At 58.1% G+C, this 224,096-nt stretch carries 252 protein-coding genes, 4 tRNA genes and 1 pseudogene (2 of these 257 cut by a window edge); 119 read left to right on the top strand and 138 right to left on the bottom strand.

The window, feature by feature from the left end; all coding sequences use genetic code 11:
* A protein-coding gene (locus LYZ69_02165; GenBank protein ID MDV3277255.1) for a thiamine pyrophosphate-binding protein crosses the window boundary here: on the top strand, positions 1-1,194 show its 3' portion. The gene continues 465 nt to the left of window position 1, outside the view; the window shows 1,194 of its 1,659 coding nt (coding positions 466-1,659); its start codon lies off the left edge, out of view; the stop codon is at positions 1,192-1,194.
* 11 nt (positions 1,195-1,205) lie between these two features.
* On the opposite strand, the gene LYZ69_02160 is transcribed toward LYZ69_02165, so the two are convergent.
* The 3 genes from LYZ69_02160 to LYZ69_02150 are packed head-to-tail and all read right to left on the bottom strand — an operon-like array spanning position 1,206 to position 4,475.
* Positions 1,206-2,648: an FGGY-family carbohydrate kinase gene (locus LYZ69_02160; GenBank protein MDV3277254.1), complete on the bottom strand. Its 1,443-nt coding sequence runs from the start codon at positions 2,646-2,648 to the stop codon at positions 1,206-1,208.
* Between the two features lie 34 nt (positions 2,649-2,682).
* A complete protein-coding gene (locus LYZ69_02155; GenBank protein MDV3277253.1) occupies positions 2,683-3,453 on the bottom strand; it encodes a hypothetical protein in 771 nt (256 codons plus the stop codon).
* A gap of 5 nt (positions 3,454-3,458) precedes the next feature.
* On the bottom strand, positions 3,459-4,475 hold the full coding sequence (locus LYZ69_02150) for a zinc-binding dehydrogenase (protein MDV3277252.1): 1,017 nt from the start codon (positions 4,473-4,475) through the stop codon (positions 3,459-3,461).
* A gap of 58 nt (positions 4,476-4,533) precedes the next feature.
* Between LYZ69_02150 and idi the strand changes: the two genes are divergently transcribed.
* Entirely contained in the window at positions 4,534-5,088 is a 555-nt protein-coding gene (gene idi, locus LYZ69_02145) for an isopentenyl-diphosphate Delta-isomerase (protein ID MDV3277251.1), read from the top strand.
* Between the two features lie 3 nt (positions 5,089-5,091).
* Here idi and LYZ69_02140 read toward each other — a convergent pair whose 3' ends face one another.
* Genes LYZ69_02140 through psmA form a run of 9 tightly spaced genes read right to left on the bottom strand, consistent with a single transcriptional unit; the run spans position 5,092 to position 10,690 of the window.
* Complete coding sequence (locus LYZ69_02140; GenBank protein ID MDV3277250.1) at positions 5,092-6,099, bottom strand: DHH family phosphoesterase; 1,008 nt, start codon at positions 6,097-6,099, stop codon at positions 5,092-5,094.
* Positions 6,100-6,114: 15 nt separating this feature from the next.
* Complete coding sequence (locus LYZ69_02135; protein MDV3277249.1) at positions 6,115-6,489, bottom strand: prefoldin subunit beta; 375 nt, start codon at positions 6,487-6,489, stop codon at positions 6,115-6,117.
* A 23-nt stretch (positions 6,490-6,512) separates the two neighbouring features.
* Positions 6,513-6,749 (bottom strand): hypothetical protein, encoded by a 237-nt coding sequence (locus tag LYZ69_02130; GenBank protein MDV3277248.1) that lies wholly within the window; start codon positions 6,747-6,749, stop codon positions 6,513-6,515.
* Positions 6,727-6,945: a 50S ribosomal protein L37 gene (locus tag LYZ69_02125; GenBank protein MDV3277247.1), complete on the bottom strand. Its 219-nt coding sequence runs from the start codon at positions 6,943-6,945 to the stop codon at positions 6,727-6,729. The genes LYZ69_02130 and LYZ69_02125 overlap by 23 nt, the downstream gene beginning before the upstream one ends.
* The gene (locus tag LYZ69_02120; GenBank protein MDV3277246.1) at positions 6,945-7,751 is read right to left on the bottom strand and encodes an exosome complex protein Rrp42; all 807 of its coding nucleotides are present in this window, start codon (positions 7,749-7,751) and stop codon (positions 6,945-6,947) included. Before LYZ69_02120 ends, LYZ69_02125 begins: the two co-directional genes overlap by 1 nt.
* An 8-nt stretch (positions 7,752-7,759) precedes the next feature.
* On the bottom strand, positions 7,760-8,512 hold the full coding sequence (locus LYZ69_02115) for an exosome complex exonuclease Rrp41 (protein ID MDV3277245.1): 753 nt from the start codon (positions 8,510-8,512) through the stop codon (positions 7,760-7,762).
* Positions 8,502-9,179, bottom strand: a complete 678-nt coding sequence (locus tag LYZ69_02110) for an exosome complex protein Rrp4 (GenBank protein ID MDV3277244.1) — start codon at positions 9,177-9,179, stop codon at positions 8,502-8,504. Before LYZ69_02110 ends, LYZ69_02115 begins: the two co-directional genes overlap by 11 nt.
* 10 nt (positions 9,180-9,189) lie before the next feature.
* The gene (locus LYZ69_02105; GenBank protein MDV3277243.1) at positions 9,190-9,927 is read right to left on the bottom strand and encodes a ribosome assembly factor SBDS; all 738 of its coding nucleotides are present in this window, start codon (positions 9,925-9,927) and stop codon (positions 9,190-9,192) included.
* A 16-nt stretch (positions 9,928-9,943) separates the two neighbouring features.
* Positions 9,944-10,690 carry an archaeal proteasome endopeptidase complex subunit alpha gene (gene psmA, locus LYZ69_02100; protein ID MDV3277242.1) on the bottom strand — a complete coding sequence of 249 codons (747 nt, stop codon included), beginning with the start codon at positions 10,688-10,690 and terminating at the stop codon, positions 9,944-9,946.
* Positions 10,691-10,808: 118 nt separating this feature from the next.
* On the opposite strand from psmA, the gene LYZ69_02095 reads away from it, so the two are divergent.
* Together LYZ69_02095 and LYZ69_02090 are read left to right on the top strand one after the other, a co-directional pair.
* Positions 10,809-11,396 carry a gamma-glutamyl-gamma-aminobutyrate hydrolase family protein gene (locus tag LYZ69_02095; protein MDV3277241.1) on the top strand — a complete coding sequence of 196 codons (588 nt, stop codon included), beginning with the start codon at positions 10,809-10,811 and terminating at the stop codon, positions 11,394-11,396.
* Positions 11,397-11,404: 8 nt separating this feature from the next.
* Positions 11,405-11,803: a Mov34/MPN/PAD-1 family protein gene (locus tag LYZ69_02090; GenBank protein MDV3277240.1), complete on the top strand. Its 399-nt coding sequence runs from the start codon at positions 11,405-11,407 to the stop codon at positions 11,801-11,803.
* Positions 11,804-12,039: 236 nt separating this feature from the next.
* On the opposite strand, the gene LYZ69_02085 is transcribed toward LYZ69_02090, so the two are convergent.
* Complete coding sequence (locus LYZ69_02085) at positions 12,040-12,417, bottom strand: hypothetical protein (protein ID MDV3277239.1); 378 nt, start codon at positions 12,415-12,417, stop codon at positions 12,040-12,042.
* A gap of 596 nt (positions 12,418-13,013) precedes the next feature.
* Here LYZ69_02085 and LYZ69_02080 point away from each other — a divergent pair.
* The 4 genes from LYZ69_02080 (at position 13,014) to LYZ69_02065 (ending at position 14,665) form a co-directional block, all read left to right on the top strand.
* The gene (locus LYZ69_02080; GenBank protein ID MDV3277238.1) at positions 13,014-13,865 is read left to right on the top strand and encodes a deoxyribonuclease IV; all 852 of its coding nucleotides are present in this window, start codon (positions 13,014-13,016) and stop codon (positions 13,863-13,865) included.
* 43 nt (positions 13,866-13,908) lie between these two features.
* A tRNA-Lys gene (locus tag LYZ69_02075) sits at positions 13,909-14,016 on the top strand.
* A 56-nt stretch (positions 14,017-14,072) separates the two neighbouring features.
* On the top strand, positions 14,073-14,291 hold the full coding sequence (locus LYZ69_02070; protein ID MDV3277237.1) for a hypothetical protein: 219 nt from the start codon (positions 14,073-14,075) through the stop codon (positions 14,289-14,291).
* Positions 14,288-14,665, top strand: a complete 378-nt coding sequence (locus LYZ69_02065) for a type II toxin-antitoxin system VapC family toxin (GenBank protein MDV3277236.1) — start codon at positions 14,288-14,290, stop codon at positions 14,663-14,665. Before LYZ69_02070 ends, LYZ69_02065 begins: the two co-directional genes overlap by 4 nt.
* 228 nt (positions 14,666-14,893) lie before the next feature.
* On the opposite strand, the gene LYZ69_02060 is transcribed toward LYZ69_02065, so the two are convergent.
* Positions 14,894-15,901, bottom strand: coding sequence for a hypothetical protein (locus LYZ69_02060; protein MDV3277235.1), 1,008 nt, complete (start codon positions 15,899-15,901; stop codon positions 14,894-14,896).
* Positions 15,902-16,202: 301 nt separating this feature from the next.
* Here LYZ69_02060 and LYZ69_02055 point away from each other — a divergent pair, with 301 nt between their 5' ends.
* From LYZ69_02055 to LYZ69_02000, 12 genes are all read left to right on the top strand, one after another.
* Complete coding sequence (locus LYZ69_02055) at positions 16,203-16,430, top strand: ribbon-helix-helix domain-containing protein (protein ID MDV3277234.1); 228 nt, start codon at positions 16,203-16,205, stop codon at positions 16,428-16,430.
* Complete coding sequence (locus LYZ69_02050) at positions 16,427-16,693, top strand: type II toxin-antitoxin system RelE/ParE family toxin (GenBank protein MDV3277233.1); 267 nt, start codon at positions 16,427-16,429, stop codon at positions 16,691-16,693. Before LYZ69_02055 ends, LYZ69_02050 begins: the two co-directional genes overlap by 4 nt.
* 310 nt (positions 16,694-17,003) lie before the next feature.
* Positions 17,004-18,032 carry an alcohol dehydrogenase catalytic domain-containing protein gene (locus LYZ69_02045; GenBank protein MDV3277232.1) on the top strand — a complete coding sequence of 343 codons (1,029 nt, stop codon included), beginning with the start codon at positions 17,004-17,006 and terminating at the stop codon, positions 18,030-18,032.
* Between the two features lie 26 nt (positions 18,033-18,058).
* Complete coding sequence (locus LYZ69_02040; protein MDV3277231.1) at positions 18,059-18,466, top strand: SCP2 sterol-binding domain-containing protein; 408 nt, start codon at positions 18,059-18,061, stop codon at positions 18,464-18,466.
* The gene (locus tag LYZ69_02035) at positions 18,467-18,883 is read left to right on the top strand and encodes a hypothetical protein (protein MDV3277230.1); all 417 of its coding nucleotides are present in this window, start codon (positions 18,467-18,469) and stop codon (positions 18,881-18,883) included. It abuts the gene before it with no gap.
* A gap of 13 nt (positions 18,884-18,896) precedes the next feature.
* Positions 18,897-19,922 (top strand): thiamine pyrophosphate-dependent dehydrogenase E1 component subunit alpha, encoded by a 1,026-nt coding sequence (locus LYZ69_02030; GenBank protein MDV3277229.1) that lies wholly within the window; start codon positions 18,897-18,899, stop codon positions 19,920-19,922.
* Between the two features lie 8 nt (positions 19,923-19,930).
* Positions 19,931-20,929, top strand: coding sequence for an alpha-ketoacid dehydrogenase subunit beta (locus tag LYZ69_02025; protein MDV3277228.1), 999 nt, complete (start codon positions 19,931-19,933; stop codon positions 20,927-20,929).
* A gap of 2 nt (positions 20,930-20,931) precedes the next feature.
* Positions 20,932-22,101 carry an MFS transporter gene (locus tag LYZ69_02020; GenBank protein MDV3277227.1) on the top strand — a complete coding sequence of 390 codons (1,170 nt, stop codon included), beginning with the start codon at positions 20,932-20,934 and terminating at the stop codon, positions 22,099-22,101.
* Between the two features lie 385 nt (positions 22,102-22,486).
* A complete protein-coding gene (locus LYZ69_02015; protein ID MDV3277226.1) occupies positions 22,487-22,711 on the top strand; it encodes a hypothetical protein in 225 nt (74 codons plus the stop codon).
* A 113-nt stretch (positions 22,712-22,824) separates the two neighbouring features.
* Positions 22,825-24,351: an alkaline phosphatase family protein gene (locus LYZ69_02010; GenBank protein ID MDV3277225.1), complete on the top strand. Its 1,527-nt coding sequence runs from the start codon at positions 22,825-22,827 to the stop codon at positions 24,349-24,351.
* 266 nt (positions 24,352-24,617) lie between these two features.
* Positions 24,618-24,722: transfer RNA gene (locus tag LYZ69_02005), tRNA-Asp, on the top strand.
* Positions 24,723-24,795: 73 nt separating this feature from the next.
* On the top strand, positions 24,796-25,995 hold the full coding sequence (locus LYZ69_02000) for a cystathionine gamma-synthase family protein (GenBank protein ID MDV3277224.1): 1,200 nt from the start codon (positions 24,796-24,798) through the stop codon (positions 25,993-25,995).
* Positions 25,996-26,034: 39 nt separating this feature from the next.
* Here the strand turns inward: LYZ69_02000 and LYZ69_01995 are convergent, their stop codons facing one another.
* The 3 genes from LYZ69_01995 to LYZ69_01985 form a co-directional block, all read right to left on the bottom strand.
* The gene (locus tag LYZ69_01995; GenBank protein MDV3277223.1) at positions 26,035-27,213 is read right to left on the bottom strand and encodes a hypothetical protein; all 1,179 of its coding nucleotides are present in this window, start codon (positions 27,211-27,213) and stop codon (positions 26,035-26,037) included.
* A gap of 25 nt (positions 27,214-27,238) precedes the next feature.
* Positions 27,239-27,703 carry a chromate resistance protein gene (locus LYZ69_01990; GenBank protein MDV3277222.1) on the bottom strand — a complete coding sequence of 155 codons (465 nt, stop codon included), beginning with the start codon at positions 27,701-27,703 and terminating at the stop codon, positions 27,239-27,241.
* Between the two features lie 71 nt (positions 27,704-27,774).
* On the bottom strand, positions 27,775-28,503 hold the full coding sequence (locus tag LYZ69_01985) for a methyltransferase domain-containing protein (GenBank protein MDV3277221.1): 729 nt from the start codon (positions 28,501-28,503) through the stop codon (positions 27,775-27,777).
* A gap of 97 nt (positions 28,504-28,600) precedes the next feature.
* On the opposite strand from LYZ69_01985, the gene LYZ69_01980 reads away from it, so the two are divergent.
* The gene (locus LYZ69_01980; GenBank protein MDV3277220.1) at positions 28,601-29,314 is read left to right on the top strand and encodes a hypothetical protein; all 714 of its coding nucleotides are present in this window, start codon (positions 28,601-28,603) and stop codon (positions 29,312-29,314) included.
* A gap of 26 nt (positions 29,315-29,340) precedes the next feature.
* Here LYZ69_01980 and LYZ69_01975 read toward each other — a convergent pair whose 3' ends face one another.
* The 4 genes from LYZ69_01975 to LYZ69_01960 all read right to left on the bottom strand — a co-directional run bounded on the left by LYZ69_01975 (position 29,341) and on the right by LYZ69_01960 (position 34,688).
* Positions 29,341-29,967, bottom strand: a complete 627-nt coding sequence (locus LYZ69_01975) for a hypothetical protein (protein ID MDV3277219.1) — start codon at positions 29,965-29,967, stop codon at positions 29,341-29,343.
* Between the two features lie 65 nt (positions 29,968-30,032).
* The gene (locus LYZ69_01970) at positions 30,033-31,451 is read right to left on the bottom strand and encodes a hypothetical protein (protein ID MDV3277218.1); all 1,419 of its coding nucleotides are present in this window, start codon (positions 31,449-31,451) and stop codon (positions 30,033-30,035) included.
* Between the two features lie 67 nt (positions 31,452-31,518).
* Complete coding sequence (locus tag LYZ69_01965) at positions 31,519-32,739, bottom strand: acyl-CoA dehydrogenase family protein (GenBank protein MDV3277217.1); 1,221 nt, start codon at positions 32,737-32,739, stop codon at positions 31,519-31,521.
* A 191-nt stretch (positions 32,740-32,930) separates the two neighbouring features.
* Positions 32,931-34,688: a methylmalonyl-CoA mutase family protein gene (locus LYZ69_01960; protein MDV3277216.1), complete on the bottom strand. Its 1,758-nt coding sequence runs from the start codon at positions 34,686-34,688 to the stop codon at positions 32,931-32,933.
* Between the two features lie 122 nt (positions 34,689-34,810).
* Between LYZ69_01960 and LYZ69_01955 the strand changes: the two genes are divergently transcribed.
* Positions 34,811-35,542, top strand: coding sequence for an alpha/beta hydrolase (locus tag LYZ69_01955; GenBank protein MDV3277215.1), 732 nt, complete (start codon positions 34,811-34,813; stop codon positions 35,540-35,542).
* Here the strand turns inward: LYZ69_01955 and LYZ69_01950 are convergent.
* Entirely contained in the window at positions 35,532-36,290 is a 759-nt protein-coding gene (locus LYZ69_01950) for an ATP/GTP-binding protein (GenBank protein MDV3277214.1), read from the bottom strand. The two genes, LYZ69_01955 and LYZ69_01950, sit on opposite strands and share 11 nt — an antisense overlap.
* Before the next feature lies 1 nt (position 36,291).
* Positions 36,292-37,113, bottom strand: a complete 822-nt coding sequence (locus tag LYZ69_01945; GenBank protein ID MDV3277213.1) for a hypothetical protein — start codon at positions 37,111-37,113, stop codon at positions 36,292-36,294.
* A 91-nt stretch (positions 37,114-37,204) separates the two neighbouring features.
* Between LYZ69_01945 and LYZ69_01940 the strand changes: the two genes are divergently transcribed.
* Positions 37,205-37,594 (top strand): NUDIX domain-containing protein, encoded by a 390-nt coding sequence (locus tag LYZ69_01940; GenBank protein ID MDV3277212.1) that lies wholly within the window; start codon positions 37,205-37,207, stop codon positions 37,592-37,594.
* A gap of 50 nt (positions 37,595-37,644) precedes the next feature.
* Here the strand turns inward: LYZ69_01940 and LYZ69_01935 are convergent, their stop codons facing one another.
* Positions 37,645-37,860 (bottom strand): hypothetical protein, encoded by a 216-nt coding sequence (locus LYZ69_01935; protein ID MDV3277211.1) that lies wholly within the window; start codon positions 37,858-37,860, stop codon positions 37,645-37,647.
* Between the two features lie 119 nt (positions 37,861-37,979).
* Here LYZ69_01935 and LYZ69_01930 point away from each other — a divergent pair, with 119 nt between their 5' ends.
* The 3 genes from LYZ69_01930 to LYZ69_01920 are packed head-to-tail and all read left to right on the top strand — an operon-like array spanning position 37,980 to position 40,739.
* The gene (locus LYZ69_01930; protein ID MDV3277210.1) at positions 37,980-38,870 is read left to right on the top strand and encodes a ribose-phosphate pyrophosphokinase; all 891 of its coding nucleotides are present in this window, start codon (positions 37,980-37,982) and stop codon (positions 38,868-38,870) included.
* Positions 38,860-39,816: a hypothetical protein gene (locus LYZ69_01925; protein MDV3277209.1), complete on the top strand. Its 957-nt coding sequence runs from the start codon at positions 38,860-38,862 to the stop codon at positions 39,814-39,816. Before LYZ69_01930 ends, LYZ69_01925 begins: the two co-directional genes overlap by 11 nt.
* 2 nt (positions 39,817-39,818) lie before the next feature.
* The gene (locus LYZ69_01920) at positions 39,819-40,739 is read left to right on the top strand and encodes a ribonuclease Z (protein ID MDV3277208.1); all 921 of its coding nucleotides are present in this window, start codon (positions 39,819-39,821) and stop codon (positions 40,737-40,739) included.
* Here LYZ69_01920 and LYZ69_01915 read toward each other — a convergent pair.
* Entirely contained in the window at positions 40,724-41,050 is a 327-nt protein-coding gene (locus LYZ69_01915; protein ID MDV3277207.1) for a hypothetical protein, read from the bottom strand. The two genes, LYZ69_01920 and LYZ69_01915, sit on opposite strands and share 16 nt — an antisense overlap.
* Before the next feature lie 70 nt (positions 41,051-41,120).
* Complete coding sequence (locus LYZ69_01910) at positions 41,121-41,675, bottom strand: AAA family ATPase (protein MDV3277206.1); 555 nt, start codon at positions 41,673-41,675, stop codon at positions 41,121-41,123.
* Between the two features lie 67 nt (positions 41,676-41,742).
* Between LYZ69_01910 and thpR the strand changes: the two genes are divergently transcribed.
* From thpR to LYZ69_01880, 6 genes are all read left to right on the top strand, one after another.
* Complete coding sequence (gene thpR, locus LYZ69_01905; GenBank protein MDV3277205.1) at positions 41,743-42,297, top strand: RNA 2',3'-cyclic phosphodiesterase; 555 nt, start codon at positions 41,743-41,745, stop codon at positions 42,295-42,297.
* Entirely contained in the window at positions 42,294-43,622 is a 1,329-nt protein-coding gene (gene cca, locus LYZ69_01900; GenBank protein ID MDV3277204.1) for a CCA tRNA nucleotidyltransferase, read from the top strand. The genes thpR and cca overlap by 4 nt, the downstream gene beginning before the upstream one ends.
* Entirely contained in the window at positions 43,588-44,367 is a 780-nt protein-coding gene (locus tag LYZ69_01895) for a hypothetical protein (protein MDV3277203.1), read from the top strand. Before cca ends, LYZ69_01895 begins: the two co-directional genes overlap by 35 nt.
* Positions 44,368-44,550: 183 nt before the next feature.
* The gene (locus LYZ69_01890; protein MDV3277202.1) at positions 44,551-44,934 is read left to right on the top strand and encodes a VOC family protein; all 384 of its coding nucleotides are present in this window, start codon (positions 44,551-44,553) and stop codon (positions 44,932-44,934) included.
* A 120-nt stretch (positions 44,935-45,054) separates the two neighbouring features.
* Entirely contained in the window at positions 45,055-45,741 is a 687-nt protein-coding gene (locus LYZ69_01885; protein MDV3277201.1) for a hypothetical protein, read from the top strand.
* A gap of 59 nt (positions 45,742-45,800) precedes the next feature.
* A tRNA-Pro gene (locus LYZ69_01880) sits at positions 45,801-45,892 on the top strand.
* A 248-nt stretch (positions 45,893-46,140) separates the two neighbouring features.
* Here the strand turns inward: LYZ69_01880 and LYZ69_01875 are convergent.
* Positions 46,141-46,707, bottom strand: a complete 567-nt coding sequence (locus LYZ69_01875; protein MDV3277200.1) for a hypothetical protein — start codon at positions 46,705-46,707, stop codon at positions 46,141-46,143.
* Between the two features lie 342 nt (positions 46,708-47,049).
* Complete coding sequence (locus LYZ69_01870) at positions 47,050-47,682, bottom strand: hypothetical protein (protein MDV3277199.1); 633 nt, start codon at positions 47,680-47,682, stop codon at positions 47,050-47,052.
* Positions 47,683-47,825: 143 nt separating this feature from the next.
* Here LYZ69_01870 and LYZ69_01865 point away from each other — a divergent pair, with 143 nt between their 5' ends.
* Positions 47,826-48,929: a divalent metal cation transporter gene (locus LYZ69_01865; GenBank protein ID MDV3277198.1), complete on the top strand. Its 1,104-nt coding sequence runs from the start codon at positions 47,826-47,828 to the stop codon at positions 48,927-48,929.
* A 229-nt stretch (positions 48,930-49,158) separates the two neighbouring features.
* On the opposite strand, the gene LYZ69_01860 is transcribed toward LYZ69_01865, so the two are convergent.
* From LYZ69_01860 to nuoB, 12 genes are all read right to left on the bottom strand, one after another.
* Positions 49,159-49,308: a hypothetical protein gene (locus tag LYZ69_01860; GenBank protein ID MDV3277197.1), complete on the bottom strand. Its 150-nt coding sequence runs from the start codon at positions 49,306-49,308 to the stop codon at positions 49,159-49,161.
* Positions 49,309-49,346: 38 nt separating this feature from the next.
* On the bottom strand, positions 49,347-50,195 hold the full coding sequence (locus LYZ69_01855; GenBank protein ID MDV3277196.1) for a hypothetical protein: 849 nt from the start codon (positions 50,193-50,195) through the stop codon (positions 49,347-49,349).
* A gap of 1 nt (position 50,196) precedes the next feature.
* The gene (locus tag LYZ69_01850) at positions 50,197-50,469 is read right to left on the bottom strand and encodes a hypothetical protein (protein MDV3277195.1); all 273 of its coding nucleotides are present in this window, start codon (positions 50,467-50,469) and stop codon (positions 50,197-50,199) included.
* Between the two features lie 7 nt (positions 50,470-50,476).
* Positions 50,477-51,064: a peroxiredoxin family protein gene (locus tag LYZ69_01845; GenBank protein ID MDV3277194.1), complete on the bottom strand. Its 588-nt coding sequence runs from the start codon at positions 51,062-51,064 to the stop codon at positions 50,477-50,479.
* A gap of 143 nt (positions 51,065-51,207) precedes the next feature.
* Positions 51,208-51,636, bottom strand: coding sequence for a hypothetical protein (locus LYZ69_01840; protein MDV3277193.1), 429 nt, complete (start codon positions 51,634-51,636; stop codon positions 51,208-51,210).
* Positions 51,637-51,722: 86 nt separating this feature from the next.
* Entirely contained in the window at positions 51,723-51,872 is a 150-nt protein-coding gene (locus LYZ69_01835; GenBank protein ID MDV3277192.1) for a YHS domain-containing protein, read from the bottom strand.
* Between the two features lie 552 nt (positions 51,873-52,424).
* A complete protein-coding gene (locus LYZ69_01830; GenBank protein MDV3277191.1) occupies positions 52,425-52,757 on the bottom strand; it encodes a hypothetical protein in 333 nt (110 codons plus the stop codon).
* Positions 52,754-52,975 carry a hypothetical protein gene (locus LYZ69_01825; GenBank protein MDV3277190.1) on the bottom strand — a complete coding sequence of 74 codons (222 nt, stop codon included), beginning with the start codon at positions 52,973-52,975 and terminating at the stop codon, positions 52,754-52,756. Before LYZ69_01825 ends, LYZ69_01830 begins: the two co-directional genes overlap by 4 nt.
* Positions 52,976-53,161: 186 nt before the next feature.
* Positions 53,162-54,193, bottom strand: coding sequence for a cytochrome b N-terminal domain-containing protein (locus tag LYZ69_01820; GenBank protein ID MDV3277189.1), 1,032 nt, complete (start codon positions 54,191-54,193; stop codon positions 53,162-53,164).
* Positions 54,190-55,812, bottom strand: coding sequence for an ATP-dependent Clp protease proteolytic subunit (locus LYZ69_01815; GenBank protein MDV3277188.1), 1,623 nt, complete (start codon positions 55,810-55,812; stop codon positions 54,190-54,192). Before LYZ69_01815 ends, LYZ69_01820 begins: the two co-directional genes overlap by 4 nt.
* 2 nt (positions 55,813-55,814) lie before the next feature.
* Positions 55,815-57,908, bottom strand: coding sequence for a cadmium-translocating P-type ATPase (cadA, locus tag LYZ69_01810; protein ID MDV3277187.1), 2,094 nt, complete (start codon positions 57,906-57,908; stop codon positions 55,815-55,817).
* 140 nt (positions 57,909-58,048) lie between these two features.
* The gene (gene nuoB, locus LYZ69_01805) at positions 58,049-58,570 is read right to left on the bottom strand and encodes an NADH-quinone oxidoreductase subunit NuoB (protein ID MDV3277186.1); all 522 of its coding nucleotides are present in this window, start codon (positions 58,568-58,570) and stop codon (positions 58,049-58,051) included.
* Between the two features lie 304 nt (positions 58,571-58,874).
* Between nuoB and LYZ69_01800 the strand changes: the two genes are divergently transcribed.
* The 4 genes from LYZ69_01800 to LYZ69_01785 all read left to right on the top strand — a co-directional run bounded on the left by LYZ69_01800 (position 58,875) and on the right by LYZ69_01785 (position 61,582).
* Positions 58,875-59,060 (top strand): hypothetical protein, encoded by a 186-nt coding sequence (locus tag LYZ69_01800; GenBank protein MDV3277185.1) that lies wholly within the window; start codon positions 58,875-58,877, stop codon positions 59,058-59,060.
* 18 nt (positions 59,061-59,078) lie between these two features.
* A complete protein-coding gene (locus LYZ69_01795) occupies positions 59,079-59,987 on the top strand; it encodes a zinc metalloprotease HtpX (protein MDV3277184.1) in 909 nt (302 codons plus the stop codon).
* An 18-nt stretch (positions 59,988-60,005) separates the two neighbouring features.
* The gene (locus LYZ69_01790) at positions 60,006-60,917 is read left to right on the top strand and encodes a hypothetical protein (protein MDV3277183.1); all 912 of its coding nucleotides are present in this window, start codon (positions 60,006-60,008) and stop codon (positions 60,915-60,917) included.
* 89 nt (positions 60,918-61,006) lie between these two features.
* A complete protein-coding gene (locus LYZ69_01785; GenBank protein MDV3277182.1) occupies positions 61,007-61,582 on the top strand; it encodes a CBS domain-containing protein in 576 nt (191 codons plus the stop codon).
* Between the two features lie 376 nt (positions 61,583-61,958).
* Here LYZ69_01785 and LYZ69_01780 read toward each other — a convergent pair whose 3' ends face one another.
* The 7 genes from LYZ69_01780 to LYZ69_01750 form a co-directional block, all read right to left on the bottom strand.
* Complete coding sequence (locus tag LYZ69_01780) at positions 61,959-64,103, bottom strand: NADH-quinone oxidoreductase subunit L (GenBank protein MDV3277181.1); 2,145 nt, start codon at positions 64,101-64,103, stop codon at positions 61,959-61,961.
* Positions 64,104-64,183: 80 nt separating this feature from the next.
* Positions 64,184-64,363: a YHS domain-containing protein gene (locus tag LYZ69_01775; protein ID MDV3277180.1), complete on the bottom strand. Its 180-nt coding sequence runs from the start codon at positions 64,361-64,363 to the stop codon at positions 64,184-64,186.
* Between the two features lie 2 nt (positions 64,364-64,365).
* Positions 64,366-65,106: an isoprenylcysteine carboxylmethyltransferase family protein gene (locus LYZ69_01770; GenBank protein ID MDV3277179.1), complete on the bottom strand. Its 741-nt coding sequence runs from the start codon at positions 65,104-65,106 to the stop codon at positions 64,366-64,368.
* A gap of 132 nt (positions 65,107-65,238) precedes the next feature.
* Positions 65,239-65,478 (bottom strand): heavy-metal-associated domain-containing protein, encoded by a 240-nt coding sequence (locus LYZ69_01765; GenBank protein MDV3277178.1) that lies wholly within the window; start codon positions 65,476-65,478, stop codon positions 65,239-65,241.
* A complete protein-coding gene (locus LYZ69_01760) occupies positions 65,478-65,891 on the bottom strand; it encodes a hypothetical protein (protein ID MDV3277177.1) in 414 nt (137 codons plus the stop codon). The genes LYZ69_01765 and LYZ69_01760 overlap by 1 nt, the downstream gene beginning before the upstream one ends.
* 6 nt (positions 65,892-65,897) lie before the next feature.
* The gene (locus tag LYZ69_01755) at positions 65,898-66,227 is read right to left on the bottom strand and encodes an iron-sulfur cluster assembly accessory protein (protein ID MDV3277176.1); all 330 of its coding nucleotides are present in this window, start codon (positions 66,225-66,227) and stop codon (positions 65,898-65,900) included.
* A 101-nt stretch (positions 66,228-66,328) separates the two neighbouring features.
* Positions 66,329-66,535, bottom strand: coding sequence for a hypothetical protein (locus LYZ69_01750; protein MDV3277175.1), 207 nt, complete (start codon positions 66,533-66,535; stop codon positions 66,329-66,331).
* Positions 66,536-66,676: 141 nt separating this feature from the next.
* On the opposite strand from LYZ69_01750, the gene LYZ69_01745 reads away from it, so the two are divergent.
* The 3 genes from LYZ69_01745 (at position 66,677) to LYZ69_01735 (ending at position 68,925) form a co-directional block, all read left to right on the top strand.
* The gene (locus LYZ69_01745) at positions 66,677-67,207 is read left to right on the top strand and encodes an OsmC family protein (protein ID MDV3277174.1); all 531 of its coding nucleotides are present in this window, start codon (positions 66,677-66,679) and stop codon (positions 67,205-67,207) included.
* A gap of 593 nt (positions 67,208-67,800) precedes the next feature.
* Positions 67,801-68,322, top strand: a complete 522-nt coding sequence (locus tag LYZ69_01740) for a mechanosensitive ion channel family protein (GenBank protein MDV3277173.1) — start codon at positions 67,801-67,803, stop codon at positions 68,320-68,322.
* A 174-nt stretch (positions 68,323-68,496) separates the two neighbouring features.
* Positions 68,497-68,925 (top strand): cupredoxin domain-containing protein, encoded by a 429-nt coding sequence (locus LYZ69_01735; GenBank protein ID MDV3277172.1) that lies wholly within the window; start codon positions 68,497-68,499, stop codon positions 68,923-68,925.
* A 414-nt stretch (positions 68,926-69,339) separates the two neighbouring features.
* On the opposite strand, the gene LYZ69_01730 is transcribed toward LYZ69_01735, so the two are convergent.
* A complete protein-coding gene (locus LYZ69_01730; protein ID MDV3277171.1) occupies positions 69,340-69,972 on the bottom strand; it encodes a winged helix-turn-helix transcriptional regulator in 633 nt (210 codons plus the stop codon).
* Positions 69,973-70,578: 606 nt separating this feature from the next.
* On the opposite strand from LYZ69_01730, the gene LYZ69_01725 reads away from it, so the two are divergent.
* Positions 70,579-70,995 carry a hypothetical protein gene (locus LYZ69_01725; GenBank protein ID MDV3277170.1) on the top strand — a complete coding sequence of 139 codons (417 nt, stop codon included), beginning with the start codon at positions 70,579-70,581 and terminating at the stop codon, positions 70,993-70,995.
* 203 nt (positions 70,996-71,198) lie between these two features.
* Here the strand turns inward: LYZ69_01725 and LYZ69_01720 are convergent, their stop codons facing one another.
* Positions 71,199-72,353 (bottom strand): divalent metal cation transporter, encoded by a 1,155-nt coding sequence (locus LYZ69_01720; GenBank protein ID MDV3277169.1) that lies wholly within the window; start codon positions 72,351-72,353, stop codon positions 71,199-71,201.
* A 92-nt stretch (positions 72,354-72,445) separates the two neighbouring features.
* On the bottom strand, positions 72,446-73,351 hold the full coding sequence (locus tag LYZ69_01715) for a ZIP family metal transporter (GenBank protein MDV3277168.1): 906 nt from the start codon (positions 73,349-73,351) through the stop codon (positions 72,446-72,448).
* An 89-nt stretch (positions 73,352-73,440) separates the two neighbouring features.
* Between LYZ69_01715 and LYZ69_01710 the strand changes: the two genes are divergently transcribed.
* Positions 73,441-74,196: a hypothetical protein gene (locus tag LYZ69_01710; protein ID MDV3277167.1), complete on the top strand. Its 756-nt coding sequence runs from the start codon at positions 73,441-73,443 to the stop codon at positions 74,194-74,196.
* 37 nt (positions 74,197-74,233) lie between these two features.
* Here the strand turns inward: LYZ69_01710 and LYZ69_01705 are convergent, their stop codons facing one another.
* Positions 74,234-74,452, bottom strand: coding sequence for a heavy-metal-associated domain-containing protein (locus LYZ69_01705; protein ID MDV3277166.1), 219 nt, complete (start codon positions 74,450-74,452; stop codon positions 74,234-74,236).
* Between the two features lie 369 nt (positions 74,453-74,821).
* Here LYZ69_01705 and LYZ69_01700 point away from each other — a divergent pair, with 369 nt between their 5' ends.
* A complete protein-coding gene (locus tag LYZ69_01700; GenBank protein MDV3277165.1) occupies positions 74,822-75,259 on the top strand; it encodes a hypothetical protein in 438 nt (145 codons plus the stop codon).
* 364 nt (positions 75,260-75,623) lie between these two features.
* On the opposite strand, the gene LYZ69_01695 is transcribed toward LYZ69_01700, so the two are convergent.
* The 4 genes from LYZ69_01695 to LYZ69_01680 all read right to left on the bottom strand — a co-directional run bounded on the left by LYZ69_01695 (position 75,624) and on the right by LYZ69_01680 (position 79,812).
* A complete protein-coding gene (locus LYZ69_01695) occupies positions 75,624-76,490 on the bottom strand; it encodes a cation diffusion facilitator family transporter (GenBank protein ID MDV3277164.1) in 867 nt (288 codons plus the stop codon).
* A 108-nt stretch (positions 76,491-76,598) separates the two neighbouring features.
* A complete protein-coding gene (locus LYZ69_01690) occupies positions 76,599-78,488 on the bottom strand; it encodes a cation-translocating P-type ATPase (protein ID MDV3277163.1) in 1,890 nt (629 codons plus the stop codon).
* A gap of 14 nt (positions 78,489-78,502) precedes the next feature.
* Positions 78,503-78,829 (bottom strand): metalloregulator ArsR/SmtB family transcription factor, encoded by a 327-nt coding sequence (locus LYZ69_01685; GenBank protein ID MDV3277162.1) that lies wholly within the window; start codon positions 78,827-78,829, stop codon positions 78,503-78,505.
* A gap of 479 nt (positions 78,830-79,308) precedes the next feature.
* Positions 79,309-79,812, bottom strand: a complete 504-nt coding sequence (locus LYZ69_01680; protein ID MDV3277161.1) for a hypothetical protein — start codon at positions 79,810-79,812, stop codon at positions 79,309-79,311.
* A gap of 441 nt (positions 79,813-80,253) precedes the next feature.
* On the opposite strand from LYZ69_01680, the gene LYZ69_01675 reads away from it, so the two are divergent.
* The 4 genes from LYZ69_01675 to LYZ69_01660 all read left to right on the top strand — a co-directional run bounded on the left by LYZ69_01675 (position 80,254) and on the right by LYZ69_01660 (position 84,103).
* The gene (locus LYZ69_01675; protein MDV3277160.1) at positions 80,254-80,583 is read left to right on the top strand and encodes a metalloregulator ArsR/SmtB family transcription factor; all 330 of its coding nucleotides are present in this window, start codon (positions 80,254-80,256) and stop codon (positions 80,581-80,583) included.
* 5 nt (positions 80,584-80,588) lie between these two features.
* Positions 80,589-82,004 carry a mercury(II) reductase gene (merA, locus tag LYZ69_01670; GenBank protein ID MDV3277159.1) on the top strand — a complete coding sequence of 472 codons (1,416 nt, stop codon included), beginning with the start codon at positions 80,589-80,591 and terminating at the stop codon, positions 82,002-82,004.
* 75 nt (positions 82,005-82,079) lie between these two features.
* Entirely contained in the window at positions 82,080-82,358 is a 279-nt protein-coding gene (locus LYZ69_01665; protein MDV3277158.1) for a thioredoxin family protein, read from the top strand.
* Between the two features lie 521 nt (positions 82,359-82,879).
* Positions 82,880-84,103, top strand: a complete 1,224-nt coding sequence (locus tag LYZ69_01660) for an ammonium transporter (protein ID MDV3277157.1) — start codon at positions 82,880-82,882, stop codon at positions 84,101-84,103.
* A gap of 30 nt (positions 84,104-84,133) precedes the next feature.
* On the opposite strand, the gene LYZ69_01655 is transcribed toward LYZ69_01660, so the two are convergent.
* A complete protein-coding gene (locus LYZ69_01655; GenBank protein ID MDV3277156.1) occupies positions 84,134-84,403 on the bottom strand; it encodes a hypothetical protein in 270 nt (89 codons plus the stop codon).
* Between the two features lie 200 nt (positions 84,404-84,603).
* Here LYZ69_01655 and LYZ69_01650 point away from each other — a divergent pair, with 200 nt between their 5' ends.
* The 3 genes from LYZ69_01650 to LYZ69_01640 all read left to right on the top strand — a co-directional run bounded on the left by LYZ69_01650 (position 84,604) and on the right by LYZ69_01640 (position 86,176).
* Entirely contained in the window at positions 84,604-85,179 is a 576-nt protein-coding gene (locus LYZ69_01650) for a hypothetical protein (protein ID MDV3277155.1), read from the top strand.
* A gap of 140 nt (positions 85,180-85,319) precedes the next feature.
* Positions 85,320-85,916, top strand: a complete 597-nt coding sequence (locus LYZ69_01645) for a cupredoxin domain-containing protein (protein ID MDV3277154.1) — start codon at positions 85,320-85,322, stop codon at positions 85,914-85,916.
* An 80-nt stretch (positions 85,917-85,996) separates the two neighbouring features.
* Positions 85,997-86,176 (top strand): hypothetical protein, encoded by a 180-nt coding sequence (locus LYZ69_01640; protein ID MDV3277153.1) that lies wholly within the window; start codon positions 85,997-85,999, stop codon positions 86,174-86,176.
* Positions 86,177-86,223: 47 nt separating this feature from the next.
* On the opposite strand, the gene LYZ69_01635 is transcribed toward LYZ69_01640, so the two are convergent.
* Positions 86,224-86,844: a dienelactone hydrolase family protein gene (locus tag LYZ69_01635; protein MDV3277152.1), complete on the bottom strand. Its 621-nt coding sequence runs from the start codon at positions 86,842-86,844 to the stop codon at positions 86,224-86,226.
* A gap of 243 nt (positions 86,845-87,087) precedes the next feature.
* Positions 87,088-87,888, bottom strand: coding sequence for a CBS domain-containing protein (locus LYZ69_01630; protein MDV3277151.1), 801 nt, complete (start codon positions 87,886-87,888; stop codon positions 87,088-87,090).
* 245 nt (positions 87,889-88,133) lie between these two features.
* On the opposite strand from LYZ69_01630, the gene LYZ69_01625 reads away from it, so the two are divergent.
* Both LYZ69_01625 and LYZ69_01620 read left to right on the top strand, forming a co-directional pair.
* On the top strand, positions 88,134-88,526 hold the full coding sequence (locus LYZ69_01625) for a hypothetical protein (protein ID MDV3277150.1): 393 nt from the start codon (positions 88,134-88,136) through the stop codon (positions 88,524-88,526).
* Between the two features lie 133 nt (positions 88,527-88,659).
* On the top strand, positions 88,660-88,992 hold the full coding sequence (locus LYZ69_01620) for a hypothetical protein (protein MDV3277149.1): 333 nt from the start codon (positions 88,660-88,662) through the stop codon (positions 88,990-88,992).
* A 1-nt stretch (position 88,993) separates the two neighbouring features.
* On the opposite strand, the gene LYZ69_01615 is transcribed toward LYZ69_01620, so the two are convergent.
* From LYZ69_01615 to LYZ69_01585, 7 genes are all read right to left on the bottom strand, one after another.
* Positions 88,994-89,695: an ABC transporter ATP-binding protein gene (locus tag LYZ69_01615; GenBank protein MDV3277148.1), complete on the bottom strand. Its 702-nt coding sequence runs from the start codon at positions 89,693-89,695 to the stop codon at positions 88,994-88,996.
* A 7-nt stretch (positions 89,696-89,702) separates the two neighbouring features.
* Positions 89,703-91,031: an ABC transporter permease gene (locus LYZ69_01610; GenBank protein MDV3277147.1), complete on the bottom strand. Its 1,329-nt coding sequence runs from the start codon at positions 91,029-91,031 to the stop codon at positions 89,703-89,705.
* Positions 91,032-91,049: 18 nt separating this feature from the next.
* The gene (locus LYZ69_01605) at positions 91,050-93,056 is read right to left on the bottom strand and encodes an NEW3 domain-containing protein (GenBank protein MDV3277146.1); all 2,007 of its coding nucleotides are present in this window, start codon (positions 93,054-93,056) and stop codon (positions 91,050-91,052) included.
* Positions 93,057-93,214: 158 nt separating this feature from the next.
* Positions 93,215-93,808 (bottom strand): 2-oxoacid:acceptor oxidoreductase family protein, encoded by a 594-nt coding sequence (locus tag LYZ69_01600; GenBank protein MDV3277145.1) that lies wholly within the window; start codon positions 93,806-93,808, stop codon positions 93,215-93,217.
* Positions 93,805-94,614, bottom strand: coding sequence for a thiamine pyrophosphate-dependent enzyme (locus LYZ69_01595; protein ID MDV3277144.1), 810 nt, complete (start codon positions 94,612-94,614; stop codon positions 93,805-93,807). The genes LYZ69_01600 and LYZ69_01595 overlap by 4 nt, the downstream gene beginning before the upstream one ends.
* On the bottom strand, positions 94,607-95,671 hold the full coding sequence (gene vorB / locus LYZ69_01590; protein MDV3277143.1) for a 3-methyl-2-oxobutanoate dehydrogenase subunit VorB: 1,065 nt from the start codon (positions 95,669-95,671) through the stop codon (positions 94,607-94,609). Before vorB ends, LYZ69_01595 begins: the two co-directional genes overlap by 8 nt.
* Complete coding sequence (locus tag LYZ69_01585; GenBank protein MDV3277142.1) at positions 95,671-95,925, bottom strand: ferredoxin family protein; 255 nt, start codon at positions 95,923-95,925, stop codon at positions 95,671-95,673. The genes vorB and LYZ69_01585 overlap by 1 nt, the downstream gene beginning before the upstream one ends.
* Before the next feature lie 158 nt (positions 95,926-96,083).
* Between LYZ69_01585 and asnA the strand changes: the two genes are divergently transcribed.
* The 3 genes from asnA to LYZ69_01570 all read left to right on the top strand — a co-directional run bounded on the left by asnA (position 96,084) and on the right by LYZ69_01570 (position 98,136).
* Entirely contained in the window at positions 96,084-97,211 is a 1,128-nt protein-coding gene (gene asnA, locus LYZ69_01580; GenBank protein MDV3277141.1) for an aspartate--ammonia ligase, read from the top strand.
* Between the two features lie 194 nt (positions 97,212-97,405).
* On the top strand, positions 97,406-97,843 hold the full coding sequence (locus LYZ69_01575) for a universal stress protein (GenBank protein MDV3277140.1): 438 nt from the start codon (positions 97,406-97,408) through the stop codon (positions 97,841-97,843).
* 71 nt (positions 97,844-97,914) lie between these two features.
* Positions 97,915-98,136, top strand: a complete 222-nt coding sequence (locus tag LYZ69_01570) for a hypothetical protein (GenBank protein MDV3277139.1) — start codon at positions 97,915-97,917, stop codon at positions 98,134-98,136.
* On the opposite strand, the gene LYZ69_01565 is transcribed toward LYZ69_01570, so the two are convergent.
* From LYZ69_01565 to LYZ69_01555, 3 genes are read right to left on the bottom strand one after another with little or no spacing between them, the layout of a single operon-like run.
* Positions 98,133-98,486, bottom strand: a complete 354-nt coding sequence (locus LYZ69_01565) for an ion channel (protein ID MDV3277138.1) — start codon at positions 98,484-98,486, stop codon at positions 98,133-98,135. The two genes, LYZ69_01570 and LYZ69_01565, sit on opposite strands and share 4 nt — an antisense overlap.
* A 28-nt stretch (positions 98,487-98,514) precedes the next feature.
* Positions 98,515-98,865: an SHOCT domain-containing protein gene (locus LYZ69_01560; protein ID MDV3277137.1), complete on the bottom strand. Its 351-nt coding sequence runs from the start codon at positions 98,863-98,865 to the stop codon at positions 98,515-98,517.
* A gap of 56 nt (positions 98,866-98,921) precedes the next feature.
* The gene (locus tag LYZ69_01555) at positions 98,922-99,230 is read right to left on the bottom strand and encodes an acyl-CoA thioesterase (GenBank protein ID MDV3277136.1); all 309 of its coding nucleotides are present in this window, start codon (positions 99,228-99,230) and stop codon (positions 98,922-98,924) included.
* A gap of 206 nt (positions 99,231-99,436) precedes the next feature.
* On the opposite strand from LYZ69_01555, the gene LYZ69_01550 reads away from it, so the two are divergent.
* Entirely contained in the window at positions 99,437-99,946 is a 510-nt protein-coding gene (locus LYZ69_01550; protein ID MDV3277135.1) for a flavin reductase family protein, read from the top strand.
* A gap of 59 nt (positions 99,947-100,005) precedes the next feature.
* Here the strand turns inward: LYZ69_01550 and LYZ69_01545 are convergent, their stop codons facing one another.
* Positions 100,006-101,142: a saccharopine dehydrogenase NADP-binding domain-containing protein gene (locus tag LYZ69_01545; protein ID MDV3277134.1), complete on the bottom strand. Its 1,137-nt coding sequence runs from the start codon at positions 101,140-101,142 to the stop codon at positions 100,006-100,008.
* Between the two features lie 208 nt (positions 101,143-101,350).
* Here LYZ69_01545 and LYZ69_01540 point away from each other — a divergent pair, with 208 nt between their 5' ends.
* Positions 101,351-101,896: a CBS domain-containing protein gene (locus LYZ69_01540; GenBank protein ID MDV3277133.1), complete on the top strand. Its 546-nt coding sequence runs from the start codon at positions 101,351-101,353 to the stop codon at positions 101,894-101,896.
* Here the strand turns inward: LYZ69_01540 and LYZ69_01535 are convergent.
* From LYZ69_01535 to LYZ69_01525, 3 genes are all read right to left on the bottom strand, one after another.
* Positions 101,805-103,166, bottom strand: a complete 1,362-nt coding sequence (locus LYZ69_01535; protein MDV3277132.1) for a transposase — start codon at positions 103,164-103,166, stop codon at positions 101,805-101,807. The genes LYZ69_01540 and LYZ69_01535 overlap by 92 nt on opposite strands.
* 97 nt (positions 103,167-103,263) lie before the next feature.
* Positions 103,264-104,625 carry a M20/M25/M40 family metallo-hydrolase gene (locus LYZ69_01530; GenBank protein ID MDV3277131.1) on the bottom strand — a complete coding sequence of 454 codons (1,362 nt, stop codon included), beginning with the start codon at positions 104,623-104,625 and terminating at the stop codon, positions 103,264-103,266.
* Positions 104,626-104,689: 64 nt separating this feature from the next.
* On the bottom strand, positions 104,690-105,397 hold the full coding sequence (locus tag LYZ69_01525; GenBank protein MDV3277130.1) for an HAD-IC family P-type ATPase: 708 nt from the start codon (positions 105,395-105,397) through the stop codon (positions 104,690-104,692).
* 98 nt (positions 105,398-105,495) lie between these two features.
* On the opposite strand from LYZ69_01525, the gene LYZ69_01520 reads away from it, so the two are divergent.
* Together LYZ69_01520 and LYZ69_01515 are read left to right on the top strand one after the other, a co-directional pair.
* Positions 105,496-106,827: an NADP-dependent malic enzyme gene (locus LYZ69_01520; GenBank protein ID MDV3277129.1), complete on the top strand. Its 1,332-nt coding sequence runs from the start codon at positions 105,496-105,498 to the stop codon at positions 106,825-106,827.
* A 31-nt stretch (positions 106,828-106,858) separates the two neighbouring features.
* Entirely contained in the window at positions 106,859-107,332 is a 474-nt protein-coding gene (locus tag LYZ69_01515) for a GNAT family N-acetyltransferase (protein MDV3277128.1), read from the top strand.
* On the opposite strand, the gene LYZ69_01510 is transcribed toward LYZ69_01515, so the two are convergent.
* The 3 genes from LYZ69_01510 to bcp form a co-directional block, all read right to left on the bottom strand.
* Positions 107,326-107,478, bottom strand: coding sequence for a hypothetical protein (locus LYZ69_01510; GenBank protein MDV3277127.1), 153 nt, complete (start codon positions 107,476-107,478; stop codon positions 107,326-107,328). The two genes, LYZ69_01515 and LYZ69_01510, sit on opposite strands and share 7 nt — an antisense overlap.
* Before the next feature lie 67 nt (positions 107,479-107,545).
* Complete coding sequence (locus LYZ69_01505; GenBank protein MDV3277126.1) at positions 107,546-108,265, bottom strand: hypothetical protein; 720 nt, start codon at positions 108,263-108,265, stop codon at positions 107,546-107,548.
* A gap of 12 nt (positions 108,266-108,277) precedes the next feature.
* Positions 108,278-108,757 (bottom strand): thioredoxin-dependent thiol peroxidase, encoded by a 480-nt coding sequence (bcp, locus tag LYZ69_01500; protein ID MDV3277125.1) that lies wholly within the window; start codon positions 108,755-108,757, stop codon positions 108,278-108,280.
* A gap of 166 nt (positions 108,758-108,923) precedes the next feature.
* On the opposite strand from bcp, the gene LYZ69_01495 reads away from it, so the two are divergent.
* Positions 108,924-109,772, top strand: coding sequence for an amidohydrolase family protein (locus LYZ69_01495; GenBank protein MDV3277124.1), 849 nt, complete (start codon positions 108,924-108,926; stop codon positions 109,770-109,772).
* On the opposite strand, the gene LYZ69_01490 is transcribed toward LYZ69_01495, so the two are convergent.
* Positions 109,769-110,170, bottom strand: a complete 402-nt coding sequence (locus LYZ69_01490; GenBank protein MDV3277123.1) for a DUF2203 domain-containing protein — start codon at positions 110,168-110,170, stop codon at positions 109,769-109,771. The two genes, LYZ69_01495 and LYZ69_01490, sit on opposite strands and share 4 nt — an antisense overlap.
* Positions 110,171-110,295: 125 nt before the next feature.
* Between LYZ69_01490 and LYZ69_01485 the strand changes: the two genes are divergently transcribed.
* Complete coding sequence (locus LYZ69_01485; GenBank protein ID MDV3277122.1) at positions 110,296-110,826, top strand: cob(I)yrinic acid a,c-diamide adenosyltransferase; 531 nt, start codon at positions 110,296-110,298, stop codon at positions 110,824-110,826.
* A 123-nt stretch (positions 110,827-110,949) separates the two neighbouring features.
* Here the strand turns inward: LYZ69_01485 and LYZ69_01480 are convergent.
* A pseudogene (locus LYZ69_01480) lies at positions 110,950-111,200 on the bottom strand (hypothetical protein).
* A gap of 64 nt (positions 111,201-111,264) precedes the next feature.
* Between LYZ69_01480 and LYZ69_01475 the strand changes: the two are divergent.
* Positions 111,265-111,618, top strand: coding sequence for a hypothetical protein (locus LYZ69_01475; GenBank protein MDV3277121.1), 354 nt, complete (start codon positions 111,265-111,267; stop codon positions 111,616-111,618).
* A gap of 25 nt (positions 111,619-111,643) precedes the next feature.
* On the opposite strand, the gene LYZ69_01470 is transcribed toward LYZ69_01475, so the two are convergent.
* Positions 111,644-112,438, bottom strand: coding sequence for an enoyl-CoA hydratase-related protein (locus LYZ69_01470; GenBank protein MDV3277120.1), 795 nt, complete (start codon positions 112,436-112,438; stop codon positions 111,644-111,646).
* A complete protein-coding gene (locus tag LYZ69_01465; GenBank protein ID MDV3277119.1) occupies positions 112,439-113,215 on the bottom strand; it encodes an enoyl-CoA hydratase-related protein in 777 nt (258 codons plus the stop codon).
* Positions 113,216-113,320: 105 nt separating this feature from the next.
* On the opposite strand from LYZ69_01465, the gene LYZ69_01460 reads away from it, so the two are divergent.
* Positions 113,321-113,725, top strand: a complete 405-nt coding sequence (locus LYZ69_01460; protein MDV3277118.1) for an acyl-CoA thioesterase — start codon at positions 113,321-113,323, stop codon at positions 113,723-113,725.
* On the opposite strand, the gene LYZ69_01455 is transcribed toward LYZ69_01460, so the two are convergent.
* Both LYZ69_01455 and LYZ69_01450 read right to left on the bottom strand, forming a co-directional pair.
* The gene (locus LYZ69_01455; protein MDV3277117.1) at positions 113,712-114,602 is read right to left on the bottom strand and encodes a 3-hydroxyacyl-CoA dehydrogenase family protein; all 891 of its coding nucleotides are present in this window, start codon (positions 114,600-114,602) and stop codon (positions 113,712-113,714) included. The two genes, LYZ69_01460 and LYZ69_01455, sit on opposite strands and share 14 nt — an antisense overlap.
* Positions 114,603-114,627: 25 nt before the next feature.
* Positions 114,628-115,485 (bottom strand): GNAT family N-acetyltransferase, encoded by an 858-nt coding sequence (locus LYZ69_01450; protein ID MDV3277116.1) that lies wholly within the window; start codon positions 115,483-115,485, stop codon positions 114,628-114,630.
* A gap of 89 nt (positions 115,486-115,574) precedes the next feature.
* On the opposite strand from LYZ69_01450, the gene LYZ69_01445 reads away from it, so the two are divergent.
* The 3 genes from LYZ69_01445 to LYZ69_01435 all read left to right on the top strand — a co-directional run bounded on the left by LYZ69_01445 (position 115,575) and on the right by LYZ69_01435 (position 116,596).
* Positions 115,575-115,672, top strand: a tRNA-Ser gene (locus tag LYZ69_01445).
* Positions 115,673-115,969: 297 nt separating this feature from the next.
* Positions 115,970-116,203: a hypothetical protein gene (locus tag LYZ69_01440; protein ID MDV3277115.1), complete on the top strand. Its 234-nt coding sequence runs from the start codon at positions 115,970-115,972 to the stop codon at positions 116,201-116,203.
* A 3-nt stretch (positions 116,204-116,206) separates the two neighbouring features.
* Positions 116,207-116,596 carry a hypothetical protein gene (locus LYZ69_01435; GenBank protein MDV3277114.1) on the top strand — a complete coding sequence of 130 codons (390 nt, stop codon included), beginning with the start codon at positions 116,207-116,209 and terminating at the stop codon, positions 116,594-116,596.
* Positions 116,597-116,741: 145 nt separating this feature from the next.
* Here LYZ69_01435 and LYZ69_01430 read toward each other — a convergent pair whose 3' ends face one another.
* Entirely contained in the window at positions 116,742-117,098 is a 357-nt protein-coding gene (locus tag LYZ69_01430; GenBank protein MDV3277113.1) for a hypothetical protein, read from the bottom strand.
* 128 nt (positions 117,099-117,226) lie between these two features.
* Between LYZ69_01430 and LYZ69_01425 the strand changes: the two genes are divergently transcribed.
* The 3 genes from LYZ69_01425 to LYZ69_01415 all read left to right on the top strand — a co-directional run bounded on the left by LYZ69_01425 (position 117,227) and on the right by LYZ69_01415 (position 121,686).
* Positions 117,227-118,291, top strand: a complete 1,065-nt coding sequence (locus LYZ69_01425) for a hypothetical protein (GenBank protein MDV3277112.1) — start codon at positions 117,227-117,229, stop codon at positions 118,289-118,291.
* A gap of 10 nt (positions 118,292-118,301) precedes the next feature.
* The gene (locus tag LYZ69_01420; protein MDV3277111.1) at positions 118,302-119,477 is read left to right on the top strand and encodes a ParB/RepB/Spo0J family partition protein; all 1,176 of its coding nucleotides are present in this window, start codon (positions 118,302-118,304) and stop codon (positions 119,475-119,477) included.
* A 172-nt stretch (positions 119,478-119,649) separates the two neighbouring features.
* On the top strand, positions 119,650-121,686 hold the full coding sequence (locus LYZ69_01415) for a type II secretion system F family protein (protein ID MDV3277110.1): 2,037 nt from the start codon (positions 119,650-119,652) through the stop codon (positions 121,684-121,686).
* A gap of 142 nt (positions 121,687-121,828) precedes the next feature.
* Here LYZ69_01415 and LYZ69_01410 read toward each other — a convergent pair whose 3' ends face one another.
* The 3 genes from LYZ69_01410 to LYZ69_01400 all read right to left on the bottom strand — a co-directional run bounded on the left by LYZ69_01410 (position 121,829) and on the right by LYZ69_01400 (position 124,281).
* Positions 121,829-123,118, bottom strand: coding sequence for an MFS transporter (locus LYZ69_01410; protein MDV3277109.1), 1,290 nt, complete (start codon positions 123,116-123,118; stop codon positions 121,829-121,831).
* Positions 123,119-123,387: 269 nt separating this feature from the next.
* Positions 123,388-123,741 (bottom strand): hypothetical protein, encoded by a 354-nt coding sequence (locus tag LYZ69_01405; protein MDV3277108.1) that lies wholly within the window; start codon positions 123,739-123,741, stop codon positions 123,388-123,390.
* Between the two features lie 6 nt (positions 123,742-123,747).
* On the bottom strand, positions 123,748-124,281 hold the full coding sequence (locus tag LYZ69_01400; protein MDV3277107.1) for a hypothetical protein: 534 nt from the start codon (positions 124,279-124,281) through the stop codon (positions 123,748-123,750).
* Positions 124,282-124,578: 297 nt separating this feature from the next.
* Between LYZ69_01400 and LYZ69_01395 the strand changes: the two genes are divergently transcribed.
* From LYZ69_01395 to LYZ69_01350, 10 genes are all read left to right on the top strand, one after another.
* Complete coding sequence (locus tag LYZ69_01395) at positions 124,579-125,073, top strand: hypothetical protein (GenBank protein MDV3277106.1); 495 nt, start codon at positions 124,579-124,581, stop codon at positions 125,071-125,073.
* An 11-nt stretch (positions 125,074-125,084) separates the two neighbouring features.
* Positions 125,085-125,528, top strand: coding sequence for a hypothetical protein (locus LYZ69_01390; protein MDV3277105.1), 444 nt, complete (start codon positions 125,085-125,087; stop codon positions 125,526-125,528).
* A complete protein-coding gene (locus tag LYZ69_01385; protein ID MDV3277104.1) occupies positions 125,518-126,045 on the top strand; it encodes a hypothetical protein in 528 nt (175 codons plus the stop codon). Before LYZ69_01390 ends, LYZ69_01385 begins: the two co-directional genes overlap by 11 nt.
* 42 nt (positions 126,046-126,087) lie before the next feature.
* A complete protein-coding gene (locus LYZ69_01380) occupies positions 126,088-128,805 on the top strand; it encodes a hypothetical protein (GenBank protein MDV3277103.1) in 2,718 nt (905 codons plus the stop codon).
* 112 nt (positions 128,806-128,917) lie between these two features.
* Positions 128,918-129,175: a hypothetical protein gene (locus tag LYZ69_01375; protein ID MDV3277102.1), complete on the top strand. Its 258-nt coding sequence runs from the start codon at positions 128,918-128,920 to the stop codon at positions 129,173-129,175.
* A gap of 182 nt (positions 129,176-129,357) precedes the next feature.
* Positions 129,358-129,687 carry a hypothetical protein gene (locus LYZ69_01370; GenBank protein ID MDV3277101.1) on the top strand — a complete coding sequence of 110 codons (330 nt, stop codon included), beginning with the start codon at positions 129,358-129,360 and terminating at the stop codon, positions 129,685-129,687.
* A gap of 195 nt (positions 129,688-129,882) precedes the next feature.
* Positions 129,883-132,192, top strand: coding sequence for a hypothetical protein (locus LYZ69_01365; protein ID MDV3277100.1), 2,310 nt, complete (start codon positions 129,883-129,885; stop codon positions 132,190-132,192).
* 47 nt (positions 132,193-132,239) lie between these two features.
* Positions 132,240-132,683, top strand: coding sequence for a hypothetical protein (locus tag LYZ69_01360; GenBank protein MDV3277099.1), 444 nt, complete (start codon positions 132,240-132,242; stop codon positions 132,681-132,683).
* 23 nt (positions 132,684-132,706) lie between these two features.
* A complete protein-coding gene (locus LYZ69_01355) occupies positions 132,707-133,705 on the top strand; it encodes a hypothetical protein (protein MDV3277098.1) in 999 nt (332 codons plus the stop codon).
* A 19-nt stretch (positions 133,706-133,724) separates the two neighbouring features.
* Positions 133,725-135,290 carry a type IV secretory system conjugative DNA transfer family protein gene (locus tag LYZ69_01350; GenBank protein ID MDV3277097.1) on the top strand — a complete coding sequence of 522 codons (1,566 nt, stop codon included), beginning with the start codon at positions 133,725-133,727 and terminating at the stop codon, positions 135,288-135,290.
* Here the strand turns inward: LYZ69_01350 and LYZ69_01345 are convergent, their stop codons facing one another.
* Positions 135,291-136,427 (bottom strand): tyrosine-type recombinase/integrase, encoded by a 1,137-nt coding sequence (locus tag LYZ69_01345; protein MDV3277096.1) that lies wholly within the window; start codon positions 136,425-136,427, stop codon positions 135,291-135,293.
* A gap of 156 nt (positions 136,428-136,583) precedes the next feature.
* Here LYZ69_01345 and LYZ69_01340 point away from each other — a divergent pair, with 156 nt between their 5' ends.
* Positions 136,584-138,410 carry a PDZ domain-containing protein gene (locus LYZ69_01340; protein ID MDV3277095.1) on the top strand — a complete coding sequence of 609 codons (1,827 nt, stop codon included), beginning with the start codon at positions 136,584-136,586 and terminating at the stop codon, positions 138,408-138,410.
* Entirely contained in the window at positions 138,407-138,877 is a 471-nt protein-coding gene (locus LYZ69_01335; GenBank protein ID MDV3277094.1) for a PaaI family thioesterase, read from the top strand. Before LYZ69_01340 ends, LYZ69_01335 begins: the two co-directional genes overlap by 4 nt.
* On the opposite strand, the gene LYZ69_01330 is transcribed toward LYZ69_01335, so the two are convergent.
* From LYZ69_01330 to moaC, 3 genes are read right to left on the bottom strand one after another with little or no spacing between them, the layout of a single operon-like run.
* Positions 138,816-139,931: a YncE family protein gene (locus LYZ69_01330; GenBank protein ID MDV3277093.1), complete on the bottom strand. Its 1,116-nt coding sequence runs from the start codon at positions 139,929-139,931 to the stop codon at positions 138,816-138,818. The genes LYZ69_01335 and LYZ69_01330 overlap by 62 nt on opposite strands.
* A gap of 37 nt (positions 139,932-139,968) precedes the next feature.
* Complete coding sequence (locus LYZ69_01325) at positions 139,969-140,490, bottom strand: MogA/MoaB family molybdenum cofactor biosynthesis protein (protein ID MDV3277092.1); 522 nt, start codon at positions 140,488-140,490, stop codon at positions 139,969-139,971.
* A complete protein-coding gene (gene moaC / locus LYZ69_01320; GenBank protein ID MDV3277091.1) occupies positions 140,468-140,929 on the bottom strand; it encodes a cyclic pyranopterin monophosphate synthase MoaC in 462 nt (153 codons plus the stop codon). Before moaC ends, LYZ69_01325 begins: the two co-directional genes overlap by 23 nt.
* An 84-nt stretch (positions 140,930-141,013) precedes the next feature.
* On the opposite strand from moaC, the gene moaA reads away from it, so the two are divergent.
* The 3 genes from moaA to LYZ69_01305 are packed head-to-tail and all read left to right on the top strand — an operon-like array spanning position 141,014 to position 142,720.
* Positions 141,014-142,030 (top strand): GTP 3',8-cyclase MoaA, encoded by a 1,017-nt coding sequence (gene moaA, locus LYZ69_01315; GenBank protein MDV3277090.1) that lies wholly within the window; start codon positions 141,014-141,016, stop codon positions 142,028-142,030.
* Positions 142,031-142,035: 5 nt separating this feature from the next.
* Positions 142,036-142,284: a MoaD/ThiS family protein gene (locus LYZ69_01310; GenBank protein ID MDV3277089.1), complete on the top strand. Its 249-nt coding sequence runs from the start codon at positions 142,036-142,038 to the stop codon at positions 142,282-142,284.
* Position 142,285: 1 nt separating this feature from the next.
* Positions 142,286-142,720, top strand: coding sequence for a molybdenum cofactor biosynthesis protein MoaE (locus LYZ69_01305; GenBank protein ID MDV3277088.1), 435 nt, complete (start codon positions 142,286-142,288; stop codon positions 142,718-142,720).
* Positions 142,721-142,725: 5 nt separating this feature from the next.
* Here LYZ69_01305 and LYZ69_01300 read toward each other — a convergent pair whose 3' ends face one another.
* Positions 142,726-143,589, bottom strand: a complete 864-nt coding sequence (locus LYZ69_01300) for an XdhC family protein (protein MDV3277087.1) — start codon at positions 143,587-143,589, stop codon at positions 142,726-142,728.
* Between the two features lie 241 nt (positions 143,590-143,830).
* Between LYZ69_01300 and LYZ69_01295 the strand changes: the two genes are divergently transcribed.
* Positions 143,831-144,421, top strand: coding sequence for a nucleotidyltransferase family protein (locus LYZ69_01295; GenBank protein ID MDV3277086.1), 591 nt, complete (start codon positions 143,831-143,833; stop codon positions 144,419-144,421).
* Here the strand turns inward: LYZ69_01295 and LYZ69_01290 are convergent.
* Complete coding sequence (locus tag LYZ69_01290; protein MDV3277085.1) at positions 144,418-145,668, bottom strand: molybdopterin molybdotransferase MoeA; 1,251 nt, start codon at positions 145,666-145,668, stop codon at positions 144,418-144,420. The genes LYZ69_01295 and LYZ69_01290 overlap by 4 nt on opposite strands.
* Positions 145,669-145,785: 117 nt before the next feature.
* Between LYZ69_01290 and LYZ69_01285 the strand changes: the two genes are divergently transcribed.
* A complete protein-coding gene (locus LYZ69_01285) occupies positions 145,786-146,349 on the top strand; it encodes an NUDIX domain-containing protein (protein ID MDV3277084.1) in 564 nt (187 codons plus the stop codon).
* On the opposite strand, the gene arcC is transcribed toward LYZ69_01285, so the two are convergent.
* Complete coding sequence (gene arcC / locus LYZ69_01280) at positions 146,284-147,219, bottom strand: carbamate kinase (GenBank protein MDV3277083.1); 936 nt, start codon at positions 147,217-147,219, stop codon at positions 146,284-146,286. The two genes, LYZ69_01285 and arcC, sit on opposite strands and share 66 nt — an antisense overlap.
* Before the next feature lie 252 nt (positions 147,220-147,471).
* Here arcC and LYZ69_01275 point away from each other — a divergent pair, with 252 nt between their 5' ends.
* Together LYZ69_01275 and LYZ69_01270 are read left to right on the top strand one after the other, a co-directional pair.
* Entirely contained in the window at positions 147,472-147,861 is a 390-nt protein-coding gene (locus LYZ69_01275) for a hypothetical protein (GenBank protein ID MDV3277082.1), read from the top strand.
* A 25-nt stretch (positions 147,862-147,886) separates the two neighbouring features.
* Complete coding sequence (locus tag LYZ69_01270) at positions 147,887-149,899, top strand: NAD-dependent epimerase/dehydratase family protein (GenBank protein MDV3277081.1); 2,013 nt, start codon at positions 147,887-147,889, stop codon at positions 149,897-149,899.
* Here the strand turns inward: LYZ69_01270 and rpsJ are convergent.
* The 3 genes from rpsJ to LYZ69_01255 are packed head-to-tail and all read right to left on the bottom strand — an operon-like array spanning position 149,889 to position 152,915.
* Entirely contained in the window at positions 149,889-150,200 is a 312-nt protein-coding gene (rpsJ, locus tag LYZ69_01265; protein MDV3277080.1) for a 30S ribosomal protein S10, read from the bottom strand. The two genes, LYZ69_01270 and rpsJ, sit on opposite strands and share 11 nt — an antisense overlap.
* Positions 150,201-150,248: 48 nt before the next feature.
* Positions 150,249-151,706 (bottom strand): aldehyde dehydrogenase family protein, encoded by a 1,458-nt coding sequence (locus LYZ69_01260; protein MDV3277079.1) that lies wholly within the window; start codon positions 151,704-151,706, stop codon positions 150,249-150,251.
* A gap of 57 nt (positions 151,707-151,763) precedes the next feature.
* Entirely contained in the window at positions 151,764-152,915 is a 1,152-nt protein-coding gene (locus LYZ69_01255; protein MDV3277078.1) for an iron-containing alcohol dehydrogenase, read from the bottom strand.
* 56 nt (positions 152,916-152,971) lie between these two features.
* Between LYZ69_01255 and LYZ69_01250 the strand changes: the two genes are divergently transcribed.
* The 3 genes from LYZ69_01250 to LYZ69_01240 are packed head-to-tail and all read left to right on the top strand — an operon-like array spanning position 152,972 to position 155,384.
* Positions 152,972-154,180 (top strand): aconitase X catalytic domain-containing protein, encoded by a 1,209-nt coding sequence (locus LYZ69_01250; GenBank protein ID MDV3277077.1) that lies wholly within the window; start codon positions 152,972-152,974, stop codon positions 154,178-154,180.
* Positions 154,177-154,602, top strand: a complete 426-nt coding sequence (locus LYZ69_01245) for a DUF126 domain-containing protein (protein ID MDV3277076.1) — start codon at positions 154,177-154,179, stop codon at positions 154,600-154,602. Before LYZ69_01250 ends, LYZ69_01245 begins: the two co-directional genes overlap by 4 nt.
* Positions 154,599-155,384: an HAD-IIA family hydrolase gene (locus LYZ69_01240; GenBank protein ID MDV3277075.1), complete on the top strand. Its 786-nt coding sequence runs from the start codon at positions 154,599-154,601 to the stop codon at positions 155,382-155,384. Before LYZ69_01245 ends, LYZ69_01240 begins: the two co-directional genes overlap by 4 nt.
* Positions 155,385-155,392: 8 nt before the next feature.
* On the opposite strand, the gene LYZ69_01235 is transcribed toward LYZ69_01240, so the two are convergent.
* Entirely contained in the window at positions 155,393-156,481 is a 1,089-nt protein-coding gene (locus LYZ69_01235) for a mandelate racemase/muconate lactonizing enzyme family protein (GenBank protein ID MDV3277074.1), read from the bottom strand.
* Between the two features lie 53 nt (positions 156,482-156,534).
* Here LYZ69_01235 and LYZ69_01230 point away from each other — a divergent pair, with 53 nt between their 5' ends.
* Together LYZ69_01230 and LYZ69_01225 are read left to right on the top strand one after the other, a co-directional pair.
* Entirely contained in the window at positions 156,535-156,954 is a 420-nt protein-coding gene (locus tag LYZ69_01230) for a hypothetical protein (protein ID MDV3277073.1), read from the top strand.
* A 77-nt stretch (positions 156,955-157,031) separates the two neighbouring features.
* Complete coding sequence (locus LYZ69_01225; GenBank protein MDV3277072.1) at positions 157,032-157,355, top strand: hypothetical protein; 324 nt, start codon at positions 157,032-157,034, stop codon at positions 157,353-157,355.
* On the opposite strand, the gene LYZ69_01220 is transcribed toward LYZ69_01225, so the two are convergent.
* The 12 genes from LYZ69_01220 to LYZ69_01165 all read right to left on the bottom strand — a co-directional run bounded on the left by LYZ69_01220 (position 157,352) and on the right by LYZ69_01165 (position 166,635).
* Positions 157,352-158,293: a cupredoxin domain-containing protein gene (locus LYZ69_01220; protein ID MDV3277071.1), complete on the bottom strand. Its 942-nt coding sequence runs from the start codon at positions 158,291-158,293 to the stop codon at positions 157,352-157,354. The genes LYZ69_01225 and LYZ69_01220 overlap by 4 nt on opposite strands.
* Before the next feature lie 46 nt (positions 158,294-158,339).
* The gene (locus LYZ69_01215) at positions 158,340-159,986 is read right to left on the bottom strand and encodes a hypothetical protein (GenBank protein MDV3277070.1); all 1,647 of its coding nucleotides are present in this window, start codon (positions 159,984-159,986) and stop codon (positions 158,340-158,342) included.
* A gap of 68 nt (positions 159,987-160,054) precedes the next feature.
* The gene (locus LYZ69_01210; protein ID MDV3277069.1) at positions 160,055-160,327 is read right to left on the bottom strand and encodes a hypothetical protein; all 273 of its coding nucleotides are present in this window, start codon (positions 160,325-160,327) and stop codon (positions 160,055-160,057) included.
* Positions 160,328-160,402: 75 nt separating this feature from the next.
* A complete protein-coding gene (locus LYZ69_01205; protein ID MDV3277068.1) occupies positions 160,403-160,762 on the bottom strand; it encodes a hypothetical protein in 360 nt (119 codons plus the stop codon).
* Positions 160,763-160,870: 108 nt separating this feature from the next.
* Entirely contained in the window at positions 160,871-161,203 is a 333-nt protein-coding gene (locus LYZ69_01200; protein ID MDV3277067.1) for a hypothetical protein, read from the bottom strand.
* Between the two features lie 331 nt (positions 161,204-161,534).
* Complete coding sequence (locus tag LYZ69_01195) at positions 161,535-162,161, bottom strand: sulfurtransferase TusA family protein (protein ID MDV3277066.1); 627 nt, start codon at positions 162,159-162,161, stop codon at positions 161,535-161,537.
* Between the two features lie 30 nt (positions 162,162-162,191).
* On the bottom strand, positions 162,192-163,334 hold the full coding sequence (locus tag LYZ69_01190; protein MDV3277065.1) for a hypothetical protein: 1,143 nt from the start codon (positions 163,332-163,334) through the stop codon (positions 162,192-162,194).
* 1 nt (position 163,335) lies between these two features.
* Positions 163,336-163,836: a hypothetical protein gene (locus LYZ69_01185; protein ID MDV3277064.1), complete on the bottom strand. Its 501-nt coding sequence runs from the start codon at positions 163,834-163,836 to the stop codon at positions 163,336-163,338.
* 196 nt (positions 163,837-164,032) lie between these two features.
* Positions 164,033-164,578 (bottom strand): hypothetical protein, encoded by a 546-nt coding sequence (locus LYZ69_01180; GenBank protein MDV3277063.1) that lies wholly within the window; start codon positions 164,576-164,578, stop codon positions 164,033-164,035.
* A gap of 62 nt (positions 164,579-164,640) precedes the next feature.
* Positions 164,641-165,867: an NAD(P)/FAD-dependent oxidoreductase gene (locus LYZ69_01175; GenBank protein ID MDV3277062.1), complete on the bottom strand. Its 1,227-nt coding sequence runs from the start codon at positions 165,865-165,867 to the stop codon at positions 164,641-164,643.
* Complete coding sequence (locus LYZ69_01170) at positions 165,868-166,116, bottom strand: sulfurtransferase TusA family protein (protein ID MDV3277061.1); 249 nt, start codon at positions 166,114-166,116, stop codon at positions 165,868-165,870.
* Positions 166,117-166,128: 12 nt separating this feature from the next.
* Positions 166,129-166,635: a DsrE/DsrF/DrsH-like family protein gene (locus tag LYZ69_01165; GenBank protein ID MDV3277060.1), complete on the bottom strand. Its 507-nt coding sequence runs from the start codon at positions 166,633-166,635 to the stop codon at positions 166,129-166,131.
* Positions 166,636-166,828: 193 nt separating this feature from the next.
* Between LYZ69_01165 and LYZ69_01160 the strand changes: the two genes are divergently transcribed.
* Together LYZ69_01160 and LYZ69_01155 are read left to right on the top strand one after the other, a co-directional pair.
* Entirely contained in the window at positions 166,829-167,209 is a 381-nt protein-coding gene (locus LYZ69_01160) for a universal stress protein (protein MDV3277059.1), read from the top strand.
* A gap of 3 nt (positions 167,210-167,212) precedes the next feature.
* A complete protein-coding gene (locus LYZ69_01155) occupies positions 167,213-167,641 on the top strand; it encodes a CBS domain-containing protein (protein MDV3277058.1) in 429 nt (142 codons plus the stop codon).
* A 74-nt stretch (positions 167,642-167,715) separates the two neighbouring features.
* On the opposite strand, the gene LYZ69_01150 is transcribed toward LYZ69_01155, so the two are convergent.
* The gene (locus LYZ69_01150; GenBank protein MDV3277057.1) at positions 167,716-168,525 is read right to left on the bottom strand and encodes a cyclase family protein; all 810 of its coding nucleotides are present in this window, start codon (positions 168,523-168,525) and stop codon (positions 167,716-167,718) included.
* A gap of 174 nt (positions 168,526-168,699) precedes the next feature.
* Positions 168,700-169,428: a hypothetical protein gene (locus LYZ69_01145; protein MDV3277056.1), complete on the bottom strand. Its 729-nt coding sequence runs from the start codon at positions 169,426-169,428 to the stop codon at positions 168,700-168,702.
* A 100-nt stretch (positions 169,429-169,528) separates the two neighbouring features.
* Between LYZ69_01145 and LYZ69_01140 the strand changes: the two genes are divergently transcribed.
* From LYZ69_01140 to LYZ69_01125, 4 genes are read left to right on the top strand one after another with little or no spacing between them, the layout of a single operon-like run.
* Positions 169,529-169,966 carry an SRPBCC family protein gene (locus LYZ69_01140; protein MDV3277055.1) on the top strand — a complete coding sequence of 146 codons (438 nt, stop codon included), beginning with the start codon at positions 169,529-169,531 and terminating at the stop codon, positions 169,964-169,966.
* A 54-nt stretch (positions 169,967-170,020) separates the two neighbouring features.
* A complete protein-coding gene (locus tag LYZ69_01135) occupies positions 170,021-171,235 on the top strand; it encodes a BMP family ABC transporter substrate-binding protein (GenBank protein ID MDV3277054.1) in 1,215 nt (404 codons plus the stop codon).
* Between the two features lie 37 nt (positions 171,236-171,272).
* Positions 171,273-172,283 carry an ABC transporter permease gene (locus LYZ69_01130; protein ID MDV3277053.1) on the top strand — a complete coding sequence of 337 codons (1,011 nt, stop codon included), beginning with the start codon at positions 171,273-171,275 and terminating at the stop codon, positions 172,281-172,283.
* The gene (locus LYZ69_01125) at positions 172,280-173,215 is read left to right on the top strand and encodes an ABC transporter permease (protein ID MDV3277052.1); all 936 of its coding nucleotides are present in this window, start codon (positions 172,280-172,282) and stop codon (positions 173,213-173,215) included. Before LYZ69_01130 ends, LYZ69_01125 begins: the two co-directional genes overlap by 4 nt.
* Here the strand turns inward: LYZ69_01125 and LYZ69_01120 are convergent.
* From LYZ69_01120 to LYZ69_01110, 3 genes are read right to left on the bottom strand one after another with little or no spacing between them, the layout of a single operon-like run.
* Positions 173,212-174,747 carry an ABC transporter ATP-binding protein gene (locus LYZ69_01120; protein ID MDV3277051.1) on the bottom strand — a complete coding sequence of 512 codons (1,536 nt, stop codon included), beginning with the start codon at positions 174,745-174,747 and terminating at the stop codon, positions 173,212-173,214. The genes LYZ69_01125 and LYZ69_01120 overlap by 4 nt on opposite strands.
* Before the next feature lie 34 nt (positions 174,748-174,781).
* Entirely contained in the window at positions 174,782-175,678 is an 897-nt protein-coding gene (locus LYZ69_01115; protein ID MDV3277050.1) for a DUF2877 domain-containing protein, read from the bottom strand.
* Positions 175,675-176,940: a DUF1116 domain-containing protein gene (locus tag LYZ69_01110; protein MDV3277049.1), complete on the bottom strand. Its 1,266-nt coding sequence runs from the start codon at positions 176,938-176,940 to the stop codon at positions 175,675-175,677. The genes LYZ69_01115 and LYZ69_01110 overlap by 4 nt, the downstream gene beginning before the upstream one ends.
* Positions 176,941-177,093: 153 nt before the next feature.
* Here LYZ69_01110 and LYZ69_01105 point away from each other — a divergent pair, with 153 nt between their 5' ends.
* Together LYZ69_01105 and LYZ69_01100 are read left to right on the top strand one after the other, a co-directional pair.
* On the top strand, positions 177,094-178,719 hold the full coding sequence (locus LYZ69_01105) for a hypothetical protein (protein ID MDV3277048.1): 1,626 nt from the start codon (positions 177,094-177,096) through the stop codon (positions 178,717-178,719).
* Positions 178,709-178,885 (top strand): hypothetical protein, encoded by a 177-nt coding sequence (locus LYZ69_01100; protein MDV3277047.1) that lies wholly within the window; start codon positions 178,709-178,711, stop codon positions 178,883-178,885. The genes LYZ69_01105 and LYZ69_01100 overlap by 11 nt, the downstream gene beginning before the upstream one ends.
* Here LYZ69_01100 and LYZ69_01095 read toward each other — a convergent pair.
* The 3 genes from LYZ69_01095 to LYZ69_01085 are packed head-to-tail and all read right to left on the bottom strand — an operon-like array spanning position 178,856 to position 182,621.
* A complete protein-coding gene (locus LYZ69_01095; protein ID MDV3277046.1) occupies positions 178,856-179,359 on the bottom strand; it encodes a (2Fe-2S)-binding protein in 504 nt (167 codons plus the stop codon). The two genes, LYZ69_01100 and LYZ69_01095, sit on opposite strands and share 30 nt — an antisense overlap.
* On the bottom strand, positions 179,356-180,231 hold the full coding sequence (locus LYZ69_01090; GenBank protein MDV3277045.1) for a xanthine dehydrogenase family protein subunit M: 876 nt from the start codon (positions 180,229-180,231) through the stop codon (positions 179,356-179,358). Before LYZ69_01090 ends, LYZ69_01095 begins: the two co-directional genes overlap by 4 nt.
* Positions 180,228-182,621, bottom strand: coding sequence for a xanthine dehydrogenase family protein molybdopterin-binding subunit (locus LYZ69_01085; GenBank protein ID MDV3277044.1), 2,394 nt, complete (start codon positions 182,619-182,621; stop codon positions 180,228-180,230). Before LYZ69_01085 ends, LYZ69_01090 begins: the two co-directional genes overlap by 4 nt.
* Before the next feature lie 288 nt (positions 182,622-182,909).
* Between LYZ69_01085 and LYZ69_01080 the strand changes: the two genes are divergently transcribed.
* The 6 genes from LYZ69_01080 to mce are packed head-to-tail and all read left to right on the top strand — an operon-like array spanning position 182,910 to position 189,381.
* The gene (locus LYZ69_01080) at positions 182,910-184,451 is read left to right on the top strand and encodes an acyl-CoA carboxylase subunit beta (GenBank protein MDV3277043.1); all 1,542 of its coding nucleotides are present in this window, start codon (positions 182,910-182,912) and stop codon (positions 184,449-184,451) included.
* Between the two features lie 9 nt (positions 184,452-184,460).
* Positions 184,461-185,987, top strand: a complete 1,527-nt coding sequence (locus LYZ69_01075) for an acetyl-CoA carboxylase biotin carboxylase subunit (GenBank protein MDV3277042.1) — start codon at positions 184,461-184,463, stop codon at positions 185,985-185,987.
* The gene (locus LYZ69_01070) at positions 185,977-186,501 is read left to right on the top strand and encodes a hypothetical protein (protein ID MDV3277041.1); all 525 of its coding nucleotides are present in this window, start codon (positions 185,977-185,979) and stop codon (positions 186,499-186,501) included. Before LYZ69_01075 ends, LYZ69_01070 begins: the two co-directional genes overlap by 11 nt.
* A 1-nt stretch (position 186,502) precedes the next feature.
* The gene (gene meaB / locus LYZ69_01065) at positions 186,503-187,429 is read left to right on the top strand and encodes a methylmalonyl Co-A mutase-associated GTPase MeaB (protein MDV3277040.1); all 927 of its coding nucleotides are present in this window, start codon (positions 186,503-186,505) and stop codon (positions 187,427-187,429) included.
* Positions 187,426-188,982: a methylmalonyl-CoA mutase family protein gene (locus LYZ69_01060; GenBank protein ID MDV3277039.1), complete on the top strand. Its 1,557-nt coding sequence runs from the start codon at positions 187,426-187,428 to the stop codon at positions 188,980-188,982. The genes meaB and LYZ69_01060 overlap by 4 nt, the downstream gene beginning before the upstream one ends.
* Positions 188,983-188,991: 9 nt before the next feature.
* A complete protein-coding gene (gene mce / locus LYZ69_01055) occupies positions 188,992-189,381 on the top strand; it encodes a methylmalonyl-CoA epimerase (protein MDV3277038.1) in 390 nt (129 codons plus the stop codon).
* A gap of 23 nt (positions 189,382-189,404) precedes the next feature.
* On the opposite strand, the gene LYZ69_01050 is transcribed toward mce, so the two are convergent.
* From LYZ69_01050 to LYZ69_01035, 4 genes are all read right to left on the bottom strand, one after another.
* A complete protein-coding gene (locus tag LYZ69_01050) occupies positions 189,405-189,836 on the bottom strand; it encodes a cobalamin B12-binding domain-containing protein (GenBank protein ID MDV3277037.1) in 432 nt (143 codons plus the stop codon).
* A 104-nt stretch (positions 189,837-189,940) separates the two neighbouring features.
* Positions 189,941-190,681 carry a hypothetical protein gene (locus LYZ69_01045; GenBank protein ID MDV3277036.1) on the bottom strand — a complete coding sequence of 247 codons (741 nt, stop codon included), beginning with the start codon at positions 190,679-190,681 and terminating at the stop codon, positions 189,941-189,943.
* A gap of 67 nt (positions 190,682-190,748) precedes the next feature.
* Positions 190,749-191,498: an enoyl-CoA hydratase/isomerase family protein gene (locus tag LYZ69_01040; GenBank protein ID MDV3277035.1), complete on the bottom strand. Its 750-nt coding sequence runs from the start codon at positions 191,496-191,498 to the stop codon at positions 190,749-190,751.
* Between the two features lie 157 nt (positions 191,499-191,655).
* Positions 191,656-192,522, bottom strand: coding sequence for a prenyltransferase (locus LYZ69_01035; protein MDV3277034.1), 867 nt, complete (start codon positions 192,520-192,522; stop codon positions 191,656-191,658).
* 118 nt (positions 192,523-192,640) lie between these two features.
* Between LYZ69_01035 and LYZ69_01030 the strand changes: the two genes are divergently transcribed.
* The 6 genes from LYZ69_01030 (at position 192,641) to LYZ69_01005 (ending at position 196,837) form a co-directional block, all read left to right on the top strand.
* Positions 192,641-193,960, top strand: coding sequence for a hypothetical protein (locus LYZ69_01030; protein MDV3277033.1), 1,320 nt, complete (start codon positions 192,641-192,643; stop codon positions 193,958-193,960).
* 87 nt (positions 193,961-194,047) lie between these two features.
* Positions 194,048-194,353 (top strand): hypothetical protein, encoded by a 306-nt coding sequence (locus tag LYZ69_01025; protein ID MDV3277032.1) that lies wholly within the window; start codon positions 194,048-194,050, stop codon positions 194,351-194,353.
* A gap of 23 nt (positions 194,354-194,376) precedes the next feature.
* Positions 194,377-195,297: an NAD-dependent epimerase/dehydratase family protein gene (locus LYZ69_01020; GenBank protein MDV3277031.1), complete on the top strand. Its 921-nt coding sequence runs from the start codon at positions 194,377-194,379 to the stop codon at positions 195,295-195,297.
* Positions 195,276-195,968: an endonuclease III gene (locus tag LYZ69_01015; protein ID MDV3277030.1), complete on the top strand. Its 693-nt coding sequence runs from the start codon at positions 195,276-195,278 to the stop codon at positions 195,966-195,968. Before LYZ69_01020 ends, LYZ69_01015 begins: the two co-directional genes overlap by 22 nt.
* A gap of 23 nt (positions 195,969-195,991) precedes the next feature.
* The gene (locus tag LYZ69_01010; GenBank protein ID MDV3277029.1) at positions 195,992-196,306 is read left to right on the top strand and encodes a hypothetical protein; all 315 of its coding nucleotides are present in this window, start codon (positions 195,992-195,994) and stop codon (positions 196,304-196,306) included.
* 126 nt (positions 196,307-196,432) lie between these two features.
* Positions 196,433-196,837, top strand: coding sequence for a hypothetical protein (locus LYZ69_01005; GenBank protein ID MDV3277028.1), 405 nt, complete (start codon positions 196,433-196,435; stop codon positions 196,835-196,837).
* On the opposite strand, the gene LYZ69_01000 is transcribed toward LYZ69_01005, so the two are convergent.
* Entirely contained in the window at positions 196,834-197,043 is a 210-nt protein-coding gene (locus LYZ69_01000; protein ID MDV3277027.1) for a hypothetical protein, read from the bottom strand. The two genes, LYZ69_01005 and LYZ69_01000, sit on opposite strands and share 4 nt — an antisense overlap.
* 81 nt (positions 197,044-197,124) lie before the next feature.
* Between LYZ69_01000 and LYZ69_00995 the strand changes: the two genes are divergently transcribed.
* From LYZ69_00995 to LYZ69_00985, 3 genes are read left to right on the top strand one after another with little or no spacing between them, the layout of a single operon-like run.
* Positions 197,125-198,348 carry an acyl-CoA dehydrogenase family protein gene (locus tag LYZ69_00995; GenBank protein ID MDV3277026.1) on the top strand — a complete coding sequence of 408 codons (1,224 nt, stop codon included), beginning with the start codon at positions 197,125-197,127 and terminating at the stop codon, positions 198,346-198,348.
* A gap of 33 nt (positions 198,349-198,381) precedes the next feature.
* The gene (locus tag LYZ69_00990) at positions 198,382-198,831 is read left to right on the top strand and encodes a hypothetical protein (GenBank protein ID MDV3277025.1); all 450 of its coding nucleotides are present in this window, start codon (positions 198,382-198,384) and stop codon (positions 198,829-198,831) included.
* A 13-nt stretch (positions 198,832-198,844) separates the two neighbouring features.
* The gene (locus LYZ69_00985; protein ID MDV3277024.1) at positions 198,845-200,083 is read left to right on the top strand and encodes a hypothetical protein; all 1,239 of its coding nucleotides are present in this window, start codon (positions 198,845-198,847) and stop codon (positions 200,081-200,083) included.
* 30 nt (positions 200,084-200,113) lie between these two features.
* Here LYZ69_00985 and LYZ69_00980 read toward each other — a convergent pair whose 3' ends face one another.
* Together LYZ69_00980 and LYZ69_00975 are read right to left on the bottom strand one after the other, a co-directional pair.
* A complete protein-coding gene (locus tag LYZ69_00980; protein MDV3277023.1) occupies positions 200,114-200,389 on the bottom strand; it encodes a winged helix-turn-helix domain-containing protein in 276 nt (91 codons plus the stop codon).
* An 8-nt stretch (positions 200,390-200,397) separates the two neighbouring features.
* Positions 200,398-201,048 carry a hypothetical protein gene (locus LYZ69_00975; protein ID MDV3277022.1) on the bottom strand — a complete coding sequence of 217 codons (651 nt, stop codon included), beginning with the start codon at positions 201,046-201,048 and terminating at the stop codon, positions 200,398-200,400.
* Between the two features lie 13 nt (positions 201,049-201,061).
* On the opposite strand from LYZ69_00975, the gene pyk reads away from it, so the two are divergent.
* Complete coding sequence (gene pyk / locus LYZ69_00970) at positions 201,062-202,594, top strand: pyruvate kinase (GenBank protein MDV3277021.1); 1,533 nt, start codon at positions 201,062-201,064, stop codon at positions 202,592-202,594.
* Here pyk and LYZ69_00965 read toward each other — a convergent pair.
* From LYZ69_00965 to LYZ69_00945, 5 genes are all read right to left on the bottom strand, one after another.
* Positions 202,578-204,128: a DEAD/DEAH box helicase gene (locus tag LYZ69_00965; GenBank protein MDV3277020.1), complete on the bottom strand. Its 1,551-nt coding sequence runs from the start codon at positions 204,126-204,128 to the stop codon at positions 202,578-202,580. The genes pyk and LYZ69_00965 overlap by 17 nt on opposite strands.
* A gap of 61 nt (positions 204,129-204,189) precedes the next feature.
* Positions 204,190-206,838 (bottom strand): pyruvate, phosphate dikinase, encoded by a 2,649-nt coding sequence (ppdK, locus tag LYZ69_00960; GenBank protein ID MDV3277019.1) that lies wholly within the window; start codon positions 206,836-206,838, stop codon positions 204,190-204,192.
* Positions 206,839-206,927: 89 nt separating this feature from the next.
* A complete protein-coding gene (locus LYZ69_00955) occupies positions 206,928-207,365 on the bottom strand; it encodes a hypothetical protein (GenBank protein MDV3277018.1) in 438 nt (145 codons plus the stop codon).
* A complete protein-coding gene (locus tag LYZ69_00950; protein ID MDV3277017.1) occupies positions 207,365-207,916 on the bottom strand; it encodes a (2Fe-2S)-binding protein in 552 nt (183 codons plus the stop codon). Before LYZ69_00950 ends, LYZ69_00955 begins: the two co-directional genes overlap by 1 nt.
* Positions 207,913-208,782: a xanthine dehydrogenase family protein subunit M gene (locus tag LYZ69_00945; protein MDV3277016.1), complete on the bottom strand. Its 870-nt coding sequence runs from the start codon at positions 208,780-208,782 to the stop codon at positions 207,913-207,915. The genes LYZ69_00950 and LYZ69_00945 overlap by 4 nt, the downstream gene beginning before the upstream one ends.
* A gap of 79 nt (positions 208,783-208,861) precedes the next feature.
* Between LYZ69_00945 and LYZ69_00940 the strand changes: the two genes are divergently transcribed.
* The gene (locus tag LYZ69_00940) at positions 208,862-211,219 is read left to right on the top strand and encodes a xanthine dehydrogenase family protein molybdopterin-binding subunit (GenBank protein MDV3277015.1); all 2,358 of its coding nucleotides are present in this window, start codon (positions 208,862-208,864) and stop codon (positions 211,217-211,219) included.
* 26 nt (positions 211,220-211,245) lie between these two features.
* On the opposite strand, the gene LYZ69_00935 is transcribed toward LYZ69_00940, so the two are convergent.
* Positions 211,246-211,665 (bottom strand): DoxX family protein, encoded by a 420-nt coding sequence (locus tag LYZ69_00935; GenBank protein ID MDV3277014.1) that lies wholly within the window; start codon positions 211,663-211,665, stop codon positions 211,246-211,248.
* A gap of 188 nt (positions 211,666-211,853) precedes the next feature.
* Between LYZ69_00935 and LYZ69_00930 the strand changes: the two genes are divergently transcribed.
* Positions 211,854-212,909 (top strand): hypothetical protein, encoded by a 1,056-nt coding sequence (locus LYZ69_00930; GenBank protein ID MDV3277013.1) that lies wholly within the window; start codon positions 211,854-211,856, stop codon positions 212,907-212,909.
* A 14-nt stretch (positions 212,910-212,923) separates the two neighbouring features.
* On the opposite strand, the gene LYZ69_00925 is transcribed toward LYZ69_00930, so the two are convergent.
* The 9 genes from LYZ69_00925 to LYZ69_00885 all read right to left on the bottom strand — a co-directional run.
* On the bottom strand, positions 212,924-213,412 hold the full coding sequence (locus tag LYZ69_00925) for a hypothetical protein (protein MDV3277012.1): 489 nt from the start codon (positions 213,410-213,412) through the stop codon (positions 212,924-212,926).
* A 52-nt stretch (positions 213,413-213,464) separates the two neighbouring features.
* Positions 213,465-214,313 (bottom strand): 2-oxoacid:ferredoxin oxidoreductase subunit beta, encoded by an 849-nt coding sequence (locus LYZ69_00920; GenBank protein ID MDV3277011.1) that lies wholly within the window; start codon positions 214,311-214,313, stop codon positions 213,465-213,467.
* Position 214,314: 1 nt separating this feature from the next.
* Positions 214,315-216,072, bottom strand: coding sequence for a 2-oxoacid:acceptor oxidoreductase subunit alpha (locus LYZ69_00915; GenBank protein MDV3277010.1), 1,758 nt, complete (start codon positions 216,070-216,072; stop codon positions 214,315-214,317).
* A 46-nt stretch (positions 216,073-216,118) separates the two neighbouring features.
* Positions 216,119-216,577 (bottom strand): hypothetical protein, encoded by a 459-nt coding sequence (locus tag LYZ69_00910; GenBank protein MDV3277009.1) that lies wholly within the window; start codon positions 216,575-216,577, stop codon positions 216,119-216,121.
* 46 nt (positions 216,578-216,623) lie between these two features.
* Entirely contained in the window at positions 216,624-217,520 is an 897-nt protein-coding gene (locus LYZ69_00905) for a hypothetical protein (protein ID MDV3277008.1), read from the bottom strand.
* Between the two features lie 284 nt (positions 217,521-217,804).
* Positions 217,805-218,590 (bottom strand): electron transfer flavoprotein subunit beta/FixA family protein, encoded by a 786-nt coding sequence (locus LYZ69_00900; GenBank protein MDV3277007.1) that lies wholly within the window; start codon positions 218,588-218,590, stop codon positions 217,805-217,807.
* Positions 218,587-219,600 (bottom strand): electron transfer flavoprotein subunit alpha/FixB family protein, encoded by a 1,014-nt coding sequence (locus tag LYZ69_00895; protein ID MDV3277006.1) that lies wholly within the window; start codon positions 219,598-219,600, stop codon positions 218,587-218,589. The genes LYZ69_00900 and LYZ69_00895 overlap by 4 nt, the downstream gene beginning before the upstream one ends.
* 3 nt (positions 219,601-219,603) lie before the next feature.
* Positions 219,604-220,749 carry a (Fe-S)-binding protein gene (locus LYZ69_00890; protein ID MDV3277005.1) on the bottom strand — a complete coding sequence of 382 codons (1,146 nt, stop codon included), beginning with the start codon at positions 220,747-220,749 and terminating at the stop codon, positions 219,604-219,606.
* 2 nt (positions 220,750-220,751) lie between these two features.
* A protein-coding gene (locus LYZ69_00885) for a hydrogenase iron-sulfur subunit (GenBank protein MDV3277004.1) crosses the window boundary here: on the bottom strand, positions 220,752-224,096 show its 3' portion. 75 nt of this gene lie beyond the right edge of the window; the window shows 3,345 of its 3,420 coding nt (coding positions 76-3,420); its start codon lies beyond the right edge, outside the window — the gene reads right to left on this strand; it ends in the stop codon at positions 220,752-220,754.

The following is a 224,096-nucleotide window of genomic DNA, read 5'->3' as shown; positions in this document are numbered from 1 at the left end:
TCTGTTCATGGGAGGCCCGGCCCAGTGCACGTCGACGTCCCGGCCGACATCGGCAAGGCGGAAGTCGTATCTCTAGAGAACCTCGGCAAGCTCTCGTTCGAGCCGACAAGGGTTGAGGCCCGGGCACAGGACGTCGAGGATGCAGCGAGAGTCATCATGTCGTCGGAGAGACCGCTGATAATCGCGGGCGGAGGCGCGCTCGCCTCAGGGGCGGGCGAGAGGCTGAAGGAGCTTTCGAGGCTGCTCTCTATTCCAGTTGCTTTGAGCGGGGCCAGAGGCATGATTGCCGAGGACGACCCCTTGTGCTTCGGGCCGGTCGGCGTTTGGGGCTACGCCGCCACCAACCACCTGGTGGAGTCGTCAGACATGATTCTCGGGCTCGGATTCAGGTTCTCGGACGACACGACGATGGGCTGGAGGACGGTACCGAGAGACGCGAAGATAGTCCAGGTCGACATCGACCCTGCAGAGATAGGCAGGCACTATGACGTCGCGCTCGGAATCGTGGCCGACGTCGACACCTTCCTCCGGCAGCTCCTCATGTCGGTCAAGAATTCGGCGCGGAGGGGCGGGAATGGATGGCCGAAGGAGAGACTCGCCGGGCTCCAAGCCGAGCTGAAGAGGGAAAGAGAGTCCCTGTTCGGAGGTCCGTTCGAGGAGGAGCCGGTGGATAAGAGGGTGATAGTGCGCGACCTGATGAGACTCGCAAAGGAGGACGCGATCATAGCAGTAGGCACAGGGGTCCACACGCGCTATGTGAGCAGAATGATAGTCAGAGGACCCAGGCGCTTCATGAGGTCGGGGGCCTTCGCGGCGATGGGTTTCGCTTACCCCGCAGCCTTGGGCGCAAAGGTGGCGGCCCCGGACAGGCAGGTCGTCTGTCTCGATGGCGACGGCGACTTCATGATGACAGTGCAGGACCTGGAGACCGCCGTGAGGGAGGACATCCCCTTCGTAACGGTCGTGTTCAACAACCTATCCTACGCAGCTTACAAGTTCTGGCCGAAGAAGAGGATCGGCGTGGAGTTCACGAACCCGGACATGGTCAAGCTGGCCGAATCCTTCGGCGCGGTAGGGATGAGGGTCACGCGTTCCAGGGAGTTCGGCCCTGCACTCCAGGAGATGATGAAGGCAGACAGGCCGGCCATAATCGACGCGGTAGTCACGCCCGAGACCAACCTCCCCTGGTACTAGCCGCGGCGGGCTCAGATCCCCGACTCTGAAATTGCTTTCATCTCCCCGACAAAGGAGGCGTAGATGGAATCGTGGATGCTGGCCATTGGAGCCCTGGGCCTGTACAGCCTCGTGGCATGGACCATCTTCTGTTCCGCCTCCAGCACATCACCGTACCTTCCCGCCGACACCGCGGCCACCATCGCAGCCCCGAGGGAGCTCGTCTCGAGGGTCTGGATGAGCTCCGTCTCCACGCCGAAGACATCGGTCCTCAGCTGGTTCCAGACCTCGCTGTTCGCCCCGCCGCCACTCAGCCTCACCCTCCCCACGGGCAGCCCGTTGGCCCTGACTCCGTCGAGAGCCATCCTCACCCTCATCGCCAAGCCCTCCATCACGCTCCTCGCCAGGTGAGCCCTAGTGTGGCTGACGCCCAAGCCGAGGAGGTGGCTCTCTATCCTGTAGCTGTAGCCCACTGTCCGGATAGACGGCACGAAGACTGGGTTCAGCTCGGAGACCTCTACGCTCGAGACGTCCCTGTCGACCAAGCTGTACCTCTTCGACTTGCTTGCCCCGTCGTAGAAGGTTTCGACGAACCACTTGAAAACGAAACCGAGCGGTGGGGACATGAAGAGGAACGCCTTTCCCTCTTCGAGGTGCGGAATCAGGAAGAGCGACGAGGCGCTGACCTTCGTGTCGCTCGGTACTAGGGCAGCCACGACCTCCGTCGAGCCAGTAACGTCGCAGACGAAACCCCTTCCGCTGATTCCGGAACCGATCGCAGCGCAGACTGTGTCACCTGGCGCTTGCAGGACTGGTACCCCCTTGCCGATCCCAAGTCTCCTCGCCGCCAGACTGCTGGTGTTCCCTATCGGGACAGCGTAGTTGTGCTCCTCTCCGAACGCGTCGGCGTCGAGTCCGACGAATCGGCACATCTTCTCAATGTCTGCTTTTCGCAGGCCGCGTCTGTCGAAACTGCGGACTCCAGTCAGAAGGTAGCCGATGTACTCCCTTACATCCAGCACGCTGCGAACCCTTTCGAACCTCTTCTTTTCGTTCTCCTTCAGCCAGAGAAGGTTGGGGAAGAGCTTCGCTGGGACGTAGCCCATCGGACCGAGCGCTTCTGTCATCAACTTCCTCTGCGGGTCCGCCCGCGCGTCGAGATGCGATATCAACGGAGCTGCGGGCTTCCCGGCGCCATCGAGGCAGACCGGGGCGGACCCCTGGCCTGTCACCACCGCTATGTCCACCTTTCCTCCCGACGCACCGAGCACGTTCCTGACGCAACTCGTCAGCGACCTGCCGAACTCTTCCGCGTCCTGTTCGTACACGCCCTCACTCCTCTTGCGCAGGCTGTTCTCAGCTGCGTGGAGCGCGAGAACCCTGCCGTCGCCCCTGACTACAGAGGCCTTGCATCTTGTCGTGCCGAAGTCTACCGCGAGCACCCTGAAGCTCCTCTCCGCAGAAGGCGGAGCCAACCGAGTGCCCATCTCTTCGCGGTCCTTCAAGAGACTACAGGTGCCTCAGGGCCTCGTCCACGCTCCAACCGTCGTGGACGACACCCGATATGGCCCTCGTAATGGCCTCCGGGTTCTTGTGCTGCCAGATGTTGCGCCCGAACGCGACTCCGCCCGCGCCTGCGCCGATTGCGTCCTTCACGACCTGAAGCACGTCCCTATCTGTGTCCATCTTCGCTCCCCCGAGGATTATCACTGGGACCGGGCACGAGGCCGAGACGTACTTGAAGGACTCCACGCTCCCGGTGTAAAAAGTCTTGATGAAATCTGCCCCCATCTCTGCGCCAATCCTGCCATACTTCGCGATGACGTCCCTGTCTGTCGGGTTCGGAACCTTCTCGCTCTTGACCGGGAACATCTCCGCGAGCAGGGGCAGCCCCTTCTGCTTGCAAGCCAGAGATGTGCTCCAGAGGCTCGCCATGGTCGCCGGCTCCTCTGGTCCGCCCACGGTCGCGAATATCTTCAACGCGTCGACCCCCAGCTTCATTGCAACGTCGACCGTAGCGTCCATGTTCGTCGACATCGGAGTCGACAGGATGATGCCCGACCTGCCCGCGGCAATGTGGCCGTACTTCTGGACCACGCCGAGAGTGGTCATCACCGCATCCGCGCCTCCCCTGACAACGGCTTCCAGCGTGGGCGAGGGGTCGACCCAACCAGGCGCCGGCCCCATGAAGGACCCATGGTCCAGGGCCACGACGACCGTCCTTCCGTCTCCCCTGAAGATCCGCCTCAGCCTAATTCGCGTTCCGACGTCTGTGGGCATCCCGATTAGCTCCCTCCGTTCGGCATTACCATGATTTTGACCCCGGCTCCCTTCTCGAGCATTCTGAGAGCCTCTCCAGTCTCTTCGAGGTCGTAGCGGTGTGTGATGAGCGTCTTGACGTCTATCTTGCCTTCGTCGATCAACCTTGTCGCCTCCCTGAGCTCGCTCCTCGTCTTGTCGTAGCTGCCTATCATCGAAACTTCGCTGTGATGAACGAGGTTCGGGTCGAAGGAGACCTTCATGGGCGGATTCGTCGACGCGAAAAGGTTCACCGAACCCATCGGAGAGACCAGCTGGAATCCTGTTTCTATCGCCTGCGCGTTGCCTATAGCCACAATGACCTTGTCCGCTCCGTCCCCGCCCGTGAGTTCTTTGACCTTCGCGACGGGGTCAGTCGTCGACGAGTTGACCACGTGGGTCGCACCCAGCCTCCCCGCGAACGACAGCCTCTCCTCCTTGATGTCGATCACAATCGTCTTCGCCCCCAGCAAGTTGGCCATCTGCATGTGCATCAGCCCTATCTGCCCCGCGCCCACTATGGCCACTCTGTCCCCCATCTTCACCCGTGAGTTCTTAATCCCGTTAATCACGCAGGAAAGCGGCTCCGTGAAGGCCTCCTCTTCAAAGGTTGCGTGGCTGAACTTGTTCATCCAGATCTCGTTTCCCGCTGCAAACTCCGCAATCGACCCGCTCCCGACTGCTCTCCTGTTCACACAAAGGTTCTCTCTTCCCGCGACGCAGAACCTACAATGGCCGCACCTAGTGCTGCCGTCCCCCGCCACCATGTCGCCGACCTTGAACCCCTTCACATCGCTCCCGACCTTCACGACCACGCCCGCTGGCTCGTGGCCCAAAGTCGTGGGCGGCTTCTTCCAAGTCACCAGTCCGGCGTATATCCTGTAGTCGTTGGGGCAGATTCCGCAGGCCATCACCCTGAACATGATGTCGTGAGGTCCTATCTCAGGCTCCGGCATCTCCTTCGTCTCAATCTTTCTGTATTCTGAGAGGAGGGCGACCTTCATGTAGTTCATCGCGACGGCGTGAGTTATATAAGTGTCCCAGAATTGCTGACGACAGGACATGGGCAGTCAGCTCTTATCGCCCAAGCAAGAGATCCTCGTCCTGGTCGACGAGAATGACAGCGAGATAGGCACTGACACGCGGGAGAACTGCCACCTCGGCAATGGGCGGCGGCACAGGGCGTTCACAGTCTTCCTCTTCCACGGCGGAAAGCTCCTCCTGCAGCAAAGGGCCGCGCAGAAGACTCTCTGGCCGGGCGCCTGGGATGTCTCGTTCACGAGCCATGTGTACCCCGGGGAGTCGTACGCCCAGGCCGCTGCCCGGAAGGGGATGCAGGAGTTGAACGCAAAGTTCGGGGACCTGAGCGACGTCCACTCGTTCGTCTACTTCGCTCCGCAGGGCAAGTGGGCTGAGAACGAGTTCTGCAGGCTGCTAGTCGGGGACTTCGACGGAAAGGTCAGGCCGAACCCGGAAGAGATAGACTCCATCAAGTGGGTTACGATAAAGGAACTCCAATCGGCGCTGAAGGCGGACACAGCTTCCTATACGCCGTGGCTCAAGCTCTCTATGGAAGGGTTCCTGAGAAGCCCAGCCTCGAAGAAATACGGTGCTTAGACCTCACTTCAGCTCTTCTGATTGCTCCTTCAGAAGTTCGCCCACCCTTTCGAGGGCGAGCTTGACACCGTCCTCCTCTCCAGCCGAGCACGAGAAGGAAGCTGCAGTCGCGTGTCCGCCGCCGTGCCCCCCCAGCTTGGTGGCGACAACCTCTGCCACGTCTGTTCCAAGCTTGACCTTCGTGGCGTCGAGGAACCTCTGGGTCTCTCTGAGACTGACCCTCGTCTCCCCATCCGAGGTGCCGCCTACGACGGCAACATCTGCGCCGAGGAAGAGGAGCGACCTTGCCACGTGTGCCTGGAACGAGCCGACCAGGCTCGTCGCTGCGACCCAGCTCCCGAGCTTGAAGATCTTGAGCCGCTGGGCCCCCTTCAGCTTCGCCAGAACCTCCCCGCGGTCCGGCTCTGACCTGAGGGCCCTTCTGGCCTCCTGCAGGTCCGCCCCCCTGTCCACAAGCCGAACTGCCGCCCTGAGCGCCCCCTCGCCCGCGATCGCCAGGTGGGAGGAGTCGAACAGGATGCCTTCGAGCAGGGCTTGGGCGGTCTGCCTGTCGATCCGCACCTTCAGCTCGTCGAAGAGCCTGAAGACCATCTCGGCTGCAGAGGTGGCGCTCTCGTCGACGAGCATGTGGTCGTAGACACCAGCCTCCCTGTACGGGTGGTGGTCCACTAGAATCCTCTCGGCTCCGCTCGCTGCCATCTTGTCCCTCCAGCCCTTCAGGAGTTCCGCGTCGCCGACGTCGACTGCGACGTAGAGGTCGTACTCCTGGTCGCTCTCTGTCACGGTCCTGTGCCTGAACTTCTGGCTGAGCTTGGTGGTAAGGAGGGTCATCCCGCCTGGCGTCGCTATGTCAACCCTGCAGCGAGGTGCCAAGGCCCTCAGCAGCTTCGACAGAGCGAAGGCGGAGAGGTACGCGTCCGCGTCTGCGTTCCTATGGCAGACTATGGCGGCCTTTCTCACAGATTTCGGTTCGACGAACGGGAATCTCTTCGAGCGCTCGGTCCTTGTCAACGAGGCCGGGCCCTGCTACTCTCCTTCTGCAGCCTGCGGCGCCTTGCCCTTCACTGCTTCGTCTATCTTCGTCTGAAGTTCCTTCAGGCTCTCTCTGAACCTGCTCTCCTGCTTCGCTAGCACCATCTTCCGAGTGCCTCCCAGCTCTTTCTTCTCAGTCAGCTCCTTCACGATTGCCACCTTCTGCACTTTGATCAACAGGTTGCCCGCGTACTTGTAAATCGCCTCGGAGTCGGAGGCCTTCGTCAGTTCCTCCAGCGCTTTCTCCGTCTCCGCGAGCTCGAGTTCCACCTGCTGCTTCTGTATCAGCACTGCCTGGAGGTTCTGTTGAGTCTGGTCGAACCTCGCGAGCTGTTCCCTCAGGTAAGGCGGGAGCTCAGGCTGGCTCAATTTCGGCGTGACGGCTCGCTTGGCTACTTAAAGCCTTTCGGCGGCGTGATGACGGTTTGCAGCTTTTCCGTCATCTCCCTCGCTTTCGCAGCGACCTCGGAAGGTTCCTTCCCTTCTATCGTCAGCTCGCAAATCCCGCCCTTCAGCCTGGCCGACGGGAAGGCCTGCTTGACCCTGCTGGCAGTGGCCCTATCTGTCTTGAGCGAAATCTTCAGATGGATTGACTCGATCGGGTCGCTACGTCTTCTGGCTGAGGTCATACGCGCCGCCCGCGACAGTGTAGCCGCACGAGCCGCACCTCCAGATGCCAGAGGCGCTGCGTCTCAGCTTCATGCTGGAGCAGGAAGGGCACTCCCTGGCCGCCTTCAGCGTCCTGTGGATCCTCGCGTACCTCTTCCTGAGCGTCCCGCCGTACTTTGCGCCCAGCCCCCTCACGTTCTCCTTCACCTTCGGCACTACTTTGTCGCCTCCAGTATTGCCTTCCTGATCTCCTTGCCTAGCCTGATGGAGGTGTCCGCGGCCTGCAGCACCTGGGCGGGAGTGATGGTGCTCGCCTCGCCCTTCTGGCTGGCGCAGACGTTGCCTTCGTCATCCGTGGTGATGGTTATCCTCATGTCCATCGCCCCCTCCTCTTCGGAGTTGGGGTCGACGACGAGCGCGTCTCCTATCCTTGCAAGCGTGACTGAGACAGGGGTCTTCTCGACTGGCACAGGCACCTTCTCTTCCTTGGCCTTCACCTTCTCGTCCTCGACGACGTACTTGTTCATCTTCGCTGTCCTGAGGGCGGAGACGACTGCGTAGCTTGTCGCGTCGAAGAGGTTGCCGTCGACGTTCATTATGTTGACGTCCACGAATACGGTGACGACGGTCTTGCCAGGCACCAAGCACAATTCTGTGAGGTCCACCATCTCCGACTCCCTGACGCCCCTGTCAACAACCCTGGCCAGCTCTATCGCTTCCGGGCTGGGAGGCCCGGCTTCGGCGTAGGCCGAGGCCAGGGGGAGTATCTCCGCGTTCACAACGAGGAGCCCCTTGTCCGGCGTGTCCGGGAAAGGCGTTCCGGTGGCGATCTTCACTCCGGCTACCACCTCGGTGTTCCCCAAGTTCACAATCGCCGAGCCGTTTGCCTTCTGTATCACGCCAGTCTGAATCTTTATCGGTCTGTGTTCGTCCAGAGCCCTCCCGTCGAGCCTCTTCCCCTTGGAGAGGAGCTCGACCATCTGCGCCTTCCGGATCGTCTCGACAACGTAGTTCTTCTTCATTGACATCGCTACTCGCTCTCCGCCTCTGTGGGCACAGTCGTCGCGTCGCCCCCGAAGAACTTCTTTGTCAGGGCCGCGCGCTGCATCGTGTAGACCTCTCTCCCCTTCTCAATCGCGAGCTCGAACGCCTTCTTGAAGTTCTCCTTCGTGTAGATGCCGTCAACCTGGAGCAGTGTCACCTGGTTCAGGTTCGGCATGATGGCCACGGGCATGTCTCCCGAGCCCTCCTTGTCCTCAGTGTCGTCCAAGTCAGCGACGACCTGGTCCTCTATTATCCCGCAGGAGCAGCCGACGACCATGTCCCTCATGTTGATGCCAGCGTCAGCCAGCGCGAGCGACGCGGCGGTTATCCCCGCCACCCTCGACCCTCCGTCCGACTGCAGCACCTCGACCCAGACCTCTATCGCGGTCCTAGGGTAGTCCTCGACTATGATTGCAGGCTCCAGGGCCTCCCTTATCACCTTGGAGATCTCTATCTCCCTCCTCGACGGCGCAGGGTTCTTCCTCTCGTCCACCGAGAAGGGTGCCATGTGATACCTCGACCTCACAAGCGCCCTGTCCGGCAGGACCTGGTGCTTAGGGTGGACCTCCTTCGGGCCATAGACTGCAGCCATGATCTTGTTCTTTCCCCACTCGATGTAGGCGGAGCCGTCAGCGTTCTTGAGGACGCCGACTTCCATCTTTACCGGCCTGAGCTCGTTCCATTTTCTTCCGTCGAGCCTGTTTCCCTTCTTGTCGATCAGCTTCTTCTCAGCTACCAACCTTCGCCCCTCCCAAGAACTCCTCGACCCTCCTTCCGAGGTCGGCCGCGTGCGTCTCCTCCTCTATCATCTTGATCGCGGCCACAGCCTTGAGGGTCCCATCTGGTGGACCTGTGATCACGACTACGCCGTTTTGCCCTGCCATTACCTCGCACTCTGTCCTTTCGCTTATCATGTTGATCATCGCCCCACTCCGTCCAATCAGCCTCGGCACCTTGATCGGTGATATCTTAACGATCTCACCCTTCGGAATCTTCCCGAACCCGTGCCCCCGGATGCTGAGCTGAGGGTCCCTTGACCTGTCGAACGACTCTATCTTGCAGCCTATGACATCGCCGACCTTGAACTTGGTGGACAGGTCGTGGGTCGAGGGCGAGAACTCTCTCCCGAAGACGAACGAGGCGGGGAGGTAGCCGAAGAACGCCGAGTTGATGTCGACTATCCATCCGAACCCGTTCATGTCTGTCACCTTGCCTATCACAAGGTCCTCCGCCTTGGGCATGTACGGCCCTGTGAAGGGGTTCAGCTTGATACCGTCTCTGCTCACCTCTGCAAGTCCGACCCTTAGTGCGACGTACTCGTCGCCCCTCTTCTCCACGTAGCTCCCGAACTGATAGTCTCCCTTGGCTATGACGTCTCCGGGAATCACTTGTTTCCTTTCTACCATTGGCATATTCTCACTTCACTACTGTAACCTGGGCCGCGCCCTTTGTCGTCGAACCGAGGCGGTCCAGCAGGCCGGGCTGTCCACCAGCTGGTATTTCTACTATTGCGGAGAGCGTCCCGTCAGCACCCCAGTCCTCCTTCAGGATGTCCCCGAAGTTCTTCAGTATCCCTATCGTCTGCCCAGAGTATTGGGGAGCGACCTTCACCTGAAGCTTGACCTTCTCCGACTTCAGCGGCAGTATCGTCCTGAGCTTCTCGATGACGACTTTGGTCTGCTCGTTGGCGTCCTGGAAGGGGTCGACGGCCACCCTCGCCTCCTGCATCGCGTGGTCGATTCGAAGTGGAGGGTGAGGGAGCATCGTCTTGGGGTCGACGAAGTTCTTGGAGATTATCGCTATTATCGCCCTCCTCTTCTCTTCGGTCAGCCTCTTCCTCTGCTCCTGGGTCAGGTTCAGTTCCCCACGCTTCAGCACCTCTAGCGCTGCCTTCGCCTCGTCGTCAGTGTTGAGGAACTTCCTCAGCTTCTCGCTCCCCGCCCTCAGACCCTTGGTCGAGTCCGAGTAGACCTCGTCGATGACTATGACTTGGGAAGGCTCGACGTTCTTGCCCTGCTTGAAGCTGAGCGCTGCGTCTGGGTTAACGAGTATCTCGAAATGCTGTCCTTCCAGCACGAGCCGGACGCTCGTGAGCTTCGTAGACTCCTTCGTCCTCGCCCTAGTCTGGCCTGAGGTGTGAGAGAACCCGCTCATACGTCAGCATCGTCCCTTAGGAGCTCTTGGGGGGCTTGTCAGACCGTGTCTTGGCGCCGGACGCGCTCTTCGCCACATCTGCCTCGCTGAGCCTCCTCATCTTCTTGGACTCGGTATCGACGACCGACACCTTGATGTGTGCAGTCCCCACCTTGTCCTCGCTCACTAGGTAGATGCATTCGATGGCTAGAGTCACGGCTTCATCCAACGAGAGTTCCTCCTGGTAGTTCTTCTCCAGGTAGTCGTTGACCTGGTCGCTGCCTTGCCCGATGGCAATTGCGTGGAACCCGGAGTAGGTGCCCGTGGGGTCTGTGAGATAGACCACGGGTCCGCTGTTCTCGTCGACCCCGGCTATGATCAGGGAGACGCCGAACGGCCTGACGCCAGCGTACTGCGTGTACTGCTGGTTCATGTCGGCGATTCTCTTGGCAATCGACTCGACGTCGACAGGCTCGTCGTAGATCAGCCTGTTGCTCTGCGCCATCACCCTTGCGTTGTCCACTTGGATCCTGGCGTCTGGTATGTAGCCTGCGCCGACTGCGCCGATGTGGTCGTCGATCTGGAACATCTTGACCACAGAGTCGCCGCTCTGGAGCTTCCTTCCCTTCTCCTCAACCGCGAGCACGACGCCCTTCTTTGTCTTCACTCCCACCGCAAGGCTCCCCCTCCTTACTGTCTCGAGGGCGTACTCAACTTGGTAGAGCCTGCCGTCGGGCGAGAAGATTGTGATCGCCCTGTCGTATCCAGCCGAAGGTGCAAACAATTTGTTTTCTTTACTCCTTTTGTCGGACGCTCGTCCGACTGCTTTTAAACTCTTTTCCCGCTCGGAGGTTCTGCCGCTTAAAGGTTCATATCCGCAGAGGGTCTCGGCTTATCTCTTCATGGTCAGGGTCCTGGCAGTCAACAACTATCCCTCGCTGGAGAGGTTCTGGAGGTTGAAGAATTCGCTGGAGGCGAACGGCGCCAAGGTGTCCGTAGGCGGCTGGCGCGAGTCGTCCGCCAAGTTGTTCAACGGATATGATGGCGTCGTGCTCAGCGGCGCACCAGACATGCTCTCCGAGGAGCGCACCCAGAGGAAGTTCTCTGCGGAGGCAGGGGCGGTCATCGAGGCCAGGGTTCCGGTCCTGGGCATCTGCTTCGGGCACCAGCTCATCGGTCGGGCGTTCGGCTCGAACGTGGTCAAGAACGGCATCCACACATTGAAGTTCGTCGAGACTGAAGTGCTCGCCAGAGACCCGCTCTTTGCCGGCCTACTTGGGAGGATGACGGTCTTCGAGTCTCACCACGAGGCGGTGGAGACTCTCCCTGAGCGCTTCCGTCTGCTGGCCAAGAGCCCGAGCAGCGCGATAGCCACCATGAGGCACTCCAGCCTGCCCATCTACGGCCTCCAGTTCCATCCAGAAAGGAACAGTCCCGTGAAGCCAGACGGCAACCTCGTGGTCTCGAACTTCGTCAGGGGCCTGGCGTAGGCGCTGGCATGGCAATCCAGAAAGTGATCTTCACTCGCGAGGTCGTGGACAGCCTCCTGTCCTACTCGAAGATGGCCCATCCGAACGAGGGGATACTGCTGCTCCGAGGAAAGGCGAAGAAGGGAGTCGCAGAGGTGACAAGCGTGATGGTCCCTCCGGCGGCGGTGCATGCAAGGAGCTACTCCTCGTTCAACTGGTTCATGCTGCCGGTCGACATGTCGTACCTTGGTGTCGCCCACTCCCATCCGTCGGGACGCGCTGTACCGTCGCATGAGGACCTGCTGCACGCCTCAGGCAGGGTGATGGTAATCATGGGCTTCCCATACAACGACGAGTCGTGCCTCGGCGTCTACGACAAGGATGGAAGCAGGATTCCCTTCGAAGTGAATGCGGGTCATCAACGTTAAATAGCTTTAGAGGCCGATATCAAATCGGTGGTTCACCTCGTCCCAGTATAGCAGAGGTCAGACTTGGGGAGCCCTGAAGAAGGCGTGGCGGGGCTACAAGGTGGCCAAGGTTCAGAAAAACCTGGAAGACATGAAGAAGTACGCTGAAAGAATCAGGACGCTCCAACAGGAGCTAGGGCTCGCGCAGGCGAAGTTCCCAGAGCTAGGTCTGAACTAGGCCCGTTACTTATCTTTCTTTATCCGAAATCGGCGGAGTGCGTTGTCACGATTTGATTTCTCAGGTCCTGGGCCTGCTGAAGCGTGAAGTCAGGTTCTGTCGAGACGAGGACCAGCTTGTTCCCCATGTTGAACGTCATGATGTTCACCTTCTCCCGCTTGATGAAGGTGAACTGGATTTTTCCGAAGTACTTGTCCCAAGTCCTGTCCGTGCTGAGCTGAATTGTGATGTTGGCAATAAGCCTCAGGTCCTCGCTCTGCGGCTCGAGCGAAGGTATGCCCTTCTTCATACCGCCCGCTATGGTCCGCCCTGATTCGTCCAGGATTGACGCGGACCGCACCCTCCTGTCGAACTTGAATATCTCCGTGCAGATCTTCTCGTACTGGACCTGCATCATTCCTGAGCACAATGTCTATGGTCTCGGTTCGATATAAACGGAACGTCGCAAAACACGAGAGCTTCCCTTCTTTCGCGGGTCGAGATAAGATGAGGCGATTGTTCACCATCTTAGACTCCGTCTCTGAAGTGTTCCTGGGCGAGTATCATGGACCATCATGGCTTTGGAAATTGCACTAATCCTGATTGGTGCCGGCGTCGGATGCGCGCTGGTGCTGCTGGCGACCCGCAAAGGCTACCTCGGTCGCTCGAGGAGCAACGGGCGGGAGCCCGCCTCGACCTCCGAGCGGGTAGTCTCGGGCCCGTCGCCAATCGAGCCAGCCCCGTCTCCTCTCCCAGTGCTGTACGAGAGCGTACAACCGCCACCAGTCCCATCGCAGCCAGTTGTCTCCCAGTCGTCATCTCCCGGACTGACACCACTCAGAAGGAGCGGCACGACTTACAAGCGACGGACTGCGCCGAGGCGACCGCTCGTTGGTACCCGGCCGCAGACACAACCGCCACCGCAGACAGAGAACAAAGAGCCCAACCAGTAGAACAGAACGCGCGGGCTTGGGCTGGAAACGCCAATAAACCCGCCCCGTGCCATTCCGTCAGATGAAAGGGGAACCGATGATCGGGCTCCACGTCTCGATTGCCGAGTCCCTCGACCTTGCGTTCGACAGGGCGGTCGAAGCCGGTTGCACAACTTTCCAGATCTTCACGCGCAACCCGCGCGGATGGAAGTTCAAACCACTTGCAGACGAACAGATATCAGCCTTCTTGGAGAAGAGGAGGTCTTCGAAGTTCAGGAAGGTCGTCGCCCACATGCCTTACCTCCCCAACCTCGCGTCTCCGGACCGGGTCACGACGAAGGCGAGCAGGCACGCTCTGAACGAGGAGGTCAGGCGGTGCGACCTCCTGGGCATCGAGTACGTGGTGACACACCTCGGAAGTCACTTGGGCAAGGGAACGATGGTCGGCGTGAGGAACGTGGCAGAGGCATGCAGCGAGGCGATAGCCGGGAGCAGAGGCGACACGACGATCCTTCTTGAGAACATGGCTGGGCAGAAGAACTGCGTGGGCGCGAGGTTCGAGGAGCTGAAGCAGATACTCGACCTAGTAGGAAAGAGTGAGAGGTTGGGCGTGTGTCTGGACAGCTGCCACGCCTTCGCCTCAGGTTTCGACCTCTCCAGCCGGGCTGCGGTGGAACAGACGATGAGAATCTTCGACGAGCTCGTCGGCTACGAGAGGCTCAAGGTTGTCCACCTGAACGATTCGAAAGGACCACTAGGCAGCGGCCTGGACAGGCACGAGAACATAGGGAAGGGGAAGATAGGGCGGATGGGGATGAAGGCGTTCCTGCGCTATCCCGGCATCCTCGAGAGGCCCATAATACTGGAGACGCCCTACAGAGACCTCAGGGGGGAACGTGAGAGCATGGCCACCGTGCGGGGACTTCTCGCCTGATGCCTGCTCACGATAAATATCACTCGCAATCGAAGATTGTCGCGGGCCCGTAGCTCAGATCCGCAATGGGAGAGAAGCCAGGTAGAGCATCGGGCTTTTAACCCGAGGGTCAGCGCATGCCCCTAAACGGGTTCGACTCCCGTCGGGCCCGCAGAACCATGCCGAATGGGAAAAGCTTAAGACAGTATGTCGTACGTATTGTACGACATGCCCACCATAACAGTCAGAATTTCCGAGGAGGAGAAGAAGAGACTTCTCAAGCAGGGAACGCTTTCGCAGTCCGTCAGGGAGGCGCTCGAACTCTACCTGAACACGAAGAAATCTCGGGAACTCATCGGAAAGCTAGAGGCACTCCAGCGAAGGGACCCAATTGAAACCACGTCCGCCGACGAAGTCAGGTTGATCAATGAGGACCGAAAGCGTTGAGAGTCGCGGACAGCAGCTACATAACCGAAGGGCTGCTGAAGAGAAAGGGGCTTCTCGAGGAAGATTTCCTTCTCACCGTTGATCTGGCTGTGTACGAAACCGCCAACTCCATCTGGAAACACCAATGCTTGCTCAAAGACTTGAAGAACGGGGCACCCTATGTGTCCATACTTCACGAGTTGATAGAATCCGGCAGAATCCGCGTAATTCGCCCGGGGAAGGAGCTCATGGAGAAAGCATACTCACTTGCGGCGAAATACAGGCGGCCCATCTACGATACAATTTTCGTGGCGCTGGCGCTGGAATTGGGCTCCGAGCTCGCGACCTTCGACAGACGTCAGACCGAGCTGTTGCGGAGCGAAGCGGGCAACTAGTAATGAATCCAACAACAGTCCATAGCCGGAATTCACAGACTGCCGGGTTCGAACCCATGCCGGACCGAACCCGGGGGGTTTCGGTACCATTTCTAGCACCGATTTTGGTGCGGTTCCCGTCGGGCCCGCGGAACATGCTCACTGTGAACCGCCAAGGCTTAGCATCTTTTGCGTTCTCCGCCCGGTGCCAAACCGGGTCCAGGTCGCAGTACATGCGCTCGTCCCCGCCTATCTCGACCTCCTTAGCACAGCCAAGTCACCTGTGTCCGCTGCCAAGTCGGTCGGAACAAATAGACGGCCGCCATGGTAGTCCATGCTGCTGATCTTGGGCAAATTCAAATTGAGAGGGTTTCTCTGGCTCGGGTCGTTTGCCTCCTCACTACCTCTTGAATGGTCACCTGCAATTGTGTCAATGACGTTCGTCTTCCTGTCTATCATTCGAACGACGAAGTTGTATCGGTCTCCCACAAAGATGTTGCCTTCCTCGTCCAAGGACAACGAAATCGGGCCGTTGAAGCGTGCCGTTCTGCTGCTGCCGAACGTTGCGAATCTGGCGTCTCCGCCATCACCCTCGTAGCCTCCCACCCCTGTTCCCGCTATTGTGTGCACGCGCCTAGCTCGGACATCTATCATCCTGATTGCGAAGTTCTTGCTGTCGAGAACGTAGACGTTCCCATCTGGGCCTCTCCGAATGTCGTAAATCCAGTTGAATCTGGCATCTTCGAAACTCGTTGCCTCTAGCTGGAAGCCCGGTTGGCCGTCTCCCAGTATCAGCACAGGCCTGCCTGCCGGATCAAACCTCCACACCCTGCAACCTTCAACCTCATTGACCCAGACGAACCCTTCATCGTCGACCACGCAATTCCCAGCATGCTTCATCCCAATGGCCGAGCCATCGACGAAAAGTGTGGCTTCCTTCCTGTCTGCGTTGATGCGGTAGAGAAGGCTGCTTCCAAAGTTTGATATTACCAGTGTCCCGTCGAGCATGCTGTCAATGTAAATCGGGAATTGAAGCGTAGTGGATATGTTTCGTACGCCCTCGAAAACGGTATGAGCGGCCACTGTCCACTCCAACCTGCAACCCTCGCCGAGAAGACCGAGGAAGTGCTTCTTGTGCTCCAGTACGTACCGGTTCCCGGCTCGGTCATGAAAGCCGAAGTGCACGAATCCGTCTTTGCACAAGTCGCCGGCTACAAAATCGAAATGAACCACTCGTTCGACTTCCCATCTAGCCATTCGACAAGCACTCGTCTCCTTGTTCTCCGACTAATTAAGGAACGAAAACTCTTTCCGAGCCGGAGAATAACGAGCATCGCGTAGTCCTCTCGACTACATGTCGAGCAGATTGGGGCCCACCCCCAACTGGGCCCGTGACTGGTCCGACCAAGACTACCTGGGACCAAGTTCGACTCCATCAGGACGTGAACCCGTTAGTTCGAACCCATTTCCAGTTGTGAATTCACAGCGGGTCCCGTCAGGCCCGCGGCAAAGTTCGTAAGAACCCTTATATCCACGTAAACATCCTTGTTTACAGGAAATGACCACGATCCAAGTCCAAGTAAGGATTCCAGATGAGCTAGTCAAGGAACTGGACCGCTGGATTGCGGAAGGGAAGTTCTCGACCCGCAGTGAGGCAATCAAGACCATTGTTGCTCTATACAATGAACGAGAGCGCACCCGGAAGTTCTATCAGACCCTCCAGAAGAGAAGCGCGGAAGCAAGGAAGAATCCGAGGATTCTCATTTCACTCGAGGACGTCTTTTGAGCTTCAAGGTCTTGCTGCACCCAAAGGTAGCAAGATCTCTGAAGAAACTCCAACCTTCTATCGGGAGAAGAATCCTGGAGTCCGTTAGAGAACTCGAACGATCACCGGAAAAGGGCGACCCGCTGAACCCATCGCAGTTCTGGAGGCTTCGGGTGGGCGATTACAGAGTGATCTATGAAATCGACAGACAGACCAACCAAGTGGTAGTGCTTTACATTGGACACAGGAAGAACGTGTACGACCAGTTCTCAAGGTTGTTCTAGACCGATTTCATCCGGTTCGAACCCACGCAGGACCGAACCCGAGGGGTTTCAGTACCATTTCCAGCACCGATTTCGGTGCGGCTCCCGTCGGGCCCGCATCTGTTCGGGTTCGACTCCCTTGACGCTCTTCGGATTTGATCCCGTCTGCACGTTCATACCATTTTATTTTGTTGCCATACGATATGCTTCTGTTTCGTTATCGAGTGGTGACGAGGGACTCCCGAGCGTGCAACACCCGAAAATGAAACAGGGCCCTTCATGGCGAGCCAAACCTTATTACATGCAACACACCGCATGTTAATGAAGCGAATTGCTGGCCGCCGTATACTACGGGCCGGGCGACATCCGAACGGAAGACCGCGAGGTTCCTCGGGTCGGTAGGGAGGACATCCTCATCCGCCCTTCTTTTGTCGGCATATGTGGCTCCGACGTTGAGGCTTTCAACAAGGGCGGCTACGCCGAGGGGACGATAATAGGACATGAGTTCGTGGGGATAGTGGAAGCAGTCGGTAGCGATGTCACCTCAGTCAGAGAATCGGACTACGTGACTGCGAACGCCGTAGTCCCCTGTGGGGCATGTCACGCATGCCGTGTCGGTAGACCGAGCTTGTGCGAAGACCTCGCCATGATCGGTATCAACACAGACGGTGCACTGGCGGAGCGCATTCGCGTTCCGGCGTGGACCGTCCACAAGCTCCCCTTGAGCATCGAGCCTGCCCACGGACCACTCATCGACCCACTCAGCAATGTCGTCCACGCGGTCAAAATCTCAGCCTTTGGGCCAGGAGACGCGGCAGCCGTTGTAGGTGCGGGGCCCATCGGCCTTCTGTTAATAGACCTCCTCAAGACCTCCGGCGCTTCTAAGGTCGCCTCCTTCGAGACGAACCCGGCTCGGCTAGCCCTAGCTGGCAAGGTCGGCGCAGACCACCTCATCAATCCCGCAGAGGAGAACCCTGGCTCAATGGCAGATGCTTTGACCGATGCGAAGGGATTCGATGTAGTCTTTGTGGCAGCGGGTGCGGGGAAGGCTGCTGAGATGGCCTACGACCTTGTGGCTCCTGGGGGCGATATCATCGTAATAGGGCTCATCGAGGATAAGGCCACAGCGGACTACCTTCGCATGGTCCTCTCCGAAATCAGTGTGCGCGGCAGCTACCTCGGCTTCAACGAGGTTCCTGTCGCAATCGACCTCCTCAGCAGAGGCGTCATCCATGCTACCGCAATAGTCACGAAGACCACCCACGGAATCAAGGCGGCCGTGCGGGAGGCGATTCCGTCTTTGGCAAGACCTACATCTACCGACGGCAAGGTGGTGGTCGCGATTGGAGGGGAAATGTGATGTACACGTTCGGTTCCAAAGGTTACTTGGAGGAAGTTCAGAGAAGGACCAATGCGGATCAGACATACCTGGGCTTGGCCAAGGGGGAGAGCCTCGGCTATACTATGGTCATCGAGCCCGAGCCCGCAAAGGGCGTGACGGAGCGGCGGGTTATCGGCTACCGAACCGAGGACGGCCCCATTACGGAGATTTGGGAGGGGGAGCGGCCCACCAACATAGTAATATCAGCACCCTACGGGATCTGGGTGAGTATCCTCCTGGGAAAGCAAAGCGTCACGCGGGCGTTCCTGACGAGGAAGCTCCGGCTCAAGGGGAACCTGGCGACAATCCTCAAGATGTCCAAGTCCACTGACCGATGGCTCGAGGTTCTGCGGACCATCCCGACCGAGTTCCTGGGCGAATACCAGAAGGACAGCCTGAAGGGCGTGGAGTAAATGGACATTGGGGGAGCGCTGGGCTACGCTCTCGTGATACTACTTCTCGTCTTCGTCGTGGGGACCACGGCATACTGGGTCACCTACTTCACGGGCGGCGGAACGCAGGTCACGAACGAAGTCTGGTACACGAAGTTCGAGGACGCCTTCCCCGTTGCTGATGGCTGGGCCGCCCTGGCTTCTCTCCTAGCCGTGTTCTACATCTTGCGCGGAGATTCTCTGAAGGGGCCCTTCTTCCTCGCGGCAAGCGGCGCCTCGATCTTGTTCCTCGCCTTCATGGACATCACCTTTAACTTTGAGAACGGCCTGTACTCCCTCGTTCCGACCAACGGCGCGATGCAGGTGGAACTGGTGATCAACGTCTTCACGGCATTCCTCGGCGTGTTTGCTCTCGCGGCAGGGCTGGTCTTCCTGTGACGCAACTCCCCCGGTGAATGATGTGCGTGTGGGCTACACCTGCCAGAAGGTCTCGCCCGTAGAGGAGGAGCCAGTCTCGGCGCAGGACGACATCCCTGACTCCGTGGCTATCGAACTGTACCGGAAGATGGTCCTCTCGAGGACTCTAGATGAGCGACTACGGACAGCGTACGAGAACCTCGAGTTTCGAGGTGAGCTCCACCTATCCATGGGTCATGAAGCGGTCGCCGTCGGCGCAGTCGCGGCCGCAGAACCGTGTTTCGTCTCCTCACACTATCGAAGCCACGCCCTCGCCGTAGCGAAGGGCCTCGACCTCAAGGCCGTTGCTGCGGAGATCTATGGTCGGGCGACAGGAGTGTGCAAGGGAAAGGGAGGGCACATGCATCTCACGGACCTTTCGAGAGGATTCGCAGCCACCAGCATCGTAGGTGCTTCCGTTCCCATTGGCGCAGGCTACGCTTTCGCCTCAAAGCTTCTTGGCAGGGGCACTCCGACCCTTGCTTTCATGGGAGATGGCGCGCTCCATCAGGGGGGCGTAATGGAAACTTTCAACATCGCCTCCATCTGGGGCCTCCCCCTCCTCCTCGTCGTGGAGAACAACGAGTTCGCATTCAGCACACCTTCGTCGACCCATTCTTCAGTTCAGCCTCTGGCCGCAAGGGCGCGCGGGTTCAATATTGCGTCTTATACGATGGACGGCATCGATGCGAATGCGGTCTACGCCTTCGCCTCCACAGTCGTGAAAGACGTCATGTCAGGCTCGCGCCCCATCTTGGTGGAGTTCAAAGTGCCGCGACTCTCGGGACACGTCGAGGTAGTAGACTTCGAGGACTACCGGAGTGCGAAAGAAAAAGCGAAACTGGTGGAGAGGGACCCCATCGCAGTGACGAGAGCGACGCTTCTCAGCCAGGGCGTGCTCGACGAATCCAAAGACGAACAGCTTCGCAAAGAGGCAGCCAAGCAGGTCCAAGAAGCCCTCGAGTACGCTGCCTCGTCCCCTTTTCCGCCGGCCGACGAGGCATACAGCGGTGTTGGGTGAGGAGCCGCATGAATCGCGAACTGTACATGTATGAAGCGATCAACGAGGCTTTGAGGCAGCTCCTTGAGGCGGACCATCACGTTGTGCTCCTGGGTGAAGACATCGGCCAGATGGGCGGAGCGTTCTGGGTGACTCGGGGACTTCAGGATGCGTTCGGCAAGGACCGTGTAATCGACACGCCCATCAGCGAAGCGGGGTTCCTTGGTATGAGCGTCGGCATGGCCATGGGCGGCCTCCGTCCAATTGTCGAAATCCAGATGATCGACTTCGCCCTCCTCGGAATGGACGCAATTGGAAACCACATGGCGAAGCTTTCGTACATGAGCGGGGGTCAGATCCGCCTGCCAATCGTGATTCGCGCGCCCATCGGTGGTTACTACGGTGACGCAGCCCAGCAAAGCCAAGTTCTTTACGGAATCTTTGCCCATTTCCCTGGACTGAAGGTCTTGGTGCCCAGCGACCCCTTCGACGCGAAGGGGCTCCTGCTCCAGGCAGCTCGGGAGGATTCGCCTGTCCTGTTTCTGGAGCACAAGCAGCTGTACGGTGTCCCCTTCATGGCCTACGGAACCCGGGGTCCAGTGCCAGAGGAGCCATACACGGTCCCCATCGGGAAGGCAAAGGTCGCGCGTGAGGGGAGAGATGTCACCGTCGTCAGTGTCGGCTATGGCGTGCACTTGGCGCTGGAGGCAGCCGAGCATGCCAAGGAGTTTGGCGCGGATGTCGAGGTAATCGACCTCCGGTCCCTGAAGCCCCTCGATGCTGAGGCGGTGCGAACCTCGGCCCTGAAAAGCCGACGCGTGGTCGTCGTGGACGAGGACTACCGGAGCTACGGTCTGTCTGGAGAGATCGCGGCAGTCCTTGAAGAGGACAACGCCACGCGCACAGCCATGCAGGCCTTCGCACGTGTTGCGAATCCCGACGTTCCTGTTCCTTTCTCTGAGCCTTTGGAGCAGGCCGTTCTGCCGAGCGCGGACCGCATCCTCGATGCTATCAAGGAGTTGATGTGACAGTGGAAGCCGCACCGGCCTCGTCCCGATGGGGTGTCCTGGCTGCCTACATGCTCACGGGAATCGTGTCTCAAGTTCTGTGGATCACATTCTCACCTATAGATTCTCAGGCGTCGAATGTATTCGGGGTGTCCGTAGGCGACGTTGGTCTCCTCTCGGCCGTCTACCTCCTCGTGTATGTCATCATGTCAATACCTGCGGGTTACGTCATCGACGCCTTTGGCTTCCGCCGCGCGGTACTCTTGGGGGCGGCATTGCTGGCCTTCTCCGGCGTGACACGCTCCCTTTCGTCCAGCTTCCCGATGGTGTTGGCGTTACAGGCCGTCGGCGGCCTCGGGCAACCATTCATCCTCAACAGCATCTCCAAGCTTGTCAGGGCCTGGTTCCCAGAAAGCGAAGCTGCTCTGGCAACGGGCATCGGGACCCTTTCTTTGTTCATTGGCATCCTCATAGGCCTCGGACTGACACCATCCTTGGTCGAGATGTTGGGGTTCGTCCCAGCTCTCCTCGCCTACGGCGGCCTGTCTCTCTTAGCCCTGCTAGCCTTCTACGTACTCGGCAAAGAGAGAAAGAAGGGCGTCGAGGTGGAAGAACGTGTCACTGTCACCCGAATCCTCGACGTATTGCGGAACAAGAATATCGTCGTCCTGTCAATCCTGTTCTTCATCGGTCTTGGGATTTTCAACGCCGTCGCCACATGGATTCAACCCATGCTCGCCACGAAGAGCATCGGCGCGGACCTGGCGGGTCCACTAGGCAGCCTACTGATCATCGGAGGAGTCATCGGGTCGGTCGTGATTCCTGCTCTTGCCGATAGGTACCACACATTGAAACGTCCTCTGCTTGTCTGCCTCGCCGCCTCCAGTGTGCTGTGGTACCTTCTGGGTGTCCTCACCGAGACCATTCTAATCGCGGTGGTACTCCTCGTCCTCGGATTCTTCTTCGTCTCGGCGCTGCCCCTGGGGCTGGAGCTATCCGCACGCTCTTTGGAGGGGCGGGCTGTGGGAGTGGCGAATGCAGTCGTATGGGAGTTCTCGCAAATGGGGGGGCTCGTCCTGATTCTGGCCTACGAAGTTGTATCCATATCGTCCGGCTGGGAGCCCCTCTTCTTCCTGTCCTCCGCTCTTACACTCGCCTCTTTGATCTTTGCGTTGCTCCTACGAGCCAAGTAAAGCGAAAGAAAACCTGCCTGGTGAACAGGAGCCAACGCAGATCCGAGCATCTGAACAAGCTCTCGACGTGCCACGGTTCAATATCCTCTTTTCGACCGAGTGCAAGGTCGGGCCCCATCGGGCCCGTGCTAACGCTTCGTCAGATATTCGATGTGAGTTCTCGGATTAGCGCAGGGGGTTCGAGTCCATTGAGGCATGAACCTGTCATTCGAACCCATTTCTAGCTTCATTTTTGAAGCGTGTCCCGTCGGGCCCGCATCCATTCAGGTTCGATTCCCCTGTCCCCCTTCGGATTCGACCCCGTCTGCTCGTTTATACCATTCCGTCTGTGAGAATCGGCATCTTCGTTAATACCCTAATTCGCCTACTCAAGTCTGAACATGAAATGCAAGGAAAGAGCAATGGTTTGGCGTTTTTCCCGACTGCGATTCCCCGTCTGCTCGGCACATTCGACCTCGGACACCTCTACCTAGGAGGACGAAGGCGGGGGTACGATTTCCTGTTCGTGGTAGCCGCTTTGTACATGATAGTAGCTGTCGGAGTTTTCGTTCCTGGTGTGGTCCCCGCCCCAGTCATGGCTCCTGGCTTCGCACGACCTGATGCGTTTTGAATCTAGTCCTGAAATCTGTATTCGCGCTCCGCAATGCATTTCGAGCAGGAAGCCCAGATCGTTCCGACGTTCCTTTGCGCAAGTCAGCCCCTGGGAGCCCCATCGTTCAGGGCATGCTCGTAGTCACTTTGTCGTTCCTCTTGATCATCTCGTCGTTTCCGCTCTCAGTTGGCGGGGTGCCCGGCAAGCCTCCAATTCAGCACGTAGTCATCATAGTCGAGGAGAACCACACCTTCGACAACTACTTCGGTACATACCCAGGGGCGAACGGAATCGCAGGCGCGACGCCTCAACCATCGACGAATAACTCCACGACCGCGAAGCTCGTCAAGCCGTTCATGATCAATACCACGACTATTGCCCACGACCTCTGCCACGACTGGACGTGCGCCCATCAAGCCTACGACAACGGGAGCATGGACGGCTTTGTGACTGCGTCCAACTCGAATCTGACCATGGGTCACTTCAACCCCTCGCTCATTCCCTACTACTGGGATTACGCGTCTCAGTTCGTCCTGCTCGACAACTTCTACACCCCGGTCATGACGGCGAGCCTCCCCAATCACCTCTATCTGATCGCTGGACAGTCGGGCGGTTTGGTTGGTAGTGCTAACGCTGGTTTCATCAACTTCACCTCAAGCAATGTACACGACAACACGTTCTACTTCAAGTCGATAGTGGATGAGCTCGACGCCAGTCACATCACTTGGAAGTACTACGCTGGGGGCTATTACTATCTGAACAACTGGAACCCGCTGCCCGGTTTCGCATCATTCAAGAGCAATCAAGCAAGGATGCGGAATCTCGCTCCCCCCGGACAATTCGCCACAGATGTAGCGGACCACAAGCTTCCAGGTGTTTCCTGGATAATGCCAGCAACTGACGAGGAGAGTGAGCACCCACCCTACGATATTTCCAGTGGGGAACAAGACGTGGTGTCGATTATCAACTCCGTGATGGCCAGTCCTTATTGGAACTCGACGGCCATCTTCTTGACGTGGGACGACTGGGGAGGATGGTACGACCATGTTCCACCTCCTCAGGTGGACCAGTTCGGCTACGGGTTCAGGGTTCCCTGCCTGATAATATCTCCCTACGTGAAACAGGGCTACATCGACCACACGCAGGGCGACTTCACATCCATCTTGAAGTTCGTCGAGACAGTCTATTCCCTGCCACCGCTTGCGAGCAGGGACGCCTCCGCCAACAACCTGATGGAAGCCTTCGACTTCTCGCAGTCTCCGGGACCTCCGCTGCAGCTACCGGGGCCATTCGTCTCCGACCATTACCCCCTGACCTTCCCGAACGGCACTCTTTTCGGAGGAGCAACGTCCGCATCGCAATCCAATCCAGCCACGACAACCACAACAACCACGACCACAGCCATCACACGAGTTACAACAAGCACCGCCGTCCAAACTATCACCATTGCCAATACGGATCCTGTCACGACAACAACAACCACGACCACAGCGATTACCCGCCTTGCAACAATCACCGGTGTCCAAACTATCACAGTTGCCAATGCGGCTAGTCCCTCGAGTGCAATTCTAGTCGCAGTCCTACTGGGCTGCATGGTTGGCTCAGTCCTGCTTCTTGTTCCCCGGCGGCTGGGATGGGCCCGTCCCGGCCAAGGTTGAGCCACGAACAGAATCATGAAAGCTGACGCGACGCCTCGAATACCATGAGACGTAGCTTCAGATCGATGTTTGCGATGACCACGTGACTTCGCATTATCCCTAGCCAGGAATCTGTGGCAGGGCTTGTTTCCTCACGACCTTCACTTGTCCTGGGCTAGGTGTGTGGTCCAGCCATGCGTATTGTCTCCCAAGCAACGGTTCTGGTCTGAAAAGTAGAAGGTGCGAATGTAAACTTAAAACACCCTCGCGGGGTCAGAACCATCGACGCCCAGGTCGTATAGAGGGTCATCCGTACAATGGTCCAGTATGCTGGCCTGTCACGCCAGTGACCCGGGTTCGAAATCCGCGCGACGAAAATCCCGGCCTGGGCGCCTCTCAGACTTTTCGCACTTTGCTTCTACTTGGGAACCCATTAATATCCAACCGACAGCGCAAAGAATTGCGATGAAGGATATTCTCCGAGAATCGGGAATCGGGACGCGAGCGCTATGGGCCGGCGAAGAGGGGTCCTCTGTCGGTGGACCAACGCAGGTTCCAATCGTCCAAAGTGTGGCTTTCAGCTACAAGGACTTTGAGGAGTGGCATAACGTCGCCCTAGGACGCAGGCGCGGCCACATCTACAGCAGGAACACCAACCCCACGGTCTCGGCGCTTGAGGAGAAGGTCAGGGCCCTCGAGGGCGCGGAAGCTGCCGTCAGCTTTGCCTCTGGGATGGCTGCGATAAGCAACGCCCTTTACACGATTTTGAGACCTGGGGACCGCGTCGTCACAATAAAGGACACATACGGCGGCACGAATCAGCTCTTCCGTGAATTCCTTCCGGAGATTGGAGTCAAGGTAACCTTCTGCGATACAACCGACATTGAGCAGATTGAGAAGGAGGTCGCGAAGGGATGCAAGGTCGTCTACCTTGAGACTCCCACCAACCCGACCCTCAAGGTCGTGGATATCGCTCGTGTGGCCGAGGCCGCACACGCAGGCGGGACCACGGTCTTGACAGACAACACGTTTGCCACACCTGTGAACCAGCTACCCCTGAAACTCGGATCCGACGCCGTTATTCACAGCGCGTCGAAGTTCCTAGGCGGACACGCGGACGCGCTCGGCGGAATCTTCTGCGGCCAGAAAGCCCATGTGAAGAAGGTGTTCCACTTCAGGGAGATAAACGGGGCGGCTCTGGATCCCTTCGCCGCCTACCTTCTGCTCCGAGGCCTCAAGACACTGCAGATTAGGGTGGAGAGACAGAACGCGAACGCCATGAAGATCGCCGAGCACCTAGAGGGTCACGACGCGGTGAGGGAGGTCTACTATCCCGGGCTCAAGTCCCATCCCCAGCACGAGGTCGCGAGGCGGCAGATGCGAGGAGGATTCGGGGGCGTCCTGAGCTTCACTCTGAAGGGCGGCCACCGCGCTCTGAAGACTTTCCTCCCGAAACTCAGGCTGGCGCATCGCGCGGCGAACCTGGGCGCGGTCGAGACCACTGTCGGGTCGCCCGCCACCACCAGCCACGTCGAGGTAAGCGCGCGCGACCGCGCGGCGATGGGCATACCAGAGGCTCTGGTCCGCTACTCTACAGGGATAGAGGACGTCGAAGACCTGATTGCGGACCTCGACCGAGCTCTGGCATCAGTCCGCCAACGGTAGGTTAGGATGTGAACCTCACGGGTTCGACGCGCTGCTTCCTCACCTGTATCTTCTTCTGTACATCCCGAAGATGAGCAGGTCATACACGACCTTCGAGACCCCACCCAAGAGGAGCGGCGCAGAGAGCAGACCATAGGCGAACATGGCTGCGCTAAAGGGCCCCCCCGCGAAGGCGCTGATGCTCCTCGACGTATTTGTCACAGCGTTCGCCGTTACCCTGTCCTTCTGACCGAACAGCTCCGTCATGAAAGACTGTCGCGTCGGGACATCCATCTGGGACATGCTCTGCCGGACGAAAAGCAGCGCGAGCGCACCCAGGAGCGTACCTGCGAATGGAATGAGGAGCAGAAAGACGTTGGAGACTAGATGAGTTGTGAACATAGTCCTGAGGTTTCCGAACCTGGTGGCAATGAGGGCCGCCCCGTAAATGGAGACCGCTGCGATGAGGTTCGTGACAAGGAAGACTGTCCCGAGCAGTGAAACATGGGCGTGGTAGCTCTGCTGGAACCAGTAGGACAGAACGTATACCGAAACGAAGCTGCCACCGAAGGCATCAGCAGAGAAGAGCGCTGAGAGTGTGATGACCTCGCGCCTGGTCTGCGGGTCGAGGTTTGCTAGGCCCGCTTTCTGACCCTCGGGTCCGACAGGTTCGATTCCGCGGAGTCTGGAGTAGACGACCGCCAGGAGTACACCTACCAGCGCGAAGATTACGAACAGTCCCTTGTAGACAAGCAGGCCCCCGCCCAAGTAGTCTGGCGCGCCGGCGGTGAACGAGCCGATCGAGGCGGCAAGATAGCCCACCAAGTTGTACACGCCGAACGCCTTGGTTGTGCCAGAGGCTCCTGCCAAGTCTGGCAGGATTCCTGCCTCCACCGACTGGAAAGGACCCGCTTCAGTCCCCGTCGGGCTGATGTTCCCGATGAAGCAAGCTGCGAGTATCAGGAAGGGCGCAGGAGTGAGGGCAAGGGTGAGTCCCGAGATAATCATCAAGACGCTGAAGAAGATGAGGGCGCGCCTCCTCCCAATCTGGGCCTCAAGCGAGGCCAGCACTATGTTCGAGAACGCGTTTCCAGCTAAGATGGCAACGAGGACCAGTCCGACGAAGAGGGCAGAGTATCCCTCGACCGTCAGGTAGGAGGGCACAAGGATGCTGAGCAATCCGGAGACGTAGACCCTTGTCGCCTTGACGACGTACAGCGGCAGTATCCTGGATTGCATAGAAGCACCCGAGGTTGCGCACCTGCTAGACAGCGTGCTCTAGCCTTGCCGCACCCCTCTCTTTCGAACTGCAGTATTCATACAGCGCATCGTACAAGGGGAATTGGAGTCGCATGTTCTCAAAGTCGTCCTTCGCGCGCGTCCTGAATCCAATCGCCGCTGCTTCCAGACCAGCAGATTCCGGCGGAGCGTCTGGGATTTTGGCGTCAGCCCCCCTGACAATTCTGGCTAGTTCTAGCAGGGCTGGGTCCTTCAGGCCGAACTTCCTGATGATGGCGTCGAAGCTGACGTACTCCTTCCCGCCTTCCTTGTAGTGGGTCAACTCTGCGCCCTGGGCGTCGAACGCGGTCGCTCCCTCCCTTCGAGACACCTCGAGGACCTTCTCGGCGGGCACGAAGTGGAACTCCGCTGTTGGGTCGACGAACCTCTTGATCAGCCAGGGGCACGCGATTCTGTCAACCTTAGCCTTCTCCCGTGTGACCCATTTCATTGGCAGCGGCCGAGCCTGCTCTCCCCGGCTTCATATCTAAACGCTAGCCGTCCGTGGAAGCGAGAGCGACTTCACACTTGGGCCTGCAGTTGCCTCTGGGCGACGAAGCCTTCCACCGCACCGCCAGAGAGGACGGCCCGTTCGACCACGACAAGGTTGTGTCCCCGGAGAATCGTTGTAAGTTCGTCGTTCCACGTTGTCCTTCGTATGATCTCCGGTAGCGCTTCGAACGTGTAAGAGACGCCAGAGTCCACTCGCCTGAGCAGACCTTCTGCGACCTTCAAGAAACCGTAGATGTAGACAGAGAGGATTGGAGACATGGGTCCCTTCGGCCTGACGAAGTCGTAGATTACTGCGCGTCCTCCCGGCTTCAGGACGCGTGACACCTCTGACGAGAACCTCTCCAGGTCGCAATACTTCACTGCGTAGCATGAAACGACGACATCGAAGGAGGCCTCGGGGAAGGGCAGCGCCTCAGCGTCCGCGTTCAGGAGGGCGCCGGAGCAACCCAACCTCTTCCTCAGGCCGATTCGGAGCATCCAGTCCGAGAGGTCGAGCCCGACGACCTGGCAGCCGGCACCCTCGAGCCGCTCTTCCATCACGCATGTCCCGCATCCAACGTCGAGAACTGCCTCCGACCTCCCTAGGACTGATCTCTCTACAGCCCATCTCTTCCAGTACCTGTCCTGCAGCAAGGTGGCCCCGTCCAGGATCCTGTCGTACGAGTCCGCCAGCCCGTGGAAGAGCCTGCTCGACACGGCTTTCAGTCCCTCCGCTTCGTCCACCTCGAGGTGCTGCACTTCGGCTGAACCCACCTTGGTGGAAGCTTATATCCAAAGGGGCTCAAGAACGGGAGACGAGACAGACCAAGGAACCCGAAGCTCGGAGAAGCCAGCATTGACGCAGCCCGAAGTGGGAAGGAGCCGGGAGAACGAATGGTACGTCCCTCGTTTCGGTCCGAGACGATTCAGGCTTCTGGTGGGAATGAGCTTCCTCCCGTACACCCTGATGAACGCAAGCTACGTCGTGATCGGCTCAACGCTGCCCTCCAGCGTCCACTGGGACAGGGTGGCCGTTCTGGTTGGCGTGTACGTCCTGGCGGTAGGGATATCGGCCCACGCACTCGACGCGATGGGCCCAAACAGGCCGTGGGGTACGTTGCTTTCCAATCGTCAGCTCGCCGTCCTCGCACTCTCGTCTCTGATTCCAGCCCTTGCCTTGGGCGCTGCCTACTCTGTCCTCTACGCCCCGTGGCTCTTCGTCGTGGGCGCAGCTGAGCTGTTCTTCCTTTTCGCCTACAACCTAGAACTGTTCCATTCTCGCTTCCACTCCGAAGGGTGGTTCGCGTTCAGCTGGGGCTTTCTACCTGTGGTCGCGGGGTATGTCATGCAGACCAACGGCCTGAGTATCCCTGCCCTCGCTGGAGGCCTCTTCGGTCTCGCAACGGCCTACCTTGAGGCAAATGCCTCTCGCCCCTACAAGATGCTCAAGAGCGGAGCCGAGAGTCAAATAACGGAGCAGGCGGGACGCTTCGAGAAGATACTCGAGGGCGTCGTGGGGAGTGTCCTTGCCATCGCTCTCGCAATGGTCCTGCTCAAGGTCTTCGGGTGAACCAGCACCCGTAAGCGGTCAAGATGTTACTCGACGTTGAAGTAGAGAAACGCGAGAGATCCCCATTCGTCCCCCGCCACTATTGTGTACGCACCTGGCGGAAGCGACAGTGGCGTTGTGGCCGAGTCTGCTGAATACGTCCCTGCGAGCGTGGCGTTGGCCACCATCGGGAGGGCCGGCCCGTTCCCGGGTAGGACCACTGCGGCCGAGCTTTGCGCCTCAAAGGAGTATCCCGTTATCAGCCTGATGAGCAGCGGGCATGGAACGATCGGGAACATCTCGAGCGGCTTCGCTTGGGTGACGTTCGCTGCGGTGTAGGTCCCCTCGAAGAGGGCGACGCCGAAGGGATAGACCGAAGAGTAGCACGCTGTCATCCCGAGCCCTTCGATTGTCCACGATTGTCCTCTCGAAACGTTGTTCGGGGCGGATAGCGTGTTGAACTCTTCCACTCTGACCTGAACCGCGCGCCCCAGAGCAGGAGTTGTGGTGTTGACCGAGAGGTACAGCCTCAGCCCTTGGACAGATTCGACGAAAGTGCTTGAGGCGCTATGCCGCTGCCCAGCGCTGCCTCCTGCGAAGAGTGGACCGTTTACGACAGCGACCGTGCAGACAGCCAGAATCACCATGGCCGCGAAGAGGCGAGACGATCTCAACAGTTCTCGCCTAACCATCGGCGGGCACGGATATTATTTCTAGTTCGCAGAACACTCTGTTCTGGTCACGGTACCGTCAGGAACAGGTAGGCTGTCTGATAGACGAGCCCGTTCGTCACTGTCACGGCCACGGTGTATCGGCCCTGCTTCAGAGCTGCACCCGTCTCCAGTGCGACCTGCAGACTGACAGGACCGGTCCCCGGTGCGAGAGTAGACTCGCCCGTCGTGACGGTGATGAGTTTTGGCACACCGGTGGCGCCTTCCGAGTCAGAGACTTGCACCTTCAGGGCGGTCGTCCAACTGCCGCTCACTGTCAGGGCAAACCTTGCCTCGTGGCCGGGAAGGACTGTTGCGCTACTATTGCCTCCGTCCGCATCTACGGCAAAAGAAGGATGGAACGTGGCATTGACAAACCCGACATAGTTCCCCGTGGTGGATGTGAACCAGAGCCCTCCCTTCGCGAGAGCGACCGTCAGGTCGTTCTGGATGTCGCTCCCGTTGCTTATCGGAGGATTCGCTTCGCTGTACTCTGTCATCGTTTGGCTGAGCGTGTCGATCATCGCGATCTTGTTGCCGTAATGCTCGTTGAACCAGACTTTGCTCCCGTTCGCTTGTATGAAGTACGGCAGGGTTGTCGTCGTGTAGTTCTCTATGGAGGTTGGGTAGAGCGTCCAAACCGCGGAGTCTAGGTCGTAGGATGCAACGCTGGAAGGGTAGTGCTGAACGACCCAGACTTTTCCCCCAGAGACCGAAACGCTGTTGGGCGAGAAGAGCTCGAATCCGCTGCCCACCCGCGCGGGGTTGATTGTCCCTGCAATGTTCTGCGGGTCGAAAGTGTAGACACCCCCGGAGTTGGCAGCCGGGTCGATTGCAACGAAGTAGGCTTGCGTCGCGCTGACGAACTGCGCTTGGGCCGGCACCTCCCCCTTGGGAAGTGCGACACCGAAGGTTGCGACCGAGAGGTTCTGCGAAACTCTGCCAAGCACAGGCGCGCTTGAGAGCGAGGTGAACCACAGCGAGCCATCGGGGGCGGTCGCGAGGGTGTACGGAAACGGTGCCCTCTCTGATACGTTGATGACAGTCGTCGAGCCGGTCGCAGGATTCAGCCCGACCAGGGCACTCCCGTCGAAGTCAGTACCCCACACCATCCCGTTCCAGAGAGCCACGCCCCAGATTCCCGTCCTGTAGCCGCAGGTGCTCGTCCCCCTGCTCGCTGACGGCCAGGGGTACTCCACAAGCGTCCCGTTGGCGTAGAGGTGCCCAGCCCCCGGGACGGACTGCTCGCCGAACCAAACTGAACCGTCGGGCGCAGCAGCAATCGCGTTTGACCACCTCGATGGTGTGGGAAGCTGGTACTCTGTCACTGCTCCGAAGCTTGACGCCTTTAGGTTGCTCCTCAGGGCACCGCTCCCGCCCAGCAGCAGGCAGTTTCCTGGCCCTGTGGGACGGAGGCCGTACACGGCAATGCCTGCGACAACGACCACTGCTAGGACAGCGAGAGCCAGAGCTGCAATCTTCGTGTTGATGCCACTTCACACCTCCGGCAGGCAGTCAAGAGTAGGCCTGGAAGTCCTTGCCGAGCGAGCCCAGGGCTATCTTCTGCTCGAGTATCTCGTTAGTCCCCTCGTAGATTGAGGTTACCCTGGTGTCAGCAAGGTGTCTGGCAGGCCTGTTCTCAAGCGAGTAGCCGTTGGCCCCGAAGACCTGCACAGCCCTATTCGCAGCGTCGAAGGAGGCGTTGGCAGCGAAGTACTTCGCTTTTGTGATTGCCAGGTCGGTCTGGTCCCTGAGTCCCATGTCCTCGGGCTTCTCCTCATACTTCTGCTTCAGGAATGCCGCCCTCAGCAGCAACCATTTCGCCGCGTCCAGGTTCGTTGAGATGATGCCGATATGCCTCTGTACGAGCTGGTGCCTCCCTATCTTCTTGCCGTGCTGCACCCTCACGCCAGAGTATCTGACAGCCTCGTCGAGGCAGTCTTGGATTACGCCGACGCAGCCGGCTGCGACGCTCAGCCTCCCGCTCATCAGACCAGAGTAGGCGACCGAGAGCCCCCTACCACGCGGGCCCAGCAGGTTCTCCTTAGGCACCTCGACCTTGTCAAGGTAGATCGTCGCCGTGTCTGCCGTCGGGAGCCCTAACTTGTGTTCGATTGGTTTCGCCGTGAATCCGGGGGCGCCTGCATCCACGATGAAGGCGCACATCTCTTCCCGTCTCCCCTTCGGGTATGCGTAGATCAGGACGCTGTCTGCAATTGAACCGTTGGAAATCCACATCTTCTGTCCGCTGAGCACGAACCTTCCGCCCCTCTCTTCGAACGACGTCGTCAGCGAGGCTGGGTCACTCCCCGCTCCCGGCTCCGTCAGTCCGAACGCGAGGAGCTTCTCTCCCCTAGTGGCAGGGGTCAGGAACCTCTCTTTCTGCTCATCGTTGCCCCACATCTGGATTGTGAGCTGGCAGAGGGCTATGTGGACCGAGAAGAATGTCCTGACGCCTGTGCCCTCCCTGCCGATTCTCTCAATCGCGAGCGCGTATGTGACAATGTCTGCACCCTGACCGTCCCCGTACTTTCTCGAGATAGGCAGTCCCAGCAGGTGAGCCCTGCCGAAGACCGGGCCGACCTGGTCGTTAAGCCTCCTTTCCAGGTAACACTTGTCCTCAATCGGCCTAATCTGCTTGCAGGCCCTGTCCACCTGCTCAAGGATCATCCCCTGCTCGTCCGAGATGTCGAAGTCCATCTTGGATAGGCACGCGAATTCGTCCTGTTCTAGCATCGCCACTCGTTCCCTCCAACGGCCCTTCTAAGCTCTCCCTCTTAGATTTTCCACGCTCCCCTCGCGTGGACGCAGGGTCTCGGGGTTCGGTGGTCGAGAATCCTATGACTAAATGGGGGAGTCTGGTTATTCATGCAATAGGAACTGACTACAGCCCGCGTTGGTGGAAACAGGTCATGCTATCCCAGTTTTCATAGAATTTGGGGTTCTTTGTAGATGCCCCAGACCCGCCGTCCGACGTCCACTATCTCGCCGAGCGTCGCGTACTCCATGACCGCTTCGAGCATTGGAGTGATCGAGTTTGCGTTCTCGTTTTCAAAGGCTCGCTCGATTCTGTGGAGGGCTGCCTCGACCTTCGCCTTGTCTCTCTGCCTTCTCACTCCCTCCAGCCTCTTCGCTTGGCTCTTCTGCGCCTTGGAGTTGATCTTCAGAGTTTCTATCGGCTTCTTCTCCTCGACCGCGTACCTGTTGACACCCACGACCCCGTCCTTATCATCTTCCACCCTCCTAGACAGCCTGTACGAGTTCTCTGCTATCTCCCGCTGCAGGTAGCCCGACTTTATCGCCTTGAGTATCCCGCCTGCGGACTCGATCCTGTCGAAGTACTTGTATGTCTCCTCCTCCATCTGCTGAGTGAGCCACTCCACGTAGTACGACCCTCCGAGTGGGTCGATCACGTTGGGTACCCCAGACTCCTCCGCTATGACCTGCTGCGTCCTCAGCGCCACCTCGACTGCCTTCTCTGTGGGCAGGGCCCACGCCTCGTCGAACGAGTTTGTGTGCAGGGACTGCGTCCCTCCGAGCACTCCAGCCAAAGCCTCAATCGTCGTCCTGATTATGTTATTCAGGGGCTGCTGCCATGTCAGCGACGCACCGGAGGTCTGGGTGTGGAACCTCAGCAGCAAGCTCCTCGGGTCCTTCGCGCCATACTTCTCTCTCATCACTGTAGCCCAGATCTTTCTCGCAGCCCTGAACTTCGCTATCTCCTCGAAGAAGTCCATCGTGGAGTTGAAGAAGAAGCTGAGCCTCGGGGCGAACTGGTCGACCTTGAGCCCTGCTTCCTTGCCGAGCTCTATGTAGCCGAAGCCGTCGGCAAGTGTGAAGGCCAGCTCCTGGATCGCGCTGGAGCCCGCCTCCCTGATGTGGTAACCGCTGATGCTGATGTAGTTCCATAGAGGCATGTTCTTCGTGCAGTAGACCATCAGGTCCCTCACAATCCTGAGGTGCGCCTCCGGAGGGTAGACCCACTCCTTCTGTGCTATGTACTCCTTCAGCATGTCTGCCTGGACAGTTCCCCTCAGCCTGCTTATGGGGACGCCCTGCTTCCTTGCCACCCCGGCATACATGCAGGTCAGCACAGCGGCCGGAGCGTTGATCGTCATCGAGGTGCTCACCTTGCCGAGCGGAATCCCGCCGAAGAGAACCTCCATGTCCTTCAGCGACGAAACGTTGACCCCGCACCTTCCCACCTCGCCTCGAGCGCGTTCGTGGTCGCAGTCGTAGCCGTAGAGCGTAGGCATGTCAAACGCAATGCTGAGGCCTGTCTCGCCGTGCTTGAGCAGAAGCTTCAGTCTCCTGTTTGTGTCCTCGGGCGTCCCGAACCCGGAGAACATCCTCATTGTCCATCGTTTCCCTCTGTACATTGTCGGATAGACGCCCCTCGCGTAGGGGTAGACTCCGGGGTAGCCCTGGTCCGCGTAGTCGGAGGCTGTGAGATCCGCGGGAGTGTAGAGCGGCTTGAGCGGTATCCCCGAGGCCGTCTGGAAGTCGTCCTTGGTCTCACGCGACGCCTCCGTCCACGGGCCGAGGACGGTCTCCTGCCACTGCTTGACGCCCTTCCGGATGCTTTCCAAGGCCTTTGAGTCGTAGAGTGAAGCTTCTCCCGCCCTCCTCTCGACCACCGCCTTCGCTTTCCTCTTCCAGTAGGGGTCGTCTCCGCCTCGCAGCAAGCCTAGCGCTCGTCCCACTTGGTGGGAGATAAAGAATCTGATGCGAGAGAAGGACCCGGGCCCCCTGCTCTGTACACTTCCGCCTCAACAGCGTTAAATCGAGCCTAGAAGGCGCAGCCGCAATGCTCGAGGCTCTGGAGCACGCTGCGCCATCCGACTGCGTATTCGTCCACGGGGCAGGTGAGACCAACATGTTGTGGAAGGGAACGCTCCAGCAGCTGTCTGGGCCTGGGAAGGCCTCGGCGGTGAACCTCCCGGGCCATCCCACCGGCGAGTTGACGTGCACCACAGTCACTCAGTATGCCGACGCGGTCCACGCATTCATCAGAGAGAGCGGCCTCCGCAAGCCGGCCGTCTGCGGCCACTCCATGGGAGGGGCCATAGCCCTCACGCTTGCGCTAGAACATCCCGAGGGCGTCGGGGCCCTCGTGCTCGTCGGGACCGGTGCAAAGCTCGGGGTCCTACCCGAGATAGTCGAAGGCCTCAGGGACAAGCCCCTCAACCTTATCGAGAGGACGATAACGCCAATGAGTTTCTTCGAGGTCAATTTGGAGGTCGCGAGGGAGGCGAGGACCGCCCTTTCCTTATCCAACCCATCGGCCTTCCTCAACGACTACCTTGCGTGCAGTCGTTTCGACGTCAGGAGCAGACTTCCGGAGATTTCCGTCCGCACAATGGTTGTCTGCGGTGAGAGCGACAGAATGACACCCCCGAAGTGGAGTCACTACCTCAGCGCCAACATCCTGTCGTCCACCGCCTTCTTCATCCGCGAGGCAGGCCACATGGTGCCACTCGAGAAGCCAGGACCCTGCGGCTGGCTCATCCAGACGTTCCTTGCAGCGCTCAGTCGGTGAACTCTTCCCCGCCCCTCGCCAGCCTCGTGATCTCTCCCACGAGTGCGACCAATCCCTCCTGCGTCGCAGAGGAGACAGGGTACAGGTCAGCGCCGAACGAAAGCCTGCGTATGCTCCTGAAGAGGTCCGAGTAGAGGGAGTACTGGTCGCTGTCTCTCGTGCCCGACAGGGCGTCCTCGAAGACAGCCGTATTCTTGCTCCACTCGACGATTCGCTTGACCCCATCCCTCGCAATGTCCCTCTTCGTGAGGACAGACAGTCTGGGCACGTTCATCCGCAGCCCGACAGAGGCCGAGAGGAGCGCCAGCGACAGGAAGTTGACTGGGGTGTTGGCCAGGAGAGGGTCGAGCAGGAAAAGAAGAATCTTCGAGTCCGCCCTCATCTCCTTCACAATGTACTCGCCGCTCTCCCTGAAAGCGAACAGCTCTGTCTGCCCGGGCGTGTCCACTATGACGTACTCTGGCCGGTTCGAGTCTATCTCCTCCTGTAGCCTGCCCAGCTGCGTGGCCACCATGTCCGCCGCCAGAATCAGCGCGCCGTTCGGCCCGAGACCGTACCGCTCCATCAGGTCATCAAGGTTCACACTCAGCCTTATGTCGACGTCGGGCTCGTACGGCAAAGACACGACTCCCGGGTCCAGGTTGACAGCTATCGCGTCCTCACCCCTGTTGATGTACCAGTCCTTCAGGGCTTTGGTGAGCATCGACTTCCCCGACCCTGCTGTTCCAGTGATGAACGTCACGTCCATTTCAGGCGCCTCCCTTTGGCGAGACGGACGACCTGACTGTCGCACCGGCAGCGCGGATTGCCCTGGTCATCTCAAGCGCCACGCTCTCGGCCACCCTGTCCGCCTCCGCTCTGTTCTCCTTTACGGAGACGATGTCGAGCTCGATCCTTGAGATTCCTTCCCTGGCGCCTCTGGGGTGGGACTTGATGTACGTCCCAGGATGCCGTTTCAGTTCCCTTTCTATAAACGGGGCGATGGCTGACTCGTAGATCCCTTCGACTTTCAGGTTGATTGCACTCCTGTAGAGCTTTCCAAGCCTCTTCGCGACCTCGGGCTCGACGGACCGCCCGAATATACCCCTCATTTCCGACGGCACTCCGGGCAGGCAGAAGATGACAGAACGGCCGACCTCAACTCTGACACCCGGGGCCGTGCCCACCTCGTTCAGCAGCGGTTCCGCGCCCGCAGGGAGGGTGGCCATCTTTTTCCTCGCCGGCGTGATTTCGATGTTCGCCATCCTTCGCTTGGCATAATGCTTCCTTACCAACTCCAGCGCCCTTGCGTTGACCGTCATCCTTCTCCCCAGCCCGAGCGCGACTCCGCGCAGCGTCATATCGTCTGGAGTAGGGCCGAGCCCTCCCATCACCACCAGGAAGTCGGTGTGCCTAGAGAGGCACGCTCTCAGTCCCGCAGATATCTCGCCAAGTTCGTCGTCAACGGTGGTAATCTCCTTAATCATGCTCCCCATCAGGGCTAGCCTCCTCCCCATCCAGTGGGCGTTGGTGTTGACCGTCCTTCCGATCAGCAGCTCCCTCCCCACTGCGAGCAGCTCGATTCTGACCAAGGCCATCGCTCGTATGATGCCAACCTTAAAACGAATCCGAAACCCGACAGCAACCATGGGCTTGGCTCCGCGCATGGTGGTCGGGGCTGGGATGCTGCTCCACAGGCGGAGGAAGCTCCTGCTTGTGAAGCGCGACGAGGAGCCGGACAGGGGCATGTGGTCCTTCCCCGGGGGGATGGTGGAGTTGGGCGAGAGTACGGAGGAGGCAGCAGTGAGGGAGGTCAGAGAGGAGGTTGGGTTGACCGTCAAGGTTGAGCGTCTATTCGATGTCGTCACTTACTTCCCGTCGGCCAGGAGGCCCAAGGCTAGGGACCAGCTTGTAGTCGTAGATTATCTGGGCAAGCCTCAGAGAGGGAGGGTGAAGCTTAACCATGAGTCATCGGATTTCGGGTGGTTCACGCCCGATGAGGTACAGCGGCTGAAGGCCTACAGGGACGTCAAGCGCTGTGCAAGGAAGTTCGCACTGATGAACTTAGACTGAGCCTTCATGCTCTACGCTGGGATGGTAGGGTGCGCGTCTTCGCCCGCGCCCTACTTCTCCTTGTTGCCACTCAGCCACCATTCGAGGTAGTCCGACTGCTGCCTCGATTTCTTTCTCCTCTCGTCTTCCGATGGCGTCTTCTGCTTGTACCTGATGTCCGAGAGTTGGTCCCTTGTGAGGAAGAGGCCGCACTTCTTGCATCCAAACCTCTTGGTGGGAGTGTCATACAGCATTATACCGCTGCATTCGGGGCATTGCTGATCCATTGACCTCTTGACTTGCCCGATGGCACAGCCCCTTAACTTTTGCTGTGGATTGGCTGTTCTGGCAAACAACCCCGAAAATCCGTTAAATATGGTATGGGCTTGAGCGGGAACTGTTGAGTGTGGCCGACAAGCTGGTGCTCGCGGGGCCCGCCTCCGAGGAGCTTGGCAGGTCTGTGGCTGCGAAGCTGGGCGTCGAAGTCCTGAGGTCTGAGTTCAAGGTCTTCCCGGACGGGGAGTCGAAGTTCACTGTCCACGAGAAGGTCGCCCACAAGAGTGTCCTTGTCATCCAGTCGACCTATCCGCCGGTCGACCAGCACCTCATGCAGCTGCTCCTCGCCGCCCATCAGCTGAGCCAGGACGGTGCAAAGGTCACGGCTGTCGTTCCCTACCTCGCATACGCTCGGCAGGACAAAGAGTTCCTGCCAGGGGAGGGAGTCACACTCGGGGCAGTCGCGCGTCTCATGAGGTCGGCGGGGATAAGGCGCGTGGTCACCGTCGACATTCACTCTACCGAAGGTCTGGCCCTCTTCTCGTTCCCAATCTACAGCGTCTCCGCCATCCCCTCACTCGTGGGCCACGTGAAGGGCAGCCTGGCCCTCAACGACCCAGTGGTGATAGCCCCAGACTTCGGTGCGTCGAAGCGGACCGAGGCGTTCGCCTCGCTATACGGAGCGAAGTACCTCCAGCTCTCGAAGAGCAGGGACAGGACGACGGGAGAAGTGAAGGTAGGTGATGCGGCGCTCGACGTCAAAGGAAAGGACGTCCTGATTGTCGACGACATAATCAGCACCGGAGGCACGGTCAGGGCGGCTGCAGAGGCTGTGCTGGGTCAGGGAGCCTCGAAGGTGGTTGCAGTCTGCGTCCATGGCCTTCTCGTCGGGGACGCAGCGGAGAAGCTTGAAGGCGCAGGCGTGAAAACGATAGTGGGCACAAACACTGTGCCAGGGAAGTACGGCATCGTCGACGTATCAGACTCAATCGCTTCCCACCTCAAGACTCTTGAAGAATAGGTCTCTTGTCCTGCTCTCCGGCGAGGGAACGACAATCCCAGCTGCGGAGGCGAAGGCGCTCTTCCTCACCTACGACCCTTCCTCCAGCTTCCAGTCCCCCGAGAGGCGGGTCCTGATTGCAGAGTCGAAGGCTGACCCAGCGACGGTCGCGCGCAGGATTGCATTCGCCCGCAGGGTGGGTGTGCTCATTGATGACCCATCCGAGGTTTCGCAGACAGTCCGGGGGAGGAGGGTCAGGATCAGAACCTTCTCTCTGGAGAAGCAGAAGCCCGGGCCAGAGCCCTACGGTCTACTCGACGGCCTCGACGTGAGGGTGGACTTGGAAAACCCAGAGTTTGAGTTCACGGTCGTCCAAGGAGCACGGCGTTACATCGCACTAACTGCCCCGAGACTGATGAGGCAGGGATGGTCGCACCGCCGACCAAGGAGGCGCGCCTACTTCCACCCCTCTGCAATCTTCCCGAAGCTCTCTCGGGCGCTGGTCAACCTCACGAGGTGCAGGGAGGGCAAGTTGCTCCTCGACCCCTTTTCAGGCACAGGCAGCATTCCGATTGAGGCATGGGACATCGGCCTCAACGTCGTCGCCTTCGACCAGGCAGCGGTGATGGCACGTGGCTCTCTCGCAAACATGAGGTTGTTCGAGCAATCTTGGGCCGGGGTCGTACGGGCAGACGCTTTCCGCCCTCCAATCACGCGAGTCGACGGGATTGCGACAGACGTCCCCTACGGCAGGGCAGCCAGCACCCGGGGGAGAAAAGCGAGGGACGTGATCCAGCTCACTATGGGGCTCGCGGTTTCAGTCCTGGGGGCAGGCTCGTTAATGGTGCTGATGCATCCGAAACTCATGCCGGTCGAGCCTCTGAGCGGACTCACCGTAGAAGACGAACACTACCTCTACGTTCATAAACGCCTCACGAGAGCAATCACAATCCTGAGGAGGAGTTAACCTTGGTCAGGCTGTCGGTCACGTTCCTAGGCACCAGCTCGGCCGCACCGACGAAGACCCGCGGCCTCCCAGCCATAGCAGTCCAACGAGAGGGCGACCTGATACTGATGGACTGCGGCGAGGGAATCCAGCGACAGGTGATGGCAATGGGCTTGGGCCTGAACAGGGACACCACGATCCTGATCACCCATCTACACGGCGACCACGTCACAGGTCTGCTGGGACTGCTCCAGACTATGAGCATGGCACAGAGGACCAGACCCCTCACGATCGTCGGGCCGACCAACCTGTCAAAGTGGCTCGAGGTCACCTCGGAGCTCCTCCACATCGGGCTGACCTTCCCGATTCGGTTCGTGCCAGCAAGGAGCGGCACTGTCCTGAGGATGAAGGAGTTCAACGTGAGGTCCGTGAGGGCGGACCACTCCATCGAGTGCTACTCCTACCTCGTGGAAGAAAGGGAGAGGCCAGGAGTCTTCTTCCCTGAGAAAGCAAAGAAGCTCGGTGTGCCCGAGGGAAAGCTTTGGTCGAGGCTCCAGAAGGGAGGGAAGGTCAAAGTGAAGGGAAGAATCATCAGCCACTGGGACGTGGTAGGCAGACCCAGGCCAGGCAGGAAGGTGGGGTACTCTGGGGACACGAGGCCCACAAAGAAGCTTGTCAGATTCTTCAGGGGTTGCGACCTTCTGATCTTCGACTCGACCTTCCGGGGCAGCGACAGCGACAAGGCAGTGGAGCGAAAGCACAGCACCTCGCTTGAAGCGGCGACAGTGGCAAAGGAAGCCCGGGTCGGGAGGCTCGTGCTCACACACTTCAGCGCGAGATACACTTCAGTGTCGAGCTTGGTGAGGGAGGCGCGGACAGTCTTCCCAGAAACCATAGCCGCCCGCGACGGCTTGAAGATTGAGGTGGACTACCCGCTTTCATAGGCAGTGAGCCACCGAATCAGGGAATCGAGCTGCTTCGACTCCAATGTCAGATACATCGGCCCCAGGGCCGACTCCTCTTCGGTGCTGCAGAGGGCGACGACCCCTGCCGCCGCCGCCTGCCTGTTGACCATCACCGTCGTCCTGTCGCCCTGTTTCCCAGCAAGGAGAAGCCTCCTCGCGGCTGCCCTCACATGCCTGTCCCTCAGCTGGTCATGGAGCCTCTCGACGCTCCTTGGGTCGTCCGAAGTTATCCTGAGCAACCACTTCCCTTCTTCCACCGAGTGTCTGGAATCGCCGACGACGTTCATCATTGCCCCCAAGACTTTCTGAGAATCCTCTGAAGACGAGAGAGTCGAGTCCAGAGTCAGGCGAAGCCTGAATTCAGGGTCCACCCTTCTCGACCCATCGTTCGACCAACTCCACAACGGTCTGTGACAGCTTGTCAGGCGTCGTGTGCTCGTTGGAAATCATCTCGTCGGCTAGGGCGATGGCCTTGCTTATGCCAACCTCGAGCTCCCTCTCGTCTCTCTTCAGGAAAGACTCGTAGAGTTGCGGGTCGTCGCTCCTCCTCCTCTCCTTCAAGAGTGCGAACCTCCTCTTCCTGGAAGCATGGACTGCGAGCAGGAGGACCTCGGTCGACCTGCGGAAGACCTCCACCTCTGCCATCGACCTTATTCCATCGACGACCACTCTGTCCGCCTTCGACCTTTCAACTAACTCCAAACATAGTTCTGCTACGGCTGCCTCACCACGCTTCCTCCTCAGGTCCTTCATCACTTCGCCCGTGTTCTTCTCGTCTGCCACGAGCCCCCTCCTCTTGGTCTCTTCCCGTATGATATCGCCCATCACCACCCTCTTCCACCCTCTGCCTACAAGGGCTTGGGCGGCGGTCGACTTGCCAGCCCCTGGCATCCCGGTGATGGCTACCAGCTTCAACTCCGTCCCTGCCGTATTACCTGATTTTATAAGCGAATTCAGCTCGTCGTGGGCTGGAAGAGAACTCTTGCGCGTCTTCGTGGCCCTGAACATACCTGATGCTCGCGTGATAGATAGGATGGTAGCCTTCCAGGGGGAACTCTCTGCCACTGGGGCCGACCTGAAACTGGTAGAGAGGCAGAATCTCCACTTCACGGTAAAGTTCCTCGGCGAAATCTCAGAGGCTCAGGCCAAGGAGGCTGCGACGAGGCTCCGGGCGTTGAAGCTGACTGGTATCGAGGCAACCGTGAAGGGAGTCGGTGCCTTCCCTCGCCCAAGCCGGCCAAGCGTCATCTGGGTCGGTGTGGCACATGACGACGAAGCTAGGGTCAATCCGCTCGCGACCTCTGTCGTAAAGGCGCTCGAAGGGATTGGAGAGAGCGACGACAGGCCCTACCAGGCCCACATCACAATTGCCAGGGTGAGGTCAGGGAGAAACAAGGAGGCGCTCGAGTCGTTTCTCATGACAAACTCGGAAAGGGATTTCGGTGGCGTGAAGCTGGCCTCGCTCAACCTCGTCTCCAGCCTCCTCACGCCGAAGGGGCCTGTCTACACCGACCTGGAGGTGTATCCTCTAGAATGAGATCGATAGAGCCAATCCTCCGCAGAGCCCTGACGCTGGTCCGACCTACGCCGGACGAGGAGAGAATCCTCCAACGGACGGCGGAGTTCATAGTTGAGAAAACGAGGAGAGCGGCATTAGCGTTCGCCGAGGTCAAAGAAGTGACGCTGGGGGGCTCCTTCGCCAAGGGAACCTGGCTTCCAAGTCATGCCGACCTCGACATTTTCCTGAAGCTCGACGTGAACACTCCCGACGACAAGTTCGAGGAGATAGGATTGAAGGTGGGCGCCGAGGCGACGAAGGGCCACCCGCGAGGGAAGAAGTACGCTCAGCACCCCTACACCGAGGCAAACGTCGACGGAGTGAAGGTGAACATCGTTCCTTGCTACGATGTGAAGCCGAAGGAGTGGAAGAGCGCAGCCGACAGGTCGCCGTTCCACGTCGAACTCGTCAAGAAGATGTCGCAGGATCAGAAGGACCAGGTCAGGCTCCTCAAGCAGTTCATGAGGGGCGTCGGCACGTACGGCGCTGAGATCGAGATACAAGGATTCAGCGGCTACGCGGCCGAGGTCCTCATCATCCAGCACCATGATCTGCTCGGCGCTCTGAAGTCATTCGCAGAGATTAAGCGGCAGGCAGACGGGAAGCTCCTGCGTCTTCCGGATCCTGTCGACCCCGAAAGGGACCTCGCACGGGCCATGTCGGACGAGAAGCTCGCAAGGATGGTCCTAGCGTCCAGGGAGTTCCTAAGTAACCCTTCCATAGCATGCTTCGGCAGGATGCGCGGAAGGATTCGGCCGGCGATGAAGGAGAACGTCGTCGCGGTTGTCTTCGCCCATTCGAAGCTCAGCGAGGACACCCTCTGGGGGGAGCTGAGGCGGACGATTAGGCACGTTCGGAGGCACCTTGAGGAGAAGGGTTTCAAAATCGCCAGGGCTCTCCCAGCGTCGAACAACTCCAATTCGAGCGCCTTCATTTTCGTGCCCGAGTTCCACGCGCTCCCGCGCCTGGAGCAGCGGCTGGGACCGACAGTCGACAGGAAAAAGGAGACTGAGACGTTCGTCAAAGTGAACAGGCGCAGGGCGAAACTGATTTGGGTTGACGACGATGCCAGGGTCAGAATCCTTCAAGAGAGGGAGTGGACGGATTTCTCATCCTTCCTCGCCTGGATTGCAAAGGCTGGAGCCAGGAAGACTGGCGCATCCGACGAGGTAGGGAGAGGGATGGCGAGGACGGGACGTGTGCTCTCCGGCCGCTCTCTCAGGCGTATGGCGACGTCAGCCCGATGGCTGCGCGACGGGATGGACGAGATTGCAAGCGACACAGCCGGAACAGGCGCCTCCTGAGCAGCTGACGCGAACGCCGTACATCCAGATTCTGACTTACCCCAAGATCTCGTTGCGCACCGCGAACGCAAGAATCAAACAGTTGTCTCGTCTAGGCGTCGAGTCCCTCATCTTCCAGGGCAAGTCGAAGATTGGCCGGTTGGGCATACTGGGGTTAGGCACTGTGGGGCTGGTCGTGAAGTGTACGGCTGGAGGTCGGGTCTGCGCCCTGAAGATAAGGAGGACAGACGCCAACAGGGCCAGCCTGGACGATGAGTTCAGGTTGACAACTCTCGCCAATCGACTCGGCATAGGCGCGCCAGTCTACGGACACACAAAGGACTTCCTCCTGATGAAGCACCTCGACCACGTCGAACTCTCTGACTGGTTCAGGGGCCTCAAAGGAGAGGGATCGCGAATGCGAGCCAGAGAGATGCTTCACGCAGTCCTCAACCAATGCAGGAAGCTCGACATACTGGGGCTCGACCATGGCGAGCTGAGCGACCTGCGGAAGCACGTAGTCGTCGCGGAGGGCGTTCCTTGGATCCTCGACTTCGAGTCGGCAAGCACCGGCAGGAGACCGAGGAACGTCACCTCGGCCGCTCAGTACCTTCTAATCGGTGGGAAGGTGTCCCCTCTTGTGAGGAGGCTGATTGGACTAAAGGACAAGGGGCGGGTGCTACGTTTACTCGCCGAGTACAAAGGTGACCTCTCCGACTTCCGCTACGCTCGCCTACTTGAGGAACTTCACATCGTTTCACCCTGATCGGGATCTAGAACTCACTCTCCCGTGAGACAACCCTCAGCCTTCCTCCTCAACCGTCTGTAAGTCTCGTGACTAGTCCAACCAGCCCTCAGTTGGACACCATACTTTCAGGCTCCCCTCGCAACCAAAGTGAATATGTCGGGAATCCTTTAAAGCGCCTGAACCTCGCGCAAATCGACAGACATGAACGGCAAGGTAGTACACTTTGAAGTTCCCGCAAGCAAGCTGAAGCGCGCCCAATCTTTCTACAAGGACGTCTTCGGCTGGCAGATGAGTGACGTGCCAGAGATGGACTACACCATGGTAACGACAGGTCCGGCCGACAAGAACGGCATGCCCACGGAGCCAGGATCCATCAACGGTGGAATGATGAAGAGGACCAAGAGATTCGCAGGCCCGATAATCACCATCCAGGTCGACGACATCGACGCCACTCTTGAGGATGTCAAGAAGCGCGGAGGCAAGGCGGTGGTGAAGAAGACGCCGATTGGACAATTCGGGTTCAGTGCCTACTTCAAGGACACCGAAGGCAACCTGATGGGCCTCTTCCAACCTGCCAGCGCATAGCTGACTTCAGAGTCTTCTCGGGATTGCGGCCCGCCGTCGAATCGGGCGGGGCATTCCCAGTATTGAAAATCATGCCCTAGCTTAATATGGGGACGTCGAGGCCGTCATTCCGTCAAGTGAATGAGAGATAAGGTCCTGGTAGCGCTGGTCATGATATTTGCTCTGGCCAGCCTCGGCATAGGATATGCCGGCGCTGCAGTGGTTGGCGTTGGCACTGTGACTACAACCACCACCCAGACTACGACGGTGACGCAGACTTCTGCCACTCAGAACGCGAGCGAGCCCTACACACTGACATTGGTGATCAGCACAGGCAACATCTACAACTCAACGGTGGGTGACCAGCCTGCCTTCTACGTGCTGGGGCAGAACGGGCTCCAGCCTGCGACATCCATCTCCTTGCCAGCTCACAGGCTCATCAAGCTCGTGATATTCAACTACGACGACGGGAACGCGTCCCTTGTTGACCCCTCTTACGCAAAGGTCAACGGAACGACGGGAGGAACAATCACATTCGCCAACAACGACATCATCAACTCCACCCAGACTACTTCTGGAATCTCGATAGTGGGTGCCCAGACTGTCTACGGCGTCCCAGTGGACCAAATAGCCCACACATTCACGATTCCTTCACTAGGGATTAACGTGCCAGTGCCGGTTTCATCTGCCGTTGTGGCAACCTTCACGCTGGACAAGAGCGGCACTTTCACGTGGTTCTGCATGACCGCTTGCGGCAGTGGGGCTGACGAGCTTGGTGGGGCCATGGTCACACCTGGATGGATGACCGGCTCTGTCACAGTCGGCTAGGCACATCGCTCCGAACCGACAAAAGGCTATTAGCGGTTTATCGCTGCCTCGGGCAGCAAGGGGCCGTCGTCCAGTTTGGTCTAGGATACCAGCCTGGGGAACGCTTTGTCCAGAACGCTGGCGATCGCCGGTTCAAATCCGGCCGGCCCCATCATCTGCATTTTGTATACATACTGCTTCTGAGTTTAGCGCGTTTGGACTCGGACACCACCAAACGCAAGATGAACTTCGCAAGTCTGACTGCGGAGAACCAAATGCTGAACCTCAAACTATAGACAATTCTCTTGCTTACCCTTTCATCAAGGCACCATGCGGCTTCTTCTCAACAACCCAGCAGCCAACTCGAACGGCAGTGAATCGAAAACCACTTGGAGTTACAGCTAATGAGAAGGAAAGGGGTTAAGGCCGCAGATTCTGCGAAGATTCGCCGGAGGATGCCTTTTGGGGAAGCACAATGTTCCTCACAGCACCAAAAATCCCCCCAACGATTCCGCAGGCTGCCACCCCGAAAGGTCCAAAGATCAGCCCCACGGCCGCACCAACGACCGTGCCGTAGACGAACCCCTGAATCTTATCGTTCCTCCGGTTCTGTAACACGGCCAGGCCAGTGAGAACATAATTGGTCGCATACAAACCGACATAGACGGGAGTGAACGCCCTGATAACTAGGATGTCCAGGTACCAAAGATACGCTGTGAAGAGGTTTCCTACCGTGAGCAGAACAAGCAGTTTCTTCTCTAGGTCAATTTTGCCCAGCCTTGTCGACCAGAGACCGACAGCGAGCACGACCGGGAACCAAACAACGCCAAAGAACCAGTATGGAACTCCAAAGAAGGACGCGTATGGGGAGTAGCTGACCTGAAAAGGGTTAGTGGAGAATGCATGTTCTAACCACGCGTGGTAGAAGGCGAGGATTGTTCCTATGACACCGAAGTCTATGAATGCCCTTGAAGCTCTCGATGCCAATCGATCCACGGTAACCGCAAGCACTAATGTATAGATGAGACGATTTTCAATGCTGAGAATCAACCTGAGGAAGGCTGGATTCCATCGAGTCAATCGGTGCGAACGGTCGTGAAGGTGTTCGGCCTGCTCTTCCTCATGAGCAGACCAAGCGCAAAATTCACGACTAGATCTCTGACAGAATGGCGGTCAGTGCGGTCGCCGAGACCACAGCCCCGTGTGATGGGTCAAGTCTGACCGGGCTCGTTATCAACGGGTACCTGACCATTCGTCGGCTGATATGAGAACTTCATCTTCACGATGGGTGATGAGAGTACGGAGACCTTGTCAAGGCATTGCAATCTTCTAGGCCACAGTAATCGTCCCTTCCATCCAGCCAGCTGAAGACATTGCTCCTTCCGACCCGTTCGGGCCGAACCCGCAGGGCGTCAAACAGATCCACTGGTAAATCCCGGCGTGAGCGAAGTAGAGGTACGCAATCTCTGTGTTACCGCCCACAACTGGGATGTTAATTCCCAACTGCTGAATGGTGAATGTGTGCGCGAGCAAGCTGGCGGGCACCGATGTCACGTTCTGGCCCCACGGCATGGGGGTGCTTGCCATCGAGGCCGTCGTGCCGTTAATCATGTAGACCATGCCGCCCACGGTCCCGTTGACCAACCCGTCCTGCTGTTGGCTGCCCGGAGTCGGTGTGTCATAGGACACGATTGTGACCTCAACCAGTGTCTTGACTGGGAGACTAATGTTCGCTGAGGACTCGAGTCCATTCGGCCCCACGAGGTAGAACTTGGGTTGGGAAGTCGTGGAGTTCCAAGCGGTGTTCATCGGTTCAATCAGCATGAGCTGGTAAGGACCGCCAGTCGGCTTGGCGGTCGTTGCGGGCGTCACGGTCACAGTGGCAAAGTAGTAGCCCAGAGCGGCAGCGAGCACTACAGTGCCGACCACCAACGCCGCGGTCCCACGCATGTACCTGTCCAACCGATACCAGGACATGGAACTCAGAGACGGCCTTAAAAGGCCGAGATACAATTCTCAGGTTTGAAAATCGTCTCCATGAGGTTGAGATATTCACTAACAGGCTAACGGAATTCCTCGAGTCGTTTGGGCCCGCGTGGATAGTGATGATAGCAGACGTCGACGCCCCCAGCGTGCTGACAGGCGCCGTAGCCGGAGCCACCTATGGCTATGGTCTGATATGGTTCTTCCTTCTGCTCATCATTCCTCTGTTCTTGATCCAGGAGGCTAGCGGGAGGGTAGGCGTCGCGACTGGAAGGGGTCTGGGTGAACTGATACGGGAGAATTACTCGAGGAAGGTCGCGGTGCTGGCGACCTTTCCTATGGCCACAGTGGATGTCGTGAGTTACATTGCGGAGTACACGGGGATTGCGGTTGGGATGGGGCTTATGGGCATTCCGCCCATCATTTCTATGCCTGTGGCCTACGCGGCCCACATCGCAATCATACTCAGAAGGAGGTTTGTGACAATAGAGAAAGCGTTGTTTGCTGTTGCCACGGTGCTAATTCTCTCCTACGCTGGCTCCCTTTTTGTGAGAGGAGTCACTCCCTCTGGCATCATTTATTTCAGCACGAGCCCACAGTTCCTGTTTCTATTGGCAGCGAGTGCCGGCGCGGTTGTGATGCCGTTCATGCTCTTCTACCAGGCTTCGGCTACCGCCGAGAAAGGGACGGTGCGTCTGTGGGCGATGCGACTGGAGACTCTCGTTGGGGCTGTCGCCAGTGAAATTGGCATGGTGGTCATCATAATGGCTAGCTCCGGACTCGGTTCATCTCTTAATTTCGCGGATCCAAGGACACTCTCTCAGGCGCTTACATCAATCGCAGGTGTCTATGCACCCTACCTGTTCGCCGTGGGCCTGGTGGCGGCGGCATTCCTCGCGCTTGTGGTGATCTCTCTTGCCAGCTCCTGGGCTGTGGTGGAAGCGCTGGGCTGGCGGAAGAGCAACTTCTTCTGGATATACTTGCTAGAGTCGATTCCGGCCGTCGTCGTACCCATCTTCGTTTCAAACCAGCTGGCACTTGTCCTGAACTTGATGGTTGTCTTCGTTTTCGTGCTCGTCGGACCCGGAATCCTGATGGGGCTTTTGGCATCGAACAGACGCATCATGGGCAACTATGTTTCAAAAGGACCCTGGAAGGTCGCGTACTGGCTCAGTCTAGCGGCCATATTGAGCTTCGGTGTCGCCGCGGTGCTCGCGGCTGTGTAAGTAATCATGAGAGGGAGCGACGCTGAGGCTTCGATGTGATTACTGCAACAGGAGACTATTTTCTGACAGACCTTACAACATCAGGGTAGGGTCGAATTACAACTGCTCTTGCAGCAGGTCATGCAGGAAGTCGTTTCTGGCCGGACACCATTGACAAGCACAGAGCGTTTCCGCCAGTCATGGACCAGAACCTAGTTTCCGTTCGTAAGGTAACTCGGTTGGGGTTGGCCTAGAGAATCCTAGTTGAAAGTGGCGAGATGTTGAAGAACCCGGTCTGCGGAGTGCACGTCGTAACGGGCGAGGATTCTTTGCATTGATAGCTCGGTTCTACGTCGTCTGTCTGCTCCGCCACCGCATTGTTCACAATGTAGCGGGCCAACGGAGATTCCATATGGAGCCTGACTCAGTCTTCACTGGTCAGCGAGGCAGGCGCGCCGTGGCGAAACGCCTTCTCAGGTAGAGCCCGGCGCCAAGCAGAACCGCACCCAGAACGACCGCCAATGAGAGCGGGGAAGAAATGAAGCCTTCGACTGCCTTCTGGATTACCGCCTCGTAGATGTTGAAGAATTCGGAGCCTGGTGTAGCCAGCATGTTGTTTGTGACGCCGAGGAACACAGTTACGATGCCCATTGAGAGGAAGATCGCGGCAGCGAGGAGTCTCGAGGAGTGCATTGTTCCAAACCCTGTGTTTATCATCCTGCCTTGAATGATTCTTTGGGCAGAATTGCTCTTGTCCATGAACATGGCTACCACTAGGAGCGGAAATACCATCCCAGTGACGTACGCCATCCCCACCAGGGCCGATCCTATGAGCGAAGTTGTGAGGGCGGTGAGGACGAGGATACCCGCCAAGACAGGCGCGCAACAGGAGCTCGCAATGCCTGAGAAGGCCCCGAGGGCAAAGACGTTAGGCACACCGGTCTTCTGCAGGTCCACGTTGGGGTTCATCATCGGTATCAGCTGAATCCCTAGGAGAGACGCAATCCCGAGAAAGAGCATGAAGAAACCGCCTATCACAAAGAGAAGCGAATGGTTCAAACCGATGTAGATGGAAATGGCCGTGACTCCCAGCGCTATCGGGAGAAGAACTGCGGCCACTCCCAGCGCAAAGACCAGTGTCATTCTGAAGATCGCGGTCCGCCTCTTGAAGCACGAAGCGAAGTAGGATGGCAGGAGTACGCTGAAGCAGCAAGGCATGGCGAGCGCCACGATTCCGGCCAAGAACGAAACGATCACTGAGGCCAGAAGGAATTCCTCTCCGGCCATTTCACCCGCCTCTTGCTGCCCTACGCACAGCTGCTTTCAGCGGCTCTTCCATGATTTTTCCTTTTGCGAAGAGGGACTTGTTGATGAAGACTGCGGGCGGGTACAGGATACTATTCCTGACGGCGAGCGTAATTCCCTCTTCAGACGTGAAATCGACTTCCGACACGTCGATATCGGGCAGCTCTGCCTTCAGCTCCCCCAAGATGCGCTTTATGCGGAGGCAGGGGAGACACCCCTCTTTTGTAATCATAATGACTTCCACGGGTGGGTTCATCCCAGGTTCACCCGAGTGCCGACTTGACGCTTGCAATCAGCTCGTTCATCGGGACGTACATCGTGTAGGAGCCATAGTCCTTCCTCCACAACACGTTTCCGTCCTTGCCGACGAGGATGAATGTGTGGCCGGGGGCGCTTCCGGCGTGCATCGAACCTGCATAGAGCGTGGTGTACTCTTGGTCGACTTGCAGCGACTGGTCCGAGAGAACCATCATATTTGTGATTCCATTGTTCTGCGCCCACGCCTTCATGTCTGACATCGAGTTGGTCGTTATTGATACTACGGTTACGCCAATCCCACTAAAGGCAGAATAGTTCCTGTCGATGTCAACCATCTGCTGCAAGCATGGGCTGCATGTCAACCCTTCGTTAAAGAATAGAAGAACATCGGACTCGGCCAGATAGTTGTTGAGATTGAATGAAGTGCCATTCACAGATGTCAGCACGAATTCCGGGGCCTTGTCCCCGGCCATCAGCATCGCAGAGCTACTCTCGTTTGCCCGCGTCGCCACATAGGCAATTGCTGCGATTGCGACCACGAGGAAGGCTATGACAATAAGCGCGTTCCTCGTCCCGTGGCTCCGCCTTCTCAATGATCTTTGTTTCCTCATACGCCGCCACTCGATTCCAGGTTCGGCTGTGCTTCAGGTCCGTTCCGCGCGAACCTATCGCTGCCTTCGCCATGACTTGCAAACGGCGAGAACGTCTGACCAAGAGTCAGATCGATCCCCCAACCTCACACGTTCGCTTGCTTCGCCTGCGGGCGCCAGGTGAGGGCGAGTATTCCGCCGACGATGCCGAGAATGGCGCCGAGGAAGAAACCACCCATTCCGACGAAGCTGATGATGGAGAAAATGAGCACGAGCAATCCCCACGTGGGGGCCTTGCTGGGCCGTGCGTAGATCATCACGGCGCCAATCAGGACGATGATAGCAGAGATGAGACCTATCGCTGCTGCACCGTAAAACCATCCGCCGTACCCGTAGCCTTGCATCATTCCGTAGTACCCGCCCATCATCCCGTAGTAGCCTCCCATCATTCCATAGTATGGCGTACCGAAGGAGAAGGTCATCATCATTCCGACTCCGGCAATGATCAGTAGCCCCCCGATTAGCGAGAGGATGAACGAGGCCGTCGGTACCTCACTTGTTGATTGGGCCGCCATGCTATCCGTCTCGCTCGTGAGTTCTTCGGCCGTAACTTAAACCTCGGATACGATTATCAACCCTGAAAAGCATGACAGCCCACTCTTCAGCTCGGATGACCGTATTTGTGGGGGTCCTTATCGAAGGTGCTCTTGCAGCTGGACGAGCAGAAGTAGGAAGTCCTTCCTTCGTGCTCTGACTTGTAATGCGTCTTCTTTTCGTCGACCTTCATCCCACAGACGGGGTCTTTCTGCATCTTACCACCGTCTGCATCCACGAGGCGCTGCCTATTTCATGGTTTGTCTTTACAAAAACAAACCTTTTCGATGCAAGGCAAACCAAGTGGAAAGTTGCTGAGGAAGTCAGATCCCGTTTCTCCTTGCATCTCTGTGGGCACCGTAAATATTAACGCTAGACGGGATTGCGCTTCACCTTTCAGCTTCGTTTGACCAGGCGATACATTCTTGGATTGGTATGCCCAGGAACGGGGCAGACGTTGTATATTTCTCCGCTGACCGTGAAAGAGATCGGGTAGGTGGCGAAGTCCGACGAGAACGGAGGCAGGTCTTGAGTCGACGTTAATGACTCTACCTTCGGTACCGGACGCGCAAAGAAGGAGCGGGAAAATCTCCCCTGTCCTGGATCCCAACTCCAGCATAGTGTCCCCACGATGAAGGTTTATCTTTCCGACAGCGAGTTTCCTGTTGTGCTGCACCCTGAGGCCTAAAGCATTGTAACGCAAGCTGGTCGCGACGTAGTGCCAGCTCTTTTCTGATACACCTTTCCGACGGACAACACTCCTGCCACTTCACGTCGTGAACTCGGAAATCCTTCTCCAAACCTTGCTGCGTCGTTCAATCGTCGAATCAAGAGTCAGTCTGTTCGAGGCCGCGGTCGACTCCAGCGCAATCAGCGCCATGTACACGAAGACGTAGATGATTGCTGCCCCGATGTCGGTAGAGCCAAGGCCGTACGGCCCTCCAAATCCCTCGTCTATGCTATAGATTAGAAGGCTGAGTAGAATGCCCGAAAGGTACGACAGCTTGCGCATCAGGCCGAAGACCAGCGTGAAGCCGAGGATCAGCTCCCAGAGCGCCACGCCGTACAGCGTGAAAGCAGCGTTGGAAGATATGAAATTCACCCAGAAGTTGAACCAAGGAGCGAGCCAGGATGGCTGGCCCTGGCCGCAGTTTGAACGATGTTGACCACATCAGCGGGCGCCAGCCAGATGAACTTCATTGCCCCGTCTGTGAGCCAGACGATGCCAAAGATGACTCTGAGCACAACGCTCAAACTGCTTGCGTTGCGTGTCCACCAAGTATTGGAGATCTCGTTGCCTCCAGGCTTCAACTGACTCATGACAGGACTGAAATCGCTGGGTATATCGTCCTGCCTCTTTCCAATTGTAACGTGGACCCATGGCCCCTTTGCCAAAATCGAAAGCAAGAGAGGTTAGTCCTTTTGGAAGTGAGCATAGTCTCCCTGCCACTGATTCTTCTGCCTCGCCTTTCTATCCTGAGTGCGCAGGCGGAGCAACCTTTGCCTTCATCCGAGATGAGACTTCGGAGGAGAAAGGGCAGCGCCTACAGTCAATGCAGCGAACACAACCATGGCGATTGCAAGCAGGACCATCATCAGCTTACGCTTGCTTGGATCGGTCTCAGGCCCCCTATCTAGCGCGGGCACGATGAGCATCAGGATCAACGACGGCGTGAGCACGTACGGCACGGCAGCGAGGCTGAGATAACCCTCGATTGAGTAAACCCACAGCATGTACCAATCCGGCTTGGATACCTCGATCGCGGGGTTCCCAACGGAAGAGAGCGGTGCCTGAACCGCAAGAGACAGAATGGCTACCAGCGCTGCGGCTAGCAGACCGTAGTGGATCATCTTGGTGACGTGAGAGGAGAAGGGCACCTGTCTTTCTTGAGCCGCGTCCTTCCGCGCTGGACTGGAGATGCCCTGAATCCTGATCAGGTAAACGTGCAGGCCGACGAAGGCAAGGGCGATTACAGGGAGAATCGTAACGTGCGCGCTGTTTAGCCTTATGAGTATAGGAACGTCGGGAGCGAATGAAGGGCTGAACCAATAGGCCAGCGGACCCGCAAACGACGCGAGCTCTAGGTTGTGCCCCAGGGCCTCGACGGCCTCCTGGTCCCACCTTAGCACCGTTCCCGTGAACAGTAGCAGCCAGGCCAGTGCTAACAGAGCAACGCCGGATACCCAAAGAAGTTCCCGGGGTTTCTTGTATGCTCCCGAAACGTAGACTCGCATCATGTGAAGTATCACGAGGACGAAAATCAGTTGTGCACCCCAGTAGTGCAGGTTTCTTACGAAATTCCACAGAGGAACGCTGGCTATGTACTGCACGGAGGCGTAGGCAGCATTCTGATTGGGCATGGGGTGATAGAATTGTTGAAGGAGCACCCCCGTGACGCCCTGGAGTATCCCGAGGACCACCACCGACCCGCCGATGACGTATGTCGGACCGTTGGCGTGTGCTGGTATGAGATGGTCGAAGAAGGAACCAAGCCCGAGCCTGTCCTTCAACCATGAAGCAACGCCCAATCCTCTCATGCTCGACGGTACCACCTTGCCTCCATTACGATGAACCCAATTCCAGCTGCGACGATTACCCCGGCGTAGACAAGCGCGGCCTTGGGGTAGTTGTCGAAGAAGTGAAGGAGTTCAAACCCCAGCGGAGAGGCGCCATTGAAACGGATCGAGCTGATAGAGGAACCGTTGCTCCACGCGAGTACGCGTATGAAATCAGGATATGGCGTATCGTCTTTGACAGACAGACCCGTGCCGTTCGCATTTATGGTCTTGCCGAAGGTGACGACTAACGTGCCCGACGTCAGGTTTGCGGCAGACCGGACTCCAGTGTCGTTCACCAGTGTTTCTTTCCCCGCGACCCACGCCCAGATGACTCCCGGCGAGAAAGAGATGGCTACCCCGTCCCGACCTAGCGAAGCATTCAAGCGGGCCTGCACCAGAATCACGAAGTAAGTATCGTTGTGGACGGACATGAGGTTGATGCTTGGGCCGTTCTGCTGCTCTATTGTTGTCATTCGCGCACCGGTCCATTGCGGCAGCATGAAATCAGGCGATAGTGTCAGACTGCGGTATTCGTGCTGACTTGTTAGCCACTCACCGCCCATCTCATTAGCAGATGCTATTGTAGGCGAAGCGATGAGAACGACCAAGAGAGCGACCAGAGCGACTCGTGGCAAATACTTGACTAGTTTCGACTTCTGCAACTTCCTGATGAGATTAGCCAGGCTGAAACCCTCCTGCGCGTGCAGAATTCGGAACTTCTTTTCGGCACGGCTGATTCCGTAGTCGTTTCGGGCGTAGATTGAGGAGGTTGAGATGAGCTTTTGGAGCCTCATGAAACTGCGGACGTGCTCGGACACATCCAGCACTATCCGCAAGCCGAATGACTGCAGCTCACCCGCTGTGAGAGGCGAGTCGTGCGTCAAGTAACCACCCGTCAAGTACTCGGCTAGGTCTCTGGCCTTCGCGCTATCCATTTTATCCTTCAGGACGTACTGAATGAAGGACTTCATCTGACGAAGTGATTTCTCTGCGATGTCGGCCATCATGACCATCTCATCGCTAACGTTCTGGGGGCCCTTCGACACAAGCAGCCTCAACAGAGAAGGTGAGGGAAAGCCGGAGACCTGCGGGTCGAGTGGCCCTAGGACACTGAACGGCTCCATTACTATCTCGTCGGCAGCCAGGCAGATCAGCGTGGCGCCAGACATGGCGTAGTAGGGGACGATGGCAGAGACCTTCCCTTTGTGCTCCTTCAGCGCAAGTGCGATCTGCTCTGCCGCAAGCACTACTCCTCCCGGGCAATGGACGATGATATCGATCGGTTTGCCCTCGGGGGCCGACAGTATCTCGTCCAGTATCTCCTCCGAGTCCTCCATCTTGATGTACTGGTCAGTTCCGTTGTGGAGTTCCATTCTGTGAATGAGAGTGATCACCTTCGAATTTCGCTCTTCCTCAATCGCCCTCCTGGTCAAGTCTCTTTCTGCTCCAAGCGCCCGCCAAAGACCAGCCGCGCCGCCCATCTCAGATTCCATGACGCACGCCGCTGAGCAGAAGCTCTTTGCGACTCCTTCGTGGTCGACGACTATGGGTTCCTCGCGACTCTTGCCACAGTGTTCGCACTCGCCTTTGTTCGTCAATCTCACCTTAGTTTGAACCTCTCGAGCAGCATGGAGTTCAGGGTGACCGTGATTGAGCTGGATGCCATCGCTATCGCGGCGAAGATAGGGTTCAACAGCAACCCGAACGGAAGGTAGAGCACACCCGCTGCAACTGGAATCAGCACTATGTTGTACGCGAAGGCCCAGAAGAGGTTCTCCTTGATCTTGCGCACAACTCTCTTGCTGAGTATGATCGCCTTGGCAACATCGGATACGTCGCTCCTCATCAGTACGACGCCACCCGTCTCCTTCGCTATGTCGGTCCCGCTTCCTATCGCGATTCCCACGTCGGAAGCCGCGAGCGCCGGGGCATCGTTGACGCCGTCCCCCACCATGGCGACCACCTTGCCCTCGCCCTTGAGCTCGCCGACCACCTTCGCCTTATCCCCCGGGAGCACCTCTGCCAAGACGTTAGTTATCCCGAGCTTCCTCGCGATGGCGTCTGCGGTCCTTCTGTTGTCTCCCGTGAGCATCACGACATCGATTCCCATCGACTGCAATTGCTTGACGGCCGCTGGAGCGTTCTCCTTTATCGTGTCGGCGACTGCTACAATGCCCTTCAGTCTGCCGTCCACTGCAACGAGCATGGCCGTCTTGCCGTCCCCCTCCAGGCTCTTCATCCTCTCCTCGGCGACCTCGGTCGGTATCCCATTGACTTCCATGAGTTTCCTGTTGCCCAACAGGACAATCGCTCCCCTGACGGTCGCCTTGACCCCCTGCCCGGCGATGGCTTCAAAGCCCTCGGGGTTATCGATCGACAACCCTCTTTCTCTTGCCCCTCGCACTATTGCTTCTCCCAGGGGATGCTCCGACCCCACCTCCGCAGCGGCTGCCATCCGGAGAACCTCTTCCTCTCCGCTGTTGAAGCCGACCACGTCGGTCAGTGAGGGCTCTCCCTTGGTAAGGGTCCCTGTCTTGTCGAAGACTACTGTCGTCAGCTTGTGGGCCTTCTCCAGATATTCTCCATTCTTAATCAGAATCCCATTCTGTGCGCCCTTCGAGGCGCCTATCATAATCGCCGCCGGGGTTGCGATGCCCAGAGCGCACGGGCAGGCGACTATCAGCACAGACACGAGAACAATGAACGCAACAGCGAACGGCAGCCCCCAGCCTAGGTACCAGAACAGGAAGGAACCGACAGCGATGGTGACCACCACCGGCACGAAGAACGAAGATATCCTGTCGGCCATCCTCTGTATCGGAGCCTGTGAGACGATCGCCTCCTCGACCATCTTCACTATCTGTGAGAGGGCCGAGTCGGAACCCACCTTGGTCGCCCTGACTTTGAGGAAGCCCGCCTTGTTGATGGTGGCGCCTATGACTTCGTCCCCGACCCCCTTTTCCGCCGGAATGCTCTCACCGGTGACGACGGATTGGTCAACAGAGGAATGACCTTCTACGACAATGCCATCGACAGGTATCTTCTCTCCGGGCCTCACCACAACTACGTCGTCGACCCGCACCTGCTCGACCGGAACTTCCGTTTCTACTCCGTTCTTGATCACCTTGGCAAGCTTCGGCTGAAGGTCCAGGAGTTTTCTGATGGCGTCGGAAGCCTTACCTTTCACAATGTGCTCCATGGTCTTGCCGAGCATGATGAAGCCAATGATCAGGCCGGCTTCGGTGAAGTAGACCGCAGGTCCGCCGAGAGTGACCGTCTTGGGGAAGATCCACGGGAAGAACGTGAACAGAGTGCTGTATACCCAGGCAGCGCTCGTCCCTGTCGCTATGAGACTGTCCATGTTGGCCTGCCTTGCCCTTATGGCGTCCAGAGTTCCTTTGTAGAACCTCCACCCGCCAATGAATTGAACGGGTGTTGCAAACAGGAAGAGCCAGACGTAGTTGGGCAGACCCAGCCAGACGAAGTTGTGGGAGACGCCCAGTATCACCGGCGCCCCGTACTCGAACACGGCCGTGATGCTGCCGAGGATCAGGCTGAAGGCGGTGATTATCTTAAGGCTTCTGAACTCCCTCTCGGGAGCGATGAACTGTTTGTAGCAGTTCTCACTGCAGAAGTAGTACGTCGTGCCCCTGCGCTCGGCCTTATACGGGGCCTTGTTCTCGTCGACGTACATTCCACAGATTATGTCCTTCGCCGTGTTCCCACCCTACGGTCCGAGGTTTCTTACGCGTCTACTTTAGACTCCTTGTTTAACTTTACAAAAATCGGTTGTCACCGACTTGACGGGTGTAAAGTGCAGCCGGACTGGTGGGCTTATCGTCCGCGGATACTATTAGAGCGCCTTATCTTCTCTTGCAGGAGCATGCAGCCCTGCATGAATGCCTCAGCCCTCGGGGGGCAGCCAGGGATGAACACGTCGACCGGGATTATATCATCAATACCCCTCAACACATTGTAAGAATCGAAATACAGGCCTCCTGTGATACTGCAAGCACCCATCGCAATTACCCACTTTGGTTCGGCCATCTGATCGTAAACGAGCTTCAGGCGTGGGGCGAGCTTCCTTGTGACAGTCCCCATTACGATGAGGAGGTCGCAGGCCCTCAGCGAGCCGAACGCCTCCAGCATCCCCATACGTTCCATGTCGAACCTTGAGCCTGCAGCGGCCCCAACCTCTACGCTACAGCACGCAGTTTCGAGATGGACGGGCCACAGACTATACAGTCTTCCCCAGTTCACCACGTACCGCAGCGGGTCGCCGATTGCGTACTGAATGACCTCGTCGAGCTTGCCGACCAGAACGTTGAAGAGACCAGTCTTCTGAACAGCCGCCACGCAACTCTCCGAACTATCGTGACCTAATAGCCTCTATATGAACGTGCGGCATGAAAGAGGTCGAGCCCTATTGGCCTCCAGGGATTGGCAGAGCGTGCAAGTGTGTGTAAAGAGACTCGAACACAGAATCAGGGTAGATTCCGATTTGTATTGAGATAGCAGCCAGAACCAACACCGACACTGTCGATTCCAGGTGGTGCTTCCTTGCCGTCCCGAAAGTCGGCACCAGCCTGAGATTCATCCTGTAAATAGGCAGGGTAATCTATCGAGCTTTTCCTATGCCTACTGGGGGGGGAGAGAAAGAATGTTCGGGCTTGGAAAGAAGTACTGTTACACGTGCGGAAAGGAAGTTGGCGGGACCCAGTACCAGAGGTTCGGCAAGTACTTCTGTTCGGAGGAGCACGCACAACAATACACAGAGCAGATGCAGAAAGCAAGACAGGAGCAGCTGGCAGAGGCGCCACAGTCAAGACGCGGTGGCGGTTGCTGATAGGGTAGTCGAAGCGAGTTGGGCGCGTCAATCTACCTCAAGATAACACTGCTTTTCGCGGTACTGACGGTCCTGCTCATGGCCGTAGGATACGTTGTGGGACTGTACTTTTTCGGCGACCCCATTCCGGTCATGCTCCTAGCGCTAGGACTGGCCGCGGTCTTCAACTTCGTTTCATACTATTACAGCGACTCCATAGTCATCAGGATGAGTAGGGCCAAGGTAATTCAGGAGAGCGACAACCCAGCACTCTTCAGGGTCGTGCGGAATGTTGCTCAGAAGGCGGGAATCCCGATGCCCAAGGTTGGGATAGTCGATTCCCCGCAGCCCAACGCATTCGCGACTGGGAGAGGGCCGAAGAAAGCCGTCGTGGTTGCCACTTCCACCATCCTGCAGACGCTCACGCCGGACGAGCTGGAGGCGGTGGTGGGCCATGAAATCGGGCATGTTGTGCACCGGGACGTCCTGATGTCCAGTGTGGCCGCAACGATGGCAGGGGCCATCTCCTTTGTCGGCAACATAGCTCTGTGGTCTCTTTGGTCCGGCGGTGGAAACAGTAGAAACAGGAACGGAGGCTCGCCAATCCTCTTGCTGGTAGCCGCGATACTCGTACCGCTGGGTGCCACATTCATACAACTGGGGATAAGCAGGAACGACGAGTACAACGCCGACGAATACGGCGCTAAGCTAACAAGGAACCCTGGAGGGCTGATCAACGCCCTGGAGAAGATAACAGCGAAGGCCCAGACGAGGCCTATTTCAGGCAGGTCGGGTCAGACTCCGTCCCCCGCGACTGCCTCGCTCTGGATTGTGAACCCGTTCAGAGGCAGCACACTGGTAGAACTCTTCTCGACTCATCCGTCAATGCCGCACCGGGTGTGGAGGCTGAAGAGGGTGGCACGCGAAATGAACCTCTATGTCCCCTAACAGAGAAGTGAGCCTTGGTTGAAGGACGGTGTCAGGATATCAATCCATGGCCTGATAGGAGGCCTGGGACTCCTTAGTGTCTACTTCGCGATAGTAACTCTAGCGCAGGGCTTCGGCCACGCCGTCGCCGAATTCATCTCTCTTTCGCACCTGATGGTCCCACTGGTCGTCGGCTTTGGTATTCAAGTTTCACTCTTCTCCTACACGAGGCACTACGCAAAGGCGATTCAGAGCTCAGCCTCGGTGACCGCGGGTGGAGGGGTCTCAACGGCATCGATGATCGCATGCTGTGCACATCACGTCACGGATCTGGTTCCCTTCGCAGGAATTACGGCCGCAGCGATCTTCCTGACCGCCTATCAGACTTTCTTCATATTCATCGGATTGCTGTCCAACATGGTCGGGATAACAGTCATGCTAGCCATAATCCAGAAGCACCGGCTTTACAATCCCCAGGGTCTCTTGGCAAGAATCATGACCGTCGACATGGCAAAGGTCAGAAATCTCGCAATCGCTGCTACCATGGTGGCCGTTCTCGGATTGGGTTGGGCCACCGCGATTGGTGCGACAGCGCCCGGCAGCGTTCAAAGCAACGTCGTTTCGCTGCAGGAAAAGGGTAGCGACGCGAATGGTCTGAGTGTAACTGTGACTCCCGCACCTTTGGCGATCGGTAAGAACACAAGCTTCGACATCAAGATGGACACTCATGTCGGGGACCTGAGCTTTGATCTGACCAGGACAGCTTACCTGCAGGATGGCAACGGAACGAAGTACATTCCGCTCCAGTGGAGCGGTTCGCCGCCCGGGGGCCACCACAGGGAAGGTATTCTCGTGTTCCCACCATTAACCGACCGCCCCGCTTCCATTACGCTCGTGTTGGGGAACTTGTACGGGGCTGAAAGAATATTCACGTGGAATACAGCCGGTTGACCGACATGTCTAATACCGAATCAGGTGTAGGGCGTGAAGAGACCCGTGGTCAAAGTACTGCTAGCGAACCGAGAGATCCGGTTTGCGGAATGGCGCTCGACGCTGCGGATGAAAGATTCGTTACTGACTACAAAGCCAAGAAGTTCCACTTCTGCTCTTTCGCATGTCAGACAGAATTTGAAAAGAACCCAGAAAAGTATGCTATTGCCTTCGAGCCAATCAAGGTCAAACAGATAATGAACACCGAGGTGGAGGTCATAGGCTCTGACAGCTCGGCACTTGAGGTGGCAAAGCGGATGTCTAGTAAGGGTCGTGGTTGCATGCTTGTCTTGGAAGGTGGCAAGGCGGTCGGGATGATAACAGAACGGGACCTCGTTGGAAAGGTGCTTGCCGAAGACATATCTCCCTCAAAGCTCAGGGCAACGGATATCATGACAGCACCACTGATTGCTGTTGAACCCGAAGCCACGGTCGAAGAAGCTTCCAGGATCATGTCTCAGTATTCAATCAGAAGACTTCCGGTGGTTAAGGGAGGGACCCTTGTTGGTCTGATAACCTCGACCGATATCGCCCTTCGGATGGCAAAAGAGAAGCAGTTCAAGGATCACAGGCTCAACGCCTTGGCCAGATACTGCGTATCGCCCCAGGCGGGACCGTATGAGTGAGTGACCCGGGGCGGACATGATTGTACCAAGACAATCGGTTCAATATGGTGAAGTGGAGGGCGGGAAGGTGAAACTTCAGAAGAACGACTTGGATGTAATGCCCTGCTGGACCGCTGAATCTGGTAGTGCTGCTATTGGTGCCAGGCTTTGCAGGTTGGAGCATTGTTTTGGCCGCAAATACGTGTCTAGTGTTACACGGAATACTCTGGGTAAAGGCCAACAGACTTGAGCAAGTTGAGCGGCAGCCTATCGTAACTGGAGGGATTAGTTGCGGATGAGACGAATCTGGCATTCAAGGCCAAGAGCAAGGGAGTTCAGAGACACGCTATACGGTCTAAGGTTGTTTCCTTCTAGCAATAGAGGCTCCATCGACACCTTACAGTGGCGAACGGCTCCCCCCAACTAGAATGAGCAGGACAAGCAAGATTACGATACCGAGCGCGAAGACCAGAATGTAATCCTCCAGCACGCCCGTCTGCATTCTCCTGGCCTCTCTCGAGATAGCCTGTCCGGCACTTGAGATTCCGTCGGCCATGGCGTCGACGACATTCACATCGAACCAATTGCCCGCTTTGGAGAGGTAAATCGCGAGAGACGCTCCCGCATCGTTGATCCTGTCCAGAAAGCCTATCTCTACGTTCGCCTGCATCCATCTTCCGAAAGCGATTGGTGCATTCACGAAGACCTTGTAGTATATCGCGTTTATGTACCATCTATTCTCCAGGAAAGTGTACAGACTTCGCATGGGACCCTTTTCTCCCACAAGTCTCGCGGAATCAATCCTTCTCGCTATGTAAATAACCGAAGCCGCGCCGATGCCCCCGATGACGAAGGCTCCCGTCCAGAGGGCAGCCGCAAAGCTGAAACCGATGGGACCTGGAGCAGCGCGAGTTAGCGCGGGAAACAGGCTTGCGAGGTAGGCGTTTGACGCGGATTCGAGCGCACCCTCGAGGTTCACCAAAGGAGCGAGCAGTCCGATGGCCAGCGTTCCCACAGCCAGCGCCAAATATGGCAACCACATGATGGGGCTGACTTCATGGACCCCGCGTTCCTCCTCAACAGCCCGCAAATTATCGCTCTTCTTGCCGAAAAAGGCAAGGCCCAGCATTCTGAATGAATAGAAGGCGGTCAGGCCAGCGGTCACAGCCCCGAGCCCGAACAGCCAGAATTGACCCGCGTCCCATGCGGTTGCAAGAACCGCGTCCTTGCTCCAGAACCCGCTGAACGGCGGTATTCCCGAGAGAGAAGCCGTTGCCATCAGAAGCGCCACGAATGTGATCTTTAGCCTGTTCCTGAGACCACCCATGTCGCTGATGTACTTAGACTCCGTCACGTGGATTAGAGCGCCCGCGGCGAGAAACATTGAAGCCTTGAAGATCGCGTGACTCGTAAGCTGATAGAGACCCGCAGACAGCCCCTGCGAAAAATTCGTCGATAATCCAGTCAGTCCCAACGCCATCATCATGTATCCTATTTGAGAGATGGTAGAGTACGCCATGATCTTCTTCATCTCGAAGCCTACGAGTGCCTGGGTTGCTGCGAGAAAGGCCGTGAAGGCTCCTATCCAGGCTACCGTGGTAAAGAACGGTTGAATGAGTGTGGGGTTGGCGACCATTGCGAAGTAAAAGAGGGGGCCAATCCTGGCGACGAGAACCACGCCAGCCTTCACCATCGTAGCTGCATGAATCAAGGCAGACACGGACGCCGGACCTGCCATCGCATCAGGGAGCCATTCGTGTAGAGGAAACTGTGCGGACTTTCCGACGGCCCCGCCGAAGATCAGGAGCGCTGCAGGAACGAGCAGCCCCGACTGCGACAGCCTGCTTGCCCACCCAGTCGAGCTGGCGAGTTGGGTGAAGCTGAAAGTACCTGAGTAGATGAATACGAGAAGGATTCCTATGAGAAAGGCCACGTCACCCACCCTGGTCATTACGAACGCCTTCATTCCCGCGTGCGACGGAGGATACGCCTGTTCTTCGCCCAGCGCGTATCTGCCAGGAGTTCCGACCCAGTACTTCTTCTCATCCGAATGCCAGAAGGAGATGAGCATCATGCTTGACATCCCCACGCCCTCCCAGCCAAAGTACAGCTGCAGAAAATTGTCGGAGAAGACGATCAGCTGCATGTTGCCGATAAAGAAGTTCATCCAGAACCAGTACCGGGTGAGGCCCTGTTCATGCTTCATGTACTCGAGGCTGTACAGCATGATGAGGAAGCTCACCCAGGCGACAACATTCGAAAGGATTATTGTATAGGGGTCTGAGAGCACACCTGCGTTTATTCCGAGCGAAGGTATCCAAGGAAGGCTCCTTGGTATGAACGAATCGAACACGGTGACGTTCTGACCCTGCAATACCGGGAGAATCAGAAGGAAGGCGAAGAGAGCAGAGACGAGGGAGGTCAAGACAGAGACATAATCTCTCACCTTCGGCAGTTTGGCAAGAAGCGGCGTTACTAGGGCGCCGGCATTTGGAAGCAGGAAGACCATCCAGATGTAATAAGAGGGTACAGCGACACTCAACCGCGTACCATCCTCAATTGAGGCGGATGGCGCACCTGAGCATCGAAACAGCCATCGGCGGGAGAAGCTTCCCTGTCAAGCTACATGACTCGCGTAGGCGACATGGACTCGATTGTGTCCCTCGCGAAGACTTTGGCTAGGCGCTTGAACGTTTCTTGGCACTCCAAGGAGCAAAAATAGTAGGAGACACCAGCATAGGTTGACTTGAACCCCGCCTTCGTCTCGTTAACATCCATCCCGCAGACCAGGTCTTTCTGCAAGGTCATCTGCTGCGTTGCCATGCCGTCTGAATTTTATCTGTATCATGATCCTTCATGATTCCCAGGTGCAGTCTTGGCAGGAACATCGGAACTCTGCCCTCGTAGCCGGAGTAGACAGCTCCGAACTCCGCTTCCATGTCTCGCTCTTCCCTCTTCGCCAGCCTGTAATACAACCAAATCAAGATGGGGAACATGATGGCAGTAGGTATCGTAATCCATTGCAGCATCAACCCAGAGGTCAGGAGAAATATGCCCAGATACTGAGGATGCCTCACCCGGGCGTACACTCCGTCTGTCACCAGCGTGTCACCAGCCTTGTAAATCTTTGACCATCCTTCAAATACGAGCAGCACCCCACCGGCAATCATGGCGATGGAAAGAAAGTGCGGAGGGGAGAGCATTCCAAGTTCTGGGAATAAGAGGTGGCCCGCGTCGTGCGTGAGCGGGTTCTGGTAGCCCACTGCCCATGAGAGGATGTATATGGTCAGCGGGAAACCATACATCTCGGCGAACAGGGCCGTGAAGAATGCCAAGGTCATCCCCTGGGATGCCCTGCTCCCCCGTCTGGTCCTCCTGTAGGGAAGACGTGTGATGACAAAGGAGAACAGGAGAATGCTGATAATCGCCAGGCCCCAGTCCCCATAGCCATATCCCTCAGCTGCCATGGTGGTGACCCTCATCCCCCTCCGATCTGTCCTCTTCCGACCCGCCGTGCGAGTGCCCGCCGTGCCCGCCGTGGCCAAACAGGTGCATGACCATCATCAGGCCAATGAACGCGAACAGATACCATGATTGGTTTACGAGGTATCCCAACGCGAGGGCTACCCCGATGAACCCAACAAATAACCCAATTCGAAGCAACGACCTCTTTGACGTCAACCTGACATCCCTCGCTCTCGCACAGCCTTGTACCCCGCCTTTTTGATCAGGCCGATGATTTCTTCTTCATTCGTCAGGTTGGGGTCGTAGTCAACCAAGATTAGGTCGAGCATGTAGGCGGCTCCCACCGACTTCACACCCCTGGCCTTCAGGAGCGCCTTCCTGACCGGGATTATGCAGGTGGCACAGGGAACCCCGACCACAGTCAGTCTGGCCCTCTGCGTCCTCTCCGCCATCATGTAGCGCGTTCCTCGCGGGCGGGTCTCCAGCTTAGCGCAACTACCCCGCCGACCACGCCCAGGATTGCGCCGATGAAGAGCGCGTCCATGCCGAGGAACCCTATCAGCGAGAATACGAGAATTAATGCCCCCCACTTAGCGTGCTCAGCCGGGCGGGAGTTCAGCAGTAACGCCCCGATGGTTACCATCAGACCAGCTACGAGACCTATGAGCACCAGACTGCCCATCGACCCCAGCGGAGTCCCATAACCACCCATCATTCCGGCGTATCCTGCCATCATTCCTCCCAAAGTTCCGTATCCGAATCCTCCTCCGCTGAACAACAGGTAGGAGATCCCACCCCCCAAGAGCATCAGTATTCCAGCTCCCAGCGACAGGGCGAATGCGCCTTGAGGACCGTGCCCGCTCAATTTGCTTCAGCACTTCTCTGACTCTGCCAGTGCCTCACGGTCGAATATATCGTGGCGCCCGCAGTGGCATTGGCCCACAGCGTTGGGGTTGCGCACAACTACTCCGCCTCCCTGGACTGATTCCTCATAGTCGATGTGTGCTCCTCTCAGGTACCGCAGTGACTCCTGGTCGACCAGGAGCTTCAGCCCATCGCCCTCGACAACGGTGTCGTCAGCTTTCACCGAATCCTCTTCGATGTTGTAGCCGTAACCCTTGCCTCCCATGCAGTGGGTGCGGACCACGGAAACTCGAATCGCGGAGTCTGCCTTTCCAGCCCGAAGGAGGTAGTTTCTCATATGGGCTGCGGCGGGGATACTAAGGCTCAGCGTTTGACCTATGAGCTTCCCCTCAGCCCCAGCGTCCCCGCCGTCTTGTTCGGGCGAGCGCGAATTCAAGGCTAGCAGCCGCCGCACTGGTCACTGCTCTTCGTTTGCTGAGCCGTAGCCAGCTGCTCCTGCCTCGACTTCTGCATCTGCTCAGTGTACTGCTGCGCGTGCTCCTCCGAACAGAAGTACTTTCCGAACCGCTGGTATTGGTTCCCACTGACTTCCATTCCACACGTGTAACAGAACTTCTTTCCGATTCCGAACACGCTTCCAATCACCGCTGTACGTAGGGGGGCTGCATACATTACCGTGCCTGTTTACAGGATGAACCAATTACCGGCCCCGGTTTTCGAAACGGCAAGAAAGCTGCCTAGCGAGTTGGCCAAGGCTTAAGAGTCGAGACGGCGGGATGTTCTGTTATGCCGAAAGTCGTCAATTCTGTGGATCTGGACAAGATAGCACAGACGGCCAAAGAAGGGAAGAGGGAACCGTCTGCCCTGAGGAAGAAGGTGGCCTTGCAAGGAGAATGGAACCTTGACCAGGAGAAGGGCTACCAGTTCAGGACCGAAATGCAGTACGAAAAGGGGAACCAGGTGATAGAGATAGATTCTCCGTCGTACCTCGGCGGCGATGGAAACAGGCTTGGGCCTATGGCCTACTGCATAGCTGGAATGACCTCATGCTTCGTTAGCACCTTCGCCACGGTGGCCGCGATAGACGGAGTCGAATTGACTAGCTTGAAAGTGAACGCCCAATGCTACATCAACTTCGCCAAGACGTTCGACGTGGCTGACGAGCCGATAACTGAAGGACTAGACATCGTGATCGAAGCCAGCAGCAGAAACGCGGATATGGATAGGCTTGAGGGACTCCTGAAGAAAGCAGAGGAACGATGCCCTGCGATATACAGCATGACCCACGTGATAAGGGTCGACGCACACTTGGCATGACCATCAGAGTCTGCGCCTTTCAGGCCGAATACCGGATGGCTTAACAGAAGCCTCCTCTTCGGTAGGTGGCCGGTGAAACGATGTGCTGCAATGGCTACAGAATCAAATCGCTCGAGTCGCGCTGCTTATTGCCAAGCGAGGATGTCTTCCCCGAAGACGCAGGCAAGGATTCGTGTGGCGTCTGCGCGGTTTCCCCAATGCAGCATTCCACAACGTCCAGCACGGCTTTCTCCCCATCGTAGGTGACGCGGATTGCATTCCCAGTCGCATTGCGTAGATGTAGCCCACCGATTTTCACTTCCGAATCGTTCTCAATCTGAATCTTCCTTGGCACAGCCAAGCTCTCCTCGAGAGCGTATTTCAGAGTTCCGCACTCACATCGGACCGGGCACGAACTCTCCGATCGCGTCGTCAGCGAGGTTTTGCGATGGATCGGGCTTCGAATCTGTTAAGCGACCTGGCCAGATTTCTCTCATTTTGAAAATCCGGACCGTCAGTCGATTCGTCCTGTAAACAGGCACGGTAATCTATGCAGCCTCTCCTGCTTCTCCTAGCTGGGAGGATTGCTTACGCGGTAGGCTTGGCGATGGAAGATGGTCGACACGGCTCTCGGTCTGCTCTTGGAATCTGCGGCCATGGCCGTCGCTGCGTTACTAGTGGGCGAAGCGTTCACGCGGATAATCAGGGCCGCAGGGAAAAGAAACGGTGTTTCCAACGCAACTCTGCGCGCAGTACGAGAGGGGATCACCGCGATTTGGATCACCATAGCGGTGGTGAGCATCGCCCACACAACGGGCATCATGGAAGAGTTCACCACACTTGCAATCTCGGGTATCGCGGGAATCGCCGTAACGCTCGCCCTTCAAACCACTTTGTCCAACGTGGTTTCAGGACTGTTCCTTCTGAATGGCAACATCCTCAGCCTCAACGATACAATCCAGTTCAGCGGAGTGAAGGGACAGATCGTCAAAGTGACTCTCAGGAACACTTGGGTGAAGGCGGATGACGGCGATATCGCCGTAACAGGCAACTGTCTGCTTGCCGGCGGCCCTCTCACCAACTACACCGCGCTGGGGCGACTTTCGAGGAGATTGGAGCTTGGCCATGCTCGATGACCGGAGCACGATTCAGTCCCGCAATTCAGCTAAGAAAATGAGGCGCAATGCCGCCTCCTCCCTGAAGACAACTCAGCAAGAGGCGAAAGATGGGAGCGCCGTGCCCCAATTGAATCGCGAAGCGGGCAAGAAGTACTTCCTGGTCTCTGAAGAAATTCGCGAGGCATCGAGCACATGAACTCGAACAAGCCACTGTTCGCTCTCGTGGCAGGTTCAGTGATTCTTCTCGCTGCGTTGCTGGGCTACTACCAATTCGTTCATCAGCCCATGGTCCCGCCTCCCCACGAGACCGTCGGTCTCCCAAGTGGAGTGAAAGCCATCCAAATAACCATCGTCCCGTACGCCACCGCAAGCGCGAACCATTCATTCATGCCAGACTCTGTGACGCTGACAATTGGAGTGAACAATTCCATTGTCTTCTACAATAATGACTCTGTGGGCAATGGCGTCCCCCATGAGGTCGCCGAACGAGGGGGCGCATTTCACACCGGCGTGCTGGGCTACGGAGAATCGAGTGCTCTAGTTGTCTTCACGAATCAAGGGACTTACAACTATTACTGCGAATACCATCCGACAATGGTCGGGAAGGTAACTGTGACCTAGATTCCTTTCAAAATCTGTGCCAGTCAAGGTTCCCCTCGCCTCCCGACGCGTGACCGACGCCGTTCCACGGTCCTTGCGGCCTACCCGTGGCATCCTGCGTGTTTCTCGGGTGCCTTCGGCGCATTGATGGGAGCGACAGTAGTTCTTCTGAAGTAGGCTTTCTTGAAGTCGGACTTGCACCGGGCCCTGCAGAAATAGAATAACCTCCCGCCAATCTCAGTGCGACATGCGTTCTTAGGGTCGACCTCCATTCCACAGGTCTTGCAGTGCTCCTTTCCGGGGTCGGTCAACCTCGTTACCTGCCGGCGGGCAAACCGGACGCCAGATAGATTACCTTGCTTGTTTACAGAATGAACGGTTGGCTGGCGTTGGCTTTCGAGACTCCAAATCGTCCCAAGCAGGGCTGACGGGCATTCAACCGTTCCAAATTGCTCCTGAAGAGGCACCTGACTTCGCCTCGTACTTCTCCTTGTAGCTGGAAAGGCAGGTCTTGCAGCAGAAGAACCGCTTCCCTTCTCCTACGTTGAGAGTGAAAGGCTTTCCGCTTATCTCGCCGCCGCAATAGTCGCAGACCAGGGCCACAGCCATTTCACCGTAGAGCGCCACTCCCTGCTCGTCCTTCACGGTCCGGGTGATCACCTCGCTGGAAACGACGTCTACCCCGAGTGAAGCCACACGTTCACTGAGGAAGTCCTGGAACGCTTCGTTGCTGCTAGTCGCCACCCTCACCACCATGTTGGCCACGCCAGTTGAGAGGAAGACGCTTCGGACCTCATCGAGGGGTGTCAGCTTCTCCAAGATGGAATTGACCTCTGCGAGCTCCACCTTCAGCATCAGCAGGGCTGCCACCCCGTTTTCCACCTTGTCAATGTCGAGAATAGGGGCGATCTTCTTGATTATTCCGGACTCGGTCATCTTCTTCACCCTGCTTTCCACAGTCGGGGTTGTGACCCCAACCTGAACTGCTATCTGTCTGAATGAGAGTCTGCCGTCCTTCATCAAGGCCTTCAATATTGAAGTGTCAGTCTCGTCTAGCTTGAGGGGCAATCGAAAACCAGGCGAATCTCTTACGTCTTTAACCCTTTGTACCCTGCTACGCTGGCAAAAATGTGAGGATGGGTCAGTGGTGACCCATGCTCGTCTGGCGTCCGCCCACGTACTTCATTGGGTTGCTGTCGAAACTGGACTTGTCCTGTTGACAACAGAAGAAATAAGTTTGCCCCATGTGCACTGACTCGAAAGAGGTGGACTCGCTGACCTGCATCCCGCAGACAGGGTCTTTTGCCATTTCGCCTTCGGTATCCGAATCTGGCTGTAAGAACGCATCGCTTTCCAAATTCCAATCACTGTGAACGGAGACTTGACGTTCGAAAGCCAGCATAGTGAACTACGGCATGACTCGACCCAACCGCAGAAAGTGGTTTGAAGAGAGTTGTCGGTTTAGTTGGCTTTGTTCTAATTGCGCTATCAATTGTTCCATCTAGTTTCGCCTCGGGTGCAGCTGAATCCGGAGTCTTCTCAAGAACGATTGACGCCAATGGCCTGACCCTGAAGATCACGGCCGTGTATGCCAACAGCTGGAGTTGGGATAGAAACAATGCGGTTCACGTGACGATAAGTCGGGTCAACCGCGGTGGCAACATGAATGTGTCGATGCTTGACGAGTCCGCGGTGCTCCACCTCAACGGGAGCGACTTCGTGCTCGCGACCTCGCAAACCGCACCGGCCCTTCCTGGTTACTCTCGCGTTGACTTGGCGAAGCCGCTCGACCTGACCTTTGCCTTCTCAAATGAGAGTTACACATCCAATGCTCAACAGGGAAGGGTCTATCCTGCCCACATAGCCGTCAACGTCGAAATGTCTGTTGTCTCCAACGGGACCGTCACACCTGTCTCGTTCACAGACGGCCCTGTCAACATGCAGATCACGCTCGATACGGAACGGCCAATTGCGCGTGCCCAAAGCGATTCTCTGGTTTACCTTGTGGCGTCTGAAGTCGTAGGATTCGCGGGAATCGTCTTCTTGATGAAAGCTGTGAAAATTGGGGATGACCACAAGGGTGTCCGGTAGGTGGAACGACCATTCAGCCGGGGCAATCTGAACACGACTAGTTTCGAATGCTGCGGTAAATCCAGGTGCAGGAACGGGTCCGAAGAGACTTAAACCCGGAGGGTTTCGAGAAAGTCGCCAGGGCTGAAGCGTCTACACCGACAAGTCTTCGCAGATTTACCAGCCTGCTTTTCCATAACAGACATGCCGGTGTAATTCTCATGTTAGCCCAGAAGAGCCGGTATGGTAAGTATTCCCGTGAGTACGACCAATGCCAGCATGGACCAGTACATCAGCCTCCACTTTGGTCCCATCACGTTGGCTCCCATCACCACTTTGTTGGAGCATATGACGCCCAGCATTACGGCAGGAACTATGGTTACGAAGACGAAGATGACCATGAGGGTCAGCATGAGATTCACGAGATTCGTGAAGATGAGCGGTATGAAGACCGCTGGCAGGGTCTCCAAAAGGTAAACGAGGTAGAAGTTCCTGGCCAGTGAGAACTTCTCACCTATCCTTCTCCTCCATCCAAGCGCTTCTGCGATGCCCCATGTGCTTGCCAATGAGACGACGACCAGTCCGAGGAATGCCGCCGAGCCGAGCCCCAGGCCATAAATCAGGTAGGCATACTCTCCTGCCAGGGGGACAAACGCCTTTGCAAGCGAGGAAGGCGAAAGATAGTCAACCGAACCGATGGAAGCGGACACGATGACTATCGCTACCATGAGAACTTCGCTTGCTATCGCTCCGAGAAGCGTCTCGAGCCTCTCATGGGAGGCATGGCTCCTGTTCAACCCCTTCTGGGCAACTGCCCCTGCCTGGTAGAAGAGCATCCACGGCATTATCACCGCCCCGACGTTGGCGGCTATCAGGTATCCGAATGATGGTTGGGAGAATGGCTGGAATGGCGACAGTCCCACGGCGACTAGTTGGCCGACGTCAGGCTTGACCAGGAATGCATCCAGGATGTATGAGGAGAGAAGGATAGCAGAGACAAGGAGCAGGATCTTCTCTGTCCTCCTGTAGCTCCCGGTGAACACGAGAGAGGCGTGAACTAGAAAAATCGCGGGTAGAGAGACGAGGGGAGGCACCCCAAAGATCTCGAGCGCCACGGCTATGCCCGCATACTCCACAGTGTAGCTCAAGAAGTCGGTGATGAACATCGGTAGAGAGGCAAGCACGGCCATTCTCCGTGAGTAGTTGTCCTTGATGACCTCCGCCAATCCCTTGCCGGTGGTTACCCCCAGTCTTCCTGAGGCCTCCTGAATGAAGAAGAGGGGCACGATCAGGATCAGCAGGACGAACACGAGGTGATAACCAAAGGCTGCCCCGCTCTCTCCAGCCGTTATCACGCTAGGGGCATCGACATCGGCCATCATGACCACCCATGCTGGACCTACTACGGAAAGAAACGACCTAAGAGCGGCAGCACTCCCTGACATCGCACATCGGGTTACTGTAGCCCCAATCACGCTCCGCCGAGCGTGACGATCAGGTCCGTTAGGAACCCGGCACAGAGCCCGACGAAGATTCCAATCATCAGGGTGCGATTCGTTGTCTGCCTCCTTCCGGTGTTGTACATCAGCATCGAAACGTAGACCAGGGCACCACCCGCGATGCTCAGGAACAGTACGTATGTGAAGTCGGATACTCCGATCAGGCTCCCTGTGACAGTGCCGAGGAAGGTGGGCCCGCCACCGACAAGACCTGCCGTCGCTAGGAAGCGGGTGCTCGGCCTCTTCACGAGGCTGGTCAGAGGGCTCGCTATCCCGAAGCCTTCAGTCGCATTGTGGGCCCCGAATCCGATTATGAGAATCAGGGCGAGTCCAATCGAGCCCGAGGCATATGATTGACCGATGGCGAGACCCTCGCTGAAGTTGTGGGCGCCGATTCCTATGGCTATCATCATCGCGAGTCTGTAGGCGCTCACGTCCTCCAGAAGCCAAGTTTGCAATTGGGCTTGGGAGCCTCCTCTGGAACTGCTCTCGGCCGTCTGTGGCTGCTGAGCCACGACGGCGGTCGTCTTCGTCATGTACCTAGCCTCGTAGAATACCAGTCCGAGAAGCCCGATCGCGATACCGCCGAAAACGGCGATGAGGTCAAGGACTGCGTTGCCGGGCGCTGCCTTCCCTACATAGGCATCTGCGGCGGCACCGGACGCGGTATCCCACGCGTGGCTGAAGACGTCGATAATCAGGAACACAAGGATTCCGATTGCGATGGCATTGAGGAAGCCTTTCTTGCGAGAGCTTACATTCTGAAGCACTGCGAGAGGCAGGCCGAGGAAGATCGTGAAGCCGGCGATGGCTCCCAAGATTAGAAGCTGCGGATAGTCTATCAGTCTGACACGCCTCTTGGGAGAAGGGCATAACATATGTAATATTTATCGGTAACGATGTTATGTGATATGGATAACACTGTTATTAACACCAAAAAAGTCAGCACATGGACACGGAGACACGCATGTCCACAATTCATGATGTAAAGAGCGAAGAGCGACTCATACCCGTAATCAGGGCAAAGGTCGCAGAAAGGCTTGCCAGCGAAGGCTTCAAAGTCAAAGACATCGCGAGGGCGCTGAAAGTCACTCAGCCCGCCGTCACCCAATACCTGAAGCATAGGAGGGGGGCCGCCGTTCAGGGAATCACATCAATCGACGCTCTGCTGGACCCACTCGAGGAAAAACTTGTCAAGAGGATTCGTTCCGGTCTCGGAGGAGTAGAGACATCCGAGCTGCTCGATACCGCTAGGGCGTTGATGGTCATGAGCGGCGGGTTGAAAGTTGTCCGGAGTCGACCCGAGAAATCAGGAAGAGGCGTCGTTCCAGAACTTCTCAGAAGAAGGCTGGAGCTGGAGCTGACCGCCGCGGAAAAGTATCTTGAGCTGGCGAACCAGACCTCGGATGATCACACGAAGCTGTTGCTCCGGATGATAGCGTCGGACAGCATAAGGCATGGTGATGTCGTTTCACAAATCCTGTCCTGGCTTGAAGCGGGAAGTGAATCTGGAGGCGCACTACCCGATGAGAAGTTGCTCAGGGCAATGCTTTCCATAGAGGACTCGGCGGGTGAGGCGAGCCTCAGGGACAACATTCAGGTGGACCACCCGGTCGTTCGACTTCTTCTCGAATGGATTGATTTTGACGAATACAAACATGAGAAGATAGTGAGCAAGTTGCTGAACTTGAACAAGAGGCGTGGACGGCCGGGTAGAGACTGAACAGGCCGCGTGGATAGGTGCAGATTGTTGCCGCCCATCATCCTGTCGTCTCTATCATCTTCCGGATCTTTTCTGGAGAGACTCTTCTCGGGTCGAAGTCAACATGCACATTGTCCGTGACGTAGTTGATGCTTACCCTTCGCACTCCATCGACCTTGCGGAGAGACTTCTTTATTGCCGCAGCCCGCCCTTGACGGTCAAGATTGTCTATGTTGAATACTCCAGTTGCCCAGTTTCCAGTTTCAGTTGTGGCCATACGCCGAAAAGAGCTTCCCCCAAGGTACTTAGGGAGGGCGTATGTTTTGTGATGAAATGTGATGTTGCTCGTTGTGCTGTCCTGGGGTTCCATCTAGCTCAATGATTCGTTGGCAAGGAGTCGTTCTCGGGAATGGAAAGCTTTGGTATCCAAATCGACAGAGCGGATAGGATTCAATGCCCCATGTGCGAAAGAGAGTGACAAGGGGAGGTCAATGAAATGGCCGCATGGGTGGACTAGAGAATGACCCAGCGCCTTTTGAGCGTAACTCCGTCTCGCCAACTCGTCGATTCATTGTGAACAGGTTGTTCCGGCCTGTGTGTAACGCAGGTTTTAATCTGACCAGAAGAAACCCGGCTACAGAGGCTCTTGTCAGAATCAGGTAAGACCATCGGAGAGGTCGAGGGTGTCCTCAGGCTCATTGCCGAACTCAAATCCTGCGACGGAATAGGCGCAACTGCTTTGGCGAAGCTTGAAAGCGCGGTGACAAGGGTGACCACCAGGTTCGCAGTCAGGGTCCTAGATACCGTTGACTTCCATCATCTGGATGAAGACCTTTCAGAGGGCAGGTTGGACCCGCGTTTTGTGCCGATAGTCAAGAAGTCAGTTGAGATGGCCGACCCTGTGTTTTTCCCTGCAGCCCTGAAGGAACTGGCGACAAAATTGAAGACAAGCCTGCTGAAACTCGAAGCTGCCCTCGTCAATAGGGACCTCGGGTCAAGCAGTTCGGCAAGCCATGAAGCCCACGAATTGTACCATCAACTCCAACACGAGGTCGAAGAATGGCTTCGATCAGGTCTGGATTGACGTGGCTGAGTTCCTGGGCCTTCGGACGCCTACATGACTGGCACATGTGCGGCCGAAAATGCACAATGGGAAACCTTCTGGCGACGTCCACTGTAGGGGGATGCACGTTGGAGAGTCCTGCACAGGTGGAGGCATCCGGATCAGAACTAGTCCCGAAGACTGACCCCGTCACGCGTCCCTCCTGCGTTGATACGCACCGGACCCCCCACTTCGATCGTTCTTTCGAAGATTTGATTGCTTCCTTCGCCACCAACGCGGGTATCACCGCAGTCGCAGCGTTTGGCGAACCATCACAGGCCCGCCGGGTAGACAACCAACAACTCAGTGAGAAGAGCTATCGAACCAATTGGCAAAGTGGCTGATGCTACTTTTGCCTTGGCCTGTCAGCATTGGATTCATTCCTCACACCGATGTTCACGAAGCCTTCGTGGTCCTCGTGATGCTCTATCTGAATGGTGGTATGGGTGATGTTGGACTTCTCGGCGACATTTTTCAAGGCTTCGAGGACTTCATGGTCGCGGTGGTGCTCGTCGACATCGACATGGCAACTCATCATGTTCATGCCTGAGGTGAGGCTCCACACATGCAATTCATGGACCGATTTCACTCCGTCAACCTTCATCATCTCAGAAGTCAGCTCTGTCAGTCGGACATCCTTAGGCGTCTGCTCCATGATGATTCTCAGCGAGCCCCTCACAATTTTGTACGCACCACGGAGAATCAAGATGCCAATCAGGGATGCCACCAAGACATCCACTACAGAGAGCCCGTACAAGACCATCACGACTCCTCCCACTATGACGCCAATCGTGGCGAACGTGTCGCCCAGCACATGCAGAAAAGCCGCTTTGATGTTGATGCTGACATCGCTACCCTTCCTCAGAAGCAGTACCATCACAAAATTTCCCGCGAGACCCACCGCTGCCACGGGGAGGAGTATCTGGCCATTCACCCCTGGGGGGTGCAGGAATCGTCCGTATCCCTCATAGAAAACATACCCAGCAATCAGGAATAACATTGCCCCGTTGATGAGTGCCGCGAGAGCCTCTGCTCTGTGATATCCGTAGCTTGACTCCACCGTGTGAGGTCTCCTGGCGAGTCTCATTGCGAAGAGTGCGAGCGCAAGCGAAAGCGCATCGGTCGCCAAATGCCCCGCATCCGCCAGGAGGGCGAGGCTGTTGCTCAGAATCCCCCCGAAGACCCACAGGAGGATTATGCTTCCAGAGATCAATAGGGAAACTAGAAGCCTCCCTTGTGAACTCACACGACCGTTTCCCCCCTCCCCAAGTGGACCCTGACGGTCGGAGTTCTGGGAAATCCTGGGCACGAACCAACTCCCCTATGAAGGTCTCGGGCGAAACCTCAATAGAGGCAAAGCGTTTGCTATGATCAGCAGCGTCAGACCGTCATCGCCAATGACCGCGAACCAGAGGGGTATCAGACCCGCTGCGCCCAAGACTATCATTAGCGCTTTGACGGCGAGTGCCAGTGCGATGTTGAACTTTATCCTAGTGGATGCCTTTCTACCTAGCTTGAGGAGGTATGGGACGGCCTTAAGGTCGGAGCCCATCAGCGCAACGTCTGCCGCCTCGATGGCTATGTCGTTCCCTGCAGTGCCTACCGCTATCCCCACATTTGATGCCGCTAAGGCGGGGGCGTCATTTACGCCGTCGCCTACCATTAACGTGTTTCCGTAATTCTTCTTGAGCTGGCCGGCCAACCTGACCTTGTCCTCGGGAAGCAGCTCCGCGTAGTACTCATCGATACCGAGCGCGGTTGAAGCTTCTTGGGCTGTTATTGCGTTGTCCCCGGTCATCATAATAGTTTTCTTGCCCATGGAGTGAAGCTGCGTCACCACATCCTTCGCCTCTGGACGAATCTCATCCTCCACGTAGATTGCGCCGATCATCCTCCCATCGAGCGCTACAGCCATCGTAGTGCCGCTCGAGGGCATTAATTTGGGAGTGACTTCGCTGATCTCCACCCCGGATTCCATGAGGAATGAGGTTTTGCCGATTAATAGTGTTCCTCTGCCACTGAGGATGGCCTTGATTCCCTTTCCCGCAACATCGACCATCTGTACTCCATTCGAGCCTTCGGTCACTCCATAACTTGCCTTCTCTAGAATCGCGTGGGCGATAGGGTGGCTCGATCTCGACTCAGCCATAGCCGCGAGTCTGAGAACCTCCTCTTCGCTGAAACCGTTCAGAGGAACCACTCTTGAGACTCTCAGCTTTCCCTGCGTTAGGGTCCCGGTCTTGTCGAATATTATCGTCTTGACGCTTGACAGCTCTTCAAGGTACCTTCCCCCTTTGATCAGGATGCCGCTCCACATGGCCCTCGTCAACCCCATCAGTACGGTGACGGGAGTAGAGATTACGAGGGCGCTTGGGCAGGCTATCACGAGCACTATCAGGGCCCTATAGAGCCATGTCTGGAAGGGCTGATGCAAGACCAGTGGTGGTATCAAGGCTATACCCGCCGACAAAAGAATCATTGAAGGAATGTAGTATCGCGAGAACCTGTCGATGAAGCGCTCGATCTTGGCCTTTCTTTCGTGGGCTTCGGTAACCATCTCGACAATTCTATTGACCGTAGATTCCTTGTAGGGCTTCTCAACAAGAACTTCAAGTGAGCCGTCGACGCTAAGGCTACCCGAGAGGACCCTATCTCCCAGAGACTTTTCGACGGGTATGGATTCTCCGGTTATGATGGACTGGTCTAAGTTAGATCTTCCAGCCACTATCCTTCCATCGACAGGGATTCTCCAACCTGCCTTTACAACGATTATGTCTCCAATGCTGAGGTCTTCAATCGGAATTTCCTCTGTCCTCCCGTTCCTCTTGATGAGGGCCCTCTTGGGCAGGAGACCCGCCACTCGTTTGGCAATGTTCCTGACCCTGTCCACAGTGTAGTCCTCGACCCGCTCAGCGATGTTGTAGAGTAAGAGGACGGCAGCGCCCTCCCCCCATGCTCCGATTCCCGCTGCACCGATGCCCACTGTGCCCATGAGTAGGTCTTCGTTGAATGGATTTTCCCTGACCCTTTTCAGAGCGTCGTAGAGGACAGGTCCTGCGACTAGGGCCAGGGACACGCCGAATGACCCCTGCCTGAACTCCGCCGGCACATCCGTGAGGAAGGTAATGAGACCCGTGGCCAGCAGGATGCCAGAGATTACAGCCAGCCGTATTCTGAACCTGCTCTGCTCATGCTCCTCCTCTTCCTCCATTTCCGTCCCTTTTCCTATTGATCGTATCTGACGCAGGTAGCTATCTCGTCATATACCTGTTTGAGCGTCTCGTCAGCACGCTCAAGCATATCTTGAACTTTATCGACTCTGATGCTGTAGTAGACGTTCCTTCCATTCCTCCTGTTTTTGACGAGACCACAGTCCATGAGGCAAGAGAGGTGATTGGAGATGTTCGACTCGCTCTGGTTCAGTCGTTTGGCGATTTCAGTCGCTTGGACCTCGCCGTCTCGGAGGCATTCGAGTATCGCGAGCCTGGTGGGGTCAGCGAAACCCCTGAAGAGCTTAGCCTTCAGCCTGAGACGTTCGACAGCGACCTGCATGACAGTTCATTATATGATGAAGTATCGAATTAATAAATGTTCCTAGGGCATCTTGGGTTCTGTTCCATCTATGGGGTGGGCGAGAGTGTTCCGGGGCCTTCACTTTACACCAAACCGTGGTATTTTTGACAGTCATTGACGACTAGTATTGATACATTGGAACCCAGAACCAAAGACGAATCCGGGTACCGAACCCGGGTGAGTGCGGGCCCGACGGGAGTCGAGCTGCTCTTGGTGCTGAATTTGATTCCGTCTTCTGGGTTCGTGCCGGGTCCAATTCGAACTTCTGGGGCCGTCGCCAAGGATATGAATTCAATGGGATTCGAAGGTTGGGCCGGAAGGAACCCATGTTGTGCACATCCCGATACTTCCGGCCCAAACCCTTGGCCTCAGTGACAAGGGTTTGAGTCGGCCCAGATTCGAACCCGTGGCCTCCACCGGATTTGGTCGATTGGGCAACCCTGATCAATAACGGCTAGTTAGTATTTATTCGGCACAGTCGTGGATCCAGACAGGAGATTCCAGCTCGAAGATGCCGCGAGGACGGACAGGACCCACGCTACCACCTTGGTCCGGGCATGCGGACGCGTCATGCCATAATAGAAAATACGCAGAATCTCGACACAGAGGATTGAAATCGCGTAGGATACCACGGTAATGATGGGGAGTAAGATCAACCCGTCGTAGATTCCACGCGCGCCCACCAATAGAATGGGCTGAGCTGGGGGGATTACGAATGCGGAAACCCAATCGCCCAAGTCGCCCGCGAGCATCGCAAACTCGACGACTGAGAAGACCAGCAGGATTCTTGGTGCGTCCTTGCGGCCGAGACCTGACGTTCCCCCGAACCCTAACCACAGGAATATCGGGAACAGAATCGTCAGCGCGTCGGGAAGACTGATCGGGAAGGGACCTCCCCACTGTTGGTCGATGCTCAGGGCCGCAGAAACACCGAAGGCGCCGAAAAGAAACAGCTTGTCCAAGGTCGACTGACGCCGCAAGTGACCATCGGACAACGCCAACAGGAGTCCAGCCTCCACAGTGGGTACCAGACCGCCCAGATAGGATATCGCGAAAACTGTGCAACTTCCTGCACAATGCCGCCCCAGGACAAGCGGGGGGAGCGGAGAAACTCTTCGAAAGAGGAGGGACATAACCCCAGAGCTGAACGAAGGCTGTGGCAGTTGCAAAGAAGATTACGACCTCCCTCGCCCGTTGCCTGAACCTTCCATTCACTCAAGTGGACAAGCTGCAGATGAAAGACTCGGCCGTCGGTGAATCTGGGCGGGGAGGGTTCCTTTACGGTAGGCATTCTCGGATTTCAGCGCTGAAAGCCTTCGCATCGTTAAGGTCTTGAATTGGTCGAGTCTCTGGCAGCAATGCCATCGGCAAGATTTATATGACTCGAATGTCATATGACGCATGTGACACTTGAAACATTGACTCCCAAGCCGCACGCGCTGTTCTTTCAAGCTCTGGCCAATCCCAGCAGAATGCGGATTCTGAATTTGCTGAGAGAAAGAGGCGGGATGAACGTCACTCAGATCTGCAGCAAGCTCGGTCTGGAACAGACGCACGTTTCGCACAACCTCAGATGTCTCGAGTTCTGCGGATTGGTTACCGCGAGTCGAGAAGGCAAGTCAAGAATATACTCAATCAACGAGCAAACAATGCTTCCCCTGCTGGAAATCGTTGACGAGCATCTGAAGAAGTACGCAAGCAACCTCCTCACCTGCGATGCGCTGGAGAGGTAGTCTTCATGAACAATTACGAGCTCGTAATCCTGGGGCAGGGCTCAGCCGCGTTTGCAGCCGCGATAAAGGCAGATGAGCTCGGCGTCCAAACGGCGATGGTAGGCGGAAGTGCGACCCGGGGGGCTACGATCGGAGGTACTTGCGTCAACGTCGGCTGCATACCGAGCAAGAACTTGATTACAGTCGGAAACGCCTTCCACGAACAGGCTCGGTCCTCCTTTCGCGCCATCGAGTATGGCAGAACCAAGCTGGACTTCGAGAGAGCAATCGCGGAAAAGGATGCGCTCGTTAGAAAGTTCAGGAAGGAGAAGTACGCCGACGTCCTCAGGGGACTACATAACGTCGAATACGTGGCCGAGCGGGGGTGTTTTGTCTCTGGAAACGAGGTGAAGGCAGGTGACAAGACGCTCAGAGCGAAGAAGTTCCTGATAGCCACAGGTGCGAAGGCCAAGGTAGTCCCAGTGAAGGGCACTGAGGGAGTAGACTACCTGACTAACGAAGAGGCATTGAGCCTCAAGGAGCTCCCAGAGTCGATGGTCGTGGTGGGTGGCAGGGCTCTGGGGCTCGAATTCGCGCAGATGTACTCCCATTTCGGGACGAAGGTGACGATCCTCCAGCGGAGCGAGCGAATATTGCCCGAGCACGAGCCCGAGATCTCGTGCGCGCTTAGGGGATACCTGCAAGATGAGGGCATCGACATACAGACTAGAGTCAGCCTCAAAGAGGTGGCCCAGAGAGGAGAAACGCGAATCGTCCGCTGTACGGTCAACGGTCATGAGAAGGAATTCCGCGCCGACCAGCTGCTGTTCGCGTCCGGCAGGGCTCCGAATACCGACTATCTCGATGCGCAGAAAGCCGGCGTGGAGCTCGATGCAGAGGGCTTCGTCAAGGTGAACGAAGAGATGCAGACTTCTGCGGCTCATGTGTGGGCCGCGGGCGACGTCATCGGCGAACCGATGCTCGAGACAGTCGCGGCGAAGGAGGGTGCGGTCGCAGTGAACAATGCCTTCGGGAACGGCAAGAAAAGAATAGACTTTGACGAGGGCCCTCGTGCGGTGTTCACGACCCCCGAGGCGGCCAGCGTGGGGCTGACAGACGCCGAAGCCAACGGAAAGGGAATCAGGTGCGCCTGCGGCGTACTCCCCTTGGATTTGGTTCCGAAGGCGCACATTATCGGGGACACTAGGGGGCTGATAAAACTCGTAGCTGACAGCAAGACAAAGCGCGTGGTGGGATTGCACATCCTGGCCCCACACGCTGCCGACCTTATCCACGAAGGCGTACTGGCGGTAAAGTTCAAGCTGACAATAGTCGACATCATTGACACCGTTCATGTCTTTCCAACCCTCTCCGAAGCGATTAAACTGGCCGCCCAGTCCTTCTACAAGGATGTGGGGAAACTGAGTTGCTGCACGGAGTAGGAAGGACTGATTGGAAGACCTGAACTCGGGGGTTTAAAGGGCAGTTCGAACGCTCTCAGGTCAAAGCGATGTTTGATGCGACATAGGATTAAGATATTCTCGGGCGGTTGCACTTTATGCCAGGCCGCAGTGGACACAGTCGAACTCGGAAAGTGCAAAGACTGCAAGGCGAAGGTAATCGATGTAGGCGACAGGAGGAATTCCCGTTTGGTGAAGAAGTTTGGCATCACGGCTGTGCCATCGATAGTCATCGACGAAAGAATCAAGGTCGTCGGGTTGCCGAATTTTCCCTGGTTCTGCGGAGATGGATTCTACAAGATGCTTGAGGAAAAATATCCGCTAAAAACATCCTAGATTCGCAACACGGTGCATCCGGTTCGGCGGGCTTCGTGGGATTTCGGCTCAACGTGTAAGGCTCCTTTCCCAGCTACCAGCCAGGGTCAGAGCGCAAAGGAGTCGCTGTCGAGTGGCGCAAGAGGTTCAAGCCAGTCAGCCTGAAGCTTCCCAATCCAGCTTCGCTAGGGTCGCCCCGCGCTTGAGCTCATGATTCGTCACCGCTTGGCGGTGCGAAGTTCATGCAGCAAGTGAATCGTAACCCAGGCCAAGGGTCCGAGTCTACGCTTTCCCACCCTTGTCAGCGTCAAGGGTTTGGATCCAAGATACCGGCGTGTGCATGACATTCAACTTGTTAGTGCGAGCATCGCCGTCGTCATGACGGCGGCGCCCGCGTGCTGGGGACCTAACGCGTAAGCACTTAGCGTTATTAGTACGTCAGCTCAGCGGGGCGACGTGAGCTCTCGCGCTGGTGCAGGAGAAGCTCTGCTCGGCATCGGAAACGCCGTGGTAGATGTCTCAACTCTGGGCGGCCGTGCGTAGTGGACCCAGGAGATATCGCTTGGGTCCTCGCGGCCACGGGCCTCGTCATGCTCATGACTCCAGCTCTTGGGTTCTTCTACGGCGGCTTGGTGCGAAGAAAGAACCTAGTGTCCACGATCGTCCAATGCATGACTATCTTCGCGATAGTCAGTCTTGTCTGGGCGCTCTGGGGGTACAGCGAGGCCTTCGCCCCCTCTCTCAACGGCGTGATCGGTGACCTCTCCAAGGCGGGGCTGAACAACGTGGGTGCAGCGGCAAATGCCGCCTACTCCACGGCAATCCCAGAGCTCCTGTACTTCGCGTTCCAGCTCAAGTTCGCGGCCATTACACCGGCCCTCATCATCGGGGCCTTCGCTGAGCGAATCCGCTTCAAGGCCCTCCTTCTATTCATCGTCCTCTGGGTCACTCTGATCTACTCGCCCATCGCGCACTGGGTCTGGGGCTCCGGAGGGTGGCTGAGGAACCTCGGAGTAATCGACTTCGCGGGTGGTCTCGTTGTTCACCTTTCTGCAGCATGCTCGGCAGTCGCTGCTGCGCTCGTCGTGGGGAGGCGGAAGGGCGTCGATCAGGCGCACGAGGTGCGACCAAACAACGTCCCATTCGTCATCCTGGGGGCTGCCATCCTCTGGTTCGGATGGTTTGGATTCAACGCTGGAAGTGCCTTGGCGGCGAACGAGATTGCCGTCCAGGCGCTTGTCAACACGAATCTGGCCGCAGCCGCCGGCGCAGTCAGTTGGATGCTCGTCGACTGGTCGCGCAAGGGCAAGCCCTCGGCGGTCGGCATAGCGGTCGGCGCTGTGTGCGGCCTGGTGGCGATTACACCGGCCGCGGGTTATGTGGCAGCTCTCCCAGCCATCATCATCGGCCTTGTCGTTGGAGTCGTGTCGAACGGTGTAGCCAGCTGGCGCGCGAGGACGACGCTGGATGATTCATTGGACGTCTTCGCGGCGCACGGCGCAGGCAGCATTTGGGGAGTCCTAGCAACAGGCATTTTCGCTTCGGCTGCCATCAACGCTTCGGGACCCAACGGCGCTATCTTCGGAAACCCATACCAGCTTGCGCTGGAGGCCTTCGCCATCGTCGTCGTGGCTGCCTTCTCCTTCGTCGGGTCATACCTGCTCCTGAGGGTGATCAATTTCATCACTCCAGTCAGGGTGACGGCCGAAGAAGAGGAGGAAGGCCTGGACGAGAGCCAGCACGGCGAAGAGGCCTACGCGCAGTGAAAGATGCGAGCTCTACGTGCTAACCTGAAGCTACTTGCTTCCGCCGGACTCGGCCTTCATGGCCTTCTCTTGTAGGATGTCTATCTGTCTCTGCCTGATCTCCTTGTACTCGTTGCACCAGTCGCGTCCCGAGACGATCAGTTCGAACGCCTTCAGTTTTGGCTGGACGCACTTCCCCCGCTCCAGCAGGTCTGCGTTTATCGGGTCGTTAGGGACAAACCACGTGCAGGACAGGCAGTTTTCGTCCTGCCATATCACTCTCTTCAGGTCCGAGTCGGACTCCTTGCCTTCGGAACTCATGCCTGGCTTTTCGTCACGTGTTCATTTAAGGTTTCGACGGCGAGAGCCCGACGCTTCTTCCTCGAAAGGCATTGGCCCACTCTTTCCCGCGCGTCTGTGGCAGTCAGCATGCTTTCCCGAAGGTGAGAATCGCATAATGGATTATAGGACGAGCGGAATGGAGAGGGACGGTTGACTGTCGAAAAGGCGGGACAAAGCAGATGAGACGCGTTATTTCCTTCCTCCTGCTACTCGTGGGAGCAGTCGTCGTTTCTGCGTCACTCGTGGCTTGGTACATAGTCGGATACGAGGGCGGGAACGCATCGATGGCTGGCATGATGGGCCAAATGATGGGAAGCAACTATGGCAGCAGCGTGAAGTCTCCGATGCCATCGTACGTTTGGCTGGGCCTTTCCTCCCTCCTGGTCCTGATGATCGCTGGAGTTGGAGGGCTGGCCTACTACCTCGTCTTCCCTGAGATTAGGAGCGCTGCCGTTTCGACTGGTCCCGCCGAGGCGCGCGGGACAGCCCAAGCTGCCACGGAGAGTTGGGCAGCGCTGCTCAGGACCAGCAAGCCCGAGGAGAAGAGGGTGCTGGAAGTCTTGGCGTCGCACGGAGGAAGGTACCTGCAGAAGTTCGTAGTGAAGGAGGCGGGTTTGAGCAGGCTCCAGACGCACAGGATCGTGTCCCGTTTCGCCGAGCGTGGAATAGTCATCGTGTCTAAGAGCGGGAATACCAACGAGCTGTCCTTGGCCTCGTGGCTTAGGCCAGATGCCGTTCCTGCCGGGACAACCTGAATCGCTCAGCTAACCCCGCCTTTCACCAAGAATTGCAGAGAATCATCATCGTCTTGGGCGGTCTGAAACCGTTTCATGATTTCGTTTCAGCGAACTACCATAACCCCCGCGCGCGTATGCCCCAACCGGCGAACAGAAAAATGAAGACAACAGAAATCGTCGCACTCGGAGTGGCCGTGGCCTTGGTCATAGGCCTCTTCACAGCAGTCGCCTACGCATCCATGGCGAACCAATACAGGCAGAACTTCCAGACCTCCACTTCCTTGCCTACCTCCGCTGGAACCTATTCGGGCTACCAGGGATACTTCGGCGGCATGATGGGCCGCGGCTTCGGATATTCCGGGGGGATGATGGGCGGATACGGCGGCGGGGTCGGCCCGTACGGAAGCATGATGGGCGGAGGAATGATGGGAGGGTATCCCTACGGCAGCTGGAGTGGCAATCCAACTTACGCCCGGCACAGCGGGCTGGGTGGTGCGGTCGTAACCATCGCCAACTACGGGTTCTACCCCCGGACCCTCACTGTGTCCAACGGCACGACTGTCACTTGGGTCAACATGGACTTCGTCCAACACACAGTGACGTCGGGCTCGGAGCAGGCACCTACAGGGCTCTTCGATTCTCACGAGCTGAACCACATGCAGGCCTTCAGCTACACCTTCAGCACTCCTGGGACATACACCTACTACTGCGACGTACATCCCGACATGACAGGGACCATAGTGGTCTCGGCTTAGAATCGCACCAGGCGGGTGCGGTTCCTTCTCTTTTTCGAATGGCGGGGATTTCATCCCGCAAGCCTGTCGGAGGCAGATAGATGACAGGGAGACTCAGCCGAACCCAGAACCGGCTCCTTGGCCCCGGACTCCCGAGCCGAACCTTTCCCATTCAGCCTGCCGACGCCTTCGACCACGCGAACGGGTGGGTCAAGAGGCTCGTTGCCCAGCACAAGCCAAGGGCGAAGGGCACGCAGAGGGTCTCCGTCCCTCCCATGTGAGGAGCTTCCGCGGGTTCGCAGCTACCGCGGAAACACAGCAGCCGCACTCAGTCCGCCGCTTGGCTGCTTTCGTTGCCGTGGTCATCGTCGGGAGGTCTCAGGAATCTCAGGAACCAGCTCTTCCCCAGCCTGGCCACCTCCTCGAGCGCTCCCGCCTCCTCGAAGAGATGAGTCGCGCCCGGTACGATCGCTAGCTCGGCTTCTGCCTTCAGCCGCTTGAACGCGAGTTTGTTTAGCTCAATCACCTCTGTGTCCAGTCCTCCTACAATCAGGAGAGTGGGGGCTTCGACCATGCCCAGGTAGTCCCAGGCTAGGTCAGGCCTGCCTCCCCTTGAGACTATGGCGCTGACTTCCTTACGCCCGATCGCAGCCCGAAGGGCTGCGGCTGCGCCAGTGCTCGCTCCGAAGTAGGCCAGCCTGACGCCGTCCATCTCCGTCTTTGCCATCAGCCAGTCTGTGGCGCTGGAGAGCCTGTCTGTGAGAAGGTCGATGTCGAAGCGGTTGCCGTACGCTAGGTCTTCCTCTTGCGTGAGGAGGTCGAAGAGGAGAGTTCCGAGGCCAGCCTCTTGTAGGACCTCTGCAACGTATCTGTTCCTTGGGCTCAGTCTGCTGCTCCCGCTTCCGTGGGCGAATATCACAACGGACCTCGCCCCGTCAGGAATGGTCAAGTCTCCCGCCAGGGAGACGGGATGCGCATCAATCTTCACCTGCGTGCGTGAAGCGCGCCTCTCTGGGGAACCGGCGCCTGGCACCTTCGCCGCGCTAGTGCTGATGCTACCTCTCCTCTTCGACTTCGGATTCGAGGGCCTCCGCCTCGGTCGGGCGGAGTGTGCCAGACAGCTCGCACTCGTAGCTTACAACACCGTTATTGTTGTACCTCTCAATCTGCAATCTGCGGCGTCCACCTCTCGTCAGGTCGACCTCGCGAACGCTTCGACTACGTCCCTCGCTGTGACAATCCCGACAATGGCGCGGTCTCGCGTTAGTGGCAGCCTCCTGATGTGCTTGGACATCATGATCCTTGATGCCTCCACTCCATCAACCGAGATGCCCGCCGTTATCAGCGGAACACTGGCCAGCTCGCCCACGGCGAACTCGAGGCTGAGCTTTCTGGCGAGCACCTTGGCGATGAGGTCCCTCTCTGTGAATATCCCGTACGGTCTGGCCTCCTCCTCGGCCGCCAGTACGCTCCCTATGCGCCTCTTGTCCATTTCCTTGACCACGGTCGCGAGCGGCGTCTCCGGAAGCTCAGTGAAAACGGGCGAGGCTATGACCGAAGACAGTCCGATTGTGATGCGCATCCGCTGGATGTGTCTCACTATGTCTGTGGCGGTCACCATGCCTACCAGATCGCCGCCTTCGAAGACCATCAGCCCACTTTTCTTTTCAATCATGGTCTTGGCTGCATCCATTAGCGTGGCTGTCGGGCTGATTGCGACGAAGAGAGGAGACAGAACTTCCATCAGCAACGCGCCGTCGGGGTCCCTTCCCTTTGCTAGGACCTTAGAGAGAAGGTCCCTCTCCGTAAACACGCCCCTCGGACCGGAGCTATCGACCACAACCACGCTGCCAATCGCGTTGCTGGCCATGGTCTCGATGGCCTTTCTCACGCTGGAGTGAGAGTAGGCGGTCAGGACGTGCCCACTCATGACCTCGTTCACTGTAACCTTTTCGGGCTCGTCGGCGTTACTGCTCTCTGGCCTGTCGTCCATTCCTTTCGTTCCGGTTCGACTGTTGTTCCTCAACATTCCAGCTCGTCCCGTTCAAGCCTGAAAGGTCGTCATCGGCTATTTGAAACGCGAAGACGATTCTTAGAATTGATAATTGACGCAGTCCAGTCGAGCCCTTGCATCCCTTGCACCTTGGCGCTGACCGTGTCGCGACGTCGCGGACGATTTCCGAGTAAGAGAATCGTCTACCCTGTTTTCAAGCCACAATTCGGGGCGCCCGAAATGACTTGGCAACGAGTTTGAGGCTCGGCTCGCTTGCGGCAATCTCGGCTGTCGGGGTCGCCTACTCTGGCTACCTGAGCTACATCGCATTGGCAACAGGTCAGCCCGCCTGCGAAACCTACTACTTCGGGTACCCCTCCTGCTTCTACGGCTTCATACTCTACGCGCTGATCTTCATCGTCGGTCTGGCTGCCCTGCTTGTGTACAAGAACAGAAGGGCAATAGCAGTCGTTGGGCTGTCAGTGATGGGCGTCGGCTTCTCTGCATTCCTGACCGGTTACATACTCACGTTGACGAGCTGTGTCAAGCTCTACATCTTCGGGGTCCCCCCCTGCGTGATGGGGCTGGGGATGTTCGCGCTCGTCCTCATACTGGCGCTGTCCCTCCTAAGAAGCTAGGTCAGACGTCCCCTAACCGTCTGACAACGAACTCCTTTCGTGGTTCCAGCATGAACCATGTGACAACTAGCAGCGAGGTCGAGTCTCAAGTGAGCAAACCTTAATGTCGAAGTGAAATTGACGGGCGAGGATGATGAATAGACTCGCACTCGTGGGCATAGTTCTCTCGGCCATAGGGCTGGCAACTCTTGCGTTCTCCGACCCTGTAGTCCGATTCCTCGTCTTTGGAGGTACTGGTTTCGGTGCGCCGGCGGGGACGTCTGCTGGCACCTTCTTCAACAGCACGAGAGTCGCGGCGACGTCTGCAGGCAGGGGGACATTCGGTACAAGCGCGACCACCTTCATCACGACTCTGGCTGCATTCGGCGCTGCCGTTGTGGGCCTCGTCTTGACTGCCACTGCAGTACTGGTAGGAGGTGGGAGGCGGGAGTCAACCTCCGAGCAGGACCATCCTGCAGTCAGTTGAACTAGTTCTCTCTTATCTCCTGGATGAGCCCGTCGCGAATCGAGATGATCTTCTTCGTCTTCGCGGCTATCTCGGTGTTGTGGGTGATTATGACGATGGTCTTCCCGAGCTCCTGGTTCAGCCTCTTCAATATCCCAACCATCACATCCGTGTTCTTCGTGTCGAGGTTGCCCGTCGGCTCGTCGCCAAGGATTATGAGGGGATTAGTCGCGAGCGCTCGCGCAACGGCGACCCTCTGCTGCTCTCCTCCGCTCAGCTGGGTGGGCTTCCTGTCTGCTTTGTGTCTTATGCCTAGAATCTCGAGCTGCTCGAGTGCCCGACCTCGTATGTCTACCCGAGGCATGCCGGTGACCAGAAGCGGGAGTTCCACGTTCTCGACTGCTGTGATGCGGTTGATGAGATTAAAAGACTGAAAGACGAATCCTATCTTGCGATTCCTTATTCTGGCAAGCTCTGAGTTCGGAATCTTGGAGATGTCCACGCCGTCTATCTTGACCGTCCCTGACGTGGGTCTATCGAGGCCTCCTATCAGGTTCAGGAGCGTACTCTTCCCAGAACCTGAGGGTCCTATTATCGCAACGAACTCGCCGTGGTCGATACTGAAGCTGACGTTCTGCAGGGCAACAGTCTTTGCCTCCTCGCCGCCCTCTCCGTATATCCTAGAGACTTTGACGACCTCGATTGCGGGAACCTGTTCGCCCATCACTCCTCTACTCCTGCCTTAGGGCCTCCACAGGGGTAAGCCTCGAGGCCCTCCATGCGGGAAGGAGCCCAGCAAGCATCCCGACGAGGCTCGCGAGCCCCACTGCAAGCAGAATCAGCTCTGGCGATATCGCCGGCGTTATCGAGAGAGTCGACGCCGTCGATGATGCCGCTGACCGAACCGCCGTTCCTCCGCCAAAGCCGCCACCAAAGCCACCTCCTCCGGCCGAGCCCCCGCCGAAGCCCCCGCCTCCTCCGCCCCCTCCGCTGCTAGAGAACCCCGAGCTGAAGAACGACACCACAAGGAACGAGAGACCGGTGCCCGCGACAGCGCCAATTACTCCTCCTGCGAACCCAGTCACGGAAGCCTCGACCAGGAATATGGAAAGGATGTTCCCGCTGCTGTATCCCAAGGCCTTCAGGATTCCAATCTCTTTCGTCCTCTCCACGACGGTGGTGAACATAGTAGTCATGATTCCAATGAAGGCAACGAGTACCGATATTCCGGCGACCGCGCCCAGGATTGTCTCAATCCCGCCCGTGATCGTCTGAATGGTCGAGAGAATCGAAGTGACTGCTGTCACCCGGAGCTGCTGCCCATATTGGTTGGTAATCTCCGTCATCACCTGGTTGACAGTGTCGGTGGAGGTCGCGACGACTACGATACCGCTGTACCTGTTCGTGTGGAGTATCGTTTGTCCCGCTGTAAGCGGGACGAAGATTCCGTCGTCAGGGTTGATCAGGAAACCTTGCCCGAAGGGGCCATAGATGCCCCTCGCCACGAAGGATCTATCCCCCGACGCGCCCGTCGCACCGAAGCCGCCGAAGGCAGAAAACGACACGGTGACGATCTGGTTGAGCCCAATATTGGGGACGCCTGCCACGTTAGGGAAAGCAATTCTGTTCCCGACAATAGCTCCACCCAGGTCGTTGGCCGAGGGAACCGTGCCGTTCTGCAGAGAAAGGCCAGGGAGGACGAGGGCGAGCTGCGAGAAGTCGCCGGCCATCACCTGGACAGAAGTGGTCTGGGACCCTTGCGTGACCGTCCCTGTGAGGAGGTAGAAGGGCACCACCGCCTGCACGCCAGCCATCGCCTGGAGAGTGGGTATGTCAGTCGATGTGAGCGTGATGCCCCGCTCTGCAGGGGAGAGGAAGATGCTCGTCGTTCCCGTCTTCGCGAACTGGGCTGTGACCGCGTTGCTGAACCCCGCAGTCGCACCCACGAGGGCGACGATGGTCGCGGGCCCGATCACGATACCAAGAATGGTTAGGGCTGCCCTGAGCTTCCTGTCGGACATCGCCTTCCAAGCGAACCCTACCAGATCTTGGATGCGCAATTCGCTGCGACGCCCCGCTCAGATGACGTTAGAACTCTCCTTCCGTGACGCCCTGTTCCTCGAACGGGTGCGTCTGACGTACAAGGCCGAAGCGGCGACAGCAATCACTATCACAGCGGCGACGGCATACCTTAGCAGGTCCGCCGTGGAGGAGCTGACGCTGGAGCCAGTGGCAGACCCTGTGGTCAGCGAGCTCCCTTGGGAGGCCACCCCCAGCCTGACCTGAATCACGTGCTCATACTGAAGACTCTGCCCGTAGTCGTTCTTGTAGCTGGCCAGCAGCGTCAGGTTCAACTGCGGAGCCGACGAGGAGGAAGCTCTGTACGGGACGGTCACCGAGAAGGGCAAGGGTGTGTTCGGGTCCACCTCTCCGACGTAGTCCGTGCCTGTCGCCCCGCCTTGCACGCTCCCCGTGATTTGTAGGTAGTAAGCCGAACTCTGCCCTTCGTTCAGGAGCGTGCCGGCCACAGTGATGGAGGTGGCATCGGCTTGTGTCGCCGTCAGGCCCTGAATCACCAGGTCTATCGACCCCACAAGAACGAATCCAGGCGAGAATGTCTGGCTGTATTGATTGCCGAACTGGTCGGTGTAGGTGACAACAAGCGTGCCAGTGTACGCACCCTCAGCAGTCTCGGGGCCGCTGGTTACGTTGGCGTGGTACGTGATGCTCTGCCCAGGGGCTATCTTCAGGCCAGTCCGCGTGTACGTCGAATTGGCCGTGACGGCCAGGCCGGAGGGAACGCTGAGCGAGAACGTCGGCGAATAGACAGACTGCTGACCTGTGTTTGTGATCGTGAAAGAAACCGGTGACTCCTCGCCAGTCAAGAGCGAGTTGCTCGAAGTCACGACGGCTAGGGAAGTGCTCGTCGCGATGCTTGATGCGCTCAAGGTGTAGAAGCCAATTGTCTGGCTGGTGAAGGTGGACGTGCCGTAGGGGTCGACATACGAGTAGGCGAAGGTTAGCGTCGCTGCCGTTCCGGCGGCCGATGTCGGCGCGAACACCCTCACGGTGGCGTTCACGGAGGTGCCAGCAGGCAGAGCGGCCACCATCGGAATCTGGTTCAAGACGCTGAAGCCTGTCGAGGCTGTGATGGTGGCGTACACGCGTGTGACGTCGCCTGGGCCAAGGTTTGCGAGCACGATTTGCACGTGGTTGACCTGCCCGGGCACGAGTGACGCGGACGGGGATGTGAAACTCAGTATCGGCTCTGGTGCGCTCACAGTATGGAAGCCGACTGCCTGTGTCGCCACTTCGCTGTTCCCGTAGGCATCGTCATAGGTGGTGGTGAAAGTGAGGATGACAGCTGAACCCGCAGAGGATGAGGGCACGAAGACGTCTACGACCAACGGCGTCGAGGAGCCGCCCCCAAGAGAAGTGACGACCGGCAGAACCGTAAGCACGTTCCCTGCGGACGTTGAAACGGAGGGCTTGATCTGCGTGGCGGTGCCTGTGCCGCTGTTGCTAAGCGTGACGGCTACTGCGTTGACCTCTCCTGCGTTCAACGACGTCTGAGATGGCTGGAAGCTCAGTACGACCGTCCCAAGCAGGCTCAGCGTGAATGTGTCGGTCTCAGCGTTTACGGCGAGGCTGCCACCCGCGCTTGTGGTCCAAGTGAACTGGATGGGCATCGAGTATGTCCCAACCGATACTTTGTCCGCTATGGTAAGATTGTACTTCAGGTGGAAGATGGAAGATGCGGAGACGACGCCGGTGCCAGTTATTGGAGTGTTGTTCCCGCTCGTGTCGGTGAATCCTGCCGGCAACCGGAGCATCCCTATCACGGAGTTCGCGGCCGTACCCCCGGTGTACTCAATGTCAACGGTGAGGGGCACATTTGTCGAGCCGGGGCCAGCCGCGCCTGAGCTAGAGGACCAGTTGGCGCTGAGGACGACGAAGGTCGAGCTCGACGCAGTGACGTTGGGCATCCAAGGGATGGTGGATTGGACTGCGGCGAAGAGCACAAAGAGCGACACCAAGGAGACCCCTAGGGCTGATGTTCTCCTCCTTCTGTCGAAATGCGACACCGTACTTGGCCTCTTTCTTGGCGGGAGGCCCGACGCCATTAAAAGGCTGACGTGCCGACAATACGTGCTAGGCGCAGGTGGGAACGGTGCAGGTCCTACTCGATGTTGTTCGTGATGGTGCTGTCCCCGGACCTGGCCTGTTCTGCCTTCATCTCGCTCTACCCCTCGTATTCCACCAGGGGGTTCTCCGTGGCCCTGGCGAAGTCGTAGCCGCGCTTGACTGCTCTGACGTTCATGTCGATCAGCGCTGCCTTCCTGTCCGTCAGGAAGTGCACGAAGACAGACTTTATCACGTTCAGGTCGAACTCCTGAAGTGTAGCCGCCAAGTACACCCCGAACATCACGGAGTTTGCCAGGATTCTAGTGTCCTGCGTCCTTCCAGGCTCGTTCCCCAGCTCCACCGCTATCTCCGTCGCAGGGACCTTCATCGCATCGATGTCAGTCCTGGAAGTCTCCATCGGTATCAGTGAACTGTTCATCAGCAAAGTCCCTCCACTCTTCAGAAGCGCAACGTAGTCCATGGATGGTATGTTCATCACAATGAGGTAGTCAGGCTCCTCCGCGATTGGCGAATCAATCTCCTCGTCGGACGTGACGACATAGCACTTCACCTTCCCTCCTCTGGTCTCCGGTCCGTAGGAGGGGGTGTACGCAACGTGCTTCCCCCTGAGCAGATTCAGGTAGGCCACGTAGTTTCCCAGTTCCAGCACTCCCTGCCCGCCGTGCCCCGCGACAATCAGCTGGTTTTTCATACCTTCTCGACCCCGAACTTGTCCTTGTAGACTCCAGGAGGGAACGTCTTCGCCAGCACCTCCCACGCGTACTTCTTGGATTCGAGGACAGACATCTTCCAGTTGATGTTGCAGGTGCTGACCACCTCGACGAATGAGAATCCTCCCATCAGCTGCACCCTGAAGGCGTTCTCAACCACCTTCAGGCACTCAAGAGAACCGCGCGCGCTGTACAGACCCGTATCCCTGATTGGCTCCAGCGGGAGCACGACCCTCCTGACGTATGACGGGGCGTCGAGAGATGCAAGAAGCCTCGAAGCGTCGAGTGGCTGGCCAGTGTAGCTCACGTCCCTCCCATACGGCGACGTGGTCGTGACCATCCCGGCAGGCGTAGTCGGGGCCATCTGACCGCCAGTCATGCCGTATATCGCGTTATTGACTAGGAAGATTGTGACCGGTTCACCTCTGTTTGCCGCGTTCACCAGCTCCAGCAACCCGATTGAAACTGCGTCTCCGTCGCCCTGCACTGCGAAGACGACCAGGTCGGGTCTCACCCTCTTGATCCCAGCCATCACTGCGGGTGCCCTTCCATGGGGAGCTTGGACAGCGTCCGTGTTGATGTAGTCGTGCGCGAAAACGCTGCAGCCGACCGAGTCAACGAGGACAGTCTTCTCCCTCAAGTTCAACTTGTCGAGCGTACTAGCGATCAGCCTGGTCAGCGTCCCATGCTCGCATCCTGGACAGTAGTGCGTCTCCTTCTCTGTGAGGGTCGGAAGCCTACCCAGCTTGACCTCGTATTCGACCCTCGCGTTAACCAGTCTAGGCATTTGCCACCATCTCCTGCGTCCTTCTGATGATCTCGCCCGTTGTCGGCAGAAGACCACCCAGCTTCTGGATTGTGCCCACCCTGCTGGCGTCTCCGACGGCGAGCTTCACGTCGTAGACCATCTGGCCCATGTTCAACTCGACCACCTCGAACCTCCTTTTGGCCTCCGCCAACTTGGAGAGCTGTTTGTACGGGAAAGGAGAGAGCGTGATAGGCCTGAAGAGGCCAGCTCTGACACCCGTGTCCCGAAGCCTGTTCACCACGCCCTTGCAGAGCCTTGAGACCACGCCGTAGGCAACGAAGACCACATCCGCGTCGTCTGTCAGGTACGACTCCGCCCTCTGCTCCGCTGCGTCGATCTTCTCGTATTTCCTCCTCAAGTCCTCCGATTGCTTGTTCTGTTCCTCGAAATCCAAGTGCAGCGAAAGTATCAGATGCCTTTCCTTCCCCCTCGCCCCGGTCGTTGCCCACGGAGTCTCGAACTTCTCCGGCTCAATGTCAGGGAAAGTGATGTCCTCCTTCAGCTGGCCGATGAATGCGTCAGCAAGTATCACTGCCGGGTTCCTGTACTTGAAGGCGAGGGAGAACGCAAGGCGGGGGAACGTTGCCATCTCCTGGACGGAGTTGGGGGCAAGGACGATGTTCCTGTACCCTCCGTGTCCGCCTCCCTTCGTGGCCTGGAAGTAGTCGCTCTGCTCGGGACCTAGGTTTCCGAGTCCTGGTCCTGCCCTGTTTACATTCACAACCAGGATAGGCACTTCCATCGCAGCGGCGTACGACATTCCCTCCTGCTTCAGGCTGAAGCCAGGCCCCGAGGTGGCTGTCATGACCTTCGCTCCAGTCGACGCGGCCCCGATCACCATGCTGATTGCTTCCAGCTCGCTTGCGGCTTGAAGGAAGACCTTGAAGTCGGGGTACCTGTGGCTGCCGAACTCCTTGGCCAGTGTCTCTGGGATCTCGCTGGAGGGAGTGATGGGGTAGGCGAAGTAGGCGTTCAAACCGGCCTTCAGCGCCCCGTAGGCCAGCGCCTCGTTCCCCTTCGTGAACTCCTTGGTCATTACTTCTTCAGGCTCCTAATCTCCGCGATTGCGAAGTCAGGGCAGACCCAGTAGCAGATTGCGCACGCAGTGCACTCCCCCTTCGCGCCCTCGTAGCTGAACTCGACGGGGTGGTACCCGTTGTGGTTGAGGACAGTCGACATCTTAAGGTTCCTGTGCGGGCACGCGACCACGCAGAGTTCACAGCCCTTGCACCTCTCTGCGTCCACAACAACTACCGCCCGCTGTATGTCCTTGGCCGCCTGCGCGCTCATGAATACTTTCGCGCCCCACGTCGTATTTAATGGGGAACGCCGATTTTCATATCTGATAATCGAAGGCGCGGGCTCGGCGGAACTGTTCGTTTTCAAACATGATAATCGTAGTTGGGTATTAAAGCGACTCACGAGCCGGTTCAGTTCGAACGCGATTGTTGTCCAAGAAAGCCGACTTAAAAGGCCCTGGAATAGGAACATACGAAGAAGTTGAGAAAGCCCTCCCCGAGTCGTACTCCTCTCTTCTGAACCCGAGGGAGACCCAGCAGGCAGTCTTCGCCGTGAAGAACTACATCGAGCACCATCTCGGCAAGGAGCTCAACCTCATGATGGTCCAGGTGCCGCTAATCGTCGACGCCGAGAGCGGGGTCAACGACCTCCTCGACAGGGACGGGTCCCGCACGCCCATCCAGTTCCACATATCGAACGACCATGACAAGCACCCACTCGACGCCCAGGTTGTCCAGGCGGCGACCAAGTGGAAGAGGATGGCCCTCAAGCAGTTCGGCATGGGCGTCGGAGAGGGCATCTGCACTGATATGCGGGCCGTCCGCAAGGACTACTTCCTCGACCACGACCACAGCGCCTACGTCGACCAGTGGGATTGGGAGAAGGTGATCACTGCAGAGCAGCGGAATCTGGACTACCTGAAGGACACAGTGAACAGGATCTGGAAGGTGCTCAAGGGCGCTGAGAAGTACGTGCAGGAGCTGCACCCCAGACTGATGTCCGATCTCTACCCGAACCTCCCGGACCGCCTGACATTCATCCACGCAGAGGACCTCTTGGACAGGTTTCCAACCATGCCACGCAAAGCGCGCGAGACAGCAATCCTTCAGGAGCATCAAGCCGTGTTCATCATCGGCATAGGCTGGGTTCTCAAGGACGGATACCCGCACGAGATGAGGGCTGCAGACTATGACGACTGGGTCACAGAGACTACGTCAGAGGACGGCAGGCCCATGCACGGGCTGAACGGCGACATACTTGTTTGGAACCCAGTGACAAGAAGGAGGCACGAACTGTCCTCAATGGGGATCCGGGTGAACGCGAGGACCCTGAGGAAGCAACTCGAGCTCAGCGGACAGCTGGACTTCCTGAAGTATCCGTACCACCAGGAAATAATGAACGACAGTATACCTCTCAGCATAGGGGGAGGGATAGGCCAGTCGCGGACGTTCATGCTCCTCTTGAAGAAAGCTCACCTGGGCGAGGTGAGCGTCTCAGTCTGGCCCAAGATACTGAAGGACATCGGCGAGAAGAAGAACATCCACGTCTTGCAGTAGACGCCGAGAACCCCTAGTCGGCGTAGATGAGTTCGTGCACAGCGGAAGCGTCTGGTTTTCTCTATTTATCGGTCGGATTGGCTCAAGATGGACCCTCTGCTGGCTCTGAAGTCGTTGCAATACAAGCAAGCCATCGTTGCCGAGTCTGAGAAACGCCCCCTCGCTTAAATGCCAGAGCGGTGGTCGACCCATTCATGAAAAGAATCTTGGTGGCGATTGACGGGTCGAAGGCATCCAAGAAAGTGGTCGACTACGCCGTGACCCTCGCCAAGTCGATGTCTGCGGGTATCACTCTCCTCTACGTCGTCCCCGAGCTCGGAGTCCCCCGCGATTACCTCCAGTACGCGAAGGAAGAAAAGGTCGACACGGCCGGGTATTACGATGAAGTCGGCAGGAGAATCGTCGAGGACTTTGAGAAGACCGTCCTGGCCAGCGGCGTCGACTGCGAAGCTACGTACGAGATTGGTCCTGCGTTCCAGAAGATTCTCGCCAGAATCGAGGAGTCCAAGGCGGGCCTTGTCGTCTTGGGACTGAGGGGCCTGCACGGGCTGGGTCGAGTGAGGGCTCTCGGGAGCACGGCGCGGCGCGTCATGGAGAACTCTCCTGTGCCCGTCGTCATTGTTCCAACCTAGAACGTCAGGATGAGCCAAGGGCTGGCCTCTTCGCCGAAGGACTAAACTAGGGGACACAATTGGGGGAATACGTGAAATCCTCAGCTACGGCTCTGCTCGTGCTCGGGGTTATCGTCGCCTTGGTGGGTCTGACCTTCGCTTTACAGGGACTCAGCATGGTCGGGCCGGTCGGAGGGCTAATGTACAACAACTCCACGTGGGTTACCCAGGGCTCGCTCACATGCGTCATCGGCATCGTCCTCATCGTGGCTGCCTACCTCCTCAACAGGCAGCCCGCGGCCGCGCCCACCTAGACCTTCCGCAGTTCCCTCTCGGCTTCTTCCTCTACCTTCTCCATTCCGGTTCGAAGTACAGCCCCAAAGAATGGCCCAAACAGGAAGACAAGTGCTGTGATCACTGTGCCGACCGAAACAAAGGCTAGGAGTGCAGCGAATATCTTGCCGCCATCTGTAGCCGGGGTGTAGTTGGGCCCCTGTCCTGTCGCTATCATGGCAGTGAAGTAGAAAGAGTCGAGGTAAGAAAAACCCTCGATGGCATGCATCCCGACCGTCCCGACCAACACCACGATTGCAATGAGAAGGAAGGAATAGACCGCCCTTCTTGTGAACGAACGAGGTATCCTTCTCTGCCGCTTTCCTGCCAAGCTATTCGCCTTCTGACGGACTCCCGGCCTAGCGGCTCTCCAGGTCGCTCATCATGCGGTCGAACTGCTCCCTCGTGATCTCTCCCCTAGCATACCTTTCCCTGAGGATTTCGTATGATGGGTCGCCCCACCTCTCACGGGACATGTACCTGCCTCTCCTCGGCCAGAAAATGACCGAGTCAAGCGCCCATACCGCGAAGAAGATACCAAACATCGGCCGGAACCAGTAGAAGGAGAAGCCGAAACGATACGGGTAGTAGATGGCACTCGGGTTCCCGTAGAGCGCACCCAGGAGCACTGCCACGCCTATCAGAACGAACATTATCGCAAGGCCGATGTAGACGAAGACTCTGCCTCTATGTCTCTCCTCCCCTTGCATGGCCGACAGTGTTGCACTGCACCTCTCTTGATTTAAGAGTACGTCGGCCCATACCCTCACCGAGCGGCAGTTCTGTCTTGGTGTCGCAGTAGCTTCTTCTTCATGTCCGGAGGTATCTTCAGTGGCTTTCCGCCCTCGTCTACGAGCACGTCAGTTACCCTGCCCTCTGCGATTCTGGTCTTTCCCTTCGAGATTGTGTGCAAGTAGGTGACGCTGCTGTTCCCGACCCGCGCTACTTGGATGGCCACAGTCAGGACGTCATCGAACTTGGCAGAGGCATGATTCCTGCACGTCGATTCGCCAGCGACGAAACCCATCCCTCTCTTCCGAAGGAGCGCGGGAGTGATTCCCATGGTCCGGAGCATCTCGAGCCTTGAGATGTCAAAGTGTAGTAGTGCCCGTAGTAGACAACGCCGAGTGCGTCTGTCTCTGAGAGCCTGGCTCGCAGCCTCGTTTCGAACATCTGGGCTTGCTCGCATTGCTGTCTCTCAACAACTCTTTTAACAAGTTCGAGGCTCGGCGTAAACGCTTGTTACGGGCCGAAGGTGATTGAAGGCTGGCGAATAGCGATTTGCAGACCTCGCTCAAGGAGGTGATGAGGGTATTCCCCCAGGGCGTTACAGTGGTCACGTCTGGAGGGGTCGACGGCCCCAAGGGTCTCACGGTGAGCGCCTTCACAAGCGTCTCCCTTGATCCGCCACTGGTGTTGATTTCGCTAGCCAAGAGTTCTGCAATCCACGACGTATTCGCGCATACCAAGGAGTTCGCAATCAACTTCCTCGCAGAGGACCAGAAACCCGTCTCCGACAGGTTTGCCGGGAGAGTTGATGTGAAGGACAGGTTCGACGGCATCGGGTTCCACCTAGGCACCACAGGTAGCCCCATCATCCAAGGAGTCCGCGCAGTGATTGAGTGTGTCACATGGCGCGTTTACGACGGTGGAGACCATTCGATTCTGGTAGGCGAGGTGGTGCGCGCCGAGAAGCTGAACAACAAGGCTCCGTTGGTGTACTACACCCAGCAGTACACCACGACTGAACACCCGGAACGTGCCGGTCCTCCGTCCGACGTGGCTTGGTAGCTCTTCAGTGAGCGCTCAGAAGGTAGTCGGGCCTGTCCTGGTTCTTCGGGGGTCCGTAGCTAGTATTTCTTCTGTCTTTGCTTCTTTGAAATCCTGACGCCGCGTCGCCTCAGCTCTGAGACGAGGGCGTCAACTCCGTCGCCAGTGACAGCGCTCTCTGGAGGCAAGACGCCCGCCCCGCGTATCCTCCCCGAACCGACCATCTGGGTCACGATGGAGCATGTGAAACCTGTCGTCCTGCCCATCGAGGTGATGCCGTTGGTCGCGTCGTACCTGTCAACCAGGTCGTAAATGACCTCGCTTCGCCGCGACTTCGCCTCCACCCTCATCACTGTCATGTCCTTGGGTTCGCCCTCGCCGAGCTTCCTCTCGAGGACCTTCCACGCGACCTCGATTGGGCTCACCTCCCCTCCCTCGAACCGCAGCTTCTCGGTCGAAAAGAAACCGGTCTCCAGCAGCAGGTTCATCTTCTCGGCGTGCCCGGGCCACCTCAGAGTCTTCTCGTCCATGACCCTCATCCCTTTCATGGTGTAGACCAGGCTAGCCAGACCGTCGGTGCAGAACGCCTCCAGCTTCCCCACGGTCGGGAGCTTCACCTCTTCGACCGTCGAGAAAGGCTTGACCTTCACAATCTTCCCGCCCCTGAAAACCCTCGCGTCGTCAGTGTACTCCCTGATCAACCCGACAATCGAGAAGACGAGCTTGTAGCCGAACGGGGGCCGCGGCTTTTGCGGTATTCCCCCGACCAGTATGTGTCCCTCGTTCGCGCCCTTCTGTTCCCTCACCCCCTGGGCTAGGAGAATCCCCCCAAGCCCTGGAGCGAGGCCACAGCCAGGTATCAGGAGTCCACCCTTCTGCCTCATTGCGCCGTCCAGCTCCATCTGCGCGTCTTCGAATGCGATGTCCACCATCTTGGCACCGGCCTCCACCGCGGCGAGGTTCGCAGGGTTGACAGTCCCGTGCGGGAGAGCAGACGCAACGACATCAAATCCCTTCATGAACGCTGCGGCTCGCGCAGTGTCCTTGACATTGACAACCTCCGTGGACAGCTTGCTACCTCCCACTCTGCTCTTCAGTGCAGCTAGCCTCTCCTCGCTGATGTCAGCGACGACGAAGCTGTCGACGTCTGTGGACCTTGCCAGGTCCCACGAGATTACGGAGCCCATCAGGCCCGAGCCGAGTACAGCGACCTTCATGGCCTGCCCGGACCCAAAGGGCGTTTTAACGATTGAATGGATGCCCTAGCCACGCCGGTGCTGGCGACCGCGCCCGAAGGCCGAGGGCGGAGCCGGGATCTGTTAGGTTGCCGGGTGGTCACGAACAAATCTCACTCTCCGTCACCCGAAGACTTGACAGAACGGAGTCGCTATCCCCTTAAGTAGCCGAGACCTATCGGGCAAACCGATGGAACTGCGCAAGTCGCTCGAGGACCGCGTCTCGGACTACGCTTCGAAGGACTACGTCAGTATCTCGATAGGCGACACCATAGCGGCTGCGGCCAGCGCCATGCAGAAGGCCGGTTCAGGGGAAGCTGTCGTAGTCCAAAACGGCGAACCGATAGGAATTGTCACTGAGAGGGACATCCTCTACAAGGTTGTGGCCGCGGGCCGCGACCCGTCCAAGGTCCAGGCTCGCGAGGTTATGAGCGCTCCGGTGGAGGGAATCGACGAGGAAGCGCGGGTCGCAGAGGCCATAGCGAAGATGACCAGGCTCGGAGTCAGGCGCCTCGTAGTCAGAAGGGGGAACAAGATTGTCGGCATGATCACCCAGAAGAGGATCGTCTCCGGCGGCGCACAGAAGCACGTCGACCTGCCCGAGCTCGTCACGCCCAAGGGCATCAGGTGCCCCTACTGTGACGCTATCGTGAAAGACGCCCAGGAACTCTCGAAGCACATCGACCAGCTCCACGTGGGAGAGGGCCTGCTGAAGGGCGACAGACGAAAGTGGTGACATCCTCCCACGACCGAGGTCGTGAGCTTCCAGCGGTGAGCTCTTGCTGGGTGGCATGATCCTCGCCGCGTATAGTTCCTGCTTCCTCGACCGGGCTTGCGCGTCCCGTAGTCGGGACGGGTAGAGGTCCATTCTCCACAGGCGTGAGTTCGGGCATGTCCTGCCCTACCTGAGCGAGTCCTCGCTTCAGCACAATCCAGGCCGCGTTGAAGTCGCGGTCCAGCGTTCGATTGCAACCCCGGCAGTCAAAGGTGCGGACGCTGAGAGGAACCTGGTTCAGGGTCCCACAGAAGTAGCATTCCTGAGTGGAACGGGCTGGCGGAACCTTGACCGTGAGCCTCCCCGCTCTCTTCGATTTGTATTCGGTGAGCAGCCTCAACTGGTTCCATGCGGCGTCGTTGATTGACTTGGCCAGGGCGTGGTTCCTGACCATGTTCCTGACCTTCAGGTCCTCGAACGCGATCAGGTCGTGCTTCCGCACCAGCTCGGCGCTCACCTTGTGGTTGAAGTCCGCGCGCTGTCTCGAGACCTTCGACGACTGGACCGCAAACAGTCTGCGCATCTTGTCCCTGTTCTGCGAGTTGTTCTGCCTCCTGGAGAGCTCCCGCTGGAGGCGCTTCAGCCGCTTCTCTGCCTTCCTGAGGAACTGTGGGTGCGAAATCTTCACCCCGTCTGTGGTCGCTATCAGCGACTTCAGCCCAAGGTCTACCCCGACGGGCGATGCAATCTTCGTCAGCAGTTGCGGCGCTTCTTCGTCGTCCTCATACACCAAAGAGGCGTACCACTCGCCGTTCGGTTCTCTGACGACGGTGCAGGTCTTCAGCTTCTTGCGTGTGGAGGGCAATTCTCTATGGAAGACCGCCTTGACGTTCCCGACCTTTGAGAGAAAGAGCCTCTTCCGGACCGCGTCCGGCTTCACCGACCCTTTGTACGCCTGGGGATAGGTGAAGGACCCTGACTCGGAGAACCTCTTGAACCTTGGATATCTAGCCCTGTGCTCGAAGAACGCTTCAAACGCTCTGTCCAGTCGGTGGAGAATCTCCTGTCCCGCCTGCGAGTAGAGCTCCCCCAGCAGCGGGTCGGTCCTCCTCTCGGCCGTCAGTATCCAGCACTGCTGGCTGTATGAGGTGGAGAGCCGCTTCTCCTCCCAGCGGCGCTTCCTGTGGGCGAGGGCGTCGTTCCAGAGCTGCCGCCCGGCCTCGACCATCCTCACCAACTTCCGCCCCTGCTTGCGGTTCGGATACAGCCGGAATCGGAACGCTGACTTCATGCCACCCAGAGGATAGCACACAGTCATTCCATTTAAGCCCCAATGCGATTCATCCCACGGCTGAAGCCTGTGGGCTTACTCGTCTAGATTGGTAACTCTAGGCCAGATAGTAGTCGAGAGTGCGCGCGAACCAGAGGATTCCTTTCTCGAAGTAGTCCAGGCGCACGTGCTCGTTGGGGCCGTGCATCCCGCTGTCCGTGCTCGACACCCCTATCGAGATGGCCGAGGCCTTGTAGTCCCGCGTGAAGAGGTAGAGCGGACCAGTCCCAGGCGACGAGACCTCGACGTTTGGCTTCTTCCCCCACACCTCCTCTCCAGCCTTGAGCGCTGCCCTCGCGAGGGGGTCCTTCGAGCCGGTCCTGGCCGCCGGCTCCATGCTTTCCAGCTCAATCTCCACGTCGCCGAATCCCTTCTCTGCCAGGTATCTCCTCAGCTTGTCGAGCAAGTCTTGCGGGTCTTGGTTCGGCACTAGGCGGAAGTCCATCTTACAGTGAATCTCCTTCGGGAGGACAGTCTTTGACCCAGGCCCTTGGTATCCAGCCCAGATTCCCGCAATGTTCGCAGTAGGTCTCTGGACGAGCGCCTTCTTCACCTGAAGAACGGACATGTCGCCCAAGAACGACTTCGCGCCGTGAGAGGTCAAGTACTCCTTCTCATCGAAGATAGACTCGTTGATTAATCCGACCTCCTCGTCTGTGAGATTCTCGACAGCGTCGTACCAGCCTGGCACAAGTATCCTCTCGTTCTCGTCCTTGATCAGGTTCAGCAGTCTTACGAGCCTCCACGGTGCGCTTGGAAGGACTGCGGCTGTGCTGCTGTGCTGGTCCGCCTCGAGGCTCTTCAGGATGAACTCCAGGTAAATCATCCCCTTCATGCCGAGCGACACGTTCGGCCTACCTGTCAGGTCCGTCTCCCCGAACTCCCAGAACACGGCGTCGGCCTTGAACAGGTCGCGGTTCCCGGAGAGGTATTCGTGGAGGTGGACGCTCCCGACCTCTTCCTCACCCTCGAAACAGAACTTCACATTACATGGTGGCTCTCCGTGTAGCTTCATGTATGTCTCCACGAGCTTCAGCCTGGAAACCATCTCGCCCTTGTCGTCAGCTGCCCCCCTTCCAAAGATCATGCCCTCTCGCACCTCGGGCTTGAACGGCGGAGACTTCCAGAGCTCGAGCGGCTCCTCCGGCTGGACGTCGTAGTGGTTGTAGAACAGAACAGTCTTGTTGGACTTGGTCGACTTGATCTCTCCGTAGACGAGCGGGGCTGCCCCCTCCAACTCAAGCACTCTTGTCTTCGCCCCTATCTCCTTCAACATCTCCTCCACCAGCTTGGCGCAGTCGTTGATCCCGACCTTCTTCGCCGACACGCTTGGCTGAGAGACGAGGCGCATCACGTCCTTGGCGAACTTCGGCATGTTGTCGTGAACGTACCTTGTGAACTTCTCGTCCACGGGATTCATCCCCTTGCCTGCGCCGGCCCTCCAAGGGAGATAAAGGTTAGAGCTTCATCCGAGCTAACAGCAGTTAGTTGGCCACCACCGAAGCGGAGCTCGAGGCCATTGCCACGCCTGCAAGGAACGGCAGGAACGAGTAGATTCCCACACCGTAGAACGGTATGAGCGCCCCCGCGGCCACGGGAATCAACAGCGCGTTGTACCCGAACGCCCACAGGAGGTTCTGCTTGATCTTGGCCAGCGTAGCCCTGCCGACCCGAATCGCGCCGACAGCGCCCGTCAACCTATTGCCGATGAGGACGACGCCTCCGGTCTCCTTTGCCACATCCGTCCCGCTGCCTATAGCGATGCCAAGGTCTGCGTTCGCCAGTGCTGGTGCATCGTTGACTCCGTCTCCGACCATTGCCACCTTCCTCCCTTGCCTCTGCAGCTCGGCTACCACTGACTCCTTCTCGCCCGGCAGCAGCCTCGCGCGCACCTGTGAGATCCCCACGCGGCTGGCTACTGCGAGTGCGGTCTCCTCGTCGTCTCCCGTCAGCATCAACAGTGAGATACCCAACTCCCCGAAGGCCTTCACCGCCTCCTCAGCGTCCGCTTTCACAGCATCCCCAACGGCTATCGCGCCCTTCTCTCCACCGGCCGAGACGAACACGACCGTGTTCCCCTGCGCGAGTAGCCCCGAAATCTGCTCGTCGAACTCCCACGGCGACGGTACGCCTGCGTAGTCTCTCCTCCCCACCTTCACGTTAGCTCCGCCTACAGTCCCCGAGGCACCCATTCCCGGGACAGCTTTCGACGATAGCCGATTGTCCTGCGTAATAAAACGAGCGCGCCGCTGATGAACTTCAAATAGCCGAGGTAGGCGGCGAGCCTGAGATGGCTAGGCCGAAAGTGAAGGATGAGGCGTCGCGCAAGGCGCTGGTCTACTCACGCTACTACGGGGGGAAAGTAGGCACCGCCCCCAAGGTGCCCGTCCGTTCCCTGGATGATTTCTCGATCTGGTATACGCCCGGAGTGGGAGCCGTGTCGAAGGCAATCGAGGCAAGACCAGAGCTTTCGTTCGAATACACCAACCGCTGGAACACAATTGCAATCGCTACCGACGGGACCAGGGTCCTAGGCCTCGGAAAGGTCGGCCCGGAGGCCGCACTGCCAGTCATGGAGGGGAAGGCGCTGATCTACAAATTCCTGGGCGGAGTCGACGCGTACCCTCTCCCGATAAGGGCGGCCGACGAAGAACAGTTCATCGCGACTGTGAAGGCTCTGGAACCTTCCCTCGGCGGCGTCAACCTGGAGGACATAGAATCGCCGAAGTGCTTTGAAATCCTTGACACCCTGCGAGCGGAGATGCACATCCCAGTGTGGCACGACGACCAGCAGGGCACTGCGGGCGTCATACTGGCCGCCCTCTTCAACGCCCTCGAGCTGACCGGCAGGAAGCTGAGGGAGACGAGGATTGTCCTCTTCGGCGCGGGCGCTGCAAACGTTGCGGCAGCCAGGCTTCTGGCAGAGGCAGGATGCGACCTGGCGGACCTGATCGTCATCGACTCGAAGGGCATCCTGTATCCAGAGAGAGAAGACATTGACACTCTGCTCCTGCGGAACAAGTGGAAGTACGAGCTGGCCATCAAAACAAACGGCGGCGGGGTGAAGGGAGGCCTGAAGGAGGCTCTCGACGGGGCCGATGTCCTCGTGGCCGCAGCTGGGCAGGGCCCTACCCTCATCAAGAAGAGTGAGGTGGCGCGTATGAACAAACACGCCATCGCATTCCTGCTGGCGAACCCGGTGCCAGAGATGTGGCCTTCGGACGCTCTCGCAGCCGGGGCTGAGATAGTCGCAACCGGAAGGTCAGACTTTCCCAACCAGGTCAACAACAGTCTCCTCTTCCCTGCAATCTTCAGGGGCGCACTCGACGTAAGGGCGAAGACGATAACTGACTCGATGGTCATCGCTGCGGCCAGGGAACTCGCTAGCTTCGCGAAGGAGAAGGGGATTAGCAGCAGGCGCATCCTCCCGACCATGCTAGACTGGGAGGTGTACCCAAGGGTCGCGGCTGCCCTCGGCGTACAGGCCCAACGGGATGGGCAAGCGAGACGGAAAGCATCGAAGAAGCAGCTCCTCCGTGATGCGACGTTGATGATTGGTCAGTCGCGGAAGGCGATGCAGGCCCTGATGAAGAGCGGTGTCATAGGTGAGCCCCCTGAGTAAGCCTAAAACAACTGCACGTAGAGAGGCTGGCGTGGCACCAGTCAAGATACGCAGGGGGACGGAGCGCGATGTCGGTTCAGCCGCAGACCTCATCGTCAGGACGAAAAGGCTGAACAACGAGTTCGACCCCTTATTCATGGTCGTCGAGGATTCTAGGGAGCGAGCAGAGAAGTACGTCTCCGACTCGTTAAGGTCTCCCGAGGTTCTCCTCCTAGTCGCCACCCGAGGCGAGAAGGTGGTCGGTGTTCTCAGGGCACAGTTGAGGAATAGAGTCTTCTATCACCCGACAAGGGAAGGACACATCACGGACTTCTACGTACTTCCCGAGTTCAGGCGTAAGACACTGGGTAACGACATGTTGGAGAAGGTCTCTGAACAGCTCAAGAGGATGGGCGCAGAGATGATCACGGCAGAGGTCCCCTCTCAGAACGAGATAGCGGTGAGATTCTACACTAAGCGCGGATTTCGTTCGTTGATGCAGGTGTTCGCCGGCCGGTCTCAATAGTCCAAGAGAGAACCGAGTTCGGCGCAGTGGCAGGACCCAATCAACAGCCCACACCTGTAGCAGACATGGTTGGTGCCTGTGCAATACTCGAGATGTTTCTGAGACTTCAAACAATACGTCTCCTCCTCGACAACTGCCAGTCGCATTCCGGTGGCGCGATGGAGGTTCGATATTTAATGCTGGTAGGTGAATGGGCGTCTCTTCGTCAAACGGCTAATACTTCTTGGACACGAGCGCCTTGAGGAGGCCGTCGCCGTTGACTTCCATCGTCGTCTTGAACGAATGGTTGTCCTCGACCGAGACCCCTCCACTCACGACCCACTCCCTGAAGCCCGCCTCGCCCTCCACCTTGACTTCGTGGGACGACTTCTTCGCCAAAGTCCTCTTCTTCCCTGTGAAGTCCCTGCCGTCTACGAGAATCTTCACCGATTCGCCGTCCACGGCGAACTCGACCGTCCCGGTATAGCGCCTGTAGAGCTTCCCCAAGCCCACTCCATATAGCATCGCAGCCACTAGGAACAAGATGTTCAGAATCATCGAGTCTGCATACTCGAAGGTCACGCCCGTCAGTCCCAGAAGGATGTACACGACGGCCATGAGGCTCGCGACTATGACCCCCTTCATTGCCGGTGTCGAGCCTGGGACGCTCTCGTACACCCTCCCGAAGATGCCTGTGATGAAAACAGAAACGAGGAATGCCTCGAAGACGTAGAGTGGGACGTCCACCTGCACGACTGCGGTGAAACACGACTCTGCGCTGGCCGTCGAGTTCTTGGGCACCAGCGGGCAAGCGCTGGGCAGTCCCTGGGCGACAATGTTCATCACGTCAGTCCTGAACGCGTAGAGTAGAAGCACGTTGACGGCAGCAAGGGTGGCGAACAGTGCGACTCCGGCGAGAACGCCTGCTTTGACCCCGGCTACTGTTGAACCCAACTGCTAACTGTCCTAAGCGTTCAGAGCCTGAAGGACCTCTTGCTCGTGTCCGTCGACCTTGACCTTCCTGAAGATTCTCTTTACCATCCCCTTCTCGTCGATCACGAATGTGGACCTCTCCGTCCCCCAGTATGTCTTCCCGTAGTTGTTCTTCAGCCTCCAGGTGTCGTAAAGCTTGTGGGCGACCAGGCCCTCGTCGCTGAGAAGAGTGAAGTTCAGAGAGTACTTGTCAATGAACTTCTTGTGCGAATCAATCGAATCCTTGCTTACTCCGAGAACGACAGCGTCCAGCTTGCTGAACTTTGGAAGATTGTCTCTGAAGGAACACGCCTCGCGTGTGCAGCCTGTCGTGTCGTCCTGCGGGTAGAAGTAGAGCACCACCTGTCGCTCCCTCAGGGACGCGAGACTCACCTTCGCACCCTTCGAAGAAGGAAGCTCGAAGTCGGGAGCGACGTCTCCAACGCTCAGATCTGCAGCCTTCTTTGTAACCATCTGACGTAACGGGTTCTAGGGCCTCAAAAACTTAGTGATTGGCGGGCCCGTTCGGCTCAATGCTCTGGACGACGGCCGAAGAGCTTGCGCTCGAGACCATCTTGTTCCGAGCCAGCTACTTCAGAAGACTTATTCACCGACTTGACGGACGGCGTCGCCAGAACAGATGAACTCGATAGACTTCCACGTTCATCCCTGGACCAAGAGCTTCATGCTGAAGAACGGACCCATCGTGAAGGCCTGTGAGTTCTTCAGACTTGACAAGAATGAGCTCCCGACGTCCATTGACGACCTCCTGACGGAAATGGAATCTGCAGACGTCAGCAGGGCTGTAATCCTCGGGCAAGATGCGCACGCTACTCGGAACCCGAGCTTCAAGAACTACACGATGAAGAACGAGGAGCTTGCCAGGATCGCGTCGAGGTCCGGCGGCAGACTCGTTCCCTTCGCGGGGGTCGATCCGAACTCAGGGGCGGAGGCAGTCCGTGAGCTCAAGCGGGCGTTCGTCAAGCTCGGGCTCAGAGGGTTGAAGGTCCACAGCAGCGCAAATTCGGTCTATCCCAACGACCCAAAGAAGATGTACCCGCTCTACGAGGTCTGCGAGGAGCGAGGAGCCCCGGTACTCCTCCACACCGGCACCACCGGCCTGGGCGACTGCGAGATCAAGTTCAGCAAGCCGGAGTATCTGGACGAGGTTTGCCAGCGCTTTCCGGACCTCAAGGTTGTGATGGCCCACTTCGGCTGGCCTTGGTCTGACGTGGCGATCGCGATAGCCATGAGGAACCCCAACGTCTACCTCGATGTCTCAGGCTGGAGACCCAGGTACCTGCCCTCGAATCTTCTGACATACATCAATGGTCCCCTGCAGGACAGATTCGTCTTTGGGACGGACTACCCTATGCTGAGGCAGAAGGAATGGATGGATGACTTCGAGGCTAGCCTGAAGCCGAAGCTGAAGCCTGGCGTGGCTGACAAGCTGCTGAGGACGAATGCCGAGTCCCTGCTGGGAGACTAGGGGGAGATGAGCTGCGCCTTCAGCGGCTTTCTACTGTTGAATCCCTCGTTCGCCTTGTGCCAGTAGGATACTTCTGACTCCCCGTACCTCCAGCACAGCAGCACCTTGTCGCCGTACCTGTCGGCGGGAAAGTCGACCAAGCCGAAGTCCAAATCCTTCACCGTAACGCCCAGGTCTTCCAGCTCTGAAATCCTCCTCGTCATCTGGTCCACAAGATTGTCCAAAAGGGCGGCCTTCTCCGAGACTTCAGGGGTCTTCACTCCCAGGAGGCTGAACCTCTCCAGCTCTCCGTGGAGGGACGCTATGATCTTCTTCCGTTCGATCAGTTCTTTCACCTTCGGCTTGATGTCAGGAAGCAGCTTCGAGGCCTCCTGCGGCGTGAAGTAGTGGTCGTTCAAACCAAAAGACGTTCTTTGCTCGCCTGTTCCATCAGAGAAGGACCAGATAAATCTCTTCGCACTTCAAAATGTGCGACCAGCAAGTCTAATATGGTCCATAGCTCGACGTTAAATGCCAAATTTCGATGTACACCAGAAGAGGCGACAGGGGAGAAACTTCTCTTTACGGCCCCAGACGCGTCGCCAAAGACTCTCCGCGCGTCGAGGCTTACGGAACAATTGACGAACTGAACAGTTACATCGGGGTGGTCCTCTCCGATTGTCGCGACATCCAGACCACGAAGTCTTTGAAGGTCGTTCAGCGGCTTCTCTTCGTCGCCGGCGCCGACCTCGCAGCAGATTCGGACTCCGCGAAGGTACCAAGAATCAGCAAGGAGGACACTGCCACCATCGAGAAAATGACGGACGAGGCCCTGAATAGGCTGCCCGCTCTCACGAACTTCATCCTGCCAGGGGGCTCGAGACTCGCCTCCGAACTTCAGTACGCCAGGGCAATCTGTAGGAGGGCGGAGCGGAGGGCGCTCACAGCGTCCAAGGCGGAAAAATTGAACTCGGAGCTGATACCATTCCTAAACAGACTGTCGAGCTACCTGTTCAACCTGGGCAGGCTGGCCAACCAGAAGCGAAGGGTGAAGGAAGACATCTGGAAAGGCTGATTTGCACTCCTTTTCTGTTGAAAGCGTCAATTCGGCCATGAAATGGTGATTATCGCCACCAGAAGGTCAATCTAGAAGATAGCTCTTCAGAATGAGGGCGATTGCAGGGCCAAGCCAGTGTTGCTAACCGGCCAGTTCGAAGGCCGTCGATATTCCTTGGCCGACTCCGATGCACATAGTCGCTAGGCCGTAGCGCGTCTTGGCTCGCTTCATTTCGTGGAGCAGCGTTGTGGCGATTCTGGCCCCGCTGCAACCCAGGGGTGGCCGAGCGCTATTGCTCCACCGTTGGGGTTCACCCTCTTCAGGTCGAACTCCGGCATCTCCTCCGTGCAAGCCAAGACCTGAGCCGCGAATGCTTCGTTGAGCTCGATGATTCCGAACTCTTCCAGAGTGTCGCAACGCATCGGAGTAGGCCCGGTAATAATAGTCAGCGCATTCATGTTTGGCCTCCCATCTGCTGGAGTCTATCTCGCTGCTGGGCAGCTCGCCCTCTTGATTCCGGGCGTCTCTTTCTTCATCCAGGGGGTAGGGGTGATCATGTACAACGTGACGCAAGTGAGTTACAGACAGTCTCTTGTTCCGCGGAGCCTTCTCGGGAGGATGAACGCGACAATGCGCTTCATAGTAACAGGCACGGTTCCGATTGGTAGCTTCATCGGAGGCGTCATGGCGCGACTCCTCGGTTATCACGAAGCAATAGGTCTCGCCGTGGTGGGGACGTCGTTGGCCTTCCTCTGGGTCCTCCTTTCACCCATCAGACGTATCCGTGAGATGCCGATCCTCATGGACTGACGCTCGCATTCGGTGTGGTTGCCCGTTACTGACCTGAGAAGTTTGGTTCTCTCTTCTCGAAGAAGGCCTTGACGCCCTCGACGTGGTCCTTGCTCCTGCCCGCGATCTCCTGGAGGTATGCCTCGTACTCCAGAGCGGAGTCCATGTCCACGACAATCGCCCTGTTCAGTGCCCGCTTCGTGAGCGCCAAGGCCCTCGTGGGACCGGCCGCTAGCCTCTCCGCGATTCGTGTCACCTCGCCCATGAACTCCTGGTCAGGAAAGACCCAGTTGGCGAGACCCATGTTCAGCGCCGTGCGCGCGTCTATGGGTTCTCCCAGCATCGTTACCTCCATAGCCCTACCGAGACCGAGAATCCTCGGTAGCCAGAAGCTCGTCCCCGCGTCGGGAACCAGACCCACCTTGATGAATGCCTCGTGAAACTTCGCGGTGTCGGAGACTGCGCGCAAATCGCACGCAAGGGCCAGCCCGAGACCAGCGCCCGCGGTCACGCCATTGATCGCCGCCAGCACTGGCTTGTCCATCTTTCTGATTCTGGAGACTATCGGGTTGTACTTCCGACGCAGCACTTCGCCGAACAGCATCGGCTTGCCGCTGTCGTAGACGCCCCGGTTCGTGTTGAGGTCCTCGCCGACCGAGAATGCTCGTCCCTCCCCGGTGATGACGATGCACCTCACCTTCGGATCCCTCTCCCCTTCCTTCAGCGCTTCCTGCAGGTCGCTGCCCATCTGCTCGTCGAACGCGTTCAGCTTGTCGGGCCTGTTCAGCCTTATCCACTGAACCCCGTTCTTCAGCTCTGTCTTGACAGTCTTGTACTCCATCTACTTCCCCTTGAACTCTGGCTTCCTCTTCTCTGTGAATGCCTTCATACCCTCTTTCTTGTCCTCGGATGCGAAGAGGAGGTAGAACAACTCCCTCTCGAAGTCTATCCCGTTGCTGAGCCCCATCTCGAAAGCCTTGTTGACTGCCATCTTGGCAAGCTTCACGGCCACGGGTGACTTTGAGGCAATTTCATTCGCCACCTTCTTGGCTTCCGTCAGGTATGCCTCCTTGGGGACCACCTTGCTCACGAGCCCGAGGGTCCTCGCCTCTTCCGCGCCTATCCTCCTGCCGGTGAGTATCATCTCCATGGCCTTGTACTTGCCCACAGCTCTCGTGAGCCTCTGCGTCCCGCCCCCTCCCGGCATCACCCCTATGTCTATCTCTGGCTGACCCAGCTGCGTAGTCTCGGAGGCAACGAGCACGTCGCAGCTCATGGCGAGCTCGAGCCCGCCGCCGAGGACGTAACCGCTGAGCGCTCCCACAATCGGTTTGGGATGCCTCCCCACCTTGTCCCAGAGAGGGAAGAAGTGCCCCGTCATCGCCATCTGGACGGCCGTCTTGTCTGCCATCTCCTTGATGTCGGCCCCAGCGGAGAACGCCTTCTCGCTCCCGGCCAGGACGACGCACCTCACCCCTTCGTCCTTCTCGAACTCTCCCAAAGCCTGGATCAACTCAGAGACCATCTTGGCGTTCAGGGCGTTCATCGCTTCTGGCCGGTTCAGAGTGATGATGCCGAGGGACTCCTCCCTGGAGACCACAAGTGTCTCGTAACCCATGTCGCCGACGCGGAGTCGTGGTTGTAAAAAAGCCTGCGCCGCGTAACCCTTCGCGTAATGAAGCCTCCACCATGTTAAAAAGCGGTGCGAATCGTGCCGACCCTCTTGAATCCTTGGCACGAACAGCGACTGAGGGTGAGGTTCGAGGAGACTGACACGATGCAGGTCGTCTACTACGGGAAGTTCCTCGTCTGGATGGAGGTCGGGAGGATAGGCCTCCTGAGGGACGCTGGGCTCCCCTACAAGGACTGGGAGCAGAGAGGTTACCACATCCCTGTCGTCCAGGCCCACGCGGACTACAAAGCTTCGGCTCGCTTTGACGACGAGGTCCTGGTTAAGACGAAGGTCGCGAGCATCGGTCGTGCAAGCATCAGGTTCGAGAACGAGATCTACAAGCTGCCTGAAATGACGCTCCTCTGCACAGGGCACACCGTCCACGCCCTAATCGACAGGTCAGGGAAGTCTGTCGCAATCCCGGACGATCTTCGGGAGAAGCTTATTTCGTTTTAGTCGCGCCCGGGGCACCCCATTCGTAGAAGCCCCTGCCAGACTTCCTACCTAGCATTCCTGCTCTAACCATTTGGCGCAAGAGGGGAGCTGCGCGGTATTTTCCATCTTGGAACTCCTCCATGAACACCTGCGTGATGTTGAAGGTCGTGTCCAACCCGACGTAGTCGAGAAGCTGCAGCGGCCCCATTGGCCAGTTAAGGCCCAGCTTCACTGCCTTGTCAATATCCTCCGGGTCTGCTACGCCTTCTTGGACCAGGAAGACCGCCTCGTTCAGCGCCGGCACGAGTATCCTGTTGACGATGAAGCCAGGCGAGTCCTTCTTGCAGAGCACTGTCTCCTTCCCCATCTTCGCGGAGACGCTCCTGACCAGGTCTATCGTCTCGTCCGAGGTCTTGTTCCCCCTGGTTACCTCGACCAGAGGCATCAGCTGTGGCGGGTTGAAGAAGTGCATCCCGCAGACATTCTCAGGATGCTTCGTAGCAGCACCGAGCATCGTGATGCTGATGGAGGAAGTGTTGGAAGCGAGTACAGCGTCCGCGTCGGCCAGTTCCGAGACTTTTTTGTAGAGCTCGAGTTTCAGCTTCGGGTCCTCGGTCGCTGCCTCGATGACGAGCTGGCTCCCCCCCACTGCGCGTGCGAGGTCCGTGGTGGGATGGATCTTGGAGAGCACGGCTGCCGCCTGGTCCTTTGTCAGCTTACCACGCTCGACGAACTTCGCCAGGCTGTCAGAGATCATCTTCATGCCGCGGTCAACGAACTCCTGTTTCACATCAAGGAGCGTTACCTCGTATCCCCCGACCTGGGAAGCCATCTGAGCTATCCCGTGGCCCATCAGGCCAGCACCCAGTACAGCCACTCTGTTCACGTTTCGTTGCATACTGTTGCTTATCCTCCTGTCAGTTTTAACTCTTGGGAGCTCTGGCTTCGAAAAGCAAGAGGGTGCCCCACCTGCGGAATCCCGCTTTGGAGAGCGCTGAGACTAGGGGAGTGCGTGAGGGAGCATAAACCCATTTCCGCGATGCCCTCCACTTCTCCTTCTTTCCGAAGACGTGCCCTACTACCCTCATGATGTCCTCCGGGGTGCCCGTAGCGAAACAAACCTGCCTCCACCTGTCCGAGCCCTCTCCACCAAGCTTTGCAATGGCCACAGCGCTTTCTGAGAGGTAGACCGAGCCCTCCTCCGCCAACCTCGCGAGCACGTGCGGAGTCATCGAGGTCGCGGTGAACGAGTCCCAGTACACTCCGGAACCGATGGCGTACTCTTTCGACTTCCTTATTGCGCGCTCTAGGGCTGGGACGTCCTCTTTCTTCGCCCTTCTGACTCCCTTCTGCTGCGAGAACCTCGCCTTCTCCCCTGAAATGTAAACGCTCATTCTTGCTACAGCCTTGAACCCCATCTTGGCCACTTGCTTGTGTGCAGGTTTGTTGGCCGAGCCGCTCGTCAGCCTGTAGAGCCTGATTCCCCTTCTCAGCGCGATGTTCATCGAGTTGCGGCCGAGCATCGAAGCCAGCCCCATCCTCCTGAATTCTGGGTGTACCCTGACGCCCTCGAGCCAGGCCGAGCCGTCTTCCATGAACCGGACCCTGTTCATCGCCACCGGCCTTCCGTCCACTTCCGCTACGAACATCTTCGCGCCTTTGTCGCGCAACCATTCATCCCAGACCTTCGGTATGTAGTCGTGGCCTCCCCAGATGTCCTTGATGAAGGACATCAGCGGCGCCTTGTCGGAGCGCCTCGCTTCCCTGATGGTCGTACCCAACTCGTTGCCGCCACGCCGCACCTGGGTTAAACGCTTTCCTCGCTGAAATGCTTGAACGGTTAAATCGGCAGCGAACCATCGGGGCGTCTGCCGGGATGGCAGAGTGGTTATTGCGCGGGCCTTGAGTCACTGCACAGTCAGCCCGTGACCCCAACGGGTCGCAAGGGTTCGAATCCCTTTCCCGGCGCTCATACTACGGGTCAAGTTCCCTTCTGATGGGTACAGAGCCAGGTACAGTACCTGAACTCGGAATAGCTGCAAATCTTCCAGGAAAGGAACAGCAGTGTTGCTCCTGGCTACTTGGATTCAACGCGCTCACCGCACCAATTCTATTCTTGGTATATCAGGACAACCGTGTTCCGACTATGTAGCGACGGTGGGGCGTATATGCCCAAAGGCGGTAGAGTGTCAGAGGCAATTCAACTGCGCCTGCTAGCCAAGCAGAGTCGGCCTGGCCTTCCACCGGTCTTTCAGAGGTCGGAACTTGACTGAAGGAATGATGCCTGATGAGGAGTGGATGGAACTGAGAAACATGTGGGACCAGAGTTACAAGGTAGTCCTTGATGGCCTCAGGATGGCCGCGAAGAAGTTCAAAACAGGCACGAAAGAATACGACCATATGCGGCACTCCATACAGCTAACCGAGTTTCACCATGAGGCGATGATGAAGATCATCGACATTCACCGGGACACACAACGCATCCTCAACGAGAAGTAGGACATGACGGCGAGAAAGCGCGCCTCCAGAGAAAGCCGGGAGATGAGCCGAATTGCCTTCGATAGGAGGGTGGACGGGTTGGTCTCGAACGTGATGAAGCAGGACCTCCTCTCGCCCGAGTTCAGGACCGAGTACGTCAAGGCGACCAGCCTCTTCAAGCGGGTGGCGGAGTTCGACCCAGGCTTGGCCTCGGAGCTCTTCTTCAGCGCAATGATGCTCAGCTACACTTTCGCCGTCGGAGTGACAGACAAGATCTTTCGCTGGAAAGGACCAAGCGCGGACTACTTCAGAAGGTCCCCCGGCCCAAACCTGAACTTCGCCTTGATCTCTCCTTCGCCGACGATGGGAGTGGACGAATTCACTCTTCTGTCGAAGTCGCTGCAACTCGAGTAGAGCGAGATGTAGGCTCCCTGCTTCCAGCACAGCCCCCGGTTCGTTCCGCCCTCTGTCGCGAAGTGCACGCACTGATTGCAATAAGGCCTGTCGAGTCCCTTCTCATTGTAGAACCTGACGAAGCCGGGCGGGAGCATGCTCCGCCTCAGCGCCTTGTGGCGTTGATTACCTGGGGCAGAGCAGCCGCAAAGGCGGTGTGGGGACAGTAGTCAGTGCTGTCCAGCGTGCAGTAGAGCTGGAGCTTGCCTCCGTCCGCCTTCTTCACCCTGACGTCCGCGATCTTGTCCTTCTTGTTGTCCCTGATGATTACCTGGTCCGTTTCCAGCGCGACCAGATCCAGCAGGGGCACGTAGTTCGCGAACTTCTCGTCGACGTAGAGCATGTTGACGAGGATATCACTGACGAAGACGGCCAGGGGCTTCTTCTCCTTCCTGGCCCTCTCCTGGACCTGCTGGTAGAGCTGCGCCGCAACGGTGATGGTTCGGAAACGTCTCTCTGGCATACTCCTACGGTCGGATTACGTTATACTTAAATGCTTAGAGAACGATGAATCAGGAGGGTTTGCCTATAAGAACCACCACACGATTTCCGACCCGCCTCGCGTTAAAAGCCGGTATCGTCCTTGATGGCATGGCAGCCGAGGATGGGGAACCACTCGAACTGTGCGAACAGTGCGGCTCGCCTCTGGTGGACGGTGCTTGCCAGAGTTGTGGATCCGTCTTCAGGGACGGGAGCAGTCCAGTCGGGGCCGCACCGCTGGATAGGAACGAGCTCTCGAAGGTTCTGGGGAGGCCAGTCGGCTCCCGCGCCCACGGCTCGTACTCGCTCTCCATGCAGCAGGAGGAAAGGATGTCTCCGTTGAGAAAGGAAATCGAGTCCCTCGTTGAGAAGTTCAACGCTTCTCCCGAAGTGAAGAACACGGTGAAGCAGAATGCAGAGAAGGCCGCCGTCAAGATCATGGGCGAGCTGGGTCCGACCAAGGCTGCCATCGCCTCTGTCGCTCAGGAGTTCATCAGTCAGGGTAGGAACCTGGGAGAGGTCTGCTCCTCCATCGCGAAGGTCCACCCAGGAATGGACCGGCTGAAGGATCTCGTTGTCGAAGTCTATCCGTCGTCCGAGGGAAGAATTCGGGTTCTCGTAGATGGCAGGGAACGGCCGTTCCGGTCCTACGCCTGCGGCCTCTACTGCAGGTTGAGGACACCTCTCTTTGCCTCAGATAGCGGCGCGCTCGTCGAGCTGCGGAACGCGGTGCTGACGAGGAGGGGATTCGACGAGAAGAGGGTCGAGCCCCTGGGACCGTCAGAGTTCCAGATAACGACTGACGAGAGAAACTTCGAGCTCTTCAAGGTCTTGGAGGAGGCCAGGCTCTCGGGAAGAGCAGCGTGCGCAGGAGCCAGCATGGGCGCGATGTTCAGGAAATACTCCATCTCCAAGCTGCGCCTCACCTCGAGGCTCCTGAGGGAGGCGGGCCTGCTGCAGCAGGTGAGCGCCGAATATGCCAAGCTGTACGCGCGGAGTGTTGGGAACGGGCTGGGCAGGTCTCCCAGGAAGCTGGCCGAGGAAGCGCTTATCGAGGCTTGCGAGGACACAGTCCCGGAACACATCAGCAGCTCCATCGCACAGAAGTATCATCTCAAGCGAACCGAGATGCGGTCGCTGGTCGTGCAGTCAGAGCTGGATGCGTGGCAATCATGAGTGGACCTCCATGCCGGCCCAACTGACAACCATCCCGCTCAAGCTGATCCAGCCGCACCCGAAGCTCGCCTTCAGGTTCAGCTACGACGTCGCGGGCCTCGCGGACTCGATAAGGTCGGCGGCCGATGAGAACACCCCCAACGGCCAGCTCAACCCGGGCAGGGTGGTACTGAGGTCCGACGGCGAAGGCTACTACGTCTACGTCGGGGTGAGGCGCTACCATGCGCTGAAGCTGCTCTACGAGACGACGAAAGACGAGAGGTTCGGCTCCTACACCGCCTACATCGACACCGGCATGGACGAGCTCCAGATGTTCGTCAAGGCGAAGAGGGAGAACGACGAGGAGAGGGGCGAGAGGCAGGGACTCTCGGTCCTCGAGGAGGTTTACGGTTTGACCAAGATCAGGGACGCGATAAAGCCCGAGGGACTCGAAAAGGGGCTGAAGCGGCTGGTCGACGTCGCCGACAAGGTGACGCTGGAGAAGATACGAAAGCTCTTCGAAATCGAGGTCGCGACCCGGTTCAGATTCAGGCTTCCGCACCTGGAGTACATCTGCAAGATCGAGGGCGAGGCGGATTTTTACCTGACAGCAGCGACAGCGGCTGGCTACGGATACAAGGGGGAGGACATGGACAGGGCATGGGAGGACAGGAACTCGGCGTACTCGTTGGAGTGGTTCAGGAGAGTATTCTCGCAGTACGAGCAACCCAAACCCGAGGCAGGTGGGACAGCTACCTCACAGGGCGGTCAGGCGAAGAAACAGAAGCCTGCGAAAGCGAAAGGAAAGGCCATCAAAGGGCTCGAGATTCACGAGAAGAGCGTAATCACTGCGTCATGTCCCAGGTGCCGAACCCTTCACATGGTGCAGATGAAGGGCAAGATCGAGGCCACTCACCTGCCGGCAGACCCAGAAGGCGAGAGCAGGACGGAGGTCACAGACAGCGTCAGCAGGCTGGATTGCACATGCTCTGCCTGCAAGGGGCGGTTCTTTCTGTTCGTGAAGCATCTGGAGGGCAGAAGGTACGCGGCAGAGCCATCACCATCGATGAAATTCAGGGAGCCCCGAGAGACGGTGGAAGCTGTGGACCTTCGCTACGACCACAAAGAGGAGATGTGGCAGAAGATAGCAGGGGACAAAATCGTCGGGCCTCTCCTCTTGCGCGCCGGCGCGGGAAAACGAAGATGATCCTGGGAATTGCCCAAGAGTAGAGGCAGGGAGGAACTCGCGATGCTGATAGGCATCCAGGTGCTGATCGAGTCGGTGGCCTTCGACGCCCACGACCTCAGGAAACTCCCCTTCAGGCCTGCCTTCGTGACCAAGGTCCTCAAGGCTCTCCGGCAGGCATGCCCTCCATGCCATGTCCGCCTTGTTCGCGCTGGTCTCGCTGTACGCATACTCTTTGATAGGCAGCTCCGGCGCGTCAGAGCTCTCCTCCCTGAAGTCCGTATTCCTGCTGAGTGTTGGGCTCTCCGGCCTGGCGGGTGTGGCGTACATAGCGTTGAGGGGGACGTCGCTCGTAAGGTTTGCTCAGGAGAGGGTAAGCGTGGACGCCCGCGTCCCCGCGGCAATCATCGGAGCCGGCATCTGTGCTTCCGTCTTGGTGGCCTACCTGAGGTACAGCCAACAGTACTTCCTCATAATCTTCGCAGCGTCAGCCGCATTTGAAGCGCTCACCCTTGTGTCGGTCTGGCCTCTCACAGGAAGCGCCGCGGTTCCCAAAATCGTACCCCTCACAGAAGTCTGGTCGACCGCGTTCGTGCAGAGGCACGCGCGCCTCAGGCGCGTCGCGTCCGCGAGGACCGAGAGCTTCAGGAAGCTCCTGCTCTCGTCGGGGGTTTCAGGGAACGCGAGCGCAATAGCCGCGAAGTCTGTCGCGTACTCCCTCCTCGCGCTGATTTTCGCGGTGCTAGCCGCAATCGTCGCCACTATTCTGGTCGGGGCTCCCGCCCTCGTCATCCTATTCGTTCCCCTTGCCTTCTACTTCTTCTACAACCTCAAGCTCAGGGACGCGGCATCGGCGAGAGGTTCAGGAGTCGAGAAGGAGCTGCCGTTCTTCTCTGTGCTTGCCGAAGTCCTGACTGGCGCAGGCACCCCACTCTACGATGTCTTCCAGAAGGTGGCTAGCGAGAGCGTATTCCCTCAAATCGCAAAGGAGGGCTCGATATTGAGGAAATATGTGACAGTCCTCGGGATGAACTCGCTGGAAGCGCTCGAGAGACTCTCCACGATCCACCCCTCCAGGCGCTTCGCCTCCTTCATCACGGGGTACACTTCTAAGATGAGATCGGGTGGCGCCCTTGGCGAGTACTTCTCAGGCGAGAGCGGCGACCTCCTCCGGCGGCTCGAGTCGGACTGGGCCAGGTACGGCGAGATGGCGGGCGGTCTCGGCAGCATGATGCTCACCCTTCTCGTGATCCTGCCGATACTGATACTGATCACTTCGCTCTTCACCTCGTCCGCATCCCTGACCTACCTTTCCGGCTTCACCTTCATCGCCGTGCCGATATTCACCACGGTGATGGTCGTGACAGTAAGCAGGATGCAGCCGTCTGGGCAGGACCCGGTCCACGGCAACCCCCGGATTGCGCTCGCCCTTTCATTGCTGGGCGCTCTGCCTTCCCTGCTACTGAACCAGGTCTGGATCGGCTTGGCCACGGGGTTGTTCATCTTCAGCACCTTCTACGGCCTCTCCGTCCTCGCTCAGAGGACAGAGGCAAGAGAGGCGGACGAGGCTGTCCCCCGCTTCCTGGGGGACCTGATGGAGTACAAGAGGCAGGAGTACGACATACCTAAGGCCGTCATCGCGGTCGCGAAGGAGAACAGGTACAACGGCAGCTTCAACAGCATACTGGACAGGGTTGGTGCGCACCTGCAGAAGGGGAGTCCGCTCGATGAAGCGAGGATAGAGACCGGAAGCAGGCTGGCGAAGATGACCTTCATGGTGCTGGGCGAGATGTCCCTCTACGGCGGGGGAAGCGTCGACACACTGAACCAGCTGTCAACGTACGTCTCGAAGGTTGCGGAGGCGAGGGGCAAGGCGTCCGTGGAGATGAAGCCGTACATCTTCCTCGCTTACGCCTCTCCCCTTCTGCTCGCGTTCGGCATAGACTTCACGCGCTCGATTGTCTTCTCATTCAGCTCGCACCTATCCATCAGCCTCTCCAACCTCCCTGTCTCGGCGAACCTGCTCAAGATAGGTTACGTGCCTCCCGCCCTAACCGAACTGTCGAACATCCTCATAGTGGTCGCCTCGGCTGCGCTCGGGGTGATATCGGCCAAGATAGTCGACTTCACTGTGAAGAACACGCTCAGGGTGACCGTCAACGTGGCGCTGGCGATCATCGCGACGTTCATCTTGGCGCAGGTCGATCTGCTCTCTTTCATCCACGCATGAGTTTCGGTGCGAGATGGGCCTTTGAGCCTTCTCGGTCCCTTCTTCGTCCTTTCAAGAACGGTCAAGCGCGGGGGGTGGGACTTCAGCACAATTTATTGTGTTCAAAGCAGCTTTGACTTGGTATACTGTGCGGTCGCCAGGACTAGGACTCTACACTTAGTGCGTAAAGCGAAGCCTGACCTCCGGCCCTATTTATTGCAGGCTTGGTATCTCGCAACACCACAAGCAACACGAGGGTTGCAATGAGGGCGAGGGATGCCACAGTTGCGAAACCGATGCCGGGCGTGAGCACTGTCCAAAGGACGCCAATCATCACGCTTGAGACGAAATCGCCTATCCCGTTTACCGTCTGAAGAACACCGTATCCAGTCCCCCTCTGGGACTGGCCGAGCATCTCAGCCGCGAACGCCTTCTCCACCGTGTCGACAATTGCCGTCTGAAGGCCAGCTAGGACGAAGATTGTAATCAAAATCGGATAGCCCGGACTCTCAAATATCGAAGCGATGCAGGCAAAAGCAAAGACGGAGTACCCTACAGCGAGAAGGTTTCGCTTTGAAATCCGGTCGGCAAGGTACCCAGCTGGGAACGAACCGAGTGCGTAAATCACGTTCAAGAGCAGATACAGAAGGACAGCCAATTGAGATGCTGCAGATATGCCGAGTGAAGGCTGAAGCACCTGCTCCGCCCTTAGCGTGAAGATTACATTAGAGAAATTCGCGATTCCGAAGAGACCGACGCTGACAAGGAGGAGCCTGAACTCCCTCGGGAGGATTCTGACTGAGGAGAGGAATGAAATCGATTCCCCTCCCCTGTCCCGTCCCGTCCTCTTCACACCGGGCGGCCTGTCTCTCACCATGCCCAGGACGACGGCGATGCAGACTACCCCTGGAACGAAGGAGACGAAGAATATCTGGGAATACGGAAGATAGGGAATCAACAAGAGAGCTATTGCGGGACCTATCACTGCACCCACGGTGTCAAACGTTCTTTCGAAGCCGAAAGCCTTCCCCACAGAATCTGCTGGAACCGAGTCGACCATCAGGGCGTCTCTCGGTGGGCCTCTCGCGCCTCTCCCCGTCCAAGCTCCCACCCGGAGGACCAGCACCTGCAGCCACGAAACAGCGAAGCCGATTGCTGGGATAAGGATCCCTGTGAGCAGGTAACCTAGATACATGATAGGTGTCCGTTTGCCCGACTTGTCAGAGTAGTATCCAGAATAGGACTTGACCAGACTCGAGGCTCCGTCGGACGCTCCTTCCACCAGTCCTACAATGGCGGGATTACCACCGACGGCAAAGACGATGAATAACGGGAGAATCGAAGTCGCCATCTCGTGGCTGGTGTCTGAGAACAAGCTGGTAAGGCTCATTCCGATGACGTTTCGGTTGAGCCAGCCTTGGGATGGCGAGGGAGCCAAATCGCTTGGTTTCATCGACCAACCATTGACCCCCCTTTCTGGATTAAAGCTCTTGCCAAGGTCGCAGTCGGCGCTTTGAACACCACATGCGGAGCGGTCGGCAAGGTTCGAACTATACACGAAGTGCAGTCGTCGGGACTTCCGACTACACATGTGGTCTGAAAGACTCCTGTCGTGTCGAACGTCCTATCAATGGGCCCTAGAAGCCAGGAGTGGTTGTTGGGAATCCCATCATAATTCGTTTCAGGGGGAAGAATACGCGTGCCGCAGTGCGTAGGCTACGGCTAGATGCCGAAAGGCGTTCCGATTTCTCCGATCAGGGGGGCTATGATAGCCGAAACGACGACGAGCGCGGTCCAAAGAGTGATGGAACCCACTCGCTCCTTCCTCCTAAAGAGCACATACACCGAGACGAATCCCACCAGCGAGATTACGACACTGAAAAGCCAGATGACAGCGACGTCTCCAGTCCTCTGAGTGTAGAGGTACCAACTCCCCAGTGATGTATTGGTCCATAGATACCTGAGGACCGCTTCACCCCACAAGTAGAACAATCCCGCAGCGTACCCGGCCGCGGCTTTGGGTGGGGCACCCCCCTTGCTGACGGTCTCCGCGAACGACGGCTTGGACTCTTGCAATCTAACTCATGCTCCTGGGGGAAACGTCAGAGTCTTCGTCATTATGGTCCCAACCACTCCGAGGACCAGTAGCCATGCCACAGTCACCAAGATGAGGCTCAAGATACTCCACTTTACGCGCCTGTCGGTGATCACGAGCTCACCGAAGTCCCATATGAGATATGTCGTCACGCCAGTCAAGGCCAATCCAATGAAGGAGATGTGCTCCATCATGTCGAAGAGGAGGGGGCCTGTGAATGCCCCGACAGAAGCATCGCTTATGCTCTGGGTGAAGTTCCCGTAGTCGTTGCCATAGCTGGCGCTCAGGAGCGTTCCTGACCCGAAGTTCACATCGGGGAGGATCCCGGACACCATGAGGCCCAGCACCAAGAGGAAAGTGATGAGCGCGCTGTACTTCAGTCGGGTCATGTAGACATCGCTCAGGATGCGTTTGAAGTAGATCGCGCCGAACATGTAACTTGCGAAGCCGACTATCAGGATGAAGAATAACCCGTGTATCGAAAGCATCAATTCGTTCGGTCCCAGACCGAAGAACGACATTCTCCTCGGCGTCCCGCCTACGTTTTGATATTTAAGACTTGAACACAGTTCTCATACGTGAGAAAGGCGAAAATCTGCGGTCACCGTGACGTCAACCCGTGTTAATCGCTCTCGGGCTCTTTTCCCCTTCGGCGAAATTGAACACCTTGGTCATCATAATTTCATTCATCGAACGAGTCAGGAGGGGTGGAGTGAAACTAATGTGCGGGGGGTGGGACTTCGAACCCACGAAACTGAAACTGACAAGCTATCAGAACCTCAGGTCTTGTCTTTTATACGTTCGACGACTGCTCCAGCATGAGAATTTCGGATGAAAGAAAAGCACTCTCACAGAGCACAGACCTCCTCCTCATTCTAACCGCGACTCTCGCGGTCGGGGGGATAATGTACGGCGTCTCGACCGGCCTCATAAGCGGTATGGGGAACATCTCGTCGCTCCAGGTGGCAGGCGCAAGCATCAGCGTCGGCACGAGCAGTCAGTCGTTCGCAATCACGATGAAGAACAACGGGAACACCGCCCTCAAAGGAACTTCGACAGTGTCGGTGGTTGCCACGCTGCCGTCCTCAGGAGTCACGTACACCGGCGGTGACACCAAGGGCGACTCGTTCACCTGGTCTTGCACGACGGCAGGGGTGTGCGCCACCTCGGCCAGCGTCACTCTGAGTGGGGGTGACACTCTGAGTCTTGCATTCAACACCCCTAGCGGCTTCACGGCAGGTAGCACATACACCATCAGCGGTGGGTTGGGCTCTACGACCTTCTCCACCTCGGTCGTAGCAACAGAAGCATAGTGGCGGAATCTATGAGAGTAGCGAGGACCAGACGTGCCATCAGCGAGATTGTTTCTGCCCTGCTCCTCACCGCAGCCACGCTTTCCCTCGGCGGATACATGACGGTCTCGCTTAGCAGTCAACTCTCGGGCTCCAATCAGGGTATCCTTGTCGCGCTCCAGCAGCAGCAGGAATCGACGGGGAAGCTACTCTCCCTCACGTATTCTGGGCTGAGCTCTGGGAAGCTGGTGGTCCAGGTCTACAACTACGGGTTCACGAGCTACGCGCCAGCATACGTCTTCGTCAACATCACTTCATACAGTTCTTCGCTGCAGAAAACCAACGGTCAGCCAATCCCGACGATCGCGCCGAACTCTGCCGCGAACGTAGTGATCAGCGGTACCTTCACTAGGGTCACCGGTCAGACCATCTACCTCGTCGACAGCTACGGAGTGGTTTTTCAATTTGCGACGTAGCGCCTTATCGAACCTCGTCAGTTCGCTCATGCTCATCTCGATAGCTCTTGCCAGCGGCGTAATCGTGTACAGTGCCTTCAACGGGCTCGCCGCCGCCTCGAACCCCCCGAGCGCGAGCCTGCAGGTCAACGAGGGGCAGCTCGTCCAGGGGGCGAACGAGGCGACGCTCAGGGTCCAGCTCACGAACTTGGGGTCCCAACCAATCACCACTTTGACCATCGCATTGAGCGGCGTCCAGTCGTCCACCGCTTCATTCTCGGCCACGGTGACACTAATCTCCATGTCGACGGGAAGCCAGATTTACTCTGGCTCGTTCACCGTGCCTTCCGGCTCCACTTCTGTTTTTTACTCCTTCAGCGCTGCGCTGAACCCGAACCAGAACGTGGGCCTGGTTGTGACATTCACTCCCTCCGCCCAAGGCGCCTCCCTGTTCATTGCCGGAAGCACCTACAACTTCCTCGTATCTTCCCAGCCATACGCCCAGGCGTCTGTCCTCCTTGTCGCAGGGGCCCCATGACGCTTGAGTTCGCGTTTTAAGCGCCAGGGGAGTCTGGCGTCAATGAAACGTAGGGGCCAAGCCTCGATCATAGGATCGATCCTCTTCTTTGTCCTCTTCGCCTCCGCAATGGCCGGGGTAGCCTACTACGCCAGCTCACAATCGCAGGCGAACGGCGCAGCCAACAGGGCGCAGACCTTGATGGCGCAGAAGGGCAGCGAGCAACTCACGTACGGGGCCCTTTCAAACGGGTCGCTCACCATACAGAACACCGGCGGCGAGTCCGTGAGCGTTGTCGAGGTGATCATCAAGTACTCCAACGGGACTGTTTACACTGCCTCGCCGAGCACGTCGTCGATGGCCTCTAACAACCTCCTCCAGGTCGGCAAGCTAATCCCCTCCTCTCTGCAGTCGAGGTACAACTCGATACTAAGCTCGACCAATCCAGCGGATGAGATAGGGATAGTGACTTCGAGGGGCAACACCCTCTGGCTCAAGCCTGCGGTCGCAGCCCAGACCAACCCCAACCTCAACTACGACGTCACCTTCAGCGCGAACGGTGCCAGCGCGTTCGGGACCAGCCCGGTGCTGACCGTTGACGGTGTCAGCTACACCTACCCGCAGCTGCCCGTCACTTTGAGCTGGTTCGCAGGCACGAAGCACACGTACGCGTTCCAGTCCCTTCCCCAGGGCAGCGGCACCAGGGTGGGCGCCACTGCGACAGGCCTCACGACAGCCACCTCGGGGACATTGACCGCGACCTCTGCAGGCACCGTCCAAGCCTCCTACACGACCCAGTATCTGCTGACCGTGAGCGGGGGGAGCGGGGTGATGGTGAGTCCTGCTTCTCCAACCAACGACGGCTACTACCCCTCTGGCACGTCGGTCCAGGTCGCACTGCCGAACGCATGGAACTTGGTATCAGGCCAGAGCAGGCAGAACCTGCTATCGTATTCGCTTGACGGCGCCTCGCCCACCTCCGTCACGCGGTCCGGCTCGGGCAACTTCGTGTACTCCCTTACGATGGGTGCGCCACACGTTTTGTCGGTGGATTCAGTAGCGCAGTACTACTTGTCGACCACGGGAGGCAACGGGCTGGGCGTCTCTGCGGCCTCGCCCACGAACGACGGGTTCTACGATTCCGGGACCCAGCTGACAGTCTCAAGCAACTGGGTCTGGAGCGTAGTCTCAGACCAATCCAGGTCGGCACTGAGCAACTGGCAGCTCGACGGCGCCGACCAGAATCCAATCCGGAGCAGCAGCGGGACTTTCACGTCCTCCACAATCACCATGAGCACCTACCACACCGTCGCCCTCGACTCAGTGACGCAGTACTTCCTGGCCCTCTCGGGAGGAGGGAGCTACTCATACTCGGTTGCATCGCCCACGGGTGACAGCTGGTTCGACTCGGGAACCGTGAGCCAAGTGCAGAGCGCCTATGCCTTCAACGTCGTAGCAGGGCAGACCAGGAGCAACCTCCTATCGTACGCCATTGATGGCGCTCAAACGACTCTGGCCAGGGCAGGTTCGGGCTCGGCCGGCCCCACGATTACCTTCAGCACCTTTCACACCCTGAGCTTCACGTCGACCTCGCAGTACGCACTGAACGCGGTCGGGGGCGACGGGGTCACATACTCGGGTTCGGTCACCGGCGACGGCTGGTACGACTCTGGAAGTACAGCCACCGTGACAACCAACTATGTGTGGGGTGTGGTAACAGGCCAGTCCAGATTGAACCTCGCCTCTTGGAACCTCGACGGGGGAGCGAACCAGGCGGTGACCCGGGTCGGCACCGGGACCTTCACGACGACGTCGGTGACGATGAACACCTTCCATACGATCAACTTCAACCCAGTGACGCAATACTACGTGACGACTGAAACTAGCGTGCCATCGAGTGGGAGCACGGGAGCGCTGAGCGTGAGCTATTCGTACCAATCTCCGTCGACAGTATCTTGGACAGGGAACGGTAATGGATTCCAACTCTGCAACTGCTTTGGCGGTACGGCCACGCAAGGCCTTATTCCAGAGCCGCCTGCATCCTACACAGTCACCGGGTTCAGCTGGAGCATATCAGTGACCCAATCAGGAACCTTGGGAGACTCGCTCAGCTTCTATATCAGTTTCAATGGCTGCTACACTTCATGGTATAGTGCGACTACCGGCTCCAGCGGGTCGTACTCCGGATCCTGCCTGCCTGAATCAGGTGCCAGTATTGTTCTCCAATGGAGTACGTCGCCGGGATGCTGGAGCAGCAGAGCTCAAGACTATTTTCCTTGCGGCACCTATTTTACCATCACAAGCTCTGGAACATGGACCTACACTCTATCGTCGTCTGGCTCCACAAGCAGCGGCTCGAATACCTATTCGGTTTCTGGCAACACCGTGACCTACTCCTACGGAGTGGGCTACAACTTCCCTGGCGGCTCATCGTCAACGTCTTGGTCTGCAAGCTGGCCATCAGCCGAGTCGTACTCTTCGAACAGCTGCGCCAGCGGGTCAGTCTCGGGCAATACTGTCTCGGGGACGGGCGGCACGTGCACTCTCACGACTACGCAGACTGGGAGCAGCTCGGTCACGTTTGCGTCACCCACTGGCGATAGCTGGTATGACTCCGGAGCCGTGGTAGGGCTAACCTCTTCCGCTTTGGGCGCGTTCGCATTCTCATCCTGGAGCGCCTCTAGCGGGAACATCATGATAACCTCCACAAGCTCGGCTTCCACGACGGCGACTGTAGACACCTACGGCACCATAACGGCGAGCTTCAACGTGGTGCAGTGAGCGGTGGAGCCAGTTGTCGGATGGACCGCGTTGCAGAGTCTGCGGGAAGACTTCGAGTTCGGGAGCGGAGCAGGAGACGCACCACATCTCCCGAGCTGAACCGCGTAGGGCCTTGGCGAAGCTGGCTTTAGGGGCGTTCTACATCGTCTCGGTCTCAATGGTGATGGCCTCTGTGGTTGTCCTCGCGTGGACCCTGATACTGGCGGACACCCACGGCTACTCGGTGATCATCTACGACAACTTGCAGGGCGAAGCTGCAATCGAGATGGTTCTGCTCTTGGTGTCCATACTCTACGTTCCGATACTCTTCAGGGACGGTGTGAAGAGAGCCTTCGAGCTGTTCAGGCCATCGGGAGAGCAAGAGACCTGAAGGTCGTGAGGTTAGAAGCAAGAGCTGTGAGTTCGCCCAATCTAGGAGGGGGAGCCGCAGCCCACGCCAACAACAATAGGATTGCAGCGACTGCCAGCAGACTTCGCCTATTCGCTGTGGATTGGGAATTAGTGGATTCTTCAGAGCCCGCGTTAAGAACGCGCTAGTTCTCAATCCCTGAATTGGCCGAGTTCGAGGCGGCGATGGCTTCAGCCTGCGAATCCACCCTGAAGGAGGTGCTCGGGCTGAGCGGATTCGCGTCGACGGTCTACCGCCTCAGCATGAACGGAGTCTCGTTGCGCGACTGCGCAAGCAGGCCTGCCGACTTCGACGATTTTCTCTCCGTGCTCTTCAATCCTGTAGGGGCGACCCTAGTCGAAGGCAGGATACTGAAGCGCTTCTACGGCGAACACACCGCCATTGTATTCCGATGGGGGGACAGCATGAACTTCTGCGCGGAGGTGAGGAGGGCGCGCCAAGCCTTCGAAGACGCGAATAACTCGCCGCAGTAGGCGATTCCCGTCACTTCTTCAGAATAATGTGAAGAGCCAGAATGCGCCTGCTGGCTCCGCCTCTCACTTTCGTCTGCCCCTCTCTCCGGGACTTTGCAAAACGTCGTCTGTGATTATATCTTTCCAATCAATCACCCTCGTTTCGTATGCATTGCGTTCGCTCTCGTGAGATACAGAGACCGAAGGGACGGGAAGATGCGCGGGCGAATCTTTGACCTCTACCCCGGCAGACCCGGAGAAATGGTGGTCTGGCTCAAGGAGGAGAACGGCGACGCGGTCAGGCTCGTCGACAGCTGGTCGCCCTCCATCTACATAGCGGCAGACAACAGGACGGACCTCGAGACTCCGCTCAAGACAGTCGGGGAAGAGCTCGCCTGGACGAGAGTAGTGCGAAGGCGCGAGAGGGTCACAGACCGAGAGAGCAGCGAAGTGGTGGAGGCCAAGGTAAGGGACGCGAAGCGGCTCCAGCAGGTGGCCGGGAGGATAGAGAGGCTGGGACCCTTCGGCGCCTTCCGGGCTTACAACGTGGACGTACCGCCGAGCCAGAGCTACCTCTACGAGCGCGACCTGTTCCCCTTGGCCTACTGCGAGGTCGAGCAGCGTGGAAACAGGCTAGAGTGGATGCTGGAGGACGACGTCTGGGCTTACGACTACTGCATAACAAACCTCAGGAAAGTGAAGGTGGACGTCCAGATAGAGAAACAGGGAATGCTGGCGCGCTTCACAGACCCGCTAAAGGCCGTGACTCTGGAGAGCGACAACGGCAAGGTTGTGATCGAAGGCCGGAGCGAGGCCGACATGATACTCGATATAGTGAAGGCAGTGAAGGAAGCCGACCCAGACTTCGTGCTCACGACCGACGGTGACACCTTCCTCTTTCCCTACCTGACCAAGAGGGCCGAGGCCAGCGGAGTAGCGGGCAGGCTGGCACTCGACAGAGACGGGACGCTGCTGACCCTTCCCGCAAGGAAAGGAACGTCCTACTTCAGCTACGGCAGAATCCACTACAAGCCGTCGGCCATGAAGCTGTACGGGAGGCTGCACATCGACGTCAACACGTCCTTCGCCTTCTCCGAGGCCGGGTTCGAAGGGCTCTTCGAGCTTTCCAGACTCTGCAGAATGCCCCTCCAGACGTCGAGCAGGGCGACCATAGGCAAGGCGCTCTCGAGCCTCCAGTGCTACAACGCCTTCAAGATGGGCCTGCTGGTGCCCTGGAAGCCCACACTGGCTGAGCATTTCAAGACAAGAGCAGAACTCCTGGTGGCAGACAGGGGCGGCTTCATATTCGAACCGAAGATGGGAATGCACGAGGGCATTGCCGAATTTGATTATTCGGCCCTTTACCCGAACATCATGCTCAGGAAGAACATCTCTGCGGAGACTGTGAAGTGCTCCTGCTGCCCAGACTCGAAGAACAGGGTGCCGGAGCTGAACTGGAACGTCTGCGAGGAGAGGACAGGCATAATCGCGAAGTCGATGGAAATCGTGGTCGGCAAACGGCTTCGATACAAGGAATTGAAGGGCAGCGCGACGGGGACAGAGCGGAAGATCTTCGATGAGCGACAAGCCGTCCTCAAATGGGTTGGTTGCGTTTCATTCGGCTACCTCGGCCACTCCAACGCGAAGTTCGGCAGGATAGACGCCCACATAGCAGTCTGCGCCTGGGACAGGAAGACCCTAATCGACACGGCGCGAATCGCCGAAAGGAGGGGGTACGAGGTCATCCACGGGATAGTCGACTCCCTCTGGCTGAAACGGGACGGCGCAGACGAGACTGACTACTTGGAGCTAAAGCGAGAGATAGAAGAGGAGATTGGTTTCCCGCTGTCCTTCGAGGGCATCTACAAGTGGGTCACCTTCCTCCCTTCGAAGGTGGACCCAGGGCTGGCCGTCCTGAACAGATACTTCGGCGCCTACAGGAGCGGGGCGTTGAAGGTGCGAGGGATAGAGGCGAGGCGCCGCGACACGCCCCTCCTCTTCAAGCGGTGCCAGATGGAGATCCTCACGAGACTCGCAAAAGCGGACACAATCAAAGAGGCAAGGGAGATGCTCCCCGAATGTGTCGAGGTCTTCCTGAAGTACGCGAGCATGATTGAGAGCCGGGAGGCTTCGGCCGACGAGATGGCCTTCGCCATGAACCTCTCCAAGGAACCTGAGGAGTACGTCAACAGGACCCTCCAGGCGTCAGTCGCGAAGCAGCTCGTCGGTGAGGGGGTCGAACTCCACGCGGGAGAGGGGATAAGATACGTGATAAGGGACTACGGGTCGGGCGGCTCCAAGAGGGCCGTGCCATTCGACTTTTGGGAGGCGAAGGACTACGACCCGAGGCGCTATGTCAGGCTCTTGGCCGAAGCCTGCGCAACAGTGCTGAGGGAGTTCGACAGCCGCTGCGACGTGGAGTTGCTGGTCGGGAGGCACGAGCACGGACATGGGCTCGTGGACGCAAACATGCGGAAGACTGTCGGCGTCCGGGACCTGACGCGCAAGACCTGGCCCGCATGCTGAATGAGAAGTAACCCGCGTGTTATTAGCCGTCTGAGGCCTCACGTTCGATGGATTACCTCTCTTGGGTATTCGTCTACACCCCTCTTCCGTGGCTCGCCGCCATGTACACTGTGGCCTACAGGCATGACCTCGGCCGGGTTGCGAAGCCATTCGATGACCGCAGCGGCCTGGCCGCGTGGTGGGCCGTCTGCAGGTACCTTGGCCTAATCAGTCCTGACGCACCTCGCCCTGCCAGACGACCGTGGAGAAGCAGGCCCCTCCTGGCGGTTCTCGCTTTTGCCGGAGTCGCCGCGAGTCTTCCGTTCACTCACGTCACTTCGGGCTGGTACTACCTCGTCATCCTGCAAGCGGCCTTCGCTTTGTCATTGTTCCTCGAACTGGTCAGCAGGATTGGACCGTTGCCCGCCGGACCATACAGAGACATGCTTGCTTATCCTCGCCTGGGCACGAGAGTCAGGCACCTCATGAAACGCCGGAGGCGTGAGCGATAATCAAAGATACAAACTCGAGCCGCGTGCGATTCTTCAACGTGTCATTGATCAACGCGAACGTGATGTCGTCGCCCCGCTATCCGGAGCCGCAGAGGTTCGTCGGGGAGCTGATTCACTCAATCGAAGCAGCCTCGCCGAGGTTCGCCTGGGTCCAGCTCCTCTTCCGGCGCGCCAACTATTCCCCTTCGCTGGTGGCCCTGAAGAACGACATCAACCTCGCGGCCGTGCACATCAAGACACCCAAGACGAGCATCATCGACGACAGCGAGTACGACAGGCCCGAGCTCCACCGGGACTGGTTCAAGAAGTCCGCAGAGAGAATCAAGAGAATCGATGCCATAGTAAACTCGCCGCAAGTCCTGCTTGCAATACAGGGGATGTGGGTAGGAGACCCAGGGGATATTTCGTCCCTGCCCTTCAAGGACTGCCACGACGAGCTCGACAGGCTCGGGACCTTCGTCTACAGGAACCCGTGGATGCTAGTGGATCTCGTCGAGAGGAGGATGGTCGAGGATGTCTCGCCATACTTCATGAGCTACACCCGCTCCCGTCTCGAGCCCCCTTCGTTCCTGATCACTAAGGACGAACTTCCCTACTTCGTCCATCTGCCAATCGTCAAGGAGGCCAGCTCTATGAAGTCGGTCGCCTTCAGCCAGTACTCGCCGGTGGTCCCGGGTGGAGACGTCGAAGGGGCCGGAGAGCCGGAAGGCAGGGGGGTTTCGAAGGTCCTGAGGCTGACCAGAGTCCCGCTGATCAAGGAACCGCTGAAGGAGAAGGACGCGGAGAGGCTGTCCCTCCTCGCTTCGCCGGCGGTGAGGAGCCTGGAAGTTGTCTTCACGTCTGGCAAGACGGACGTCTTGATCTCATCAGGCTCGGTACCTGGCCTGAACGAGTACCTGGCCGTCCTGAAGTCAGTGTACGGCGAGCTGGGGGCGCAGAGCATCGAGCCGAACCCGGCCTTCCTCACGGAACTACCTGGAATCGTCGGCCTGGAAGCTGCCCCCGTTAAGGGCCGAGCCTGACTCCAATCGCTGAAACGAATTGGGCCAGACCCTCGACAGCGGCGACATGCTCTTCCACACGCTCGTGGTGGGCGGGACTGGTAGCGGCAAGACCAACGCAGTCCTGCACATGCTCAACCTTCTCTTCAAGAAGAAAGAGGAGGGGAAGCCGCGGCCGGCTCTCTTCTTCTTCGACCCGGCGGGGGACGCGTCCATCGACCTGCTGCGCTCCATCCCGAAGTCCGAGTGGACAAGGGTCAACCTGTTCGACCCGCAGTACGTGACCTTCGGCTTCAACCTACTCTCCCTCCCCGATGGGCTCGAAGAATCAGAGAAGCCCGAGTTCACCCACAACCAGGTGGACGAGTTCTCCATCCTCCTCTCCGACGTCTTCAACACAGACTCCACCAACGCGCCCCGCCTCATGTGGGTCTTCAAGGGGGTCCAGTACTACGACTACAGGTTCACCCCCGACCCCACCCTCTGGGAGATCTACAACATCACCCTGGACTTCACAAAGAGGAGCGCCAGGGAGGTCGAGGACCTTCTCAACCGGAAGGAGGTCCAGAAGGACATAATCCGGGGGACGATGGAGGCCATCTCCAAGCTCCCGCAGGATGCCTACATGCCAGTCCTCAACAGGATATCCAACTTCGTCCTGCCGCAGAGCTCGGTGACGTTCCGCACATTCTGCAACCGCAAGTCCACCATCGACTTGGAGAAGCTCATGGAGCCCGGGACCCTCACCATCTTCAGGATGCCCCCGAACCTGCCGAGCGAGTTTAGGAGGATCTTCGCTTCGGCCGTGGTGATGAAGCTCTACTTCGCGAGCGTGAAGCGGGCCACCAGGCTCGAGAAGTCGGGGAAGGAGCCCTCGGCGCGCACACCCGTGATATTCGCGGCCGACGAGTTCAGGGACATCGCGCAGCTCCGCATCCTTCGAACCATCCTCTCCCAGTCGAGGAAGTACGAGCTCTACCTCTGGATGGTGGCCCAGACCCTCTCCGACATCCCCGACGACCTGATGGCCTCGGTGGACGCCAACGTGGGCCCGGTCCTGGCATTCAGGTCGAGCCCCGACGACGCGAGGCGGCTCGCCAAGATCCTGTACCCAGAGAGGGCGGACGATGTAGCCGAGCTCATCCCCGGCCTGGAGGACTATTCGGCCGTGGTCAGGAAGAGGCCCGTGGGCGGTAGGCCGCGGGAGCCGCCATTCAGGGTCGAGTTCCCGAAGCTTCCTGACCCCCTGTGCGGGTACGCCGAGGCGCTCGACTTCATGAAGGTGGACATGGAGGCGAAGTACGGCGGAGCCACAGGGGAGACCGAGCTCCTCTACAAGAAGGAGTTCGACCAGGCCCTGAAGGAGCGCGGGGACTGCTGGCTCGGGGAGCCCGCGCGCTGGGTCCCCCTTGCCTACCTCCACTGCCACGGCGAGATGGGTTTCAGGGCGCTGAGCAGGATCTTCGAGGACAGGTACGGCTGGGACAAGAAAATCCTGCAGTTCGGGTTGGACAAGCTGTACGAGGGGGGATATGTGACGAAGAGGGCGGGGATAGGCCAGCTCTTCGTGGACATCGACCTCCTAGAGGCATTCTACTCCCCGTAGTCAGCTACCAGCTGCAGCCTGGTCCTTCTCGAACCTCTCGGCGACCGCTCTTTCGAGCCTCTCGAGCTTCTCGTTCAGCCTGGCCATCTCCTCGTCCTTCTTCATGGCCGCCGTCAGCGTCAGCGCCATCCCGCACCTGCGGCACGTCTCCGCGTCTGCCTCGCAGAGCGTCCCGCACCTGACGCATCTCTTGGGTGCCTTGACCTCTTCCTGCTGCTCCTTCCTCAGCCCGTAGGCCTTCAGCAGCGTCTCGTCGACGTCCTTGCCGCTCAAGTGAATGTACATCCGCGGCATCTTCGAGCCTATCTTCCAGCCGAAGACCAGGCAGAGCTGCGCCTCCGTCATTATCTTCGCCAGGTGCGTCGCCCGCGTGTGCCTGAACACGTACGGCGTCACCGTCTTCTCTATCTTCGCACTCTCCCGCCACCGCTTGACTATCTTGATCAGGCCCGTCCACTTAATCGCCGTGTTCCTGGTGTTGCGCGACTGGTCGATCCAGAGAGGCGCGTCCCTCTCGGGCACGGGGTGGTTCTCTATCCAGTTCGCCAACAGCGGAGCGGCGTTGATCACGCGGACCGGCCGCGACACGGTCTTGGTCTTGCGCAGGTACACTATCGCGCCGTAGTCGTCGAACATCACGTCGTTCTTCCTCAGCTTGAGGAACTCCGCCGGCCTGGGCCCAACCTCGTACATGGTGTAGCTCATGGCGCGGTCGCGGAGGTTCTGGCAGACCCCGAAGATCTTCCAGAGCTCCTCGTCGGTGAGTATGTCGTCCGGCCCCACCGTCTCCTCTGCCGAGCCGACCGGAAAATCCTTCACGAAGTCGGCGTCTCGGTGCCACCGCATGAAGCGCTTCGTGCAGCGCTTGTAGTCGACCTTCGTCCAGTCCTCGAACGGCTTGGTCTGGCCCGTCATCCGGTTCTTCACGACGGCGCTGTCGATTCCGACGATGATCTGCTTGAGGTCCTGCCTGGTGACGTCGTCGAAGGGCTTCTTCAGCCACCACTTCGATACGTTGCGGAGTATGATCCTGTGCTTCTCCTGCCTCTTGACGGACATGGGTGGCAGGTCCTCGATGAACTGGTCTATCAGCCGCAGGTTCTGCTCCTGGTACCCCTCCTGCTCTAGCTCGCTCACGGTTTCAGGCCCCTATCTGGCTCTATACCCTTCGGGAGGGAATTTAACGCGAAGGTCGAGCTCCCTTTCCCGGCGCATTCCAATTCATGTTTCCACTCGACAGCATGTCGCCCCGCGGAAAGTGTAAGTAGGCTGCGGCCCACCTCGTGCGAACCAATGCCACGGGTCCCGCGTTTGCACTACATTGTCTCTATGCCGAGGCCCAACACCCACTACTTCGAGGTCAGGATAGAGGTGAAGGCCGGTGAAGGGAAGGACCTCAGGTTCGTGATGCCCGTCTGGACCCCCGGCTCCTACCTCGTCAGGGAGTTCTCGCGCAACGTCATTGATTTTGAGGCAAAAGAAATTGGCACAGGGAAAGAGCTGGCGTCCCACAAGGACTCGAAGTACGCCTGGGTCGTAGAATCAGCTGGCACGCGTGGCGTTGAGGTGAGCTACAGAGTCTATGCGCACGAATTCACTGTCGACACCAGCTACCTTGACGACATTCACGGTATCGTCAACGGCGCGAGCGTCTTCATGTATCTCGACGGGATGGAGAAGGAGCTCATACTCCTCACAGTGGCCCCCTGCGAAGGCTGGGCGACAATCACCACAGGGCTCGAGCAGGTCTCTGTGGGGGACGGTGGGAGAAGGGACTACGCCGTTCCAGACTTTGACACGCTCGTGGACTCTCCTATCGAGATTGGAAACCAAGACACGTACCAGTTCGATGTTGGCTCTGTCAGGCACGAGGTCTCGATTTCTGCCCTTGACAGCGCTCTTCACGGAAAGCTTGTCTCCGACGTCAAGAAGATTGTCGAGCACACAGTCCCTGTGTTCGGAGAGATACCCTACAGGAGGTACGTCTTCATTTTGGACTTCTCAGACGACATTTCAGGGGGGTTAGAGCACTTGAACAGCACCCACTGCATGCTCCCGAGGCTGAGGCTCCAGCCTGAGGAGGAGTACAGGAAATCCCTCTCGCTCTTCAGCCACGAATTCTTCCATGCATGGAACGTGAAGAGAATGAGGCCCACGGGTTTGGGTCCGTTCGACTACAGGTCCGAGACCTTCACGAAGTCCCTGTGGATCGCAGAAGGGATAACAAGCTACTACGACAACCTCATCCTTCGGAGGGCCAAGTTGTTCTCCGCCGAGGAGTACCTGGACGAACTTTGTTCGGACATCAGCGCCCTGTCCAGCCTACCTGGACCGCTGAATGAAAGCGCCGAGGAGGCGAGCTTCGACACCTGGATAAAGTTCTACCGTCCAGACGAGAACTCCCCCAACGTCGTCAGCTCCTACTATTCGCAGGGAGCTGTCATAGGCTGGGCGATAGACATGGAAATCAGAGGGCTGACTGGTAGCTCGCGCACTCTGGACGACGTCATGCGGAAAGTATACCGCGAGACCTACAAGCAGGGCAGAGCGTACACAGACGCAGAGTTTGAGCGTGCCTGCAGCGAAGTAGCCGGGCACGACCTCTCGGAGATCTTCGAAGAGCGGGTGCGAGGCACGTCGCGGGTCAACTTCGGCAAGTACTTCGCATACGCGGGGCTGGAGCTGGCCCCAAAGGTGAAGGACCCGATGCCTGAGAAAGGATTCCTGGGCGTGAAGGTAAAGTCTGATTCGGGCAAGACAATCGTCTCAACGAGACTCTTCGGCAGCCCTGCGGAAGCTGCGGGGTTGTCCGCAGGCGACGAGATACTGGGCGCGAATGGGATGAGGCTCGATGTCACGACGCTGCCCTACTTCATCTCCACCTCGAAACCCGACGCATCCATCACCCTGACTCTGGCGAGGAAAGGCATCATCCGGGAGGTGAAATGCCTCCTCGGCTCGTATCCCGTGTTCGAATACAGGGCCAAGAAGCTCGAAGGCTCGACAGTGGCGCAGCGGGAGCTCTACTCCAAGTGGCTCCTCGAACCTTGGGAGGGCGAGTTGAAGTACACCGACCACCCTGAATACCCCCTCCGGCGAAAGGTCTTCGACTACATTTGAGGCAACCCTCGAGTCTGCAGGACAGGTATGCCCCGAACAGCATCTGCTTCGGGTGTGGGCCGAAGAACCCGAAGGGCCTGCACATCAAGAGCAGACCGGCGGGGGACAAACTCGTCGCAGACTGGCGGCCCGAGCCCCATCACGCGGCATTCTCGGACTTCGCTAGCGGCGGGATCATCTCCGTGCTCCTCGACTGCCACGGGAACTGGACGGCTGCGTATTTCCTGATGAAGTCTCGTCACCTATCGAGCCCGCCAGGTACTGTCACCTCCGAATACACTGTCAAGTTCCTGAAGCCGACTCCCCTGGACAAGCTATGGCACTTTAGTGCCAAGGCGTCCAGGATCGATGGAAGCAAGGTATACGTCGAGGGCCAGCTAGATGTGGACGGCGAGAAGACTGCCACTATGAGAGGGGTGTTCGTGGCTGTGAGGGAAGACCACCCCGCATTCCACCGCTGGCGGTGACCCTCCTGAAATAGAGCGCGCCTGCGAGTGCCACGACAGCAACAACAGCGACAATCAGTGCAGCCAGGATTGGTGTGGACCCCGTGACGCGCCCGTACTGCGGGCTGATTACAGACACCTGATGATAGTTCGTCACATAGAGCTTCCGAGTCGCCTGATCGACCGTCATTTCATAGACGGTGGACGCGACTGTGTACCTTGCGAATACCCCCCCGCTGTATGCGTCGACCTCTACAATCGTGTCGCCGGGGTTGGTCGCGACGAAAAGGTCGTTGCTTCTTTCATCGATTGCGAGGACCGAGGTTCCGTTTACTCCCGTCTGTCCCAGGACGATGCTCCTTACGATGCTCTCGGTGGACGTGTCGATGACGACGACAGAGTTCTCATCGGTGGAGGCGAAGAGTTCGTTGCCGAGTCTGTTGAGAACAAGTGCAGAGGGATACGCAGGCTCGGGCAGTTGAATCGTCTTGATTATGGAGAGGTCGGCGGAGCCTAGCACTGAGATGGATCCAGAAAGGTAGTTCGCGACATAGATCTTGCCTTTCGTTTCGTCGATAGCTATCCCTTCTGCTGCATTCCCAACAGTCGCGTTCCCCAAAACACTGCCCGTCGTTGGGTCGAGCTGATAGACTGCATTTCCGCTCGTGAATATGATGTCACCTGTCACATTGTCGAAGACCATGTCGAAGACTGGGAGTTTCAGTTGGATCGTCCTGTCGAAGGACTGTGTTTTCCAGTCGAATACGCTGACAGACCTGTCACCCGCGACGTAGACCGTTCCTGTCGAACCGTCCAGAGCCATCTCGCCCGGTGTACTTGGAAGTGGAAGCACCCGCTCGAGCGCATCTGTGCTTGCGTTGATGATTCCGAACGAGAAGCCGATCGGGGGATAGATTCCCGACTCGCCGTCGACGTAGACCACTCCCCTCGCGGAATCGACAGCCAAGGAGAGAGGCCACGAACGGCCGTAGTCCACGTTCACTATTCCCGACTGGGCATGGGCGGATGGCACAGCCAAGAGCAGGAGAACGGCCAAGGCAACGACGAGCTTCACTCGGGACTTCCCTCTGCTTCCTGAACCCGCCCATGCCTCAGCTGCGTGAGACGAAAAGTGCGTGCGGAATCTCCTTGCCGAACGTTCGCAACGCCACCTTGGCCGCATCCGGCGATCCTGGGAGGCAGAGAATCAGCTTGCCCCTCGCGACTCCGGCTGTGGCGCGCGTGAGCATCGCTGCCCCGCCAACCCTCCTGTAGCTGACTCCTCTCAGTAGTTCGCCGAAACCCTCCAGCTCCTTCTCGAGAAACGGCCTGACAGCCTCTATCGTGACGTCTCTGCTTGAAATGCCCGTCCCGCCCATAAAGACGAGCACGTCATCTTCTCCCCGGAGGAACTTCTTGACCTCCTTCACGATCATCGACTCGTCATCGGACAAGAGACCTCTCCTCGATACCCTGTACCCTAGTCTCGTCATTTCCTTCGTTGCCCGGTCGCCAGATTCGTCGGTCCATCTCTCTCCACGAGTCTTCGCCCCATGCCTGCTTGTGCTGACTGTCACAAGCACGGCAGATACGTCCCTCGGGGCACTTGCCCTATGCTTCTCGTGAGGCTTCAACTGGCCGCTTCACCTTCCTAGTGACGCTGATCTTCTCTATCCTAGTCGAAGGATACTGACCCTTCGAATCCTTCTCGTACTGTTTCACTACGTCCCAGATGTTGAGCAGCGCCACGCTCACCGCGGCAAGCGCCTCCATCTCGACGCCCGTCCGCTCATGGGCTGCAACGCTTGCTGTCACCTCCACTCCATCATCGAGGAGCTTCGCCTCAACCTCGGTCGAGTCCAGCCTGAGCTGATGGCACAGTACCACAAAGGCTGGCGTCTGCTTGGCCGCCAGTACGCCCGCGAGCCTCGCCAGCGAGAGAGGGTCGCCCTTTTCGACCTTCCCCCTCCTGATTCGTTCGACGGTTGTTCGTCTCAGCTTGATACGCCCAGACGCAGTCGCCATGCGATACGAGATGGGCTTCCGAGAAATGTCCACCTGTCTGAACGACATGGGTCCGAGTCTTCCACGAGCTCCATATAGGTTCTCCCGACGGTCAGGGAAAGTTTTTGAGCCGCGACCAGCCCTCACCTCTGTTTGACCTCAGAGACTGCCATCGCAGGCCCGCTGCTGGACGGCATGGGACGGGTGGCGAAGAAGCTCAGGATATCCGTCACAGACAGGTGCAACTTCGCGTGCCTCTTCTGCATGCCAGACAAGGCCAATGTCAGGTGGCTCGCGAAAGATGACCAGCTGAGCTTCGAGGAGATAGAGAGGGTCGCCCGCATCATGACTATGCAGGGAATCGAGAACGTCAGGATCACAGGAGGCGAGCCCCTGCTGAGGCCAAACCTAGACACGCTCGTGCGTAAGCTCTCTTTGGTGGAGGGAATCGATACGCTCGACATGACAACGAACGGCTGGTTCCTGAAGCAGAAGGCGAGGGCGCTCAAGAGCGCCGGGCTGCGGGGGGTGACAGTCAGCCTTCACAGCCTCAAACGAGAGAGGTTCAGCAGGCTCTCTGGGGTGGACGCACTTCCGAGGGTACTCGAAGGAATCGAGGAAGCGATCAAGGTTGGGCTCAACCCTGTCAAGATCAACAGCGTCGCTATAAGGGGGTACAACGAAGACGAAATTGTCGACTTGGTGGAGCTCGCGCATTCGAGGGGGCTCTCGATCAGGTTCATCGAGTTCATGCCCCTGGACGGTCTCGGCATCTGGAGACCTGACGCAGTCATGTCTGGCCGGGAGATTCTGTCGATGCTGGATGACACCTATGGCCTGTCGCCACTCGGCAGGGATACAGGGAAGACGGCCTCCCTTTGGTCCTTTGGCGACGGAGGCGGGGAGCTCGGCCTGATAACACCGATAAGCGAACCGTTCTGCGACGACTGCGACAGGCTCCGGCTCACCTCGGACGGCAAGCTCCTCTCTTGCCTCTTCGACACTGAGTACTACGACCTGAAGCCGATGCTCAGGGGCGGGGGCTCAGACGCGGCGATCTCCTCCTTCATTCGCGATTCAGTAAAGAAGAAGCCAGAAGGGATAGGTCACATGCCTTGGATTAAGGACGGATGGGCGAAACCGCGGAACATGAACGCGATAGGTGGGTGAATGGCATGGCCAGGGCGACCGTCCTGTACTTCGCGAGCGCAAGGGACTTGGTGGGCAGGAAGAACGAGGAGCTCAGCTTCGAAGGCAACCCCACTGCGGGCGCCCTGCTTGAGCGGATAGTGAGCGCGCATCCTGCTCTCATGCCGATGAAGAGTTCGATCCGGCTCTCTGTCAATCATGAGCTTGTCGATTCCGACGCTGCAGTCGGGGACGGCGACGAGGTAGGCGTCCTCCCGCCGGTCGCCGGTGGTTAGTATGGCAAAGGCGACTCGAGAGAAAATCACCAGCAAGCGCATCCTCCCCCTCAGGGTCCTCGAGGAAGTGATGGACGACGCCGCCGGTGGAACGGTGTTATTCGTGGGTTCGATAAGGAGCATGAGCGACGCTGGACGGGTGAGCCTTCTGGAGTACCAGGCCTACACTAAGATGGCGGAGAAGAGGATGAAGGAGATAGAGGCCGAGGTGATGAAGAAGTGGCCCGTGAAGAACGTGAGAGTGGTCCACAGGCAGGGGAGGCTCAGGGTAGGCGACGTGAGCGTCGTTGTGGCTGTTTCATCGGAGCATAGGGCCGAGGCCTTCGAGGCCTGTCGTTACGCGATAGACCGAATCAAGACGACCCTCCCCATCTGGAAGAGGGAGAGGATCGGGAGAAGGAACCGCTGGGTCGAAGGTAGGCCAATCGAGGCTTAGCTGGGCTAGTCGCGCTTGACGGTCATCGGCTTTTCGCCGCCCAGGCTCTTGGTCGGGAGGAGTTTCCCATACTTCGTGGCAACCACCTCGGACAGTATGCTCAGCGCAATCTCGGAGGGCGTGACTGAACCCATGTCGACACCGATTGGCACGCGAATGGAGCCAACGTATCTCTCGTCAACCCCCGTCCTGCGCAGCTCGTTCAGGTCGTCCTGCGCCCTTTGCCTGCTCGCCATGATGCCGACGTAGCGCAGCTTGAACTTGGACAGCGCCGCCAGGGTCTCGACGTCCCTCGCCCCCTTTGTCAGGACCACCACAGAGTCGCTTTCGTAGAACTTGAACTTGGAAATGTCGAAAGTCGCATCCTTGATTAGCTCGTCTGGTTCCTCTGACAGAACCGGGCTGTGGTCTATGACTATGACCTCGAAGTCCAGGATCTTGCCCATCTTGACGAGAGCGTCCTCGACGTCGTCTTTGCCGCCCTGCCCGACCAAGACGAGCCTCTGCTGCGGGAGATATGGTTCGACGTAGATGTCCATTGTGCCGCCGCAGTTCGTCTCCACGTGTATTTCATCATCGCTGTGGCTCTTGACCACACCCTCCACTGCTTTCTCGACATCCTCTAGGAAGACCTTCACAGTCCTCGCCTGACCCGTCAACATGGTCTGCTTGGCTGTCGCGACTATCGCCGATTCCGGGCACACCCCTCCCAGCGATCCGTATAGAACCTCCCCGTCCCTCGATATCATCACCTTGAAGCCGGGCCTTCCCAATGAAGACCCTTCGGTCTTCACCACAGTGGCCACGGCGAATGGCTCCCTACGATTAACCAGGGTTCCCATTATCCTCGCGAATTCCGCTTGCTTCATGCTTCATCCGGATTGGCGGTTCCACTCTATTTATTCTTAGCTGGGAACCCGCCGACCGTTACCTGTCCTCTCGGCTCCAAAGCGTCAGAGGGACATGGCACCCGTTTCATCTGCGAAGCGACTGGCAAGCAGGACACTCGTTGCAGCGGGCAGGATTCAAGGAATGACCTCCGGTGTGTGAGGCGCCCCCTTCTAGCCTCGGGAAGGCAGAAGTAATACCAAACGCCCGCCCCGTGATCAGTTGATCAGCGGTATCATCCTCGCAGCCGGGACGTCGAAGCGGATGGGCAGTCCCAAGCAGGACGTGCTCCTTGCAGGTCGGCCCATTCTCGAGTACGTTGTCGACGCCTTCCTCTCCTCTAACCTGGCCGAGGTCGTCGTAGTCGTGAGATCTGGACTGACTTGGCGCAGGTCAGAAGGCAAGCTGAGGGTGATCGTGAACCCTCGGTACCTTGAGGGCCTCAGCGAGTCGGTGAAGCTGGGCCTTGGTACCATAGATGCGAGGAGTCAGGCTGCGTTGATAGGGCTCGGCGACAAGCCGCTTGTCCTCCCATCAACGGTCAACCGCATTGTCTCAGCGTACGAGGAGTCTGGCTCGAAGATTGTCATCCCGGTCCACGCCGGAACGAGGGGGAATCCGATCCTGTTCGACAGGAAGATGTTTCCCGAAATACTCCGCCTTCACGGGGACGAGGGGGCAAAGCGGGTGGTCGAGCTGTACGAGGAGGACGTGCTCGAGGTCAAGGTGGAGGACGAAGGCATACTCGTGGACGTCGACACGCCTGCAGATCTCAAAACGGCGGAGCGGACTCTGGCGAGCCGTGCGGGCTAGCTGGAAAAAGAGAAACCTGGCAACAACATCGCCTCGACCTCTTGGCCTGCCTCCATCGAACGCACCTCCTCTGGCACTACTGTGACTGCGTTCGACTTCGCGAGGAGGGACATCGATTCGGTCTCCCCGAGCATCGGCTCTGCTGCAGTACCCCCTCTGGTTGGGAAGACCCTCAGGTACACGACCTTGGTGAAGTTCGGGAACCGCCTCCTGGCCTCCCAGTGCCGCGTCAGCCTCGCCCTCACCCGGACCACTTCGTCTCCCCCGCCTGAGAGCTTCTGGATCAGGGGCAGGGCCAGCAGAATGAACGCGTTGACGGCGCCTTGGATGGGTCCGGGCATCATCACAACTGGCTTGTTCTTGACGACAGCCACTCCGGCCACTCTGCCCCTGTCCATGCGTATCCCGTGATGAATCACCTTGGGTTTCAGGCGCTTCACAACGTCCTCTGCCAAGTCCAACGCCCCGACCGATGTGCCCCCCGTGGTGAGCACCATGTCGGCCCTTCTCAGGCCCCGCCTGAGTTTCGCCAAGATGTCTCCCCGCTTGTCCTTCGCGATACCCAAGTCAATCGCGTCACAGCCCAGCTCCCTCGCCATCAAGAGGAAGATGGGGACGTGAGTGTTGCGCGTCTTTCCGGGGGCGGGAGCTGCTACGTTCGTGAGTTCGCTGCCCGTGGCAAGGAAAGCGATTGTCGGGCGAGCGTAGACCCTTACGGCACTCGTCCCCATGGCCATCGCCAGCCCGACATCTTGCGCCCTTATCCGGGCTCCCTTCCTCAAGACAACGCTCCCCCTCTTGATATCCTCTCCAGCTGAGAATACGAAGCTACCAGCGGCTACTGCGTGGCCGATGGACACGCGGGTTCCCCTCGCAGTCGTCTCCTCGAGTGGAACAACCGCATCCGCGCCCTTGGGCATGAACGAGCCCGTCGATACTCTGAATGCTTGACCCTCCCTCACTCCGATGTCAGGCCTTCTTCCGACTCCGACCTGGCCCACAACCTCGAGCCTTGCCGGATTCCTCTCGGACGCCCTGTTGGTGTCGGCGCTCCTGATCGCGAACCCGTCCATGTGAGACGTGCTGAAAGGCGGGGAGTCGGTCGTTGCTCTGACATCCTCTGCGCTGACACGACCATAGGCCCTCTGGGGAGGAACCGTCTCAACCCTGAGCTCCCGGCCCGTCAGCGCCAAGACCCCTTCGACGACCTGCCCCACGCGAGCATACTCGGACACTGGTGTGACCAAAGGAGGCTCCGCCGAACCCAGCAGTCCAGATATAACTTTCGCCATCGTTGAAGATACGTTGACCGTCGAGCGTTTAATTGACAGCGCGGAATCGAGCCTTCCTCGGAGGTCAGAAACGTGAAAGGAGAGATTGTCGACATGGTCGATTCCGGCGACCGCCCGATAGGAACGGCCAGGCTGGAGGAATGCCTCAGGAAAGGCCTCCCGCACAGGGCTGTCGCAGTGCTCGTGTTCAGGAGCGGTGCCAAGCTGCTTCTGCAAAAACGCAGCAGGCATGACAGATGGCACCCGGGAAGGTTGACACTGTCGTGCACCGGCCACGTGAAGGCCGGGGAGAGCTACAGGGAGGCCGCAAGGCGGGAGCTCTTCGAAGAGCTAGGCCTCGATGTCGGCCTAACGCGCATCACGAAGGTATTCCTGCCCAAGGTCAGGGGCAGCGGGCTCTCAGAGTGGGAGATTGTCACAGTCTTCGCCTGCTGGACAGACCTTCCTGTGAAGATAGATCCGAAGGAGCTGGAGGGTGTCAAGCTTGTGTCAGGATTGACTCTGAGAAGACTGATGAAAGGGAGGGCTCTCACCCCAGACGCTAAGATCCTGCTGTCAGAATGCCTCAATCTAGTCAGGCACAAAGCGCGTGCCGGCCGTGCCATCGAGGGCCTCGGTCGCCTTCTCAAGCGATGAGATCACTCCCACCTTCCCGCCCCATTTCAAGAACCGGATGCAGGCCAGCACCTTCGGTCCCATGCTGCCCGACCCAAACTGGCCTTCGGCGAGATACCTCTCTGCCTCCCGCACGCTGAGCTTGTCGAGATCCTTCTCGTCGCTCTTCCCGAAGTTCAGCTTCACCTTCTCTATGTTCGTCAGTACGAGCAGCGCGTCCGCGCTCACCGCCTCCGCGAGCCTTTCCGCACCGAGGTCCTTGTCAATCACTGCGTCCACACCGACAAGCTGCCCGCTCCCGTCCGACACAACAGGGATGCCTCCTCCTCCCGAAGAGATGACGACAGCTCCAGTCTCGACCAGACCGGCGATCAGCTCCGCCTCGACGATCCTGACGGGGTCCGGGGAAGGCACTGCCCTCCTGAACTGCCTCTCGCCCTTCGGGAGGACCTTCTTGACGACGAAGCCCCTCTCTGTTGCGAGTCTCTTCGCGGTGGTCTCGTCGTAAAACGGACCAATCGGCTTCGACGGGTTCTGGAAGGCTGGGTCGTCCCTGTTGACGACCACTTGCGTGACCAGTGCGACGACTGGACGCTTCAGAGACGCCGCCCTGAGTTGGTTGCCAAGTTCTCGCTGGATGAGGTAGCCAATCTCGCCCTGGGTCATAGCTCCCAGCACGTGCAGTGGTTGCTCCGGCACCTCCCTTGTCGCAGCACTCTGTATGGCCAGGGCACCTACCTGAGGGCCGTTGCCATGGGTCAATACGAGGTTGTGCCCCTTCTTGAGCAGCTTCACGACTTGAGCGCAGGCCAGTTTCACGTTCGCAGCCTGTTCCTCGTACGTCCCCTCCTGTTCGGGCCTCCCGAGGGCGTTGCCCCCTAGCGCAAGCACAACCTTCAAGGAACTGGCTGGCCCTCGGCGCCGATATAAACGATTAACCGAAAATGCTCCAAGGCTTAAATAACTTCGGAGCGCAAAACGCGATCCCTTGACGAATCGCACTCAACCCAAGAAGAAGGTCGCATTCGTTGCGCCCTGCTTGGTCAACCAGAACGCCAAGGTGGCGGAGTTCAACCGACTTCCTGGTATTGTCTTCCAAGTGAGGAGAGGAGCATCTGAAGCAGTAACGCGGCTCGTTGCAAATTGAGCGCCATCGACGAGCTCACGCAGCTCCTTTCAGGCGGGGCAAGGGTAGTCGTCATAGCTCAGCGCGACGTGGACCTGACGTCGCTTGCCGCTGAGAACACCCTCCTCCTGTTGAAGCTGACAGAGGGTTCCCATGCTGCAGGTGGCCGGGGAGCAGGATTCGGCGAGCGAAAGGTGGTGAAGGTGTCCCTCTTTCGATACGGGGACGGAGCTTGCGAGAAACTCTTTGACACGGAGGACGAGGCGAAGGTCGCTGAGTTCGAGGTCCCTTACTACGTGGCTAGGATGCCGATGACACTTCGCGACGGCACCGAGAGCATGGGCTACGGGGTGGTCGACCCCGAACTGGTCGGCCAGTTCGCTGCCAAGGTTTCGCAGCTTAAATAGACTCGGAGGGTTGGCGAGCAGGAAGTTGAAGGTACTCGTTACTGGCGCCTCCGGAATGGTCGGGAGGAACCTCGTCGACTTCCTGGCGAAGAACCACGTGGAGGTGATTCCGACCGACCTCGCAGGGTGGCCCGTCAGCGGGAACCTTCTCGACAAGGATTTCGTGTTCACGAAGCTCGCCTCCCTCGACTTCGACGCAGTCGTCCACCTGGCAGCCCTCACGGAGATCAAGAAGACGATCGAGAACCCGAAGCTCTGCTTCGAGGTGAACTGCTTCGGAACTCTGAACATGCTCGAACTCGCACTCAAGAAGAATGTCTCTCGCTTCGTCTACGCATGCCATGACGCCCGAACAAGGGCATTCACGACTGATGGGCTGAAGCATTACACCGACCTGAATGCTGGTGACTACGTCTTCACGCATAACATGCGGACGGGAATCTTGGAACCCAAGCCGGTGCAGCGCGTGTTCATCTATCCGTATGAGGGCCAGATGGTTCACTTCAAGGGAAGAAGGCTAGATTTGATGGTGACACCCAACCACAACATGCTCGTGCAGACACCCACAAGTTCTAAGGGGCAGCGTGGTTGGCGTACAACCTTTGAAAGAGCGGATGTAGTCGCTGCTCGTTCAGTCTGCAGACTGGTGACTGGCCGTTGGGTCGGGACCCAAATCACGCCACCGGTTCCTCCGGAATCCCTTCCCAACCCTGTCGACCTGTTTTACTTGACGGGGGTGTTCATTGGAGATGGAAGCCTAAACGGAAGACAGTTCCAGACCGTTACCAGTGGACTGTCCAAGAGCCTGCTAATGCAGAGACGCGACGGTTCAGGGCGTTTTGAGAGGCGGCCAACCACGCCGGTGAAAAGAAAGTACTTCTACCCACGCGTGTTCTTGTACGTCCCGAAGGCAGACAAGTGCAGGCAGCGGCTTGAGGAAGTGCTGACACGCGACTCCATCAAATGGTCGGGGTACGACAAGAGTCTATACTTCACTTCTGACCCCCTTTACAGGATTTTTGACGATTGCTATGATGCAGGATCAGATTCGAAGAACGCACACTTCAAGAGGATTCCAAGATGGATGCTTGATGCTCCGGTCGTGTTGTTGAGGTCTCTTCTACAGGGCCTACTCGATTCGGATGGGTCCAGAGGAAAGGAATTAACTACTGTATCGACCGGTCTCATGGAAGATACACTCGAACTCTGTGCGAAGCTTGGGTACTTCACCACAGTCTCCCTAGATCATAACGTATCATACATCGCCGGCCGCAAGATTGAATCGACGAGCTACAGAATTGGAATCTCTGCCAAATCTGGATCGCCCATGTTCGGAACAGAATACGGCAACGCCCACTCTGATTACTACTCTGGAGAGGTCTGGTGCGCTGAGGTCGAGAACCATAATTTCCTCGTCGAGAGAAACGGAAGAATAACCTTGTCAGGAAACTCCTCCGCCAACGTCTTCGGAGCGCCCAAGAAGAACCCGGTCGCAGAGGGGGCCCCGTTCGACCCAAGAGTTCCCTACGACTACTCGAAGGTCGTCTGCGAGAACATGGCGACGAGCTACTTCAGGAGCAAGCAGCTACCAGTGTCGATTACACGCAGCTGGCTTCTCTTCGGGGAGTACGACCAGCCCAGCAGGGCGACCATCAGGTTCATCAGAGCCTGCCTCGCCGACCAGCCGCTGACCCTCTTCAACAGGGGAAGGGACACAACGGCGCCCTCACATGCGGTCAACTATGCCAGATTGACCCTCGCTCTGCTGACTAACGAGAGGGCTGTCGGGGAAGCATTCAACTTCGGAGGAGAGAAAGCAGTAACGATAAGGCAGCTTGCACAAACTGTGAAGCGGCTGACAGGGTCGAAGTCAAGAGTAGACTTGGCCCCCCCGAGGAGCGAACTCGAGCGAGAACCGCAGGTGAGCTATCCCTCGACCGCCAAGATAAGGAGGCTCCTCGGCTACAGGTACGAGCTGACGCTGGAGGAGGGGTTGCGGCGTACAATCGCTTGGGTGAAGAACCAGCCTACGCAGTAAGGATGAGCTCGACCTTAACGTCCTCTGGGATCCTGAGCTTCGTTATCGCCCTCATCGTCCTGTCGTCCGGCTGGACGTCGAGTATCCTCCTGTGAATCCGCAGCTGCCAGTGGTCGAATGTGTGGCTCCCCTCGCCCGTCGGAGCCTTGCGCGTCGTGATCTTGAGCTTCTTTGTCGGGAGCGGCTGGGGTCCCTTGACCTTGACTCCAGTCTTGTCAGCGATATCCTTGATGTCCTTGGCCACCTTCTCAAGTTCTTCGAGGTTTGCGCTCGTCAACTTTATCCTGGCATACTGGGGCATTTTCTTGCAACCGCGCCTTCGCACTCTATTTAGATGTTTTTTCCCGAATCACATCGGGAACTTCCACTTCTTGCCCTTGTCGTACTCGAGGAACTGGATGCTCTTGGTCTCGTAGTAGTGGTCGAGCCCCTCCAGACCCAGCTCCCTGCCGAAACCGCTCTGCTTGAAGCCGCCGAACGGGACCTCCGCCCTCGCGATCGGGGGCGAGTTGACCCACGTCGTCCCTGCCTGAATCCTTTCGGCCGTGCGGTATGCCTTCTCCATGTCCTTGGTCCACACCGAGGAGCCGAGGCCGTAGATGGTGTCGTTGGCCCGCTGTATTGCCTCCTCCAAGTCTCGCACGACGAAGATTGGCAGAGCCGGCCCGAAGCATTCCTCCTTCGCCATCATCGCGTCGTAGTCCACGTCCTTCAGGATCGTGGGCTCGTAGAACAGGCCCCTTTCGAGGGTCTTCTCCTTTGGTCTCCCCCCGCCCAGCAGCACCTTCGCATCCCTGCTTTTCGCGTCCTCCACCATCTCCTCCACCTTCTCCCTCTGGGGCGCGTTGTGGACTGGCCCGATGTTTGTGCCTGGGTCTAGCCCGTTTCCCACCTTGACCAGCTTCATCAACCTGACCAGTTTTTCGGTGAACTCGTCTGCTATCGACTTGAAGAGGAAGAGCCTCTTGACCGACGTGCAGGACTGCCCGCAGTTCCGGAACCTGCCCCACGCTGCACCCTCCACGGCGAGGTCGATGTCCGCGTCGTCGCAGACTATCATAGGGTCTGAACCGCCGAGTTCTAGGGTGAGCCTCTTGATTTGTTTCGCGGAGCCTTCCATGATTCTCTTCCCGGTGGCAGTCTCGCCCGTGAACGCTATCTTCGATACCTTCGGGTTGCCGAGCAGCTCCTCGCCGACCACTGCGCCTGGGCCGGTGACGACATTCACTGCGCCCGGCGGCAGGCCAGCCTTCACCAGCAGAGCCGCGACCTTCAGGTCGGTCAGCGGTGTTGAGCTGGCCGGCTTGACAACGAATGTGTTGCCCGCTGCGAGTCCGGGGGCGAGCTTCCAGCCCATCAGTGAAACAGGGAAGTTCCAAGGTAGGATTGCTCCTACAACCCCTATCGGGAGCTTCGTGACAATGAAGAAACCCTCGCCCGTAGAGAATGGCGTGTGTGCTCCCCTCTCCTTTCCGACCAGACCGGCATAGTACTCGCAGCTGTTCGCGAAGGAGCCGACCTCGCTCTTTGCTTCGTTCAGTGGTTTGCCCTGCTCCGTCGTCAGCGTCCTGCCGAGGCCCTCCAAATCTGCACGGACCGTCTCGGCTATCTTGAAGAGGACTCTCGACCTGTCGAGGGCCGGCACCTCTGACCACTTCGTGAATACCTCTCTGGCCGAATCAACTGCCCTCTTGACGTCCTCCCTACCTCCCTTCGGGACAGACCCTACGACCTCACCGGTGGCTGGGTTGAAGACATCGAATGTCTCCTTGCTTTGCGCGTCCACCCATTCTCCCTGGATGAGCATCTTCAATGCGAAATCACCGCAGCTCCGACTCCATCCCATGTATAAGAATTGTCTGGGTTATCTGGCCAGTTTGCCGTCCCACATCATCTGATAGAAGTGGGTCATGCTCTTTTCGTCGAAGACAAGGGGGCTGTTCGGCCTCGGATACATCTGGATGCACTCTCTGGCGAGCATCGGAAGTTCCTCTTCCTTCACCCCTAGCTCCTTCAGGGTACCCTGCATCTTCAGGTGTCTGACGATCGCCATGGCGCGCTCGGCCACAGCCATCCCCAGGGCGACAGGGTCGTCCGATGTTCCACCAACAGAGAACGCCTCGGCGAGCCTCTTCATCTTCGGCCCACACGCAACCGAGTAATTCGAGATGATGTACGGGAGGGGAAGACCGCAGGAGACGCCATGCGCCAGCCTGAACCTGGTAGCTAATGTGTAACCCACCGAGTGGCCGTACACCATCTTCGCTTGAAGGGCTATCCCCCCCATCAGCGCCCCCAGGCTCATCGCCTCGCGTGCCTTCCTGTCCGTCGCGTTGTCGTACACCCTCTCCAAGTTGGCGACAACTAGCTTGATTCCCTCGATTGCCGCCGAGTCTGTAATCGGATTAGCTAGGGATGAAAGGAATGCCTCCGCGTTGTGGCAGAGTGCGTCCATCCCAGTCGCTGCTGTGACAGCTTGCGGCATGGTCAAGGTGAGCTCGGGGTCGACGAGGGCTGCATTCGGGAGGAGCAGCGGGCTGTTGATCCATTGCTTGTGCCCTTCGACAGTCACCATCGATGTCACAGTCAGTTCCGCCCCAGTTCCGGCAGTGGTGGGAATCATCACCGAGGGCACCGCTTTCTTCGTGAACAGGTTGTTGCCGACGTATTTCCTGGCGGGTCCCTCGTTTGTCGCAAACGCTGCTGCGACCTTCGCCATGTCCATTGAGCTCCCGCCCCCGACTCCGATGACTAGGTCGTACTTCCCGCCTCTGACCTTGTCAGCGACAGCGTCAGCCACCACTATCCTCGGCTCTGGCTCGACTCCGTCGAACACGTCAAAGGTCACCCGACCCATCCTGGCCGTCACTTTCTCGACCACACCCGTCTTGACCATCACCTTGTCCGTGACAATCAGCGCCTTCTCCGCCTTGTGCGACCTGACCTCTTCCCCGAGACCGTCCAGGACGCCGTAGCCGAAAGCAATCTTCGTGGGGAGGAAGTAGGAGAAGTTCACGAAGCTGAGTCGCGCAATTGCGTTTAAAAAGAATTGTCGGGGCAGGCGACCTAGCCTTGCACCTAGATGCGTCCCAGGAGAAGATGCTGCGCGGCAAGGAAGGGGCGGCCAGGCAGCTCGCGATGGAGATACTAACCAAGGTCGGTGACGCCGTGGGGGCAGACTCCCTCGTGCCCATCGTCTCTGCGCACGTCCTGGCGCACTACAGCAGCCTGCATGATGCAGGCATCGAGATGTTGGAGCGGTTTGCCAACGCGGGAGGCAAGTTCGCGGTCCCAACCACGGTCGACCCGGCGAGCATGGACTTGGAGAAATGGAAGAGCTTCGGGATTCCAGAGGACTACGCCGAGAAGCAGTTCAGGCTCTGTCGCGCCTACGACAAGCTGGGAGGCATCCCGTGCTGGACCTGCGCACAGTACCAGGTCTGCAACTTCCCGAAGCCGGGCGAGAATGTTGCCTGGGCGGAGTCGAGCTCCGTTGTCTTCGCGAACTCTCTGATTGGCTGCAAGACAAACAAGATCACTGCCGGGATGGACATGGCCTGTGCCATCACGGGGCTAACCCCAAGGTTCGGAATGCTCCTGGACGAGAACAGGGTCCCCAAGATATCCTTCAAGGTTGCAGCCGGAGCCCTCACCGACCTGGACTACCGCAGCATCGGGTTCTTCATCGGCAAGCACGCCGGTTCAAGGGTACCCGCTCTCGAAGGGCTCCCTCCGTCCGTTACTTCCGATGAGCTCAAACACTTGGGCGCAGCAGCTGCTGCAGCCGGGCCAGTCACAATGATTCACTTTGTTGGCGTCACGAGGGGCGCCGATTCTCTTGCCGAGGCGACGCGGCGCGAGACAGTCGAGTCTGTCGACGTGACACGATCTGACCTCCAGAAGGTAGAGGGGGACCTGAACCAGACCGATGAGCTCCCAGACCTCGTCGCCCTCGGCGTCCCTCACCTCTCGGTAAGCGAGCTGGGCAACCTCGCGGAGATGCTGAAAGGAAGGAAGGTGGATAGGAAGGTCAAGATGTATGTCTACACGTCCAGCCAAGCCTACGACATGGCCATCCGGTCGGGAATCGCAGGGGATATCGAGTCCTCGGGTGCGAGGCTCACTCACACGACAGACGCAGAGATATCACCCCTGAAGAAGATGGGCTTCAACGTGGTTCTGACGAATTCGGCCAAGATGGCAGAAATCGTGTCTTCCGAGGGCGAAATCAAGATGCGTTACGCGTCACTGAAGGAGATAATTGAGGAGGTAACTAGGTGAAACCCGCAAGCTTCACTGGGAGGCGTCAGATCGAGGGCAACGCGAGCGGCGAGGCTCTGATCTCGAGGCGCGCATTCACTTTCGCGCACGGGGTCGATCCAGCCACGGGGAAGGTCACTGACATCCGCAGCGACATCAGAGGCCATAACGTCAGAGGCAAAGTCCTCTTCTATCCATTCGGGAAGGGATCGACAACGGCATCCGCCTGGTTCCTTGAGACATTCAGGCTGGGCAACGCCCCAGCGGCTGTAGTCACTGAGAGCACCGACCTTTCTGCAGTCATCGGTTCCGTGTTGGCGAAGGTTGTCTACGGGAAGTCCGTACCTGTTCTCTCTTCCTTCCCGGAGGAGCTGTACTCGAGAGTCAAGAATGGCAACCAGATAACGGTCAGGGGGAAGGCGGAGGTGGTGCTGGAGGGTTGAAAAGAAGACTGGACCTTAGCAGGAAACGGCTGTTCCTCTTCGACCTAGACGGTGTCTTCTACAGGGGCAAAGAGAGACCGGTGAAGATTGGGGGAACGAGGATAGTGAAGAAGCTCAGGTCGCACCAGAAGAAGCTCCTCCTCCTCACAAACAACTCGACCGACTCTGTAAAGACTGTCCACTCCAGACTTCTGGCCCTGGGCATCCCTATCCGTAACGAGGAGATCCTCACCAGCGGTCTTCTCACTGCTGAGTACCTAAGCAGGAAGTACGGCAAAGTGTCATACTACCTAGTTGGGGAGCCGGGCCTCGAGGCGGAGATGAGGAGGTTTGGCCACGAAAGGACGGTGGGTGAAGAGGCTGACTTCGTAGTGATCGGACTCGACAGACGGCTCAGCTATGAGAAGCTGGACCACGCGGCCAGACTCGTGCGGAACGGCTCCAAGATGGTAGCTACCCACGTATCAAGACTTTACATGTACAAAAACGGGCCCGCGTTGGCTACAGGTCCGATAGTCAAAGCACTCGAGTACGCCACCGGGGAACGCGCCACAGTGATCGGCAAGCCATACCCGGAGATGTTCCGCATGGCTCTCCGACGCGCCGGTTGCACGGCAAGAGACGCTCTGATGGTGGGCGATCAGGTCGAGACAGACATTGCAGGCGCAGCCCGCGCGGGCATCGACGCGGTGCTAGTCGCTACGGGCGTCGACCGCAGCATCCGCGGCACAAGAGCCCTGGCAATGGTCTCCAACGTGGACGACCTCGTCGAGTACCTCTGAAGGCCCACTCACGCCGCGTTGCGGTGGATGAACCTGGTGTCCACTTCCAGGCCAAGCCCGTTCCCCTTGGGAACTGCAATGAAACCCTCGGAAGGCGCCGACAACCCACTCGCCAGCTCCGTCTGGAGCGGGTTCGGAAACGGGTTGAACTCCACGCCTATCGTGGGCACGGCGGCCGCAACGTGCAGGGACGCTGCGAGCGAGACGACTGAATTCATGCCCGTCATCGGGGAGAAAAGCACTCCCCTTCTCGCTGCCCGCCTTCCAGCCCTTAGCTCGATGTCTACCCCCCCGCACCGGCTGACGCTGGGTTCGAGCACACCGACCAGCCCAGCCTCCAGCGCTGCAGTAATGTCTCCCACGAACCAGCTCTCTCCCGCACCGATGCGGACGTCCTTCTGTCTGCCGAGCCTCAAGTAGCCTGCCCAGTCGTCCGATAACAGCGGTTCCTCGAACCAGGAAAGGCCGATCTCCCTGAACAGCCGGCAGGCCTTCTCTGCAGTTCGGATGTCGTACGCGCCGTTCGCATCGGCCACCAGCATAGCGTTCGGCCACGCCTTCCTCACCTTCCTGAGCAGCTCGAGGTCCCTCCCGGGCCCGAACCCGATCTTCACCTTGGCTCCCTTCAACCCAGCTTCTCTCGCCCTCTTCACCTGCTCGTCGATTCCGCCACGAGACCTGAAGAGCGACCCTGCGAATGCGGGAACCGAGTCGGCTGCGCGTCCAGAGAGCATCTTGCAGAGAGGTTCTCGCTTGAGCCTGCTGTAGCAGTCGTAAAGCGCTATTTCTATGCCGCTCAGGGCCTCGACATCCGTGCCTCTCGTGTGCCCTCTAATCCTTAGCTCTCTCCATATGACATTCCAGGCTTCTCGAGGTCTCACGAACTTCTTGCCTACGATTCGTCTCCCGAGGAACTCCACCAGGGCGGCGGTCGCCTTCGGTTCGAGCCGTGTCATCGCCTCTCCCCAACCTGTCTCGCCGTCGCAGACGACCTTCACAAGCACAGTCTGGAAGTACGAATAGCTGAAGGTCCCCCCCTTCAACTTCTCGTCGGCCTTGATTCTGATCGGGAAAGCCTCGACTGTTTCTACTCTCAACTGGGTCGGGTAGGACGGGGTAACCTTAAATTGATTGACTGAAGCCGCGAAGAATGACGTTGCAGCACCTTTCGACCAAATCGCCTGCCAAGTGCGCTCTGTGCGGGACTCCGGAGCCCACCAGTGGCACTTATCCCATGGTCGTGGGCGTCGGCAGGGTCTGCCTCAGCTGCGGCATGAAGAAGGTGAAGTGCGAGGCCTGCGGCAACGAGGTCAAGCTTCTCACATCGTCCCGCCTTCAGGGCAGGACACTCTGCCTCGCGGACCACATGAAGGAGATTGAGAAGTTCAGGAAGAACGTAGTTGTGAGCTTCGACGAGGACCAAGAACCGGCTGCGTCGATACTGGCGCGCGCCTACTCCGAAGCTCCGGATGGTTATACCCTCCTGAGCGTGAGGCGCGCGAGGAACAGCACCCACGTCTGGGAGGCCGAGTATGAGAAGACCGAACTATTCCAGATGAAGTGCAGCTGAAATCCTCACATGCCTGCTCAAATTGTTTGCACATTTTTTCCTATAAGGTCGCGCACTGGACATGAGCTTTGAGCGCGATGGCAAACGAGGAGATGCTCTTCCTACAAAGGTTGCTGCAGGAAATAGAAAACCTGAAGCAGGGGCTCGACCCCAACGTGCTCGCTGGGTGGTACGAGAGGGTCGCTGCCGACGCGAAGGCCGAAGCGCCCTCCTACCTGAGCGATTCGATAGGCGTGGTTCAGGACCCCATCCTCCCTATGAAGTTCGAGTTCAAGACGTCCAAGAGGGCAGTCCGGTACGTCCTCGACTCAATAGAACGGAACCTCGCCGACATGCCGACTGCGACGAGGCTGTACTTCCAGAAGCTCTCGGAATTGATTCAGCAGGAAGCCCTTCGCTAGCCCTTTACTGTGACCTTGCCCGTCATCCACGGGTGGTAGGTGCAATGATATTCGTACACGCCGGGCGTCAAGAACACATAGGTGAACGATTGGCCCGGAGCGAGGTTTCCAGAGTAGAAGCTTCCTCCGTTCGCTGTAACCGTGTGGGGGGCGCTGTCATTGTTCGTCCACTCGACTGTATTGTTTACACCGATTACGACCGTGATGCTATCCGGACTGTAACCCGGGATTGCGGTGTTTTCCCCGGCTCCCGGGACTATGCTGACCACAACCCCGGCCGCTGACGCGTTCGAAGGATGCCCTCCCGCCGGGACAGAGCCCTTGTAGGCTGAGTTGGGGAGGACCACGAGATAGCCTATCATCCCGACTTGGGCGTGATAAGTGCAGACGAACTCGAAAATTCCGGGGTACTCAGCCACGAAGGAGTACGTAGCCGATACCCTGCCGGGGGTGCCCACGACCACGACGCCAGGGGAATTGTTCTTCGCGTCTGTAGTGAACGTCTGCCCCGTGAGGTCATTGATTAGGCCGGGCACTGTCGCGTTCACGAGTACGCTGTAGGGAGGCCCCAGGACGAAGTCGTGCGCAACCGTGTCGTTGTCTATGAAGGTCAGGTGGACCGTGTCGCCCTGGTTGACTACGATGAAAGAAGGGTCGAACCTGTCCTGATGCGCCTGTGGCGAAAGGTACCATGTCTCCCAAATTGTCCTGATCGTGGGAGCTTGGTTCATCACCGGCAAACTGCCGAGACTCAGAATCGACGCGTTGAAGCTCCTCTGCTGCAAGGCGACGTGGGCGATCTGCGACTTTAGCTGAGCAATCTGATCCTCGTTTCCTTGCGTAGTGTTGACATACAAGACCGACACTGCCCCCACAACTAGAATCAGGAGGATTAGCGCTGTCCCGGCCGTGGATATCCCATCGCGTTCTGCCCTCATTACTCGCGCCTAGGTCGAACTTCCGCGGTTTAAGTGCTCTGATTCCCTACGAGGCGAGCTCTCGCGCCAGGCCCATCGGTCCCTTCGCGAAGATCCTGGCGTCCATCTCCCCCACGCTTCCCCCTACCCTGGGAGTGAATTCCATCTTCGCAAGTACGTCGCGCTCAAGGTCCACTCCGGGGGCAAGCTCCTTCAACTCCAGCCCCTGAAGAGTCAGCTTGAAGACCGCCCTTTCTGTCACGTACAGAACCTCCTTGTCGAACCGCAGCGCCTGGCGACCGCTGAAGAAGTTCCTGTAAGCCTTGTTCACGAACTTCTTGGTCGCCCCGTCCTTTTCGATCCTGAGCTTCGCGCCCTCCACCTCTATCTTCGACTCGCCTGCTGTAAACGCACCCGCAAAGTAGAGGCGGGGTGACCCTCCCGCTATGACTGGGAAGCCGCCCGGACCGAAAAGCCTCCCGGGCAGCATGGATGGATTCACGTCGCCGCCCTCCTCCACCTGGAGGAAGCCGAGGGACGCGGCGTCAATCACGCCACCCTCGAAGTTGGAGAACATGTCCGGCATCGTCGAGAGGGCGAAGGGGTTGATGGCAACGCCGAAGTCGGCGCCAGAAAGGGCGACCCCGCCCCACTGCCCCGACTCGAGGACTGTCACTATGTAGTCCGTGACCTTCTCTTCCAAGGCAAGACAGGAGATGAAGGCCGGGATTCCAATTCCGAGGTTCACGACGATTGGGGTTCCCTTCCCCAAGGCCGCATGCACGAGCTCCATCAGAACCCTCCTCGCTATCACTGTGTGGTGCGGTTCCTCCACCATCTGGGTGCACAAATCTGCCGCAGCCCGCGCCTCAGGGGCTCCCATTCTGAGTCGTGGATCGAACAATGAGGATCCTGTCTGCCAGTGATATTGCTCTGGGGAGACGACGATGTAATCGATGAATGGGCCGGGCACCTCCACCGTCCTCGGGTTGGCTCGATCAGTCTGTACCCGCTTCACCTGGACAATGACTGTCCCAGGGTTAGGGTGTGCCTTTGTCGCCTGGACTATGCTCTGGACGGTCCCGCGCATGAGCTCCTCCTCCATTGTCACGTTGCCCGAGGGGTCGGCCGACGTGGCCCTGACGAGCGCAGCGTTCGGCTTTGGAGCCTCGTAGATCAGGTAATCTTCTTCGTCTATCAATATCCTCCTGACGGTGCACGTCTTCCTTTTCTCCGCGAGTTCGTTGAACCGCCCGCCACCCCTCCTTGGGTCAATCGACGTGTCGACGCCTATCTTGCTTATCACGCCCGGTCTGCCAGAGGCTACCTCCCTGAACCAGTAGGCACCCACTCCCATCGGCCAGCTGTACGCCTCGACAATGTTGTCTGAAACCAGCTTCTGGAACGTTGGCGCGAAGCCGAAGAACGGCATCGAGACCCCTCTGATTAGACCCGAGTCGTGAGACGTGTAGATGTACTCGGCAACCTTGTCCAAGGCTCGGCCCGGCACTGCCGGGCAGGCATCGGCTATCAGAAAGAGGTCGCGCGGGTGCCCCGTGCTCCTGTAAAGCTCCAAGAGCTGGAGGATGAGATACTCTGGGGTAACGGCCATGTTGAACCCGGAGACTGCCACAACGGCGGAGTCGGGTATGGTCGAGAGCGCCGCCCGAGCTGAGGTGACCGTCCCGGCCCTCCTGAACGTCGCAGCTTTCATGGGGACCCACTCGCCTTCGGCTGGTGCCGCGTAACAGTAAGGAGGTGACTCGCCGCGGTCATTGCGGATCAGTCCTTCGTTCCTGCTAGGGAGTAGACTATTATGAAGAAGCCAACTGCCTGACTAGCTGCCTGTATCGTTTCGACAGTTATGAGGTCTGTGTTCATCAGCTCGAAGAAGATTCCAGCTAGCCCAGCTCCAATCGCCACGAATGTGAAGCCCACTGCGAGCAACAGCATCGACTTGCTCTTGGTCCTGCTGTAGCTCTTCGTCGCGTAGTAGACAACTATCCCACCGAAAAGGAGGATGAGCAGCTGCTCGATCCTGAGGAAATCAATCAAGTTCAAATTACTTTGAATCACCCCCGAATTGACCCTTTAAAGTAGTGAACACGATTCTCAACACTGGTAACAACTTCATTGCTTCATCGTCACCCAGAGGCGCCTCAGCTTGTCCGCAACATCCTCGTTGATCAACGCTTCCACCTTCATGATTCCGCTCTCCAAGTTGACTGTGATTGACCGGTAGGCGCTCCTCAGCATCTCGTAGCGTTTCCCGTCGGGCGTGACGATTATCCTCTCGACTATCAGCACCCTTGAGTCAAGCAGTTCGTGCACCCTCCTGTAGCAGGTGCTGAGGGGGATGTCGTTCTCCTTGCTCAGATCCTCGACAGACTTTGCTGCGGTTATGCACCCCAGCATTATCTTCCTGGAGTATTCGTCGGAGAGGGCCTGAACCAAGGCCTGGAGGGTCCCAGGGTCCGTTACCTGTACCAACTGCCGCGAAACTCCTGGTTGAGCATCCCAGATTTGTTCGCGGTGGGAATATCGTATTTGAGTCTATTCTACACACCCGTGCAGTAGAAAAAGGGGTTCAGAAGCAGGTTACTTCTGCCTGCTTCTGAGTATGTAACCTAGGCCCCTGAGGAGGGCGCCTAGTGCTGTCAGTCCGATGAAGAATCCGATTGGGCATGTTAGCTGGCCGAGTATCTGCTCGTGAACTTGGAGTGTTGTGAGACCTCCGCCTCCTTGAGCGGTCGGTGCCAAGGCGTAACCTGCCATGTAGCCTCCCCACATCATGAGGAACATTGAGACGTCAACGCCCACGGTCATGAGGACGAGGTGCCCCCAAGCCAGGTAAGACGTCAGGCCGCTGTAGACTCTGCCCAGAATCCCTTCGATGTAGAAGTAGAATCTGCCAGTTGAACTGACGGACATCTCTCCTCAAGAAGGCTGATTCCGGCGTCTGTTCGCAATCAGAGTGTGTCGGAGCCCCCCTCTCTCGGATGCGGGCATTTCGACCAGAAAGTTGTTCGGGAGAAATGATCGTGTTTCCGGGCGGCTTAACATCCTGATTGCGCCAAACTACAGGTCCAAGTCCCCTGGGCCTTACTACAGGCAGTGAAGGCTCGCCCGACACGAGGAACGCCATGGACATAAGTGTCTCAGAGAATCCGCTGATGATGGGATGTGAACCCCAACCTAGTCATCATAGCTCGGCTGCCCCTCCTAGCCAAGGATTCGAGCCGGAAGGGTTTCGAACCTAAAGTCAGACTCTCCCCTGAGCATTGACTGCACCAATTAGGTCGACGAAGACGAATGGGTCCTTGCCAACGGTCCACGCGTCGTGGCCTGCTTGGACATCAAAGACATCTCCTGCGCCGACCTCAAGAACCGTTCCATCGTCCATCGAAAATGCCATCTGACCAGAGAGCACGTACCCCATGTGACGTATCTCGCAAGTCTCCGTCTTAGCAATCGGCTTCATCGATGTCGACCACTTCCAACCAGGCTGTAGTGAACGCAGTCCGAGCGTGAATCCCCCGATTGTGACGAGCTGGAGTCTTCCTTTCGGCGTCTCTTTGGTTTCGTCGGGTTCGCTGAAGCTCCTCCTTGACGCGGCCAGCTTCAGCATACTCTTCCCCTTCCGAGTAACTTTCACGACCACCCTCACATAGTCTTTCTTCTGCTCAACCTCAATTATCCGGTTGCCACTCTTCTTTGCCCACGCTCTTACGTCGGCTTCTGTGTTAGGCTCTGTTGCCAGAAGTTCGATCTCGTCACCGATGTTCCCCTGACGCCACGCCTTGAACAGATCCGTAAGGGGTGTCGGTGGACACCAGATGCCCCTTGAATCAACAAGTATTCGCGGCGATTGCTGAGTCGTGTTTTCCATGTCGATAGAGTCTTATTGCCGATTGTGCCCTTAAAAGGTCAGAATACGTTTCTCATGATTGAAAAACGCTACTGGCCGAATCAATTCGGGAAATTGGGCGCGTCCGGGGATTCTGAAGGCCAAATCAGAACACCCGGAAACGACTAACAAACTCAGCGCTTTCAGACCTATGAAGTGTACGGTCGCCGGAAGTTCAGCACAATTTACTGTGCTGAATCGCTTCAGCGCACCTGCCCTGCCAACGTACCACCTGGCGACCAACATGACGCACCCTGCTGCGGCGATCAAGGCTGCAGAGACAAACAGGTCCAGCTGGGCAGGTTGCCAGCTCCCGCTCCAGCCTTCCACGTAGTACCAGACCGCAGTCACGTTTCCGCCGCGGCTGAAGGCGATGAACTGCGGAGGGGTCGCGCCGCCCACAACGAAAAGAGGGTTGTGCCTGACGTCCCAGTCCGCGTAGGGGTACCAGCCATTTGAGACCCTCATTCCGTCGACCAGGATGGATACCAAGGTCAGGTTGCCCATCTTTTCGAAGGTTGAGGCGTCGCGGGAGTAAGACTCCAGTGCGAAGACCTCTTGATCCCCGACCTTTAGTGAATGTGCTGCGTTTGCCCCGAAGCTCCGCTCCACAGAAGACCCGGTCGAAAGGTCCCTCACAATGAACATCCACCCGTCCGTCTGCGTGAGGATGATTGCTATCGCGACCGAGTCGCCAGGCGACATCCTGGGTTCGCTCGAATTGAGCACCCACTGATACCTCTGCGGATAGGTTCCGACATCAGCGATGAACATGGAATAGACGAGCCAGCTCCTGTTGCCTGGGTAGATACCAGCCGCAACCTGAAGGACAGAGCCGTCTCGAGTCATGAGGGACAGTATCGCATACATGATTTGTGTAGCGTTGACTATGTCGGGTATCCGCACCACCACCGTCACGTTGGTCGCGGCGCTCCAGGAAAGTGCGTCCCCGCCCGAAAGCCCGGCCCCGTCTGGCACTACCACCCCAAGCCCCCAGGGGGTCCCAGAATACCCTGCTTCACCTGATGTCCCAGCTCCATTGGCGCTCGGCCGAGCAGCAGCAATGGCACCCGGAACCGCCAGCGAGGCGACGAGCCAGAGCGCCAGGGCGGGCTTCAGGAGTCTGTCCGCGACCTTTCCACGGCTGGCGTGCAATTCAAGGGCCCCTAGCACGAATCATTGCTAGGAGCGCCAGAAAGGCACCTGCCACCGCAACCAGGACTGTCGCAGTGATAGGGTAAACGTACGGAGAGAGCACTTCTCGGAGGGGAGTGACAGGCCCTGCGCTGACCGTCGACGCATACCCTCCTAGCGTACCGGCTGCCGCGAGCATTGCGCAGCTCGATGTTACGCCGAAATAAAGTAGTATGAAGCCCGGCCACATTAGCGATGGGTCCGCTTTCCGGCCCTCGTGCACCTCAATCGTGTGGAGAAGGCCCGACAGCCAGCCGAATCCTCCCGCACCCACTGTGACGAAGAGCAGGTATGCGACCACAAGCCACTGCCCCGGACCCCCGGCAACCATTATCGGTGGGACAGACGAGAAGGGCGCGAACGGCAGGACCATCAGGGCGGTCCAGATGAGTGCTCCGAATGTGTTGGCGTAAGAAGCCATCCTGAAGGTGGTGTACCAGTATCTTCTCTCAGCCTTTGCCAATTTCTCTCTGTTGAGACCGACGCTACAGCGGGCCGATATAAGCACTAGACATGATTTCCAATCCTAGGAACTGATGTGACCTGATTGGGCGGAAAGGTCCGAGTCCCAGAAAGAGCTCTGCCGAACGTGTTTGATTCGACGGAGGCACTGGCGTGTCTGGCAATGCTCCTCAAGAAAAGAAAAGTGGAAGCAGGACTTAAGGCGTCCTGCTTCTGACTATGTATCCTAGTCCGCCTAGGAGGGCGCCGACTGCTGCGAGCAGTATGAAGGCGCCGATTGGTTCGACCATCCATCCAAGAATCTGCACATGGACTTGGCCGGCGTTGAGCCCGCCGCCACCAGCGCTCGCAGCCGACTGGCCCCACCCTGCCAAGTAGCCTCCCCACATCATCAGGAACATCGAGCCCGCCACGCCCACGTTCATGAATATGAGATGGCCCCATGCCATGAAGTTGGTGATGCCCTTGTACACTTTGCCTTTGATGCCCTCGATGTAGAAGTAGAAGATGGCCGTGACAGCAGTCGCAACGACGCCGACGACCATGTATGAGATGTACCCGGTGAAGAACCAGGTGCCACCGCTTCCTCCGGCGATTACTCTTGCCGGAGAGTAGTACGTGGGAGTACCTGTGAAGTATTGGATAGGGTCGAGGACCATTACCGTGATAATGGTCGCCACGAGTCCTTGGATGACGGCGGCCCAGATGAATCTGCCAGCCCATTTCCCTTGGAGTGATTGCATTTTCAAGGCCAGCTATCGGCCCACGGTATATAACTCGCCGTGCCTATTTTCAATCTTGATAATCAAACTTGGGAGGCAGGCATGGGCCGAGACATCTCGACCTTCTTGCTTGTTTCGCCGAAATAGGCGTCCATAAGCCATTCCAAGCTTCCTGACAGGGTTGACCAATAGATTGAGGCGAACCCCCTCTTCATGGCGTACTTCACCAAGGACGGGCTCTGGGGCGTTGGCGGACTCTCGTAGGTCGCGGAAACGAAAATCGCTCTGTGGTGCCCCAGTTCCATTGGGCAGTTTATCCTGCCGTTGTACGCGTACTCTATCGGTTCACCATCCATCGCAGCAATCAGATTGTTGGCTACCACCTTGGACTCGAGGTGCGCGACCACGCCTGACTTCGAGACTGGTATGTCTGTAGCATCTCCGATTGCGAACGCGTCATCATGCCCCTTTATCCTGAGGTTTCTCCTGTCGGTCGGAATCCACCCCTCTTGATCCCCTATCCCTGAGTCTCTCACCACGCGGGTGCCCCTGTGGGGCGGCACAGAGATCAGAAGGTCGTAAGGAATCTCTTCGCCTTCCAGGGAATACACCCTCTTCTTGGTCGGGTCGACCGACTCCATGTTGAAGAAGGGAACGACCTTGATATTTCTCTCCTCGAGAAGCGGCCCGACGATTTTCGCTGTCTTCTCGGCCGGATAGGACCTCGGGTAGGGCGTCAGCAAGGTCAGTTCGACGTCCTCCTTCACCCCGCGCTTCTTGAAGTGCTCTTCGAGGAGGAATAGGGCTTCGTCTGGCGACGGCGGACACTTGTACGGCACGCCTGCGATTGCGACCACGACCTTCCCCTTCTTGAAGTTCCGGACCGCGTCCCAGACCATCTCCGCGCCCCACGGTCCCGTGTGGAAGTTGAGCGAACCCTCCTTCAGTCCCGGCATCATCTCTGGCGCCGCCTCTGCTCCAGGCGCCATCACCAGAAAGTCGTAGCCGTAGGTTGTCCCGCCCGCTGTCGTGATTCTCCTGTTTGCCAGGTCAACTTTGGCGGCCGGGTCAGGCACGAAGGTGACGCCTGGTTTCAGGAGGTCCGACTCATTCCTGCTCTCCGAATCCGGAGGCACCCCCTTGAATGCGATGTCCAGATTGGCGGGTTGGAAATAGTGCCTGAACCCATCGCCCAAGAGGAGGACCTCTATCTCTCCGGACCTAATGCGGTCGTGGAGCCTGCTGCTGAGGAGGTTGGCGAGTAGCGTCCCGCCCGTCCCCGCGCCGAGGACGACCAGCCTCTTGACCATCTACCTACCCTTCCTCGTTACCTTGATGACTATCCGGAGGTAGTCCTTCTCCTGCGCCACCTCGAGAACCTGGTTGCCGCTCCTCGCTGCCCACGCTTCGACGTCGCTCTTGGCGGCCGGATCTGTGGCCAGGAGTTCGATTTCGTCTCCGACGTTCGCTGCCCTGTACGCCTTGAAGAGGTCGGTGATGGGGCCTGGGCAGAAGCTGCCCCTTGAATCGACCTGCCGCCTGCTTGCCGGGGCGCTCATTCACACCCCCCCTTAGATGAAGAGCGTCTGACCGCCCTCGCTCATCTGGAGGAACGTCGCAGCTCCCACCACGTCATCGATCTCGGGAATGAGGTCCTCCTTCTTCACGCCGAGAACGTCCATTGTGGTCGAGCAAGCGTGCAACTTCACGCCCAGGTCCTTCGCTGTGCGGATCATGTCGGGTATTGCGGGCATCTTGATCTTTTGCATCTTCCCCTTCATCATCCTAGTTGCCATCGCCGTCATTCCCGGAAGCATCCCCAATATGTTAGGCATGGGCATGCCTGGGTTGCCGACCGGCGAAACCTTGAGCGAGTCCACCTTCTTTCTGTTTACTACGTCGAGGCCCCAGAACGTGAAGAAAACGTGCACCTCGCTCCCCATGGTCGCCGCCGTTGTGGCGAGCATGAACGCAGGGTACGCCATGTCCAGGGACCCTTTCGACAGGATTATGCTGAGCTTGCTTTGGGCCGCCTCGACCCTCTCAACCCTCTCCTTCTGGGCCAGTATCGTAGCCATGTGTATGGCGGAGAGGCGGTCGGAATAAAAGATGGAACGACGTTTCCCATGCCTGATTTTCATCCTTGGAAATCAGTGACCGCCTTAAATATCGAGCAAGCGCTACCAACCTTGTGAGAAAACGACCGGAAACCCCTTTCAGAAGATCGTCGTCGCATTCGACGGCTCACCAGACGCAGTCAAAGCTGTAAAGATGGCAAGCTCGATGGCCAAGGAGTACGGGGCGAAGCTGAAGATACTGCACGTCTACTCCGTGCCAATCTACACCTACGCTGCCCCTGCGCCCATGCCTCAGGTCGACGTCAACGCCATAGAGGAGTCGGCAAAGGAGAAGGCGAGGGGGACCCTGGAGGGCGGAATGCGCATCGCACAGGAGTCGGGCGCGAAAGCTGAAGCAGAGCTGATCGAGGCTGCATCAGTTGTCCAAGCAGTGGTCGAGTTCGCAGAAAGCGAGAAGTGCGACCTGATCGTGATGGGAACGCGGGGCATGACAGGTTTCAGGAAGCTTGTCCTAGGCAGCGTGTCGAGCGGAGTGGTCAGCCACGCCCACTGCCCTGTTATGGTGGTGAGGTAGCGAATGATCTGCGTGGCTGACGTGATGAGCAGGCGTGTCAGGACCGTTGATTCTTCAGCCACGCTAAAGGAGGCAGCCAAGAGGATGGCGAAGTGGAGGATAGGGTCCCTGGTGATTGTCGAAAGAGGCAAGCCCGCGGGGATAATAACCGAGGGCGACGTCTCCAAGGCAGTTGCCAAAGGGTTGAACCCCTTCAAAACGTCTGTCAGTTTCAAACGCAAGAAGCTCGTAACCGTCGGACCCACGGAAAGGCTTGAAGGCGCAGCCCGGATCATGGCAGCAGCCGGGGTCAAGAAGCTCCCCGTCATGGAAGGAGGCAAGTTGGTTGGAATCATCACACAGACAGACATCGTCGAATCGAGTTTCGCCCTGGTGACTTCTCTGAATGAGATGGTCAGCGCTCGTTACAGGCCCCCTGACTTCGTTCCTTAGAATCAGCTCAAACGTTCTGCCCGTGGAATTGCATCAGTGCTGAACTAATAGAAAAAAAAGAAAAAGGTGGGCGTTCACTTGTTGAAGTCGAACGCTACTACCCTCGCGAACGCGGCCTCTCCGCCCTTGAACAGGAACGGGAAGCAGCCGATAGTAGTGCGCACGGCCTTCTGCCCGCCCAGAACCTCTTCGATCTGGCCGCCCAGATTCTCCATGTGAATGCAGTCGCGTGGGAAGAGTATGTTGTGCGTTACTTGGTAGTCTTCGAGGGGGAAGAGCTTGGCCAGGTTGGCCTCGCCGAACTTCTGCGCAGCCGCGGCCCTGACCTTGTCGCTCACGCGTGGGAGGAACCTGCCGATTGGTAGGTTCATCGGATGGTCAGTTGACACAGCGTCTACACCCCAGATGTGGACCTTCTTCCTAAGCAAGTAGTCGCAGAACGCCCTGGTGGGACCTGGGTGCATGTGGATGTACCTCTCCTCATCTGCTGTTCCTTGTGGCTTGGGCTTCTGGTACCAACCATACTTGCTCCATCCTGTGTAGAGGACCACGATGTCGCCGTCCTTGACTCCGCCCGCAGCCTTCGCATTCCTCTCGACTATCTCCTCCGTGTAGATTCCCAGGTCTCCCACCTCACTGACATCGACTATGATGCCAGGTCCGTACAGCCACTCGAGGGGTATCTGGTCGATTGTCCTCCCGTTTGTGACGAAGTGCAGTGGCGCGTCAAGATGTGTTCCTATGTGCATGGCTGTCATGATGTACATTGCGTTGACGCCGTGTTCCGGTTTCCTCTTGATGAACTTGACTTCAAAAGGAGGATACAGCGGCCAGAATGGCGTCTCTTGGTTCAGTGGTTGTGATAGGTCGTATATCTTAGTCATAGGAGAGCGCGCGCTGCCACGCCGTTTTAAAGATATGACACGTTTCTCACAGTCAATAGTCTCGACACAGAGTTCCTCAGAAGACGCAAGGCGGTTGTGTCAGTAGACTAGACGCTCAGTGTCTTGGGAACCTTCGCCGCCCCAGGGCTTTGCGGGACTCACCGCTGGAGCTGACTAGACTTCCACTTCTTTCGGCGCCGCGAGCTTCTCTGCTGTGGCCAGGAGTTTGGCGGGGGCAGGGCGAATGACGAGTCTCTCCTTCATGATCCCCTTCACGAACCTATCCCAGTCGTCTTTGGTGTTGAAGAAGATTCTTCCTCCTCCCAGCTCGTGCTGCATCTGCGGGTAGGGTTTCTGATACTGGGCGTATTTGACTCCCCAGTACCTGAAGCCGGTGTAGCTCTCGTACGTCGCCCACCATTCTCTGCACTTCATGAAGTCGAATACGTACTCTAGCTTGGCTGCGTACATCGTGGCACCTATCCCTGCCCTCCTCTTGAAGGTCAGGGTGTGGAGGCTGACCGCGGTGTTGTCGTCCCACAGCCTGAAGTTGCCTATGGCAGCCAGTTCGCCGTCGATGACACCCACGAGAGCCACGTGGTCCTTTATCCTGCTGCGATACCAACCAAGGAACTCCGCATAGACTCTGGCCGAGACTATGTCGTAGAAGTCGGTGTCCCTGTCGAACAGCTTCAACGCGGTCTTCATGACTATGGGCGCCTCTTCCTTCTTCGCCCTTCGCACAACCATCTTCTCACCAGTGGGCAGGTTCACATAGCCTGGCGGATACTGCACCTTGAGCAGGGGGGATTCCAGACCGCGGAGGATCGGCTCGATGTCCTCTACGTTGATCTTCACTTCTTTCAGCGTTACATTCTCAGGGGGAGACCAGTCTGTTGGCATGTCAGCTCGCGGCCTTTTGTAATGTTATAAGTTTGTTCCCTAATCAGAAAATTCGAAACGACGGCCAACCCTTAAATCGTCGCGACCTGCGTTTGACGACATGCTTCTTGAAGGAAAGTTCAAAATGCCCAGCAACCGCGAGAAGGTCTGGAACTTCGTCTCCGACCCGACGAAGATAATCCAGTGCGTCCCCGGGCTGCAGAACTTCACGGTCGGCGAGAACAAGCGGATCGCCGCTACTGTCAAGGTCGCGATTGGGTTCATCAGGGGCAACTTCCAGGCAACGAGCAAGGTGGTCAAAGAGGACCACGACTCTTACACAGCAACCCTGGAACTGTCGGGCTCCGGTGCAGGAAGCGGCTTCAGCGCTGTGGTCAACCTCGGCATCGCAGAAGTTGGCTCCGAGTCCGAGCTGAGCTGGAAGGCAGACGTCAACATCAACGGCCCCCTAGGAAGTCTTGCCAAGCCACTGATCGAAGGGAACATCAAGAAGATTGTGACTCAGATGTTCGATTGCGTCAAGACGAAGCTTAGCTGAACCTAACGGCTAAGCAATCTACCTTATATAACCAACAGTCCGTTTGCAAACATGATGCAAGTAAAGAAAAGAAATGGAATAACAGCGCTCGTAAGTGCTTTAATCGTCGTCATCATCATCCTACTCGGCGTTGCAGGATACGCCTTCCTCTATCCCTCTGCTGGCGCAACCAGCACAGTCACCAATACGGTCACGACCACAGCGCAAGGCACTGCCGTTGCAGGCGCTCTAGCGGCCCTCAAGGTTGGGTTGATAGAACCTATCACACCAGCGGACAATTCGTGGAACTATCAAGCTGAACACGAACTGAAGACGCTTCAATCTCAGTACGGTTTCACACTCAGCTTCTCTGAGAACAAGGTTTCAGGTACAGACGCGCAGCCGGTCGCCCAGCAATGGGCGTCCCAAGGCTATGGCGTGATCTTCCTGCAAGGAATCCAGTATCAGGTCATGGCGAGCACAATAGCTCCTCAGTATCCAAAGACACTATTCGTCTGCGTTGACTGTTTGGCAGCCAACGCCTCCAACGTCTACAGGATTTGGTTGGACATCAGTGGAGGCGGATTCGTCCTTGGAGCGATGGCAGGCATGATCAGCCACACTGCCAAATTCGGCCTCATAGGTGGCGGCTTCGTCCCATCGATTTGGGGTGGTCACGAAGGCTTCAAAGCCGGTGTTCTGTACACTTCCTCCACCTCTCCGACCTTCTACAACAAGTTCGAGGCGTTCGCCTGGGCGGACTCGGCCGGAGCCCAAACTGACGCAACCAACGACTACACCAACGGTGCGGATGTCGTCTTCTCGTCTGGAGACGGAATCGACGTCGGAGTGCTCGGAGCAGCGATGGCACAACCAACAACAAGCCAGGTGTGGGCAACCAATGTCTACACGAACTTGACAGCCGTTGCCCCCACGAACAACAGAATCCTGTTGGGTTCGATTGTCGTCAACTGGGCCGCACTATACAACAAAGCAATGATTGACTACGTGACACACAACTGGTCCTGGGGCTTCGTTACTGCCAACATGCAGTCAGGGATAGTCCAGGTGCAACCCGGACCCAACCTCCCAGCCAACGTGAAGGCAGCGGGACACGCGTTACAGACCGACATCACTCTGGGTTCAATAGTCATGTACTTCAAGACCAACCCATCAACAGGGAACCCGTTCTGCTTCGACAATCCCACTAACGCCGGCTGTGCGGACACGAGCCTTGCAACTGCGGCGGCTCAATTCAGCTATCTGCCACCAGTATCAAGCCTACCATAAGGGTGCGAGCGACATACAGGGCCTTCGATGGCTACGCGTGACGGCGTACAACGCCATCGCCATTGGGCTCGGCGTGATAGCCGGGCTGGCGGTGGTGGCGTATGCCGGCGGTAACGTCGAAGTCGCCCTGTCCACTCTTTTTCTGAATCCTATCACGACGTCCAGTGGGGTCCAGCAGATTTTCGTCAGGTTTGTCGTGTTCTACACGATGGCGATGGGAATCGGGTTCGCCCTGAAGGCGGGTCTCTGGAACATCGGAGCGCAAGGTCAGCTGGTAGTCGGAATGGTCATGGTCTTTGTCGCGTACACCTACATGGCGTTTCTTCCTTGGCCTCTTCTCTATCTCTCGATGATACTCCTCGCGACCTTGGGCGGGCTCCTTTGGATCGTTGTTCCAGCAGTCTTGAGAGTCAGATTCGGAGCCAACGAGATCGTTGTGACGCTACTTCTGAACGTCGTTGCCTCGAACTTTGGTTATTACATGCTCAACGGGCCAATCAAGAGCGGTCAGTCCGGTGGTTATCCTTACACCGCTACACTCGTCCCGCAGTTCCGGATTCCCAATATTGTCAGCGGGACGCCTATCACCTACGCTGTACCCTTTACGGTTGCCATCGGAATCCTACTTTACTTCTTGGTCGAGCGGACGTCGTTTCGAATAAAGGCGAACACCGTCGGGGAAAGCGCTGAAACGGCGAAGTACGCGGGGATTAGCATACAACGGGTGATGATTACCACCATGTTGGTGGCCGGTGCCCTCGCCGGACTAGCGGGAGCGACGTTTCAATTGGGATACTTGTACCACCTTGACGCTGGTTCGTTCGGGACAAACTTCGGTTTCATTGCGGTCATCGCAGCGCTGGTAGGACGGAAACACATGATAGGGATAGGCTTCGCCTCAATCTTCTTCGCCTACATCACTATAGGGGCGGAGGCCATGGCCCTTCAATCTAATGTGACAACTTCGGTCGTCTTTGCGATGGAAGGAGTCATAATGATAGGACTCCTTCTCAGCGCCTACTTGACTGAGAGGAGGACGAGGACATGACGGACCTCCTGACGAACGTTCTCATAGGGATATTCTCCACAACTCTACAGCTTTCCCCCCTCTACATTTTTGCCGGTATGGGCGAGATTGTGGCGGAAAAGTCAGGGGTGGCGAACATGGGTATTGAGGGCATCATGCTTATGGCTGCATTCACGACCCTAGCAGTCGACTTCACAACCGGGAATCCATGGTTGGGGATACTGGCTGCCCTTGCTGTTGCGGGGCTAATTGGAGCCATCTTCGCGTATCTCACCGTTCGTCTGCGCCTGGACCAAATAGTCCTTGGGTTAGCCGTTTACCTGTTTGGTCTGGGCTTGTCGTTCGTCCTCTACAGCAGCTTCGCAGGCGGCGGCGCTTCACTCACACATAATATTCCGAACATCTACATCCCATTCCTGAGTGATATTCCGATCGTCGGGAGGGTGCTCTTCCAACAGAACCCGCTCGTATACTTCGCTCTTGCTCTGGTAATTGTAATCTCCTTCTTCCTTGGCCGGACATCCTTGGGGCTCAGAGTGAGGGCGGTCGGCGAGAACCCGAAGGCGGCCGACAACATGGGCGTCAATGTTCTGAAGGTCAGATTCCTGGCCGTTCTCCTCGGAGCAATGCTGGCTGGCTTGGCCGGTGCCTACTTTGAAATCGGTTTCCTTCAGTCGTTCCAGTTCGACATAATTGCAGGCAGGGGCTTCATAGCACTCGCCATGATTTACCTTGCGAATTGGGGGCCGTTCAAGACGTTGTTTGCGGCAATCTCCTTCAACATTGTGTACGCGGCCCAGTCAGAGTTCGTGAGTATTTCTGGCATCGCAACGGCAGGGAGTTCACAGCTCTTCAACATGCTGCCGTACGTCTTTCTCCTTGCGCTGATTCCTATTCTCGGCAGGAAGGCGAGGTTTCCGAAGTACCTGCTGAAACCGTACAGGAAAGGCTAGCCGCTCGTCGCGACATGGGAGGTCGTAGTCATGAGTGTGGCGAGTTCATGGATGTCCGCATCCTTTGCGTCGACGACACGCACTACTTTACCCTGATTCATCACAGCAATCCTATCACTCATGTCAAGTATCTCGTCGAAGTCGGTGGAGATCATCAGGATTCCCTTCCCCTCAGCCTTGATCTTCTCCAGCACGTTCCTGATGTATTCCGCCGCCGATATGTCCAGTCCCTTTGTGGGGTTGTTCGCAACGATTACCCTAGGTCCCCAGAAGAGCTCTCTCGCGAGCAGGAACTTCTGTCTGTTGCCCCCGCTCAGCGTTCTTAGCTCGTCATTCTCCGAACCAGCAACTACATTGAACTCCTTGAGCAGCTCCTTTGTCTTCTCCCTCACCTTCCCGTCGTCCAAAAACAGTCCGCGAGTGAACTTCTCTGCCAAGAAGGGCGACAGTATCAGGTTGTCTTTCAGACTGAAATCGAAGACGAATCCAGTCTTGTGCTCCTCGCACACATGTGCAACCCCCACCCTTCTGGCCTCGTCTGGCGTCTCGTTAGTAATGTCCTTGCCATCCAATAGAATCTTGCCGGAGGCAACCTTTCTCATGCCGGTAATCACCTCGTCCAACTCCCTCTGTCCGTTTCCCGCGACGCCAGCGACTCCGAGGATCTCGCCAGCCCTGAGCTCGAAGGAAGCGTCGCGCACCGCGCGTCTGCCCAGATCGCCGTCCGCTGAAACGTCAACCAGCTGAAGGACAGGTTTGCCGATTTGAGTCGGGATCTTCGTGACGTTGTACAACACTTCCCTACCCACTATGAGCATCGCCATCGTGTCCCGCGTCACCTCGCTCCTCTTGTTCTCTGATACGACCTTCCCCAATTTCATCACTGTTATCCTGTCCGCCACCTCTAGGACCTCGTCCACCCTGTGAGTGACGAACACGATGGACTTGCCTTCCCCCGCCATCCTCTTCAGGTTCTCGAAGAGCTTCTCCGTTTCTATTTCAGTCAGGTGGCTTGTGGGTTCGTCGAAGAGGAGTATGTCCGCGCCAATGAAGAGGCACTTCAGTATCTCGACCCTCTGCCTTTCGCCGACCGAGAGATTCTCGACGAAGGCCTCTGGATCTACTGAAAGGCCGTATGCCTCCTCCATCCCTGCCAACTTGCTCTTGACGTCTTTGAGGTCCAGCACTGGTTTCTTCAGGTTCAGGTCTGTCATCAGGCTCAAGTTCTGGGCCACAGTCATGTTGGGTATGAGCATCAGGTCCTGGTGGACCATGCCGATTCCTGCCTTAATGCCGTCTTTAGGAGAAGAGAACCTCACCGGCTTCCCCTTGAGAATCACCTCTCCACCGTCTGCCTTGTAGTAGCCGTACAGGACGTTGCATAGAGTGGACTTACCTGCGCCGTTCTCTCCGAGTAGCGCGTGGATTTCCCCCTTCCTGAGCCTAAAGTTCACGTCGTTGACTGCAACCAGGTCTCCGAATCTCTTGACAAGCTTGACAGTCTCGAGGACGACCTCTTCGTTCTTTGCCACTTCCAAAGTAACATTGACGTCCGCCCGAGGCAGATTAAAGTGTTCGCGAACCAGTTAGGGCTAGCAGGACGCTCTCAAGTGCGCCATCGTGCTCGATTCCGTCCCTGACTGCAGCCACAGAAAGAACGACGCCCGACGACATGTCGATGCCAGAGGTGTGGCCGCGCCTGGCGACTTCCAACAACTGATCGGTGAACTTCCCTTGCCTGGCGCCTGCGGCCGAGAGGATTAGCTTCTCGAGGTCCTCGTCCACGTACCCGTTCTGGGCGTATCCAAGGATAGTCGCGCTCTCTGGCACCGTCCTGCGAAGCAGCTCAGACATCGGGAGCGCTATCAGTTTGGCTCCTGTCCGCCTGGCCACATAGTTGAACGCAGCTGTGAATCCGCTTACGAAGTCATCTCCGGCCGGCGTGAACCCGCTCCCGAGGCCTATGAGGGCGAAGTAGTTGTCGGGGAGGTATGCCCCGCTCAACCGACCGCCCGCAACCGGCAGGAGAACAGAGCGGACGAACTTCTTGAAGGACCTGTCTCCAACAAGGTCCAACGCAGGAGAAGAGACGTTGTAGAGCAGCCTTAGCATGACCGCTCCCCTAACAAGTTCCTTGGCTGCTATTGGTCTGAACGGCGCTCTCCTTCTCAGACTGCTGCGGAACACCTTTGCCCCCTCCAAGACCAGCGACAGCTCTCCGACCTTGATTGTGGCGCCCCTGAAGTGAAAGGCGTCGCCTGCCGACAAGACGCCTTCCGGGTTCTCTCCAGGGTCGAGGTTCACCGTCATGGGCGACCTGAGGCCGCCATGAAGCAGCAGGATGAGACCTTCTGATGTCTCGACGTACGCAGAGCTGTGGAAGACGCGCCTCACAGTGCCCTCCCTCGCCCGCGACCTCTGTTTGAGGACCAGTTCTCCGATGTCAGTGACCTTCAGGATCATACTCCGTATTTGTCCACGTAAGCAGCGAATGCATCCTTGAAGGCTTGCATGGGGAACGTGATCGTTCCAGCGCCTATCTGCCCTACACCAGCCTTCTTGTGGGCAATCCCGGTGTTAATCGTGGGCGCGATTCCGGTCTTCAGCACTTTCCTGAGGTCGATTCCAACCGGAGTTCCTCTGAAGTTGAGGAACGGAATCTGGAAGTGCCTGTGCTCTGCCTGGGTTATCTCGTACATCCTGTTCGTGACGTCCAGGGCTGCCTGCACGCTCCCTCCAACCCACGAGACGATCGCAGGCGCTGCGGCCATGGCGAAACCGCCGAAGCCCGCGGTCTCGGTTATGGCGCTGTCGCCTATGTCTGGGTTTGCGTCGGCGTCGGAGAAGCCGGGGAACCAGAGGCCTTTGGGAATCGGGGCCTTGGCTGTGAACCATCTGTTTCCCAGCGAACTCACCCAAATCCCGGCGTCCGTCCCGTTCCTCGACATGACTGTCACGATTGTGCTGTACTTCACGTTATGCCCGGCGAGTGTCATGGCCTTGGCCGCTGCCATTCCCATGTTCAACATCGTGAAGTTGTTCGCGTCAATGAACTTGCTCACCTCTGACAAGGTCTTTGAGTCGAAGCCGGTCCTTACAATGTATTGTGCGATCTGCTTCGCGAAGAGCGAAGTCGTGGCGATGTACCTGTTGTGGCAGTCATCGCCCATTGTGAGCGCCTGGGCTATCATCGGCTTGATCGCGAGGCCACCGCCGTCTTTGACGAGTTCCTTCACGGTGGCTTTGAAGACGGGCGCGACTATCTCCGACATCCATCTGAGTCTGTCGAGGACGTCCTTGCTGAACGCCCCATACCTTAGGACCTTGCCTATCCCCTCGTTCATGTTCGAATAGGTCTTGGTCCCGTACTTCCTGTCCACGAGCTCGAAGACGGGCATGCTGGGCGAGATCACTCCCGCCATGGGTCCCACAGCGTCCCTGTGGTGGTCGCAGTCCAGCTCTATCTCACCCTCAACTGCCAACTTTGTCGCTGCCTTCTCGTCCTCCGCCCATCCCTCGTAGATTGCGGCCCCGATTATTGCCCCCCTGAGTGGCCCGCTCGCTTCTTTCCAAGCCACAGGTGGGCCGGCGTGGAGCATCGTCTTCTTCATTCCTCGGATCTTCTCCCTGGCTGGGGCGATGTCGACCCAGACAGGATCAGAGTCCATCATCCTATTGACAGCTTCAGCGTTCGCCTGTTCGACCACTTCCTTCGACAGAGTCAAGTTATCTCCGAATCTCTAACCTCGTTTGGTTGTTAAAAGGTTTCCAGCTAACTGCTTCGGTTTCGGCCGTAGGCGTGTGGTTGCAGAGCGACGTTCGTTTCTAGGGCAAGGGATTCGGGACAATGTTTATCACAATCACGGAGGTCGCGACCAATGATGCCCGTCCTCAACGTTGTCAAGCGCAACTTCTTCCGGGATTCGATTCAACTCATGCGCCTGACAGAGGAGGCGAAGAAGGTGCCTGGAGTCGTCGACGCTGTCGTCGCGATGGGTACGGACACGAACAGGCGTCTCCTACAGCAGCTCGGGCTTCTTGGGTCGGAGGGGAAAAGCGCAGGCGACGGCGACCTGGTTCTAGCCATCAGTGTTTCGCCGGGTTCCAATGGAGAGGAGGTGATGGGGAAGGTGCAGCAGCTGGTCATGTCCCCTCCTTCGGCATCGGGCGTCCAGAGCTCGGGTTTCGAGACATACCACAGCATCGCCTCGGCAGTAGAGCACCTGCCTGGGGCAAACCTCGCGATAGTCTCGGTTCCGGGAAAACAAGCCTTCGAGCCGTCCATGGAGCTCCTCAGGAGTGGAATCAACGTCCACCTCTTCAGCGACCACGTGTCCCGGGAGGAGGAGGCGAAGCTCAAGGAGTATGCGAGCTCGAACGGATTGCTCGTTCTTGGGCCGGGGGCGGGGACCTCTATCATCAACGGTGTCGGCCTGGGATTCGCCAACGCGGTTAGGAGAGGAGGAATAGGGATTGTTGCCTCAGCTGGGACTGGTCTCCAGGAAGTGTCGGTCCTCCTCGACAGGGTCGGTCTGGGCGTGTCGCAGGGGCTGGGAGTGGGGGGTTCGGACGTCTCAAATGAGATAGGTGGCCTGATGATGAAGAGGTGCCTTGGTCTGCTCGAGAAGGACAAGGGCACGAAGGTCGTGATGATAGTTGCGAAGACTCCGACGGAGAAGGTGATGCGAGGGGTCATGGGATTCGTCGACAAGAGCGTTCGGAAACCTGTGATAGCGTGTTTCCTCGGCCTGGATTCGCTGGGTAAGCCGAAGGGGAGAATCCAGTACCGGAAGACGTTGCATTCGGCAGCATCTGCTGCCACGTCGATTTCTGGAAGGGAGGCCACCAAGCAGTTCAAGGGAAAGGTCTCCATGAGCTTTGACAAGCTTGCCAGGATGTCCAGAGACCTCTCGACAGGCCTCGCCTCTGGCCAGCGCCACGTCCGCGGGCTGTATAGCGGGGGGACCCTCGCCCACGAGACTCTCCTCATCTTCCGGGAACTGTTGGGGGAAGCGTACAGCAACACGCCCCTCTCCGACCGTTATGCGCTCGCCGACCCGACAAAGAGCAGGAGGAACACAATCCTCGACTTGGGGGACGAGTTCTTCACAGCCGGCAGGCCTCATCCCATGATCGACTCCACAGTCAGGCGGCTCCGCATCCTCGAGGAGGCGAAGGACCCGTCAGTTGCTGAAATCATGCTGGACGTCGTCCTAGGATACGGGTCTTCCCCCGACCCTGGCGGCTCGCTTATCGGAGCTATTGCAGAGGCGAAGCGTGAGGCGAAGAAGAACCGGAGGGAGCTTATCGTGATGGCGCACGTCTGCGGCACGGAATCGGACCCGCAGTCGCTTTCGGAACAGAGCGAGAAGCTCTCGAAGGCAGGCGTTGTCCTCTTCCCCACCAACGCGCAGATGGCAATCGCCTCTGCCCTCGTGGTGGGCGGGGCCAAGGCTTCCGCTTCTTTGAAGGCAAAGTGGGAGGGATTGCTCGGTGAAGGCTGACAAGGACGCGCAACTTCTGACCTCCGATCTCGTGGTCCTCAACCTAGGACTCGACATCTTCAGGCAGGCTCTGCAGGACCAGAAGGTGAAGTGCGCGCAGCTCGAACTTCAGCAGGCGCCCAAGCTGGAAAAGAAGCTATCTGACGCCCTTTCCAAGCTTCTGTAGGGCTTCTGCCCTTGTGGGGGGCTGTGACACCGACGCTATCGCCTCCCTGATCTGGGCGTACGTGCCGCACCTGCACACCAGGCCGCTCACCGCCTCCTCTACCTCCCTCTCCGTTGGCCTCGGATTGTGCTTCAGTAGCTCATGACATGTGAGCACGAAGGCCGGGGTGCAGAACCCGCACTGGCTCGCTCCATGCTCCACGAAGGCCTGCTGGATGGGGGCGAGCTTACTTCCGTCCGTGATTCCTTCGACGGTCGTGACCTCTCCTCCGTTCGCCTCGACCGCGAGCACTATGCACGACTTCACGAGCTTGCCGTTCAACAGGACGGTGCAGAGGCCGCACTCGCCTCTCCAGCAAGCCGCCTTCACGCTCCTGACCTCCAGCTTGTCCCTGAGGAAGTCGAGAAGGAGCACGTTGTCCTTTACCCTCTCTCTCCTCGTCTGCCCGTTGACCTTCACCACGCACTCGTTCAATTCTGGAGCAGCCTCCAGAGCGCCTGCAGTGTCACCACCTCGACAAGGTGCTTCCTGTACTCCGAGCTGGCGAGTACGTCGCTGACGCACTCCACGCTTTCGGCTGCGACCTTCGCAGCCCTCCTGATTGTCGCCTGCGTGAACTCCCCTTCCTCGAGCGCCTTCTCGGCCTCCGTGCAGCGGACCGGGGTCGAGTTCACCGACCCGAAGACGACCCTCGCCCTCCTCCGCTTGTTCTCGCTCGCCAGGGTCACCGCCACGCTCGCGACTGCGAACTCTGAGCCTCCAGTGAACTTCTCGAACGCCCCCCTCGTACCGCGAACGGCATCTGGGATTTGTATGCCTGTGACGAATTCGTCCGACTCTAGGTCGATGTCCACCGGCCCTCTGATGAACCCTGCCACGGGCACTGTCCGCTTCCCTCTGGCGCCTGCTATCTCCACAGACGCGTCGAGCGATATCAGCGCGGGAGCGCTGTCTATCCACGGTATCGCCTCGCAAACGTTTCCGACCAAAGTTGCTCGCGCCCTGATCATCGGGTCGCCCGTCCTAGACACAGCCTCGTGAAGAACCGTGTACTTCTCCTTCAGAACCTCGCTGGAGGCCAGTTCTTCGTAAGTCACGGACGCGCCGACACTGAGGCCCTTACCGGGAGCGTACCTGAGCTGCCTGAGTTCCTCTACTCCCTTGACGTCTATGATGTGAGCGGGGGACATCAGCCTCTCCTTCATGAAAGCAATCAGGCCGACTCCGCCCGCCATGACCTTTGCTTCGTCCCCATGTTCCTTCAGAAGGGCTATGACCTCCTCCACGGTTGAAGCTCTGTGGTACGTGAAGTCAGGGAGGGTCAGATACGGTGAACCAAAGCTCATTGCGAGACCATCTTCGGGACCCCGACCTTCGCGTAGCTCTCCATGGCGCCCTTAATCAGGTCAGGTCTCTGTTGGCTTATCGCCGCCCAGACGACCTCTGGACTCATGGGCAGGTCGTTCAGCTTCACCCCGATGGCGTCGAAGATTGCGTTCGAGATGGCGGAAGCCACAGAGATCATGCTCAACTCTCCAATCCCCCTCGCTCCCAAGGGACCATCCAGTTGCGGCGTCTCCACGAACCTCGCTACGAACTCCTTGGGAACGTCCTTCATTCTGGCTATGTAGTAGCTAGTGAAGTTGGGGTTTGTGACCCATCCCTGCTCGTCGAACTTCATCTTCTCGAACAGGGCGATGCTCATCCCCATCACGAAGCCACCGCTAAGCTGCATCTTGAGCAGGAGAGGGTTGATGGCCTTCCCGACGTCGAACACAGAGATGGCCTTCTGCACCTCTATCACGCCTGTTATCAGGTCCAGCTCGATTTCGACTCCTGTCCCACCGAAGGTATGGAAGATTGTGGGCACTCCCTGACCAGTGTTGGGGTCTAGGAATGTGTTCAGGCTTGATACATAACGGCCTCGCCCGATTACAGGGCCTCCAATCGTGTTTCCGTTCGGGTAGACGTAGCCGAATACAAGGTCCTTCAGCGGGAGAGTGAGCGTAGGTCTTCCCTTCGCCTTCACCATCCCATCCGCCAGTTCCAGCTCTTCCACCGGTAGCCTCAGCACCTGCGACGCGAGGTCGAGTATCTGTTTCTTCGCGTCTTCGCAGGCACGCAGGGAAGAGACTCCGTCTGCGAAGAATCCCCTGCTCCCGACTGTCTGCCAGGTGTACGCGGTCTTGCTCGTGTCCCTCAGCATGTCCACCCGAACCTTCTCCACAGGAACGCCGAACTGGTCCGCGACGAGCTGGGACAGCGCTGTAGGAGTGCCCTGCCCGAAGTTCCCTGTTCCCACGCTGAGGTCAATCGTCGCATCTTCGTTGAACTTGACTATCGCGGACGATGAGGCGTTTGGCGGCTGCGACGGTCCCTTCAAGCATAGCGCGAATCCTTTCGTCCTCACCTTCCACGGGCTCGAAGGCGGCAGCTTCTCGTCCCACTTCAACTCATCCAGAACCACCTGGAGCACCTTCCTCGGGTCGCCTACGTCCTCTCTCAGGCTCTCACCAGTTGCTGTCTCCGACTCGCCGGGCCTGAGCAGGTTTATCCTTCTTATCCTCGCAGAATCCATCCCAAGTTTCTTCGCCACTCTCTCGAACACCTGCTCGAGCACCCAGTTGCTCTCCGGATACCCGAAGCCTCTCAAGGCTGTGGTCGGAGTCTTGTTTGTGTATACTGCCAGGGACTCGCAGTAGACGTTCGGTATCTCATAGACCCCTTCGGCACAATAGCCCATTGCCCTGGAGACGTTCACTGTGTAGTCCGCATAAGCCCCAGCGTCGAGCACGAACCTCACCTTGTATGCGACGCACTTCCCATCCTTCTTGAACCCGGCCTTCACTGTGGCCACAACTCCCTCTCTGGACGCGGAAGACACGAAATTCTCCCTCCTCGACAGACACAGTCTCACTGGTTTGTATCCCACTGCCTTCGAGGCCATCGCTACCAAGGCCTCCCACCCCAATCCTGCCTTCCCGCCGAACCCTCCCCCTACGAAGGGTGTCTTCACGACAACCATGTTGTACGGCACTTTGAGGCACTCTGAGACTATCTGCCTGACCACGAACGGGGACTGGCAACTCGACCATATCTCGAGGCTTCCGTCTCTCTTGTACTGGGCGACAACATTCTGAGTCTCCATGTAGGCGTGGCTGACGTGGGAGACTCTGAACTGGTCCTCCAGGATCTCGTCTGCCTGTTCGAAGGCCTTCTCTGCGTCCCCGTGGACGAGTTTGAACCTGTTCGCGATATTCGTTCCCGGCACCGGGTAGAACACCGGCGCGTGCTTGTATTCCTCCATCCTCTCGTGAAGCAGAGGCGCGTCAGACTTTAGGGCCTCGATCGGGTCGAAGACAGCTGGCAGAGCTTCATACTCCACGTCGACCAGCTCGGAGGCCCGTTCAGCGCTTTCGAGAGTCTCCGCGACCACAAGCGCCACAGGATGGCCGACCCACCTCACCTTCTCCACAGCCAGAAGGTCCCTGTCGCCAGCGTACATGCCCACTCTGAAAGGCATGTCCTTCCCAGTCAAGACAGCGACGACGCCCGGAACCTGTTCTGCCCTCCTCGTGTCTATGTTCAGGATTCTAGCGTGAGGGACCGTGCTCGTTGCGAGTTTCGCGTGAAGCATCCCTGGGAGCTGCCAGTCGAAGGTGTAGAGCGCCGTTCCTGTTACTTTGAGGACTCCGTCTTGCGGTGGTACCGGCTTTCCGACGCTACCTTCTGTCAAGGACCGATTGGACGCTCATGAAATATAAAAGATTTACCGCTACTCTGTTAGGCTATCATGAGCTACCCGAGCCAAGTCTTCCTCCCGTCGGGGGGACCCGGCTTTGCCTTCCACGCCGCCTCGCCTCGTCTTCCCCCTGCCGCAACGGCAGCAAGTTTGCGTCTCTGGTTTCCGAATCCCGATTTCTGAAAAATGCGAGTGCAGATTGTCGTTTCGAGGTCGATTCCTAGCCAGATTAGTGGTTAGTTTTATAACAGATGAGATGCGGTCGCCACATTAGAGCCGAAATTGGACCTTCTTGACAAACTCAACGAACTCAACAAGCTCGCGGAGCTGGGCGGCGGACAGGAGAGGATTGACAGCCAGCACAAGAAGGGCAAGCTCACCGCGAGGGAGAGAATCCAGTACCTGCTCGACCCTGGGACGTTTCACGAACTTGACAAGTTTGTCACCCACAGGTCTACTGATCTCATGATGGACAAGAGCCATCCGCTAGGCGACGGAGTGGTGACTGGGTACGGAAAGGTGAACGGGAGACTTGTCTATCTCTTCGCCCACGACTTCACTGTCTTCGGGGGGTCGCTCAGCGAGGCATTTGGCAGAAAGGTCAACAAGGTGATGGACCTTGCACTAAAGAATGGGGCCCCCATCGTAGGCATCAACGATTCTGGGGGAGCCAGGATACAGGAGGGGGTGCTCAGTCTCGCCGCGTACAGCGAGGTCTTCTACAGGAACATCATGGCCTCCGGGGTGGTGCCCCAGATAAATGCGATTGTAGGCCCCTGCGCCGGTGGCGCAGTCTACGGCCCCGCCCTGGGCGACTTCACAGTGATGGTGGAGGGAATCAGCCAGATGTTCGTCACCGGGCCCGACGTTGTCAAGGCTGCGTTGGGCCAGAACGTCACTTTCGAGGACCTTGGCAGAGCCGACATTCATGCGGCGAAGAGCGGCGTAGCTGACTTCGTTACTAGGAACGAGCAGGACTGCTTTACGTTGATCAGGAGACTACTCAGCTACCTGCCAGAGAACAACTCCGTGGCTCCGCCCCATGTCAACACCAACGACCCAATCGAGAGGAGAGCCGAGAGTCTGCGGGAGATTGTTCCTATAGAGCCGCGCAAACCCTACGACATGAGGGACATCATCAAATGCGTATTCGACAAGGAGGAGTATCTTGAGGTGCAGGCAAACTTCGCCACGACGGTCACAGTGGGGTTCGGCAGACTCGACGGCGATACCGTGGGCATAGTGGCAAACCAACCACTCGTGCTCGCCGGCGTCTTGGACAGTCTCAGCTCCGTGAAGGCAGCGAGGTTCGTCAGGCTTTGCGACTCTTTCAGCGTGCCGATAGTGACGTTCGTCGACGTTCCTGGTTACATGCCAGGCGCGGAGGAAGAGCAGAAGGGCATAATCAAGCATGGTTCAAAGCTTCTCTTCGCATACTGTGAGGCCACCGTCCCCAAAATCACGATCATCACCCGGAAAGCCTACGGAGGCGCATACTGCGCAATGGGCTCGAAGTTCAGCAAGGCCGACTTCAATTACGCTTGGCCCACAGCGGAAATAGCTGTGATGGGGCCCGAGGAAGCCATCAACGTAATTTTCAGGAAGGAGATAGCTGCAGCCAGCGACAGGGAGGCGATGGCAGAAAGGCTGACTCGGGAATACAGGGAGAAGTTTGCCAACCCGTACGCAGCAGCCGCGAGGGGGATAATAGACGAAGTCATCGACCCGGCCGAAACGAGGCCGAAGCTTGCGTCGGCGCTCTGGTCGTTGAGAAACAAGAGGGAGTTCAGGCCCTATAAGAAGCACGGAAACATTCAGTTGTAAAGAGATCGCATGTTCAACAAGGTCCTGATAGCAAACAGGGGGGAGATAGCGGTCAGGGTCATCAGAGCGTGCAGGCTGATGGGCGTCAGCACGGTCGCCATCTACTCCGACGCAGACAGGGACGCGCTGCACGTCAAGCTCGCCGATGAGGCTTACCGCGTCGGTTCCCCGCCGCCTTCCGACAGCTACCTCAACATAGCGTCGATCATCTCGATAGCCAAGCGGAGCGGCGCCGAAGGAGTCCACCCTGGCTACGGATTCCTCGCAGAGAACTCCACGTTCTCCGGCGCGTGCGAGAAAGAGGGGATCAAGTTCATCGGCCCAACCGAGAAGACACTGCTGACAACTGGGAACAAGACCGAGTCCAAGAGGCTGGCGAAGGCGCAGGGCGTCCCCGTGACTCCGGGGACCGAGAGGATAATCGAGGATGTGGATGAAGCAAAGGGCATAGCCGATTCCATAGGTTACCCCATACTGCTCAAGTCGGCGTACGGAGGCGGCGGCAGAGGCATCAGGGAAGTGAGAAGCGAAGACGAACTCAAGCAGGGTTTTACTCGCGCCACAAACGAGGCGAAAGGTGCATTCGGAAGGGCGGGGATGTACATAGAGAAACTCATCGCGCCTGCGCGGCACATAGAGATACAGATTCTCGCCGACGGCAAGGGCAACGCAATCCATCTTGGCGAGAGGGAATGCAGCATCCAGAGAAGGCACCAGAAGCTCGTCGAGTTGACCCCAAGCCCGGCTGTCACCGAGGAGATCAGGAAGCGGGTGGGCGGATACGCGGTCAAGGTGGCCAAGGCCGTGGGCTACGAGAACGCAGGCACTATCGAGTTCCTCATGGACAAAGACGGCAACTTCTACTTCATGGAGGTTAACTCGAGGCTGCAAGTCGAGCACCCTGTCACGGAGGCGGTGACCGGGGTGGACCTCGTCAGACAGCAGCTAATCATCGCGTCGACGGGGTGCCTTCCGTTGGCCCAAAATGACATAGTGAGGAGCGGCGCGGCAATCGAATGCAGGATAAACGCGGAGGATCCAGCCTCTGGTTTCGCTCCCTCAGCCGGTACCATTGGTCACGTGCACCTGCCGGGAGGTCCTGGCGTCAGAGTAGATACTGCCCTGTATGACGGCTATGTCATCCCAGAGTTCTACGATTCACTGATTGCAAAGATTATCGTACGCGGAGAGGACCTGGAGGACGCCAGGCGGAGGATGGTCGCCGCACTCTCCGAGTTTTCGATAACAGGGATAAGGACGACGATCCCGTTCCACACCACTCTATTGCAGAGCGAGCCCTTCATGAAGTGGGACCTTGGCACCGACTTCATAGAACGGACGGGGATTGTTGAGCAGATGGCAAAGAGAGCCGAGATTGAAAGGCAGCAACTTGAGGATCAGGGGCTCGTGATTGCGGCGGCGATGCTCGCGAAGGGCATCCACAAAGTCGTCGAGCTCGAGACCGAGACGAAGGGAGTGTCGAGGTGGGCGCTGCCTCCGACGAACCGAGAGGCGAGGTTCTTCGATGAAGTTTGAGCTGTACGCCGGAAGCCGGAAGGTCGACGTCGAAGTGACGCCGCAGGGAGAGGACTTGGGCGTCGCTTTCGACGGGAAGAAGTTCGCGGTCCGGCTTGAGAAGGGGCGAACCACAAACGAATTCCTTGCGCACTTCGACGATGACGAGCTGAGGGTGATGCTCGAAGATGAGACGGAGGCAGTCCTGAAGTTAGGCATAAACGGGAATCCGGTGACCGTGGGCAGGGCACAGGCTCAACTGCTCACCGGTCCGGCAGGCTCTGACGAGACCCCACAGGGAACAACAGAGAAGGACGCGCTGACCTCGCCGCTCTACGGCAAGATTGTCTCAGTTGACGTGAAGGCAGGAGATGGAGTGGATAAGGGTCAGTCGCTCCTGGTCATAGAGTCGATGAAGATGGAATCAGTCATCCGAGCTGAGGCCAAGCACACTGTAAGGGAGGTCCTTGTGAAGGAGGGAGAAGGCGTGACCAAGGGCCAAGTTCTAATGAGGTTCTCACGAGGGGAGGGGTAGGATGGATGAAACGGCTCTTGCAAGGGATGTCATGGCCGGCGACAGGCGCGCGATCGCCCGGGCGATAACACTCGTCGAGAACGACGGAAAGAGGGCCGACCTGGTCCTTACGGCTCTGTCGAGGTCGAAGAGGGGCTCCTTCTTGCTAGGGGTCACAGGTCCGCCCGGGGCAGGCAAGAGCACGCTTGTCGACAGACTGATCGAGGCGTTCAGGGCGAGGGAGCTGAGGGTGGGCGTCATAGCCGTCGACCCCACAAGCCCGATTACGGGCGGAGCGCTCCTGGGAGACAGGGTCAGGATGCTGAAGCACTCTACCGACGAGGGTGTCTTCATTCGCAGCATGGCTTCGAGGGGTTGGGCCGGCGGACTCAACCGGGCGATACCCTACGTGATTCAGATTCTTGAGGCGTCTGGTTGCGACATCATCCTGATCGAGACAGTAGGGGTGGGCCAAGCTGACATCGAGGTGATGAAGATCGCGCACTCTGTCCTGGTGGTACTGACGCCGGGGTTCGGGGACGACATCCAGGCTTCGAAGGCTGGACTGATGGAGATAGGCGACATCTACGTGGTGAACAAGAGCGACCTCGAGGGGGCCGAGCTGATGGTCGTCAACCTCCTCTCCATGGTGAGGGACATCAAGGGAAAGAGGCCGTACGTCCTGAAGACCTCGGCTTTGAAAGGGGAAGGGATAGACAGGCTGACCGAGACGATTGAAGAGATGCGGTCGAAGCTCCACACTAGGGAGGGGGAGGCAATCAGGAAAAGGGGGATGAAGGGGATGATTATTGAACTGGCGAAGAACGAGCTTCTGGAAGAACTCCAGAGGGTTGTGGACAGCGACTACGCGGAGAAGCTTGCGGAGCAGGTGCTGGAGGGAAAGATGGAAATGAAAGAGGCCGCAAGGAGATTAGAGGAGAGAGCTTGAGCGAAGGCCCCGAGGAACGAAAGCCATTCTACGGTCCGGGAGATGGCGTCATACGGGAAGAGACGCCAGGAGAGTACCCGTACACTCGGGGGATCTACCCGGAGATGTACAGGAAGCGTATCTGGACGATGCGGCAGTACACTGGGTTCGGAACTGCGAAGGAGACAAACGAGCGGCTCAGGTACATGCTCTCACAGGGGCAGACAGGCCTCAGCATCGCCTTCGACCTGCCGACTCAACTGGGGCTCGACTCTGACAACCCGCGCTCGTTCGGAGAGATTGGGAAGACGGGGGTGGCCGTAAGCATCCTCGATGACATGCGCGAGATATTCAACGGGATTGACCTCAGACAAGTGAGCACATCGATGACCATCAACGCGACCGCGCCGATTCTGTTCTCGATGTACACCGCGATCGCGGAGGAGCAGGGCGCGAGAGCGGAGGAGGTCAAAGGGACCGTACAGAATGACATACTAAAGGAGTACCTCGCTCGGAACACGTTCATCTATCCTCCAGCCCAATCTCTTCGGCTCTCCATCGACCTTGTAGAGTACTCTGTCAGGACCTACCAAAAGTGGCATCCCATCAGCATAAGCGGGTACCACATCAGGGAAGCCGGGGCGACAGCGGTCCAGGAGCTTGCCTTCACGCTTGCCGACGCTATCGCGTACACCCAGGAAGCGCTGAGCAGGGGGCTCGGAATCGACGAGTTCGCCCCTCACCTCTCCTTCTTCTTCTCCTGCAACAACGACTTCGTCGAAGAAGTGGCGAAGTTCAGGGCAGCAAGGAGGCTCTGGTCGCGGATAATGAAAGAAAGGTTCGGGGCGAAGGACGAGGAGTCCATGAAACTCAGGTTTCACACGCAGACGGCGGGAGAGACTCTCACCGCCCAGGACCCGGAGAACAACGTTGTGAGGGTTGCCATCCAAGCACTCGCGGCAGCCTTCGGGGGCACCCAGTCGTTGCACACCAACTCCCAGGATGAGGCTCTTGGACTCCCCACCGAGCACTCTGCCATGCTCGCCTTGAGGACGCAGCAGATCATAGCCTTCGAGTCTGGCATCACGGCCTCGGCCGACCCGTTGGGGGGTTCCTTCTATCTAGAGCACCTGACCTCGGAACTCGATAGGCTTGCCGCTGCCGAGATAGAGAAGATAGAGAAGATTGGGGGGATGTTGAAGGCGATCGAGACAGGTTACGCCAAGAAGGAGATTCTCCGTTCCGCATACGAGAAGCAGCTCGAGATTGAGGCAGGGAGGAGGGTTGTAGTAGGCGTGAACATGTTTCGACCCAAGAAGATTGCCAAGTACCGCGTTCTATCTGTTCCCGAGAGCATCCAGAGGCTCCGAGTCGCCCAGCTCAGACGGTACAGGAAGCGGCGCGAAGAGTCAGAGGTCAGTGGCGCCCTAGAGGGTCTCAGGAGCATCGCCCCCACCAAGAAGAATCTTACCCCCGCGATAATGAAGGCTGTCAGGGCGAGGTGCACGGTCGGCGAGATAAGCGATGTACTGAGAGAGGCATACGGCGAATTCAGGCCCGCTGCCCCATTGTAGGTAGTTGAATTGAAGCTAGACCACATTGGAATCGCGGTGAAGAGCCTCGAGACAACTCTGGCCGTGTACAAGAAGATGATGCCCGTTGAGGAGAAGAGGACCGAAGTGGAATCGCAAAAGGTCAGGCTTGCGCTGGTACCTGTCGGTGAGATCTACCTCGAGCTGCTCGAACCTCTTAACGAGGAGAGCACGATTGCGAAGTTCATCAGCGAGAGAGGAGAGGGACTCCATCACATCGCGTTCGAGGTGGAGGACATAGAGGCTAGCATGGCCGAGTTCAAGGCGAAGGGCTTCCATTTCCTCTACGAGAAACCTGCGGCGGGGAAGTTCGGGAGCAAGGTGAACTTCATGCACCCCAAAGACACGGGTAGGGTGCTGATCGAACTCACACAGCACTGACTAATGATGGGTCCGACCGGTCGCTAATGTTTTCTCTCTTTCAGCACTCTGCCTTTGATGTGGTTGACTATCTCGTCGATTGAGCTGCCTGGACCGAAGAGCCCGGTGATTCCGAGCCTCAGGAGCTTCGGCTTGTCCTCGTCAGGGATTATCCCACCGCCCACCACGATTATGTCCTTCGCCCCCTTCCGTTCCAGCAGTTTCTTGACCTTGGGGAATATTGTCATGTGCGCCCCGTTGAGAAGAGAGAGGGCCACTACGTCGACGTCCTCGTCGACGGCCATCTGGGCGACCTGCTCCGGAGTGGGGAGGATTCCGCTATAGATTACCTCCATCCCGGCGTCCCTGAACGCCCTGGCGAGCACAAGCGCTCCCCTGTCGTGACCGTCGAGGCCGGGCTTTGCGACTAGGATGCGAATCCTCCTCGTCTCTGTCAATGTCTTAGCCTTGCTCAATCCAGTCATCCCCGTGAACTGCCGCCGTTAGAAAAGCATTCCCGGGTTCCGCGTGAGGAAGCGCAGCCCAACCGAAAGTCGCCCCACTCAGGCTTTCTCCGCGGCTAGAATTCTATGTCTATCTCGGAGGTGGGCTTCAATGGCCTTGTGGCGTCCAGCGTCTTCTTGTCCACCGGCCTGATTCCTAGCCAGTTCTTCTCCTTCGCGAAGGGCTTCACATACTGCTCCCATTGCTGCCTGTTGATGTAGAATATCCTCGCCCCTCCCAGCTCATGCTGCATCTCGGGCCATGGCTTTGTGACGTGGTTGAACCTGAAGCCCAGCCTGAACCCGAATGGGCTCTCGAAAGTGGCCCACCATTCATTGACGCCCACCACATCAAAGGCGTGCTCGATCTTCGAGATGTAGAGGAGTACTCCCAGCCTCTCCGCCCTCTTGAGGACCAAAGTGTGGAGGCTGATCGCCACGTTCTTGTCCCAGTACCTGTGGTCGACGAGGCCGGCCAGTTCCCCGTTCTTTCTCGTTGCGACTATCACGTACGCGTCCTTGAGCCTGTTCTGGTACCAGCCGAGTATCTCGCCGTAGGTTCGCGTCCCCACGAGGTGATAGAAGTCCTTGTCGTACTTTGAATCAATCAGGGGCTTCAGGGACTTCAGAATCGCGGGAGCCTCGCTCTTCTCGGCAGTCCTGATGATAAGCTGCTCACCGTTCTTCAGCGTGTACGACTTCGGCGCGAACGGTTTCTGAAATGCGGGCTCGTCGGGGATTCCGCCGAGATAGCCCTCTATCTCCTCCAAGGAGAACTTGAATTCGTCGAAAGAAATCGGAACAGCTGGCTTGACCATAATCGAAAGCGGACTCTGGAATGTATTTATCGGTTGTCCCTAAACAGTCAACTCAGGAACAAGACAGCTAGGAACGTTTAGAGAGGAACTTGTTGATTCCTTCTCTGGTCTCCTCGGACTGCGAGTACATCGCTATGGAAGTGAAGGCGCTCTCGACTCCAAGGATTGTCATCTCCCTCAACATCACTTCCTTCATCGTCCTGATGAGGGTCGGGGGTGTCATGGCGACTTCTTTGGCAAGCCTCTCGACCTCTGCCTCAAGGCCTCGCCGAGCCACACCGTTGATGAGCCCCCAATCCTCAGCCTCTTTGGCGCCAAACCTCCGACCTGTCATGCCGAGTTCAGCCAACCTCTTCTTTCCCATGCGTACCATCCCCAGCGTAAGCGCCAGCGCGGGACCTATCCCCTGCTTTCCTTGTGCAAGCGCGAAGGTGGCCTTGGGAACAGCCACGGCCATGTCGCAGGCGAAGATGAGTTCCACGCCCGCTCCAACGGCCACGCCGTTCACAGCCGCGACCACTGGTTTCGCGCATCTGAATATCTTGTCGAAGACGGGTCTCATCGTCCCCAGAAAAAGGTCGAGCGCAGCGTTGAAGCTCGACGCGCCCATGAGGTCCTTGAGGTCCTCGCCGGCGGAGAAGTACTTTCCCGTCCCCGTTATCGCTATGACGCTGGACTTTTTCGAAGCGGTACCCTCGTCCAGTTTCGCCGAGATGTCGCGCCACATCTGGAAGTTTATCGCGTTCGCCTTCTCGGGTCTGTTCAGGGTTATCCAGAAGACGCCGTTCGCCTCCTTCGACTTTACGAGCGAAACCATCGAGTGCACGCGTCCACTGTGGCGTTCTTAAGTTTGCCCAGTCTTCCGCCGCGGCGTCGCTGGAGCGGGAGTGGTTGTCATTCCCAGGCGAATTTACGCGACTTTGGCGCTCTCGCCGCGATTGGCCTCAGGGAGAGCGAGCCGGCGGGGTTGGGCCTCAGATTGCAATGGCCACAGCGTAGAGTAGCCCAAAGAGGATCATGAACTTGGCAGCCATCTTGTCGGGAGCTACGCGGGGAAGCTCAGTTTTGAACCTCTTCGCGAGTGCAAGAGATGCCGGGGCGCTCAGAAGTACAAGAAGCAGTAATGGGCGACCAAAGTAGACCCCGAACAGTGCCACAATGATGTAGGACGATGCTATGAACCAAAGATAGAGCCTGAGCGCCCTCTCCTTTCCTAACAAGATCGGGATTGTCACTCTGCCTATCGAGGTGTCTTCCTCGATGTCACGTATGTCGTCTATCAGCAGGACGGAGGCAACGAGAAGCCCGATTGGGACGGAGTACACCACTGACATTGAAGCAAACGTGTCTGATTGCAGGTAGAATGACCCGAGGAAGATGAGTGGTCCCCATACCAAGAAGACAAGCAACTCACCTAGGCCCCTATCCTTCAGCCTCAGCGGGGGGACATTGTAGCAGAGCATCAGGGCGACTGCTGCGCTGGCGACCACGAGGGAGTACGGCCTGCCTAGGGCGTAGAGTCCGATTCCCGCAGCGATTCCTAGCGCCATTAGGATTGCGGCGTACAGGAGGGTCGACTTCAAGGAGAGGATACCGGAGAGGATCGGGTGAGGCTTCAGCACGAGCGCACCAGGCTTGTCGGCCCCTGTGATCACATCGTAGCAGTCGTTCAGGAGGTTGGCGCCCGCGTGAATGGGTACGACCATTGCCAATGACAGGAAGTACAGCAGCGGGTCGACCCGAAGACCGCCGGCGACGAATGTCCCGACAGTTATGGCAACGAAGCTCATCGCGAAGCTCCAAGGGCCAGTTACGACGAAGAGCCTACCTATGGCCGGCAACCTTTGCCCGTATCTCAGCACGGAGAGATAGAAGTTTCGCCGAACATCCTGGCTACCTGATTCTTCGCGTCCGAATCGATATAAGGTGACGACGAGAGCCACTGGTGGGTTCTGGGCTTTGTCTAGACGAGCAATCATCATGGGGGCAGCAGGCAGGGATTTCCATAACTTCAATGTGTATTTCCGCGACAACCCAGACTACAAGGTAGTCGCTTTTACGGCGACGCAGATTCCGTACATCTCGAACAGGGTGTATCCCGCGTCTCTTGCTGGTGCGCTTTACCCTGACGGTATTCCCATCCATCCAGAGGAGGAGCTTGGTGACCTAATCGCCTCCGAGAGAGTCACGGACGTGTTCTTCTCCTACAGCGACGTGTCCGACGAGTACGTGATGCACCGCGCAGCATTAGCGCAGTCGAAGGGTGCTAGCTTCCACCTCCTCGGGCCATCGGACACGATGATCAAGGCCAGCAGACCCGTCGTCGCAGTCGTCGCCGTAAGGACTGGGGCGGGCAAGAGCACGGTCAGCAGAAAGGTCGCCGACATCCTGCAAAGGCGGAGTCTGAAGCCGGTCGTGGTGCGTCACCCGATGCCATACGGGGACCTCTCCGTTGCCGTCCAGAGGTTCGAGTCACCGAGCGACTTGGAAAGGTTCCACACGACAATCGAAGAGAGGGAGGAGTACGAGGGACATATCGGGAAGGGACTGGTCGTCTACGCAGGCGTGGATTACAAGGCGATTCTGGACGAAGCCGAGAAGGAGGGGGACGTCGTCATCTGGGACGGCGGTAACAACGATTTCAGCTTCTACGTGCCCGACCTGACCATAGCTGTCGCAGACCCGATTAGGGTCGGGGATGAATCGAAGTACTATCCAGGGGAGACCAACGTCAGGCTCGCCGATATCATTGTCGTCAACAAGGTGAACATGGCCCGAAAGCGGGCAGTCGAAGAGCTTGTCAGGTCCTGCAAGGAGCTCAACCCTCGCGCTGGAATAGTCAAGGTGAGGTCGGAGGCGATTCTAGACAGACCCGAGCTCATCAGGCGGAAGAGGGTACTGGTGGTGGAGGACGGCCCGTCGGTAACGCACGGTGGATTGTCTGAAGGGGCGGGAGCAGTCGCAGCAAAGGCTGCCCATGCCGTCCTGGTTTCCCCCAAGAGCAAAGCTGTCGGGTCAATCCGAAGGGCGTATTCGAGATTCCCCAAGCTGGGCAAGGTGCTTCCGGCCCTGGGCTACAGCGACGTGCAGCTCAAGGAACTTGAAAGGAGCATAAACGCCGTCGAGTGCGACGCCGTGGTCCTGGGCACTCCTGCCGACCTCACCAGACTCATCAGCATCAAGAAGCCGGTGGCGAGGGTGAGGTTCGAGGCAGTCGACGCCGGCAGACCTACCCTGGAACAGCTGGTCAACGCCAAGTTGGCGTTGGCTGGTCAATGAACATCGAGGCGCGTCGAGGCACGGCACTCGCTACATGTCGCACAAAGTTGAATTGGATATAAGCCAGCTTCGGGGCGGTCAGGTCGCATGAGCATTCCTGCTTACGATGTGGTCGTGGACTACGTCAGCGAGGGCGATGTCGCCAACCTCGTCAGGGGATACGTCCAGATCAAGGGGAAGAAGGTCAGGTTCACAGGTGTGGCCTACGGCCGCTTTGGTGGGCAGAACTTCTCTCCTCAGCTCTCGCCCAGCGCGAAGAAGACGATAAAACAGCTCACCGGTGACGTAGACAAGTTCGAGGAGGACCTCCAGCTGAAGCTCGTGAAGGGCGAATTCGAGGCGAAGCCACCGAAGGACGAGAAGCACGCCCACACGCACCTCGGGGCATCCTGAAACCGGGCTGAGAGAGAAGGGCCTTGAACCTCCTCATGGGCTCCACCGGCTTCATCGGCGGCCACGTTGTCGAGTACCTCTTCCAACAGAACGAGATTTCGAAGGGCGCCTTCAGGAAGGGCGCCCACCTGAAGATCATGGACCTCAACGGCGTTCAGGGCGTGGAGGCGGACCTCCTCGACCACCACTCCCTTCACGAGGCCGTGGAGGGTGTAGACACGATTTACAGCATGGCCTCGCCGCCGCCTGGGGCTACTGACGACTACAGGGTCAACGCGGAGGGAATCATGAACATGCTGGAGGTCGCCCAGGAGATGAAGGTGAAGACCGTAGTCCATCTTAGCACTCTCGACGTTTACGGGTTCAAGGTGGGCGAAGTCACAGACTCAGCCGAACCCAGGCCATCAGGCGCCTACCAAGTGTCGAAGCTACAAGCGGATAGGGCTCTCCTGGAGTTCGCGAAACGGAGTCAGGAGCCGAGGATCGTCATAATCAGGTCTGCGAGGGCTGTAGGCTCAAGAGACCGAATACTTACTGTGCCACTGCTTCGGATGGTCGAATCCGGGAAGGTCACCCTCCCCGAATCGAAGGAGATGTCGTTCTCGCACCCGAGAGACATCGCGCAGGCTATGTACCGTGCCGCGACGGGCCAGTCACCCTCGGGTACTGTGTACCTCCTGAAGTCTTTCGATGCGGCACCTGAGATGCTCGCGAAGGGGATTGCCGAAGCGTTGGGGAAGAGCGTAGTCGTAAAGAGGCAGGGGTTGATGTCCAAGGGCCAGCTTAATCCATACGCATCCGACCAGCTCAAGGCTGCACTCACAATCGGAGCACAAGAGAGCTGGACCAAGCTCGGCTACGCGCCCCAGTTCGGGCTGAAGCAGACATGCGAGGATATTGCTGCCTGGTACCGCAAGGAGCCATGGACGGTCGAACAGGGCTGAGGATTTCAACCATCCTGTCCAGGATCAGAAAGATGGTGTACGGCTCGGAAGATACCCGAGCGACAGCACTGGCGAACCTCCAGGAGTCCGAGGAGGGAGACCCGTTCCGGATTCTGATCGGGACTATACTCTCCCACAGGACGCGCGATGAAAACACAACGAGGGCAGTTGAAAACCTGTTTTCACGATACAAGACCCCCCAGCAGCTCGCGCACGCCAGAGTCTCGACAGTGAAGAGGCTGATACGGCCGTCTGGGTTCTACAACGTGAAGGCAAAGAACATCATCCGGGTCTCCAGACAACTCCTCGACGACTTCGGCGGAAAGGTCCCAGACGACATGGACGACCTTCTCAAGCTTCACTCAGTGGGAAGGAAGACAGCCAACTGTGTCTTGGTATACGCTTTCAACACGCCCGCTATCCCGGTTGACACACACGTACACCGAATCTCGAACAGGCTCGGCCTTGTGAACACGAAGAAGCCGGAGGACACCGAAGCCGAGCTCGCGCGAACGGTTCCCAAGAATTACTGGCTCGACCTCAACGACCTCTTCGTCCGCTTCGGGCAGACCACGTGCAAACCGATAGGCCCGCGATGCGGCGAATGTAGTCTAACGGGCGCGTGCAAGTACTATCGAACGGTCGTGGCGCCCAAGCGAAAAGCTTCTTAGCCCTCCGAGGGGCGGCTCTAAGCGTGCCCTCTCTCGAGGAGGCGAAGAAGAAGGTAGGTGAGCTTGTCGTTGCGAAGGGTTTCGGAAACAAGTCCGAAGAGATTCCCAACAAACTGCTCTTCGCCTTCATAGAGCTCGGCGAAGCTGGGGACTCTTGGAAGAAGGGCAAGCCGACCGAGGAGACCATCGAGGAGCTGATAGACGTGATCTTCTACGTACTGGACGCCTCGAGACTCATCGACCCTAAGGCCAACCTGGACGAGGTATTCTTGAAGAAACTGGAGAAGAACATCGGGAGGCCGTTTAAGTATGGTGAGGGATTTAGAGAGAAGAGCTGACCAGGAGTTATTTCGAACAAACCAACTTGCACGATACTAGGTTGCGGTGAATCCCTCTACTGCAAGGGGGTCTGCAGGAAACACTATGAAAGAGAATACTACAAAGCCCATCGGGAAGACCGCCTTATGGGGGTTAGAAGATACAATACTGCTCATCGTGCCGAGGTTCTCGCCCGCAAGAAACAATACCGTCTTATGAACCAAGCTCGAATTAGCGAGCAGAGGACTCAGGCGCGGCTGCTGCTCAGGGAGAAACTATTCGACATTCTCGGAGGGCCACACTGTGTTGGGCATGACGGAGCGGGTTGTCCCTACGGTTGTACTGACAAGAAGATACTCCAGTTTGACCACAAGGATGGGGACGGATCTACAGAGGTTAGGTCCTTGGGGAGTAGCTTGAAGATGTTGGAGTTCTACTCAAAGAATCCTGTGCTCGCTCCCATGAAGCTCCAAGTTCTTTGTCCTAACTGCAATTGGCTGAAGAGAGTCGAGAAAATGGAGTTCAGAAGGAGGGCACCGAAGGCATCCTAGGTGTCCTTCACCCAAATGACCCTCTTGCATATGTGGCAGACAAGTCCGTCGTACCGTGCCCCCTTGCTGTCTGTCACGGGCTCAACCTTCATCATCTCTCCTCCGCATTGCACGCACTTCACCCCCGAAGGCTCCTGGCTAGTCTTCTTCCAATCGACCATGTGGTAAGTCCAGAAGATCAGGTCTCCGGAACGCTCGATCCGCACAGTAGCAATGGCCACCCCGCCTTAGAAAAGCGTGCCTAGAGGTGCGAGATGGTTAAAGCATCCCGCGCCGACGGGAGCCGAATGGAACAACTCTTCGAGAAGTCGATGAGAGAGGTAGCGAAGATAGCGGGGTTGGGCAAGGATGACCTATCGATACTCGAGGACACGGACGCTGCCGCCAACGAACTGGTCATCTCAGAATTCGAGAAGTATGTGGAACGGAAGTACAACCCTGAGGTGCCAAGGATCCTCAAGAGCCACAACCTGCTGGGCGTGCCAATCGAGGAGAAGTACGGCGGGAGGGGGGCTAGGCAGCTCGTGCACGCTCTATTCCTCGAGAGGCTCGGGCAGGCAGGGATGGGCGTCGTCACCTTCGCCGACGTCCACCAGTCCTTGGGCAGCCTCTCGATCCAAGACTGGGGGAACGAGGAGCAGAAGCAGAGGTATCTCTCCAAAGCCGCGCGAGGAGAGGCGATTCTTGCCTACGGCCTCACTGAACCAGAGGCAGGCAGCGACCCCGCCTCGCTGAAGACGTCCTATGTTGCAGACGGCAGTGGTTTCAGGCTGACAGGGTCGAAGTACCTGATCTCAAACGGCTCGATAGCCACCAACATAATCGTGTTCGCCTATCCCAAGGGCAGGTCAGAAGGCCTGAGTGCCTTCCTCGTCGACACAAAGCAGGAGGGTTTCAACGTCGACATGAGGCTCGAGGAGAAGGTTGGTCTCTTCACCTCTGACACCGCGCTCCTTTCATTTGATAGCGTGTTCGTACCCAGAGAGGACATGCTAGGACCGGAGGGAAAGGGCTTCGCTGTTGCTTACTCCGCCCTCCTGAACGGAAGAATCGGCATAAGTTCAGGGTGTCTCGGTGTGATGGAGGACTGCCTGAACCAGGTGAAGGAGAGGGCCACCTCGCGGTTCCAGCACGGCAAGCTGATCGGCAGGCATCAGCTCGTCCAAAGGCACGTTGCTTTCATAGCGTCCAGCCTGGAGGCCAGCAGGTGGCTCGTCTACAGGGCTGCCATGAAGAAGGACGAGTACGAGAAGGACGCTCAGAACCTCGCGCTGAGGGCGGAGACGGATAGGCTGTCGGCGCTGGCCAAGTACGTTGCATCGAGGGCTGCGTTTGAATCAGCCGATAGGGCTCTTCAGATTTTCGGCGGCTTCGGCTATTCGATAATGTCTCCGGTGGCAAAGCATTTTCTCGACACCCGCGTCGCCAGAATATACGAAGGGACGGACGAAATCATGGAGTTGAAGATCGCTTCCTCAGTCCTCGGGAAAGACTTCGAGGCCTACACGTGACCTTTATACAGCGACCCGGATTCTGGACGCAGGATGCAGCTCCACTTGGATGGCTCGACGAGCATCAACGCCAAGCGTGATCACGTCTTCGGCCTTCTCGTCAACCCTGAGTTCTTGGCGAAGACACTCCAAGACGCCGAGGATGTCAGGGTCCTGGACGGGTCCACACTCGAAGCGAGAATCAAAGTGAGGGTCGCGGTTGTCTCGAGCGCCTTCAAGGTCAGAATGACAGTCTCCGACACGGAACCGCCAGCACGGGCCAAACTCGTTGCCGAGGGCTCGGGGAGCGGCAGCAACCTGAAGGTCGTAAGCACTTTCACACTGACCGGGGACTCCCCAACAACGATGGCCTGGTCAGCGGACGCAGAGATCACGGGTATAATGGCAGGCCTCGGCTCGACCTTGCTGAAGAGCTTCGCCACCAAGAAGGTGGAGGAAATCTTCGGGGGTATCACGGGAGCAATAGAGCGGACGGCCGGCTAACAGGAGGGGAAGGGTGACGAGCAGCGCGACGGAGAGAACCTTCGACGCAGCTGTCGAGGTGCTCAAAGGGAACTCCACTCCTCGGGGGCTGAAGGCTTCCAGCTCGTACTACAACCAGGTGTGGGCCAGAGATTCATTCATTTCCTTCCTCGGCTCGAACATGCTCGGGGACGAAACGCTGCTGTCGTGCGCCAGGGCGACCGTAGACACCTTCGCGAGGAGCAGGTCTCCGCTCGGGCAGATAGCCAACTTCTACGACCCGGCCAACGGCCGGGCCGACTTCGGTTTCTCAGGCTCGACCGACTCGGCCCCGTGGTACATCATAGGACTCGCCGACCTCTATCGCGCAACAGATGACCGGTCGCTTTTGAAGGAACCGCTCGATGCAGCCGTCGACGCCTACAGATGGCTCAGGTATCAGGACTCGAACAACTCTTGGCTGGTCGACTCGCCCCAGGGCGCCGACTGGATGGACGCTGCGATTCAGAGGACAGGAAAGACAGTCTACAACAACGCACTCCTCCTTATGGCCACGAGGTGCATCGGTGATCTGTGCTCTGTGGCGGGCAGGAGGCTCAACGACGGCTCGAAGTTGGATTACACAGCGCTCTTGGAAAGGTTCAATGACGTCTTCCTGCCTGACGAGGAGAGCCCCAAGAGGGTCTCCGGTTTCTCTCCAAGGCTGGCAGAACAGCTCTCGTCCCAGAGGCCCGTGGGCCTCTCCCAAGAGTACTACGTCCAGTACGTCTCGTTCGCCAGGATAGACACCCACTTCGATACCCTCTCGAACCTCCTCTGCATCCTCTTCGGCCTTGCCGAGTCCAAGACATCCAGGTCGATCATGGAAGCCATCAGGTCGCGGGAGCTGTCCAAACCCTACCCTGTCAGGGTCCTCGACCCACCCTACAGTGCGGGGGAGCCGGGGTTCGACACTCGGTTGGACGCGACTCTTCCCGAGCAGCACAGGAGCCCTCCCTTCGCGTACCACAACGGGGGCATCTGGCCCTTCGTCGGAGGCCTGTACGTCTGGGCGCTCAACAAGCTCGGGTCTGAGGAAGCCCCGACGGGGCTGGACAGGCTGGCAGCCGCGAACATGGTGCGCGGCGAAGGGGACGGCCTGGGCTTCAACGAGTGGCTGCACGGCAGGTCCGGAAGACCTCTCGGTCAGCGAGCCCAGTCGTGGAATGCAGGCGCGTACATCGCTGCCTATCTTTCTATTGAGAAAGGAGACAGACTCTCTGTGATACGGTGAAACCCTTCGTCCGTCCGACTGCCTTAGTCCTCATATCTGTATCTCCTTCATCATCTCTCTGATCCAGTCCACGAGCCTGTGGTACGACTCCAGCCCCTTCGATGTCAGGGCGAACTTCTCCGAGGCGTCCTCCTTGTCGAAGGCCTTCGCCACCAGCTCATGGCTGAGGAGCCAGTCCAGGTACTCTGTGAACCTGGGGTAGTTGAGGCCAAGTCTCATCTGTATGTTCGTCCTCTTCATCGGCCCGTCGCTCCTGTACAGGATATCGAGGAACCTAGCGACTACGTAGAGGTCAGGCTTTTCCATCCTGGCGATCACAAGGATTCAATGAAGTTCTTCTTTTCCCTATCGAACGCGCGCCTCTGTTCCTCGAGTCGCGACATCTGCTTCTCGTAGCTCTGGTTCGACTCGTACCTGAAGTACAGCCACACCAGCACGCCGACGACGATCCCGACTGCAGGGGTGCCGAAGAGGGAGCCGATTATGAACGCTGCGATCCCGAAGATGAGCGCGTCGCCAGTCCTCCGCCTGACCACCTTAGGGAGCAGAGTCAGAATCTTCTCTGTGACAGAGAGCGCGTTCTCCGTAGCTCTCTCGCTCTCGCTTGCCTTCTTCATGTTGGCTATGAGGCCGCTGAGCTCCTCCAGCTCCGCGTTCCTGCCACGGCCTATCACTATGTACACGCCAACGCCGCAGGCGAGTCCTACCAAAGCGGCCACGCCCACTCCTTCAAGGATCTCCCTGTGGACGAAGAAGTACTCTGGCGGGTTCTGCATCAATACGGACGCTACTATGGCCGCGGACGTCGCAAGGAAGACGAGCATGCCTGCGAGGAATGACTTCACCACCCTTACCTGAGATTCCCTCGTCCTGATGTATTGCGTCCACTTCTCCGATATGTCTACTATGGCGTTCATACTCTCTCCGATTTCGTCTTCGCGAGAGTGGTCTTGAGCCGAGTCCACGAATAAGCAAGATGTGCCCAGGCCTAAAAGAATAGCGTGCTGCGGATACGTGCTGGCTGCCCTCAGTGGGCTTATCTCTGCCGTCGGCCAGCCAACTGAGAGCGGGAACGACTTGAGGAGGACAAAGATAGTCTGCACAATCGGGCCGGCGACCAGGGACCAGAGCATGGTCAGGAGACTGGTCGCCTGTGGAGTGGATGTCTTCAGGATCAACTTCTCGCACGGCGACAGGGGGGAGCACCTCGAAGAGATACGGACAATCAGGAAGGAGGCCGTTCGGGCGAAGAAGACGGTAGCCATCCTTCAGGACTTGCCCGGACCAAAGATTCGGGTGGGAAAGATCGAGAATGGCGCGGTCGACCTTGTCAAGGGTTCGTCTCTCCTGCTCACCTCGCGAAAGGTCTTGGGGAACGAGAGCGAAGTCTCCGTGAACTACCCCGATCTCATCCGTTTCGTCAAGAGAGGGGACACGCTGCATCTCGCTGACGGGCTGATTAGACTCAAGGTGGAGGAGACAACGGCCGATGGCGCCAGTTGCACCGTCGCCGTCGGCGGGACGCTCAGCTCCGGCAAGGGGGTCAACGCCCCCGGAGTCAGGATGAAGATCAAGTATCCGACTCCGCAGGATGTCGAACACCTGAAGTTCGGGCTCAGCCACGGCGTGGACTTCGTAGCCCTTTCGTTCGTGAGGAGCCCGTCTGACGTGAAGGCCGCCCGAAGGCTCTTCGGGAGATCCGACGCCTCGGTCATAGCCAAAGTGGAGAAGCGGGAGGCGGTCGAGAACTTCGACCCTCTGCTTGAAGTGGCCGACGGAATCATGGTTGCCAGAGGCGACCTCGGAATAGAGGTGCCCATCGAGCGTGTCCCCGTCATCCAGAAGGAGATCATCAGCAAGTGCAATGAGGCGGGCAAACCCGTGATAGTCGCCACGCAGATGCTTGTGAGCATGGTCAGCAGCCCAGTCCCGTCTAGGGCGGAGGCAACAGACGTTTCGACCGCGGTGCTGGACGGGGCCGACGCGGTGATGCTCTCGGACGAGACTGCAGTCGGCAAGTATCCAGTGGAGGCTGTCTTGACACTCGAAAGAATCGCGAAATCCGCAGAGAGGGTTCTGGGGAAGTACGGCCACCCCCTTCCCGAAGAGGAGACCTTACCGACCGAGGAGGCGATAGCCAGGGCCGCCTCCAGGCTCGCCCGCTATGTCGGCGCAAAGGTCATCGTCACGCCGACCCACACGGGTTCTACCGCGAGAAGGATCTCGAAGTACAGACCTGAGCAGCCGATTGTAGCGCTCTGCACTGCGCCGTCTGTGGCGCGGAGGATGAAACTCTGCTGGGGCGTTGTACCAGTCCTGGCAAGGCAGTCAAGAACGACAGACAGACTCTTCGCTCTGGCAGAATCGACCGTGCTGTTCTTGGGCCTCGCAGAACCCGGCGACAGGATGGTGATGTTATCTGGCACGCCGGGAGTCGGCGGAAGCACAGACCTAATCAAAGTTCTGAGGGTCGCCGGAAGAAGACGGGCGGCAGCTAAACGAAGTCCATGAGAGTCGGGCTTTTGCCCTTGCGCTTTCTAACGCTCTCGCTCGGTTCAGAGACGAGCTTCCTCATCCTGTTCTCTTTGAAGAGGCTGCTGTAGTAGTACGCCTCGTCCACAGTGCCTTCTGCCAGCAGGATTACGACCTTCCCTGCAGTGGTCCTGCCCGTCCTGCCCCTCCTCTGGATGTACCTGATTTCGGACGGCACAGCCTCGTAGAAGACCACCAAGTCGACGTCGGGCACGTGCAGCCCCTCCTCCCCGATGCTGCTGCTGACGAGTGCGGTGAACTCTCCTTTCCTGAATCTCTCCAGCGCGTTCGTCTGGGTCTGCTGGTCCATTCCCTTGTTCCCCGTCTTGTCCGCCTGCCCGACGAACCTCTCCGCCGAGTACCCGGCAGATTCCAGTGCCTTCACTATGTCCTCAATCGTGTCCCTGTACTGGGTGAAGACGATGACCTTTGAATCAGGTTTCGTGGCCAGCTGCTCTCGCATAACGGAGAGCAGTACGCCCAGCTTGGAGTGTTCCACGTTGCGCAGCTTGGAGGCCTCCTGCTCGATTCTGATCCATCTCGGGTCCTTGAGTAGGGAAGCAGTAGACTTCCCCTTCTCGGGCCTCTCTCGAACCCTCTCGAGGTACCTCGCAAGGGTCGGTGCTCCCTGCGTCTCTATGACCTCGAGCGCATGTACTATCACAACGGCCTGCGCCTGATTGATTATCGCCCCGAAGATGTACCCCTTCTGCCCTCCTTGAGCCTGGGCTGCCTTCAGCCTGGCGGATATCGTCCCCCTGGCCTCGAGGAGCGCCTTCTTCGAGACCCTGTTGCTCCTCAGGAATCCGCCGTCGATGAGCTTCTTGACCTTGTCGTTGAACAGCTCCCGCAGCCGTAGTATCTCCTCCTCGTACTCCTCCGGCACCTTGACCTTGACTGGCTGGACCGAAGTCTGTTCGACGTACGCGCTGACGTCCTCGCTCTCCTCCGTCCTCGCCTCTACCTTCTCGATGAACAGGTTGCGCTTGATTTCGTTCACCTTCTCCTTGGAGCCTCCCGGCGACGCGGTGAGGCCAAGTATGAGGGGGTGTCTAGCTTGGTCGCGGTACGCCTCCGCGAGTCTGGTGTAGGTGTAATCCTTCACGCTCCTGTGCGCTTCGTCGAAGACAGCGAGAACAACGTCGTCCAGCGAGACCCGGCCGTGCCTGACGTCGTTGTAGACCGTCTGGGGCGTGGCGAAGATCACCCTCGATTTCAGCCACAGGACCTCCCTTTCCCCGGGGTCCACAGTCCCGGTCAGCGCTACCATCGAGCCTTGCGGAAGGTTCAGGTTCTCTCCGAATGCGCGGAAGTGCTGCAGCACCAACGGGCGCGTCGGTGCCAGGACCATCACCTTCGACTCGCGGAACTTTCCGAGCCTCCCGGCCGCGACCATCATCGCTATCATGGTCTTCCCCAGCCCAGTGGGCAGGACTACCAGAGTGTTGCCGCCCGAGGCCGATTCTGCGATGTGCTTCTGATACTCCCTGGCCTCGAACTTGCCCGTCAGCAACTTCCCACTGCGATTGTCCCTTTACCCCTGATTGCACTAAAAGCGTTCTGTCCCGTCGGCCTCAGACCGAGGACGGTCCCTTCTCCCCCTTGAGCACTGCCTGTGCAGCCGCCAGCCTGGCGACGGGAATCCTGAACCCCGAGCAGCTCACGTAGTCCAGTCCAACACTGTTGAAGAATGCGATGCTCCTCGGCTCTCCGCCGTGCTCCCCGCAGATCCCGACCTCTAGGTTCGGCTTCGCCCTCCTCCCATCTGCGACTGCGAGCGCGACTAGCTTCCCCACACCCTCGGTGTCGAGAACCTCGAACGGGCTCTCCGGGAGTATCTTCTCCTCGAGGTACTTGGCCATGAACTTCGCCTCCGCGTCGTCCCTGCTGAAGGCGAAGGTCGCCTGCGTCAGGTCGTTCGTACCGAACGAGAAGAAGTCGGCGTGAACGGCTATCTCCGCAGCGGTCAGTGTTGCCCTGGGCGTCTCAATCATCGTCCCAACCTTGTACTGGATATCTTCGCCCAGCTCGTCGAGCGTCCTCTTGGCAGCGGCATCTATGACTCCCCTGAGGATAACCACCTCGTTCTTGTCGCTCACCAGGGGCAGCATTATGTTCACCTTTGCTGTCTCGCCTTCCTCCCTCCTCACTTGCACGGCGGCCCTGATTATTGCCTCCACCTGCACTTCGTAGATGATGGGGTAGGTCACCGCGAGCCTGCAGCCCCGATGGCCGAGCATCGGGTTGTGCTCCGTCAGTTGCCCGAGCTTCTCCAGCATCCTCTCCCATCTCTTGACTTCTTGCTGCGGCGCACCGCGCTTCCTGAGGGCCTCAATCTCTCCGACCACCTTCTCTCTCTCCGGGAGGAACTCGTGGAGCGGCAGGTCCAGCAGCCTGACGACGACTGGGAGTCCTTTCATCGCCCTGAAGATTCCGAGGAAGTCATTCAGCTGGAAGGGCACGAGCCTCCTCAGTGCGTCGCTCCTCTCTTCGACTGTCTCCGAGAGGATCATCTCCTGCATTATCTTCAGCCTGTCAGGCGCGTTGAACATCCTCTCCGTCCTGCAGAGGCCAATCCCCTCGGCGCCGAACTCCCTCGCTCTGGCAGCAGCATCAGGGGTGTCAGCGTTTGCGTATACCCCTAGCCTCCTGATGTCGTCCGCCCACTCAAGGAGCTTCCTGAACTCGGGTGTGAGCTGTGGCTCGACCGTCGGCACGACGCCCAGCATCACTGTGCCTGTCGTGCCATCGATTGTAATGATGTCCCCTTTCTTCACGATTCCGCCACCTTCGACCTCGAAGTAGCCCTCCGCAGGGTGCAGCCTGATGGTGCCGCAGCCAACCACGGCAGGCTTCCCCATCCCCCTCGCGACGACCGCAGCGTGCGACGTCATCCCTCCCCTCGCTGTAAGGACCCCCTGCGCGGCTATGACGCCCCTTATGTCGTCCGGCGTCGTCTCCGGCCTGACCAGAATCACCTTCTCCCCTCTGCCCCCCATCGCGGCCGCCTCTGAGGTGTCCAGGACGACAGCTCCAGACACAGCGCCTGGGGAGGCGTTCAATCCCTTCGCGATGGGCTTGACCTTGACGGAGGGGTCTATCGTCCTGTGAAGCAGTTTGTCAACGTCCGCTGGGTCCAGTCTCCCAACTGCGTCTTCTCTTGTGATCAGCCCCTCGTTCGCCATCTCGTACGCGATCCTGACCGCCGCCTGTGCCGTCCTCTTGCCGTTCCTCGTCTGAAGCATGTACAACCTTTCGTTTTCCACTGTGAACTCGAAGTCCTGCATGTCCCGGAAGTGCCTCTCCAGTTTTTCCGCGACGCTCTTCAGCTGTGACTTTAGCGAGATGTCGACCGAGTCGATTGCGACGGGCGTCCTTGTTCCTGCCACGACGTCCTCTCCCTGGGAATTTCTGAGGTATTCCCCGAAGAGCCTCTTCTCTCCAGTCGAGGGGTCTCGCGTGAACCCGACTCCAGAGCCCGAGTTCTCTCCCATATCACCGAAGACCATCGTCTGTATGTTCACCGCCGTCCCCAGGTCGTCGGATATCTTGTAGTAGCGCCGGTATTCCCTCGCCCTCGGATTCTCCCACGACCTGAAGACCGCATTCACCGCCCCTTCCAGCTGCTGCCACGCGTCCTGGGGGAACGGCTTGCCCGTCCTATCATGAATCACGTCTTTGAATGCGTGCACCAACTCCTCCATATCTCCGGCTGGTATCGCGGTGTCCTGGGCGACCCCGAGCTTTTTCTTCCTCTGCTCCAGTAACGCCTCGAACAACTCGCCCGGAACGCCCAGCGCTATCCTTCCGTACATCTGGAGTAGCCGTCTGTATGCGTCCATTGCAAAGCGCTTGTTATTCGTGAGGGCGGCCATCCTCTCGGTCACTTCGTCGTTCAACCCGAGGTTCAGGATCGAGTCCATCATGCCCGGCATCGAGAACGGGGCTCCCGACCTCACGGACAGGAGCAGTGGGGCGTCCAGACCACCCAGCTTCTTGCCCGTCTTTTTCTCGACCACGGAGAGCTTCGACTTGATTTCGCTGAAGAGCCCGCTTGGAACCTTACCAGTCCGGAAGTACTGCTTGCACGCTTCTGTTGAGACAACCATGCCAGGCGGGACGGGGAGGCCGATTGATGCCATTTGCACGAGCCCGTAACCCTTGCCGCCAAGGGCGAACTTGTCGAGCCCTTTCGCTTCCTCAAAGAGGTATACGAAGACCATTCTGCCCCGATGCCCTTCGAATGGGTCGGGTAATTAATGATACCACGGGGGCCGCCAGAGAGAGGTCTTTGCGGAAACGAGCCGTGGCCTTAGGCCGCGACCTTCTGCCTGAGATTCTCCGTTATCTGCATCACGTACTTCGCCGCCACCCCGTCGATCAGACGGCCTCCGACGCTAGCAAGCAGGCCTCCGACGGCGACGTCCGCGGCCCAGCTAGCCCTCGTGCCTGCGGCCGAGTCCTCAAGATCAATCTGCAGCTGGATTTCGACAGAACTCTGCATCCCCTGGCCGTGCCCTGTTATTCTTGTCATCGAATCTTTCTTCTTCTCGGCGACCTCGAACGCAATGTCGAGCGCTCCCCTCAGGTAGGCTACACCTGCCTTGGCCTTCACGGTGAAGTGGTCTTGGTCAGCTATCTTTGATTCTGCTACGTCGGGCAAGATTCCTATGACGCTTGCCGGGTCGGTAATGAAGGCGTAGAACCTCCCCTTCGGGACAGACGCTTCAATGGTCCCCTCGTAATGCATTACATGCCCTCGATTTCTCTGGGCTTCCTAGGCTCTTCCGGCTTCTCTCTCTTCTCTTCTCGCTTGACTGTGCGTGTTCCCTTCTTCCTGAGCTTTGCCGCGTACTGGACTGACTCTATGATCTTGACGTAGCCCGTGCACCTGCAGAGGTTGCCCGAGAGCGCCCTCCTGATTTCCTCCTCGTCAGGGTCCGGAATCTCGGAGAGGAGCTGGTACGAGGCCATTATCATCCCAGGTGTGCAGAAGCCGCACTGTACTCCATGCTTCTCCCAGAACGCGAGCTGGATTGGGTCGAGGTCGTCCACTCCCCCGATTCCTTCAATCGTGGTGACCTTCTTCCCGTCGGCCTGGACGGCGAAGACCGTGCACGACTTCACCGCCTTGCCGTCGAGAAGGACTGTGCAGACCCCGCAGTTCGTCGTTTCGCAGCCGACGTGCGTCCCGGTCAGTCCGAGGTCCTCCCTCAGGAACTTCACAAGGAGGGTGCGCGGCTCCACTTCTGCCTGCCCCTTCTTCCCGTTCACCTCGATGCTGACGTTAGTCTTGATCAATCGTTCGCCCTCCGCCTCGCTGCAGCCCTTACGGCCCTGACTGTCAGAACCCTCACCATCTCGCGCTTGTACTCGGCCGACCCGCGTAGGTCGCTGACAGGCTGGGCTTCCTGAGCCGCAGCCTTCGCTGCTTCTTCCACCCTCTCTTTCTCAAGCCTCGTTCCCCGCAGTATCTTCTCTGCCTTTGTCGCCTTGATCGCTGTGGGCCCGACAGCTGTCAATCCAATCCCGCAGGAGGCACACGTCCCGTCAGGCGACATGTCGAGGACGGCCGCGACTCCCGCTATGCCGAAGTCGCCCGCCTGCCTTTCCAGCTTGAGGTAGGCCCCGAACCTCCTCTGGCCGAGCGGTACCCTGGCTTCGACGAGTATCTCGCCCTCCTGAATCGCGGTCGTGAATGTGTCAACAAAGAACTCTGAGGCTGGTATCGTCCTCCTGCCCCTAGTCGAAGCGACGACGAAGCTGGCTCCAGTCGCGACCATTACCCCCGGCATGTCGTTGGTCGGGTCTGCGTGGGAGACGTTCCCGCCGATTGTCCCCATGTTCCTTACCTCTGCGTCCGCCACCACGAGTGCGCAGTCACGGAGTATCGGGCATTCGTTCCTGACGACCTCTGCGTCTACGATTGTGACCATCGTTGTCATTGCCCCGATGGCCAGCTCTCCCCCCTCCTTCCTGATGTACGAGAGCCCTTCCACCTTGCCGAGGTCGATGACGTGTGCTGGAGAGAGGAGCCTGAGCTTCATGAGAGGAATCAGGCTCTGCCCCCCGGCTAGGACCTTGGCCTCCTGTCCGTATCTCTCAACGAGGGCGGCCGCCTCCTCGACGGTCTTGGGGGAGTGGTACTCGAAGGGTTTGGGGTACAATCCTGCTAACTCGCACCATCCACCAGAAGGCTAATTAAGAAAAATCTTTAGCTATTCCCCGCCAAGGCTCTGCGCGCGCTTGGCATCTGTCCAGACATCGGTCAGGAAGGAGGCGGCAGTCCTCGGACAGCCCCTGAAGAGGGTCGAGGACATGAAGTTCATCACTGGAACAGGCAGCTTCACAGACGACGTGGTCCTCCCGCACATGCTTCACGGCTGGTTCGTCAGGAGCCTCCATGCCCACGCACGAATCAAGGAGGTTGACGTCTCGGAGGCCGTCTCCCTTCCAGGCGTTAGGCTCGTCCTCGCAGGCAGAGACCTGGTCAAGAAGATCAACAGCATGCCCACCCTCGAAGGTTGGGGCGAGACGAAAGCCACCGACCGTCCCGTCCTTGCCGTCCAGGAGGCAAACTTCGCCGGTGAGCCAATCGCGCTCGTCGTCGCAGAGGACCCGTACACCGCCGAGGACGCAGCCGAGCTTGTCAAAATCACCTATGACCCGCTCCCAGCTGTCGTTGATCCGGTCAAGGCCGCACAGCCTGGTTCGCCCAAGGTCCACGACTACCTGAAGGACAACATCGGCTACAGGTCGACGAAGTCCTTCGGCAGCATTTCGAAGGCATTCAAGGCGGCCGACCACGTTGTGAAGTTCGAGCAGGAGTTCCCCAGACTCTCTGCAGTACCCATGGAGCCGAGGGCGGAGATTGCGTCGTACGACGAAGCCTCCCAGGTTCTCACTGTCTGGCTCTCGAGCCAAGACCCCTACGGTGCAAAGGAGGATTTCGCGAGCACTCTGAAACTGCCTGAGAACAGGGTGAGGGTGATTTCGCCGGATACTGGCGGAGGGTTCGGTCAGAAGGGGTCGATTGGCCCGGAGAACGTCGCGGTCTGCTACGCCTCGATGGTTCTGGGAAAGCCAGTGAAATGGATTGATGGGCGGAGGGACAACCTGATGGCCTCCACCCACGGCAGGGGGCAGAAGCACTTCATCGAGGCAGCCGTCAGGAAGGACGGGAAGATCCTGGGCCTCAAGGTAAAGGTGGTCTGCGACGGAGGTGCGTACAGCGACTGGGCGTTCACGATGCCAGAGACTACAGTTGGCATGGGTCCAGGCGTTTACGACATCGGAGCGTACGAGGCCGAAGCGATAACAACGTTCACCAACAAACCACCCATCGGCGCGTACAGGGGCGCGGGGCGCCCCGAGGCCACGTACCTGATCGAGAGGACGGTTGACGTGCTAGCCCGGAGGCTCAAGCTCGACCCGGTGAAGGTCAGACAGAAGAACTACGTTCCGAAGAGAAAGTTCCCCTACAGCTCTGCCGGGGGTCATACTTACGACAGCGGGAACTACGAGATGAACCTGCAGAAGGCTCTGGAGTATTCTGACTACGACCGCCTCAAGGCCTTCCAGAGAGAGGCAAGGGCGAAGGGGAGGCTGGTCGGTCTGGGGGTGATAACCTACGTGGAGGTCTGCGGGTTCGGCCCGGGCTTTCCGCAGACGGCGTCAGTCGCTGTGAGCAAGCAAGGAAGCGTCACTGTCACTGTTGGCACCAACCCCCAAGGCCAGGGCCACGCGACGGCCTTCGCCCAAATCGTGGCCGAGGAGTTGGGCCTGGACGTGAACGACGTTGTGGTGCAGTACGGCGACACGTCCGCCCTCCCGTGGGGCACGATAACCGCGGGCAGCCGCTCGGCAGTCGTTGGCGGGAGCGCTGTCCTGCTTGCAACAAGGAAGGTGAAAGAGAAGATGAGCAAGATAGCAGCGAAGATGCTCGGTCTCAAGAGCGACAGAATGAACTTCAAGAACGGCAAGATAACTCCAGCCTCCTCTTCATCGAAGAGCCTTGCGTTCAAGGATGTCGCAGACAAGGCATACTCTTTACGTTCGCTCCCACCGGGGATGGAGGCGACGCTCTTCGAGTACTGCGCCTTCGCCCCGCCAGGCAACGCTTTCCCCTTCGGCACCCACGTTGCGATGGTCGAGGTTGACAGGGAGACCGGGATGTTGAAGATTCTGAAGTACGTGGCCGTGGACGACGTGGGGAAGGTGATCAACCCGCTCATAGTGGAAGGGCAGGTTCACGGAGGTGTGCTCCAGGGAATCGCGCAAGCCCTGCTGGAGCAGGTGGTCTTCGACGAGAACGGGCAGAACCTCACCTCGACGCTCTCCGACTACCTGATTCCTTCGATAGACTCCGCGCCTATGATAGAGAGCTACCGCACCGAGACTCCTTCGCCCCTCAACCCTCTCGGCGTCAAAGGAGTGGGCGAGGCTGGGACCATCGGGGCGACGCCAGTGATAGTCAACGCAGTCGAGGATGCTCTCTCACCGTTCGGAGTGGAGATTCAGAAGCTTCCCCTGACTCCCGAGTACGTGCATTCATTGACCAAGGGCAAGCTGGCGCCGAAGAGACTCAAGATACCGGCGGATTGACGCCGCTGGAACGCGGCCGTTTTGGGCTAGAACCCGATTACTGAGTCGACAGACAGCACGCCAGCGCCGACGACAACCAGGACCAGTGCGAGCAGCAAGTAGGTGAAGTCGATCTCGTACGAGGGTTTCTGTTGACTTCCTATGAGGGCTGCCTTCATCTTCGACTTCTTCATGACGATGATAGCGAGAAACTGAATGGCGAAGAATCCAGCCACGATTGGGACAATCAGGCCAATGATCAGGAAGATGCCGCCGAAGAACTCCAGGATCGCTACGGGTACGGCGGCGGCCGCAGGAACGCCCATACTCTGAATCCATTGGCCGCTCTGCTTCCAGGCACCCTTGACTTTGGGAAGGCCATGCATGACGAGCGCTGTCCCGACGAACACCCTGAGGAACGCCGCAAAGATGTCAGTGTTGATTACGCCGACGAGTGCAATGGCCAATTTCCGATTTTCAGCTCCTGCAGAAGCCTATGACGGTAGGGGATTTTAATCTAGTAGTAGAATCTGACTAAGCTAGTAAAGCTGACGATACTGCTCTCACGCTCAAATTCGTATTGTCTGGCGGGCGAGGTCCGGGGGTCCACGCACATGCTCCGCTCCAGTGTTGGGGACACGGGAATCCCCCTTAGGTGGCACATTACCACCTGTTCCCAATCGAGGTCGGTGACGCGTTGGGGCAGACTCGGTCGACAGGCGGCATGCTGCGGAGCGGGCTCCGCAGCGACCCGACACCCTACCTCATGCAGTCGGGATACGAACCAGTTGTGTACTTCACAAGGCGCGACCTTCTCGAGTTGCCCGTTCCCGCAATTGCTGTGCTTTGGTCCAGTCGCGAGCCCTCTGCAATCCTGAAGCTCCAGCAGAGGGATGGCCGCTGGCGGTACCCCGCAGGAGGAGACGCGCGCATTCGTTCCAGAAAAGGTTACGACCAGCTCGAGACATACCGACGTCTGGGTCAGCTCGTCGAGAAGTTCGGGTTCAACCGGAGTCATCCCGCGATATCAAAGGCTGCCTCCTTCCTCTTCGGGCAGCAGACCGACGAGGGTGATTTCCGTGGAATCTACGGCAGACAGTACTCGCCAAACTACACCGCTGGGATAATGGAGCTACTGATCAAGGCCGGGTACTCAGAGGACAGCAGAATCGCCGCCGGGTTCGAATGGCTGTTCTCGATTCGCCAGAGGGACGGCGGGTGGGCGATACCTTTCAGGACTGTCAGCGGTCGGGCTTCTTGGGCCACGATCGTGTCTGCGATGAGAGCCCCGACAATGAAGCCTGACTTGGCCAAACCCTCCTCTCACTTGGTCACGGGCGTAGTGCTCCGGGCGTTCGCAGCGCATGCCAGGCTCAGACGAAGTGAGGAAGCACGAGTCGGTGGTGAGCTTCTCGCGTCGCGTATCTTCAAGGAAGACACCTATGTAGACAGGAAGGCGACCAGCTTCTGGAAGAGCGTCTCCTTTCCATTCTGGTTCACCGACGTGGTGTCAGCGCTGGACTCGCTCTCCTGGCTGGGAATGACGCGGCGAGACAGGCGAATCGCACGGGCCCTGGAATGGCTCAAGTCTCGTCAATCTACGAACGGGCGGTTCCGTGTGAAACTGCTCAGGACCGGAGACAGTAGACTGGACTATTGGGTCTGCCTCGCCACTAGCAGGGTGTTCAAGCGCTTCTTCTCTCGGTCGTAGTGCGGGGGGTGGGACTAGGACTCGACTTGTTGGGGTCGAACCGCCACGGATTCGTGAATCGACCTGCGGCCAGCTAGGTTCACAATTTCCTCCTCTTTGCTCCTTATTGCCCGCCCGAGCTCCTCCGCAACTTCCAGATACTTCGGGAAGTCTTTTTGGACCATGAGCAGCAATTCGAGACGCGCGTCACCCGGCAGAGCGTGGCAGGCGAATCCCCCGACTCGCATGCTCCCCCTCGCGCTTGCCTCAACTCCGGCCGGACTGTGATGTAATGCATCCAGGAAGAAATGAACGAGACAGAACTTCGCTCCTTCGTCACCGCATTCCGAGTCAGCCCGTTCCAGTACCCTTCCGAACCACCGCCTGCTTGTTTCCCATTTGCAGTGTTCCGTGTATCCGTCTTCCAGCTTCTCGAGTCTCGAGCTTGTCAAACGGGCCCGTTCGGCAGGAAGCGAGACTCCGAGCAACCGCGAGGCCGTCCTGTGCTCTTCTCGGTCAGGCATCGTCTTCGCACCCTGCATTCGTAAAACGTTCGCTGGGCACCATTATACCACGCTAGTAGAATTCGCGCATCAAATCCTCCGCTTCGCGCTTCTCCAGATTTCTGACGCCGTCGATGGGCTTCATCCCGCCGTTCGTAGCAACGGCCATCTCTTGGAGGGTCGGCTTGCTCTCGGTCCGGTAGAATATCCCTATGGGCAAGCCTGGCGTCTCGTTGACCTTCCTGTAGGCCTCGACTTGGTCGTCCGGCCTGTAGTCCATGTCCTCCAGCTTGTAGACGGCACTCCTGACCTTGGCGTAGGTATCGTTCCAGATGACGCAGGGGCTGATGACGTCGACGAGCGCGAAACCACGATGTAAGACCGCCTCCTCGATCAGCTTGGTTAATTGCTTTGGCTCCCCGGAGAACCCTCTGGCCACGAAGGTCGCGCCGGCACCGAGGAGAGTCGAGAGGGGGTTGAGCGGATAGATCATGGAGCCGTCTGGAGTGGTCTTCGTCTTCTGCCCAAGCTCGGATGTCGGCGAGGCCTGGCCGGTCGTCAGGCCGTAGATGCTGTTGTTCGAAACGATCAGCTTGATGTCGTCGTTCCTGCGTGCGGCGTTGATTACGTGGTTGAATCCGATACCGTACTCGTCGCCGTCTCCGGCTGTGACGACGACCGTGAGGGACGGGTTCGCGCTCTTTATGCCGATGGCCACGCGGACTGGTCTGCCGTGGAGTCCATGGAAGCCGTATGCCCTGATGTATCCCGGGAGATTCGACGAGCAGCCTATGCCAGACGCGATTGCGACGTTGCGTGGTTCCAAGCCCAACCCAGTCAAGGCGCTCTTCAGCGAGGCCAATATTCCGTAGCCTCCGCATCCAGGGCACCAGTCAGGCTTCACGTCGCTGTCGAACGCCATGCTATGCAACTGCGGAGACCTCCCGGGCAAGCGCGTCCTTGACGGAGTTGACCACCTCGACTGGATAAATCGGTTCACCGCTGTACTTCAGGAGGTGTCTCTCCACAGTCACGCCCGTCTCCCTCTTCAGGTAGCCTGAGAACTGGCCGGTGTAATTGCACTCGACGCCCAGCAGGTCACCGCAGCCCTGCAGGATTCTCCTGACCTTGGTTGCGTCGAGGGGGTACAGGTCGGAGAACTCCAGTGAATTGGCTCGGACCCCTTGACTTCGCAGCTCGCGGATGGCCTCCCTGACCGGATTCGCAGAGCTACCCCACGTTACCACCGTCAGGTCTGCCTTGTCCGGACCGAAGAACTCGGGCGGCGACATCTCCTTGCGGACCAGGTCCAGCTTCCGCATCCGCTTCTCGTACATTCTCTCTCTGAGCTTGACCGACTCCTTCAGGCCCGAGAGCACGTCGCTCAGGTCGTGCCCGTACTCGTCATGCTCGTCGGATTTTGCGACGAACATCATCCCGTCTGTTCCAGGAAGCGAACGGGGCGACACATTGTCCGGCGTCAGTTCGAACCTCTTGAACCAGACCCCGTTTGTTTCCCCCTTGACAACAATCTTCCCTCTGTCAATCGGCGCATCAAAGTTTAGAGCGTCCACTGTGGAGTAACCGCCTTCGGAGATGGAGAAGTCCAACAGAATTATGACTGGAACCTGGAACTTCTCAGCGATGTTGAGGGCTCTGCCAGCGGCGTAGAAACTTTCCTGGGGCGTCCGCGGAGCGATTATAACCCTGGGGAAGTCGTCCTGAGCTATCCCGAGTACCATGTTTAGGTCTCCCTGGGAGGTCTTGGTAGGCAGTCCAGTGCTCGGTCCAGCCCTCATCACGTCCACCACGACCACAGGAGTCTCCGTCATCGCGGCCATGCCGATGGCCTCCTGCATGAGAGCGAAGCCTCCGCCACTGGTTCCGCACATCGCTCTTGCCCCAGCGAATGATGCGCCTATGACTGAGTTGATGACTGAGATTTCGTCTTCTCCCAAGAAGACCGTTATGCCTAGACTCTTTGAATGGGACGCCATCCAATGCACGATGGAACTCGCCGGCGACATCGGATAGGCCGCATAGAACCTGCAGCCGCCGGCGACTGCACCGAGCGCCAGGGCCTCGTTGGCGGTCATGAACGGCCTGCTCACGGGGCAATAGTCCAGCTTTCTGATGACGCCGAACCTTTCATGGAAAAAGCTGTAGGCATCGTTGCCCGCGAGGACGTTTCCTTTCAGGGTGTCGGACCCGAATTGCTGGGAAACGGCTTCCGAGAGAACCTTCTTGTCGATACCCAGGGCTGCTGCGAGGGCCCCCGCAGCTACGACGTTTCTCATGATCGGTCTCTTGTCGTACTTCAGGGCAATCTCACGCAGAGGAACGGCAAGGGGCGTCACGCCCGCGGGAAGGTCGTCAGCCTTCACCACCGAGGCATCGTAAAGAATGTAGCCGCCATCGTTCACGCTCTGATGGTGCTCATTGTAGAACGACTGCGTGAGAGAAATCAAGAAATCGATTCCGAAGCCCAGCGACGAAACCCTCCACGGAGCCGCGTGGACGTGGAACCACACCTGCCCTCCTCTGATGAGTGATTGGTTGCCGTTGTAGGTTGAGATGTAGAGACCGCTCCGCGAGAAGATCCTCGCTATCAGTTCGCCGCCGCTCTGCACTCCATCCCCCGCTGTGCCGCCCAGCCTCACCGTCACGTCTGTCTTGGCCACGCTGTCATCTGCACGCTCCGACTGGCTCGCGTAACGCGACACGCCGTCAATCGCCAGCTAGGGTGAACTTGGGCATGTCCTCGACTGGAAACTGTGATGAACCGGCGAAGAGCCTGTGAGTCGTGTGCCTGTCGAGCTCCGAGGCGTGGACGGTCTGCCTACAGGTTCCGCACCAGACGAACTCTGCGCCCACCAAGGACCTCTCCTCGAAGCAGGCTCCGGAAATCCTGTCCCAGAAGACGGGTTTCATGTAGTCGGGGCTTGCGGGATTGCGGCACTCTCCTACATGGGGCTGGACGTCGAGAGGGTACCAGTCATTACACTCTTCACACCTCCTCTGTCCAGCGCTGGCAAGGCTGAAGTACTCGCAAGCCTCGTCCGATTCGGATACGCCGCGGTTGTAGTACCTGCTCTGAGGATTGTCGCATACGCCGGTCTGGTCTGCGAGGGGATACGATTGCCAGTAGGAGCAGCTTCTGCACTGTTCCGAGCCACGGCCTGACACGGGAGCGTTGTCTCACGTAGCGTCTATTGAAAGTTGCTTAATTCGGTTACGTGCCAATATTGGATTGTGGATACGCTGTCTCCGGCTGGATGGGCAGTTTCACGCCGTACCACTCTTCGAACTTCTTCAGCACGCTGATCACCTGCCTCTCCTTCATCAGGCTCTCCGCCCGCTGCATCAAGCTTAGAGTCTCTATGACCTTCCTGATCACCCTCGGACCCAACGGCATCGACTTGAGCGCGTTGTAGGAGTTGGCCCTCTCTTCTTCGGTCAGGTCCTTCTGATAGTATCGCTCGAGGATGTACTCCAGCTGACGAAACGCGTCCTTAAGGCAGCTCTCCGCGTTTGAATAGCCGTAGAAGCAGTTGCTGCAGTCTGAGGACAGTAGCTCTCTCATCGGTCCTTTCTCGTTGACCCTGAAGTGTTTGGTGATGTGAATGTAGCCGGTCCGCTTGAGCCTTTCGACCGTCTTGTATACTGCTCCCACGGTCAGGTCGTGCAGAAGCACTTGATTGTAAAGTTCGGTTGCTGAGGCGCCCGCCTCGGAGCAAAGCGCATGCATCATGTGTTCCTCGGTCCACGTGGGGGCCTCCTCGAGAAACCTCTCGAGCACTTTGTATGCTCTCGCCCTGTCTGCTTCATAGCTGGCGCGTGTGTCTGCACGAGCAACCTGGTGGTTGCTCCGCTCGAGCAGCCGCGCAATGATTTCCGCGCACAGCTTGGGTTCGTAACCCGTCAGGCCCGTGACGGCCTCGAGAGAAACAACGGCTGGCGAGGACTCTGCCTGACGGCCCATCTCGTGGATGAGGGCCCAGAGGACTGCGAGCTCCTTGCTACGCCAGCTTCTCCTCACGAACCAGTCGAACATTCTCAGGGCCTTGATCGTGCTGTCTCTGCTGGTGAGGTAGTACGGCTGGTGGCCCTTCGTCTTCCTCAGCCCCAACGAAGTGCGCACCTCGTCAAGGACACGTTCAGCCTCGGATGCCATCGGAATGATGAGGAGCGCCCCATCAACGTTCTCCGATACGAAGGGGGGGTCTCCTGACGTAGGATTCCTCCCGCCATGCGCTGGGAGGAAAGGACTCCAACAGGCACAGCGACTCGTTGAGCGTCCCGCCCTTTCGCATCAATCGGTCAATGAAACACCCGGTCGGAGTCTTATAGGTTTTGCACTATTAGACATGGTCGAATATACGGCTAGGCTAGGGGCGCAGCCTTGGCGTGATTCTACCCACCGACGGACCTGATGATCTGCCCGAGTCTCGCAGCGACTTCCTTCGAATCCCCGCCTATCAACTCTCCTCTTCTCTTCCGCGAGGACATGTTCCTCAACTCCTTGACCTCGGTCAGAGAGCCACCAAGACCGACTTCGGTCGGGCTGAAACCCAAGTCCTGCATATTCCAGACTGTCAACTTGAATTCCTTCTCTGCCCATCTCTTTCTCCTGAAGTCCGGAAACCTGGGCGAATTGCAGCCGAGCTCGACGCTGGCCAGAAGGGGCGTCTCGGCCTCGACAGTTTCGTACCCTCCGGCTATGCTCTTTTTGGCAAGGACCCTATTGCCCTGAAGCTCTATGCTGTTTGCGTACATGATTCCGGGCACCTGGAGCCATTCGGCGATGCTCGGCGGGGTCTGCTCGGTGCTCCCGTCCGCGGATGCCTCTCCGCACAGCACGACGTCATATGGAGCCATCCGCTTTATTGCTGCTGCCAGGACTCTGGAGGTGGCGTATGTGTCCGCGCCTCCGAAGCTTCTGTCGCTCAGAAGGATGGCATCGTCTGCGCCCATCGCGATCGCGAGCTTCAGGTGGGACTCGAAGGAGGGGGGCCCCATCGAGAGAACAACGACAGTTCCCCCGTGGCGCTCTTTGAGCTGGAGAGCCATCTCCAGTGCGTTCTTGTCCGCGTCGTTGATCTCGTTCTCAACCCCCTCCCTCGTCACTGTCTTCCTAGCCTCGTCGAACTTGATCTGCTCGACCTTCGGCGTGACCTTGACGCAGACTATTGACTTCATGCTCCCTTCGCCCCCGAGGCCTCCACTGCGGCGATCAGCTCTGGAACTATCTTGAACAGGTCGCCTTTGGCACAGTAGTCTGCGTGGTTGAATATCAGGGCGCTGGAATCAGAGTTGATGGCGATGACAGTCTCTGCGTCTCTTATCCCGGAGACGAAGTGTGCTGCGCCGCTGACTCCGATCACAACCGCAAGTTTGGCGTTGATGCTGTATCCGGTCGAGCCCACGACCAGATCCTTGGGGGCCAGCCCCTTGTCTGCGAGGGGTCTGGAGACTCCAAAGCCGGCCCCCAGCGCCTCCGCGAGTCTGCGCGGGAGAGAGAGGTTGTCCTTGCACCCCAACCCGGCGATGACCATCCTCTCTGCCCGGCTTATGTCCTCGCTCCGTCTGACCGACCTCTGCATGATACGGCACTTCACATCCTCACTTCTGAGGTCGACCGGTACTGACTCGATGACGCCTGGGTTGGATCCGTTCGCCGGCAACGGCTTGAAGATACCCGGCCTAACGGTGGCCATCTGTGGCCTTCCCTTGCACTTGCAGACTGCAACTATGCTGCCTCCGAAGCCTGGAACGGAGCCGAGCAGCACTCCCGTTCCGCTCTCGATTTCCAGGTCAATCACGTGTGCCATCAACCCAGCGCCAATCCTGACCGCCAAGCCAGCCGCCAGGGCCGTGCCGTTGCGCGTGGCGCCCATGAGGACTGCGTCTGGCCTTCTGTCTCGGATGTTCGGCAGCATCACCTTGAGGTAAGCCTCGGTCGCGAAGTCCTTCAACAGCGGCGACTCGCCCACTAGTACCACGTCTGCTCCTCTGCTGGCTGCATCCTTGGCGAGCCCCCCCACGTTCTCGCCCAGAACCATCCCAGTCACGGAGACGCCCTGTCTGTCCGCTAGCCTTCTCGCCTCCCCCAGGACCTCCAACGAGACCTCCTCCATGATTCCGTCCGTCTGCTCAAGGAAGACGAAGATGCTCCCATCGCTTGCGGCGCTCCGCCTGGTGTCTGGCAAAAGCTACGTCCCTCCTTGCAGTTTCATGGCCCTCGCCAGAACTTCAGAGACGTCCATCACTTTCAAGTTCAGATCTTTCGTCTTCACCCCATCCTCGAAGTTCTGGATGCAGTATGGGCAGGAGGTAGCCATGGTTGACGCGCCCGTGCCAACGGCATCTGCGACTCTCCGAACGCTGGGACGCTCGCCGTCATAGTCGACCCACATCACCCCTCCTCCTCCCCCGCAGCAGAGAGCGTTCTCTCTGTTGTCGTCCATCTCCGTTAGTTTGACGCCGGGTATGTTCTCGAGGAGCTTCCTTGGTTCCTCGTATATTCCGTGATGCCTGCCGAGGTAGCACGGGTCGTGATATGTGACCACGAGGTCGTCTCCCTGGCCGGAGAGCTTCAGCGTCCCCCTGTCAAGAAGGCCCGCAAGGAATTCGGTGTAGTGCAACACATCCGGCATCTCGCCATACTTGGGATAGACCGTCTTGAACATGTTGAAGGAGTGCGGCGAGAGTGTGATGATTCCCTCCGTGCCGCTCTTCCTGAACTCCTCGATGTTGTTCTGGACCAGCTCCTCGAGAAATCCCTCCTCTCCCGCGTCGTAGACTACGTCGCCGCTGCAGTTCTCTCCCTCGCCGAGGATGGAGAAATCCACTCCCGCAGCCTTCAGGATCACAGCCAGCGACCGTGCCACCCTCTGAAGGCGGGGGTCGAACGAGGCGGAATCGCCAACGTAGAGGAGGTACTTGGCCGGCTTGGCAATCTTGACCTCCAGCCCCTCAGCCCACTTGGCCCTCTCGTTCTTCTTCCCACCCCAAGGGTTGCCGTCGTCGTAGACGCCCCACACCGCCTCCTGGAGCCTCTGGGGGGCTTTCCTTCCTTCGAATCCCACGACCCTCGATGCGTGTATTATCTCTGTGATCTTCACTCCCCTCGGGCAGGCGAACTCGCAGAGCTTGCAGGTGACGCAGTACCAGAGACTCTTGTCATCCACCACCTGCTCTTTGAGTCCGAGCTGGGCACCTCGTATCAGCCCCCTCGCGCGCACTCCCATCGGGCAGACAGCCGTGCATGTCCCGCACTGGTAGCAGAGGGAGAGAGTCTCGTTTGAGATGTCCTCGACCCTCTTCGAGAAGTCAGGCTCGAGCTTCAGGGCGGTCATCCTCATCTCGACCTCGTTGCCACCCTGATCTTCGAGGTGGTGGAAACCAGCTCCTCTGGGGGCAGTTGGGTGATTAGCTGCGTCATCTCTCTGACCTTGTCTGCGAAACGCTTCGGCTCGGCAGCGCTGACCCACCAGAGCTGGAGCCTGTCGGGGTTCACACCCCTCGCTTTCAGAATGGTCCTCCATCTCTCCACCCTCTTCTCCGTCTGCAGGTTCGCGTTGATGTAGTGACAGTCGCCGGGATGGCATCCTGTCACCAGGACAGCGCCGGCACCTTTGGAGAAGGCGTACAGCATGAGCTTCTGGGAGACCCGCCCCGAGCACATCGTTCTCAAGATCCTCGAGTTTGAAGGATACTGTATCTTCATGACCCCGGCAAGGTCGGCGCCGGCGTAGGAGCACCAGTTGCACGCGAAGACGAGCAGCTTATTCTGCGCGTCGGTCTCCAGGGCTGCGTCTATCTGCGCCATCATCTGCTCGTCTGTGAAGTCTTCCTGTCTGAGTGCGCCTTCCACCGCACATTCGGCCACGCAGGTTCCGCACCCCTGGCACATCGCAGTGATGAATTCAATGCTCTTTCCGAGCTCCCCCCTGATCGCGTTGTACGGGCAGACGGGGATGCAGCGGACGCACTTTGTGCACTTCGCCTGGTCGACAACGGCCACGAAGGGCTCGCGCTCGATCTCCTGCTTCGAGATTATCGTCGCGGCCTTTGCAGCTGAAGCCAGCGCCTGAACGGCCGACTCCTTCACGCTCTTCGGGTACTGACAGGTCCCAGCGAGCACCACTCCCTGCACGACGGACTCGGCAGGTCCGAGCTTCGGGTGGCTCTCAAGGGCGAAGCCCTGCTGGTCGACTGGGATCTTCATCTGGAAGACAACGCCGTTCTCTTCCTTCACGGGCTTGAGACCGAGGTTGAGGACGACGAGGTCGGAGGGAACGACTATCTCTTCGCCGAGGAGTTCGTCTTTCAGAGAGAGGTCCCCGTTCTCCATCTTGATGGCATCCTGCGGAAGGGAGTCCTGAGGATACTGAATGAATGACACCCCCTTCCTGCACGCGACCTCGTATTCCTCCTCTCCGAATCTCGAGAACGCCCTGAGATCCTTGTAGAGCACGTTCACGCTGTTTCCCCTTTCCTTCAACCGTAGTGCTTGGTTGATCATGGTCTGGCAACAGTATCTTGAGCAACCGAACTCGCTGTCTCTAGAGCCGATGCAGGAGATTATTGATACGCTCTTGCCGGGCCCGACGTCATCGACCATCTTTTCGAGTTCTAGGCTTGTCACCACCTTCGGGTCCTTCGAATACTCGAACTCCGTCGGCGAATACGGCTCTGCCCCGGTCGCGAGCACGACCGCCCCCACCTCCAAATCAGATCCGTCAGTCAGGCGAGCGTGGTAATTTCCAACGAAGCCACTTATGTTCTCGACCTTGGTCGAGGTGTGCACCTTGGCCCCGCTGCTGCGTAGCTTCTCGAGCAAAGTCTCAACCAGGAAGGAGGACTTCACGCCCAGAGGCGCAATCTCACCGAGCTGATTCAGCAGGCCGCCGAGCACCGCATCCTTCTCTACCAAGTGGGTCTCGAAGCCTTGCTCCGCGAGGTTGGTGGCGGCGACGATCCCGGCTATTCCGCCGCCGACGACGAGCGCTTTCTGGGTGACAGGAAATCTCATCGCAGCGAGGGGTTTCATCTTGTTCGCCTTGAGAACGGCCATCTTAGTCATGTCCTTGGCCTTCTCGAGCGCACCCTCGCGGTCGTCCTTGTGCACCCACGAGTCCATGTTTCTTATGTTCGACATTTCAAGGAGGTACTGGTTGAGACCCGCCCTCTTGAGCGAACCTTGGAACGTTGGGTAGTGTGTCTTGGGAGAGCAGGCGCTGACGACCACCCTGTTAATCTTCTTCTCCCTGATTACACTGCTTATGTCGTTGAGCGTATTGGCAGCACAAGAGTAGGTCTGGTCTTGCGCGTGGACCACGCCAGGAAGGGTCCTCGCGTAATTCACGAGTTCCGGGACGTCCACGACCCCCGCTATGTTCGAGCCGCAGTGACACACGAACACCCCGATTCTGGGCTCTCCTTCTGTGCTCAGGGGGATCACGTTCAGCGGCTCCGGCCAGGACCTCCTCTTGAGATGCGTGAGCGCCTTTGCAACGGCCGCACCCGCTTCGAGCACGCTGTCCGGGATGTCCTTGGGCCCGGTGCTGCATCCTGCGAGGAACACCCCGTCCCTGGTGCTGGTGACGAACTCCCCGAACTCGTCCTTGGATTCGAAGAAGCCGTCGTCGGCGACCTCAACACCGAGTACCTTCGCGAGCGATTCGGTGCTCCTGGACGGGACGACGGCCGTGGCCAGCACGACCATGTCGTACTCCTTGTCCTTGTTGAGCTGCCCGCTCTGCGTGTCCTCGAATGACACCTTCAGCCGATTGCCAGCTGGCGTAACCGATGCCGGCCTTCCTCGAGTGAAGTTCACGCCGCTGTCGCGAGCCCGGTCGTAGAATTCGTCGAAACCCTTCCCGTAGGCACGGATGTCCATGTAGGCAACGTCCACGTTCTTGACCCCGTGGTCCTTCAGTTGGTAGGATTCCTTGATGCTGTACATGCAGCAAATCCGCGAGCAGTACCTTACGAACCGCTGGTCGCGGGAGCCCGCGCAGAGCACGAAGAGCACGTTCTCGGGGTGCTCTCCATCTGACGGCCTGACAACCTCGCCCAGACTTGGTCCCGAGGCCTGCAGCAGCCTCTCCAGCTCCATGGAGGTCAGGATGTCGGGATGCTTTCCGTAGTTGAATTCCGTCAGCAGCTCAGGATTGAGCAGGTCGAAGCCGGTGGCGACGATGACGGCGGCCACCCTTCTCTCAAGAAGCCTCGGCTTCATGTCGAAGTCGATGGCGTTGGGTCCGCAGGCGTCGGTACACCTGCTGCACGGCAGGTAGTTGGGTGGTTTGTTCAGACAGCTTTCTCCGTCGATGACGTATGCGCCTGGAACCGATTGCTCGATGGGGATGTAGATCGCCTTCCTGGCCGCCATCCCAACGTCAAATTCGTTCTTCTTGACGACGGGGCAGACCGGCACGCACTCGCCGCACCTTGTGCAGGCGTCAGTCACGAACCTTGGATTCTGCCTGATCACTGCCCTGAAGTCCCCTGCCTCCCCCTCGAGAGTCTGGACCTCGGCACCGGTCAGAAGCTCGATGTTGGGGTGAAGCCCAACCTCGCTCATCTTGGGCGACTCGATGCAGATGGAGCAGTCGAGCGTCGGGAAGTTCTTGTCCAGGACGGACATCTTGCCTCCAATCGTCGGCTCCTTTTCGACTAGGACGACCTTGGCCCCCGA

This window comes from Nitrososphaerales archaeon, from assembly GCA_032906765.1.
Lineage (GTDB): Archaea > Thermoproteota > Nitrososphaeria > Nitrososphaerales > Gagatemarchaeaceae > DASPPF01.
The sequence above is the reverse complement of the archived record's forward strand: the minus strand, read 5'-3'. Positions and strand labels throughout refer to the sequence as shown.

Coding starts and splice junctions, on each gene's coding strand:
- LYZ69_01935 (MDV3277211.1), bottom strand. CDS start 37,860: ATGGATCAGCAATGCCCCGAATGCAGCGGTATAATGCTGTATGACACT.
- LYZ69_01955 (MDV3277215.1), top strand. CDS start 34,811: ATGCTCGAGGCTCTGGAGCACGCTGCGCCATCCGACTGCGTATTCGTC.
- LYZ69_02120 (MDV3277246.1), bottom strand. CDS start 7,751: ATGAAGAAGAACTACGTTGTCGAGACGATCCGGAAGGCGCAGATGGTC.
- LYZ69_01365 (MDV3277100.1), top strand. CDS start 129,883: ATGCGCGGGCGAATCTTTGACCTCTACCCCGGCAGACCCGGAGAAATG.
- LYZ69_01140 (MDV3277055.1), top strand. CDS start 169,529: ATGCTTCTTGAAGGAAAGTTCAAAATGCCCAGCAACCGCGAGAAGGTC.
- LYZ69_01530 (MDV3277131.1), bottom strand. CDS start 104,625: ATGAATCCCGTGGACGAGAAGTTCACAAGGTACGTTCACGACAACATG.
- LYZ69_00980 (MDV3277023.1), bottom strand. CDS start 200,389: ATGGAAAAGCCTGACCTCTACGTAGTCGCTAGGTTCCTCGATATCCTG.
- LYZ69_01360 (MDV3277099.1), top strand. CDS start 132,240: ATGGATTACCTCTCTTGGGTATTCGTCTACACCCCTCTTCCGTGGCTC.
- LYZ69_01995 (MDV3277223.1), bottom strand. CDS start 27,213: ATGCAATCCAGGATACTGCCGCTGTACGTCGTCAAGGCGACAAGGGTC.
- LYZ69_02155 (MDV3277253.1), bottom strand. CDS start 3,453: ATGCCCACAGACGTCGGAACGCGAATTAGGCTGAGGCGGATCTTCAGG.
- LYZ69_01340 (MDV3277095.1), top strand. CDS start 136,584: ATGCCACGGGTCCCGCGTTTGCACTACATTGTCTCTATGCCGAGGCCC.
- LYZ69_01180 (MDV3277063.1), bottom strand. CDS start 164,578: ATGCAATCACTCCAAGGGAAATGGGCTGGCAGATTCATCTGGGCCGCC.
- LYZ69_01545 (MDV3277134.1), bottom strand. CDS start 101,142: ATGAAGGTCGCTGTACTCGGCTCGGGCCTGATGGGCTCCGTAATCTCG.
- LYZ69_01825 (MDV3277190.1), bottom strand. CDS start 52,975: ATGAGTCAGTTGAAGCCTGGAGGCAACGAGATCTCCAATACTTGGTGG.
- LYZ69_01785 (MDV3277182.1), top strand. CDS start 61,007: ATGGCGCTCGACGCTGCGGATGAAAGATTCGTTACTGACTACAAAGCC.
- LYZ69_01150 (MDV3277057.1), bottom strand. CDS start 168,525: ATGACTAAGATATACGACCTATCACAACCACTGAACCAAGAGACGCCA.
- LYZ69_01595 (MDV3277144.1), bottom strand. CDS start 94,614: ATGCCTAGACTGGTTAACGCGAGGGTCGAATACGAGGTCAAGCTGGGT.
- LYZ69_01455 (MDV3277117.1), bottom strand. CDS start 114,602: ATGCAACGAAACGTGAACAGAGTGGCTGTACTGGGTGCTGGCCTGATG.
- LYZ69_01225 (MDV3277072.1), top strand. CDS start 157,032: ATGGCAAACGAGGAGATGCTCTTCCTACAAAGGTTGCTGCAGGAAATA.
- LYZ69_01170 (MDV3277061.1), bottom strand. CDS start 166,116: ATGAGCGCCCCGGCAAGCAGGCGGCAGGTCGATTCAAGGGGCAGCTTC.
- LYZ69_01070 (MDV3277041.1), top strand. CDS start 185,977: ATGAAGTTTGAGCTGTACGCCGGAAGCCGGAAGGTCGACGTCGAAGTG.
- LYZ69_01305 (MDV3277088.1), top strand. CDS start 142,286: ATGGCAAAGGCGACTCGAGAGAAAATCACCAGCAAGCGCATCCTCCCC.
- LYZ69_01855 (MDV3277196.1), bottom strand. CDS start 50,195: ATGGCCGGAGAGGAATTCCTTCTGGCCTCAGTGATCGTTTCGTTCTTG.
- LYZ69_01145 (MDV3277056.1), bottom strand. CDS start 169,428: ATGCCAACAGACTGGTCTCCCCCTGAGAATGTAACGCTGAAAGAAGTG.
- LYZ69_01165 (MDV3277060.1), bottom strand. CDS start 166,635: ATGGCTACGATACTGGCCCAGAAGGAGAGGGTTGAGAGGGTCGAGGCG.
- LYZ69_01230 (MDV3277073.1), top strand. CDS start 156,535: ATGACGTTGCAGCACCTTTCGACCAAATCGCCTGCCAAGTGCGCTCTG.
- LYZ69_02010 (MDV3277225.1), top strand. CDS start 22,825: ATGCTCGTAGTCACTTTGTCGTTCCTCTTGATCATCTCGTCGTTTCCG.
- LYZ69_01155 (MDV3277058.1), top strand. CDS start 167,213: ATGATCTGCGTGGCTGACGTGATGAGCAGGCGTGTCAGGACCGTTGAT.
- LYZ69_01640 (MDV3277153.1), top strand. CDS start 85,997: ATGACAGGGAGACTCAGCCGAACCCAGAACCGGCTCCTTGGCCCCGGA.
- LYZ69_02070 (MDV3277237.1), top strand. CDS start 14,073: ATGCCCACCATAACAGTCAGAATTTCCGAGGAGGAGAAGAAGAGACTT.
- LYZ69_01600 (MDV3277145.1), bottom strand. CDS start 93,808: ATGAAAAACCAGCTGATTGTCGCGGGGCACGGCGGGCAGGGAGTGCTG.
- LYZ69_02130 (MDV3277248.1), bottom strand. CDS start 6,749: ATGACCTCAGCCAGAAGACGTAGCGACCCGATCGAGTCAATCCATCTG.
- LYZ69_01125 (MDV3277052.1), top strand. CDS start 172,280: ATGACGGACCTCCTGACGAACGTTCTCATAGGGATATTCTCCACAACT.
- LYZ69_01615 (MDV3277148.1), bottom strand. CDS start 89,695: ATGGGCGAACAGGTTCCCGCAATCGAGGTCGTCAAAGTCTCTAGGATA.
- LYZ69_01310 (MDV3277089.1), top strand. CDS start 142,036: ATGGCCAGGGCGACCGTCCTGTACTTCGCGAGCGCAAGGGACTTGGTG.
- LYZ69_01420 (MDV3277111.1), top strand. CDS start 118,302: ATGCCGGCCCAACTGACAACCATCCCGCTCAAGCTGATCCAGCCGCAC.
- LYZ69_00925 (MDV3277012.1), bottom strand. CDS start 213,412: ATGCCTGACCGAGAAGAGCACAGGACGGCCTCGCGGTTGCTCGGAGTC.
- rpsJ (MDV3277080.1), bottom strand. CDS start 150,200: ATGCCCCAGTATGCCAGGATAAAGTTGACGAGCGCAAACCTCGAAGAA.
- LYZ69_01390 (MDV3277105.1), top strand. CDS start 125,085: ATGAGAGTAGCGAGGACCAGACGTGCCATCAGCGAGATTGTTTCTGCC.
- LYZ69_01765 (MDV3277178.1), bottom strand. CDS start 65,478: ATGGCGGAGAGGACGCAGAGGGCCAGACTGACTGTGGTCGGGGTTCCC.
- LYZ69_01710 (MDV3277167.1), top strand. CDS start 73,441: ATGTCCACAATTCATGATGTAAAGAGCGAAGAGCGACTCATACCCGTA.
- LYZ69_01195 (MDV3277066.1), bottom strand. CDS start 162,161: ATGGAAAACACGACTCAGCAATCGCCGCGAATACTTGTTGATTCAAGG.
- LYZ69_01435 (MDV3277114.1), top strand. CDS start 116,207: ATGACGGCGAGAAAGCGCGCCTCCAGAGAAAGCCGGGAGATGAGCCGA.
- LYZ69_01835 (MDV3277192.1), bottom strand. CDS start 51,872: ATGCAGAAAGACCCCGTCTGTGGGATGAAGGTCGACGAAAAGAAGACG.
- LYZ69_01940 (MDV3277212.1), top strand. CDS start 37,205: ATGCTGCTCCACAGGCGGAGGAAGCTCCTGCTTGTGAAGCGCGACGAG.
- LYZ69_01965 (MDV3277217.1), bottom strand. CDS start 32,739: ATGCTAGAACAGGACGAATTCGCGTGCCTATCCAAGATGGACTTCGAC.
- LYZ69_01220 (MDV3277071.1), bottom strand. CDS start 158,293: ATGAGGGCAGAACGCGATGGGATATCCACGGCCGGGACAGCGCTAATC.
- ppdK (MDV3277019.1), bottom strand. CDS start 206,838: ATGGTCTTCGTATACCTCTTTGAGGAAGCGAAAGGGCTCGACAAGTTC.
- LYZ69_02110 (MDV3277244.1), bottom strand. CDS start 9,179: ATGGTAGAAAGGAAACAAGTGATTCCCGGAGACGTCATAGCCAAGGGA.
- LYZ69_02025 (MDV3277228.1), top strand. CDS start 19,931: ATGAATCGCGAACTGTACATGTATGAAGCGATCAACGAGGCTTTGAGG.
- LYZ69_01990 (MDV3277222.1), bottom strand. CDS start 27,703: ATGAAATGGGTCACACGGGAGAAGGCTAAGGTTGACAGAATCGCGTGC.
- LYZ69_01200 (MDV3277067.1), bottom strand. CDS start 161,203: ATGTCCGTCAGTTCAACTGGCAGATTCTACTTCTACATCGAAGGGATT.
- LYZ69_01400 (MDV3277107.1), bottom strand. CDS start 124,281: ATGTCGTTCTTCGGTCTGGGACCGAACGAATTGATGCTTTCGATACAC.
- LYZ69_01890 (MDV3277202.1), top strand. CDS start 44,551: ATGAACGGCAAGGTAGTACACTTTGAAGTTCCCGCAAGCAAGCTGAAG.
- LYZ69_02085 (MDV3277239.1), bottom strand. CDS start 12,417: ATGATGCAGGTCCAGTACGAGAAGATCTGCACGGAGATATTCAAGTTC.
- LYZ69_00955 (MDV3277018.1), bottom strand. CDS start 207,365: ATGCATTACGAGGGGACCATTGAAGCGTCTGTCCCGAAGGGGAGGTTC.
- LYZ69_02015 (MDV3277226.1), top strand. CDS start 22,487: ATGCAAGGAAAGAGCAATGGTTTGGCGTTTTTCCCGACTGCGATTCCC.
- LYZ69_02060 (MDV3277235.1), bottom strand. CDS start 15,901: ATGGCTAGATGGGAAGTCGAACGAGTGGTTCATTTCGATTTTGTAGCC.
- LYZ69_02080 (MDV3277238.1), top strand. CDS start 13,014: ATGAAAGGGGAACCGATGATCGGGCTCCACGTCTCGATTGCCGAGTCC.
- LYZ69_01540 (MDV3277133.1), top strand. CDS start 101,351: ATGGAACTGCGCAAGTCGCTCGAGGACCGCGTCTCGGACTACGCTTCG.
- LYZ69_01720 (MDV3277169.1), bottom strand. CDS start 72,353: ATGGCCGATGTCGATGCCCCTAGCGTGATAACGGCTGGAGAGAGCGGG.
- LYZ69_01655 (MDV3277156.1), bottom strand. CDS start 84,403: ATGAGTTCCGAAGGCAAGGAGTCCGACTCGGACCTGAAGAGAGTGATA.
- LYZ69_01470 (MDV3277120.1), bottom strand. CDS start 112,438: ATGGAGTACAAGACTGTCAAGACAGAGCTGAAGAACGGGGTTCAGTGG.
- LYZ69_01025 (MDV3277032.1), top strand. CDS start 194,048: ATGAGCATTCCTGCTTACGATGTGGTCGTGGACTACGTCAGCGAGGGC.
- cca (MDV3277204.1), top strand. CDS start 42,294: ATGAGATCGATAGAGCCAATCCTCCGCAGAGCCCTGACGCTGGTCCGA.
- LYZ69_01260 (MDV3277079.1), bottom strand. CDS start 151,706: ATGCTCATCCAGGGAGAATGGGTGGACGCGCAAAGCAAGGAGACATTC.
- LYZ69_01415 (MDV3277110.1), top strand. CDS start 119,650: ATGTCCGCCTTGTTCGCGCTGGTCTCGCTGTACGCATACTCTTTGATA.
- LYZ69_00990 (MDV3277025.1), top strand. CDS start 198,382: ATGCAGCTCCACTTGGATGGCTCGACGAGCATCAACGCCAAGCGTGAT.
- LYZ69_01495 (MDV3277124.1), top strand. CDS start 108,924: ATGAACTCGATAGACTTCCACGTTCATCCCTGGACCAAGAGCTTCATG.
- LYZ69_01430 (MDV3277113.1), bottom strand. CDS start 117,098: ATGCCAGAGAGACGTTTCCGAACCATCACCGTTGCGGCGCAGCTCTAC.
- LYZ69_01510 (MDV3277127.1), bottom strand. CDS start 107,478: ATGCGACTGGCAGTTGTCGAGGAGGAGACGTATTGTTTGAAGTCTCAG.
- LYZ69_01665 (MDV3277158.1), top strand. CDS start 82,080: ATGCGACATAGGATTAAGATATTCTCGGGCGGTTGCACTTTATGCCAG.
- LYZ69_01630 (MDV3277151.1), bottom strand. CDS start 87,888: ATGGACGACAGGCCAGAGAGCAGTAACGCCGACGAGCCCGAAAAGGTT.
- bcp (MDV3277125.1), bottom strand. CDS start 108,757: ATGGTTACAAAGAAGGCTGCAGATCTGAGCGTTGGAGACGTCGCTCCC.
- LYZ69_01885 (MDV3277201.1), top strand. CDS start 45,055: ATGAGAGATAAGGTCCTGGTAGCGCTGGTCATGATATTTGCTCTGGCC.
- vorB (MDV3277143.1), bottom strand. CDS start 95,671: ATGACCAAGGAGTTCACGAAGGGGAACGAGGCGCTGGCCTACGGGGCG.
- LYZ69_01740 (MDV3277173.1), top strand. CDS start 67,801: ATGGTCGACACGGCTCTCGGTCTGCTCTTGGAATCTGCGGCCATGGCC.
- LYZ69_02090 (MDV3277240.1), top strand. CDS start 11,405: ATGGCAATCCAGAAAGTGATCTTCACTCGCGAGGTCGTGGACAGCCTC.
- LYZ69_02105 (MDV3277243.1), bottom strand. CDS start 9,927: ATGAGCGGGTTCTCTCACACCTCAGGCCAGACTAGGGCGAGGACGAAG.
- LYZ69_01525 (MDV3277130.1), bottom strand. CDS start 105,397: ATGGGTGCCTCGGGGACTGTAGGCGGAGCTAACGTGAAGGTGGGGAGG.
- LYZ69_01865 (MDV3277198.1), top strand. CDS start 47,826: ATGATAGCAGACGTCGACGCCCCCAGCGTGCTGACAGGCGCCGTAGCC.
- LYZ69_01650 (MDV3277155.1), top strand. CDS start 84,604: ATGAGACGCGTTATTTCCTTCCTCCTGCTACTCGTGGGAGCAGTCGTC.
- LYZ69_01560 (MDV3277137.1), bottom strand. CDS start 98,865: ATGCAAGGGGAGGAGAGACATAGAGGCAGAGTCTTCGTCTACATCGGC.
- LYZ69_01175 (MDV3277062.1), bottom strand. CDS start 165,867: ATGGTCAAGAGGCTGGTCGTCCTCGGCGCGGGGACGGGCGGGACGCTA.
- LYZ69_01160 (MDV3277059.1), top strand. CDS start 166,829: ATGGCAAGCTCGATGGCCAAGGAGTACGGGGCGAAGCTGAAGATACTG.
- LYZ69_01915 (MDV3277207.1), bottom strand. CDS start 41,050: ATGATGAACGTCGTCGGCGATTCCAGACACTCGGTGGAAGAAGGGAAG.
- LYZ69_01015 (MDV3277030.1), top strand. CDS start 195,276: ATGGACGGTCGAACAGGGCTGAGGATTTCAACCATCCTGTCCAGGATC.
- LYZ69_01755 (MDV3277176.1), bottom strand. CDS start 66,227: ATGAGAAACTACCTCCTTCGGGCTGGAAAGGCAGACTCCGCGATTCGA.
- LYZ69_00900 (MDV3277007.1), bottom strand. CDS start 218,590: ATGAAGTCAATAGTCTGCGTCAAGGTCACGCCGAAGGTCGAGCAGATC.
- LYZ69_01075 (MDV3277042.1), top strand. CDS start 184,461: ATGTTCAACAAGGTCCTGATAGCAAACAGGGGGGAGATAGCGGTCAGG.
- LYZ69_01090 (MDV3277045.1), bottom strand. CDS start 180,231: ATGAGCTTTGGTTCACCGTATCTGACCCTCCCTGACTTCACGTACCAC.
- LYZ69_01045 (MDV3277036.1), bottom strand. CDS start 190,681: ATGGTCAAGCCAGCTGTTCCGATTTCTTTCGACGAATTCAAGTTCTCC.
- LYZ69_01575 (MDV3277140.1), top strand. CDS start 97,406: ATGAAAAGAATCTTGGTGGCGATTGACGGGTCGAAGGCATCCAAGAAA.
- LYZ69_01115 (MDV3277050.1), bottom strand. CDS start 175,678: ATGATCCTGAAGGTCACTGACATCGGAGAACTGGTCCTCAAACAGAGG.
- LYZ69_01300 (MDV3277087.1), bottom strand. CDS start 143,589: ATGAAGCAAGCGGAATTCGCGAGGATAATGGGAACCCTGGTTAATCGT.
- LYZ69_01950 (MDV3277214.1), bottom strand. CDS start 36,290: ATGGACGTGACGTTCATCACTGGAACAGCAGGGTCGGGGAAGTCGATG.
- meaB (MDV3277040.1), top strand. CDS start 186,503: ATGGATGAAACGGCTCTTGCAAGGGATGTCATGGCCGGCGACAGGCGC.
- LYZ69_01725 (MDV3277170.1), top strand. CDS start 70,579: ATGCTTGACGAGTCCGCGGTGCTCCACCTCAACGGGAGCGACTTCGTG.
- LYZ69_01475 (MDV3277121.1), top strand. CDS start 111,265: ATGTTTGGCCTCCCATCTGCTGGAGTCTATCTCGCTGCTGGGCAGCTC.
- LYZ69_01620 (MDV3277149.1), top strand. CDS start 88,660: ATGAATAGACTCGCACTCGTGGGCATAGTTCTCTCGGCCATAGGGCTG.
- idi (MDV3277251.1), top strand. CDS start 4,534: ATGGGCAGTCAGCTCTTATCGCCCAAGCAAGAGATCCTCGTCCTGGTC.
- LYZ69_01705 (MDV3277166.1), bottom strand. CDS start 74,452: ATGGCCACAACTGAAACTGGAAACTGGGCAACTGGAGTATTCAACATA.
- merA (MDV3277159.1), top strand. CDS start 80,589: ATGAACAATTACGAGCTCGTAATCCTGGGGCAGGGCTCAGCCGCGTTT.
- LYZ69_01715 (MDV3277168.1), bottom strand. CDS start 73,351: ATGTTATGCCCTTCTCCCAAGAGGCGTGTCAGACTGATAGACTATCCG.
- LYZ69_01555 (MDV3277136.1), bottom strand. CDS start 99,230: ATGCTCCGGACCATGGGAATCACTCCCGCGCTCCTTCGGAAGAGAGGG.
- LYZ69_01800 (MDV3277185.1), top strand. CDS start 58,875: ATGTTCGGGCTTGGAAAGAAGTACTGTTACACGTGCGGAAAGGAAGTT.
- LYZ69_01850 (MDV3277195.1), bottom strand. CDS start 50,469: ATGAACCCACCCGTGGAAGTCATTATGATTACAAAAGAGGGGTGTCTC.
- LYZ69_01380 (MDV3277103.1), top strand. CDS start 126,088: ATGAAACGTAGGGGCCAAGCCTCGATCATAGGATCGATCCTCTTCTTT.
- LYZ69_02055 (MDV3277234.1), top strand. CDS start 16,203: ATGACCACGATCCAAGTCCAAGTAAGGATTCCAGATGAGCTAGTCAAG.
- LYZ69_01395 (MDV3277106.1), top strand. CDS start 124,579: ATGAGAATTTCGGATGAAAGAAAAGCACTCTCACAGAGCACAGACCTC.
- LYZ69_01465 (MDV3277119.1), bottom strand. CDS start 113,215: ATGGGTTACGAGACACTTGTGGTCTCCAGGGAGGAGTCCCTCGGCATC.
- LYZ69_01135 (MDV3277054.1), top strand. CDS start 170,021: ATGCAAGTAAAGAAAAGAAATGGAATAACAGCGCTCGTAAGTGCTTTA.
- LYZ69_01410 (MDV3277109.1), bottom strand. CDS start 123,118: ATGAAACCAAGCGATTTGGCTCCCTCGCCATCCCAAGGCTGGCTCAAC.
- LYZ69_01585 (MDV3277142.1), bottom strand. CDS start 95,925: ATGAGCGCGCAGGCGGCCAAGGACATACAGCGGGCGGTAGTTGTTGTG.
- LYZ69_01690 (MDV3277163.1), bottom strand. CDS start 78,488: ATGGAGGAAGAGGAGGAGCATGAGCAGAGCAGGTTCAGAATACGGCTG.
- LYZ69_02000 (MDV3277224.1), top strand. CDS start 24,796: ATGAAGGATATTCTCCGAGAATCGGGAATCGGGACGCGAGCGCTATGG.
- cadA (MDV3277187.1), bottom strand. CDS start 57,908: ATGTACGTCGACGAGAACAAGGCCCCGTATAAGGCCGAGCGCAGGGGC.
- LYZ69_01425 (MDV3277112.1), top strand. CDS start 117,227: ATGGCAGCCGAGGATGGGGAACCACTCGAACTGTGCGAACAGTGCGGC.
- LYZ69_00995 (MDV3277026.1), top strand. CDS start 197,125: ATGGAACAACTCTTCGAGAAGTCGATGAGAGAGGTAGCGAAGATAGCG.
- LYZ69_01005 (MDV3277028.1), top strand. CDS start 196,433: ATGGGGGTTAGAAGATACAATACTGCTCATCGTGCCGAGGTTCTCGCC.
- LYZ69_01215 (MDV3277070.1), bottom strand. CDS start 159,986: ATGAAAGCTGCGACGTTCAGGAGGGCCGGGACGGTCACCTCAGCTCGG.
- LYZ69_01520 (MDV3277129.1), top strand. CDS start 105,496: ATGGCTAGGCCGAAAGTGAAGGATGAGGCGTCGCGCAAGGCGCTGGTC.
- LYZ69_01820 (MDV3277189.1), bottom strand. CDS start 54,193: ATGAGAGGATTGGGCGTTGCTTCATGGTTGAAGGACAGGCTCGGGCTT.
- LYZ69_01535 (MDV3277132.1), bottom strand. CDS start 103,166: ATGAAGTCAGCGTTCCGATTCCGGCTGTATCCGAACCGCAAGCAGGGG.
- LYZ69_01745 (MDV3277174.1), top strand. CDS start 66,677: ATGCCGAAAGTCGTCAATTCTGTGGATCTGGACAAGATAGCACAGACG.
- LYZ69_02150 (MDV3277252.1), bottom strand. CDS start 4,475: ATGAAGGTCGCCCTCCTCTCAGAATACAGAAAGATTGAGACGAAGGAG.
- LYZ69_02035 (MDV3277230.1), top strand. CDS start 18,467: ATGGACATTGGGGGAGCGCTGGGCTACGCTCTCGTGATACTACTTCTC.
- LYZ69_01840 (MDV3277193.1), bottom strand. CDS start 51,636: ATGGCGGCCCAATCAACAAGTGAGGTACCGACGGCCTCGTTCATCCTC.
- LYZ69_01685 (MDV3277162.1), bottom strand. CDS start 78,829: ATGCAGGTCGCTGTCGAACGTCTCAGGCTGAAGGCTAAGCTCTTCAGG.
- LYZ69_01645 (MDV3277154.1), top strand. CDS start 85,320: ATGAAGACAACAGAAATCGTCGCACTCGGAGTGGCCGTGGCCTTGGTC.
- LYZ69_00920 (MDV3277011.1), bottom strand. CDS start 214,313: ATGGCGTTCGACAGCGACGTGAAGCCTGACTGGTGCCCTGGATGCGGA.
- LYZ69_01105 (MDV3277048.1), top strand. CDS start 177,094: ATGATGCCCGTCCTCAACGTTGTCAAGCGCAACTTCTTCCGGGATTCG.
- LYZ69_02095 (MDV3277241.1), top strand. CDS start 10,809: ATGGTCAGGGTCCTGGCAGTCAACAACTATCCCTCGCTGGAGAGGTTC.
- LYZ69_00890 (MDV3277005.1), bottom strand. CDS start 220,749: ATGACCGCCCTGAAGCTCGAGCCTGACTTCTCGAAGAGGGTCGAGGAC.
- LYZ69_01040 (MDV3277035.1), bottom strand. CDS start 191,498: ATGGTTTCGCTCGTAAAGTCGAAGGAGGCGAACGGCGTCTTCTGGATA.
- LYZ69_01735 (MDV3277172.1), top strand. CDS start 68,497: ATGAACTCGAACAAGCCACTGTTCGCTCTCGTGGCAGGTTCAGTGATT.
- LYZ69_01485 (MDV3277122.1), top strand. CDS start 110,296: ATGTACACCAGAAGAGGCGACAGGGGAGAAACTTCTCTTTACGGCCCC.
- moaC (MDV3277091.1), bottom strand. CDS start 140,929: ATGTCGTTCAGACAGGTGGACATTTCTCGGAAGCCCATCTCGTATCGC.